Annotated in this window: 178 protein-coding genes, 2 tRNA genes and 3 pseudogenes; 100 read left to right on the forward strand and 83 right to left on the reverse strand. The window is 39.1% G+C overall.

The window, feature by feature from the left end; genetic code table 11:
• Positions 1-514: 514 nt before the first annotated feature.
• From M992_RS03225 to acs, 4 genes are all read right to left on the reverse strand, one after another.
• The gene (locus M992_RS03225) at positions 515-2,110 is read right to left on the reverse strand and encodes a phosphoethanolamine transferase (protein ID WP_053907292.1); all 1,596 of its coding nucleotides are present in this window, start codon (positions 2,108-2,110) and stop codon (positions 515-517) included.
• 294 nt (positions 2,111-2,404) lie between these two features.
• On the reverse strand, positions 2,405-4,054 hold the full coding sequence (gene actP, locus M992_RS03230) for a cation/acetate symporter ActP (protein WP_053907293.1): 1,650 nt from the start codon (positions 4,052-4,054) through the stop codon (positions 2,405-2,407).
• Complete coding sequence (locus tag M992_RS03235) at positions 4,051-4,362, reverse strand: DUF485 domain-containing protein (RefSeq protein ID WP_053907294.1); 312 nt, start codon at positions 4,360-4,362, stop codon at positions 4,051-4,053. Before M992_RS03235 ends, actP begins: the two co-directional genes overlap by 4 nt.
• A gap of 123 nt (positions 4,363-4,485) precedes the next feature.
• Complete coding sequence (gene acs, locus M992_RS03240) at positions 4,486-6,441, reverse strand: acetate--CoA ligase (protein ID WP_053907295.1); 1,956 nt, start codon at positions 6,439-6,441, stop codon at positions 4,486-4,488.
• A 436-nt stretch (positions 6,442-6,877) separates the two neighbouring features.
• Here acs and sodA point away from each other — a divergent pair, with 436 nt between their 5' ends.
• Both sodA and yiiM read left to right on the forward strand, forming a co-directional pair.
• Positions 6,878-7,498, forward strand: coding sequence for a superoxide dismutase [Mn] (gene sodA / locus M992_RS03245; protein WP_053907296.1), 621 nt, complete (start codon positions 6,878-6,880; stop codon positions 7,496-7,498).
• Positions 7,499-7,700: 202 nt separating this feature from the next.
• Positions 7,701-8,378: a 6-hydroxyaminopurine reductase gene (gene yiiM / locus M992_RS03250; protein WP_053907297.1), complete on the forward strand. Its 678-nt coding sequence runs from the start codon at positions 7,701-7,703 to the stop codon at positions 8,376-8,378.
• Between the two features lie 335 nt (positions 8,379-8,713).
• On the opposite strand, the gene trpS is transcribed toward yiiM, so the two are convergent.
• The 11 genes from trpS to M992_RS03305 all read right to left on the reverse strand — a co-directional run bounded on the left by trpS (position 8,714) and on the right by M992_RS03305 (position 18,489).
• Positions 8,714-9,742, reverse strand: a complete 1,029-nt coding sequence (gene trpS / locus M992_RS03255; RefSeq protein ID WP_053907298.1) for a tryptophan--tRNA ligase — start codon at positions 9,740-9,742, stop codon at positions 8,714-8,716.
• A gap of 11 nt (positions 9,743-9,753) precedes the next feature.
• Positions 9,754-10,449 (reverse strand): phosphoglycolate phosphatase, encoded by a 696-nt coding sequence (locus M992_RS03260; RefSeq protein ID WP_053907299.1) that lies wholly within the window; start codon positions 10,447-10,449, stop codon positions 9,754-9,756.
• Entirely contained in the window at positions 10,446-11,120 is a 675-nt protein-coding gene (rpe, locus tag M992_RS03265; RefSeq protein ID WP_053907300.1) for a ribulose-phosphate 3-epimerase, read from the reverse strand. The genes M992_RS03260 and rpe overlap by 4 nt, the downstream gene beginning before the upstream one ends.
• Before the next feature lie 61 nt (positions 11,121-11,181).
• Positions 11,182-12,036, reverse strand: coding sequence for an adenine-specific DNA-methyltransferase (dam, locus tag M992_RS03270; RefSeq protein ID WP_053907301.1), 855 nt, complete (start codon positions 12,034-12,036; stop codon positions 11,182-11,184).
• An 84-nt stretch (positions 12,037-12,120) separates the two neighbouring features.
• Complete coding sequence (locus tag M992_RS03275) at positions 12,121-13,023, reverse strand: SPOR domain-containing protein (protein WP_053907425.1); 903 nt, start codon at positions 13,021-13,023, stop codon at positions 12,121-12,123.
• Between the two features lie 354 nt (positions 13,024-13,377).
• Positions 13,378-14,466, reverse strand: coding sequence for a 3-dehydroquinate synthase (gene aroB / locus M992_RS03280; protein ID WP_053907302.1), 1,089 nt, complete (start codon positions 14,464-14,466; stop codon positions 13,378-13,380).
• A 49-nt stretch (positions 14,467-14,515) separates the two neighbouring features.
• Positions 14,516-15,037, reverse strand: a complete 522-nt coding sequence (aroK, locus tag M992_RS03285; RefSeq protein WP_047257389.1) for a shikimate kinase AroK — start codon at positions 15,035-15,037, stop codon at positions 14,516-14,518.
• 514 nt (positions 15,038-15,551) lie between these two features.
• On the reverse strand, positions 15,552-16,607 hold the full coding sequence (locus tag M992_RS03290; RefSeq protein WP_053907303.1) for a hypothetical protein: 1,056 nt from the start codon (positions 16,605-16,607) through the stop codon (positions 15,552-15,554).
• Positions 16,591-17,061, reverse strand: a complete 471-nt coding sequence (locus M992_RS03295; RefSeq protein ID WP_134473598.1) for a hypothetical protein — start codon at positions 17,059-17,061, stop codon at positions 16,591-16,593. Before M992_RS03295 ends, M992_RS03290 begins: the two co-directional genes overlap by 17 nt.
• Positions 17,062-17,119: 58 nt before the next feature.
• A complete protein-coding gene (locus tag M992_RS03300; protein WP_053907305.1) occupies positions 17,120-17,671 on the reverse strand; it encodes a PilN domain-containing protein in 552 nt (183 codons plus the stop codon).
• On the reverse strand, positions 17,671-18,489 hold the full coding sequence (locus tag M992_RS03305) for a type IV pilus biogenesis protein PilM (protein WP_053907306.1): 819 nt from the start codon (positions 18,487-18,489) through the stop codon (positions 17,671-17,673). The genes M992_RS03300 and M992_RS03305 overlap by 1 nt, the downstream gene beginning before the upstream one ends.
• A 117-nt stretch (positions 18,490-18,606) precedes the next feature.
• Here M992_RS03305 and mrcA point away from each other — a divergent pair, with 117 nt between their 5' ends.
• On the forward strand, positions 18,607-21,156 hold the full coding sequence (mrcA, locus tag M992_RS03310) for a peptidoglycan glycosyltransferase/peptidoglycan DD-transpeptidase MrcA (RefSeq protein WP_053907307.1): 2,550 nt from the start codon (positions 18,607-18,609) through the stop codon (positions 21,154-21,156).
• A 58-nt stretch (positions 21,157-21,214) separates the two neighbouring features.
• Here mrcA and nudE read toward each other — a convergent pair whose 3' ends face one another.
• On the reverse strand, positions 21,215-21,766 hold the full coding sequence (gene nudE / locus M992_RS03315) for an ADP compounds hydrolase NudE (protein WP_053907308.1): 552 nt from the start codon (positions 21,764-21,766) through the stop codon (positions 21,215-21,217).
• 313 nt (positions 21,767-22,079) lie between these two features.
• Between nudE and M992_RS03320 the strand changes: the two genes are divergently transcribed.
• The 4 genes from M992_RS03320 (at position 22,080) to pckA (ending at position 27,404) form a co-directional block, all read left to right on the forward strand.
• Positions 22,080-24,206 (forward strand): IgaA/UmoB family intracellular growth attenuator, encoded by a 2,127-nt coding sequence (locus tag M992_RS03320; protein WP_053907309.1) that lies wholly within the window; start codon positions 22,080-22,082, stop codon positions 24,204-24,206.
• Between the two features lie 60 nt (positions 24,207-24,266).
• The gene (gene hslR / locus M992_RS03325) at positions 24,267-24,680 is read left to right on the forward strand and encodes a ribosome-associated heat shock protein Hsp15 (protein WP_053907310.1); all 414 of its coding nucleotides are present in this window, start codon (positions 24,267-24,269) and stop codon (positions 24,678-24,680) included.
• Between the two features lie 27 nt (positions 24,681-24,707).
• Positions 24,708-25,580 carry an Hsp33 family molecular chaperone HslO gene (hslO, locus tag M992_RS03330; RefSeq protein WP_053907311.1) on the forward strand — a complete coding sequence of 291 codons (873 nt, stop codon included), beginning with the start codon at positions 24,708-24,710 and terminating at the stop codon, positions 25,578-25,580.
• A 204-nt stretch (positions 25,581-25,784) separates the two neighbouring features.
• Complete coding sequence (gene pckA / locus M992_RS03335) at positions 25,785-27,404, forward strand: phosphoenolpyruvate carboxykinase (ATP) (protein WP_053907312.1); 1,620 nt, start codon at positions 25,785-25,787, stop codon at positions 27,402-27,404.
• 79 nt (positions 27,405-27,483) lie between these two features.
• Here the strand turns inward: pckA and M992_RS03340 are convergent, their stop codons facing one another.
• Together M992_RS03340 and M992_RS03345 are read right to left on the reverse strand one after the other, a co-directional pair.
• Positions 27,484-28,182 (reverse strand): pirin family protein, encoded by a 699-nt coding sequence (locus M992_RS03340; RefSeq protein ID WP_053907313.1) that lies wholly within the window; start codon positions 28,180-28,182, stop codon positions 27,484-27,486.
• 481 nt (positions 28,183-28,663) lie between these two features.
• On the reverse strand, positions 28,664-29,875 hold the full coding sequence (locus tag M992_RS03345; RefSeq protein ID WP_053907314.1) for a BaiN/RdsA family NAD(P)/FAD-dependent oxidoreductase: 1,212 nt from the start codon (positions 29,873-29,875) through the stop codon (positions 28,664-28,666).
• A gap of 292 nt (positions 29,876-30,167) precedes the next feature.
• Here M992_RS03345 and pitA point away from each other — a divergent pair, with 292 nt between their 5' ends.
• Complete coding sequence (gene pitA / locus M992_RS03350; RefSeq protein ID WP_053907426.1) at positions 30,168-31,655, forward strand: inorganic phosphate transporter PitA; 1,488 nt, start codon at positions 30,168-30,170, stop codon at positions 31,653-31,655.
• A gap of 105 nt (positions 31,656-31,760) precedes the next feature.
• On the opposite strand, the gene M992_RS03355 is transcribed toward pitA, so the two are convergent.
• Positions 31,761-32,096 carry a universal stress protein UspB gene (locus tag M992_RS03355; protein WP_053907315.1) on the reverse strand — a complete coding sequence of 112 codons (336 nt, stop codon included), beginning with the start codon at positions 32,094-32,096 and terminating at the stop codon, positions 31,761-31,763.
• 521 nt (positions 32,097-32,617) lie between these two features.
• On the opposite strand from M992_RS03355, the gene uspA reads away from it, so the two are divergent.
• Together uspA and gdhA are read left to right on the forward strand one after the other, a co-directional pair.
• The gene (uspA, locus tag M992_RS03360; RefSeq protein ID WP_047257404.1) at positions 32,618-33,052 is read left to right on the forward strand and encodes a universal stress protein UspA; all 435 of its coding nucleotides are present in this window, start codon (positions 32,618-32,620) and stop codon (positions 33,050-33,052) included.
• Between the two features lie 264 nt (positions 33,053-33,316).
• Complete coding sequence (gene gdhA / locus M992_RS03365) at positions 33,317-34,657, forward strand: NADP-specific glutamate dehydrogenase (protein ID WP_053907316.1); 1,341 nt, start codon at positions 33,317-33,319, stop codon at positions 34,655-34,657.
• Between the two features lie 119 nt (positions 34,658-34,776).
• Here the strand turns inward: gdhA and rsmJ are convergent, their stop codons facing one another.
• The gene (gene rsmJ, locus M992_RS03370; protein WP_053907427.1) at positions 34,777-35,526 is read right to left on the reverse strand and encodes a 16S rRNA (guanine(1516)-N(2))-methyltransferase RsmJ; all 750 of its coding nucleotides are present in this window, start codon (positions 35,524-35,526) and stop codon (positions 34,777-34,779) included.
• 4 nt (positions 35,527-35,530) lie between these two features.
• Positions 35,531-37,573 (reverse strand): oligopeptidase A, encoded by a 2,043-nt coding sequence (gene prlC, locus M992_RS03375; protein ID WP_053907317.1) that lies wholly within the window; start codon positions 37,571-37,573, stop codon positions 35,531-35,533.
• A gap of 311 nt (positions 37,574-37,884) precedes the next feature.
• On the opposite strand from prlC, the gene M992_RS03380 reads away from it, so the two are divergent.
• The 9 genes and pseudogenes from M992_RS03380 to M992_RS03415 all read left to right on the forward strand — a co-directional run bounded on the left by M992_RS03380 (position 37,885) and on the right by M992_RS03415 (position 43,186).
• Positions 37,885-37,979: transfer RNA gene (locus M992_RS03380), tRNA-Sec, on the forward strand.
• Between the two features lie 367 nt (positions 37,980-38,346).
• Positions 38,347-38,550 (forward strand): annotated as a pseudogene (locus tag M992_RS15385) (hypothetical protein); the annotation flags it as partial.
• Between the two features lie 41 nt (positions 38,551-38,591).
• Positions 38,592-38,990, forward strand: coding sequence for a PAAR domain-containing protein (locus M992_RS03385; protein ID WP_053907318.1), 399 nt, complete (start codon positions 38,592-38,594; stop codon positions 38,988-38,990).
• 6 nt (positions 38,991-38,996) lie between these two features.
• A complete protein-coding gene (locus M992_RS03390; protein ID WP_053907319.1) occupies positions 38,997-39,497 on the forward strand; it encodes a DUF4123 domain-containing protein in 501 nt (166 codons plus the stop codon).
• Positions 39,487-39,825, forward strand: a complete 339-nt coding sequence (locus M992_RS03395) for a hypothetical protein (RefSeq protein ID WP_047257410.1) — start codon at positions 39,487-39,489, stop codon at positions 39,823-39,825. The genes M992_RS03390 and M992_RS03395 overlap by 11 nt, the downstream gene beginning before the upstream one ends.
• A 1-nt stretch (position 39,826) precedes the next feature.
• A complete protein-coding gene (locus M992_RS03400) occupies positions 39,827-40,534 on the forward strand; it encodes a Tox-REase-5 domain-containing protein (RefSeq protein WP_053907320.1) in 708 nt (235 codons plus the stop codon).
• Between the two features lie 9 nt (positions 40,535-40,543).
• Complete coding sequence (locus tag M992_RS03405) at positions 40,544-41,251, forward strand: Imm52 family immunity protein (protein WP_053907321.1); 708 nt, start codon at positions 40,544-40,546, stop codon at positions 41,249-41,251.
• Positions 41,252-41,267: 16 nt separating this feature from the next.
• Positions 41,268-41,948: an Imm52 family immunity protein gene (locus M992_RS03410; RefSeq protein WP_053907322.1), complete on the forward strand. Its 681-nt coding sequence runs from the start codon at positions 41,268-41,270 to the stop codon at positions 41,946-41,948.
• Positions 41,949-42,283: 335 nt separating this feature from the next.
• Complete coding sequence (locus M992_RS03415; RefSeq protein ID WP_053907323.1) at positions 42,284-43,186, forward strand: LysR family transcriptional regulator; 903 nt, start codon at positions 42,284-42,286, stop codon at positions 43,184-43,186.
• A gap of 51 nt (positions 43,187-43,237) precedes the next feature.
• On the opposite strand, the gene M992_RS03420 is transcribed toward M992_RS03415, so the two are convergent.
• From M992_RS03420 to yajD, 4 genes are all read right to left on the reverse strand, one after another.
• A complete protein-coding gene (locus tag M992_RS03420; protein ID WP_053907324.1) occupies positions 43,238-44,227 on the reverse strand; it encodes an aldo/keto reductase in 990 nt (329 codons plus the stop codon).
• 38 nt (positions 44,228-44,265) lie between these two features.
• Entirely contained in the window at positions 44,266-45,117 is an 852-nt protein-coding gene (locus M992_RS03425; RefSeq protein ID WP_053907325.1) for an aldo/keto reductase, read from the reverse strand.
• Positions 45,118-45,717: 600 nt separating this feature from the next.
• On the reverse strand, positions 45,718-46,080 hold the full coding sequence (locus tag M992_RS03430) for a YibL family ribosome-associated protein (RefSeq protein ID WP_053907326.1): 363 nt from the start codon (positions 46,078-46,080) through the stop codon (positions 45,718-45,720).
• A 323-nt stretch (positions 46,081-46,403) separates the two neighbouring features.
• Complete coding sequence (gene yajD, locus M992_RS03435) at positions 46,404-46,751, reverse strand: HNH nuclease YajD (RefSeq protein WP_053907327.1); 348 nt, start codon at positions 46,749-46,751, stop codon at positions 46,404-46,406.
• Positions 46,752-47,283: 532 nt separating this feature from the next.
• Between yajD and M992_RS03440 the strand changes: the two genes are divergently transcribed.
• The gene (locus M992_RS03440; protein ID WP_047257419.1) at positions 47,284-47,772 is read left to right on the forward strand and encodes a cold-shock protein; all 489 of its coding nucleotides are present in this window, start codon (positions 47,284-47,286) and stop codon (positions 47,770-47,772) included.
• Between the two features lie 319 nt (positions 47,773-48,091).
• Positions 48,092-48,631 carry a DUF2058 domain-containing protein gene (locus M992_RS03445; protein ID WP_053907328.1) on the forward strand — a complete coding sequence of 180 codons (540 nt, stop codon included), beginning with the start codon at positions 48,092-48,094 and terminating at the stop codon, positions 48,629-48,631.
• Between the two features lie 24 nt (positions 48,632-48,655).
• Here M992_RS03445 and M992_RS03450 read toward each other — a convergent pair whose 3' ends face one another.
• Positions 48,656-49,354 carry an RluA family pseudouridine synthase gene (locus tag M992_RS03450; protein WP_047257421.1) on the reverse strand — a complete coding sequence of 233 codons (699 nt, stop codon included), beginning with the start codon at positions 49,352-49,354 and terminating at the stop codon, positions 48,656-48,658.
• A 1,317-nt stretch (positions 49,355-50,671) separates the two neighbouring features.
• On the opposite strand from M992_RS03450, the gene M992_RS03455 reads away from it, so the two are divergent.
• From M992_RS03455 to M992_RS03480, 6 genes are all read left to right on the forward strand, one after another.
• Positions 50,672-50,917 (forward strand): helix-turn-helix domain-containing protein, encoded by a 246-nt coding sequence (locus M992_RS03455; protein WP_053907329.1) that lies wholly within the window; start codon positions 50,672-50,674, stop codon positions 50,915-50,917.
• A gap of 177 nt (positions 50,918-51,094) precedes the next feature.
• On the forward strand, positions 51,095-51,724 hold the full coding sequence (ecpA, locus tag M992_RS03460; protein WP_053907330.1) for a common pilus major fimbrillin subunit EcpA: 630 nt from the start codon (positions 51,095-51,097) through the stop codon (positions 51,722-51,724).
• A 94-nt stretch (positions 51,725-51,818) separates the two neighbouring features.
• Positions 51,819-52,502 (forward strand): EcpB family pilus assembly chaperone, encoded by a 684-nt coding sequence (locus tag M992_RS03465; protein ID WP_053907331.1) that lies wholly within the window; start codon positions 51,819-51,821, stop codon positions 52,500-52,502.
• A gap of 19 nt (positions 52,503-52,521) precedes the next feature.
• Positions 52,522-55,017: a TcfC E-set like domain-containing protein gene (locus M992_RS03470; protein ID WP_053907332.1), complete on the forward strand. Its 2,496-nt coding sequence runs from the start codon at positions 52,522-52,524 to the stop codon at positions 55,015-55,017.
• Between the two features lie 13 nt (positions 55,018-55,030).
• Complete coding sequence (locus M992_RS03475; protein ID WP_053907333.1) at positions 55,031-56,638, forward strand: hypothetical protein; 1,608 nt, start codon at positions 55,031-55,033, stop codon at positions 56,636-56,638.
• A gap of 87 nt (positions 56,639-56,725) precedes the next feature.
• A complete protein-coding gene (locus M992_RS03480; RefSeq protein ID WP_053907334.1) occupies positions 56,726-57,403 on the forward strand; it encodes a hypothetical protein in 678 nt (225 codons plus the stop codon).
• A 146-nt stretch (positions 57,404-57,549) separates the two neighbouring features.
• Here the strand turns inward: M992_RS03480 and M992_RS03485 are convergent, their stop codons facing one another.
• The 7 genes from M992_RS03485 to M992_RS03515 form a co-directional block, all read right to left on the reverse strand.
• A complete protein-coding gene (locus M992_RS03485; RefSeq protein ID WP_053907335.1) occupies positions 57,550-57,828 on the reverse strand; it encodes a helix-turn-helix domain-containing protein in 279 nt (92 codons plus the stop codon).
• Positions 57,829-57,895: 67 nt separating this feature from the next.
• Positions 57,896-58,423 (reverse strand): fimbrial protein, encoded by a 528-nt coding sequence (locus M992_RS03490; protein ID WP_053907336.1) that lies wholly within the window; start codon positions 58,421-58,423, stop codon positions 57,896-57,898.
• A gap of 50 nt (positions 58,424-58,473) precedes the next feature.
• A complete protein-coding gene (locus tag M992_RS03495) occupies positions 58,474-59,034 on the reverse strand; it encodes a fimbrial protein (protein WP_053907337.1) in 561 nt (186 codons plus the stop codon).
• A gap of 14 nt (positions 59,035-59,048) precedes the next feature.
• Positions 59,049-60,140 carry a fimbrial protein gene (locus M992_RS03500; protein WP_053907338.1) on the reverse strand — a complete coding sequence of 364 codons (1,092 nt, stop codon included), beginning with the start codon at positions 60,138-60,140 and terminating at the stop codon, positions 59,049-59,051.
• 15 nt (positions 60,141-60,155) lie between these two features.
• Positions 60,156-62,702: a fimbria/pilus outer membrane usher protein gene (locus tag M992_RS03505; protein WP_053907339.1), complete on the reverse strand. Its 2,547-nt coding sequence runs from the start codon at positions 62,700-62,702 to the stop codon at positions 60,156-60,158.
• A 7-nt stretch (positions 62,703-62,709) separates the two neighbouring features.
• Entirely contained in the window at positions 62,710-63,396 is a 687-nt protein-coding gene (locus M992_RS03510) for a fimbrial biogenesis chaperone (protein ID WP_053907340.1), read from the reverse strand.
• A 62-nt stretch (positions 63,397-63,458) separates the two neighbouring features.
• A complete protein-coding gene (locus tag M992_RS03515) occupies positions 63,459-63,983 on the reverse strand; it encodes a fimbrial protein (RefSeq protein WP_053907341.1) in 525 nt (174 codons plus the stop codon).
• A 571-nt stretch (positions 63,984-64,554) separates the two neighbouring features.
• Here M992_RS03515 and M992_RS03520 point away from each other — a divergent pair.
• From M992_RS03520 to M992_RS15565, 8 genes and pseudogenes are all read left to right on the forward strand, one after another.
• Positions 64,555-66,567: a hypothetical protein gene (locus tag M992_RS03520; protein ID WP_053907342.1), complete on the forward strand. Its 2,013-nt coding sequence runs from the start codon at positions 64,555-64,557 to the stop codon at positions 66,565-66,567.
• An 85-nt stretch (positions 66,568-66,652) separates the two neighbouring features.
• Complete coding sequence (locus tag M992_RS03525; RefSeq protein ID WP_053907343.1) at positions 66,653-67,930, forward strand: hypothetical protein; 1,278 nt, start codon at positions 66,653-66,655, stop codon at positions 67,928-67,930.
• Positions 67,931-68,367: 437 nt separating this feature from the next.
• Positions 68,368-68,631, forward strand: a complete 264-nt coding sequence (locus tag M992_RS03530) for a SemiSWEET family transporter (protein ID WP_134473602.1) — start codon at positions 68,368-68,370, stop codon at positions 68,629-68,631.
• Between the two features lie 823 nt (positions 68,632-69,454).
• The gene (gene gnd, locus M992_RS03535) at positions 69,455-70,498 is read left to right on the forward strand and encodes a phosphogluconate dehydrogenase (NAD(+)-dependent, decarboxylating) (RefSeq protein ID WP_053907345.1); all 1,044 of its coding nucleotides are present in this window, start codon (positions 69,455-69,457) and stop codon (positions 70,496-70,498) included.
• Between the two features lie 2 nt (positions 70,499-70,500).
• Complete coding sequence (gene zwf, locus M992_RS03540; protein ID WP_053907346.1) at positions 70,501-71,928, forward strand: glucose-6-phosphate dehydrogenase; 1,428 nt, start codon at positions 70,501-70,503, stop codon at positions 71,926-71,928.
• 506 nt (positions 71,929-72,434) lie between these two features.
• Positions 72,435-73,607: a multidrug efflux MFS transporter periplasmic adaptor subunit EmrA gene (emrA, locus tag M992_RS03545; RefSeq protein WP_053907347.1), complete on the forward strand. Its 1,173-nt coding sequence runs from the start codon at positions 72,435-72,437 to the stop codon at positions 73,605-73,607.
• A 17-nt stretch (positions 73,608-73,624) separates the two neighbouring features.
• Entirely contained in the window at positions 73,625-75,154 is a 1,530-nt protein-coding gene (locus M992_RS03550) for a DHA2 family efflux MFS transporter permease subunit (protein WP_053907348.1), read from the forward strand.
• A 301-nt stretch (positions 75,155-75,455) separates the two neighbouring features.
• A pseudogene (locus M992_RS15565) lies at positions 75,456-76,515 on the forward strand (alanine racemase C-terminal domain-containing protein); the annotation flags it as partial.
• 140 nt (positions 76,516-76,655) lie between these two features.
• Here the strand turns inward: M992_RS15565 and phrB are convergent.
• The gene (gene phrB, locus M992_RS03560; protein ID WP_053907349.1) at positions 76,656-78,110 is read right to left on the reverse strand and encodes a deoxyribodipyrimidine photo-lyase; all 1,455 of its coding nucleotides are present in this window, start codon (positions 78,108-78,110) and stop codon (positions 76,656-76,658) included.
• Between the two features lie 28 nt (positions 78,111-78,138).
• On the reverse strand, positions 78,139-79,641 hold the full coding sequence (gene proP / locus M992_RS03565; RefSeq protein WP_053907350.1) for a glycine betaine/L-proline transporter ProP: 1,503 nt from the start codon (positions 79,639-79,641) through the stop codon (positions 78,139-78,141).
• Between the two features lie 1,088 nt (positions 79,642-80,729).
• On the opposite strand from proP, the gene M992_RS03570 reads away from it, so the two are divergent.
• Complete coding sequence (locus M992_RS03570; protein WP_053907351.1) at positions 80,730-81,701, forward strand: LysR substrate-binding domain-containing protein; 972 nt, start codon at positions 80,730-80,732, stop codon at positions 81,699-81,701.
• Positions 81,702-81,776: 75 nt separating this feature from the next.
• Here M992_RS03570 and M992_RS03575 read toward each other — a convergent pair whose 3' ends face one another.
• From M992_RS03575 to M992_RS03585, 3 genes are read right to left on the reverse strand one after another with little or no spacing between them, the layout of a single operon-like run.
• Complete coding sequence (locus tag M992_RS03575) at positions 81,777-82,955, reverse strand: M20 metallopeptidase family protein (RefSeq protein WP_053907352.1); 1,179 nt, start codon at positions 82,953-82,955, stop codon at positions 81,777-81,779.
• On the reverse strand, positions 82,955-83,404 hold the full coding sequence (locus M992_RS03580; protein WP_047255964.1) for a hypothetical protein: 450 nt from the start codon (positions 83,402-83,404) through the stop codon (positions 82,955-82,957). The genes M992_RS03575 and M992_RS03580 overlap by 1 nt, the downstream gene beginning before the upstream one ends.
• A complete protein-coding gene (locus M992_RS03585) occupies positions 83,401-84,222 on the reverse strand; it encodes a DUF3100 domain-containing protein (protein WP_053907353.1) in 822 nt (273 codons plus the stop codon). The genes M992_RS03580 and M992_RS03585 overlap by 4 nt, the downstream gene beginning before the upstream one ends.
• A gap of 621 nt (positions 84,223-84,843) precedes the next feature.
• Between M992_RS03585 and poxB the strand changes: the two genes are divergently transcribed.
• Positions 84,844-86,568, forward strand: coding sequence for a ubiquinone-dependent pyruvate dehydrogenase (gene poxB, locus M992_RS03590; RefSeq protein WP_053907354.1), 1,725 nt, complete (start codon positions 84,844-84,846; stop codon positions 86,566-86,568).
• A gap of 82 nt (positions 86,569-86,650) precedes the next feature.
• Here poxB and catB read toward each other — a convergent pair whose 3' ends face one another.
• Positions 86,651-87,283: a type B chloramphenicol O-acetyltransferase gene (gene catB / locus M992_RS03595; protein WP_047255974.1), complete on the reverse strand. Its 633-nt coding sequence runs from the start codon at positions 87,281-87,283 to the stop codon at positions 86,651-86,653.
• Positions 87,284-87,500: 217 nt separating this feature from the next.
• Here catB and M992_RS03600 point away from each other — a divergent pair, with 217 nt between their 5' ends.
• Positions 87,501-87,875 carry a DUF488 domain-containing protein gene (locus M992_RS03600; protein ID WP_053907355.1) on the forward strand — a complete coding sequence of 125 codons (375 nt, stop codon included), beginning with the start codon at positions 87,501-87,503 and terminating at the stop codon, positions 87,873-87,875.
• A gap of 142 nt (positions 87,876-88,017) precedes the next feature.
• On the opposite strand, the gene glpD is transcribed toward M992_RS03600, so the two are convergent.
• The 6 genes from glpD to M992_RS03630 all read right to left on the reverse strand — a co-directional run bounded on the left by glpD (position 88,018) and on the right by M992_RS03630 (position 93,536).
• Positions 88,018-89,523, reverse strand: a complete 1,506-nt coding sequence (gene glpD / locus M992_RS03605) for a glycerol-3-phosphate dehydrogenase (RefSeq protein WP_053907356.1) — start codon at positions 89,521-89,523, stop codon at positions 88,018-88,020.
• A gap of 312 nt (positions 89,524-89,835) precedes the next feature.
• Positions 89,836-90,594, reverse strand: a complete 759-nt coding sequence (locus M992_RS03610) for a DeoR/GlpR family transcriptional regulator (RefSeq protein WP_047255968.1) — start codon at positions 90,592-90,594, stop codon at positions 89,836-89,838.
• Between the two features lie 29 nt (positions 90,595-90,623).
• A complete protein-coding gene (gene glpG / locus M992_RS03615) occupies positions 90,624-91,469 on the reverse strand; it encodes a rhomboid family intramembrane serine protease GlpG (RefSeq protein WP_047255969.1) in 846 nt (281 codons plus the stop codon).
• Positions 91,470-91,486: 17 nt separating this feature from the next.
• Positions 91,487-91,810, reverse strand: a complete 324-nt coding sequence (gene glpE, locus M992_RS03620; RefSeq protein ID WP_053907357.1) for a thiosulfate sulfurtransferase GlpE — start codon at positions 91,808-91,810, stop codon at positions 91,487-91,489.
• A 392-nt stretch (positions 91,811-92,202) separates the two neighbouring features.
• Complete coding sequence (gene nfuA, locus M992_RS03625; RefSeq protein WP_047255976.1) at positions 92,203-92,781, reverse strand: Fe-S biogenesis protein NfuA; 579 nt, start codon at positions 92,779-92,781, stop codon at positions 92,203-92,205.
• A 71-nt stretch (positions 92,782-92,852) separates the two neighbouring features.
• Positions 92,853-93,536, reverse strand: coding sequence for a hypothetical protein (locus tag M992_RS03630; RefSeq protein WP_053907358.1), 684 nt, complete (start codon positions 93,534-93,536; stop codon positions 92,853-92,855).
• Positions 93,537-93,570: 34 nt separating this feature from the next.
• Between M992_RS03630 and bioH the strand changes: the two genes are divergently transcribed.
• The gene (bioH, locus tag M992_RS03635; protein ID WP_053907359.1) at positions 93,571-94,389 is read left to right on the forward strand and encodes a pimeloyl-ACP methyl ester esterase BioH; all 819 of its coding nucleotides are present in this window, start codon (positions 93,571-93,573) and stop codon (positions 94,387-94,389) included.
• A 94-nt stretch (positions 94,390-94,483) separates the two neighbouring features.
• Here bioH and M992_RS03640 read toward each other — a convergent pair whose 3' ends face one another.
• The 5 genes from M992_RS03640 to M992_RS03660 all read right to left on the reverse strand — a co-directional run bounded on the left by M992_RS03640 (position 94,484) and on the right by M992_RS03660 (position 107,801).
• The gene (locus tag M992_RS03640) at positions 94,484-101,863 is read right to left on the reverse strand and encodes a hypothetical protein (RefSeq protein WP_053907360.1); all 7,380 of its coding nucleotides are present in this window, start codon (positions 101,861-101,863) and stop codon (positions 94,484-94,486) included.
• Between the two features lie 298 nt (positions 101,864-102,161).
• Entirely contained in the window at positions 102,162-102,398 is a 237-nt protein-coding gene (locus M992_RS03645) for a FeoC-like transcriptional regulator (protein ID WP_053907361.1), read from the reverse strand.
• A 9-nt stretch (positions 102,399-102,407) separates the two neighbouring features.
• Positions 102,408-104,732: a Fe(2+) transporter permease subunit FeoB gene (gene feoB / locus M992_RS03650; protein ID WP_053907362.1), complete on the reverse strand. Its 2,325-nt coding sequence runs from the start codon at positions 104,730-104,732 to the stop codon at positions 102,408-102,410.
• A 71-nt stretch (positions 104,733-104,803) separates the two neighbouring features.
• Positions 104,804-105,031, reverse strand: coding sequence for a ferrous iron transporter A (gene feoA, locus M992_RS03655; RefSeq protein WP_053907363.1), 228 nt, complete (start codon positions 105,029-105,031; stop codon positions 104,804-104,806).
• A 400-nt stretch (positions 105,032-105,431) separates the two neighbouring features.
• Complete coding sequence (locus M992_RS03660; protein ID WP_053907364.1) at positions 105,432-107,801, reverse strand: Tex family protein; 2,370 nt, start codon at positions 107,799-107,801, stop codon at positions 105,432-105,434.
• A gap of 216 nt (positions 107,802-108,017) precedes the next feature.
• On the opposite strand from M992_RS03660, the gene greB reads away from it, so the two are divergent.
• The 15 genes from greB to hemN all read left to right on the forward strand — a co-directional run bounded on the left by greB (position 108,018) and on the right by hemN (position 124,318).
• Entirely contained in the window at positions 108,018-108,503 is a 486-nt protein-coding gene (gene greB / locus M992_RS03665) for a transcription elongation factor GreB (RefSeq protein WP_053907365.1), read from the forward strand.
• Positions 108,504-108,633: 130 nt separating this feature from the next.
• Positions 108,634-109,353, forward strand: coding sequence for an osmolarity response regulator transcription factor OmpR (ompR, locus tag M992_RS03670; protein WP_036948456.1), 720 nt, complete (start codon positions 108,634-108,636; stop codon positions 109,351-109,353).
• On the forward strand, positions 109,350-110,681 hold the full coding sequence (envZ, locus tag M992_RS03675; RefSeq protein ID WP_053907366.1) for a two-component system sensor histidine kinase EnvZ: 1,332 nt from the start codon (positions 109,350-109,352) through the stop codon (positions 110,679-110,681). Before ompR ends, envZ begins: the two co-directional genes overlap by 4 nt.
• A gap of 309 nt (positions 110,682-110,990) precedes the next feature.
• Positions 110,991-112,031 (forward strand): phosphate ABC transporter substrate-binding protein PstS, encoded by a 1,041-nt coding sequence (gene pstS, locus M992_RS03680; protein ID WP_053907367.1) that lies wholly within the window; start codon positions 110,991-110,993, stop codon positions 112,029-112,031.
• 126 nt (positions 112,032-112,157) lie between these two features.
• The gene (pstC, locus tag M992_RS03685) at positions 112,158-113,114 is read left to right on the forward strand and encodes a phosphate ABC transporter permease PstC (protein WP_053907368.1); all 957 of its coding nucleotides are present in this window, start codon (positions 112,158-112,160) and stop codon (positions 113,112-113,114) included.
• Positions 113,101-113,997: a phosphate ABC transporter permease PstA gene (pstA, locus tag M992_RS03690; protein ID WP_134473603.1), complete on the forward strand. Its 897-nt coding sequence runs from the start codon at positions 113,101-113,103 to the stop codon at positions 113,995-113,997. The genes pstC and pstA overlap by 14 nt, the downstream gene beginning before the upstream one ends.
• A 121-nt stretch (positions 113,998-114,118) precedes the next feature.
• Entirely contained in the window at positions 114,119-114,892 is a 774-nt protein-coding gene (gene pstB / locus M992_RS03695; protein WP_047254634.1) for a phosphate ABC transporter ATP-binding protein PstB, read from the forward strand.
• Between the two features lie 14 nt (positions 114,893-114,906).
• Positions 114,907-115,638: a phosphate signaling complex protein PhoU gene (gene phoU / locus M992_RS03700; RefSeq protein WP_053907369.1), complete on the forward strand. Its 732-nt coding sequence runs from the start codon at positions 114,907-114,909 to the stop codon at positions 115,636-115,638.
• A 241-nt stretch (positions 115,639-115,879) separates the two neighbouring features.
• Positions 115,880-117,583 carry a kdo(2)-lipid A phosphoethanolamine 7''-transferase gene (eptB, locus tag M992_RS03705; RefSeq protein ID WP_053907370.1) on the forward strand — a complete coding sequence of 568 codons (1,704 nt, stop codon included), beginning with the start codon at positions 115,880-115,882 and terminating at the stop codon, positions 117,581-117,583.
• Positions 117,584-117,774: 191 nt separating this feature from the next.
• On the forward strand, positions 117,775-118,614 hold the full coding sequence (locus tag M992_RS03710; RefSeq protein ID WP_047254637.1) for an ABC transporter substrate-binding protein: 840 nt from the start codon (positions 117,775-117,777) through the stop codon (positions 118,612-118,614).
• 87 nt (positions 118,615-118,701) lie between these two features.
• Positions 118,702-119,454 (forward strand): amino acid ABC transporter permease, encoded by a 753-nt coding sequence (locus tag M992_RS03715; protein WP_047254638.1) that lies wholly within the window; start codon positions 118,702-118,704, stop codon positions 119,452-119,454.
• On the forward strand, positions 119,455-120,207 hold the full coding sequence (locus M992_RS03720; protein ID WP_053907371.1) for an amino acid ABC transporter permease: 753 nt from the start codon (positions 119,455-119,457) through the stop codon (positions 120,205-120,207).
• A 279-nt stretch (positions 120,208-120,486) separates the two neighbouring features.
• The gene (locus tag M992_RS03725) at positions 120,487-121,821 is read left to right on the forward strand and encodes an NCS2 family permease (protein ID WP_053907372.1); all 1,335 of its coding nucleotides are present in this window, start codon (positions 120,487-120,489) and stop codon (positions 121,819-121,821) included.
• Positions 121,822-122,180: 359 nt separating this feature from the next.
• Positions 122,181-122,678: a Der GTPase-activating protein YihI gene (gene yihI, locus M992_RS03730; RefSeq protein WP_047254641.1), complete on the forward strand. Its 498-nt coding sequence runs from the start codon at positions 122,181-122,183 to the stop codon at positions 122,676-122,678.
• A 266-nt stretch (positions 122,679-122,944) separates the two neighbouring features.
• The gene (gene hemN / locus M992_RS03735; RefSeq protein WP_053907373.1) at positions 122,945-124,318 is read left to right on the forward strand and encodes an oxygen-independent coproporphyrinogen III oxidase; all 1,374 of its coding nucleotides are present in this window, start codon (positions 122,945-122,947) and stop codon (positions 124,316-124,318) included.
• A gap of 137 nt (positions 124,319-124,455) precedes the next feature.
• Here hemN and glnG read toward each other — a convergent pair whose 3' ends face one another.
• From glnG to M992_RS03760, 5 genes are all read right to left on the reverse strand, one after another.
• Positions 124,456-125,904, reverse strand: a complete 1,449-nt coding sequence (gene glnG / locus M992_RS03740; RefSeq protein ID WP_053907374.1) for a nitrogen regulation protein NR(I) — start codon at positions 125,902-125,904, stop codon at positions 124,456-124,458.
• A gap of 8 nt (positions 125,905-125,912) precedes the next feature.
• Positions 125,913-126,962 (reverse strand): nitrogen regulation protein NR(II), encoded by a 1,050-nt coding sequence (glnL, locus tag M992_RS03745; RefSeq protein WP_053907375.1) that lies wholly within the window; start codon positions 126,960-126,962, stop codon positions 125,913-125,915.
• Between the two features lie 199 nt (positions 126,963-127,161).
• Positions 127,162-128,571 carry a glutamate--ammonia ligase gene (glnA, locus tag M992_RS03750; protein WP_047254645.1) on the reverse strand — a complete coding sequence of 470 codons (1,410 nt, stop codon included), beginning with the start codon at positions 128,569-128,571 and terminating at the stop codon, positions 127,162-127,164.
• 504 nt (positions 128,572-129,075) lie between these two features.
• Positions 129,076-129,387, reverse strand: a complete 312-nt coding sequence (locus M992_RS03755) for a DUF2798 domain-containing protein (protein WP_072165914.1) — start codon at positions 129,385-129,387, stop codon at positions 129,076-129,078.
• A 104-nt stretch (positions 129,388-129,491) separates the two neighbouring features.
• The gene (locus tag M992_RS03760) at positions 129,492-130,133 is read right to left on the reverse strand and encodes a PadR family transcriptional regulator (RefSeq protein ID WP_248842481.1); all 642 of its coding nucleotides are present in this window, start codon (positions 130,131-130,133) and stop codon (positions 129,492-129,494) included.
• Positions 130,134-130,560: 427 nt separating this feature from the next.
• Between M992_RS03760 and typA the strand changes: the two genes are divergently transcribed.
• The 4 genes from typA (at position 130,561) to fabY (ending at position 134,780) form a co-directional block, all read left to right on the forward strand.
• Positions 130,561-132,387 (forward strand): ribosome-dependent GTPase TypA, encoded by a 1,827-nt coding sequence (gene typA / locus M992_RS03765; RefSeq protein ID WP_053907376.1) that lies wholly within the window; start codon positions 130,561-130,563, stop codon positions 132,385-132,387.
• Positions 132,388-132,689: 302 nt separating this feature from the next.
• On the forward strand, positions 132,690-133,304 hold the full coding sequence (gene yihX, locus M992_RS03770) for a glucose-1-phosphatase (RefSeq protein ID WP_053907377.1): 615 nt from the start codon (positions 132,690-132,692) through the stop codon (positions 133,302-133,304).
• A gap of 94 nt (positions 133,305-133,398) precedes the next feature.
• Complete coding sequence (dtd, locus tag M992_RS03775) at positions 133,399-133,836, forward strand: D-aminoacyl-tRNA deacylase (RefSeq protein WP_053907378.1); 438 nt, start codon at positions 133,399-133,401, stop codon at positions 133,834-133,836.
• Positions 133,837-133,862: 26 nt separating this feature from the next.
• The gene (gene fabY, locus M992_RS03780; RefSeq protein WP_053907379.1) at positions 133,863-134,780 is read left to right on the forward strand and encodes a fatty acid biosynthesis protein FabY; all 918 of its coding nucleotides are present in this window, start codon (positions 133,863-133,865) and stop codon (positions 134,778-134,780) included.
• Between the two features lie 120 nt (positions 134,781-134,900).
• Here fabY and M992_RS03785 read toward each other — a convergent pair whose 3' ends face one another.
• Positions 134,901-136,706, reverse strand: a complete 1,806-nt coding sequence (locus M992_RS03785) for an AsmA family protein (RefSeq protein WP_134473604.1) — start codon at positions 136,704-136,706, stop codon at positions 134,901-134,903.
• 316 nt (positions 136,707-137,022) lie between these two features.
• The gene (locus M992_RS03790; protein WP_053907380.1) at positions 137,023-138,414 is read right to left on the reverse strand and encodes a uracil-xanthine permease family protein; all 1,392 of its coding nucleotides are present in this window, start codon (positions 138,412-138,414) and stop codon (positions 137,023-137,025) included.
• 359 nt (positions 138,415-138,773) lie between these two features.
• Between M992_RS03790 and gltS the strand changes: the two genes are divergently transcribed.
• Positions 138,774-139,988 (forward strand): sodium/glutamate symporter, encoded by a 1,215-nt coding sequence (gltS, locus tag M992_RS03795; protein WP_053907381.1) that lies wholly within the window; start codon positions 138,774-138,776, stop codon positions 139,986-139,988.
• Positions 139,989-141,332: 1,344 nt separating this feature from the next.
• Here the strand turns inward: gltS and recG are convergent.
• The 5 genes from recG to gmk form a co-directional block, all read right to left on the reverse strand.
• Positions 141,333-143,414, reverse strand: coding sequence for an ATP-dependent DNA helicase RecG (recG, locus tag M992_RS03800; protein ID WP_053907382.1), 2,082 nt, complete (start codon positions 143,412-143,414; stop codon positions 141,333-141,335).
• A 3-nt stretch (positions 143,415-143,417) separates the two neighbouring features.
• Positions 143,418-144,137 (reverse strand): tRNA (guanosine(18)-2'-O)-methyltransferase TrmH, encoded by a 720-nt coding sequence (trmH, locus tag M992_RS03805; RefSeq protein WP_053907383.1) that lies wholly within the window; start codon positions 144,135-144,137, stop codon positions 143,418-143,420.
• Between the two features lie 126 nt (positions 144,138-144,263).
• The gene (gene spoT, locus M992_RS03810; RefSeq protein ID WP_053907384.1) at positions 144,264-146,414 is read right to left on the reverse strand and encodes a bifunctional GTP diphosphokinase/guanosine-3',5'-bis pyrophosphate 3'-pyrophosphohydrolase; all 2,151 of its coding nucleotides are present in this window, start codon (positions 146,412-146,414) and stop codon (positions 144,264-144,266) included.
• A gap of 19 nt (positions 146,415-146,433) precedes the next feature.
• Complete coding sequence (gene rpoZ, locus M992_RS03815) at positions 146,434-146,709, reverse strand: DNA-directed RNA polymerase subunit omega (RefSeq protein WP_047254656.1); 276 nt, start codon at positions 146,707-146,709, stop codon at positions 146,434-146,436.
• 56 nt (positions 146,710-146,765) lie between these two features.
• Positions 146,766-147,389: a guanylate kinase gene (gene gmk / locus M992_RS03820; protein WP_053907385.1), complete on the reverse strand. Its 624-nt coding sequence runs from the start codon at positions 147,387-147,389 to the stop codon at positions 146,766-146,768.
• 431 nt (positions 147,390-147,820) lie between these two features.
• Here gmk and ligB point away from each other — a divergent pair, with 431 nt between their 5' ends.
• Complete coding sequence (gene ligB / locus M992_RS03825) at positions 147,821-149,632, forward strand: NAD-dependent DNA ligase LigB (protein ID WP_162200737.1); 1,812 nt, start codon at positions 147,821-147,823, stop codon at positions 149,630-149,632.
• Between the two features lie 71 nt (positions 149,633-149,703).
• Here ligB and M992_RS03830 read toward each other — a convergent pair whose 3' ends face one another.
• Entirely contained in the window at positions 149,704-150,318 is a 615-nt protein-coding gene (locus M992_RS03830) for a trimeric intracellular cation channel family protein (protein ID WP_047254658.1), read from the reverse strand.
• A gap of 156 nt (positions 150,319-150,474) precedes the next feature.
• Here M992_RS03830 and M992_RS03835 point away from each other — a divergent pair, with 156 nt between their 5' ends.
• On the forward strand, positions 150,475-151,797 hold the full coding sequence (locus M992_RS03835) for a YidR family protein (RefSeq protein ID WP_053907386.1): 1,323 nt from the start codon (positions 150,475-150,477) through the stop codon (positions 151,795-151,797).
• A 190-nt stretch (positions 151,798-151,987) separates the two neighbouring features.
• Complete coding sequence (locus M992_RS03840) at positions 151,988-152,233, forward strand: DUF5339 domain-containing protein (protein ID WP_134473606.1); 246 nt, start codon at positions 151,988-151,990, stop codon at positions 152,231-152,233.
• Positions 152,234-152,330: 97 nt separating this feature from the next.
• Here M992_RS03840 and M992_RS03845 read toward each other — a convergent pair whose 3' ends face one another.
• A complete protein-coding gene (locus M992_RS03845) occupies positions 152,331-152,648 on the reverse strand; it encodes a YceK/YidQ family lipoprotein (protein ID WP_047254661.1) in 318 nt (105 codons plus the stop codon).
• 429 nt (positions 152,649-153,077) lie between these two features.
• Between M992_RS03845 and M992_RS03850 the strand changes: the two genes are divergently transcribed.
• Positions 153,078-154,736, forward strand: a complete 1,659-nt coding sequence (locus M992_RS03850) for a putative transporter (protein WP_053907388.1) — start codon at positions 153,078-153,080, stop codon at positions 154,734-154,736.
• A gap of 313 nt (positions 154,737-155,049) precedes the next feature.
• On the opposite strand, the gene M992_RS03855 is transcribed toward M992_RS03850, so the two are convergent.
• Positions 155,050-156,303, reverse strand: coding sequence for a valine--pyruvate transaminase (locus tag M992_RS03855; RefSeq protein ID WP_053907389.1), 1,254 nt, complete (start codon positions 156,301-156,303; stop codon positions 155,050-155,052).
• Between the two features lie 272 nt (positions 156,304-156,575).
• The gene (locus M992_RS03860) at positions 156,576-157,142 is read right to left on the reverse strand and encodes a DNA-3-methyladenine glycosylase I (protein ID WP_053907390.1); all 567 of its coding nucleotides are present in this window, start codon (positions 157,140-157,142) and stop codon (positions 156,576-156,578) included.
• Between the two features lie 189 nt (positions 157,143-157,331).
• Between M992_RS03860 and glyQ the strand changes: the two genes are divergently transcribed.
• Positions 157,332-158,240 carry a glycine--tRNA ligase subunit alpha gene (glyQ, locus tag M992_RS03865; protein ID WP_047254665.1) on the forward strand — a complete coding sequence of 303 codons (909 nt, stop codon included), beginning with the start codon at positions 157,332-157,334 and terminating at the stop codon, positions 158,238-158,240.
• Between the two features lie 9 nt (positions 158,241-158,249).
• Positions 158,250-160,319: a glycine--tRNA ligase subunit beta gene (gene glyS / locus M992_RS03870; protein WP_053907391.1), complete on the forward strand. Its 2,070-nt coding sequence runs from the start codon at positions 158,250-158,252 to the stop codon at positions 160,317-160,319.
• Positions 160,320-160,573: 254 nt separating this feature from the next.
• On the opposite strand, the gene M992_RS15040 is transcribed toward glyS, so the two are convergent.
• Positions 160,574-160,723 carry a hypothetical protein gene (locus tag M992_RS15040; RefSeq protein ID WP_156317255.1) on the reverse strand — a complete coding sequence of 50 codons (150 nt, stop codon included), beginning with the start codon at positions 160,721-160,723 and terminating at the stop codon, positions 160,574-160,576.
• On the opposite strand from M992_RS15040, the gene M992_RS03875 reads away from it, so the two are divergent.
• The 9 genes from M992_RS03875 to M992_RS03915 all read left to right on the forward strand — a co-directional run bounded on the left by M992_RS03875 (position 160,696) and on the right by M992_RS03915 (position 171,717).
• Positions 160,696-160,772, forward strand: a tRNA-Pro gene (locus M992_RS03875). The two genes, M992_RS15040 and M992_RS03875, sit on opposite strands and share 28 nt — an antisense overlap.
• Before the next feature lie 434 nt (positions 160,773-161,206).
• Entirely contained in the window at positions 161,207-162,871 is a 1,665-nt protein-coding gene (locus M992_RS03880; protein WP_053907392.1) for a ShlB/FhaC/HecB family hemolysin secretion/activation protein, read from the forward strand.
• Positions 162,872-163,432: 561 nt separating this feature from the next.
• On the forward strand, positions 163,433-165,043 hold the full coding sequence (dppA, locus tag M992_RS03885) for a dipeptide ABC transporter periplasmic-binding protein DppA (RefSeq protein WP_053907393.1): 1,611 nt from the start codon (positions 163,433-163,435) through the stop codon (positions 165,041-165,043).
• A gap of 168 nt (positions 165,044-165,211) precedes the next feature.
• Positions 165,212-166,231, forward strand: a complete 1,020-nt coding sequence (gene dppB, locus M992_RS03890; protein ID WP_047255353.1) for a dipeptide ABC transporter permease DppB — start codon at positions 165,212-165,214, stop codon at positions 166,229-166,231.
• A gap of 11 nt (positions 166,232-166,242) precedes the next feature.
• Positions 166,243-167,145, forward strand: a complete 903-nt coding sequence (gene dppC, locus M992_RS03895; protein ID WP_053907394.1) for a dipeptide ABC transporter permease DppC — start codon at positions 166,243-166,245, stop codon at positions 167,143-167,145.
• Between the two features lie 12 nt (positions 167,146-167,157).
• Entirely contained in the window at positions 167,158-168,138 is a 981-nt protein-coding gene (dppD, locus tag M992_RS03900; protein ID WP_053907395.1) for a dipeptide ABC transporter ATP-binding protein, read from the forward strand.
• Positions 168,135-169,130 (forward strand): dipeptide ABC transporter ATP-binding subunit DppF, encoded by a 996-nt coding sequence (gene dppF / locus M992_RS03905; protein WP_053907396.1) that lies wholly within the window; start codon positions 168,135-168,137, stop codon positions 169,128-169,130. Before dppD ends, dppF begins: the two co-directional genes overlap by 4 nt.
• 207 nt (positions 169,131-169,337) lie before the next feature.
• Entirely contained in the window at positions 169,338-170,051 is a 714-nt protein-coding gene (locus tag M992_RS03910; protein WP_053907397.1) for a HAMP domain-containing protein, read from the forward strand.
• Positions 170,052-170,226: 175 nt separating this feature from the next.
• On the forward strand, positions 170,227-171,717 hold the full coding sequence (locus M992_RS03915; protein WP_053907398.1) for an insulinase family protein: 1,491 nt from the start codon (positions 170,227-170,229) through the stop codon (positions 171,715-171,717).
• An 88-nt stretch (positions 171,718-171,805) separates the two neighbouring features.
• Here the strand turns inward: M992_RS03915 and M992_RS15400 are convergent, their stop codons facing one another.
• From M992_RS15400 to M992_RS03930, 5 genes and pseudogenes are all read right to left on the reverse strand, one after another.
• Entirely contained in the window at positions 171,806-172,216 is a 411-nt protein-coding gene (locus M992_RS15400; RefSeq protein WP_248842482.1) for a serine hydrolase domain-containing protein, read from the reverse strand.
• Between the two features lie 17 nt (positions 172,217-172,233).
• Entirely contained in the window at positions 172,234-172,812 is a 579-nt protein-coding gene (locus tag M992_RS15405; protein WP_248842483.1) for a serine hydrolase domain-containing protein, read from the reverse strand.
• A gap of 53 nt (positions 172,813-172,865) precedes the next feature.
• Positions 172,866-173,020: pseudogene (locus tag M992_RS15590) on the reverse strand (tautomerase family protein).
• Between the two features lie 102 nt (positions 173,021-173,122).
• Complete coding sequence (gene yhjD, locus M992_RS03925; protein WP_053907399.1) at positions 173,123-174,118, reverse strand: inner membrane protein YhjD; 996 nt, start codon at positions 174,116-174,118, stop codon at positions 173,123-173,125.
• A 253-nt stretch (positions 174,119-174,371) separates the two neighbouring features.
• Positions 174,372-174,776, reverse strand: a complete 405-nt coding sequence (locus M992_RS03930) for a DUF1090 domain-containing protein (RefSeq protein WP_053907400.1) — start codon at positions 174,774-174,776, stop codon at positions 174,372-174,374.
• A gap of 408 nt (positions 174,777-175,184) precedes the next feature.
• Here M992_RS03930 and M992_RS03935 point away from each other — a divergent pair, with 408 nt between their 5' ends.
• Both M992_RS03935 and gorA read left to right on the forward strand, forming a co-directional pair.
• Positions 175,185-176,030, forward strand: coding sequence for a 23S rRNA (adenine(2030)-N(6))-methyltransferase RlmJ (locus M992_RS03935; protein ID WP_053907401.1), 846 nt, complete (start codon positions 175,185-175,187; stop codon positions 176,028-176,030).
• A gap of 166 nt (positions 176,031-176,196) precedes the next feature.
• Positions 176,197-177,549, forward strand: coding sequence for a glutathione-disulfide reductase (gene gorA, locus M992_RS03940; RefSeq protein WP_053907402.1), 1,353 nt, complete (start codon positions 176,197-176,199; stop codon positions 177,547-177,549).
• A 153-nt stretch (positions 177,550-177,702) separates the two neighbouring features.
• On the opposite strand, the gene mobB is transcribed toward gorA, so the two are convergent.
• Positions 177,703-178,254, reverse strand: coding sequence for a molybdopterin-guanine dinucleotide biosynthesis protein MobB (mobB, locus tag M992_RS03945; protein WP_053907431.1), 552 nt, complete (start codon positions 178,252-178,254; stop codon positions 177,703-177,705).
• 21 nt (positions 178,255-178,275) lie between these two features.
• Entirely contained in the window at positions 178,276-178,884 is a 609-nt protein-coding gene (gene mobA, locus M992_RS03950) for a molybdenum cofactor guanylyltransferase MobA (RefSeq protein WP_082335386.1), read from the reverse strand.
• Between the two features lie 307 nt (positions 178,885-179,191).
• Between mobA and M992_RS03955 the strand changes: the two genes are divergently transcribed.
• From M992_RS03955 to spfP, 6 genes are all read left to right on the forward strand, one after another.
• Entirely contained in the window at positions 179,192-179,461 is a 270-nt protein-coding gene (locus M992_RS03955) for a YihD family protein (protein WP_047255341.1), read from the forward strand.
• Positions 179,462-179,537: 76 nt separating this feature from the next.
• On the forward strand, positions 179,538-180,464 hold the full coding sequence (locus M992_RS03960; protein WP_248842485.1) for a serine/threonine protein kinase: 927 nt from the start codon (positions 179,538-179,540) through the stop codon (positions 180,462-180,464).
• 34 nt (positions 180,465-180,498) lie between these two features.
• Entirely contained in the window at positions 180,499-181,131 is a 633-nt protein-coding gene (gene dsbA, locus M992_RS03965) for a thiol:disulfide interchange protein DsbA (protein WP_053907404.1), read from the forward strand.
• Between the two features lie 342 nt (positions 181,132-181,473).
• On the forward strand, positions 181,474-184,281 hold the full coding sequence (gene polA / locus M992_RS03970; protein WP_053907405.1) for a DNA polymerase I: 2,808 nt from the start codon (positions 181,474-181,476) through the stop codon (positions 184,279-184,281).
• Positions 184,282-184,493: 212 nt separating this feature from the next.
• Positions 184,494-184,886, forward strand: coding sequence for a hypothetical protein (locus M992_RS03975; RefSeq protein ID WP_134473608.1), 393 nt, complete (start codon positions 184,494-184,496; stop codon positions 184,884-184,886).
• A 605-nt stretch (positions 184,887-185,491) separates the two neighbouring features.
• Positions 185,492-185,539 (forward strand): small protein SpfP, encoded by a 48-nt coding sequence (spfP, locus tag M992_RS15735; RefSeq protein ID WP_438361642.1) that lies wholly within the window; start codon positions 185,492-185,494, stop codon positions 185,537-185,539.
• A gap of 138 nt (positions 185,540-185,677) precedes the next feature.
• On the opposite strand, the gene yihA is transcribed toward spfP, so the two are convergent.
• Positions 185,678-186,292, reverse strand: coding sequence for a ribosome biogenesis GTP-binding protein YihA/YsxC (gene yihA, locus M992_RS03980; RefSeq protein ID WP_053907407.1), 615 nt, complete (start codon positions 186,290-186,292; stop codon positions 185,678-185,680).
• Between the two features lie 307 nt (positions 186,293-186,599).
• Between yihA and ppiA the strand changes: the two genes are divergently transcribed.
• From ppiA to argD, 3 genes are all read left to right on the forward strand, one after another.
• Positions 186,600-187,172: a peptidylprolyl isomerase A gene (gene ppiA, locus M992_RS03985; protein WP_047255335.1), complete on the forward strand. Its 573-nt coding sequence runs from the start codon at positions 186,600-186,602 to the stop codon at positions 187,170-187,172.
• A 471-nt stretch (positions 187,173-187,643) separates the two neighbouring features.
• Positions 187,644-188,219: an aminodeoxychorismate synthase component II gene (locus tag M992_RS03990; RefSeq protein ID WP_053907408.1), complete on the forward strand. Its 576-nt coding sequence runs from the start codon at positions 187,644-187,646 to the stop codon at positions 188,217-188,219.
• A gap of 240 nt (positions 188,220-188,459) precedes the next feature.
• Complete coding sequence (gene argD, locus M992_RS03995) at positions 188,460-189,689, forward strand: bifunctional acetylornithine/succinyldiaminopimelate transaminase (protein WP_053907409.1); 1,230 nt, start codon at positions 188,460-188,462, stop codon at positions 189,687-189,689.
• Positions 189,690-189,949: 260 nt separating this feature from the next.
• On the opposite strand, the gene crp is transcribed toward argD, so the two are convergent.
• Positions 189,950-190,582 (reverse strand): cAMP-activated global transcriptional regulator CRP, encoded by a 633-nt coding sequence (gene crp / locus M992_RS04000; RefSeq protein WP_047255332.1) that lies wholly within the window; start codon positions 190,580-190,582, stop codon positions 189,950-189,952.
• Positions 190,583-190,898: 316 nt separating this feature from the next.
• Between crp and M992_RS04005 the strand changes: the two genes are divergently transcribed.
• Positions 190,899-191,306 carry an OsmC family protein gene (locus M992_RS04005; RefSeq protein WP_053907410.1) on the forward strand — a complete coding sequence of 136 codons (408 nt, stop codon included), beginning with the start codon at positions 190,899-190,901 and terminating at the stop codon, positions 191,304-191,306.
• A 97-nt stretch (positions 191,307-191,403) separates the two neighbouring features.
• Here M992_RS04005 and M992_RS04010 read toward each other — a convergent pair whose 3' ends face one another.
• From M992_RS04010 to M992_RS04020, 3 genes are all read right to left on the reverse strand, one after another.
• Positions 191,404-192,267: a phosphoribulokinase gene (locus M992_RS04010; RefSeq protein WP_053907411.1), complete on the reverse strand. Its 864-nt coding sequence runs from the start codon at positions 192,265-192,267 to the stop codon at positions 191,404-191,406.
• Positions 192,268-192,350: 83 nt separating this feature from the next.
• Positions 192,351-192,569 (reverse strand): YheU family protein, encoded by a 219-nt coding sequence (locus tag M992_RS04015; protein ID WP_047255329.1) that lies wholly within the window; start codon positions 192,567-192,569, stop codon positions 192,351-192,353.
• Between the two features lie 2 nt (positions 192,570-192,571).
• The gene (locus tag M992_RS04020) at positions 192,572-193,549 is read right to left on the reverse strand and encodes a hydrolase (RefSeq protein ID WP_053907412.1); all 978 of its coding nucleotides are present in this window, start codon (positions 193,547-193,549) and stop codon (positions 192,572-192,574) included.
• 306 nt (positions 193,550-193,855) lie between these two features.
• Between M992_RS04020 and M992_RS04030 the strand changes: the two genes are divergently transcribed.
• Positions 193,856-194,461 (forward strand): LysE family translocator, encoded by a 606-nt coding sequence (locus tag M992_RS04030; protein ID WP_053907414.1) that lies wholly within the window; start codon positions 193,856-193,858, stop codon positions 194,459-194,461.
• 54 nt (positions 194,462-194,515) lie between these two features.
• On the opposite strand, the gene murP is transcribed toward M992_RS04030, so the two are convergent.
• Positions 194,516-195,982: a PTS N-acetylmuramic acid transporter subunit IIBC gene (gene murP / locus M992_RS04035; RefSeq protein ID WP_053907415.1), complete on the reverse strand. Its 1,467-nt coding sequence runs from the start codon at positions 195,980-195,982 to the stop codon at positions 194,516-194,518.
• A gap of 31 nt (positions 195,983-196,013) precedes the next feature.
• On the reverse strand, positions 196,014-196,922 hold the full coding sequence (gene murQ, locus M992_RS04040) for an N-acetylmuramic acid 6-phosphate etherase (RefSeq protein ID WP_047255324.1): 909 nt from the start codon (positions 196,920-196,922) through the stop codon (positions 196,014-196,016).
• Positions 196,923-197,150: 228 nt separating this feature from the next.
• Here murQ and M992_RS04045 point away from each other — a divergent pair, with 228 nt between their 5' ends.
• A complete protein-coding gene (locus tag M992_RS04045) occupies positions 197,151-198,011 on the forward strand; it encodes a MurR/RpiR family transcriptional regulator (RefSeq protein WP_053907416.1) in 861 nt (286 codons plus the stop codon).
• 131 nt (positions 198,012-198,142) lie between these two features.
• Here the strand turns inward: M992_RS04045 and M992_RS04050 are convergent, their stop codons facing one another.
• Positions 198,143-200,083 carry an ABC transporter ATP-binding protein gene (locus M992_RS04050; RefSeq protein ID WP_053907417.1) on the reverse strand — a complete coding sequence of 647 codons (1,941 nt, stop codon included), beginning with the start codon at positions 200,081-200,083 and terminating at the stop codon, positions 198,143-198,145.
• A 266-nt stretch (positions 200,084-200,349) separates the two neighbouring features.
• Between M992_RS04050 and kefG the strand changes: the two genes are divergently transcribed.
• The 4 genes from kefG to slyD all read left to right on the forward strand — a co-directional run bounded on the left by kefG (position 200,350) and on the right by slyD (position 203,616).
• The gene (kefG, locus tag M992_RS04055; RefSeq protein ID WP_047255321.1) at positions 200,350-200,904 is read left to right on the forward strand and encodes a glutathione-regulated potassium-efflux system ancillary protein KefG; all 555 of its coding nucleotides are present in this window, start codon (positions 200,350-200,352) and stop codon (positions 200,902-200,904) included.
• Positions 200,904-202,709 (forward strand): glutathione-regulated potassium-efflux system protein KefB, encoded by a 1,806-nt coding sequence (gene kefB / locus M992_RS04060; RefSeq protein WP_047255320.1) that lies wholly within the window; start codon positions 200,904-200,906, stop codon positions 202,707-202,709. Before kefG ends, kefB begins: the two co-directional genes overlap by 1 nt.
• A 14-nt stretch (positions 202,710-202,723) precedes the next feature.
• A complete protein-coding gene (locus M992_RS04065; protein ID WP_047255319.1) occupies positions 202,724-202,927 on the forward strand; it encodes a YheV family putative zinc ribbon protein in 204 nt (67 codons plus the stop codon).
• Positions 202,928-203,016: 89 nt separating this feature from the next.
• Positions 203,017-203,616: a peptidylprolyl isomerase gene (slyD, locus tag M992_RS04070; protein WP_053907418.1), complete on the forward strand. Its 600-nt coding sequence runs from the start codon at positions 203,017-203,019 to the stop codon at positions 203,614-203,616.
• Between the two features lie 204 nt (positions 203,617-203,820).
• On the opposite strand, the gene M992_RS04075 is transcribed toward slyD, so the two are convergent.
• Positions 203,821-204,039: a SlyX family protein gene (locus M992_RS04075; RefSeq protein ID WP_047255317.1), complete on the reverse strand. Its 219-nt coding sequence runs from the start codon at positions 204,037-204,039 to the stop codon at positions 203,821-203,823.
• A 432-nt stretch (positions 204,040-204,471) separates the two neighbouring features.
• Here M992_RS04075 and fkpA point away from each other — a divergent pair, with 432 nt between their 5' ends.
• The 8 genes from fkpA to fusA all read left to right on the forward strand — a co-directional run bounded on the left by fkpA (position 204,472) and on the right by fusA (position 210,963).
• A complete protein-coding gene (gene fkpA / locus M992_RS04080) occupies positions 204,472-205,224 on the forward strand; it encodes an FKBP-type peptidyl-prolyl cis-trans isomerase (protein WP_053907419.1) in 753 nt (250 codons plus the stop codon).
• Between the two features lie 677 nt (positions 205,225-205,901).
• The gene (locus M992_RS04085; protein ID WP_047255315.1) at positions 205,902-206,606 is read left to right on the forward strand and encodes a helix-turn-helix transcriptional regulator; all 705 of its coding nucleotides are present in this window, start codon (positions 205,902-205,904) and stop codon (positions 206,604-206,606) included.
• Positions 206,607-206,620: 14 nt separating this feature from the next.
• Positions 206,621-207,007, forward strand: a complete 387-nt coding sequence (gene tusD, locus M992_RS04090; protein ID WP_248842486.1) for a sulfurtransferase complex subunit TusD — start codon at positions 206,621-206,623, stop codon at positions 207,005-207,007.
• 8 nt (positions 207,008-207,015) lie between these two features.
• Positions 207,016-207,375, forward strand: a complete 360-nt coding sequence (tusC, locus tag M992_RS04095) for a sulfurtransferase complex subunit TusC (protein WP_053907421.1) — start codon at positions 207,016-207,018, stop codon at positions 207,373-207,375.
• Between the two features lie 25 nt (positions 207,376-207,400).
• Positions 207,401-207,688, forward strand: coding sequence for a sulfurtransferase complex subunit TusB (gene tusB, locus M992_RS04100; RefSeq protein ID WP_053907422.1), 288 nt, complete (start codon positions 207,401-207,403; stop codon positions 207,686-207,688).
• Positions 207,689-207,825: 137 nt separating this feature from the next.
• Positions 207,826-208,200: a 30S ribosomal protein S12 gene (gene rpsL / locus M992_RS04105; RefSeq protein WP_047255311.1), complete on the forward strand. Its 375-nt coding sequence runs from the start codon at positions 207,826-207,828 to the stop codon at positions 208,198-208,200.
• A 96-nt stretch (positions 208,201-208,296) separates the two neighbouring features.
• A complete protein-coding gene (gene rpsG / locus M992_RS04110; protein ID WP_053907423.1) occupies positions 208,297-208,767 on the forward strand; it encodes a 30S ribosomal protein S7 in 471 nt (156 codons plus the stop codon).
• A gap of 78 nt (positions 208,768-208,845) precedes the next feature.
• Positions 208,846-210,963, forward strand: coding sequence for an elongation factor G (gene fusA, locus M992_RS04115; RefSeq protein WP_053907424.1), 2,118 nt, complete (start codon positions 208,846-208,848; stop codon positions 210,961-210,963).
• The last annotated feature ends 77 nt before the right edge of the window (positions 210,964-211,040 follow it).

Below are 211,040 nucleotides of genomic sequence, written 5' to 3' on the forward strand. Positions count from 1 at the left end.
TATTATTTCTGTGCTAAAGTTCTGTATGTAACATTATTTTCTTATATGCTTTAATTAATTATCTGATGATTATAAGTGGATTTATTTATATTCGGTCTATATTCAGTCAGATTTACATCAGGCTTGTAGAAAGTTATTCCTTACTCCCTCTGTATTCATATAAGTAAAAACTGAGCACAAAGATCCTTTTAAAAAACAGCTTTCCTCGATAGTGAAAAAATCATGTCACTTAATACAGCCGATTGAAATTATTGATAAAAAGCCGCATTGTACTCGGTTATGTGGCATATATTTTTTAGGTTTTTAAATGTTCTGCTTATATGAGAAATGAGTTTTTAATAAAATGTGGAATTATATTTCGCAAAAATTTAGTTAATATCTGTGAATATTAGAAGTTAGATATTGAGTAATACTGATAATTGACAATATAGAATAAGAGCGAGGTTATTTGTCTAAGTACGATGCTACTACCTATTAAATAAAATTAATTATGTTTATTCACTTTTGCGGATGCTTATTTTGATGATTGAGCGTTAAGAATTATATTTTTTTCTGAGGGTAATTGTTGATAATCCAAAATATTTTTATTGCCATCTAATACTCTGATTGGTGTATTACCGTTAAAACATGTTCTTAATGCTGAATAGCATATTTGTTTATGTTCCTTATGAATAATACCGAGCCAGTCACTAATAAGAAAATAATTATTAGCAGTACTAACTGGATGATCAATATTGCCTACTTTTCTTTTTTGTTGATTTATTTTGTCACTGTACCAGATTAATAAGGGAATTTGATAAGCTTCTTTTTTAGTTTTATTAACACCATGATGATATCTAATATCGCCATTATTATCTATGCGCTGTAAGGCATGGTCAGAAAAATATAGAATAGATGCTTTCTGTTGATCTACTTTATTGATGATGTTACCGATAATACTATCAGTATAAGCGATTGAGCTGTCATAACAGTTATCATCTTGATTATCACTATAATGTTGTAATCTTTTCTCAGGAAAGCGATTACATGCAGGTTCATGGCTGCCATATAAGTGAAGAACAATCAGCTTTTTGCCTTTTTCTTGTAGCGCCTTATCCAGATAAGGGAGCAAATCTTCATCATAAGTGATGGTATTTTGCCAACGACTATTTTGTGATTTATGGGCGATAGCTGAGATTAAACTGGTGCTTTTTCCTGCTTTACCTTGGTTACTAAACCAAAAAGTTTTAAAGCCAGCATGGTTAGCTAAGCTGATAATATTGTCCGCATAGTAGCTTTTATCATTCAGTTGTTCATATTGTATATTAGACAATGAGATTGGAACTGAAAGTAAGGTAACTGGTGCAGGAGAGATCGCTTGTGTGAATAATAAGATATTATTTTTTTGATTAACTAGATTTGGTGTATTACGGTGTTGATAACCATATATTTGCATATGATCACGACGGGTAGATTCACCAATAATTAGAATATAAGTCTCTATATCAGTATCATTTTTTTGATATTTGTAATTGATATTAATATTTGCTATTTTTTTTATTTGTCGTACATCATGGAGTGATCTTACCATCGCTGAGGCATTATAAAATGGGGTTCCCATAAAAAAGTGTTCAGTAGCAATTAGATTATTTTTTTGATTTTTATCAATAGCATAATAATCAATAAAAATTAAGGGTAAAAATCCAGTAAGAAGAATAAGGCCATATTTACCTTGTTTGTTGCTAGTATAAAATGATAACCATCTTACTGATAAGTAATAGGTTAAGCTCATAAAAATAAAGAATAGAATATAATATTTATTATATGAGAGCATACCCGCAGCTTCGCTACTGTTGGTATTAATTACAGTTTCGGCAATTGTTGAAGAAAAACCAATATCATGCTCTTTATAGAAGAAAAAAGAGGTTGAAAGATTTAATGCCCACAGTAACGCGGCGAAGACTGTATATATTTTTCCTATTTTAAATTTATAAAACCAAGCTGACGATATAACAAGTAATAGCCCTGATATTGTCATCTTTATTTTATATTCAAGAGCTAAGTCACCAGAAAAAAATACTGGCAATATTGTGACTATAGACACGATTAGAAAAATATATATTTTAGACATATATGACGATGGTAATTCCTTTGAATAAGATTGTGAGTAAAACATTAACTAATTTTTATTACAATGCTTTTGGACTCGGAAAAACTCTGAAAGTATAAAATCATTAATAGAAAAAACCAACAAGTAACATTTAAATAATACTATCAATTAGTTATGTTTTTTTTCGAGGAGTGTAAAGTTAAGCAGGTTTTATTGGAGATTTATTTCTATGGGCAATGAAGCGCGTTCATGCGCTTCATTGTTCCCGCTAAATTAAATTTTAACAACAGGAGCCTGTTGTTGAGATAAGGTGTATTAGTGAGATTTTCCTTGCTCTGCGCCTAAACCAATCTGAGAACGTATAAATTGCTCTCTAAATTTCTCTTTTTCTGCTTTTCCTTGCGATGAATTATCGGTTATTGAGAATAGCCAAGAAGCGAAAAATGCCACAATCATTGAAAATAAAGCTGGATATTCATAGGGATAGATCGGTTTTTCATGATGAAGTATACCGACCCAGATTGTTGGTCCAAGGATCATTAATATAACTGCTGTACTTAATCCTAACCAGCCCCCAGCCAGTGCCCCTCGAGTTGTTAGTCCTTTCCAATACATTGAAAGCAGTATAATTGGAAAGTTACAACTGGCTGCGATAGAGAAAGCTAAGCCAACCATAAAGGCAATATTTTGCTTTTCAAATAAAACTCCTAGCCCGATAGCGACAATACCGAGGATCACTACGGTAATTTTAGAGACTCTAAGCTCGTCTTTTTCGTTAGCTTTACCTTCTTTTATCGCCATGGCATATAAATCATGAGAGACCGCAGATGCACCTGCAAGAGTTAATCCAGCGACGACGGCGAGAATTGTTGCGAAGGCGACTGCAGAAATAAAACCGAGAAATAAATTACCGCCAACCGCATCAGCAAGGTGAACTGCTGCCATATTGGTACCGCCAATTAATGCGCCTGCTGCGTCTTTAAACTGGGGATTAGCACTGACGAGAACAATAGCGCCAAAGCCAATAATAAAGGTCAGAATATAGAAATAACCAATAAATCCAGTTGCATAGAATACGCTTTTTCGTGCTTCTTTAGCATCGCTGACGGTGAAGAAACGCATAATAATATGCGGTAGCCCGGCAGTACCAAACATTAATGCTAGCCCAAGAGACAGCGCAGAGATAGGGTCGGAAACCAATCCGCCTGGACTCATAATTGATTGACCATTTTTATGTATTTCAACGGCTTGCTTAAATAAAGTATTAAAGTTGAAATCGGCATATTTCATGACCATGATGGCCATGAAGGTTGCTCCTGCTAGTAATAATATCGCTTTGATTATTTGTACCCATGTGGTGGCTAGCATACCCCCGAAGAGTACATACATGACCATTAATATACCGACGATAATTACGGCGACGAGATAATCTAAGCCGAATAACAGTTCAATTAGTTTTCCGGCTCCAACCATTTGAGCAATCAGATAAAGCGCAACGACAACTAATGAGCCGACAGCGGAAAGAATACGAATAGGGCGTTGTTTTAAACGGTAGGAAGCAACATCGGCAAAAGTATAACGTCCCAGATTGCGTAGACGTTCTGCAATCAGAAATAAAATAATTGGCCAGCCAATCAAAAAACCGATTGAGTAGATTAAGCCATCATATCCAGAGGTATATACCAGGGCTGAAATTCCCAAGAATGATGCGGCAGACATAAAATCACCGGCAATAGCCATACCATTTTGAAATCCGGTTATTTTACCCCCTGCAGTATAATAATCGGTACGTGAACGGGTTCTTTTTGATGCCCAATAGGTAATATAAAGTGTGAATCCGACGAAGATCATAAACATAATGATCGCTTGAATATTAATGGGTTGACGCTCAACATCACCGGTTAGTGCTTCCGCATTCACCATTACTGGTGCCAATACCAGTAGTATTAGAAGGCGTTTTGTCATTTTTTCACCTCGCTAAGAATTTCACTCGTGAGGCGGTCGTATTCACCATTAGCCCGAATAACATACAGTCCGGTTAAAATAAATGAAATTACGATTAGCCCAACGCCAACGGGAATACCACGGGTAATATATGAACCTTCTGATATGGGTGTCCCTAGCCAACTAGGATCAAAGGCAATAAGAAAGATAAAACTGACATACAGCACTAATGTGATGAGGGACAGTGACCATGAAAAACGACTGCGTTTTTTGACCAATTCTTTGAAGCGAGGGTTATTTTCTATCTCTTGATAAACAGTATCATTCATCAGAGTTTCTCCTCTGTTATTTTTTATCGGTGTGGTTGTACAGGCTACTTTTCAGTAGCCTATAGTGTGTCATTGATAATAAATAGTGGAATATGTGTACTCGGTGGTATCTATGGCATGGCGTTATGGCATGTTCATGGACTGTTTTTCTTCTAATAATTTTTCAACCACACTTGGATCGGCTAATGTCGATATATCTCCAAGATTGCTGGTATCGCCGGTAGCAATTTTACGCAAGATGCGGCGCATAATTTTACCGGAGCGGGTTTTAGGCAGTGAATCTGTCCAGTGAAGAATATCTGGCGTTGCAATTGGGCTAATTTCTTTGCGTACCCACTGGCGAACATCAGTATAGAGCTCAGGGGAAGGCTCCTCGCCATGATTTAAAGTGACGTAAGCATAAATAGCTTGTCCTTTAATATTATGAGGAATACCTACAACCGCTGCTTCTGCAATTTTAGGGTGAGAGACCAAAGCAGATTCAATTTCTGCGGTACCTAATCGATGCCCTGAGATATTCAGTACATCATCAACTCGGCCGGTAATCCAATAATAGCCTTCATCATCGCGACGGGCGCCATCCCCACTGAAATACATACCTTTAAAAGTTGAAAAATAGGTTTGTTCGAAACGATAGTGATCACCATAAAGTGTTCGAGCTTGACCGGGCCAAGAATCAACAATGACTAAGTTTCCTTCTTGTGCGCCTTCAATAATTTCGCCCATATTATCCACGAGTGCTGGACGTACGCCAAAAAATGGCAGCGTCGCAGAGCCGGGTTTTAAGGCGATAGCACCGGGTAATGGGGTTATCATAAAGCCACCGGTTTCTGTCTGCCACCATGTATCTACTATTGGGCAGCGACTATTCCCCATTTTTTTATAGAACCATTCCCACGCTTCAGGATTGATTGGTTCTCCTACGGAGCCTAATATCCGTAGAGAGTTTCTGTTTGTGCCTTCGATCGCTTTATCGCCTTCTGCCATTAATGCGCGGATGGCGGTTGGAGCGGTATAGAGGATATTTACTTGATGTTTATCCACAATTTGGCTCATGCGATTAACAGCAGGATAATTAGGGACACCTTCAAACATTAGCGTTTTAGCGCCGTTCGATAACGGCCCGTAGAGCAGATAGCTATGGCCGGTAACCCAGCCGACATCGGCGGTACACCAGTAGACCTCATCATCATGATAATCAAAGGTATATTTAAAGGTTAGCGAGGCATAAACTAAATATCCTCCCGTCGTGTGTAATACGCCTTTAGGTTTCCCTGTTGAGCCTGAAGTATAGAGAATAAATAGAGGATCTTCGGCATTCATTTCTTCTGCCGGACAATCATTACTGGCATTTTGCATCAGTTCATGCCACCACAAGTCGCGCCCATTAACCCAATTTTTTTGGTTACCGGTGCGACGATAAACGATGACATTTGAAATTGTGGTGATTTGAGGATTGAGCAAGGCATCGTCGACATTTTTTTTCAATGGAATACTTCTGCCAGCACGAAGACCTTCATCGGCAGTAATCACTAATTTTGCTTTACAATCAATGATTCGGCCAGAAACTGCTTCAGGAGAAAACCCAGCAAAAATAACGGTATGAATCGCTCCGATACGTGCACAAGCTAACATAGCTACTGCTGCTTCTGGCACCATTGGCATATAGATAGCAACCACATCGCCTTTTTGAATACCGCACTGTTTTAATACATTGGCAAAGCGACACACCTCAGCATGAAGTTCACGATAGGTAATATTTTTAGAGTGAGAAGGGTCATCGCCTTCCCAAATGATTGCGGTATGATCGCCTCGTTGACTTAAATGACGATCAAGGCAGTTAGCGCTTAAATTTAAAGTACCATCTTCAAACCAGCGGATATTAATATGGCCGGGATCAAAAGAGGTGTTTTTTACCCGAGTGTAGGGCTTAATCCAATCAACAATTTTTCCTTTTTCTCCCCAGAACGCGTCGGGATCTTGCAGGGATAATTGATATTCGTCATGGTACTGTTGTTCGGTTATCAGGGCGTTATTAATAATGTCAGCTGAGATCGGATGCTTAGTTATTTTTGTCATATTTTTATCTCCTTCCAGATGTTAATAGTATGTCAAAAAATAGTTAACTAAAGCTGTAATTAAGAATTTGTTTTTATTTTGAGCGGAAGATCACGTATTAAATGTACCGATATTCTCAGATTAAACATTTAGTGCGTAATGACTGAGTGGTTTATAAAGCTATTAATTTTAAATTAATTAGCTTATTGTCTAGATTTTTACCCATTATCTCTATATGTATCACTAAATTAGGCTGTAAATTTAGTTGACTTATAAACCCACAATACCATAATGGATATGATAATGATTTTCATTAATGTTAAAATCACTATAATGACAATTGACTCACAGGATATAAAAATTTACTAATAGGTAAATTGATATATTCAAAACATTTGGATTGATGTTCGTTTTCAATTTGGAATATCAAGGGTTATAAGTTACTGGAGACAATTATATGAGCTATACATTACCTGCTTTACCTTACGCTTACGATGCGCTGGAACCCCATTTTGATAAGCAAACAATGGAAATCCATCATACTAAACATCATCAAACCTATGTAAATAATACGAATACAGCATTAGAATCATTACTTGAATTTGCGGGTATGGACATTGATGAGTTAGTTAAAAATCTGGATAAAGTTCCTGCGGATAAGCGTACTTTTTTACGCAATAATGCGGGTGGGCACTCAAATCACAGTTTTTTCTGGAAAGGCTTGAAATTAGGCACCGAATTAAAGGGTGCATTAAAACAAGCTATTGAACGTGATTTTGGCAGTGTTGATGAATTTAAAGCTAAATTTGAAGCTGCCGCAGCCACCCGTTTTGGTTCAGGTTGGGCATGGTTAGTATTGAATGATACCGGTAAATTAGCCGTTGTTTCTACCGCGAATCAAGATAGCCCATTAATGGGTGAGGCTATTTCTGGCGTATCAGGTTATCCGATCATCGGTTTAGATGTTTGGGAGCACGCCTATTATCTGCAATATCAAAATCGTCGTCCTGACTATATTAAAGCCTTCTGGTCAGTAGTTAACTGGGATGAAGCAGCTAAACGCTTTGATGCTAAATAATTAGCCCGATTAATTATAAATATTTTTGCATGGCTGAGCTTTTTAGCCATGCATTTTTTATTAATAAACTAAGGTTCTTCTCTATAATCCAGTCTAAAAATCCCACTATATCCTAAACTTAATTAACCTCGTTGTTATCTTCGATACCTTTCTTTATGATCTCATTCTCAACGTTATTTTGATGTCGTTTGGAGACTAATTAATGGAGTATCATCCTCAAGTCTTTATTGGAAAAGTTCAACCTACAGGGCATTGCGGTAACAGTGGAATAGATAAACATCAAGTCGGGGGATTACTGCAATTATTACCTCTGGGTCTTGCGGGAGATGAGCAAGCTGAAAAAAAATTTCATGGGGGACCCGATAGAGCGCTTTGCCAATATCCGGCCGAACATTATCATTATTGGAGCCAATGCTACCCTGAGTTAATTGATTTATTTATCGCGCCTGCATTTGGTGAAAATCTATCTACAACTGGTATGAATGAAGAGAATGTCTTTATTGGGGATATTTATCGCTGGGGAGACGGGATGATCCAAGTGACTCAACCACGTTCACCCTGTTATAAACTGAATCGAATGACCGGGTTAGAAAATTTCTCATTAACCTTACAAAATAGCGGTCGTTGTGGATGGTTATATCGCGTTATAAAAGGGGGGGCTGTTAGCGCAAATGCTTCATTACAGCTGCTGAGTCGTAATAGTGATATTTCAGTCAAAGAGGCTATCGCTATTGCTTTTCATCTACCTTTTGATATGAGTCTGTATCGCCGATTACTTTCTGCTAGTGGATTATCAGCTAGTTGGAGTTATACCATGCAGAAGCGTATTCAAGATAAGCGCATTGAAGATTTTAATCGTCGCTTATTTGGCCACGATTAAGGATGACATAATCTCTAACTCAATTTGGCTAATAGGCAATTTTTATCAAGATCAGTCATTAAAATATCCTGATCGTTAGTGATCAAACTGTGTTTGTGTAGCCGTTTTAATCAGGCAAGAACGTTATTAGAAGTCAGTTGATGAAGAATGGGTTAATGTGGAATAATTTATTCGCCACAGCTTATTAGTTTTTAACCATAGATCATTTAGGTCTTAACCATAGATCATGAGTGCGGATAAAAAATAATAAAATAAAAACAGGCCACTCTACTAGGAGTCGCCTGTTAGCATTTAACTCAAAATATCTTACGGCAGATAATATTAAGTCAGAAAAATTATGGGCGTTTTACGAAACCGATAACATCATAGACTTTGTCTAGCGTTTTCTGGGCTTGTTGTGCGGCTTTATCTGCACCATCAGCCATAATTTTATTCAATAGTGCTTCATCGTTACGGAAATGATGATAGCGCTCTTGTAAGCTTGTTAGCATTTCTGCCACAGCATTAGCAACTGCACCTTTAAGATGGCCATACATTTGACCCGCAAATTCAGTTTCTAATTGCTCGATGGTTTTATTGGTAATACCCGCCAGAATATCCAATAGGTTAGATACACCCGGTTTATTTTCTAAATCATAACGTACACAAGGTGGTTCTTCTGAATCGGTTACTGCACGTTTGATTTTCTTCGCCGCAGATTTGGGATCTTCTAATAATGTAATCACGTTATTACGATTGTCATCAGATTTAGACATTTTCTTGTTTGGATCTTGTAGTGCCATAACGCGAGCACCACCTTTAGGAATAAAAGGCTCTGGCACGGTAAATACTTCACCATAAATGGCATTAAAACGCTGAGCAATATCACGGCTCAATTCTAAATGCTGTTTTTGGTCGATACCTACTGGGACTTGATTAGTTTGATAAATCAAAATATCTGCTGCCATCAGGACGGGATAATCGAATAATCCTGCGTTGATATTCTCAGAATGGCGAGATGATTTATCTTTAAATTGAGTCATACGGCTCAACTCACCAAAATAAGTGTAGCAGTTTAATGCCCAGCCTAATTGAGCATGCTGCGGAACATGCGACTGAACAAAAATAGTACTTTTATTTGGGTCGATACCACAGGCTAGATAAAGTGCGAGAGTATCTAAAGTCCGTTGACGCAGTTGCGTTGGATCTTGGCGCACAGTAATTGCATGTTGGTCAACAATACAGTAGATACAGTCGTAATCATCTTGCATCAGTGCCCACTGACGTAACGCTCCCATATAGTTACCAATAGTTAATTCACCAGAAGGCTGAGCACCGCTGAATACGATAGGTTTCTGGGCTGGTTTTGCAGTGGGATCACTCATTTTATATGTCCTTAATTTTTAGAAGATGATAAGCCAATCGCAGCAGTTAGGTCTGAAAAGTGCGTTAATACGCAGTCAGGCTCACTGAGTGCGATTGATTCACCATAGTTATAGCCATAGGTCATCCCTACACAGGGACAGCCAGCAGCTTGTGCTGCAAGAATATCATTACGGGAATCACCAACAAAAAGCAATTCTTCTTTGCGTAACCCAAAAGTCCCCATGGTTAGGTATAACGGCGCAGGATGAGGTTTTTTTTGTTTGACATCGTCGCCGCCCAAGACTAATGAAAAATAGCTATCTATAGCTAATTTTTTGAGTAATGGTGCAATGAATGCTGTTGGCTTATTGGTCACGATCGCTAATGGTAGTGAATGTTTGGCGAGCTCAGCTAAGGTCTCTTTTACCTCAGGGAACAGTTTGCTACCGGTTGTCACTGAAAGTGCATAATATTTATCAAAACTATCACGCGTTGCTTGTTGCAGCTCCGGTGTTATTTGTGCCCCGGCCCATTTAAGTGCTCGTTCCACCATAATATCTGCGCCATTACCAACCCAGATAGAAACGCGTTCTTTACCTGCCGCCGGGTAACCTTGTTCAACTAGCGCTTTATCTAATGCATCAGATAAGCCTCCGGCACTATCGACTAGAGTACCGTCAAGATCGAACGCTATTGCTTTGATATCTTTTGAGATTTTATTTATCATCGTGACACCTTCTGTAGTTCTTTTCGCATATCATCGATGACGGTTTTATAATCAGACTGACCAAAGATAGCTGAGCCTGCAACAAAAGTATCTGCCCCAGCTTGAGCAACTTCGGCAATATTTTCTACTTTAATCCCGCCATCAACTTGAAGACGAATATTATACCCACTCTCATCGATCAGTTTACGGACTTGACGCAACTTATGCAGTGTTTGAGGTATAAACGATTGACCACCAAAGCCTGGATTGACAGACATTAATAGGATCATATCGAGTTTATCCATGACATACTCAAGGCAACTTAGTGGTGTGGCTGGATTGAGAACCAAACCTGCAGTGCAACCGTGCTCTTTGATCAGCTGTAATGTGCGGTCAATATGTTCGCTGGCTTCAGCATGAAAGCTAATATGACTCGCCCCCGCTTTAGCAAAATCAGGAACAATACGATCAACCGGTTTAACCATTAAATGGACATCGATCGGCGCGGTAATTCCGTAATCCCGTATCGCCTTACAAATTGGCGCTCCGAAAGTTAGATTAGGGACGTAATGATTGTCCATGACATCAAAATGGACAGTATCAGCACCGGCTGCCAGTACTTTAGCTGTATCTTCGCCTAATCTTGCAAAGTCAGCAGATAAAATAGATGGGGCAATCAGAAAATCTTTCATTATCGTCTCCAATTATTATTCGGCCACTCATCACCCTATTAATTATTCGGCAATGAGGTCGTTATTTATCGAGCAGCTCTATTTTTGTTTTATACCGAGGGTTATCTTTATATAAAGCAAGTAACTCATTGACTTTATTACGATTTAATATATTGCTGCTAATCGTTCGGCGAACCTTAACAATATGCAGTTTAGCTTGATGATACCACTCTCGTGTTGCGGGAGTATCATGGTTTGAAATCAGAACTGGAATTTTGCGGTCTGATGACAAGTAATAGGCTAACTGAGCTAAGTTCTGCTGTTCAAGAGCACTGAAGCTGTTAGTATGATAAGCGGTAAAATTCGCAGTTTCAGATAATGGGGCGTACGGTGGATCACAATAGACAACCGAGCCAGATTGTGCTGAAAGCAGTGTATCGCGATAATTTTGCGTCACAAAAATCGCATTTTGTGACTTTTCCGCAAACCACAATAATTCATCTTCTGGAAAATAAGGTTTTTTATAACGACCAAATGGAACGTTAAATTCACCTCGCAAATTATATCGACATAGACCGTTATAGCAGTGGCGGTTTAGATACAGAAAAAGTACGCTACGGCGTATAGGATCTCGAGATAGATTAAACTCAGAACGCATTAAATAATATTGTTCTGAAGTATTAAATTCAGGCGTAAAGACAGCTCGAACTTGTTCGATAAACTCGTCTGTACGGAATTTTACTGTGTTATATAGATTGATCAGGTCACTGTTAATATCTGCCAGAATATAGGAATCATAGCTGGTATTCAAAAATACAGAGCCTGCACCAACAAAGGGTTCAATCAGGCAATCACCCTCAGGAAGATGTTGTTTAATATCATCAACCAGAGGGTATTTACCGCCTGCCCATTTTAAGAAAGCGCGTCTTTTTTTCATGCCGTCAAATAGTTACGAACGTTTAGAGTAAATACTGAGTACTCTGTCAGGACAGCATAGTAGTGCGCCCACGTTAAAAAATGATTATTTTTTCTGATCTTGTTGAACTTGTTTCATATTTCTAACCCACGGTTTTTTGGCTTGAACTGCGCTTGGTAAAGTCGCGATAGCATTTTTCGCTTCATTAACCGAACGGTAGTTACCATGGATGAGAACATACCAAGTTTGTCCATTTCGAACAGTTTTATAAACGGTATAGTCAGTCAGTTTATTTTGTTTCGCAAATGCATTTAAGGTATCAGAGCGGCTCGCGCTACTGAGCTGTAACGTATAATTAGTTACTGGGGCTGCCATTAGCTTCCCACCTTGACCACCGTTGATACTGCTGGTGGCTTGTTTTGCTGGCGTTACGGGTTTTTTCTCAGTAATTGTTTGTGGTTTAGTGTCTGTTTTGGTTGATTTTACCGGTTGCGTTGTTTTTGGTGTTACAGCAGGAGTGACCGGTTGTACTACTTGGGGTGGCAATGTTTGTTGTTGATTTACAACCGGTAAATTTTGACCTTGATGTAAAGCGTCAGCGACATCACCAGGAATTTCAACGCGTTCACCCAGGTCTTGTCGCTGAGATGGCAATTGATTCTGTGTCGGCGTACCACTAATTGGTGGCATAGTGACTTCTTGAGGCTGTCCTTGCGTTGGATTATTGGCTAGCGATGAAGAAGACGATAAGTCAATATTCCGTTCAGTCGTCGTATTTGCTTGTTGCTTTTCATGCTCAGTCGGCGCTTTTAGCGCAGAGCTAATTGCAATAATGAGCAATAACAATACCAGTACACCGACCCCAATCATAATATGTTGGCGTGAAACCGTTAATTTAGGCTTTTGTTTACTGGCAGGCTGGCGAGGACGCCCAGTCGGCCGGTCTGAAGTATCAGGCCGCAAGTCATTTTGTCCTTGTGACTGATTTTCTGGTTTTAACTCGTCCATTTCGCCCCCCACAATTTTCACCTATAAACCTATAAAAAAGAAAGATTGATTATATACCCGGATATCTCAAGTTGCAGAGGCGTTCGCTATGTTAACTATCTGGATCACATAATTTTTATGTTTATCGTGATAGCGTTGTTGAGCGCTTGACCGCAGCCTTAAATTATTTGGCTATAGCCTGTATTTACCTTACTTTCACCCGCTAAAAATAAGGGAATGTAAGGATGACACAGATAAATAATAATACGAGCGTATAATTTAACGATTTTAAGCCATATTCGCTAGAGGGATTTAAAAACATTGCTGTTTATTGATGTTTTTTCTCTAACAATACGGTTTATATCAGTTAATTAATTATGGAAGGCACATTTTGATCGCCTGTAGAACGATATCTGCGCCAATATCTGCACGTAATTCAGAATCGCCAATTTGGGTCGGTAAAATGAGATGTAATTTTCCACCCATGACCTTTTTATCTCGCATCATATGAGGAAGATAATCGTCAGGAGTCATTTCTGTAGGGCCACAGACGGGTAAATTAGCGCGTTGTAGTAGTGTAATAATTCGTTGGGTATCAGCTTCACTAAATATGCCCGCAAGCTCAGCGGCTCTTGCCGCCATAACCATACCTGCGGAAACAGCCTCACCGTGTAACCAAACTCCATAACCCATCTCGGCCTCGATGGCGTGACCAAAAGTATGTCCTAGATTGAGCAGAGCTCGTAATCCACGGGTTTCTTTTTCATCAGAAGCAACGACTTGCGCTTTTAGTTCACAGCAACGGCGAATACAGTAGGCCATTGCTTGGTTATCCAGAATCATCAACTCGTTAATGTGATTTTCTAGCCAGGCAAAAAATTCTCCATCAAGAATAATGCCGTATTTAATCACTTCTGCGAGACCTGATGATAGCTCTCGTTTTGGTAATGTTTTTAGGCAATCGAGATCAATAATCACTGATGTGGGCTGATAAAATGCCCCAATCATGTTTTTACCTAAAGGATGATTGACTGCGGTTTTTCCGCCAACAGACGAATCTACTTGTGAAAGCAGGGTTGTCGGAACTTGAATAAATGGAACGCCACGTTGGTAGCTTGCAGCTGCAAAACCGGTTAAATCACCGATCACACCACCCCCTAATGCAATGAGGGTGGTATCACGGCCGTGATGTTTTTCGAGCAATGCAGTAAAAACATCATTCATTATCAACAATGATTTATACTTTTCGCCGTCGGGTAAAACAACAGAATCAACCTTTACACCCTGGTTTTCTAAGGTGCGTGTAACACTTTCGAGATACAGCGGTGCGAGGGTTTCATTTGTGACAATCATAACTCGCTGCCCAGATTTTAGAGGCAGGAAAGCATCTGTTTGTGAAAATAATCCAGATGCAATGGTGATTGGGTAGCTACGTTCACCCAAAGTCACAGTTACTTTTTCCATGTCGCGTTTACCTTTTGCTCATTGCTACTAAAATAAACAATCTGCGGGACTAGTTTTTTTCCAGCATATCAATAATTTGATTTGCTACTACTTTTGCGCTTTGTTCATCGGTATGAATAGTGATATCAGCGACTTCTTCGTACAGTGGATTACGTTCTTCGGCCAGTTTTTCTAACACTTCACGCGCTGGCTCATCCACTTGTAAAAGAGGGCGTTTTTTATCACGTTGAGTACGAGCTAATTGTTTTTCAATCGTGGTTTCTAAATAGACAACGACACCACGGGCTGACAGACGATTACGGGTTTCTTTCGATTTCACCGAACCGCCACCGGTTGCTAAAACGATGCCTTGTTTTTCAGTGAGCTCGTTAATGACTTTTTCTTCACGTTCGCGGAAGCCTTCTTCACCTTCCAAGTCAAATACCCAGCCTACATCTGCACCAGTACGTCGCTCGATTTCGTGATCGGAGTCGAAGAATTCCATATTGAGCTGTTGCGCCAGCTGGCGACCAATAGTGCTTTTGCCGGCACCCATAGGTCCAACTAGAAAGATATTGCGTTTCTCTGCCATGTTTTTGGTATTACTAAGATTATTCGTTAATGATAACCCGCCCCGCCAATAAAATTAGCGGCGGGACCTAAACTGAAACCTCATGAGTGATAAAGTGAGCTCAGATGATAAAATTATCTCAGTACATCAGCCTATATTGCAACCATATAAATAAGCCAGTTTAACAATAAAGTGACGATCCTGTGTTGACAGGTCTGATTTTTACCTTTATTGAAGAGGGTACACAATAAATTGTGTCTTTCCCATCAATATTGTACGCGAAATTGTACGTAAAAATCAGTATGTCAGTTTATTTTCAAACTAATTATTTTAACCGCTATTTATTAAATAGCAGTTTGTTTGTTTTTTCAGCCGATGTTAGTCAAAACACTCAATGGGTAACCTTGTATGATAAATCTGTCCCAGCGTCAAATTTATCCGGTCAGGTTTACGAAAGAAATGAAACATAACCCTAGAAACCGAAGGCTTTTTTGATATCAACTTGTTGAATTATAACAATTAAAAAAATATCAGGTTAAATATCAATCAAATGAGGTGTAATAAATATCACCAACTCTCTACGGCTCACTTGTTCATCAGTGTTTGTGAATAGCTTACCCAGCAGCGGGATATCAGCAAGAAATGGAACTGAAAGTTTTGTTTCTTCTTGTTTTTGTTGAAAAATACCACCAAGAATTAAGGTTTCACCATGTTTAATTGTGACTGAAGTATTTATTTCTTGTTTGTTAATCGATAAATGTTTATTTTCACCGAGCGTTAAAGCCGCGCTAGGTGAATTATGGCTAATTTTGAGCAGTAATAAAATTTGTCCATTTCGTTGTATGGACGGAGTAACCTCCATACCCAGCACGGCATCTTTAAATTGAACGGCGCTATTATTTTTTTCATCTTGAGAAGTAACATAAGGAATTTCAGTACCTTGTTTAATGCTGGCTGGTTTATTATGAGAGGCCATTAATCTCGGACTAGCAATAATAGTGAGGAGTTTTTTCTGCTCTAGCGCATTTAATTTTACGGACAAAAAACTATTTTTAATTTTAAGCAAATTTAGCGCTAAGCTACCAGTATTGATTTGATATTGCGTGTATTTGTCGGCGATATTGCTGGCACTGCCTTCTCCAGACATTCCCCAGTTTAATCCTAACTCTTGTAGGGCTTCTCGCCCACTACTAATAATATGGGCAGTTATTTGGACTTGCTGGTTGGGGACATCAGCCTCCTTTAGCCAGTTGATAATAAGCGGTAAGTTGTCGGTGTTTTCTTGTAAAATAAGACTATTAGTAAAGCTATCGACGGTTATTTTTGCTTGTCTTGATAAGATAGGCGGTTGGTAGTTTTTGAGGACGTCGGCAATTTTTTTTGCGTCAATAGTGAGTAACTTAATAATTTGCCGACTGATCGGTGCCTCTATTGTGATAGGAGGATCAAGGCTCTTTGTTACTGAGATTAACGACCGTTGATCTTGAAATTCGGGAGCTTGAAACGGATCTTTGAGTGGGAGCTGTACGGCTACGGCTACCAGCGGTATTAAAGTTAATAATAGCGTTAATAAATTACTGTTCCGATGCATTATTTTTTTCATCCTTGAATAACGTCAGTGTGAATAATCCAAATAATTCTCCCTTCCTTGGTTGTAATAGTAATTTATCTAAAATTAATGTGGGTATTGCTTGTACCACCAGTTCGAGAAAGTTAATTATTTGGAAATAATTACCTGAAATTTCAAGGTAATATTGATTTTCTGTCGTTGATATTGGGTGCCAATGATTGATTGTTACGCCTGATTTATCTAATGGTATTTTTAATAGATGTATTAATTCAATCGCCTTTATTGGCTGTGTTTGTAGCCGGCGTTTAAGTTGCTCATATTGCGAATTAAATTGTTGGGTGGTTGGTAGCTGATGGATAGCATCAGTATCTTGTTGCAGTAAAAGTTTTTGTTGTTGTATCTCAATATGCAGTTGATTGATGGTTTCCTCGTGGCTGTGCCAAAAGAACAAATAATAGCCGATAGAAATAAACATTATGAATATCGTCATAATTAGGTTTATTTGCCATGCTGGCCGATACCAAAGAGAGAGGTTATTGAATATCTGCATCTTCTATACCCTGCCAATAGGCTTTTAATGAAAGTTGATTGATAGCTAAGGTAGAGCGTTTCATTTGATGCGGGTATAGATGAGTTAATAATCGAGAGTGTTGAAAATCAGTGATTAACGTCATTATCTCATAGAGTAAATAGCTGTTTATATTTAATTCAAGTTGGTTATCTTGATGCGATAGTTTATCTAGCCAGCTATTAGGAGGTAATAGTTGAGGTAAGCTTTTAAGTAACTCTAAATGTTGTTGGATCTTCAGTCGTTGCTGGTGTTGTGAGACAGATAACAATTGTAATTGGTCATAATGGCGCTGTTGTTGTTGAAGCGCTTTAAGCTGCGTATGCTGATTTTTCTGGGTATTATTTATCTCGGTAACTTGGTGATTCAGCAAATTTATCGCTAATCGCTGCCGTTTTTCAGCGAATATAATTATGATTAGAAAACTCGATATTAGCCATCCAACCGTAAGAAGATATTTTTTCCTGCGTAATTTTAGATACTGATTTCTCCAAGGTAATAAATTGATTTGTAGCATTATTTATCCTCCGGTCGCAAAGTTAGCCCTGCTGCGATAACAAAATCACCCAATTGGTGAGGGAGCTTAGTCGCCAACTGATAAAATGCTTGATGCAGTTGCCAGTGCTGCGAAGCAGCAGGTTCGCATTTATCGCCGATATAGTATATTGGCAGTGTATTTGTCGAAGAATCGGTAGGGAGTTGGTCAATTAGCTGGTTAAATGTCGGTACTTCTGCGGTGACTGCGTAGTTATAACAGCCCGGTTGACGAGTGGGGCCTGCCCATAGCCATTCATTATCTCGATAATAGATTAACCAGCTATCATCGGGTATGCCGGCATATTGTGCCGCATAACGTAATGCATTGGGGGCGATATCAATTGTGGTGAGATCAAAACCACAAATTTTTAATAGATCGGACCAAAAAATAATATCTGATTTACGTGCTCCACTAAGGTAGACGTTCTGCGCTATAATTCGGTAATCAAAAATAAGCTCATCCGCATTCATTGGGAATTGTTTTTTGGTCTGTGATTGTATATACCAGCTGAATTCAGGTTCTTTGGGTGAAATATGTTCTGATAATACAAACTGATGCTTTATTGTACGCAATAGCGGAAAAGCTAAGCGAACATCGCAAGATTTCGGTAATTTCTGACGCCATTTAGTCAAAATATTTTGTAGTATTATCGGCGTTGTCTCATTGAATATTGTGGCAGGTAGGTCCTGCTGCCAACACTCACATAAATACCATCTATCGCGTTGTTTTTTTGCCGCAACTAGCTGAATTTTATTTAATGATAGGTCAATGCCAATGCGCCATTTTTGTAAATACATAGATAATTTCCATATTATCGATTTATAAATTAGGTTTTCTATTGCTTTGTATAAGCTTTATACTACGCGCCGGCTGTATCTAATCCCCTCTAATATGTTGAGCATGGAAATTATCAGGTGAAGTTCGTAAAATATCTTTTCATTATTGTCATTTGTTGCATTGTTTTGGGAGCCGCTTCTGTATTTGGCATGTATAAATATGTCGAAGCTGAGTTACCTGATGTTGCAGCAATGAAAGACATCCGCTTACAAACGCCGATGCAGATTTTCAGTGCAGAGGGTGAGTTAATTGCTCAATATGGTGAGAAACGCCGTATTCCATTAGCATTAAACGAAATTCCACCGTTAATGGTACATGCCTTTATCGCGACAGAAGATAGTCGTTTTTACGAGCATCATGGTATTGATCCCATTGGTATTTTCCGCGCAGTTTCTGTGATGGCAACTTCAGGGCATGCTTCTCAAGGGGCGAGTACAATCACTCAACAGCTGGCGAGAAACTTTTATTTAAGTCCTGAAAAAACCTTGATGCGTAAAGCAAAAGAAGCATTTTTGGCAATAAGAATTGAGCAGATTTTTACCAAAGATGAAATCATGGAGCTGTATCTTAATAAAATATATCTCGGCAATCGTGCTTATGGTGTGGGTGCTGCGGCGTATGTCTATTTTGGTAAATCGGTCAATGAACTGACCTTGAGCGAAATTGCGATGATTGCCGGATTACCCAAAGCACCATCGACATTTAATCCGCTGTATTCACATGAGCGTGCGGTGAATCGACGTAATGTCGTATTGAGTCGTATGCTGGAAGAAAAATATATTGACCAAGCTCAATATGAACAAGCCAAAAGTGAAGATATTGAAGCGTCATATCACGCACCAAAAATAGATTTTTCAGCCCCTTATCTATCTGAAATGGCACGTCAGGCATTGTATGAAAAATACGGTGAGGATGCATATACTGATGGCTATAAAGTCTATACCACCGTGGTTCGAAAAGATCAGCTTTCTGCCACTGATGCCGTGCGTAATAATTTAATTGAATACGATATTCGTCACGGTTATCGCGGGCCTACTGCGGTGCTATGGACAGCGCAAGAACCAGCATGGGATGCGGAAAAAATTACCAGTGTATTAAAAAAATCACCGGTGTATGGGCCATTAATGCCCGCAGTGGTGATGAGTACCGATGCGAATCAAGCTCAGGTTATGTTAGCGGATGGATCAACAGAACAAATATCGCTTGCGGGAGTACGCTGGGCTCGTAAATTTATTTCTGATTATCAACAAGGGCCAACACCGCGTTCGGTCGATTCCGTTGTAAAAGCGGGGGAACAAATTTGGGTTCGTCAAGTTAAGGACAGCTGGTGGTTGGCACAAGTTCCGGATGTTAACGGTGCGTTGATTGCATTAAATCCACATGATGGGGCGATTACTGCTCTCGTGGGTGGGTTTGATTTTAATATGAGTGAATTTAATCGTGTTACTCAATCATTACGCCAAGTCGGTTCTAATATAAAACCGTTCTTATATACCGCGGCGATGGATAAAGGATTAACGCTGGCTTCATTATTAAATGATGTGCCGATTAGTCGTTGGGATGCAGGCGCTGGTTCGGATTGGCGACCAAAGAATTCACCACCACGTTATGATGGACCAATCCGTTTACGTCAAGGTTTAGGGCAGTCAAAAAATGTGGTTATGGTTCGAGCAATGCGTGCGATGGGCGTTGATTATGCTGCCGATTACTTAACTCGCTTTGGATTTCCGCGTGAAAATATTGTACGTACTGAAGCACTCGCACTTGGCGCACCTTCATTTACACCGATGCAAATGGCTCGTGGGTTCGCTGTCATGTCAAACGGCGGTTATTTAGTTGATCCTTATTTTATTAGCAAAATAGAAAATAGTCAGAATGAGATTGTTTTTGAAGCTAAGCCTAAAATTGCTTGCCCTGAATGTACTGATATTCCAGTAATTTATGGTGAAACAGAAAAATCAATTAACAACAATATTGTTGAAGATGAATCGGTTGAAGATGTAGCTCAGTCTGATAAACCGGTGACTGTTGTTGAACCACAAGCTGAGCTAGATATTGCCTCACTGGATGATGAAGATAATAAAGAACAGCAATATGCGCCTCATGTCATCAGTACACCGTTAGCGTTTTTAATTCGTGATGCCATGATGACCAATATTTATGGTGAACCTGGCTGGTCAGGTACGGGTTGGCGAGCTGCGCGTGATCTGAACAACCGTCGAGATATTGGTGGGAAAACCGGAACAACAAACAGTTCAAAAGATGCGTGGTTCTCTGGTTATGGACCGGGGATCGTAGCGACGACGTGGATTGGTTTTGATGATAACAAACGCTCATTAGGCCGTACTGCTGCCAGTGGTGGTGAAGCGGGGGCTAAGAGTGCACAACCAATTTGGGATGACTTTATGAAAGTTGTTCTAGAAGGCGTGCCGCAAACTATGATGGCGCCACCGAAAGGTATTATCTCCGTAACTATTGATCGTAAAACGGGTAAGCTGGCAACCGGAAGTTCTTCGAGTACTCGTAAAGAGTATTTTATTGAAGGTACTGAGCCAAAAGACTATGCGATTGAAGAGGTTGGTACTTCGATTTTTGAAGATAATGGTGAGAGCCAAGAGTTATTTTAGAATGGACTGACCGCCAGTTATGGGGGTCAGTTTATGCGCTATTATTGTAAATTAGCGGTCATTTTTGACCGCTAAGATAGCGCTCAGTATAGAATAATGCGCTGATATTGCGGGCTTCATTAAAATCAGGATGATCGAGCAATTCCATCATTCGTTCAAGTGGCCAACGAACCTGTTGCAGTGGTTCAGGTTCATCACCTTCTAATTTTTCACTATACAATTCTTGGGCTATTAAGATATTCATCTTGCTGGAAAAATAAGACGGAGACATGGTTAATTTGGCCATCTGTTCCATTTTATGAGCTCCAAAGCCAATCTCTTCTTTCAATTCTCGTTCTGCAGCCTCAAGTGGCGTTTCTCCGGGGTCGATAGCACCTTTAGGAAAGCCTAGTTCATAGTTTTCAATGCCGACTGCATATTCTCGAATTAGGATCAGATGGTTATCAATAATGGGTACAATGAGCACAGCTTCGCGCTTGGCAGGCGTCATTCGCTCATAAACTCGTTTTTCGCCATTACTGAATTCAAGATCAACCGATTGAATACTGAATAGATTTGAACGGGCGATATGTTTAATATTCAAAATCTTAGGTTTTTGGAGTTCTATCATAATTATCCCTGAATCGTTGGGCAAAATCCGCGAGTAATATTAGCAGAATAAATTCATCGTGAGTGAATGAGGTATTCGATTGAGTTTAATTGACTATGCTTGATAATCAAAACAATTGATAAGGATTAATTGCCCGCTAAAAGCTGTTAATATAGCGCACAGATAGGTGACATTCTTAAAATGTTAATAATAGAAATTATTATGTAACTTATTGTTAATAAAATTAAAATTATATAAAGAATAGGAATTGACTTATTTAGGGTTGATATAGTGATTGCTATGCTGCTCATTGAAGTTTTTTGCTGGGGATAAAATGATTAACTACCTCATTATATTGGCTATTATTATAATTAGTCTCTGTATAATGGCTTCCTTATTGTTTTTTAAACGGAGGCGGCATCATGGTATCTGCAGTATTCCCTCACAAGCCACTCCTTCTTTTCGTAAGATTGCAGATTCTGAATATCAGGCGATAAATCAATATTTACAAGATTATCAACCGATTAACAAACCTGATAAATCGAAAATTACGCTATCTTATCAAGAACCTATTAGTGTAGTTAGAAAGCATGCGATTATTACCACGGTATGTAATTCGGTAACCCGGTTTAATTTGCATAATGATAAACATCATACTTGGCGTTATTTTATTGATACTGTTGAAGTTCATCTCCCTTATCAACTTGAACCCTATCTGCAACAGCAAAATGTTATGGAGGTGGTGGATACCAACCACTTACCTTTAATTATTTCGGTTAATAACTACTCGATAAAAGATTTGATGCGAGAATTACCCGTATCTTTGTCTACTACCATGGCGTTACCTGAACCGGCAGCGATTCAAGAAGGCGGGCAGCAAACGATTAAAGTGATGAAAATCCGCAAAGAAACCCCGGAAGAGTATCGCTTACATCAATCTTCAGGATGGATAGGTGCGGGATTACTTTGTGCCAGTTTTTTATTTTGTTTTTTTGCGTTGACAGCGATTCCTATATTGTCACATTGGATGATGCTTGGGGCAGAATTGCTGTTTATTGCCAGTATTCTTTGTTTATTTAATCTACGATTAACGCCGAAAAAATATCAAGATGTACAGTGCATTATAGGAAAACCTAAGCGTTGGGAATTATTTGGTGAGTTTAATGAGAAACAGGCGCCAAATATATCGTTAGGCAGTGTCGATCTTATTTATCCACCGCATTGGGCACCGTATATTCATTATGAATTAGATCAAGCTATAAATATTGATATGTATTCTAATGGGCAGGTATTACGCCAAGGCCAATATTTATCGTTGAATGAAGAAGAGCGCTATTTTCCGTATAGAAAATACGGTAAAAATATGTTGATCATGATAGGAAGTCTGTTGGTTTTAATACTTATGCTAGTTTATAGCCCGATAAACTTGCCTTTAAAATTAGGTTTCACGTGGTTATCCGGAACTGACACTATTGAGGTAAGTCATTTTACTGAGCTAGAAACCTTACCGCTAAAAGTCGGCGATTCATTAAGCGCAAAAGGGGTTGGTATGTGTTATATGCCACCAAATTTAGCGACGGCGGAAGAAGCTCAATTTTCACCGTTTGATTGCTCCGGTATTTATTGGAATAACTTAAATTCTTTACCGATACCTGAATCTCCAGTGGTTGATACGGCAGCAAGTTTATTAGCTGAGATACAGCGGCAATTGCATCCGAACAATGACGATGCCCGTAATATTAATCCTCAGTTGCAGGAAGAAATCCTAAAATCAGGAATGAATATTCTGGATGACTTTTCTGAAATTATTTTAAAAACTAATCAATTATGCCCACAGGATAATGACTGCCAAAAATTAAAAAATGCATTGACTAATCTTACTAGCAAAGGCGATTGGCTATTGTTAGTCTCTGAAGCTAAACAAGGTAAGTTGAAAAATGCGAATGTAATTTTACGTACTGGAAGTGCTGATACCTTGGAAAAGCTGATCGAAGCCACCACATATAAATACATCAGGCAAGAAGTTGAGAAAGCGTCAGTTAGATTAAACAGTCCACCTCCCGGGGGGGTATTGTTGATTAGTGATGAGGGAAAACCGCTGGTAGATTTTATCTCATCAAATAATATGAATGAAATGACGCCGTTACATCGCTGGCATGAATTACAGCGGTTATCTGATATTTTAATGCATACACCTTTTGAAATCCAAGGCATCATTACGCACTTGTCATTAGATGCAAATGGCACTCGCCGTATTATCCTGCACAGTGAGCCAGATACCACTACATTGACGCGTTATATGGGAAGTACATTGCTATTTTTAATCTTAATTGGCAGTGCACTATTGAATGGTTTTTTAGTCATTAATCGAATCAGACTTAACAAGAAGCGATTACGTAATATTCAACAATATTATGATAATTGTTTTAATGCAGCCTATCCTCCTATCCGTTGGCGTTAATAGCGCGGGTTATGATAGTCTCTGCCTTGCCTGATAAGTGATTTTGAGCCGGGGAGTATCATGAAAACTCAGTTAAATATTGAATCTGTCCGTTTAGATAAATGGCTGTGGGCTGCGCGTTTTTATAAAACGCGTTCATTAGCTAGAGATATGATTGATGGCGGTAAAGTTCATTATAATGGACAGAGAACCAAGCCGGGAAAACTGGTTGAATGTCATGCGTTGATAAAGCTGCGCCAAGGCAATGATGAGCGTGTTATTGAAGTATTATCAGTGAGTGGTCAGCGCAGAAGTGCGCCAGAGGCACAGCAACTGTACCGTGAAACTGAAGAGAGTATTAATCAGCGCGAAAAAATGGCTTTAGCGCGAAAAATGAATGTGTTAACCATGCCTCATCCCGAACGTCGTCCGGATAAAAAAGAGCGCCGCACACTGATTAAAATCAAACATAAAAATTCCAATGAGTCATCTTGAAGGATGGCTGTAGCAAAGAGAGATATTATGGCTAAACATGATCAACTCCACCGTTTTATTTTTGCAGGGCATTCCGTTCGCGGGGAAGTTGTCTCGGCAAGTGAAACCTTTCATCAAATTTTAGAAAATCATGATTATCCGCAGGCTGTAAAAAAGTTGCTGGGCGAGTTATTAGTCGCGACAAGCTTGTTAACCGCTACGCTGAAGTTTGATGGTGATATCACCGTTCAGATTCAAGGTGATGGCCCGGTAAAATTAGCGGTAATTAATGGTAATAACCAACAGCAGATGCGCGGTGTGGCACGTATCGATGGCCCTGTAGTTGAAGGTAGCTCGTTGAAACAAATGATGGGTAATGGCTATATGGTTATTACTATCACGCCTACCAAAGGTGAACGATATCAAGGTGTTGTTGCTCTCGATGGTGATACGGTTGCTGATTGTATTGACAATTACTTCCGTCAATCTGAGCAACTGCCTACGCGTTTATTTATTCGTTCTTGTGACGTCGATGGGCAACCTGCTGTCGGTGGAATGTTATTGCAAGTTTTACCGGCTGCCGATGATGAAAGTCATGAGATGTTCGATCATCTAGTACAATTGACGGCAACGATTAAAGGCGAAGAATTATGCACTCTGGATGTCCAAGAAATACTGCATCGTTTATATCATGAAGAAGATGTCACACTGTATGATCCTCAGTCGATAGAGTTTCGCTGTACCTGTTCACGCGAACGCTGTGAAAGTACTTTAATTTCTTTACCAGACGAAGATGTTAATCAAATTTTGCAAGAAGATGGCAAAATTGATATCGAGTGTGAGTTCTGTGGTAGTCACTATATATTTTTAGAATCTGATGTTAAAGGATTAAAACGAGATATAAATCAGCAACTTCACTGATACGATTAAGCAAGTTATTTTTGTGAACAAGGCGCTATTTAGCGCCTTTTTTTAATGGTTTATATCATGATTTTCGTGCTCTGAGTCCCAGAATGGATTAAAAAAAATTATATATTTTCAATTCTTTGATAATTATCGCTGTTAATTAGTCGTAAAGATTTATGATCGTCGGCAGTTTAGTTATGAAAATCCAGGAGCAATATGATGAACGCGAAAAGCATTACCCCTAAGGATCTGGAAAAGTACGGTATTCATGGTGTAACAGAGGTTGTTTATAACCCTAGTTATGACGTTTTGTTTGCAGAAGAAACAAAACCAACATTAGAAGGCTATGAGCGCGGTACGGTGACAACTCTGGGCGCTGTTGCCGTTGATACTGGTATTTTTACCGGCCGTTCGCCAAAAGATAAATATATCGTTCGTGACGATATTACGCGTGATACTGTTTGGTGGGCTGATCAGGGGAAAGGCAAAAACGATAATAAGCCCATGACTCAAGAAGTCTGGACTGCGTTGAAACATCTGGTAACCGAACAACTGTCCGATAAACGTTTATTTGTAGTTGATGCATTTTGTGGTGCAAATGCAGATAGCCGACTCAACGTTAGATTTATAACTGAAGTTGCGTGGCAAGCTCACTTTGTCAAAAATATGTTTGTTCGTCCTACGGACGAAGAGTTAGTTAATTTTGAACCTGATTTTGTCGTTATGAACGGCGCAAAATGTACTAATCCGAATTGGAAAGAGCAGGGCTTGAATTCTGAAAATTTTGTGGCATTCAATTTAACTGAAGGCATACAACTGATTGGTGGCTCTTGGTACGGCGGTGAAATGAAAAAAGGTATGTTCTCAATGATGAACTACCTGCTACCACTGAAAGGCATCGCATCAATGCACTGTTCTGCTAACGTCGGCGAGAAAGATGATGTAGCCATTTTCTTTGGTTTATCAGGAACCGGTAAAACAACACTTTCAACCGATCCAAAACGTAAGTTAATCGGTGACGATGAACACGGTTGGGATGATGATGGCGTGTTTAACTTTGAAGGAGGATGCTACGCAAAAACTATCCATCTTTCTCAAGAAGCAGAGCCAGATATCTACAATGCTATTCGTCGCGATGCATTATTAGAAAACGTGACTGTATTAGCCGATGGAAGCGTTGATTTTGATGATGGATCTAAAACTGAAAATACACGTGTATCTTATCCAATCTATCATATTGAAAACATTGTTAAACCAATCTCTAAAGCTGGTCATGCGACTAAAGTTATTTTCTTAACGGCTGATGCTTTTGGAGTATTACCTCCGGTTTCTTGCTTAACTCCTGAACAAACTCAATATCATTTCTTATCTGGTTTTACTGCCAAACTGGCTGGTACTGAGCGCGGTGTAACCGAGCCAACGCCAACTTTCTCTGCATGTTTCGGCGCTGCGTTCTTATCCTTACATCCAACTCAATATGCTGAAGTATTAGTTAAACGTATGGAAGCTGCTGGCGCGAAAGCGTATTTAGTCAATACCGGCTGGAATGGTACGGGTAAACGTATTTCAATTAAAGATACCCGAGCGATTATTGATGCCATCTTAAACGGTGAGATTGAAAAATCAGACACTATTACGCTGCCTATTTTTGATTTAGCCATTCCGACATCACTGCCGGGTGTAGATCCCCGTATTCTTGATCCACGTGATACCTATGCAAATAAAGCTGAGTGGGAAGAAAAGGCCAAAGATTTAGCCGTTCGTTTCACTAAAAACTTCGATAAATATACCGATACCCCGGCGGGACAAGCATTAATTAAAGCTGGCCCAAAACTATAAAATTAGGTTATTTCTAATTTAGTGATACGGCAGGCCATCAGGCACTGTGAATCTACAGTGCCTTTTTAGTGGTGATTGGTTAGTTAGGCGGAAGGTCGAACAGTAGAATCTCACTATGATTATCTAACGCTCTGATTTCTAGCAGATCTTCTTGGCTAATAGCTAAGCCATCGCCACTCTCAATAATATATTGATTGATTGTTATTCTTCCCTTAACGGCTTGTATCCAGACTGAACGATTTTCTGCTATCGTATAATTATGTGTTTTATCTGCACTAAGTTCCCAGCGCCACAGTCGCATATCCTGAAATACGCGTAATGAGCCTTCTACTGCATCAGGGGATAATACCAGCTGTTTTCCATTAATCGAGTCAAAACGGCGCTGCTCATAACGAGGCTGAAGGTCATTTTCAGCAGGTAGAATCCATATTTGATATAAATGTAATGGCTGATCATCGTGTGGATTATATTCTGAATGGCGGATCCCGGTGCCTGCACTCATAATTTGAAATTCACCGGCAGCAATTTGTTCTTTATTACCCATGCTATCTTGATGTTCAACCGCACCAGATAATACATAGGTTAGAATTTCCATATTTTTATGTGGGTGACTACCAAATCCTTTTTCTGCGGCGATGATATCTTCATTAATGACTCTAAGCGCAGAAAATCCCATAAAATTTTCATCATAGTAATCTGCAAAAGAGAAAGTATGCCAGCTATCTAACCAGCCGCGATTGGCATGGCCACGTTTATTTGCTTTACGTAGATAAATCATCGTTAACCTCTCTTATTTTGCTTAAGAGGAGTGTATCCGATAGTGAGAAATAGAGAAGTAGTGCCAATTGACGGTAAGATCCAAAAAATTTGAATGAGAAGATTAAGTAAAAAGTAAAAAAAAGCCAGCACGAAGGCTGGCTAAACTAAACACTGGAAGCAATGTGAGCAATGTCGTACTTCCTTTAATTCAGCTATCGAATCGCAGAAAGTAGAACGATGATAATAGTTCTCACTATCATTTGTAAAGGTTTTTTTATAAATAGAATTGAATAAATAATCAAAATAATTGTAACTTATTGAACGCTATAGTTAAAAAGAGGGATTTTTATCAAAATATCTTTTTTAATCAGTAGATTAAGAATATAAAGCGTAAGGTTATTAATCGATTTTTTATCAATTATCGCGTTAAAAATAGCCGAATATTGTCCGGCTATTTTATTTAGATAATGGGGTTGGTCGTCACTCTTTATTTATGCGGATTATGCAGAAGTTGCCTTTGATAGAGTGGCTAATGCTTGAGCGCATGCCCATGCTGAACTCCATGCCCATTGAAAATTATATCCTCCGAGCCAGCCAGTGACATCGACGACTTCACCGATAAAATATAATCTCGCTGTTTTTAACGATTCCATTGTTTTCGAGGAAAGTTCTCGGGTATCGACACCACCGAGTGTAACTTCCGCTGTGCGATAGCCTTCGGTACCATTAGGTTGTACCTGCCAGCAGTGTAGCGTTTCACAGAGTGCCTGCTGCTGCGCTGGATTTAATTGTTTAAGGGTACCTTCTGGAATTTGTTTAAGCGTTTGCAATATTTCAATAAAACGTTTTGGTAATAATTTAGATAAAGTGTTTTTTACGCTCTGATTAGGATGCTCTTGGCGCTCACGGACAAGAAAGTTATCGAGCGCAATTTCTGGAAGTAAGTTAATACTTACATACTCTCCTGGCTGCCAATAACTCGATATTTGTAAAATCGCTGGACCAGATAGCCCACGGTGAGTAAACAAAATATTCTCTTTAAACAGAGTTCCATTCGCTGCTGTGACGGATGCAGGCACTGAAATTCCCGATAGCACTTGTAATTGGTCAAGTAGATTCTTATGCAAGGTAAATGGAACGAGCCCTGCACGAGTGGGCAAAATAGAGTGGCCGAACTGTTCAGCTAATCGGTAGCCAAAAGGGGTCGCACCTAAACCAGGCATTGATAAACCACCCGTTGCTACTACAAGTGAGTGACTGCTTACTTTTTTATTGTTTACCGTAACAATGAATTGCTCGTCCTGTTTTTCGACGTGAGTTATTTCACTTCTTAACTGTATTGTAACGCCATTTTTAGTGCATTCGCTGCTGAGCATATCTGCGATATCTTGCGCGCTATTATCACAGAATAGTTGGCCTAAAGTTTTTTCATGGTATGGAATAGCATATTTATTAACTAATTCGATAAAATCCCATTGCGTATAGCGAGCAAGTGCTGACTTACAAAAATGAGGATTATGCGATAGATAAGCTGCGGGCTCGATGTACATATTGGTAAAATTACAGCGGCCGCCGCCGGACATCAAAATTTTTCGACCTATTTTTTTGCCATTATCTAAAATCAGTGTTTTTAGCCCTTGCTTGCCGGCTTGAGCGCCACAAAACAAGCCCGCAGCGCCGGCTCCTAAAATGACGACATCGTATTTTTCCACGTTATTTTCTCTATAATCAGATGAAAAGTATTCAGGAGCTATTATAATTGAGTAAACTCGCTAAAAAAACGAATGGCTCTAAATCACCTGAAGAACTATTTTCAGCAATTTTACGCTAAAAATTAATAAATTTTTTATTTAGTTTAATCTGTTGAAATATAAGGAATAGTTGCTATGTATGATAATTAGAGCGAGTAGTTAAATCAAAAAAAGGGTAGATTTTGCTTCCACCGCTAGCGTTTGTCACTGATAATGCGCCGCGTTCATGTCCAACCAAAATGGCTTAACTTCTATGTTACATCTGTTTACTGGCCTGGATTTATATACCGGTCTATTTTTAGTACTGGCACTTGTTTTTGTGCTTGCTTATGAAGCTATTAATGGCTTTCATGATACCGCAAATGCGGTAGCTACAGTTATTTATACCCGAGCTATGCGCGCGCAATTTGCCGTTGTTATGGCGGGTGTATTTAACTTCTTCGGCGTATTGCTGGGGGGGCTGAGTGTTGCTTATGCAATTGTTCATCTCTTACCCACCGATCTGCTACTCAACGTGAGCTCTGCTCACGGGCTTGCGATGGTGTTCTCACTATTGCTGGCTGCTATTATTTGGAATTTAGGAACGTGGTATTTCGGCTTGCCGGCATCCAGTTCACATACGCTGATTGGTGCGATTATCGGGGTTGGCTTAGTCAATGCGGTAGTGACTGATTCATCAATCGTTGATGCGTTGAATATTCCAAAAATGGTCAGCATTTTCCTCTCTCTGATTTTATCTCCGGCAATTGGTTTTGTGATTGCAGGGATTATGATCTTCGTTTTACGGCGCTACTGGAGTGGCTCTAAGAAACGTCGACGTATTCACCTGACGCCGGCAGAGCGAGAGAAAAAAGATGGTAAGAAAAAACCACCTTTCTGGACACGTACAGCCTTAATTTTATCGGCTATCGGCGTTAGCTTCTCTCACGGGGCAAACGATGGACAGAAAGGGATTGGTCTTATCATGTTAGTTTTGATTGGTGTCGCTCCGGCTGGGTTCATGGTAAACATGAATGCAAGTGGATATGACATTGCCAAAACATACGATGCTGTTGTCCATTTGCAACAATACTATCAGACACACCAACCTGCATTAGATCATGCGATAGAAAATACTCCGGCAGTGTCTTCTGAGTTTGATGCAGAAGAAAAATTCCACTGTGACAGTTCACGTACCGTGTCTGTATTAAATCAAACGGAAAAAATGCTGGAAGGTGTCCAGAACTATAATGAATTAGTTCCGGAACAACGTACTAAGATGCGCCGTCTATTGATGTGTATTTCTGATACATCAAATGCTGTGGCTAAATTGCCAGAAACGTCTGCTGAAGACGCTCGTTTCTTAAAAACATTGAGCAAAGATTTATTACATACTGTTGAATATGCGCCGTTATGGATAATCATTGCTGTCGCTTTAGCGTTGTCTATCGGTACAATGTTTGGTTGGAAACGTGTTGCTGTCACTATCGGTGAAAAAATCGGTAAGAAAGGTATGACCTATGCTCAGGGGGTTTCTGCGCAGGTAACCGCAGCGGTTTCTATTGGTGTGGCAAGTTACACTGGTATGCCTGTATCTACCACTCAAGTATTGTCATCTGCAGTTGCAGGAACAATGGTTGTTGATGGTGGCGGTGTTCAGAGTAAAACGATAAAAAGTATTTTGTTAGCTTGGCTGTTAACGCTTCCGGTCTCAATTTTATTGTCCGGTGGTCTTTATTGGTTAGCATTACAATTTATTTAAGTGTCGTCTTATCACTTTGAAAATAGTGATGATCGGTTTCGGTCATCACTATTTTTTTGTCATTTTTTAGTGTGTCGAGGATTTATCTTCGTGCATTATCTATCTTTAAGTCGCGATAAACCGATAAATTTGGCTTACCAGCATAAAAATACTCAATCGACTTATCAGTATGAATTGTTTGCGAATACGCTCACAGCGAAGCACAACATCTGGACGATGGTGACCATAATACAGGCGATGATTAATATAACTGACTAATTTTAATTGTTTGGTTAGCGGGACTGTCAGTGTAAAAAATCGATTTCCATTAACGGAATGATAAAGCTGTGGGTCAGATTGGCGCAGAATAAATAGCAGTGCGCGAACCGATGAGAGATATCGTAGTATAGTGATAAGCAATAGGATAAAGAGTGCCCAAAATAAGATATTTGAACTGAACATGATATCCTCCGTAAACCCTGACGATCACTGAGATTCAATCAATTCAACCACGCTATTATGTAACTACACTAGGATGATTGATGATATTATGAGCAAGATATTATCTCTCTCAACCCAATTTGAACAGCGAATTGCATGATAATTGGTCTGGTTTAAAATTGATCCTGAGCATTTAGTTGGTGTTCACTTACAAATATAATTTCGTTGGTGTTACCGCAGTCGTTGAGCGCTTACAAATCAATCATATAGAGGGTAGATAGGCTGCGGGATTTATTTGTCTATTTAGGCTGATGAAGAAAAATAATCAATATTCTGATTTTTATACTAAAATTATGTCAGGAAGCGAAAATTTAAGGTATGTTATTTAAGGTAAGGAAGATTGTATTGATATAACGTTAATCTGTGATCAATACGACACTCCATTATGATAATTAACAGGTATAGTATTCATTAGATACAGGATGTGGAGTATAAATATTCCTCCTCATCTAGATAATCAGCATTCGGAAGGAGTTTACTTTATGGCTTACAAACATATTCTCGTCGCGGTCGATTTATCACCAGAAAGCCAAGTTTTGCTGGATAAAGCCGTCTCTATGGCAAAACCGTACGGGGCCAAAGTATCCATGATCCATGTTGATGTGAATTATTCAGATTTGTATACCGGTTTGATTGATGTCAACTTGGGCGATATGCAGCAACGTATCACTGATGAAACTCGTAATGCGTTAAAAAATCTTTCAGAAAATGCGGATTATGAAATTCAAGAAACGTTGAGTGGCAGTGGTGATTTAGGCCAGGTTCTAGTTGATGCTATCAAAAAATATAATATGGACTTAGTCGTGTGTGGCCATCATCAAGATTTTTGGAGTAAATTGATGTCATCAGCACGCCAACTTATTAATACAGTTCATGTGGATATGCTGATCGTGCCATTAAAAGACGACGAAGAATAATTTGATTTAACGTATTTGCAAAATTATTCGCTAAAAGTGCCTGCTTATGCAGGCATTTTTTTTGCTTAAAATATACATTCTTGAGCTTGAGATAGAATGGTTAAGAATTTTTTTTTGTCATTTTGTAAAAAAACTTCTTGAAGTATGAATACAAATCGGTGATATATTCAATAGGCAAACCAATACAAATCTCACATTTCCCAACAATAATGATAAAGAGAAAGTGAGACACATCACATCAGTAATTTAAAAAAGGAAGTCAATATGACACCGGCTCTATCCTTATCGACATTTTTAGAATCAGTACAAAAACGTGATCCTCAGCAGCCTGAATTTTTACAAGCAGTGCGAGAAGTTTATTCCTCCCTATGGCCTTTTTTAGACAGAAATCCTAAATATCGCGAACAGGCGCTATTAGAACGCATGGTTGAACCTGAACGTGTGATTCAATTTCGAGTTTGTTGGGTTGATGACCATGGAAAAGTACAGGTTAACCGCGCATGGCGGGTGCAGTTCAGTTCTGCGATTGGGCCGTTTAAAGGTGGGATGCGTTTTCATCCTTCGGTCAATTTATCGATTCTAAAATTTTTAGGATTTGAGCAAACGCTGAAAAATGCATTAACGACTTTGCCGATGGGTGGCGCTAAAGGGGGATCAGATTTTGACCCTAAAGGTAAAAGCCACGGTGAAGTCATGCGTTTTTGCCAAGCATTAATGACCGAGCTTTATCGCCATTTAGGCGCTGACACCGATGTTCCTGCGGGAGATATTGGTGTCGGAGGCCGTGAAGTTGGCTTTATGGCGGGGATGATGAAAAAACTCTCCAATAACACATCTTGCGTTTTCACGGGGAAAGGGTTGTCTTTTGGTGGTAGCTTAATCCGTCCTGAAGCGACAGGGTATGGTCTGATTTATTTTACTGATGCAATGCTAAAACGCCATGGATTAGGTTTTGACGGCATGCGTGTTGCCGTTTCTGGTTCGGGTAATGTGGCTCAGTATGCAATCGAGAAAAGCATGGCACTAGGCGCAAAAGTGGTGACTGCATCAGATTCTAACGGCACAGTGGTCGATGATGAAGGCTTTACCGCAGAAAAATTAGCTCGCTTAGAAGAAATTAAAAATAATTATGGCCGTATTGCTGATTACGCCAAAGAGTTTGGCCTTAAATATCTTGAAGGCCAGCAACCTTGGTGTGTGCCTGTTGATATCGCCTTGCCTTGTGCAACGCAAAATGAATTAGATTTAGACGCTGCTGAGCTACTGATAAAAAATGGTGTTAAAGCTGTGGCTGAAGGTGCAAATATGCCAACCACTATTCCAGCGACTGAACGTTTTATTGAGGCGGGCGTATTGTTTGCTCCGGGTAAAGCGGCAAATGCCGGCGGTGTTGCGACGTCTGGTCTTGAAATGGCGCAGAATGCAGCGCGCTTAAGCTGGAGATCAGAAGAAGTGGATACGCGTTTACATCATATTATGCTCGATATTCATACCCATTGTGTTGAATACGGTGGCGAGTCTAAGCAGACTAACTATGTACAGGGCGCGAATATTGCGGGCTTTGTTAAAGTGGCTGATGCGATGTTAGGCCAAGGTATTCTATAGCATTAACGTGTCTTTAGATTGAAAATACCAGCGAAAGGGCAAGATAAAATAGATTATAAATCAACGGGGTAAAAATGATTTATTGAGTAACTTATTTTATAACACGCCCTTCGCTGTCATTATTTAATGCATGGATAGATATCAAAACGATGACTTTTGGTGATAATTGCTGCCTCTGCCGCTTTGCCGTTTAATGGCTCTGCATAATCTGGACGTTTAACGACGACACGGCGTTTTGCGAGATTGAGCGCAGGCTCAAGTAACGCATCCGCATCATTATCGGCACCAACAAGCGATTGAAAGACGCGCATTTCTTTTTTTACCAGCGCACTTTTTTGTCGATGTGGATACATCGGGTCGAGATACACTACGTCAGGCGCGGGAGTTATTTCTAACAGCGCATCGATACTCGACGCATGTATTAGTGTCATGCGTTGCTTTAACCAATCACCAATTTCTGCATCAGCATAACCGCGTTGTAAGCCATCATCGAGAAGTGCGGCGACTACAGGATGACGCTCAAGCATTCTCACTTCGCAGCCCAAAGCCGCTAATACAAAGGCATCTCGGCCTAATCCCGCAGTTGCATCTACGACGCTGGGAATAAAACCTTTCTTGATACCTACTGCTTTGGCGACAGCCTCACCGCGTCCACCGCCAAATTTTCGGCGATGCGACATCGCTCCAGAGACAAAATCGACAAAAATCCCACCAAGTTTTGGCTCATCCATTTTGCGGAGTTGTAAATTTTCAGTGGTTAAAACCAATGCCATCAATGCGGCGGGGTCATGGATTAGCTGCCATTTTTCAGCTAAAGCGGATAAGGTGCCGTGATCGGCACCCTCTTCACAGATCAACTGGATCTTCATTGGATCAGCCATTAATACCGTAACTCTTCAACATGGCATCTAACTCAGGTTTACGGCCGCGGAAGCGTTCAAACAGCACCATCGGTTCTTCTGAGCCACCACGGCTAAGGATATTATCTAAGAATGACTGCCCAGTTTGGCGATTAAAAATGCCTTCTTCAGCGAAACGAGAATAGGCATCAGCGGCCAATACATCTGCCCATAAATAGCTATAGTAACCGGCAGAATAACCGCCAGCAAAAATATGGCTGAAGGCATGTGGGAAGCGGCTCCATTCTGGTGATGGAACTACAGAGACTGCACGTTTAACCGCTTGCAGTGTCGACATTACTTGCCCGCCTTTGCTTGGGTCAAACTCAGCATGTAAGCGGAAATCAAACAGACCAAATTCCAGTTGTCTCAATACAAACATGGCAGATTGATAGTTTTTTGCCGCTAACATGCTATCGAGCATTTCTTGCGGTAAAGGCTCACCCGTTTCATAATGGCCGGAGATAAACTCTAGCGCTTCAGGCTCCCAGCACCAGTTTTCCATAAACTGGCTAGGTAATTCTACAGCATCCCATGGTACCCCATTGATACCCGCGACATCGGCGACATCGATTTGAGTCAGCATATGATGCAAACCGTGGCCGAACTCATGGAATAACGTGGTAACTTCATTATGAGTAAATAGCGCAGGTTTATCGCCGAGAGGTTTGTTAAAGTTGCAAGTGAGGTAAGCGACAGGATTTTGCAGCTTACCATCTTGATGGCGCATTCTGCCTGCACAGTCATCCATCCATGCGCCGCCGCGTTTATTCTCGCGTGCATATAAATCGAGATAGAAACTACCGCGCAAGGTATTGCTTTCATCATATAGCTCAAAGAAACGTACATCAGGATGCCAGGTCTCGACATCTTTACGCTCTTTTGCGGTTAATCCATAGATGCGGTGAACCACTTCAAACAGCCCTTCAATCACTCGTTGCTCTGGGAAATAGGGACGCAGTTGCTCATCACTTAATGAAAATTTATGCTGCTTCTGTTTTTCGCTATAGTATGCAATATCCCAAGATTCGAGTTTTTCTACTCCATAATGGGTTTTAGCGAACTCGGTTAGCTCAGCAACTTCTTGCTCGCCTTGCGTATGTGCACGTTTCGCCAGATCATTCAAAAAGTCCAGCACTTGCTCCGGTGATTGAGCCATCTTAGTGGCTAGAGATTTTTCAGCGTAATTAGTAAATCCGAGCAATTGAGCTAGTTCATGACGTAAAGCTAACAGTTCATCCATAATTTCACTGTTATCCCATTTACCGGCATTAGGCCCTTGATCTGACGCTCGGGTGCTGTATGCATAGCTCATTTCACGACGCAATTCGCTATTATCTGCATAGGTCATAACAGGTAAATAACTTGGCATATCTAAGGTTAATAAATAGCCTTCTTCGCCTTTTGCTGCCGCCATTTCTTTCGCTGCGGCAATTGCACTTTCTGGCATACCTGCAAGTTCTTGCTCATCTTTGACCAATTTTGACCAGCCCATGGTGGCATCCAGTACATTGTTGCCATACTTAGAGCTTAGTTCAGAGAGGCGAGCGACTATCTCACCATAACGTTGCTGCTTCTCTACTGGCAGACCGATACCTGACAGTTCAAAATCGCGCAGAGTATTTTCTATCGATTTTTTCTGTGGTTGTGTTAAATGAGCAAATGAATCACTTTCTTTCAATGATTTATAGGCTTGATAAAGATCTTTATTTTGACCTAACCATGTACTGAATTCAGACAGTAACGGCAGGCTTTTCTCGTATTCAGCACGTAGTTCGGCACTATTTTTAACCGAATGGAGATGACCGACAGGTGACCATACCCGAGACAGTTTATCGCTGGCTTCTTCTAGTGGCTGGCATAGATTATCCCAAGTATATTGATCATTCTTAGACAGAATATTTTCAACCGTTTGACGATAGTCGGCTAAAACTTGCTCTACCGCGGGAACGACATGTTGTGGCTCAATCGCAGAAAAAAGAGGGAGAATGGCGTTGCTTAATAATGGGTTTGTCATATAAACATCCTGTGATTGATGGCTATACCGCCTTCAGGCCATATAGACGAATTCATTTTATTGATATTTCATACTAGACAACGGGTACTTTGATTACTTATCGCTATCGCCTTGACAATAGCAAAAGATAGGCCCGAATTGTAAGCATCATAAAACTATAATGGGGGCATAAAATATGACTTCAATGTCAGCATACTGTATTTTTGCCACGTCTATTTCGTTATTAATGGCATTAATTGGCGTGATAAGGGTTCAGAAGCGTAATTAATCAAGGTATAATCATACCCGTATTATCCTCCAATTTCTGAAAAGGAAGATCATCGTCCCTGGTGGGGCGGCTGGACTTCAAATCCAGTTGGGGCCGCCAGCGGTCCCGGGCAGGTTCGACTCCTGTGATCTTCCGCCACTCAAGTTCAATACAACTCCACAAAACTCAACTAATCCCTTATAACCAGCGATTAAGCCATTTTCAATTCAACGGATATCAACTCAGCTCAACCGCAATCAATGTATTGTGCACAACTAAATCAGGATACTTTTCTGAAGGAATTTCTTTCGTACTCAACTGACAATGGCCCATTATTTACAGTATGAAGCCTTTCTAAGTTGCAATAACGCATATACATGATGACATCCTCTTTCATCTTTTTCCGAGTGAAATGTACGATTTTTTAGTCGCCAATCGTATTTCAAACTACCAAAAAATGTTCAATAACGGTGTTATCTCAACCTGCTTCTGCATCAACCTGCTTGCCCTAATATCATAATTTGTCTTAATTAAAGGCGGATTATCGGGGCGAAATACTAAAGCTAAGCGAGCTCGCACGGGGACTGTGAATGGTATTGATGGCGACATCAAATTGAATAAGGGATTGTGGGTGATGACACAAAAAAGGCCGAGCATGTTTCTGGGAGATAATACATTTAGTCGTATAAATAAGTGGAAGTTTGATTTAATCATTGAAAATTTGACTTAAGTGTAAACTAATCGTTCCTCGGTTATGGATGAGGATAGATTATGGCAATAGGATATTTTTTACGGGTTGGTGATAGAACCACTTGTGGAGGACAAATATTAACGGGAAACAATACCATGCAATGGTACGGTGTTGCTGGTGCTCGTGAAAGCGATATGGTCAGTTGTGGCAAACATTCTGGTCCCTTTTATATTATCGGTGGCTGTAATAGTGTTTGGGATGAAGGGCGAAAAGTAGCGGGTACGCTTGAAAGTATGAGCTCCTGCCCTTGTCATGCACGATTTATTAACTCCATTCATGATTGCTATAGTGATGAAAGTGGGTCAGCCTCCCCAGAAACAGCTTCAACTATCCCTCCCGTGATAACCAATAAAATCTGTATTAGTTGTTTAATGAAAGCCGCTGAATCAGGCCAAATGCTTGTTGTTCGAGAAGGATAATAATAAATGCATAATCCGCATCCTATTTTTAATTATTTTGAACGTTATCCTGATGCAAAGCATTATTGTTTGACCTGTGGTTTACAGTATGAGCGCCACTTTGATAAAGAACTTCAGAGTCGTTATGGAGCCGTAAGTTCACTCTTTAAACAACGTCCAGATTCGGAAATCGTATGGGCGGGTCCGTGGTTAATTGACGTGTCCAAACGAAGTGATTTACTTGCAGATTTAATTCAATTAGAAACTGAATCGCCGGCACTATCATGGCTAGTCAGTGACTCATCAATTGAGAAATTGGCGACTCACTTCTCTGAACGGCTTAATGTGAGCTTACCCGATGGCAAAACAGCCTTATTTCGGTTTTATGATCCTCGGGTGATTCACAATATTCCTCAAGTTCTGACATACGAACAATTCCATGAAATAACCACGCCGCTCATTGGATGGTATTACCGTTTTGAAGGACGATTTTATGCATTACAAGGAGGTGGGTTAAATGCAGTTTAGCGAAGAACAATTAAAGAAAATTCAAAGTATTGAACAGAGTGATTATGTGACTCGAGTGAGTGCTGATTTTTATCTACATCATTTGGATAAGCTCCAGAACCTCGAAACATTGAATAAACGTTTAGGATCCGCATTTCAATATGTTATCTCCCTCGGTTTCACTCAAGAACCGTTAATTCGGTCATTTTTATTTTACGAAGCTTGTTGCCCCGGCTTTCATTTAAAGCCAGAAATTAGAAATATGCTTGAGGAAAAAAATCGCGTGCCAGAGCAGCAGTATCAAGATTTTTTACGGATAGCCATGAAATTGATTGAATGGAGAACTTAGCATGCCAATTCCATTAATAGTTGCAGGTGCAGGATTAATGACTCTGGGTGGTCTAGCCGCAGTGACACAAGAGGCCTCAAAAATCGGTTTTCCCTCATCGTCAGGCAGTGGCGATGATGAATGGGGAGAGACAAGTTACGGTGATAGAATTCGTGAGTATGAAAGTATTGCCATTGGTGGAATTGATGACGAAGATTCTGATGATAAGCGTAGAGGCAGCCAAGGAGCAGCTACAGGCGCTGTGGCAGGTTCATCAGCAGGAGTAGCCGCAATTGAAGCGAGTAAAGGGTGTAAGAAGTGCACGGCAATTGGATTAGTTGGACCACATAAACAATTTGTCGATAGTTGGTCCATAATCTCAATTAATTATCAACAACGTATTTGCTCAACGACTTTAGGCCTAGAGGGGACTCGGACATATATAAATGAATATAAATGTTTAGATGTCGCTTTTGATGGATGGAGAGAGACTGAATGTTTGTTTCTAGAGGCTAAAGGAAAGTACGACCAATTTTTTAAAGGAGATGGGGAACCTTGGTATGATGGTGTAGAAGATACGTTTAACCAAGGGACTCGACATCAATTCGTGATGGAATCATTAGAAAATATTCCTTATTGTCACTGGCATTTTCTGCAACCAAAAAGTGCTAGTTATTTTAAACAGAAATTTGCGAAATATACAAATCTCAAAGTGTTTCACACACCTTAAGGACTAATTATGAAGATCTCATTAGATATAGAAATCTACTTAAATAAGAAAAATTATTCAATTCCTGATGTGGTAAATGATTATTTGTTTTTTTCAAAGTTTATAAATGAAATTGCAGGTCAGTCTAGCTGGTACCTTACTGGAAGCTCAAAGAAAGAAGCCCTTGAGAAGAAATTCATTGAAAATGATAATATAAACAAGGATATCGAACATAAATTTGTTGATAGACTAACAAAATCATCTCCTATTTATGGCTCAGCGATCTGGAATGGAGATAAAAATAGGATACAAATAAGTAATTATCTAGCTAGAAGCTTTGATAATTATGATGTTAGCTTAAGCATGAAGTTAGAAAATAAGCAAAACTTACAATATAAAATTAAAAAATTAATATTAAACTTAATGGAAAATTATATTAAAGTAGAGAAGATATTAATTCATACAAATAAATATCACTTAAATGAAAAAAATGTTTTTCCGGACAGACTTCCCGTTGGTTGGATGCTTTATCTCAATAAAAAAATAACCCAACAACAAGTACCAATGGCAGCAGAGCTTATTGATATTGAAAATAAGAAAAATAGCGGTACATTAATTATTAGTACTGACCATGTGTTTGATGGTTCAGATAAAGACGATATTAAAAAAGCTAATGAAATCGAAATACAGCTCACTGCATTAGGACTACTTCCACTTTACTCCGAAATTTACAGCTAATTAAAAAGGGAAAAAGGTGGACTTATTAATTAAGTTAGATATCGAGCTACATGAAGAAATATCAATTCCATCTTTAATTGATATTTTTAGTCATATGATTTTAACATGTGAATCAATTACTAATGAAAAAGAGGACTCATGGTATTTAACAGGCGATACTTTGGAAGAAGCATTACAAAAGAAAGCCTTTAATCAATGCACACCCACTGATTTATTGAAAGCAATTCCGTATTTTGATTGTATGGAGACAATATGGGCAAATGAAAATAAATCGTTGAGCATTATTAAATATACTGGTTCAGGGCTGATATATAGCCTCGATTTTACAATTCGTGATATTAGTTTACCCAATAAAATAGCAATAATTGAAGCATTAAATTACTATATTGGTAATTATAGAATAGTGTGTGTGCAAATAGACATTAATGGTTATTGGTATAATGATAAAAATGTATTCCCGGACAGACTCCCCGTTGGTTGGATGCTTTATCTCAATAAAAAAATAACCCAACAACAAGTACCAATGGCAGCAGAGCTTATTGATATTGAAAATAAGAAAAATAGCGGTACATTAATTATTAGTACTGACCATGTGTTTGATGGTTCAGATAAAGACGATATTAAAAAAGCTAATGAAATCGAAATACAGCTCACTGCATTAGGACTCCTCCCCTTAATACGTGAAATATACAGTTAAAGCGAGGAAAAGATTATTAAACTAACGTTTAGGATCCGTATTTCAATATATTCTTTTTCTCGATTTTACCCAAGAATCATTAATTCGTTCATTTTTATTTTACGAGGCTTGCTGCTCTGGCTTTCATTTCAAGCCAGAAATAATAAATCGTAATTTAAGTGAGCAATTCATACCAAACTTAAAGAGAAGTCATGATAATTTTTTGATGGAAGGGTTATACCTTAGTATTAAACTTGCACTTTTACACTTAATTTAGCTTAACGATGAACGATTGCATTTATGAATAAATCTTATTAAGTTAGTTTGTGATGTGTATTACTTATGGAAAATAAAGGATGCTTAAGGATAATTTTAATGAGCTACACATTTTTTTGGCGGTTGCTAGGGCAAAAAGTTTTACTAAAGCTGCGGCTAAACTGGGTGTTTCTCAATCTGCGCTGAGCCATGCGGTCAAAGCGTTGGAAGAACGTTTAAATACGCGACTCTTAACGCGAACCACACGCAGTGTTGCTGCAACTGAAATAGGTGAAAAGATTATTACCTGTCTTGAACCTCGTTTAGCTGAGCTTGATCATGAATTAAAGTCGATTATTCAGCTTAATGGCGCAGCATCTGGCAATATTCGTCTTTCAACGGGAGAGCATGCTGCCCGCAGTCTTCTTTGGCCTAAACTTAAACCTTTTCTACGTGCATATCCGGATATTAATGTCGAGCTGGTGGTTGATAATGGGTTTGTTGATATTGTTGATGGGGGTTTTGATGCCGGTGTACGATTGGGCGAAAGTGTTGATAAAGATATGGTTGCAGTAAGAATTGGCCCTGATATGCGATTAGCGATTGTTGGTTCGCCGAGTTATTTTGAATCTCAGGGGATACCGCAAACGCCTCATGATTTACAACATCATCGCTGCATCAATATGCGCCTTCCAACTGCGGGAGGATTGTATCATTGGGAGTTTGAAAAAGAGGGTAAATCGTTACGTGTGAGAGTGGAAGGGCAGTTAACCTTTAATTTATTATCGGAGCGAATAGATGCGGCTCTGTCTGGGTTTGGCATTGCTTGTGTTCCTGAAGATACCATCCAAGAGGCGGTAAAATCAGGAGAATTGATCCAAACGTTAAGTGATTGGTGCCCTATATTTTCAGGCTATTACCTTTATTACCCGAGTCGAAAACAGCATCCTCCAGCGTTTGCATTATTAATTGATGCACTGCGCTACCGTGAAAGTGAAAAATAAAGGTGGGTAGCGTGAGGTAAATGCATTGACGACTACCAACCTAAGCGATATTTAGCGATTAATCAGCGCTTGTAACGCCGCGGGATAACGTTCCCCGACAATCTTCACTGTTTCCAGCGCATGAGCAATTTTTTGCAAATCGTTATCAGTGAGTGTGACATCGACGGCATTTAAATTTTCTTCTAAACGGTGCAGTTTAGTGGTGCCCGGAATAGGGACAATCCACGGTTTTTGCGCCAATAACCAAGCCAGAGCGATTTGTGCTGAGGTCACGCCTTTTTGGCTAGCGAGATCTGCCAACAAAGTGACTAGCTGTTCATTTGCTTCTAAAGCCTCAGCGTTGAAACGAGGGACTTTGCTACGAAAATCATCGTCGTTGAATGTGGTATTGGCATTAATTGCACCCGTTAAGAATCCTTTACCTAATGGGCTGAAGGGAACAAATCCAATACCTAACTCTTCGAGCACAGGTAATATTTCGTCTTCAGGCTCACGCCACCAAAGAGAATATTCGCTTTGCAATGCGGTGACAGGCTGAATAGCATGAGCTCTGCGAATAGTTTGAGCACTGGCTTCAGAGAGGCCAAAGTATTTTACCTTACCTTCTGAAATTAAATCTTTTATTGTACCGGCAACATCTTCAATCGGTACATCAGGGTCAACGCGGTGTTGATACAGTAGGTCGATAACGTCTGTTTTAAGCCGACGTAATGAACCTTCGACAGCTTCACGAATATGCTCTGGACGGCTATTTAAAAGCTGTTGTTTGTTTTCATTACTGCAATTAAAACCAAATTTTGTCGCAATAACCACTCTATCTCGAAAGGGTTTTAGTGCTTCACCTACCACTTCCTCATTTAAGAATGGTCCATAAACTTCCGCGGTATCAAAAAAAGTGACCCCACGTTCTACTGCGGCACGAAGTAATTCAATGGCTTGATGCTTATCTGTAGCTGGACCATAACCATGACTTAATCCCATACAGCCTAAGCCAAGCGCAGAAACCTCAAGATTTGAATTACCGAGAAAACGTTTTTTCATTATTTATGTCCTGATAGTTAATTAGATTATTGATGCGGCTAAACATCTAGCTTGCGGCCAGCGAGCCATTCGACTATTGCTGGATCGCGGTGTGAGAAAAATGCACTTGTTGCAGTATCGATTGCCGTGATTTTTGTCATTTCATCATTAGTCAGGGTGAAATCGAGGATGTTTATATTTTCTGCCATTCTGGTTCTACGAATCGATTTAGCCAGTGATACAATCCCTCGTTGGAGTAGCCAACGCAGAACAACTTGCCCAACACTCTTACTGTATTTTTTACCGATAACCGTTAATTGTGGATGCTGGAATAATCCATTTTTACCTTCAGCAAAAGGCGCCCAAGCTTCTGGCTGAATACTTTTACTCTGCATCCATGGCACGGCATGTAATTGCTGATTAAACGGGTTAACTTCGATTTGGTTAACCGCCGGAATGACTTTATTAAACGCAATAAGGTCAGCGACTCTGTCTGGATGAAAATTGCTGACACCAATCGCCTGAATTTTTCCAGCTTGATACAGTTCCTCCATTGCGCGCCATGCACCGTGGACATCACCATAAGGCTGATGGATAAGGTAAAGATCAATATAATCTAGTTGTAGGCGATTTAATGAACGTTTAAATTGTGCTTTCGTGCCTTCATAGCTGGCATCTTGTAGCCATAATTTGGTGGAAATAAATAAATTTTTTCGGGCTATTCCACTTTGTTTAAGCGCATTTCCGACTTGAGTTTCATTTTGATAGGATGCGGCGGTATCAATTAAGCGATAGCCTATTTCTAGTGCGTCAATAACAGCACGTTCACATTCGTCAGGCTGTGTCATCTGAAAAACACCGAAGCCTAACAACGGCATTTCAATCCCATTGTTTAATTTGATAGTTTGCATAATGAGCCCTTTTATCCTTGTTGGAATAGAGCATAGCGTAGATTTATTGATTAGATTAGAGGCTATAATTTTCTAAGGTTTATGAGAAAAATTCATAAATAATAGATCCTGCTTATAATAAGAATCAATAACAGCAGGTTTTTTGCTTAATAACATAATATGAAAATAATCTGTTTTCTGAAGATTAAATATTTTGCTGTAAGCGGATATTTTTACAAGATTGACATACTAAGTTGAATCGATTTTTGAGTTTTAAGGATCGTGTATTGCATGACATTGGTGGAATAAGGGCGAAAGCCGCTGCCGAAAAAATTAAATAAGTGTCTAATGTCTGTAGATAAAAACGCCGTTGGTTAAAAGCAGCGAAAAGGATAAGAGTGAATATATGCAGCGCTGAAAGAGTTACTGAAAACAGGAAAGTTGATAAATAGTAGAATCACTATTTTTAAATTTAGCTAAATTGTCAAAGCCCGCTTTGTGCTAGAAGCGGACGTAGTAATTATTGGCCGCTAATTGCTTACTAACGGTTCATAATAACAAATAGTATATTAAGAACTTTCCAGCATTAGCGGGTCGTTACAAGTTGAGTTGATTTTTTAACTAAAAATCAGTCTTAGAAAAACCGGTCATATCATCCAGTCCCATTTCGCGGCCTAATGCCGTTAGTGGATGGACAATTATCAGACCTCGCACGGCTTTCTTCAGCTTGCCAATATCAGCTTGTTCTTTCTTAGTGATGGGGCGTTTGAATGGCATATCGACTAACTTTTGCGCTTCTTTGCTTAGTTTCTGATGACGTACTGCTTTCAAACGAGCGATTTCAATTTCCAGCGCCGCTTTTTCTTTCTCAAGCTCTGCATACTTTTCCGTTTCGTTTGTCAGTTGCATACTCGCCATCTTGTGACGAGTAAGGTCTAAACGGTCGTTAAGAAGTTTAATTTGTGCTTTTTCGATTTCTTTCATTATTAATTAACCGTGAATAAATTACTTGTCGGCAAGTATACACCATTCTGCGTAAGAGGGCGAAAAGGGATACTGGTTGTTAAACTCAGTATCAAAATACTTTTATTGGGTAATTTATCTATTATCACTCTAAAATTAATCTAGCAGGCATTAATCGAGATATTACTATTTATCCAATTAAATAAATTTATTTAATATCAATACTATTAATTATTAAATACGGCTTCCTGAGATCTTTTAATACAATAAATTTGCTGCATTATTTTTAGAAAGATCTGTTTATAAAAATTGCAGCGAATTTATTAAAGTATATAGCGCTTATATTATTTCTTTTTATTCAGCATTGATTTTAAGTCGGCAAAGGGATTATAGGTGGCTTCGCCAACATCTTTTTGTGCGTCTTCCCCTGCGATAACATTTGTGCCGTACTGGTCAGCTTCAGTGTATTTGGAGTGTTCATGATCATGGCAAAATAAACACAGTAGTTCCCAATTGCTACCATCTTCAGGATTATTGGTATGGTCATGATCAATATGATGAACGGTTAACTCACGTAGGTTTGAATAAACAAATTCCCGTGTACAGCGTCCGCATATCCATGGGTAGATTTTTAGCGCTTTTTCACGGTAGCCGCTTTCTAGACGAGAATAGTTTTTGGGGATCAGAGCCATTGCTAATATTACCTGCTATAAAAGTTAATTTTACGATAGTGGCCCCAATATACCTCATAATACTGCAGAAGGAGAAATGTAACAGAAGAGGAATATTCATATTTAATCCTGAGTTTTCGATACGTTTGATGAGTGATTTATGGATTGATAATTATTAGTATAATTGGCTGATAATGTTCTTTATAAGTATATATTTATAATTGAGACACTTATCATGTACTGAGCAACTCGTAGCTGCCTTTTTGAACAAATACTGCTTTATAATTTTTATCGTAAGATCAGTAAGTTATTATTTCTTATGTCTGATTTATAAAATACTATTTTTTACGACTTTTCCTAAGCTGTTATGGCTCACGCTAAAATACGTTTTAAACGTTGATTAAGAAATCTCATTCGATAATCTAATAGAATATTATTATCGTACCGAATATCGCTTCTATCATTCCAACCTAAACCAAAGGCGTAGTCTGTACGGGCATTGTGCTTTATACTGCGGGCTGCAAAAACTAAGTAGATAAACAATTAGGCGGTAATGGCGATGAATGGAACAATCACAACGTGGTTTGACGATAAAGGTTTTGGATTTATCAAAGATGAAAACGGTGATAACCGTTATTTTCATGTGATTAAGGTCGCCAATCCAGATCTGATAAAGAAAGATGCTGCGGTGACTTTTGAACCGACGACGAATACTAAAGGGTTATCAGCTTATGCGGTAAAAGTCATACCGGAAAGTAAATATATCTATATTGCGGGCGAGCGCCTTAAAATTACTTCGATTAAATCATTTTTGGTTTACAGTGAAGAAGTCCCTGCTGATACTCACATTGATAAAGAAAATACGGTGTTATCTATTGGGCTATTAATGAATAGTATTCGACCAAAATCAGAGACTAAACCTGATGCAATGCGTACACTGAAAAAACTGGCGATCACCACCTTCCAAGGAACGACGTTAACTTTCACCGAAGATGAGATAGATGTGGATGCCATGATGAAGCAACTGCAAAATCTGAAGTAATTTAGTTTTATGCGTGCTATTTATCCGTGGTATATAAATATAATTTATTGATTCTAGCCAGTAATGATAAGCAGATCCATTTAGTAGTCGGCGAGTTATTCGTGAGAAAATATGAGATTAAATCTATTATTATTCAATAGGTTATTTTCTAATCATGTACAATCATTATGTATCGTATCTTATTTGGGTTCGAGCTATATTGGTGGTTAATAGATCTCTTCAAATTCAAGCGATAGCGTATCCAGGTTCTACAATTGGATACAGCCTCACAAATTATCAGTATCATCCTACAAATTATTCAATGGGTTTAGAGACGAAGATGACAAAACTCACCTTACAAGAACAAATGTTGAAAGCTGGATTAGTGTCTAGCAAAAAAATGGCTAAGGTTCAAAGAACAGCTAAAAAATCTCGCGTTCAAGCACGTAATGCCAGAGAAGCGGTAGAAGCGAACAAAAAAGAACAACTTGAACGTGATAAGCAGCTAAATGAACAACAAAAACAAGCTATTTTATCGAAAGAGTCTAAAGCACAGGTGAAACAGCTGATTGAAATGAATAGAATCGAAATTGCCAAAGGTGATATCGGTTTTAATTTCACCGATGATAATTTAATTAAAAAAGTTACGGTTGATAAGATAACCCAAGCTCAGCTGATTAGCGGTCGCCTTGCTATCGCTCGTTTAGCCATTGATAATAGTGATGTAAATGAATACGCGATTATTCCTGCAAGTGTCGCTGATAAAATAGCTCAGCGAGATGCGAACAGCATCGTATTAAATAATGCGCTGAGTCAGGAAGAGCAAGATGAAGATGATCCATACGCAGATTTTAAAGTGCCAGATGATTTGATGTGGTAATTGGCATTTTAACCATGTTAGCGCTTAGAATGGGCTAGCATTACGGGCGTTGATCCATTCTTTATTAATGGGATGTACAAAGTGTAATTCACTGGCGTGCAGCATAAGGCGCGGTGTTTTTTCAGTCCCTGCTAGTAAACGGCCTCCATACAGATCACATCCTAGAATAGGATGACCTACATGTTGACAGTGGATACGGAGCTGATGTGTACGCCCGGTTTCAGGGGTTAGCTGTACTCGTGTTAATGGCACTAATTTTCCACTCTGCGATTCATGATAAAAACGTTCAATGACTTGATAGCCAGAACGAGCTGGTTTGCCGTTGATTGAGCAAATTGACATGAGTGGAAATAGTGCTGGGTCTTTACCAATCGGTGCGTTTATTATCCCTTCATCATCCTCTAGATGCCCGCACAGTAGCGCATGGTATACTTTAGTGACCGTGCGCTGACTAAATTGTTGGCAGAGAGCTGCATTTATCGCTTTATTGCGAGCAATCACCATTAATCCGGATGTTCCGAAATCTAACCGGTGTACAAGAGTGCAACCGGGGAAGAGTTGAACCAGTCGATAATGTACCGAATCCATATTTTGCGGATTTTTTCCAGATAGGCTGAGTAGACCCGAAGGTTTATTGATGAGTACTAAATAATCGTCCTGATACAAAATTTCAATATTGTCATGGCAGGGTGGGGCAATAAAAGTATCGATAATCTTAGACATCAGGCTATCCGTATCAGAAGTAGACATCGATGATACCCAATTTTAAGCCGACTAGCGAATCTGATGATTAATTGAATTACGATAGAATTAGTAAATATCTTCGAGTTATTTTTAATCTTTTAAAAGAAGGATATCTGTGAGTGATAAGTATTTTATTTAATGATTAAAACTATCAAGCAGATCCTTGATCGATGATTACTCTATTCTCTATTCCATACCCCTTAATATTGCTCGCTCTATGCTTATCATGCTAGTCCCAGAAACCATATCAATATCGTGCAGACAAAGTCGATCGTGCTTGATTCTGACGGCGTCTATAGTTACCCCGAGCTTATCTCATTTTATAATCTATTAGTGACTAAGATAGAATTAACCAGACCTGATGGATGATGATATGTGTTCGAAATAATGAGTGTAAATGGAATAATGAAACTTTTAGGCTCAAAAATTATAGTATTCCTAAAAATTATAAAGAGTGTAGTCTTCAATATAGTTTAGTGTGGATACTAGTATATGATGAATTTAGCGATATATTAAAAAATAAGTTGAAATAATATAGGTTTTTTATTCTATTTATAATTTTCAATTATAAATAATTCTATATGTGACTGTCTTATTTTGAGTGATAATGTTATATCGAATAGCTAAGATAAACAAATTAATAACCTTAGTAAATTATCCATAATATGTAACTTAATAGAAAATGGCTATCACAGCGATAGGAATAATTTCTATTTTATTATAAATATAGCCATTTTCTATAATAGTAAGATGAACTGTAACAAGCTTATATTATTATTAAGGTAAGGATGTATTTTTATTTATCTCAATAGAGATCAAGAATTAGATTTAATATCAATAGCGAATATTCTTAAAAATTTAAAAATGATTATATAAGATATTCTATTTTATAGCGCATTCATACCCTTAATAAGAGTAAAAGTTATTTTTAATATAACGTAATCGATCGTAAATTGTAATAAAGTGTAATATTAAGTGTGTTTTATTATTATTTTAAACATGATTTTCTCTTATTTATAAAATTATAGTAAATATTAATTAAATTACTTTAAATATTTGTTTATTTACTTAATTTATTTAATTATCAAATAGTTAGTTTCATGTCGTTGAATAATGATACTCATTTGGTGAGTTTTACTTGTCAGTCATAACGATCAATAGACTAAAATCAATAGATTTAACCTATTGAATTAACTGGATTCGATCGATATAAACGTTTTTACTCTTATTTCAATATATCTATTATGAATACCAATTAAACGAACAGCTAATTATTTTTATATTGGAGTGTAATTAATGAAATCTAATATAATTAGTAGTCGAGTGGGTACTTTTCTACGAATAGCTCGCAAAGAAAAGAAAATGACAGGAAAACAATTAGCAGTATTAATGAATATTAGTCAGCAACAAATATCTCGATACGAAATAGGAATAACTTCAATTACATTAGAACAATTAGAAAAGTTTTTAATAATCTTAGATAAGAAATGGTGTGATGTAATAAAATTTATTGAAGAAAGTCTTATATCAAAAGAAAGATAAAATCATAATTTTTAATCAGCTAATTTTAATAAAATTATTGTACATAATTTAATGGAAATCAATAAGTAATAGTTTGATCTAATTATTTATTGATTATGTTTTATAAAAAACACATTTAAAGTGTTTTTTATATTATGTAATTAATTTTTAGTCATAGGTATTAATAGAGAGAATAATATGTTAAATAAAAAAATAACTTCTGTTGTATTGTCAACAATTATAGCGGCTTCTTTTGCTACAGTTGCTAATGCAGAAACACGTACTGCTCAAGCAACAGCTACATGGCAAGCAACAGCAATTAAAGATACTACAAGTATGCTAGTTGTTACTCCATTAAAAAGCTTAACCTTTAACTATGCTGAAGGTCAAAAGAACTTTAACCAACAAAATGGTGCTTTTGATATTGCTATTCAAGGTCAATCAGGAGCAACTGATTTTAAATTAGCATCAAAAATTGTTTCTAATACATTAGCAAGAACAACTGATGATTCTAAATTGACAGTTGGTGTTAAATGGAATGGCGAAGATTTAAATAAAACTACAGATACCGTATTAATTGATACATCAAAAGGCTTAACTTCTGGTTTAGATAATTTAGCGGCTGATGGTATCTATAATGGTACTGAGCGTGCAACTGATCGCGGTGAATTTACTTTTGTAATTGCAAGTGCAGAATCAGCTGGTGCACCAACAGATTTTAAAGCATTGTCTGATGGCGTATGGGATGGTGATGTTAAAGTTCAGTTTACAGCAACTTGGGACGGTGACTTTACTCCTGCTGCCACTCCTGAAGAACCAGCTGCATAATTAATTATCCCTCTATTAGATAATTGAATATTACGATAAAGATACTATAGGGAAATAATATCTTTATCGTTATCTTATTTAGAGACTGATTACTATGAAAAAAATAATTTCAGCATTAATTTTATTATCAATATTACCTATAAAAAATAGTTTAGCTGTAAATGTAGGAAATATTACGGAGATAATATCTTCAGATAGAGATACATTAGCAAAAGAAATTGAAAACACAGTAAGTACAGCAAGGTTAGTAAATTTAACTATTGAGAAAATAGATTCACCTCTCGAGAATGGAAAAGTTATTCCTGTTAATGATCCTAACGAAATATTATCTACACCGGCCAATTTAATTCTTCCTGGTAATGCAAAGGATGTATTTAAAATAATTTATCAAGGGCCAAAGGATGATAAAGAACGATATTATCGTTTAAATTGGAAAGATGATCCTATTGGTGAAAATGGGGTTACACAAAGTTCGAAGTCAGCGTCAGCAACAACTTCAGCAACGATTAGTACAATCCTTGTTGTAGCGCCAAGAATTGAAAAGTTTGATTATAAATATATTAATTCTCAAGTATCTAACGTTGGAAACAGTTCATTTCGTGTTGTAGCATCAGGTCCATGCTTACCTGAAAAAAAAGAATACGGTGTTGACGGTATTTGCCGTGAGCGTTATTACCTTATGCCTCATCTAGCCGTTAAATTACAATTTGTCGATCTTACAAATAAAAAATCTAGCGTAGGTATTTGGCATAAAGGAGAGTTCATTATTGTCAAATAATTAAGAATGGACTTTAATCATGCGTAAGAGTGTTATTGCTTTATCAATATTAAGTATTATTTTTTCAAATACGATTAATGCCAATGAAATGAGAAGCATTAAAATTGGTGGATATGTTATTCCTCCTGCATTTGTAAATGCATTGGAGGAAGGCATGTCTGTACCAGTTTTCTTACGATTAAGTGATGATGCTAAAAAAAATCAGAGTGAAGGCAAAATTGCTGATGCAGTTATTGTAATTGATCAAGATAAAATTAAGTTATCGAGTATTCATTTTATTGACAGTACACAGGGACCTAAATTAAAAGATTTAATAATTGATAAACTCGAAAATACACAAAATGTATTTTTTAATGAAGATAATAGTATTATCATTGATAATGACGCGTTACTTCAACTCAATATTTCGTCATTTAATCTATCATTAGATGTAGATAAAGCCGCTTTTGTGCCTAAAGAATATTCAAGACAATCTGTATTAGGTCGTTCTTCAGTTAATTCATTTTCAGCTGTAGCGAATTATGATTTAGGGGTATTTCAAAGCCAGGTAAAAAATTCAAAAAATTCATCTAGTAGTTATTTTAATTTAGATACTTTATTTGCTATAGCAGAGAATCACTTTAATGTGAACGCTTCGGCATATAGTATTGGCAAATCCAATTCTAATGTTGAACTTTATAGAGCTATGTATGAGCGTGATTTTAATGGATTACGCTTTGTTGTTGGTTTGATGAGCACTTGGAATTTACAGTCAATTGCTAGTTTAACCGCACTTAGTAGCAGCAAAATTTATGCAGCTTCAATTGGGAATAACTCTTCTAGTATTATTAATAACAAACAACAATCATTAACGCCAATCTATGCTTTTTTAAATAGCCCAGGTGAAGTTCGTATTTATCGTCAAGGAAAACTATTAAATATTCAAAATTTCCCAATGGGTAATTATGAAGTTGACACTAGTATTCTACCGTATGGTATTTACGAAGTAACGATTGAGACAGTTGTCGATGGTAAAATTGTCACAACTCAGAATCAGACTATTAATAAATCTTTTGGAGCAATAGCCGGAAATTTTGATAAATTAAATTGGGAAATTTATGGTGGCTACGTGGACTTCGATAAGAAGAATTACGTAAGAGGCGATAATTCACATGGCCAAACACCAGATAAAAGTTATTTAGCAGGCGCCTCTTTTGCTTATAATTTTCCTGTTTTATCTGGGATCAGGTTTCAAATGTCAAATTATGGATTTGACAAATTTATTGTCCAAGAAACCAGTATCAATGCTTCTATTAATGATTATTTATCCGTTTCTTGGCAGGGCTTGCTGGAGAATCATGGTAGTTATCGTAATATCGGAACTATTTCTATCAGTATTCCTGAAGGATATGGCTCATTGTGGGCATCAAGAGAAAAGACCGTGATTAACGGCGATTTACCACTTTATGATGCAGATAGCTATTCTTATGGTGGAACGTTTAATTTAGATAAGATTATCGATCGCGCGGGTTCATTTACTATTAGTAATACGAAAGACCGTCGTGTTGGCAGCGATTCAATTAACTATGAATATGCGAATACATTATTTTCTGGACGTTATGGTGTTGTTGGATTAAGGGCTGGTGCGCAGCGTTATCACTATGATAATCAAAATAGCACTAATGAAAAATATATTAACTTTGATTTCTCTTTACCACTTTCTACATGGTTAAGCTCAGGTATCTCTTCTACGAATGGGAATCTCAAAGCTAATATTTATGCCAATAAGAATTTTGAGAATTCAGCGATCACTAATGCAGGGCTTTCTGTTTCTAAATTAGTGCGTGATAAAGATAACGGAGAATCAGATTTCTCAACTCTGGGCTATGCTTCTTATGATATGAAATATAACTCGGGTACAGTGACAATTAATCGACCGGATAATAATCGACTTAATGGTAACTTAACATCGCGAGGCTCCATTGCTTACAGCGACGGTATGGTTACGCCAAGCGGTCAGCAAGGTAAATCTGGCGTTATTATTAATTCTGATATTAAAGGTAGTGGAAGTATGGTCGCTAAGGTTAATGGACAAAATTACTCAATTAGCGGAAAAAATACATTTATTCCATTGTCACCATATTCAAATTATGAAATTCAATTAATGAATAGTGGCCAATCTTCAGATAGTTTTGATATTGTTTCAGGTCGAAATAAATCTGTCGTATTGTATCCGGGAAATATTGCACTTTATCAACCAGAAGTTAGGCAATTAGTAACTGTATTTGGCCGACTAAAATCACCAGAAGGTGAATATATAAAATATGCATCAATTAGAAACCATATTGGTCGTACAAAAACAGACCAAAATGGTGAGTTTTCGATGGATGTAGATGTCCGTTATCCAGTTATATCGTTATTACAAGAAGATCAACGGACGATTTGTGAAGCAGATTTAAACCTTCAAGGTGCACGCGGTGCTTTATGGGTAGGCGAAGTAACATGTGAGCCACAAGAAGCATTTGCGAAAAGATAATAGGGCTTATTTTATGAGAAGAATTTTACATCTTACATTAACGATATGTGTCTTCATTAATTATTTCATCAGTTTTAGCGCTCAAGGAACAAATGTAACTAATAGCTATGTTTTTATTGAAAATAATGTAGATAACGAATTCTTCATTACACCAAGAACAACAGACCCTCGTTTTTCAGGATCAAATAAGTATACTCGGTACGCTAGTTCTTCACAGCTTAGTCTCGGCTATATGGGGTATGTTAATACATCAATTCAAGCTAATCAGAATATAGATATTTGGCTAGAAAATTCACAAATTGAAAAACCATTTACAGGGAATCGATGTATGAGAGGCTATTGTTTAGATAATAGTGGTTACTGGCCTGCTCAATATCTTGGAAAAGATGGTGCTTATAAAATAAGACAAAGTAATATTAATGGCGAGTCTTACTATGCACGAGGAATATTTAGTGATTCTGCATATCAATATTTTCTTCAATTACCCGTAGGAGTTTCAGAGACCTATAGCTATAGATCCTGTATGACTAATACTGATTATGATCCAAGTAAAGGTGAATCTTGTCGTAGTGTTGGTGGTAATATTATAGCCTCTCATGAATTCAATATAACAAAATCAGGACATATAAAGTTAACATCAACAGGCGCCTTACAAGAAATTTTTATTGATACTAATGGTAATCCAAATATAGGCTTAGGATCTCAATTTTGCCGTATCGGGATTATATCAAATCAAAATGGTATTATCTGTCAAGTTATTGACCATGAAACAAAAGGTGATATATTTGCTAACATTAGGTTAGGATTAACAATAAATAGAACATTAATACCGTTTACTCCTGCCGCTAATACAATACTAATTGGCCCCGACGATGGTAGTAATAGTTGGTATAATTATAATACTACATATCCAGCAAATTATTATGTTAAAAGTACAAATAATCATGTTTCTATATTCTTATCAAATACATTTTTAAAACGATTAATTACATCAGGTGTTGACTTTACTAATAGTCAAGAATTTTTCACTTTTTCGTTTACAAATACTGCTGTGCCTCAATCTGGGTATTATGAATTTACACCATCAAATACGCTAATAATAAAACCTCGAGATTATGGAATTAGTATTATTCCTGCCGATTTCAATCCCAATCAGTCTAAAACTGGAAAAGTCGGGAGTAATGAACCATCAATTGAGTTTAATTATATTGTGACGACAAGTGGGCCTAGACAAGCAGATTCGATAACAGCTAAAGTTGATGGACCAATAGTAACTTTAAAAGGCCAACCTTTTTGTCTCTTTAGCTCGGATGATGACCAAATTAAAGTGCCATTTTCCGCTTATCTTAGATTTACGAATAGTGATGGAACAAAAGGGTTACATAGAGCCAGTTGTGACGGTAATGAAATTTCGTTGAAAAATGCCTTATGGGAAGCAACTCCATGGGATAAGCCTAATGAAGATATGGGGACTTTTTATAGAATGAATTTAGATTTATCATTTCCGATGGATGACTCCTACTCATTGTTTAGCTTAGATGGTGTCGATTGGTTAGGTACTGTCTCTGCAAGTGGATTGGTGACAGTAAAAGCAATTTGGACGGGGCCTGATATTCAATAAGTTTAATCTTTGGCTACTTGTTAATTTACAAGTAGCTATTTTTATTGAAGTAATATTTTTCTTAAATTTGATCTTGAAGATTTAAATATGAAATTAAAACTGTTAATTAAAGCTTTATTATTAATATTATTTTTCTTATTATATAATAATGCTTATGCGTTATATATTAATTCTGATATTTCTTCAATGGAATCTACTCAGCAATTTTATTCTAAATCATATACTAATAATACGACGAAAACTAATTTATATAACTTTAATGTTTATAAAATTGATAGGCCTGGAAATAATGAGAATGGAAATCCGGTTGAGAATGGTGAAATTATATTTACACCACTCAAGAAAATTTTATTGCCAGGTGAGCAAGAGTTTTTTAAGATTTTCTATCGGGGAAAAGAAGATGATAAAGAGCGTTATTATAAAATAATTATTAGTGAAACACCTCTTGAAATGCAACATGATGAAGCTAAAAAGAAGAAGTCATTATTTTATCCAACCGTCAGTCTAGAAACATATTTTGTCGTAAGGCCTAAAAATCCTAACTTCCAGTATGTTCTCAATGAAAAAGATGGAATACTGAAAAATACAGGGAATACTTATTTCAGAGTACTATTACATGAAAATTGTCAGGAAGATATTGATGTAGATCCTTATGTGCTTTATTTACTGCCTAATCAAAGTTTCCAGCACGAACGTTTAAAAAATAAAAGTAATAAGTATATTGTAATTTTTGATAAGTATTATTCAATAGGTAACTGTGAATAATTGTATTTTTTTATCTTATTATATAAAATATAAAAATATCAACCATACTCTAATAATTAAAAATTTAGCATAAGAGTATGGTTAACAGATCTGACTATTAGAAGATTAAATTAATAAAATAATTAATTTTTAATTAGACGAACGATTTACTTATTCATTGAATATATAATGAAATTATCGAGCTTATCGATATGTAAAAAAAAATCTTCTTCTAAAAAATGTGCGGCTGGAATATTAAAAATAACAGATAATTGTAATAAAAATACTACTGTTATTTTTACTGTTCCAAGTTCGTACCTTGACATTTGTTGCTGACTTATTCCTATTTTAGCGGCCAGCTCATTCATTGACATATTGTTTTTTCTTCTTTCTCGCCGTATTGCTTGACCTATATAAATATTAATATTACTAGCGAAATCACACATTAATTTTTCTCCAAGATAAAATAGCCATAGCAGGGTTTTATAGATATTTTTCTATAGTATTAGTGGCTTATTTATAGATAATATTGAAATCGGTAACTCCATTAGCATGACCAGATAGAGGTACTTCAGTTGTATTCCTATAACGAGCTGAGAAATTTAATATATTTTGATGTTGTTTAACGTCTTGAGTAATAGTAATTTTTCCATTTAAGGAAATATGTTCACCTTTGTAATCAAGTAGTTCAATTGCAACATTTTTAGCTGAGCCAGTTCCCATTAATGAAATGAGTTCAGGGGCATGGATATCACCTTCACCAGTAAATGATATTGCTAAAATAGGCGAAGATTGAGTATATTCTATGGAACAATCCTCTAAAATAATTTGGAATGGTTTTGGTGTCGATACACCTCCATTAATTAATTTAATAACCGCAATCTGGCCTAAGTTTATTATTTGATTTTTGCTTTCCGTAGCAACAACGCAAGGGCTATTGATGATATCACCACTAAAATGAACTGTTCCATCTTTTGCTTGTATTAATGTCGAACAGCTAACAAATAAGCTAAATAAAAGAAAATACATTTTCTTTTTCATTACTGTTTTCCTTAATAATCTATATAGTCAATAGACTAAACAAATTGTGATTATGAAAACTCAAAATCTATTGTCAGTGCTGTTTCTGCTACTCCTTGTTTAATTGTATTTTCTTTTCTAATGTAATAAGCGAAAAAATTTAAGATCAGTGTTAATTTGGGACCACTCCATTCAACAGATGGTGAATCTGTCGTATAAATATTTTCCTCACCGGGTATTATTGGGCTGTGTGTATTTTGATTATCTGAAATGCCATTATAAATAACGAGCCCAAAGCCTTCAGTGTGGTCATCTCCTTTATTAAGAGAAAATATATTATTATCTGTAGGATATTCTTCACCATTAAAAGTCAATGAAGTTTTAAATATTCCAATACAGTTAATTAGCTGTATTTGAAAATCAATAGGAGGTGAAGTACTATTAATTTCTGGAAACTCACTCGCTTTATAGTCACCGAGTTCTACAGTGCCATCTTCACCAATAAAATCTATTTCACATTCACCAGGAGTAATTCGTCCTGTAAATTTAATTTGGTCGCTAAAATTAGCATATGTAATAGTGGCATATTGAATTAAGAATAGGCTAATAAAAAAATAAAGAATTCTTTTCATGATTAATAGTCCAATTAGTCAATAGTTAGTAATAAAGTAGCTGTGCCTGAATAATCGGTAGGCGATAAATTGTTACCTGATGTTCTTGTTGGATATGAACGTAAATTAATAGTAGTTTCATTTTGTTCGTTTAAATTAACTTTAATATTACTATTTTCATTTGAAGGTTCTAAAATATTATTATCTTCGTCAGTGATAACTATGCCTAAATTATTAATAGGCTTATTAGTTTCATTATTAATAGTTGCAATTGAGTTAGGTTTATTAGGGTTTGTTTCTGCGGTCAATCTCATATTTATTTTAATATTTTCATTTATATTCTCACATTTTATATCAACAGGTATATTTACAGATTTCCAGTCTTCAGGCTGCTCTCCTATATTTTTAAATGCATTCGCAGGAACATCCCCCAGATCAATGGTTAAAGGCGTTTTTATTTCGCATGAGGTAGGTAATGATATCGTACCAGTAAGATTAATATCATAAACTTTATAATTTCTTGCATGAGCAGCAACACCAAAATAAACTTCTGCAACAAATTGATTAATCGTTATTTCACCAGTTGCTCCTGGTAATAAGTATAATTTAATTCGCATTTTAGATGTTGTTGCGGCTGGGACAAATATATTTTGTTCAGGCTGGGACTCTTGGCAAATTTTCATTGTTCCCGATGTTGGAATATTCATGCTCATTAAATTACCAGTTAAATAAGTGGTTGAAGAGCCTGGTGCGTTAGCATAACCCAGAGTGACTAATCCTGAAAAATTCACAAATGGGCTATTTGTTTGTAATAAAATTTCTCCTGACGATGCTTTTACTGGCGAATTTATCGCTGGTTGGCTGATTGGATGTATTTCTGTGTATATAGTTTTAAGATATCCATTAGAATTTTGATTTTCAACACAATTACAACGTACATTAATAACATTAGCCGCATTATTTACTTGCTCAATTTCTTGTTCCGGATTATTGATTGCGGCAAAGTCAAAAACCCAATTTGATGGGATATAGGTTTCAGTACATTGATAATCAAGCAGATCATTATCTGCGAATGAATATGATGATATCAATACTGAAAATAAGACAGTTATTAAAGAAAATTTCATATTAATCCTATAAAGTTAAAGACATTCACCAGATAATTGAATGATTCCGCCAATACTATTCTTGCTAGTTTCTTTAAGATCGTCAGCTGTTAAATTTTTGAATTTGGCAATACAAAAATCATTATCACCCCATTGAGCTTTAATGTTTTCTAATTTATCAATTCCATTTAAATAAACATCATTGTTATCACCGACCATAGATTCAACAATAATATTATTGTTAATATATACCGCCGATCCAAAAGGGATTTTTGATTTGTTATTTCTATCTAGTTTAATTAAAAATCGATATCCAATTGATGTGGCAAACTTGGCTTTTACTATCGCCCCCTTGGTTGGAATAACAGTTATAGCAGTCTCATCTAAATCTATATTATCGCCAAGGGTGGTAGCATCTATCATAATTCTATTTTTTCTATATGGACTTGAATAGGGCAATAAAGCATACCCACGATAATCAGTCGATACACCGGTATTATTTTTAACTCGAGCATGTGCTGCACCAGGTGCAGAAACCAGTACAGAAGTCGTATAAAATGGTTGAGATAAAGTGAGTCCATCCTCATGAGCAATAATGGCACCCCTGATACCATAGCTTAAGGTGTTATTATCTTTAGAATAGCTGTATCCAATATTTGATATATTATAAGTACCTTTATAATTTAAGTTTGTACTACCACCTAGATTGCGACTATTATTATTATAATATTGCTGAATACGATAGGAGAGATTATTATCCTCTAATAATGTTCCATTTACGCCAATATTTGCATTATAACTATTATTACTACTGTTATTATAGCTAGCTGTCATCCACATTTTTTTATCTAGCAAATCTAATGGAATTGAAGCTGTCAAGCTAATATTATTATCGATTTTTTTATTAGATAAACTTTTTTCATATCCATAAGATATATTATATGAGATACCTTTAATTGATGTGTTATAGCCGGCTTGTACTCTTTGTGTCGATTCATTATTCCAAAAACTGCGATGAATATAGCTTGTATAGAATGAACCATATTGATTCAAACTTTGAGAAATAGATAATTGGAATTGGCTTTTTTTATGGTATCTATTTGAAAAAAGATATCCTTCTTCATCAGTTTGATTATTATTTGGATATATTGAATTATGTTCATTAAATGTATAGAAATTACTGGTGCTATAACGATATCCCATTAAGCTAAAATGAGTACCTACCTCAGAAAATGATTTAGAATATAAGAAGCGTAGCGATTGTCCTTGTTTTGATTTCTCATCATTAAATTTTGCATTTGATGATGTTATATCGATAGAAGCTCCACCAAATGATTTTAAATTTTTACCAATACCGAAACTAACAGCCTGATAATCAGCAGATAATTGACTACCACCATATAATGTTAATCCATCGGATAAACCGTATAACAATGAAAATTGAGAGAAGTAGGGTTGTTCTTCTTGATTATTATTCTCATATTTTCCGACTACTGCCGTATAATTTAAACGTCCTTCACGTTGTAATAGAGGAACGGTTGCATAAGGTTGTATAAAACGTGTTTCAGTTCCATCTTCTTCTTTTATTGTTACAATTAAATCGCCACTTCCAGAGGATGAGTAGAGGTCATTTATGACGAATTCACCAGGTGTAACTGTCTTCTCATAAATAATATTATTATTCTGTCTTACAGTAACTAATGCATTCGTTTTTGCAAAACCTCGAATTGTGGGAGCGAATCCACGTTGGCTTTCAGGATACATTTCATCATCAGAAACCCATTTAATACCTCGAAAATTAACACTATCGAAAATACCATCAGAAACGTTAGTATCACCAATAAATATTCTTGATTTTATTGAGGATATACCCCGTTCTACATAGTTAGATATATTATTCCATTGTTGATTACTATTATTATTTCTCCAAGTGGAATTATTTTTAAATCGCCATGGTCCTGCATTTATACCAGTTTGTAGATTCAAAAATTGATTATTATTATTATATTTTGAATTAACGGATTTTTGTCCCGAAAATTGATAATTCAGTGTTAATGCATTGATACCATCATCCCAAAGCTCGGGAGATACAAATCCTCGTGCTTGGTTATTGAGTGATGATTGTGGAAAAGATAAAAATAGCTGTAATTTTTCGATAGAAAAATCGAAAGATGCTCCAGGATATTGGTCATGAAACAATATACATTGTGGAGTGTCGGCTAACTGCTTATTTTTATTTTTCTTGTTGGGTAGAATACCTAATTCACTAAGCTGTTTTTGTGTAAAGCAGGGAAACAAAACATCTTTATTATTAATATTTATTTTTTTAAATTTAATGTCTGTTGATTGGTCAGTTTTCTCTCTATTAAGATAAAGATCTACATTATAAACTCCTTCAGGTTGCAATTCATCATTATTATCAAATTGAGATAAACTAGAAATTATATTGTCATCTAAACCTTCTAAAAAACTAGGGTTAATATTTGCATCAGAATATATGGAATGAGTAATTAATAACGTAAAAATTGATATTCTATTCAAATTTAATGTGTGAGGTAATAGTTTCTTATTTATTGATGACATAATTTTCTCATTTTATCGAGGTAGTTATTTGTTCACTTTTACTTCCAAGATCGTTAACTATTTTAAATGCTAAGTTGTCACCTGTTTTTATCTTTATTGATGTATTTTCTGATGAGAATGCAAGGATCATCGTTGAGAACGAGTTTTTATTGTTGTTTATTAATAGATTATCAATGGTTATATTATAAGGTGAATTATTTTCTATAGATAAAAATCCATTACTTTCTTTCCATATGATTTTTTTAGCACTTTCAAAAGGAGTTCCCGATAACCCCTTAGGACGATAAAAAAGTTTTAATTTTGTTTTTATAGCTATTTGTAAGCCATTCTGTAAACCGTTTTTGGGAATTGGAGGTATAGCTTTCATATTTAACCAAAATACAGTTTCTCTATCTTGAGGTAATGCGGTTTTATTTATAATTCTTACCATATTTTCTTTGTTAGCATTAAGTTTAAATAATGGTGGTGTTAATATAAAATTATCAACTTTTTTTCCAGTAACATCTTCAATCCATGATTGAATTATATAATAATTTTCTACGCCTCTATTTGAAATTGAGATTGCAGCTTCTTTTTTATCAGCATTATAGATAACTCGTGTTGTACTAACAGCAATTCCGCCTTGGCTATTTGCATAGGCCGAGAAAAAAAATAATAAGGATAAAAATGGCATATAAAAATATTTTAATTTCATAGTTATTGTTTCCAATAGAAATTTCTTACTGAGTGGTTCTTCACTCAGTAAGAAATTAAATATTATTTATACGTTAGATTAAAATCAGCTGTACCATTAGCATGGCCAATCTCAACATTTTCACCGATCTTTTTATATTGAGCAGCGAAGTTAAGAATATTTTGATTAGCTACTAAATTTTCTTTTGTAAAAGTTTCTGTATTTAAGGCAATAGCTGAACCTGTCTCATCTAGTAATTGAATACCGACTTTTTTCGCTGAACCAGGGCCGCTGAGAGTAATTAATTCAGGCGCTTCTTCTGCCCCTTCTCCTGTGAAACCAACTTCAACAGACAGTCCTGCATCCGCCGTAATATCACATTCTTCAAGAATAATTTGGAATGGAACTGGCGTGGATACTGTATCCTTTAGCAATGATGCTCTTTTTACTTGTCCTAATCTTACTAATTGATCCTGACTTTCTGGATTCACAACGCATGGACTATCAACAATATCTCCAACAAAGCGGATTGTGCCATCTTTTGCAAATACATTTGCACAAAATAGTGTTGTTGTAATAATAGTTGCGGCAATAACAGTCTTTTTCATAAATTATCTCTATAAGTAAATTAAAATTAATTGTGTACTTCTTCCTTTTGATAATAAATATCAACGAGCACTAAATTGAATCCATTCATTAATTGGAATGGCATTCTATTACCAAATATTAGCAAAAGAAAAATATTGTAACGTTGTTTACTCCCATTTAAGACAAATTAAGAGCATTTAACCAAGTTGTCATTTCCAGGTGATATAAAAAACTAGAGTGTTTATTGGGGAGGGTGAAAGAACTATTAATTTTTATTGCAAATAATGTTGCATTATTGTGATGATTCAGACTAAAGATAAAGCAGGTGGCTGAAAGAGGTAACTGCTTGAAAATGGCTGTTTTGAAATGATAATTATTAAACAGTATTAGTTTATATTATAAATAATTTTATATATTGCTATTCAAATTAAAATACTAACTATCGTAAAATAATAAAATCTATTTTATTATTTTATTTATTATTGAATTCTTAGTTAATTAAATAAAATTTTATTTATTATTTAATTTGGTTTTTTCCTATTTTTGCTCTAGAGTAAATAATTAATAAATAAAGTTTAACAAGGAGGTTTAATGTATAATCATCAACAAAATCTATTCCCAGAAGTAATATTTGATTTTGATTCATGTCAACAAGTATTTAATATACAACGAGATGAATTAAATAATAATGTGGTTATATCTGCTGAGGTTATAATAAAAGGAATTATTTCTCATTCAGGTATACCTATAGAAGAACCTACCAATGTTATTAATATGACTGTAACTTTAGGAGGCGAATTTGATATTGGTGTTGAACTTAAAAACTTTAATTTAGATATTCCTGAATCAGGTGATAGCTTAATTATTAAAAGTGTAGACTTTCCTAATAATCCATTGATAGCTGCACTTATTTGTGAAAGTGGTGAAAATAATTATGATCTTTATTTTAATGTATTTATTAATGCAATACCAACGTATTGTCATGTGGGGAAAAATAATTTCGATATAGTGAATGTTAATGTAATATCATTAGTTATTAAGGATGAAATAGCGATTGTTTGTTTAGAATATTTTAATCCATTGTGTATGAAGGCTTTTTTATCAATTGGTAAAGATGAAAATAATTTAATTTCAATTGATATGAAATATATTGGTAAGGCAAGTGAGGATATTCCATTAGAATATTGGTATCGTTATTTAGGCAATGTAAATTTATCGATAGAAAATATTTGTGGTTACGATAAAACATTATCTATTATAATTGTATATAATAAAGATATTAATGGTTCACTAGTATGTAATCCATGGGAAGAAAAGGAATTTCAAAGTGAAGAAATTCTTGAGGGAAATTGTCTATCCCCTGAATATGGAGATGAAGGACTATATAAATTAAATGAATTAGATAATCGACAATATAATTGCAGTGCCATTCATACACATAAATCAGCTTATATTATCTCTTCTTCTTCAGTTTATATCTCAGGAAAACATCATGCTAATTTAAGTATGATTACGCCTAACGGTGCAATTATTACTGTGTTTGAAATTCAAGATACTAATACAGGTGATCATTATGATATCGATTTAGTTGCATTACAGGTACCTGAAGGCAATGATGATTTTGTTGCAGTCTGGTCCTCAGGAACAACTGCAGCAAGAAAAATTTTTGCTCAGCGTTTTCATCCTGTACTCAATAGTATTCAGCCTATTGGAATGCCTATTTTAATTTCAGGAAATGATGCGGTTTCAGTAGCCCCTCGAATATCTTTTAATAAAGAGACTAACAAAATTGCCATAATTTGGGTATCTGTTACAAATAAAAAAATCTGGCTAAAATTATTCACACCTATATTAAATGATGCTAGTGCCCCCTCTGAATTTATCGGACAATTTATAAACCAATATTTTTCATCTTCCTTATATATGCATGATGACAAAAATCAAACAGGTTATGCATTAGATATTGTTATTATATCTGGAGATCAGGATGAATATAGTAAAGATAAATTTTTCATTGCTTTAAAATCAACAGATACATTAATAAAAATGTTTCTATTACAGTCTGTTAGAGAGTCAAGTCTATTAAATTTATTAGATATAAAACCTTTTAATACATTCTTTGATTTTGAGGATAACAAAATTGCTCATTTTGATATGGAATATGATGCTAAAAAAAATAAATTAATGTTTGTTTATGGAAAATATACTGATGATGATATTTATGGTGTAGAGATACCTATTTTTAGTCATAATCTACAAAAAGCGACGCCTCGAAAATTAAATATTGAAGCATATGATAGTTATCGTCCTCGAATATCAAGATCACCGAAATATCATTTAGGAAATGGAGAGTATGAATATCGTTATTTGGTTGCGTGGGAATCTCAATTATATGGTATTTATTATAATATATTTTCAGATCTATTTATTCCTCAAGGTGCAGAGGATGAGATACAGCATGATGATAATGATACAGATAAAGCACAACCAATAATAACTGATAATAAAATAGTTATTATTATGGAAGCACGTAAATTTAATGGTTCGGCTGTTCAAGGGACTCGTTCAATTCTTTTTTATATTAAAAATAGAGTAATCCCTTAATATCTAATAGGAGGTTAAAGATTCTGATAATGGTAAGAATAAATATAATATTTCATTCAACCTAATCTAAATAAAGGACTTATTTATGGCTATTAACACTAATTTTCCTGCTGGACTTAATATTTTATCAAATACAAATAATAGAGCAAGTAACTGTACATCAATAAAAACATTAGCTTCTGGCTTCTTAGTTAGTTCATTTACTGAATATGTAGGTGGAAAATATACCGCTAATTTAAAAGCTCTATCACCTTCGGGGGCAATTATTCCTAGTATTATTATCCCTGATATTCGTCCTGGTGATCACTTTGATATTGATTTAGCTGAAATTTCAGGTACAGATGACTTTATTGCTGTTTGGTCATCAGGAACTACCTCAACTCGTCGAATTATTGGCCAGCGGTATAATGTATCACAAAGTGGATTCTCATCAGTTGGCGGTCAAATTGATATTAGTGGTACAAGTGTTGTCTCTGTTGCTCCTCGTATTTGTTATAATATAACCACGAAAAAATTCTTAGTAATTTGGGTTTCTGTAACTAATAAAACCATTTGGCTGAAATTATTAAATGAAGATTTGTCCGATGCGAGTCAGCAGGTTGCTGTGACGGGTGAATTAATGAGCCAATATTTTAATCTGTCGTTAAATATGCATGATAATAATGTGCATACTGGTTATGCAGTCGATATTGCATTAACGACAGGATATGATACTCCAGCATTACCTGGAATTAATAGCCGAGAACGTTTCTTTATTACACTGAAAGGCTCTAGAACATTAGTAAGATTGTTTTATCTTAATTCATATAAATCTTCAACTAAAGATTCAAAATTAGAACTGAATGAAGTTATTTTACCCTTTGATTTTGAAGATAAAGAAGTCGAACATTTTGATATGGAATATGATGCAGTTAAAGATAAATTAATGATTGTTTATGGTAAATATAATGATGATGATATTTATGGATTGGAAATATTATTATTTAGTCAGCCTAAAAGCGTATCATTGCTAGCAGATAATACATTAGAATTAAGAAACATTCCTAAAAAATTAAATATTGAAGCTTATGATAGCTATAGACCTCGAATTAAAAGAACTAATTCTGAAAATATTAATACGGGATCTTATGAATATATCGTCGCATGGGAAACACAAAGATTCGGTATTTATTTTAATCGTTTCTCACATGAATTCATTCCACAAGGTGCAGAATCAGAAATTCAGCATGATGATAGTGATACCGATAAAGCACAAATTGTTATTTCAGATAATCAATTTGTCATTGTGATGCAGGCGCATAAATTTCATGGTTCACCAGTACAAAACACGCGTGCTATTTTATTTAATACAACTGATTTTTAATCTTAGATTGATATTTATCATTTAATTCTAATTATCATTAATTATATATTTTTTATAATTTATAGATATTAAACATGCAGACTAATAATTTCATTGTGGGTTATTAATCTCACAATGAAATTATTATTTACTAAAGTAATAATTGTTTATTATTATAATTAATTTACACACATTTATTGTTAATTTTTTATTAACTAGTATTTAGTATAGATAGAATTCTTTAAATAAAGAAAAATAACAATTAATCTATTTAATTAGATCTTAATGCTAACAATGAAAATTATTAAAAGCTAAAATTTGTTATGTCTGATAGACATTACATTAAAAATATTATACTTTCATTACTGATAATTTTTTGTACTGTATAATAATGTATTGAATTTTTAGTGTTCGATTGAATAACCAGTAATATTATAAATATTATCTTGGAGGATAAGGTGTCATCAACTAATGCACCGAAGTATGTGAGTTATATCGGCTGGATAGCAACATTTACTGCATTTTGTATGTATGTATCCTATATTCCTCAGATTATGGATAATCTTGATGGAAATAAAACCAATCCGTTACAGCCAGCAGCTGCAGCGATTAATTGTACATTGTGGGTGTGGTACGGGCTCAAAGTAAAAGATTTGCCTGTTGCTGTTGCAAATGCGCCCGGTGTAATTTTTGGTATTATTGCCTGTTTAACCGCATTTTAATGCTGATCATTTGAAATTAAGATCAGTGAAACAAAGCCAGTGGACTACTTTTTATTCTATATTATCTTGCTGATTTTGTGAGTTATTATTTGTCGATTTTATGATTCAACAAAACAGTAAAATATTTTTTACAATTATTGAATAATGATTAGTGACAGAATATAATTCTAGTAATATTTTTGCGATAGCTCTAATCTTCTTTTTATCTTAACTTTCCTCTAGTCATCATTCAATTGAATAAGAACTATTCTTAATAATCTCAGGTTGTAAATACGCCTATTTAGGTTAAATTTTGCTGATTTTTTGGTTTATCTATTTTTACTAAGACCGCACTCTTATCGCCTAATTTCCAAAATTTTCATGGGATGAACGAGAGACTATGGGCAGATAAAAATATAGCTAAAGATAAAACGTCGTCCAATGTTAAGACATAAATAGATGGTCTTTTTAAGATTTAGTTACATTTAATGTAAATTAATTATTTTTTTTTAATATTAATGTAATAAATTTATAATGATTCTATGTATGAAGGTTTTAACTGAATTTATTCTTTGAGTAATTTTATTTCTTGGTATAAGTTTAGTGTAGATATTAAATTTTTCATCATAAGATGAGCAATTAAATAATTAACTTTATGGTGAGAATTATTTTAAATATTAAGTGTTCTAGATAAAAATAAGCTTTGAGCTTAGCTAGAAAGATTGACTCTCATTATACGGCGCTGTTTTTTATAATTCTAAATTCTGTTATTTCCAGCCAGCGCATTATGGTGATCAATCTACCGACTCAACTTTGGGCAGTATCAGATTTTGGAAAATAATCTATGAATCAATCATCAGTATGTCAGCAATTAGGTTTTATTGGCTTAGGACGTATGGGCGCCGCAATGGTTCGACGCATTAATAATGCCGGTGTGGAATGTGTTGTCTATGATCATAATACAGAGATTAGTCAGCAATTACCGGATAGTGTTATTTTTAATAATTCGCTTCAAGAACTGGTAGATAAGATGTCTACACCTCGGCATATTTGGCTAATGTTACCTGCAGCCGTTGTCGATTCGGTTATTACTCAGTTATTGCCTCTATTAAGTGCAGGTGATACGTTAATTGATGGTGGAAATTCACATTTTACTTTAGATATTCAACGTGCTAATCAATTGAGATCTAAGGGAGTTGATTACATGGATGTCGGGGTAAGTGGCGGCGTTTGGGGTGAAGAGCGTGGATATTGTCAGATGATTGGCGGCCCTAAAAATCGTTATCAATATTTAGAGCCTGTATTTCGTGCACTGGCACCAGGGGTTGAAGCGGCGCCAAGAACCGAAGGAAATACCGGGGATGCCTCTCCAGCCGAGCAAGGGTATCTTTATTGCGGCCCTAATGGCGCAGGACATTTTGTAAAAATGGTGCATAACGGGATTGAATACGGGCTGATGGCTGCTTATGCCGAAGGGCTAAGTATTCTTAAACATGCTGATTTAGGTTTGCAAGCGGTAGATGCAGATGCGGAAACCGCACCACTTGAGCATCCAGAGCATTATCAATATCAATTACCGGTTAATGAGATCAGTGAGTTATGGCGCCGTGGTAGTGTTGTTGGATCATGGCTATTAGATTTAATTGCCACTGAAATGCATCATTCGCCAGATTTAGAAAATTATGCTGGCCGTGTTTCTGACTCAGGTGAAGGCCGTTGGACTTCCACGGCTGCGATTGATTTAGGCGTTCCCGCTCCAGTATTAACCACCGCGCTATATTCACGTTTTGCTTCGCGTGATAATGATTTATTTGCTGATCGAGTTCAATCAGCCATGCGCCATGCGTTTGGCGGCCATCAAGAAAAATCTGCGCAATCGCAGGAGTAATTATGCCTAATTTATCTTTAATGATCTTAGGCGCTAGCGGCGATTTAACTAAGCGCCTGCTGATGCCTTCGTTGTTTCGCTTGCACAAACTGGGCTTAATCCCGAAATTAAATATTATTGGATATTCCATTGATAAATGGGATAGAGATGCGTTTCTTAAACATATTCATGATGCGTTGCAGCAGTTTATTCCTGGGTTTAATGAGGCTGATTGGGCATCTTTTAGTCCTCATCTTGATTTTATCAGCGGCGAGTTATCTGCTAAAGATTTGCAACAAGCCCAGGAAAAACTCTCGCCCTCGGCATTATTTTATTTAGCGCTACCGCCGACTCTATTTGGGCAAGCGGCTCAGGCGATCGGTGACGCTGGGCTGGCTGAACAAACAGATAATAATTGGCGTCGCATTCTGATTGAGAAACCTTTTGGAACGGATTTAGCTTCCGCAGAAGTGCTACGTACACAAGTTCATACGCATTGGGATGAATCGCAGGTTTATCGCATTGATCACTTTTTAGGCAAGGAAGCGACGCAGAATTTAATGATTTTCCGGTTTGCAAACCGAGTGCTGGCGCCAGTATGGAATGCAGAACATATTGAACAGGTTCAGATTAGTTACGCTGAAACATTGGGGGTAGAAAATCGTGCAGTATATTACGATCGCTCCGGTGCAATGCGCGATATGTTACAAAATCATTTGATGCAGTTGCTTACCTTAACCGCAATTGAACCATTAGGTCGTTGGGATGGTGAAATATTGCGCGATCATAAAGTCGAAGTGCTGAAATCGATTCGTCCAACGGAGAATATGCAGGTCGATACTTGGGCTGTTCGTGGGCAATATTGTGCCGGCCAGATTGATGGTAATTCAGTGGCTGATTATTGTAATGAGCCGGGGATCCCGATTGATACCAATACTGAAACATTTGCGGCGCTGCGATTAGAGATAGATAACTGGCGTTGGAAGGGAGTGCCATTTTATTTACGCAGTGGCAAGCGGTTAGCCAATAATTATGCAGAAATTGCCGTTCAATTTCGAGCTCCAGCAGGTGCGCTTCCTGGGGATATATCGGTCGAAAACAATTGGCTGGTATTTCGCCTTAGCCCAGAAATGGGAATGGATATGCATATGACCGCTAAGCTTCCTGGTATGAATTTACAAACTCATGATATTGTCCTTTCCGCACCATATACTCAGCCAGGACAATATGAGGTCTCAGCTTATGAGCAATTATTAATTGATGCCCTTAATGGTGATCGAGCTCATTTCTTGCGTTTTGATGAAGTCGAGTGGGCATGGCGTATTATTGACCCGGCGCTAAAAGCTTGGGAACAGGGTATGCCAGATTTATATAAAGCGGGAAGTGAAGGGCCAGAGAGCCAGGATCGAATTATGCGCTCAGGGCATCATTGGCGTTCGTTATTAGGATAAAAAACACTAATTGTACTGAGATAGATGTTTGAATAACGTTAGAGTCGGTATTATTATCGACTCTAACGTTATATTATTTTTAGGTATATTTAATAGTTGATTAATAAGCAGCCATTTTGATCAAGGATTACTTAAAAACACTAAATCATATTTAGATGTTAAGTTTTAATTAAAAAAATGTTAGTTAATCAATGATTTTGCCAAGTTTATATTAAAGGTAGATCTGTTATTATCTGTATATATTTAAATAAGCAATATATTTATTTTATTACCGCTATATGATATTAAAATTACGTTATTTAATATCATATTAGTAAATCTAATTTATTCATCTTAATATGAATGTGTTTTTTTACTAATCAGCAATAGATTGGTTTAATTTCTATCTTCATAGAATATTTGATTCTAGATTAATATTTATAAATAAGATCGTTGTTGATTTATTGCATTTCCTCCGTGAAGATAGCCGCATAAATTTATAGGTAAAAATATTTTAAAGGGTCATTATGGATCTCAACATTAATTCGACAAGTGATAATCAAAATAAGAATAATGAAAAACGTAGGAAGTTTTGGTTAGTACTTGCGTCAATCATTTTTATTTTATTATTTATCGCCTATGGCGTTTATTGGTTTATGGTTTTACGTTTTCAAGAATATACCGATGATGCCTATGTTTCTGGCGTTCAAGTGCCGATTATTGCACAGACTAATGGTAATGTGACGCAGATTAATTATGAAAATACCGATTTAGTAAAGGCGGGGGATGTTTTAGTTATTTTAGATAAGACTAATGCTCAATTATCGTATGAGCAGGCAAAACATGAATTAGCTAATGCAGTGCGCCAAACGCAAGAACGTTATATTAATAACGATGAGTATAAAGCTGAAATCCGTAAAAATGAAATTTCATTATCTCAGGCACAAAAAGATTATCAGCGTCGTGCGACTTTGGGGCAAAAAGGAACAATTTCCAAAGAAGATTTACAGCATGCTAAAGAAGCCGTACAGCTTGCTCAGGCTGCATTAGATATTTCTATTCAACAATATAACGCGAATCAGGCATTGCTTCGTAATACCCCATTAAAAAATCAGCCTGCGATTCAACAGGCCGCAGATAACGTTCGTAATGCATGGATTGCTTTGCAGCGTACCGAAATCCGCAGCCCAATGAGTGGATTTGTTTCCCGACGCAATGTACAAATTGGCTCTGAAGTGAGTCCACAAAGCTCATTAATGGCAATTGTGCCAACTCAGCCAGTTTGGATAGATGCTAATTTTAAAGAAACCCAACTCGCCAATGTTAGAATTGGCCAGCCGGTGAGTATGACCAGTGATTTTTATGGTAGCGATGTGGTATATCACGGAACAGTTGTCGGTTTAGATATGGGAACCGGTAGCGCATTTTCTTTATTACCCGCCCAAAATGCGACGGGTAACTGGATAAAAGTGGTGCAGCGATTGCCTGTACGAGTCGAGCTAGACCCTGAACAAGTGGCTAAATATCCATTACGCATTGGTTTATCAATGAATGCCACTATTGATATAAAAAACCAAGAGGGTCCGGTATTAGCGCAAGTTCAGCGTACAACGCCTGTTTTTGAAAGTGATGTATTAATTCTGGATTTATCCCCAGTTAATAATGTTATCGATAATATTATTGATAACAACTCAAACTAACCTGAAAAGGAGCTAGTGTGGCTGCTATTCAAGCACTTAAGGGTGGCAAGTTGGTTTGGGCGACTATCGCTTTATCCTTGGCGACCTTCATGCAGGTACTGGATTCAACGATAGCTAATGTAGCAATACCAACCATTGCCGGCGATCTTGGTGTTTCTGTAACTCAGGGCACTTGGGTGATCACTTCCTTTGGCGTCTCTAATGCAATTTCGATTGCTATCAGTGGTTACTTGGCTAAGCGATTTGGCGAGGTTCGGGTATTTCTATGGGCAACGGCCTTATTTACCGTATTCTCTTTTACTTGTGGCGTTTCTGATAGCTTAGAAATGTTGATTATTTTCCGCGTGTTACAAGGCGCGGTTGCAGGGCCGGTGATCCCTCTTTCTCAAAGTTTAATTTTACGTTGCTATCCACCTAAAATGCAGAATATGGCATTAGCTCTATGGTCGATGACTATTATTCTGGCACCGGTTTTTGGTCCTATTTTTGGCGGCTATATTAGCGATAATTTCCATTGGGGATGGATCTTCTTTATGAATATCCCGCTTGGTATCTTTGTGGTACTGGTCGGCGGTTATATTTTAAAAGGTATGGAATCGACAGTTACTAAAGTACCATTTAATGTGATTGGATTAGCATTATTGTCGGTTGGTGTCGGTTGTTTACAGGTGCTGTTAGATAAAGGGAAAGAATTGGGTTGGCTGGCCTCAAATGAGATTATTATCTTAGCGATAATTTCAGTTATTGCCTTGGTTTTCTTGGTTATTTGGGAATTGACTGATAAAAATCCAATCGTTGACTTGGCGTTATTTAAATCGAGAAATTTCACCATTGGTACGATTTCCGTCAGTTTAGCCTATATGGCTTATTTCGGCGCAATAGTATTATTGCCGCAGTTATTACAGGAAGTTTACGGTTATACCGCGACTTGGGCCGGTTTAGCGCTCGCGCCTATTGGGCTATTACCGGTATTACTTTCGGCGCCGGTAGCTAAAATTTCAGATTATATTGATATCCGCTGGATTGTTACTTGTAGCTTCGTTTTTTATGCTATTTGTTTTTATTGGCGGGCATATACTTTTGAGCCAGATATGGGCTTTATGTCGGTTGTCTGGCCGCAATTAGTCCAAGGAATGGCGGTTGCATGCTTCTTTATGCCATTGACCACATTGACATTATCAGGTTTACCACCAGAGAAATTTGCGGCGGCATCCAGCTTATCTAATTTTTTCCGTACTTTAGCTGGCTCGATAGGAACGTCGATTACCACAACATTATGGAGCGATAGAGAATCACTACATCACAGTCAACTAACTGAATCTATTACTAATTATAATCCTGAGTCGATAGACATGTATCGAGAACTAGCTGCTAAGGGGATGAGCACAGAGCAATCCTCGACGTATATTGCACAACAGATAACGAGCCAGGGATTAATTATTGCAGCTAATGAGATTTTTTGGCTATGTGGTGGTGTATTTATTTTGCTAATTGTGGCCGTTTGGTTTGCTAAGCCGCCTTTTGGTAGTGCCGCAAATAAAAAATAGTCCTTTAATACAACCTCATTTTGTTATTAATCTGAATAAAATCTGTCTAGTTAAAATTAACTGGACGGATTTATTAAGTTCGATTGCATTAAAAATATTCTAAATTAACAATAGCTGTTGTATTTAACTGGCCCGCAGATAATTTATTTTTATTATAAACTTGATAATGATAACTAGGATCGCTCATGATTTTTTTATTATGAGTTAAATGTAGCACTGCTCAAATAGGTTTTAAGTAGATTGGACGTTTTATTGTTTAAGGCAAATGAATAGCTGACATCTAACGAGAAAAAAATCATAAATACAGCCTGCTGTAGTTAATAATTCATGGATTGAAATACCTTCTGGCGTTCTCGATTTTAATATTAAAAAATATTGCCACTATTGGCGAATAAGTCTTTGCTATGCGCGCTTCTCAAAAGTGATATTTATGGGCATGATCTTTCATTAGTGACACCAATGATGATGGCGAATAATATCAAAAGTATCGATGTGACAAATAACCAAAAGTTTAAAATCGTTGGTAATTAGATTTTAAAGGTCGTTTAGTGCATGTGCGTAATGCTACCGAATTAGAGATGAGCCAAGCGACAAAAATTATCAGGTTGAAGAACTGATTAGTAATTTACCGATGACACAGACGCTGGACGCCATGACTGCACAGCAAAATAAAATCCTGCCAATTTTCATTTGACACTGAACTCAGGGGGAATGTCGCGCAATGAACTGGATGCGAGTGAGGCAACTGGTTTAAATCAAGCGCGAGCAATATCACCGTTACTGCACTTAAAAATTGTCGGCATTATGTCGCATTATCCTGAAAAAGACTCTGATAACGTAAGAGTTTCTCTCGCACGCTTTAATCAACAATCGAAGCAAGTATTAGCGGTTACTGGGCGAGCCCGAATATTTTATTGCAAATACTTTTACCAGGTTGACAGTGCCTGAATATTGGCTTGATATGGTTCGAGTTGGCGGAATATTTTACGGTGATACCATCGCCAGTGATGAGGTTTAAATTTAATATTGCGGCGATTAATCATTATCCGCAAGGAAATACTGCCGGTTATAATCGCACGTATACACTGAACCGAGATCTGATATTAGCTAATATTTCGCTAGGTTATGCGAATAGCTATCGTCGTGTATTTAGCAATATAGCGCATGCATTGATCAATGGACAGGGGGTCCGGTATCAAGAAAGACTTCGATGAGTATCGTTATGGTTAATATTACTGATTTAAAACAGGTCAAGTCGGACGATGAAGTCGTATTTTTCGGTAAGTAAGGTGACGCTGAAATTACGTCAACAGAGGTCGAGGATATCTGGCACATTATTTACTGAGATGTCTATTTTGTAGGGAGTGGCGAATAAACGCATCTTAGTTGACTAGCGATTAATAGTAAATGCGGGTTATTTTACAGAAGGTTAATAACTCGCATAATAGGGTTAGCGCAAAAGACCAAACTAAATTCTTACAAAAATAGTATAAATGATAGATTAATTATCATCATGAAATTGTTGATTTTTTGCTCGCTCAAAGGCTTCTAAGGTTATTTTACGCGCCTCACTATGATCGACGATAGGCTGCGGATAATCGAGAATAACCCTCTGGCTGTCCGTCCATTCGTGAGGAGTATGAATATATTTATCGGGCACACGCTGTAATTCGGGGATCCACTGGCGAATAAATTTACCTTGGGGATCGAATTTTTTTCCTTGTGTCGTCGGGTTAAAGATACGGAACCATGGAGATGCATCAGTACCTGTCGATGCTGACCACTGCCAGCCACCATTATTGGCTGCAAAATTACCGTCAATCAATTGACGCATAAAATATTGTTCTCCTTCTCGCCAATTAATTAATAAATCTTTGACCAAGAAACTCGCGCTGATCATGCGTAAACGATTATGCATCCAGCCTGTGGTATTCATTTGGCGCATAGCGGCATCGACAATCGGATAACCCGTTTTTCCCTGTTGCCAAGCGAGTAAATGCGTAGAGTCAGATGACCACGCCAGATTTTTTGTCCATGCAATGAAGGGCTTATTGCGGCATAAATCGGGAAAGGCGACGATTAAATGATGATAAAACTCCCGCCAAATAAGCTCATTTAGCCAACTAAAGGCATCATTATCAGATGAATCAAAGGTATTTGGGTTTTCGAGTAACAGACGATTAATGCATTGACGTGGAGACAGGACTCCAATAGCTAAGTAGGCGGATAAACGGCTAGTCCCTTCGACGGAAGGAATATCACGTTGTTGAGCATATTGCTTTACGTTTTGCTGACAAAACTGGCGTAATTTTTGTAATGCTGCCTTTTCGCCAGCTGGATAATTCGGGCCTAAATCAATATTCTGATGAGCAAATAAAGGTTGATCCGATTCAAGATTAAGGGGTTCACCGCGCGGTGTTGGAGCCGGATAGGATGAATATCCATGCTGCTGCAATTGAGGCAAAAATGCGCGTCTAAAGGGGGTATAAACTTGATACATTTCGCCTTTTTGATTACGCACAGCTCCCGGAGGTAATAACAGAAAATCATCAAATGCTTCAATAACTAATTGATCACAATGCTGTTGCAACCATTGATCTCTGAGCTGTTCATTGAGTTCATATTGGCGATTAAAAAATAGAGTTGAGATATTTTGTTGCTGACAAAATTGCACTAGCCAATCAGTCGAAGCCTTAAAATCTGTGCTGGAATGACACACTAAAGGAATACCTAGCGTGGCTAATTGGTGTCGCAGCGCGGATAAATTTTGATGGATAAAACTGATTTGTCGTTCGGCAAGATGATGTGCTTGCCATTGTGCCGGGGTGGCAATAAAAATGGCAAGCACTTCGGCGTCAGGATCAGTACAGGCAGCGGTCAGTGCCTTATTATCGGTCACTCGAAGGTCATGGCGGAACCACACCAGATGACGTTTTTTAGCGGTTGGTTCAGCCATTATCACTCCCTATACTGTTATTGCATGATTAATCCAGTTTTGGATGTTGATCAATCAATGTCTGACGTTTTTTCTCAAGTTCAGTGATTTGTTCATTAATATCTTCAACTTTCTGTTCGATATTATCAAAATGTTCACTCAATATCTCTTTGGCTTCAGCTCTGTCTGACGCGGCGGGGGTTGCACCTTTCAGTGGCTTATTGGCTGTTTCAGGCATTTTAATCCCTGTCCACAGACCCACTAACGCGATGACCATCAGATAAAATGCTGGGGTGTATAGGTTTTGAGTTGATTCAACTAACCATGCAGCGACGGTTGGTGTTGCACCAGCAACCAATACTGAGATATTAAAAGCGATAGCTAATGCACTATAACGGATTTGAGTTGGGAAAATTGATGGCAAAATCGATGCCATAACCCCAGTAAAACAGTTTAGTAATACCGCTAAAATTAATAATCCCACAAAGATTAAGCCGACAGAACCGCTATTAATCAGCATGAACGAAGGATAAGCTAAGAATAACAAGCCGATACTTCCTATCAGAACAAATGGACGACGTCCAATTTTATCACTTGCCAAACCGATTAGAGGCTGAACAAATAGCATCCCAAGCATAATAGCGATGATGATTAATACACCATGATCAGCTGAATAATTTAGGTTATGTGACAAGTAACTTGGCATATAGGTTAGCAACATATAGTAAGTTACGTTAGTTGCGATAACCAAGCCGACGCAAGTTAGCAAACTTTTCCAGTGTTTGATGGCGACTTCACGGAACGAGATTTTTGGTGGATTCTGAATGTTTTCTTTATCTTGTTTGGCCAAAGCTTCAACATGTTGTTGGAACGCGGGTGTTTCTTCCAACGCATGACGCAGATAAAGACCAATAATCCCTAAAGGCAATGCTAAGAAGAATGGAATTCTCCATCCCCATTCATGGAAGCTTTCTTCACCGAGAATGCTTGAAATTAAGACGACGACACCCGCACCAAGTACGAAGCCGGCAATCGAACCAAAATCAAGCCAGCTTCCCATAAATCCACGTTTACGGTCTGGAGAATATTCAGCAACAAAGATAGCTGCACCAGAGTATTCACCCCCGACAGAGAATCCTTGGGCTAATTTTGCCACTAATAATAGAATAGGTGCCCAGATACCGATAGTGGCATAACCGGGGATCAAACCAATACAGAAGGTACTGACAGACATAATTATAATGGTGACGGCCAATACTTTCTGGCGACCATATTTATCACCCAGTATTCCGAATACTACGCCGCCTAATGGGCGGACTAAAAACGGAACAGAGAAGGTAGCTAATGCTGCAATCATCTGTATACCTGGTGATACATCTGGGAAGAATACTTGGCCTAATACATAGGCAAGGAATCCGTAAACCCCGAAGTCAAACCATTCCATTGCATTACCTAATGCAGCGGCGGTAATGGCTTTTTTTAGTTTACTATCATCAATGATCGTAATGTCATTGATATTTAGCGGTTTATTTCTTTTTTTCCTGAGTCTCATAGAACCATCCTCTCAATTAATCCGGATATTTTTTTGTATGGATTAATAAATCTTATCTGTGGTATTTCCGTTATACGACAAAGCGTCTATTGATTGACTGACCTTAGTCATTCCACAACTGCAAATCTCAGTATTATTTATAATTTAACTATTTCTTAACTATTCGTTTTTTATAAAGATGATTTATTTGTTCATCGAAAAATTGAATAATTTTAGTTATTCCTCTGAGTTGGTTATCAAATTCTGAACATTACTATATAACAACTATTAAATAGAATAGACAAGAAATTACATTCTGCAGAATATTTTTGACATAAAAGCTATCTATTTTCTGTCATTTAATGATGTGAAATGGCTTAAAACTCATAAATCTTAAATTAGGGGTTAGTACCTATTTGTCGATAAATAAACCAGTCATTTTATGCTGCGGTTAGCGCGTTGGGATCTAGCTGGTGGGTATAACTGGCAAGCAGAACAAGCTAATACGGTATGGTTAGATATAGGCTTTTTAGAAAACAAACGAGATTCCTCATTAATGCAAAACATATTACTAGCATATTATAATATTGAAAAAATGTAAAATTGGTGATTTTTTATAGGGGTAATTCCAAATTTTCTAGCGTTTTAATTTGATGACTCGTCGGTAATAATGGGATTAATCGAAATAGAAATAAATTAATAAAATTCAGTATGTTAAAAAAATGATAATTTATACTGGATTGCTTTATTAGTCTCGTCGAGTCGTTAAAAAAGTCCATAGTGTGATGATGAAGATACTTCAATTAAAAAAAGAAAAATTATTAAAATTGCTGCTAGCGTAATCAATGTTTCATGAAGCTATTTGTGCTATAAAATAGCAGATACAAATCAATCCCCTTAATACCTTTGTTTCTCTGAGATATAGCTCATAACTAACGAGCTATTATTCGGTTATCTCGAATTATTTGATTGAAATATCTGCATTGATATTTTTAGTGGCAGATGGATTATTTAAGGGAGGTAAAATATGATTAGGAATATTATTAATATATTGTTTTTATTTATTTTTTTATTTTCCGACTATTTTGAAATCTGGGGCATCAACAGCAATGAATATTAATCAGCTAAAAAGCTTTGTTGAGGTCGTGAAGAATGACTTCAATATTACCAATACCGCAGAAAAACTTTACACATCTCAGCCGACCATAAGTAAACAATTAAAGATATTAGAAGATGAGCTTAATCTTTCACTATTTAATCGTAAAAATAATAATTTGATTTCGTTGAGCGAAAAAGGCGAGCAGGTACATAAAGTTGCCAGTGAAATTATCGCGCAATTAGAAAAAATTAAAAGTATTGTGACTGAAGACGATGTAGGTCAAAAAATAAACTTAAATATTGCGACGACTCATACCCAGATCCGTTATAAACTGCCAGAAGTTATCGACAAGTTTAAAGCCTTATATCCTAATGTATCATTGCATTTTCACCAAGGTGCTCCAGCGCAGATGGCTGAAATGGTTAAGAATGGAGATGTTGATTTTGCGATAGCGACCGAATCTATGCATCTGTATGAAGATTTAATTATTTTACCTTGTTATCGTTGGACGCGGAGTGTAGTGGTGCCCCATGAGCATCCATTAACGCAGCTAGAACATATCACGATTGAAGATTTAGCCGCTTATCCTTTAATTACTTATGTTTTTGGTTTCAATGGACGCTCAAAACTGGATAAAGTATTTTATCAGCACAATTTAACGCCGAATATTGCGTTAACCGCAACAGATACTGAGATTATTAAGTATTATGTGAAGCGCGGGATTGGTATTGGGGTAATTGCGACGGTCGCCTTTGATGAGAGTGATCAAGATACGCTAACCTGTATTAATATTGACCATTTAGTCCAGCCAAGTTATACCCATATTTGTTTAAATAAACACACCCATCTAAAAGATTATATGTACGAGTTTATTTCGTTGTATGCGCCACATATTGATAAAAATACCATTCAATTAAGTGAACAACTACAGTCTGTCAGTCATCCAGCAGAAACTTATCACTCGTTGCCGTTACTTAATTAATATTATCGAGCTGATATAAAAAAACCTCCGTGCAGTTTAAAACCGCCGGAGGTTTTTTTATTCACTGATAGTGTCTTATCGGGTGACCAAATTAACGAAAATCTGTGCACCTACTAGCAAGCAATCATCATCGACAAAATAAGGATTAGCATGCAGATAGTTGTTTATTCCCTTACTTTTGTTTCCGCTGCCTAAGAAGAATAAACCACCAACACGATCTTTTGTGGCATTGATCATGTAGCTGAAGTCTTCACTGCCAGTCATCGGTTTACCTTGCGAATCAATGTTCTCCGCCGGTAAGAATTTACTGGCTGCCGCGAGGATTTCAGCATGGGCGTTTTGGTGATTTTCAATAGCGGGATAGCCAGCATATTCGAGGGTTGTTTTAAAGCCACCGGCTTCACTACGAGCGACAATTTCGTTAAAACTAGCTTTGAGAATCGCATCGGTATTTTCGTCCATCGCGCGGATAGTACCACGAGCTTGAACATAATCGGCGATAGCATTAGGAATAGTTCCGCCATTAATCATGCCACAGCCAAATACCGCTGGGCTGAAAGGATCGGTTTTTTTGGCAACAATATAGTCCATGTAGTCGATTAATCGCGTCGCTTCCCGAATAGCATCTAAGCCTTTATGTGGGGTGGAGCCATGCGCAGAAACACCTCGGACGGTCAGAGTCCAAGCTGAGCCCCAAGAAGACATGACACCCGCATTAAAGCGAATGCAGCCAGTTTCTATCGCTCCATCGTTATGCAATGCGTATACTTCATCGACGCCATCCATACATCCGAGTTCAACCATTTTATCCGCACCCGGAATGCGCATATCCTCTTCTGCCATTTGGAAAATAAAACGCACATTATGGCTCATTTCATGCTGATGCTCGGCCAGATATTTTGCCGTAGTCAGCGCAATGGTCATATGGGTATCGTGACCACAATTATGCGCGCAACCTTCATGGGTTGAACTGAACTCATTATTGGTCATATCCGGCATTTCTAAGCCGTCCATATCCGCACGAATTGCAATGAGTGGTTTGCTAGGGTCGATGATTAAATTGGCTGTAAATCCGGTAAAACCATCATAAGTGGTAATTTCATAGCCAAAACTAGACATCAGGTCACGGCAATATTTCGATGTTTTAAATTCTTCGCCTGATAGCTCAGGGATTTGATGTAAATCCTGTCGTGTTTTCTTACTGAAGCTATTTAATTTAAATAGCTCTTCACTGACGTTATATAAATTATTCACTAGATGACTCCCTGAAGACTAAATCCGATTTGAGCAACAATTGATGCGCCAAAGAAACAGCATGTGGAAACAATCATAAAAATTAAGATAACTTTCCATGACATTTTCTTCAACTCTTCTAATTGCCCACCAACAGATAACCCAGCAAAAGCTAATAATGGAACACAGCAAGATAAGAAAGAAACTTTACCAATGGAATCAATAAAGAATTCTCTTACCGGTGTTTCTGGTAAACAAATAAGAATGCCGATAATTGTCGCATAGGCAAATGCGGGTAATGAGGATGGCAAATAATGCTTAGCAACGAGTGATACAAATACCACCAAAGACATCGCAATAAAGCTATCCCACATATTATAAATAGCAATCCCTGATGTTAGCGTTTGAGTAAACATAGCCAGTACAATAGCTAGGAATACAAATTTCATATCTATTATTATATTTTTCATACGGTTTTCTCTTTATTGAAAATTTTATAAATCTTCTCTGAAAGAGGGAGACCCAGATATGTCAGTGAAAGAGCACCCAAAGCAGAAGATAATAAATTTGATGCTGCGGCCACACTTAATACTTGCTGTGCGAGAGTTTCATCTAACCCATTAATTAATGCACCTGATGCGGCACTAAGCATTGAACCAGAACCTACGCCAGATCCCGCAGCTAGTGCTAGAGGATGTAAGCCCGTCAATGGTGCGATGCTACCTAATACGCTGAACCATAAAGTACCAATAACTGAACCACAGAGATAAATAGCGAGAACACCAATATATTCTTGTGAGCCGGTACCGAATTTATTTTGAATAACAGCGATGGATGGCTCACGGCTAATCGAAGAACAAGCCCCTATTGCTCTGCGCCCGAAACCAAATTTAATTGCTAGTGGTACTGCGATCAATACAGGTAATAAATTACCAATTTCTTGTACAAATAATGGAATACCAACGCTGAGGATCATTTTAAGATTCGGGACAATCATCCCCGCATATTGAGTACCCAGAATTAATAAACTAAAGCCAACCATTTTCCCGCAGAAACTTTCTTCTTTATTTGTAAATAGTTTTCCCCAGATTTTAATTTTTTTGCGTACGATACCTGCTGACATTACCATGCCGAGAATGACTGCAAATAACATGGGCAAAATAGGTATGACTGCAATGCCTATTTTAATTTCTTTTTTCCCAATAACATATTGTGAAATAAAAATTAAGAATAAGACTGACAGAACGCTGACGATGAATATCTTCATCGGGCTTCTATTATTCTCCATTCTTTTTCTCCAGTGATTTTATAATAATTAAATTTGTATGTACCCAAGAAACCATAATTCTAAATATAACAACGAGGTGGAAAATGACATTTATATTGTAGGGGATATATTCCCTGATATAGCGTGATGTAGGTCATACTTGTTCCATACCTGTTTTTCATGGTGGATGCATTAATATTATTGATGAAAGTATAATTTAATTAATTTGAACGATAGGTATTGATAAAGTATGAGTAACATCACACGATTAATTGGGCAGATTTAAATAGTTGACAATCTATCAATAATGGGTAAAAAATAACCCTAGGTCGTATTATAGAAATATGATACAAAAAATCTTACTTATCCTAATGTTAATCTCTTCTTTAGATAATTTCCGAGCATTATCTTGTTCTAGTCAATCAGCATCAGTTGTCGGTATGAACTACCATTTTAATTGACTACTATATACATATGCTACTTCAAGCAGCTGGATGCTGTGTTATGGACTTTGGGTTATAGAGACGAAGTTATTGAAGTAAAAGATATAATTTGCAGGGCATTTCACTGCGGTGATATTTTTATGTGGTGGTCTGTATCAATGCCCGCGTTTACTTTCTCCGACGGTAAAAAGAGTATGTTATGAAAAAACAGACAGTAGCATCTTATGTGGCCAAAATTCTTGATAATGCGGGCGTTAAACGTATTTGGGGCGTAACTGGTGATTCCCTTAATGGGCTCAGTGACAGTCTTCGCCGTTTGGGAACGATTGAATGGCTAGGAACGCGTCATGAAGAAGTGGCGGCATTTGCTGCCGGTGCAGAAGCTCAATTAACCGGTGAACTTGCGGTGTGTGCGGGATCTTGTGGGCCGGGCAACATGCATTTAATCAACGGATTGTATGATTGCCATCGTAATCGTGTGCCGGTATTGGCGATTGCTGCTCATATTCCTTCCAGTGAAATTGGGACTAATTATTTTCAGGAAACCCATCCTCAAGAGCTATTTCGCGAATGTAGCCATTATTGTGAGATGGTTACCAATCCCGATCAAATTGCCCAAGTTCTGGGTATTGCGATGCGTAAAGCTATTTTAGAGCGCGGTGTTTCTGTGGTTGTTCTTCCTGGGGATATTGCTTTACAAGCAGCGCCAGAAGATGCTCATGAAGCTTGGTATCAGCCTCAAGCTCCTATTATTATGCCTCAGAATAGTGAAATAGAAAAATTAGCGCAGTTATTGAATGATTCAAAAAATATCACCTTAATGTGCGGTAATGGCTGTGCGGGCGCGCACGCAGAAGTAATGGCGTTAGCAGAGACGTTAAAAGCACCGATTGTGCACGCCTTGCGTGGTAAAGAGCATATAGAGTGGGATAATCCATATAGCGTTGGTATGACAGGATTGATAGGATTTTCATCAGGTTATCAGGCTATGATGAACGCGGATACCTTAGTACTGTTAGGTACTCAGTTCCCTTATCGCGCCTTTTATCCAACCGATGCTAAAATTATTCAAATTGATATTAATGCTGGTAGCTTGGGCTCACATTGCCATCTTGATATGGGATTGATTGGCGATATCAAAACCACATTAACAGCATTACAACCGCAGCTAACCGCCAAGCAAGATACACACCATTTAGAAAAAGCGCTGAAACATTATACGGAAGCACGAGCAGATCTAGACTCTCTAGCAAAACCGGGAAATGAAGGATTGATCCATCCGCAGTTTGTCGCGAAAAAAATAAGTGAGCTTGCTAACGATGATGCGATCTTCACTTGTGACGTGGGAACACCGACAGTTTGGGCTGCGCGTTATCTAAAAATGAATGGTAAACGCCGTTTATTAGGCTCGTTCAATCATGGCTCGATGGCAAATGCGATGCCTCAAGCCATTGGTGCCCAATCTGTCGATCGTGATCGCCAGGTGATTGCTATGAGTGGTGATGGCGGATTTACTATGCTGATGGGTGACTTTTTATCGTTAGCTCAAATGCAATTGCCGGTTAAAGTGGTTATTTTTAATAACAGCGTCTTAGGTTTCGTAGCGATGGAAATGAAAGCAGGCGGTTATTTGACGGATGGCACAGATTTGCATAATCCTGATTTTGCTGCAGTGGCAAATGCTGCGGGTATCAAAGGCATTCGAATTGAAAAGAGCGAAGATTTAGAGGCTGGATTGAAAGAAGCTTTTGCTCATGATGGCCCAGTAATTGTTGATGTGGTTACGGCAAAACAAGAGTTATCAATGCCGCCAGAAATCAATTTCCAACAAGCTAAAGGATTTAGCCTGTACATGATGAAAGCGATCATCAATGGCCGTGGTGATGAAATTTTAGAGCTGGCTAAAACAAATTGGCTACGTTAATAGTCTAAAATAGCAGGTATTTATTCAATACATCCAAGCCGTGGGTATTAATTACTCACGGCTTAATACATTGAATTTATTGTTATTTCTGCTTTGATTTCCATTCAGTGTACAGCGCTTCGATATTACCAGAAGTCAGGATTTTCATAACTTGCTTTAGTTCGTCGAGTGGCCATGACCACCATTTCATTTCGAGTAACATAGCAATTTTATCATCACTAAATCTTTTGCGGATCACTCTGGCAGGGTTACCGGCGACGACCGTGTAAGGTTCGACATTTTTGGTGATTAACGCGCGTGTTCCAATAATTGCGCCATCTCCAATAGTGATACCGGGTAAAATCATCGCTTCTGCACCAATCCAAACATCATTACCAATTACCGTGTCTCCGGCATTTTGATAGCCATTAATAGCATCATTAAAAGCAGGTTCTTCCTTCATATAATGGAAGGGGAAGGTTGAAATCCACTCCATTTGGTGACCTTGATTACCGGCCATGATAAATGCGGCACCACTGCCAATAGAACAAAAACTGCCGATAATTAATTTATCCACATCGATACGGTCAGGCATGAGATAGCGGGCACAATCATCGAAAGAGTGACCATGATAATAACCAGAATAATAACTAAATCGACCCACTTTAATGTTTGGGTTAGTTATTTGGTCAGCAATTATTGTTCCTCTAAACGGGCTTTCAAAGAAATTTTCCATCATTGATATTCTTATAATTAATTATTTTGACTGGCCATTAGGCCGCATATTTTATTGAATAGATAAGCGAGTTATATACTATTAAGTTAAAGCAAAAACATTAAATTACCATCGAGGTATTAAATCGAGTGTACACTGAAAATCGATGCTAAACAGCAGACGTCATGCAGGAAGGTGATAAAGCCGGAGTTTTTATCCATTTTTTAAGGGGCAGTTAATGATTACTACGAAGAGAGTTTATGAAAGTGTGTCAGCTACCGATGGATATCGAGTGCTGATTGACCGGCTATGGCCTCGAGGCGTTAAAAAAGTAGATTTACCTTATAATGAATGGAATAAAAGTGTTGCGCCTTCAACCGAGTTAAGAAAATGGTTTCATCAGCATAGTGATCAATTCGAACAATTTTCTCAGCGTTATATGGCAGAGTTACAACATTGCCCAGCGGCTTGGTGGCCGTTAGTCGAGAAAGCACAGCATGGTTATTTAACGCTATTGTATGCGGCGAAAGATATCAGACATAATCACGCGAAAGTATTAAAGTTATTCCTAGAGGAACAAATAAAGCAACAAACCGTGCAGAAAATAGAATAGAGAGCGTCTATTTTGGGAATTATTTTACCGAGTTAATCTGTTAAGCGATTAACTGGCATAAATGATTGAGATTGGTTAGATAGAAAAAACCAGCTCATCAGGATGATAAGCTGGCTGATTGAGATCACGCTAGAATTAACAATTATTCAGCAAATTTTTTAGCTGCGGTATGTTGCGCTAACCATTGGGCAATGCCGTGTTTTTCTTCATCATTCAGCCACATACCCAGTTTTGTTCTACGCCAGATTGCATCATCAAGTTCGACGACCCACTCATTTTCCACCAAATAACGTAATTCAGCTTCATAAACGTTGTGGCCAAAACTTTGGCCTAAATCGTTGAGTGAATCTGCGCCTTGTAAAATTAATGCACTATTGCTGCCGTAGGTGCGTGCGTAGCGTAGCGCGATGCCTTCAGGTAGCCATGGGTGGCGCTGACGCAGTAAGCGTGAATAACCATCGCGATCACAACCTTCAATATCGCCGCCCGGTAGCTGCCCATTTTTGGTCCAAGGTTGACCCGCATGCGGATAATAGCTGACTAGTTTATCAATTGCATGCTCTGCGAGCTTACGGTAAGTGGTTAATTTACCGCCGAAAACAGAGAGCAAAGGTGCTTTGCCGTTATCATCATGAACATCTAACGTGTAGTCGCGAGTAATGGCTTGTGGTGAATCAGATTCATCGTCACACAGAGGACGAACACCAGAATAAGTCCAAGCGATATCCTCTTTGCTCAACTGTTTTTTGAAATGATCATTATAAACTTTCAATAAATAGTTGATTTCATTGTCATCGATATGCACATCTTTTGGATCGCCGTTGTATTCTACATCGGTAGTACCGATGATAGAGAATTCATCCATCCAAGGGATCACAAAGACAATACGGTTATCTTCATTCTGTAAAATATAGGCTTGTGGTTCATCATGAGCACGTGGAACCACAATATGACTGCCTTTAATTAGACGGATACCGTAAGGTGATTTCAGTTTTAAGCCATCATCGAAGAACTCTTTTACCCAAGGCCCTGTGGCGTTAACTAAGCCTTTCGCTTTCCAGCTTTCTTTTTTGCCAGAGCGCAGGTCTTCGGCTTCAACTACCCACAGGCCATCTTCACGGTAAGCGCGAGTGACTTTAGTACGAGTGCGGACTTCACCGTTTTTTCTCACCACTTCTTGTGCGTTTAATACCACTAAACGCGCATCATCAACCCAACAGTCTGAGTATTCAAACCCTTTTTTCAGCTCAGGTTTTAAGACTGAATGTTCGCCAAATGATAGGCTTTTACTGCCAGGTAAGCTGACGCGTTTTCCTAAATGATCGTATAAGAATAAACCGATACGGATCATCCAAGCGGGGCGCAGATGAGGTTGATGTGGAAGCCGGAAGCGCATTGGAAATGCGATATGTGGTGCCAGTTTTAATAGCACTTCGCGTTCTGCCAGTGCTTCACTGACAAGACGAAATTCGTAATGTTCCAGATAGCGTAAGCCACCGTGGATAAGTTTTGAACTCGCGGATGAGGTTGCACTTGCTAAGTCTTGCGCTTCAAGCAGCAACACTGATAACCCACGGCCAGCAGCGTCTGCTGCAATACCAGCGCCGTTGATACCGCCGCCGATCACGATCAAGTCTTTAGTTTCCATGCATACCCCTGAGATGTTCGGATTATTTCTATAATGTTCGATTTCGCTCATTAATTGTAATGAAAATTCATTAATAAGCCAACTATTAACCGATAAAAAATACAAACGCGTGATATAGATAACAATTTATTTTCATATCCCTACATAATGTAGGTTATTCGGCGGGCTTTTAGGGCATAAAAAGGTATAACTATGATTTTTGGTGACCATGATGAGCGTGATAAATGAAAAGAGAATAGGCTGAAAACTGGGAAAATAGAAGAGAAATGGCAGCATAGTACTGCCATTAAACAGATAAATATTAAGCTGAAATTAGCATAGCTCCAGTTGCACGTTATGCTGTCCAATTACTTGTTGGATGCTATCTGGTGGCATTTTATCGGTAAATAAATAATCAATTAAATTCATATTACCGAGATTTACCATAGCGTTACGACCAAATTTTGAATGATCGGTAACTAACATAACGCAGCGAGAGTTTTCGATAATTGCGCGTTTAGTTCGAACCTCATGATAATCGAATTCGAGCAAAGAGCCGTCGGTATCGATACCGCTGATCCCTAGGATCCCATAATCAAGCCGAAATTGTGAGATGAAATCTAAGGTAGCTTCACCTACGATCCCGCCATCACGGGTACGGACTTCTCCGCCCGCTAAGATTAAACGAAAATCTTCTTTCGGACTAAGCAGAGTGGCAACATTGAGATTATTGGTCACGACCCGGAGATTCTTGTGATTAAACAAGGCATGAGCAACCGCTTCTGGCGTTGTTCCGATATCAATAAATAGCGTTGCGCCATCGGGAATTTGACTGGCGACGCGTTGGGCGATACGTGCCTTTTCATCTGACCACATAATTTTACGGTCATGATAGGCGGTATTTACCGAGCTAGACGGCAACGCAGCTCCACCGTGATGACGCTGAATTTTATTTTGTTCGGCGAGTTCGTTTAGGTCACGACGAATAGTTTGAGGACTGACCTCAAAATGTTCCACCAGTTCTTCAGTGCTGACATAGCCTTGAATACGGACAAGTTCGATAATCGCATCATGTCGCTGTGTTTGCTTCACAGTAGTTGACCTCTAATAATTTATTAACGTCACTGAGAGTGCTTAGAGCTAAATGTATGCCTATTATCCCATACTCCCATCAATAAGCCGATGATTAACCCCGAAGTATGTGCGGCATTAGCAATATGCATTCCTAAAATATCGAAATAGCCAAAGAACAGCCAGAGAATTGAGAATGCCATTAGCCCCCGAGGTATCCCGAGACCGCGTTCTGGTTGCCTCTCTCCCATTAACCAAACATAGCTTATTAGCGCGTAAACGACACCAGATAGCCCGCCAAAGTTAGGTCCACTGAACACCGATTGTCCCCAGTTGCTGAATAATGCGGCAACCAGTGTAATAGTTAATAGTTTACCGAAACCGAGTTGACGCTCAACTTGGCCGGCTAAATACCACCATAACGCTAAATTAAAGGCGATATGTGAAATTGAAAAATGTAGAAATGCGGGCGTAAACCAACGCCAAAGTTCCGCTTTTTGATGATCCATCGGCCAAGCTAAATAGCTCATAACATTGTGATTTGAGGTTATTTGCATCCATAGATAAACCACAATACACAAGCCAAGAACACCTATCGTCAATGGTCCAGATTGGCTTTTTAAATAACCAAACGTGAGATAATTCGGATATTGAAAATGGTTATTGGTATCTCCAGTTTGCCAACTAGCCGCTTGATAGCGAGCATCTAATGGATTGTGTAAAAACTCGGTCAGCTGCTGTTGAACTTGATCTATATGCTGATTATCTAACAGCCATAATTCAACCTGATGGTTATTATTGGCTGGGCGCATTTCCAATTGAATATTCTGGGTGGCCATATAATCAACAAAAGCCTGAGCGATGCGTGGATTATCGAGAGATATTACATGGATCATCAGTATGGGTAGCCTAATTAAAGTGATGTAACCGCGTGTGGATACTGCTTAAGCCAAGCTTCAAAACCGCCACGGATACTGTAGACCGTTTCAAAACCAAGATTAATTAAATATTGTGCAGCGCCTTGACTGCTGATGCCATGGTAACACATCACCATCACGGGTTTATCGTAGTCGGCATCTTTGGTAAATGCATTAATACTGTCGTTCGTCAGATGAAATGCTCCGTTGGCATGGCCGGCACGAAAACTTTGAGGGTCACGGATATCGACTAATAACGCAGTGCCTTCAGATAAAAACTGCTGGGCTTGTTCGGGTGATATTGTTTGAAAATAGTCCATAGGATCTCTAAATCTGTGTTAATTATCGGTCTTTAGGTGATGATATTGCGTTTATTTTTATTCCGTTACGACGTTGCCGGCGCAATATTTCTGATTAAATGCTCATTACGTTTTATATTTATGCTTAGCTTTTTTATCCCGTCTATAATGGGTTCAAATGCTGGGTTTATCATCGATATAGTGAATGTGAAGATAAAATATAAGCTTCTGCAATCGGATGCAATGTAAGTTATTTAGGAAGTGTTCGAATTGTTTGAATTATTCAGGGTATCTAAATGATATACCCTGAATTTATTTATTCATTTGGTGCCTTTGCAGGCTATCACCAGTATATCAGCTTGCCTATTAATAATGACGGCAATAGAGCCGTCATTGATATTACGTGTAGAGGATCAATAGTATGAGTGATCGCCACGCTGATGTTCGGTAAGGTCTCGAACGCCTTTTAACTCATCGGCAAACATATTCAATAACTCTTTTTCGATCCCTTCTTTTAAGGTGACATCAACCATTGAACAGCCGTTACAACCGCCACCAAATTGCAGAATTGCAAAGCCTTCATCGGTGATTTCCATCAACGAGACTTTACCGCCATGGCTGGCGAGTTGTGGGTTAATTTGAGATTGCAAAACGTATTCAACGCGCTCAACTAATGGTGAGTCGTCAGACACTTTACGCATTTTCGCATTTGGTGCTTTTAAGGTCAGCTGTGAACCTAATTGGTCGGTGACAAAATCTATTTCTGCATCTTCTAAGAACGGTGCGCTGATTTCATCAACATACGCTGATAATTGCTCAAATTTTAATTCGGTATCTGTGGCTTCGACTGCATCAGGTGGGCAGTAAGAAACACCGCATTCCGCAGAAGGAGTACCTGGATTAATCACAAACACTCTAATTTGCGTTCCGGGTTCTTGATTTGCCAGCAGTTTGACAAAATGGGCCTGTGCCGCTTCTGTAATATTAATCATCATATTTTTGCTCGCTACTCAATAATAGTTGACTGCTTTAGTTGGTTATAATACGCCCATTCTACCCTGATCTACAAGGTGCGGCATATAGACCATGCCTGTACAGTGCTTGCACCCGCACAAATAAGCAATTCTGCCGCGCTATTCATGGTGGTACCGGTGGTAATAACGTCATCAAATAGGGCGATATGCCGTTCTTGTACCGAGCCATGTAAGGAGAATGCGTGTTGCAAATTGCGCTGTCGTTGGGTGCGATTCAGTGTTGTCTGCGTTAGTGTATCACGACTCCGAGTTAATAATTCGCTTGAATATTCTATGTTCAACCATTTAGCTATTAACTCACCGATTTGATTAACTTGGTCGAATCCTCGCTGCCAACGCCGTCGCCGATGCAGTGGTATTCCGATGATAATATTTGGTTTATTCCATTTTAATTGGCGATAGCCATGCAGCCAGCGCAACACAAATAGCCGGGCTAGTGTATGGGATAATTGGGGATGAGGATGAAACTTATATTGCTGAATCAGATTGCGTAAAGGGGCAATATAAGGAGTTACCGCAATTAATTTTTGCCATGCTGGAGGAGTGACTAAACATTCGCCACAGGTTATTTTATTGTATTCAATAGATTGCGCGCAGCGAGAGCAGGCGAGGGGATAACTCGGTAATTGGCGATAGCAGAAAGAGCATATTCCCTGACAGGGTAATTTTAATCGTTGATGGCATAGCCAACAGTAGCCTTCGATTGCTAGCATAAGGGCTTCCCGGGAAGAAAAAGAGAGTGTAACAATGGCAGAGCTATACTGGCAGACAGTAGGAGAAGGTAAACAAGATATTGTATTGCTGCATGGTTGGGGGCTGAATGCGGAAGTATGGCGTTCCATTGCTTTGCGAGGCGCTGGGCAATATCGTTTTCATTTAGTTGACTTGCCGGGATATGGCCGTAGTCAGGAATTTCCAGCGATGTCACTGCAACATATGTCTGATCAGATTTGGCAGCATGCAACGCAAATACTGACTCAGCCAGCAATTTGGTTAGGTTGGTCATTAGGTGGGCTGGTCGCTAGTCGTATTGCCATTGATCATGCTGCACAAATAACGGGATTAGCGACTGTGGCTTCATCGCCATGTTTTCATCAGCAAGATGACGGCTGGCCGGGAATTAAGCCCGAGATATTGAGTGGTTTTGAGCAGCAATTAGCTCATCATTTTCAGCGAACCGTTGAGCGCTTTTTGGCTTTACAGACGCTGGGTACTGCTAGCGCCCGTGAAGATGCGCGTTTGCTCAAATCTATTGTGCTTGAATTACCGATACCTAAGGTTGAAATTCTTAATGCGGGATTAGAAATTTTACGCACGGTAGATTTAAGGCAGTCGCTGAAAGAGATATCGATACCATTTTTACGGATTTATGGTTATTTGGATGGCTTAGTACCACGCCGAGTGGTGCCATTAATTGATGATTTATATCCTAGCTCATCGTCGGCGATAATGCGTAATTGTGCACATGCACCTTTTATCTCGCATCCAGAAGAATTTTTAGCGTTATTGGCTGATTTTACTGCTTCGATTGACGACCAAAAACAGTGTGAGTTAAGGCCAAAATAGTTGGTGGACTAGCGGAGCAATGCCTCGCTAGTCTAATATAGATTTAATCAATAAATCATAGGGTTGTGCTTGAGAGAGTTAAGTTGTGTGGTGTTTAACTGGCTCGACGAATATAGCCTTCAAAAGCCATAGTAGGATCCCAAGGGGTATGCTGAGGACCCCCAGAAGCTAACTGGCTTTCTGTTGCGGTAAGATATTGGGTGGCTAACGCGCTGACTAAATAATCAATCCGTTGCTGCTGATTACTATCGACCAGCCCCGGCAGCTCTTTATGGTGATAAATTGACGGCGCTTGTTTTTTACTGTTTAGGCTGGTGGCTGAAATAGTGACTTTGCGGCCATGTTCCGATTCATAAATATATTCATTAGTGCCATCAATTGAATTTTGGCGTGTCGTCGGAGTAGTATTGAAGCCGATGAGATAAATACTGTCTTTTTTATGCGGATCGATAATAAATGATCTGCCAGCAGAATAGCCATCGATAACAAAAACAGTTTTCCCGCCGCCGCTGTACAAATTATCGTCATGACCGTTTGAAATCAATAAATCATTATCTTTGCCTGCCGATAAATTATTGTTGTCTCCGCCCCCTGACAGTAGATTATTGCCTCCCGAGACAAATAAATTGTCATCGAGTGAGTTACCTTTAATCACTCGCCCATGTTCACTTTCATCATCGATACGGTGATAACCATAAGGCAAATCTATAACATTATAACGTTGAGATGTTTCACGGTTTAAATCTAGATTGATATTATTGGTTCGCAGCTCAAGCGTGGGTTCTCTGCCTTGCAGTGTACTCGAGAATTCGTCCATAGGACGCCATGGATTGAAATTTGGGGATAACTTGGCTGCTTTAGCTTGAACGGTTAAGTGATTGACGAAGTCATCTAAGTTAGCGCTATCAAGATTAGGCAGTATTTCTGTGAGTGCCCCATAGTGATGTACTTGATTTTGTGCATTTTTATCGATGGTCGGTTGTTTAATATTAACCACGCGACCAGTTGCCGAGGTATAGCGGTGCAGTACAGTGCCATCCGTGGCCGTTTTGACACGGTAGGATGAATCAAAATTGACTAAGTGGATACGGTTATGACCCCAATCATCATCGATATAAACTGTGCTTTTATTTCCATTGCCGTCAATCAGATAGTGATCATTTCCTTGTTGCCCTTGCAGGGTATCATTACCTTGCAAAGAGAGCAGTAAATCACTTTTATTACCGCCTTGCAGATGATTATTTCCAGCGCCGCCATACAGCGCATTGTATCCTCCCGTCGCTGAGATAGAATCATCTTTATCGCCGCCGATAAACACATGGCCGGAGTTACTTAGATCAACCACAGGCTGGGAATTTTTGCTTTTACGTAAATCAATGAGCCCATTTTCGGCACTGTCGCCTTTGGCTATCACCTTGATATTATCTTTCTGTGTCGGCGTGAGTTGATTGATGGGAGTGATTTGACTATCGAAAGTATCTAATTGAATCTTGAAAAGATTATTATATTGATCCTGTATTAGCACGTTATTGGCGGTGAGTTGATCAAAGTTTTGAAAACGAATAGCCAGTTTTTGTTGCCTCAATGGTCCCTTGAGATACAAAGTATTATTTTCCATTTTCAACTGAAAACCATTTTCTGTCGGCAGGGTAATAATAACTTTATCCTGTTCTCCATACTGTGTAGTGCCGCTTAGATTAGACACTTGTGAGAAATCGAAAATAATTTCGTTTTGTTCAAAATGGTCAGGAGTAATTTGATATATATCCTGTCCACGACTGACATTAATCAAACTATTGCGGTTGATGGCAGTAACTTGGTTATTTCTATCATCGCCGGTATAAACAAAATTTCTGGCCATTCCTATCGGAGTAAATATTCCCCATGCTGGTGTATTATATTTTCGGTCGTTATTAATCGTGATCATTTGCTGTGGCTGATCAAAATTAACACTATTAATTGTGGATTTTTGTCGGTCTAAATCTTGCAAATAACTAATATTAAATATATTGGCATTAATCTCATTTGGGCTATTTAGAGTCAGATGCTTTAATATCGACGTTAATTGAAAACCATCACGGGTTTGAAGATGATATTGGTGATTAGGTTGTCGACCATTATCGGTGTGTCGATAAACATTTTTGAATACGAGTTCAATTTTACTTTTAAGATGAGCATAGCTTCGGCCTTCAAGGGTTCCACCAGTAATACCTACTTTTATCTTTAAATCAGTACCGGATACGGAGACTTGTTCAATCTCATCGAGAGAATAAGCTAAACTTACTTGGCTGTCAGAGGATGTATTTTCATTAATAATCACTGAATGGCTAAATATTTTTTCACCATAATAAGGTGAGTATTTCGGATTAATCATGGTTTTTTGTGAGAGTGTTTTTTTATCTTCATCAAAAACATCTTTTATTTGATGAAAATCCTTAATTGTGTGTTCGACGGATAGGCGCTGAATATAGTAGCTATCATTACCTTCGCCGCCGATCGCCTCTCCTTCAGTTAATACCAGTTGATCGTCCCCGTCATCCCCAAATAAGGTATCTTTACCTGCGCCGCCATCTAATAAGTTATTATCGGCATTACCGCGTAAATTATCGTCAGTAGCTACTGGGGTTTTGACGATAATATTTTGGAAGTTTTTTAGTTCCCCTACATTGATAGTTTGTGTACCTTGCGCTTGTCGATAAATAATCTGCTGGCTAGATAAACTGATATCTGCATTATAACCATCAGGCAGAGCGCAAATTTCTAAAGTATCTTGTCCTTGTAGGGCATCGAAATATTTTTGTTTTAAGTTAACACCAGCAGATGAATAAATATTGGTGCTGGTGTCCCATAATTGGAATAAATCATTTTTGTCCCCACCGACAAAGTATTTCGCCCCTTGCTGGGCAATAAACCCATTTTCTTCTGTTTTTTTGCCAATAATAATATCGTTACCGTTAGCAGTATTAAAACTGGTACCGTTACGATAGGGAGCGAATAATAATTGCGCGATTCTAGCCTGGTCATTGACGACAGTTTCACTCAGTATTTTAATTGCTATATCATCATCCAGATCGGGATGATCCATAGAAGCATAATCTTTTTGTAAACTCAGTAAACGTAATTCTCTATCGACTAATTTTGCCAACTGCTCGGCTAATGGTAAGGTTGCAACTTCGTCTATTGGAATCGAAAAGCGCTGTTTGAACGCCTCTAAGGTAGGATCACTATATTCTGAATTAAAGATTAGCTGTTCATTGGTGTCTTCGATACCGGTTTTTATCAGTTTAGGGGCGGGTGCTTCTCGCTTTGTATAGCCATTATTGCCAGGGATATTAACGGTCTCCATTTGACCATTCATTTCTAGGTCGTAATGTCGAATGATAAAATCGGCTTCTGCTGCGGTGAATGTCGGGGCATTTTGGCTAGAATAATAAACTTCACCGGTGCCATTGACGTTAGCGAATACGCTATAAGTGCCACCAAAAAAACTCCCATTCTTATATAAATAATACTTTTTTTCTGCTTGTAAAATCGGTTTACCGATCACTGTCAAATAATCTTCAAAGCCCGCAGGTAGCAACGATGAACGGAAGCGCTCGATCTCTTCTAGGCGACTTTGTTCTTCAAAAGCAGCAACATACTGCAGTTGATTGATTCGGATCAGTGTGTCTGTACTAGGTGCGAGGCCAATAGCCGCCCGAGCACCCTCAATAAATTTTTGTTCTAATGAAAGATCGACGTACGATTCAATGAGTTCAACGGCGCGAATACCCGAATAAATCATGCCTCCGACTAATAACGCGCCGCCGATGACTAACCCAACCATTGGTACAACGCTAGAGCCGGCTAAAACACCAATTAATGTAATGCCGCTGATAGTTATTCCTGAGATTGATAGTCCCGCATTGACCATTAAATCTTGGCGCATTTCGGGATCGCTGGTGGTTTCTAATTGGGTGAATATTTTGTATGCCTGATAACTGTCGAGGCCTATGCCAATTAAATTAAATAGAATAGATATCTTTCCTGCCATCGAGGCACCAGAGAAAACGGAACTTGCTTTGGCATATGAGATATTTAATAAAATCGGTTGAAGAATAATATCGCCATAATTAAAAAAGGCAGAAGCGCATGAAATATAAATAAATTCTTCTAATTCAGACCGTTGTTCTTCGGTTAAATCTGGGTGGGATAACTGCGTAATCATGCTATGAAGTGAATTGATAGTCGCGATCATTCCAACGCCTGCCATCATTTGTCCTGCTCGGTTAATCACTTTGGCATAGCGGGGTTGTTTAAAGCCGAGCGTACGTAATTCATTAAGTGTTGAAGCATTCACTGGTGCGCCATCAGCATCGATTTGTTGCTGAATGATAGTAAGCTGTTTTGTCAGTATTGCATTGTCTGGAATATCAGCCCCAGAGGCGATAATATTTTGTATTCCGTTGCCATCTAATTGATTTTTTAGTATTTGTAGTAAATGGGTACTGTTGGGGTTATCGCCTAAAATAGTTAATGCCGACAGCAATTTTTTGGCATCAAAACGGGCATTAGTATACCAGTCTGAGCGCGAAAGATGGCTGGCATTTAGAGGGGCTCCATCAATAGTAACGCCCAAGTTTTTTAAGCTATTAAAGGGAATATCATGTTTACCAAAGTGAACATTGAAATTGTCACTGGGCTGCATTAATGGTGAGGTTAAAATATTATTCCATTGCCTAGTAAGTAAGTTCCCATCGTCTAAGACGGTCTGTTTAGTCTGCTTAAATGTCGCACTAAAATCGTCGGGGGTAGAAAGATCAAAACCTGCTAATTGACCGCGTGATTGAGTCGTGCCATTTTCAAGCGTTATTTGCTGCTGCATATATTGGGTGACTATTTGGGTAAAATCGTTCTGAGCTTGATAAAAATCGGGCTGATTAACGGTTAAAATTATGCCATTAGTATCAATAAAACGATAATTATGCTGGTCGCCGAGCTTCTGATAAAGCACCGTATATGGCGAGTTCTTTCCCTTTATTTGGTAAGCCTGACCAGCGATCCCACTATTAATAAGGTGTTTAAATGATTGATTATTTTCCGTGCTGTTATCATTATTGACGGAGGATTGATAAAACTGCTGATACTGCGTTAATAGCTGGCTCTCTTCGATTGAAAGCATGCCTTGATGTTGCTTTTGCTGCAATTGGCTCATGTTTTCTAATGAACGATAGAACTCATGTTCTTTATCTTGAGCTAGAAAAAACGCATATTGTAGGCTGATTTGTGGATCGTTGGGGTCGATTGTCTCGGTATTTTGATAGCGTATAGGTTTGAATAATGTAACCTGGGCATCGGGAGATATCTCTTTTGCAGTAGCCGATAGTATTGCGTGCTCTGCCATTAGTCGAGTATCCCATCGAATACTGGTATCTAAGGCTTGTTTTAGGTTGAGATGACTTAAAGGCGCGTTATTCCCTTCAAAATTATCGTGATGTAGCCCGATAAAATTACTCAGCCGCTGCTGAAGTCTCGCTAGTTCCTCGGGTTGAATAATTGTGGTAAATAGAGTGGTGCGATCAAATTGACCATCCAATTTGGCGAATAATGGCTGAAGTTTATGAATTGAGGAGTCACTCAAATTTGTTAATATATTGGGATTTTCACCCAATGCTGTTAGTAAAGTCTGAACATCGATGGCTTGCTGTTGCAAGGATTGTGTTAAATCAAGATTAAAAATAGTCTGCCATTGATCACTTTGACCGGCTTTTAATGAGCCATCATGATTAAAATAGGAATTCACTTTCTGACTGATTAAAGGATCATAAATCGCAGCTCTTACTTTATTAATATCTAATTTTCCATTAGATTTCATAAAATAATGACCAAAAGCAGGGTGTTTATCTAAAGTAATGTGGTCAAACTTAACCTCGGCTAATCCTAATTTATTCAGTACTTTCCTAACTATCGATTTGTTTTTTGATGACGTTATTATTGTTCCTTTTGGGGGACCAAGAATATCTTTAATTTTATTTATGTCGATATTTTTAATTTGGCTACTATTATCAATGGTGTAAATATTGCCATCTTCTTTACTGATAAATAATGGACTATTAAATTGTGTTAACTGCTTTTTATTGGCTAATATTTTTTGAGGAAAAATGCGTAAATCTAAATTATCTGTGTAAATAACAGTAGTATTATCTTTTTGATTTAAAGTTATTTTTATCTGATGATTAGAATTATTTAAATTAGCAGGAATAAATTCATCGAGAGTTAGGTGACTTTTTTTAGACTTAATTAAACTAAATTGCTTTTTATTGGTTAATAGCTCATTAATTACACTGTGATGAATATCATCAATGTTAATTTTATTAACCCCTTTTATAACCTCATTATTGGCAGATTTTTTATATTCTCTGATTCTAAATTCAAAATCATTGTTTTCTAATTTTTTGAATTCATAGAATTCACTATTATTTTTAATAAATTTAGTTAAATTCTCGCTAAAATCATCAACATTATTATAGGATTTAATCCCCGTATTGGGATCAAAGAATTTATAGTTAATCTGCTGAGTTTCGGTATCATTAATAATACTGATAGCCATTGCATGATTGCCGCTGATAAAATGAAAATAACTGTCATCAGGCGCCGGACCGAGAGTACGTAACTGCTCGATAAAAGCTGATAATTTCTTCCGCGATGAATAATCGTAATTACCGCCATTTAATGTGTTATTGGTAGCAATTAAGCCATATTTTTGTGTGATATTATCACTAGCGGCTAAAACTTGAGTAGTTAATTGATTTTCAGCCATCATTATAAAGTTTTTTATATCAATCGGTTTTAATTTTTCAATGAGGTCATTAGATCTATTTTCATAGTTATTTTTTAATATTTTAAATGCCTGATGTTCTATTATTTCACTGCCTTCTGGCGTTTTGATATAATCCGGATCTGTTATTCCAATATAATATTTTTTAAGCAGATCTAATTTTTTATTATTATAATCTTTAAAGTTTATTTGATCTTTTTTGGGATGATATTTATTATTATAATCATAAATACGTTCAATGTTAGTTAAGAAGGTTTCTTCTGCAATTAATTGGATATTATGAGAAAAATCATTATACTCTGATATATCAAGCGATAAGTTTTTATTTTTTTGATATTCTGTAATATCAATAATAATATTTTTCAATAATTGTTCGGCTTGTTGCTTCTCTTTTTTATGATAGGCTCTTTCTAGTTTTGATTTAAAAACATTCTTTTTTGAATTAATGATGCTTTGTAATTTATTAATGTAAGATAAATATTCTGAGCCGTTATTATTTACCTCATGTTTTAAGAAGTTAGCACTTAGACCATAACAGACACCCTCTTTATATTCTTTGAGTTGTTTTTTATCACCGAATGCAAATAACTCATTGATGATTTTGGTGAAGTTATGGCTATCCAAAATGTCTAATTGGTTAAATTTGGTTTTTTCCATGAATATGTATACGTCCTTGTATATTTAAAAGAGATTTAATAAAGAAAGTATGCTAACTATATCGCATGACATTTAATTTTATTAAATCATTCGTATACAATTCTATTGAAAAAGAAATTATTATGTCTGTTATCTAATTTTAGGATAAACTTCAGAGTAAGCGATTATATTTATCAGATAGGTATTAAATATAGATAAATTATATTTTTAGTCTTCTTTAATATGATTGAGTTTTCATATAAAAAAAGCCTAACTAATGTTAGGCTTTTTATTCTTATCGAATTATTGAATATGACATCTATTGATGCAATCGATATATATTGTGATTACAGGCCTGATTTTCAGGACAGGCACGGCAGCTCGTTCCGGTTAAGCAGACCGTAATATCGACCTTTTCCACTTTTCCCATTGCCGTGAGCTTCTCTAGCATTGCCTGCACTAAAGGCTCAGGCGCAGATAGCTGTTGGCTAATTAAGCGAGCATCTGCTTGGCCATAAATAGCCAATAAATCACGAACTTGCATCAATGTTGCCATTATTTATCCTTAGTGACAGCTTTTTTTGCTACAGTCACAACATTCATTGCTACGCGCTGAGGAATTTTTTAAGCGTAATGTAACGCGACTTCGTGAGCGACGTAACAGCATAAAAATAATCAGATTGACCAAAATGACAATGCCGATGATTAAGGCGCTACTGTCGGGATGCTGGCTGAATGTGGCTATTTGATAAAACAGAGCTGATAGACTATAAGCGACATTTAATCCCCACAGAATTGCAAAAGTCATCCAGCCACGCGTGGTTTCACGGGCAATCGCCCCCATTACTGAAACACATGGCACATACAGTAAGACGAATATCAAATAACTGTAGGCCGAAATAGCCGAACCAAATTTAGCGGCCATTGTTCCCATCGAACCCCCATCCATTTCACCATCGCCTTTACTGGCTTCGATAGGATTAGATAATGCGCTTAAGGTAAAGGTTCCTTTTAGGCTATCCCACGTTTCGGTGACGGCATCCTCAAGTTCTTCGAGTAGATTAAATGCTTTAGCATCAAAAGGTTGAGTTGTAATACTTTCAGCGGTATATAGGGTATTTAATGTACCGACTACCACTTCTTTTGCCATCGCTCCAGTTATCAAGCCGACTGTTGCTTGCCAATTATCATTATGAATACCAATAGGTTGCAGTACAGGCGTGATCACTTTACTGACCGATGCGAGTGCAGAATCATTGATATTATCTACAGTTTTGCCCGACAGAGAGAAGCTATTTAATGCGCCGATAAACATACTGGCGATAACGATAACTTTACCGGCACGCAGTACAAAACCTTTTAAACGTTGCCAAGTTTGAATCAATAAGGTTTTTAAATGCGGCACGTGGTAGACCGGCATTTCCATAACGAAAGGAGAAGCCTCACCGCGCATAATAGTATGTTTAAGTAATAGGCCAGTCAGGATAGCAACCACAATCCCCAGCAAATAGAGGGAAAATACCACGCTGGCACCGTTCTTACCAAAAAACGCGGCAGCAAATACGGCAAAAATAGCTAAACGTGCGCCGCAAGACATAAACGGAGCCATGAGCACAGTGATTAAACGTTCACGGGGTGCATCTAAAGTGCGCGCCCCCATGATGGACGGAACATTACAACCAAAGCCAACAATCAATGGAACGAATGATTTTCCGGGCAATCCGAGAGCTTGCATTAACCGATCCATGACAAACGCAGCACGCGCCATATAGCCAGAGTCCTCCAGCATCGATAAGAATAAATACATCATACCGATTTGCGGAACCAGTGGTAATACCGTATTGATACCTCCACCGACCCCTTGAGCAAGAAACACGGTTAGCCATTCGGGGAAATTAAGAGAATAGCCTACCCATTGAATACCATGGATAAATATGGCTTCTGATCCGCCTTCAAACAGCGGCTGCAATGCCCCACCGATGTTGATGGCTAAGACAAACATCAAATACATCACGAATAGAAAGACTGGGACACCTAACCAGCGATTAAGCACTAAATTATCAATCGATTGAGTGAGCTTATTTGGCTCCGCTGCTTCATTATTGATCGACGTATCACAAATGCTGGCAATAGTTTGATAGCGAGCATCAGCGATGACTAATTCAGGCTCTTCCAGCTGTTTTTCGATGAGCCGAGTACGCGAGGCTGCCAATAACTCCGATGTGATCCCCCCTCGTTGCTGGCTAAAGATATCGCCTTCGAGCATTTGTAAGGCTAGCCAACGGCGTTGCTGTTGACTGAATTGATTATGTGAAATCGAGTTTGATAATTTATCGACTTCTTCTAATAAGCTAGAGGGATATTGAACTAACGCATTACTGGTACTAGCAGGATAATTATCGATAATATTTTTCAGTTTATCGATACCAGTCGCACGAGTTGAAACTAACGGGATCACTGGGCAGCCAAGTTGCTGCTGTAATTCCTCTATATTGATTTCTATGTGTTGATTCTCGGCGATATCCAACATATTAAGGGCAATGATGCAGGGAACACCGAGTTCAAGCAGTTGTAGAGTGAGGTATAAATTACGCTCTAAATTTGAGGCATCAACCACGTTGATCAACATATCTGCTTCGCCACTAAGAATGAAATAGCAGGCAATTTGTTCATCTAATGAGGTTTGTTCAGAAATTGTTGTCAGCGAATAGGTACCCGGCAAGTCAACCAATTCAATTTGATGCTGCTGAGTATTAAATCGGCCAACTTTACGTTCAACAGTAACGCCAGCCCAGTTACCCACCCGTTGGCGGGAGCCGGTGAGTTGATTGAAAAGGGTCGTCTTACCTGCATTGGGATTGCCGATTAAGCCGATAGTCAGTGGTTTCATAAATAGTTGCCAATGAGTAAGAAAAATGACAGGAATGAGCCTTTAGATCTGGAAATATCGAGCGCAGAGTATTAAACCGTTGCATCATCCAGATTAAGCAGTTCTAAATCTTTTTTACGCACAATCAGGCTGACTCTGCGTGTTTCTATTTGAATCGGGTCACCTAAGGGGGCGAGACGAACAACTTTGAATATTGAGCCGGGTAACATACCCAGAGATAATAATTTTTGACGGTATGCCGGGCTGATTTTGCTCGAAAAACCGACGATTTTATAGCTGTGATCAGGAAGAATAGCCATGGTGCCTTCCGAAGGTAGTTGGGAGTTATTATCCCGTTATGTCAGTTCACAGAGATACGCTATTCGACGTCTCCCCCGCTGATTTTGTTATTCATGGTATAACTGATTATAAAAAATAATACTATTTAATTAAATAGTAAACGAATTAAAAATGCGAATCATAATCAACAACCATTGGGGCTATTTAGCCTCGATTCAGCTTTAAATAGCTTGATTTGGATCAAAAATAATCAGATTTTGGTGGTTTTATATACCAATGCCATGATAATTATTTGAGTGTTGGGAGGTTTTTTACTTAGGTGATTTTATTCAGATAGCACTAATATAAGGTGCTATTAATAAATATTATTTATAAATAGCCCGCAGCATAATACTGCGGGCAGACTATTTTAGCGGCAGGTTATCGTTTTTTGCCTAATGCTGCCGCAAGGGCATCACTCATTGCACTATTACTCGCTCCGGTATTGGCATTATTACCTCGGCGATTATTGTTATTATTACTATTGTTATTATTACTACGATTCGTCTTTTTGGCGGTGTTTTCTGGTCGATCAGGGGCTGGGGATGAACGCAAAGTGGGTGCAGTTCTTTCTCCGGGTTGTTCATCTAATCGCATAGTCAATGCGATGCGTTTACGATTAATATCAACATCAATAACTTTAACTTTGACGATATCACCGGCTTTTACTACGGTGTGTGGATCTTCGACGAATTTGTCAGATAGTGATGAAATATGGACTAATCCATCTTGATGTACACCGATATCGACAAAAGCTCCGAAATTAGTCACATTAGTAACAGAGCCTTCGAGGATCATTCCCGGTTGTAAGTCTTTCATTGTTTCGATGCCATCGGCAAAGGTAGCTGTTTTGAATTCAGGGCGTGGGTCACGTCCTGGCTTAGCTAACTCTTTTAGAATATCGGTAACTGTTGGGATACCAAATTTCTCAGTAGTAAAATTGTCGGCTTTTAAGTTTCTTAACGCTTCTGCGTTGCCCATGATTTCTTTGAGTGGCTGTTTTACAGTCGCTAAGATTTTTTCGACTACAGGATAGGTTTCAGGATGAACTGTCGAGGCATCTAACGGGTTATCGCCGTTAGAGATACGTAAAAATCCGGCGCATTGTTCAAAGGCTTTTGGCCCTAAGCGAGCTACTTTTAGCAATTGTTTACGGTTATTGAATTGGCCATTTTCATCACGCCAATCAACAATATTTTGGGCTATAATTTTGCTTAGTCCCGCCACACGGTTTAATAAGGCCACAGAGGCTGTATTTAAATCGACGCCGACCGAGTTCACACAGTCCTCGACAACAGCATCCAGTTTGCGCGCTAATTGTGTTTGGCTAACATCATGTTGATATTGGCCTACCCCGATAGATTTAGGATCAATTTTTACTAATTCAGCCAGTGGATCTTGTAAACGGCGTGCAATAGAGACCGCACCACGAATAGACACGTCTAAATCGGGAAATTCTAATGCGGCTAGTTCAGACGCGGAATATACCGAGGCACCCGCTTCACTGACAATGACTTTTTGTGCGGTTACCTCTGGGTATTGTCGCTGAACTTCGGCGAAAAAGCGTTCGGTCTCGCGTGAAGCCGTTCCATTACCAATCGCCACTAATTCAACCTGATGTTTTACGCACAGCGCTGCGACACTGGCGGCAGCTTTAGTCGCCTGCCCAGTATGCGGATAAATTGTATCGGTAGCGATCAGTTTACCGGTCGCATCGACGACCGCAACTTTTACACCAGTACGTAAGCCGGGATCCAGTCCCATCGTAGCTCGCATGCCTGCTGGCGCAGCCATTAATAAATCGTGCAGATTGCGAGCAAAGACGTTAATTGCTTCTTCTTCAGCTTTCTCACGTAGCGTGCTCATTATTTCTGTTTCTATATGCAACAGAACTTTAATTCGCCATGTCCAGCTAATAACGGCCTTGCGCCAGCGATCTGCGGGGGCATTATTGAGTCGAATATCAAGATGATGAGTGATAATTTCTTCGCAATAGCTTTCTTTTGGTGGCTCATCAAATTGCGGATCTGGATTAAGAGAGAGTTGTAAAATTCCTTCGTTTCTTCCTCGGAACATCGCGAGGGCACGGTGCGAAGGCACGTTAGCTACGGCTTCGTGATGATCAAAATAATCACTAAATTTAGCCCCTTCTTGCTCTTTACCTTCGATAACTTTGGCGACAATCTCCGCATTTTTCCATAAATAATGACGTACTTTTGCCAACAAGGCCGCATCTTCGGAGAAGCGCTCCATTAAAATATAACGTGCGCCATCGAGTGCTGCTTTGGTATCGGCGACACCTTTTGCGGCATCAACATAGCTTTCAGCACTGATTTCAGGATCTTGCTGTGGATTTTGCCATAAGCTATCTGCTAAAGGTTCTAATCCTGCTTCAATCGCAATTTGCCCACGAGTACGACGTTTAGGCTTGTACGGTAAATAGAGATCTTCGAGTTCTGTTTTATTTAGCGTGCTATTAATTGCATTATCCAGCTCTGGGGTTAATTTCCCTTGTTCGCTGATAGATTTCAATATGGTTTGTTTGCGGTCGTTAAGTTCGCGTAAATAACTTAAACGGCTCTCAAGCTGGCGTAATTGCGTATCGTCGAGTCCACCGGTTACTTCTTTACGGTAGCGGGCAATAAAAGGAACAGTATTTCCTTCATCAAGCAGCGTGATTGCGGAAAGGACTTGTTGCGGTTGGGCTCGTAGCTCGTTAGCTATAATTTGGCTTAGGGTAGCATTACTCATTAGATTTCTTTTATACCTGCTTATAAGGAAGGTTAAAATAATGGCACAGTTATACTTGGTGATGGGGGGAATTTCCAGTTAACCGAGATTATTTGCTGTCTTTCTGCTCCCTGGCTGCATGAATAATAATATTTAGGATATTATTGTTATCATCTGATTCTTGTTTTTTTTATTTCATATATAGTTATTGAATGGAATATTTATCACTAAGAGATTATGGCAAAAAGTCACTATATTACACGTCAGGGCTGGGATGCCCTCGATAGAGAATTAAAGTATCTCTGGAAGGAAGAGAGACCCCGTGTCACGCAGGCTGTTTCAGACGCTGCGGCAATGGGCGATCGTTCTGAAAATGCTGAATATATTTACGGAAAAAAACGCTTAAGAGAAATTGATCGCCGAGTGCGTTTTTTATCTAAACGATTAGAGCAACTTAAAATTGTTGAGCCAGATCCACGACAAGAAGGAAAAGTATTCTTTGGTGCTTGGGTTAAATTAGAAGCGGAAGATGAAACCATTAAAATTTATCGTTTAGTTGGGCCGGATGAATTCGAACCCGCTAAACAGTGGATTTCAATTGATTCGCCGGTTGCAAGGGCATTAATTGGTAAACAAGTTGATGATGAGGTCAGTGTAAGCACGCCTGGCGGGCTTGCTACTTACAGTATCTTAGCCATTAGCTATAAATCATTTGAAGAGTAATTAGCCGTTAATACGCTGATATAAAGCGTTTATATCGCATGATTAATTAATAGGATAATTACATACATTTGGTTTATTCTTATCTTAAATGTTAGATTACACACAATTAGTACATATTAAGGACTAAAAAATGCAAGAAAGTTATAAGGTTCTTGTTGTTGATGATGATATGCGTCTGCGAGCATTGCTTGAGCGTTATTTAACTGAGCAAGGGTTTCAGGTTAGAAGTGCGGCAAATGCTGAGCAAATGGACCGGATCTTAACCCGAGAATCTATTCATTTAATCGTCCTCGATTTAATGTTGCCGGGTGAAGATGGTTTATCTATTTGTCGCCGGCTAAGAAGTCAAAATAATCCGATTCCAATTATTATGGTGACAGCCAAAGGTGAAGAAGTTGATCGTATCGTTGGGCTAGAAATCGGTGCTGATGATTACATTCCAAAACCGTTTAATCCGCGTGAATTATTAGCCAGGATCCGTGCAGTATTGCGCCGTCAAGCAAATGAACTTCCGGGGGCGCCTTCTCAGGATGATGCGGTGATTACTTTTGGTAAATTTAAGCTTAATTTAGGCACGCGTGAGATGTTCCAAGGCGAAGAAAATATGCCATTAACCAGCGGTGAATTCGCTGTACTGAAGGTATTAGTTTCTTATCCGCGTGAGCCGTTATCTCGTGATAAATTAATGAGTCTAGCGCGCGGCCGTGAATACAGTGCAATGGAACGTTCCATTGACGTTCAAATTTCACGCTTACGTCGTATGATTGAAGAAGATCCTGCTCATCCTCGATATATCCAAACGGTTTGGGGTTTGGGGTATGTCTTTGTTCCGGATGGCAGTAAAGCATGAAGCGGTTGAGATTCTCACGCCGAAGTACCTTTTCACGTTCACTATTTTTAATTGTGGCGTTATTGTTTGCTAGCCTTGCGACCAGCTATTTGGTGGTACTAAATTTTGTTGTTATGCCGAGCTTACAACAATTTAATAAGGTATTGGCTTACGAAGTACGCACGTTAATGGCCGAAAAAATGGTACTTAAAGATGGCACAACGGTGAGAGTCTCTCCTGCTTTACGCAAGAAAATCTATAATGAATTAGGAATTACGTTTTATGCACATTCGGCTGCAATGGACGAAGGGCTGAATTGGGCTAAGCATTATACTTTTTTAAGTGATCAAATGACCCATTATCTGGGAGGGCATGCAGATGTTCGCCTTGAGATTGGGCGTGAATACCCGATTTTATGGTTAACCTCTTATTTAGCTCCAGATGTTTGGGTTAGGGTTCCATTGACCGAAATTGGCCAAAATCAATTTTCACAGGTTTTTCGCTATACTATTGCTATATTTTTGACTATTTTTGCCGGCGTTTGGTTATATATTCGTTATCAAAATCGACCTTTGTTAGCATTGGAATATCATGCTAATCAGATAGGTAAAGGGATTATGCTGCCGGCAATGAAGGAGGAGGGGGCTGTTGAAGTGCGAGCAGCTATCCGTTCATTTAATCAAATGACAGCGGGTATTAAAACCTTAGATAATGATAGAACCATTTTGATGGCAGGGGTAAGCCACGATTTACGCACACCATTAACCCGTATTCGTTTAGCGACAGAAATGATGGGGCAAGAAGACGGTTATTTAGCCGAATCAATCAATAAAGATATTGAAGAGTGCGATGCCATTATTGGTCAATTTATGGATTATTTGCGTACTGGCCAAGAAATGAATATGGAATTCTGTGATATGAATGCCATTCTGATGGAAGCCATTGATTCTGAAAGCGGTATCGCTGGCGGTATCGAAGCTGCATTAATGCCAGGAGCGATTACTGTTAATGCTAACCCATTAGCTATCCGGCGCGCAGTAACTAATATGATAGTTAATGCTTATCGTTATGGTAATGGTTGGATTAAAGTTAGTAGTGGTAAAAATGATGAAATTGCATGGTTTCAAGTTGATGATGACGGTGTAGGGATCAAAGAAGACGATATTCAGCGCCTCTTTCAGCCATTTGTGCAGGGCGAAAAAGCGCGTAGCAATAAAGGAACTGGCTTGGGCTTGGCAATTATTCGCCGTATTCTAGATGCGCATGAAGGTCATATTGAAATAGCTAAAAGTGAGCGTGGAGGGTTATCAATTCGGGCAGTTTTACCGTTAACAGAGCCTGAAGATTAATTATTGCAGCGTTCAACAGGCTAATTTTGGTTATTTATAATATTTTGATGCGTTTTTATGACCGTATTTTTGTTTACTTTTATCCACCGAAAAAATAGCCATTCCTATTTTATCTCCTTATAAATCAATGATTTTTTCTCATAGATTAACTTTCTTTGCGGTTACTTTATTTGAATTCTCTTCTATTGTCATAAAACTGTCATAAATAAGACATGTTGCTGTAACCAAATTGTCCTATTTTCCTTAGTGTGGCTTATCACTCAACAATTGATGATTAAATTGTTTATTTGCATTCCATCAGGAGCAATTATGAAAATGATGCGTACTACTCTGGCCAGCGTTATGGCAGCGACACTTTCTCTGACAGCGATGTCTTCTTTTGCCGCTACCAGCTTAACGGGTGCAGGCGCGACATTCCCAGCCCCGGTTTATGCAAAATGGGCTGATTCTTATCATAAAGAGACCGGTAATCAAGTTAACTATCAGGGGATTGGTTCTTCTGGTGGTGTTAAACAAATTAATGCAAAAACCGTTGATTTTGGTGCCACTGATGCCCCATTGAAAGATGAAAAACTAGCACAAGACGGTTTATTTCAATTTCCAACAATTATTGGCGGCGTAGTTTTAGCGGTAAATGTTAAAGGCATTCAATCCGGCGATTTGACGTTAGATGGCAAAACGCTCGGTGATATTTATCTGGGCAAAATCAAAAAATGGAATGACCCAGCGATTTCTAAGCTGAATCCAGGTGTGACTCTGCCCGCACAGAATATAGCGGTTGTTCGTCGTGCCGATGGTTCAGGAACAACCTTTGTCTTTACTAGCTACTTAGCGAAAGTGAGTCCAGATTGGCAACAAAAAGTAGGCGCGGGTTCAACCGTTAACTGGCCACAAAGTGTCGCCGGTAAAGGTAATGATGGCGTTGCTGCTTTTGTTCAGCGTTTGCCGGGTTCGATAGGTTATGTTGAATACGCTTATGCTAAACAGAATAATTTAGCCTACACCAAATTAGTCTCAGCTGATGGTCATGTGGTTTCACCGACCGGTGAAAGCTTTAGTGCCGCAGCCAAAGAGGTCGATTGGTCGAAATCATTTGCGCAAGATTTAACTAATCGTGCCGGTGAAAATGCGTGGCCAATTGCCTCGACAACCTTCATTTTAGTCCCGACTAAACAAGATAATGCGGAGAAAGGCAAAGCCGTTCTTGAGTTCTTTAATTGGGCTTACGAAAAAGGCGGAAAACAAGCCGAAGCATTAGATTATGCGACCTTGCCACCCGAAGTAATTACTGCGGTTCGTGCAGCGTGGAACAGCAATATCAAAGATAGCCAAGGTAATCCGTTATTCTGAGAATAATTAACTATTGTTAGGGTTGGAAGATGGGAGGCGAATGTTTAGGATGAAGATTATCCTCCTGTAAAGTTGTTGGGCTCTTTGTTAGTTGATGCACAGAGCCACTTAAATGAGAACGAATCAATGGCCGAAAAAACTCCGGCATTTAAAGCCCCAAGTAAAAGAGGGGATGTGATTTTCCATGCGTTAGTCCGGCTGGCTGCGCTAATCACTTTATTGATGCTAGGCGGCATCATTATTTCGCTAATTGTTGCTTCATGGCCCAGTATTCAAAAGTTTGGTTTTGCTTTTTTATGGACTAAAGAGTGGGATGCTCCGGCGGAACAATTTGGCGCATTAGTCCCGATTTATGGCACCATCGTCACCTCGATTATTGCGTTAATTATTGCGGTTCCTGTCAGTTTTGGGATCGCCTTTTTTTTGACTGAGTTGGCCCCTAATTGGCTTAAAAGACCATTAGGTATAGCGATTGAGTTGCTCGCGGCTATCCCCAGTATTGTTTACGGTATGTGGGGGTTATTTGTTTTTGCGCCATTATTTGCGGAGTATTTTCAAGAGCCCGTAGGCGAGATTATGTCGAGTATTCCTATTGTGGGCGAGTTATTTTCAGGCCCTGCATTTGGTATCGGTATTCTGGCGGCTGGCGTTATCCTTGCGATAATGATTATTCCTTATATCGCCTCCGTTATGCGTGATGTTTTTGAACAAACCCCCGTGATGATGAAAGAGTCAGCGTATGGGATTGGCTGTACTACGTGGGAAGTGATTTGGAATATCGTGTTGCCATTTACCCGCAATGGAGTGATTGGCGGTGTGATGTTAGGTTTAGGCCGTGCCTTAGGTGAAACGATGGCGGTGACCTTTGTGATCGGAAATACTTATCAGCTAGATAGCGTATCGTTATTTATGCCGGGGAACAGTATCACTTCGGCATTAGCCAATGAATTTGCTGAAGCAGAGAGCGGCTTACATACCTCTGCATTGATGGAATTAGGGCTAATTTTATTTGTGATAACCTTTATTGTCCTCGCACTCTCTAAATTGATGGTGATGCGCTTGGCTAAGAATGAGGGCCGCTGATATGTCACAGACACAACCGAGTCAGATTAATTATCAGGAACGTGCACGTCGTCAGGCATGGCGTCGACAAAAAAATCGCTTAGCGCTAGTGATTTCAATGTTAGCTATGGCGTTTGGATTATTTTGGTTAGTATGGATTTTATTTTCTACCGTTAGTAAAGGCATCGATGGCATGTCATTGAATTTATTCACTGAAATGACACCGCCACCCAATACTGAGGGTGGTGGCTTAGCAAATGCCATTATGGGTAGTGGGTTATTGATTTTTTGGTCTACCGTGTGCGGTACTCCGCTGGGTATTTTAGCTGGGATTTATCTCGCTGAATATGGCCGTAGTTCATGGTTAGCTTCCGTGACGCGCTTTATCAATGACATTTTGTTGTCTGCGCCATCGATTGTGGTGGGATTATTTGTTTATACTTTGGTGGTTGCACAAGTACAGCACTTCTCTGGCTGGGCTGGCGTGATGGCCTTAGCCTTACTGCAAATTCCAATCGTTATTCGTACCACAGAAAACATGCTAAAACTGGTGCCTGACAGTCTACGAGAAGCAGCATATGCGCTGGGAACTCCAAAATGGAAAATGATTTTATCCATTACGCTGAAAGCGTCGGTATCCGGGATTATTACCGGGATTTTGTTGGCGATTGCCCGTATCGCCGGGGAAACTGCTCCGCTACTGTTTACTTCACTGTCGAACCAGTTCTGGAGTACTGACATGAGTGAGCCGATTGCTAACCTGCCAGTAACTATCTTTAAATTTGCGATGAGTCCATTCTCCGAATGGCAGCAATTGGCTTGGGCTGGTGTCCTGCTAATCACCCTGTGTGTTCTATTAATCAATATTATCGCGCGTGTGCTATTTGCTAAAAGTAAGTATTAAGCGGTGAGAACTGCCAACTTATATTATTGAGATATAAGGTTAATTAAATCATAAATCTTACCGAGAATAGCGCGAATTGCCGGGCCCAAATTACGAATTTAGAGAGAGAGCAGTAATGATAATGACAGCCAACGAGAATACAGAAAGTAAAATTTTGGTACGTGACTTGAATTTTTATTATGGAAAATTCCATGCGCTGAAAAATATTTCGCTGGATATTGCCAAGAACAAAGTTACCGCATTTATCGGCCCTTCAGGGTGTGGTAAATCAACGTTGCTACGAACCTTCAATAAAATGTATGAATTATATGGTGAGCAGCGCGCTGAAGGTGAAATTTTACTCGATGGGCAGAATATCCTGACAGATAAACAAGATATTGCCTTATTGCGCGCTAAAGTCGGTATGGTATTCCAAAAACCAACGCCATTCCCGATGTCAATCTATGACAATATTGCCTTTGGTGTCCGTTTATTTGAAAAACTGTCGCGTGCTGATATGGATCAGCGTGTACAGTGGGCGTTGACCAAAGCGGCATTGTGGAACGAAACCAAAGATAAACTACACCAAAGTGGTTATAGTTTATCGGGAGGCCAGCAACAGCGCTTATGTATCGCACGTGGAATTGCTATCCGTCCTGACGTTTTACTGCTCGATGAACCTTGTTCAGCACTTGATCCTATCTCAACTGGGCGTATTGAAGAACTTATTAGCGAACTGAAATCTGAATATACCGTCGTAATTGTAACGCACAATATGCAGCAAGCGGCTCGTTGCTCGGACTATACTGCTTTCATGTATTTAGGCGAGCTGGTGGAGTTTAACGAAACTGATACCATGTTTACTACGCCAGCGATGAAGCAGACTGAAGATTATATTACTGGCCGTTATGGTTGATACGGAGCAATAGCATGGACACTTTGAATCATAATAAACATATTTCTGGTCAGTTTAACGCTGAGCTAGAACATATTCACACTGAGCTGATGGCAATGGGTGGATTGGTCGAAGAACAACTGACCAAAGCAATTACGGCGATGCATAATCAAGACGAAGCATTGGCACGCGAAGTTATCGCTAATGATCAGCAAGTGAATATGATGGAAGTCGCCATTGATGAGGCTTGCGTTAAAATTATCGCCAAACGCCAGCCAACGGCCAGCGATCTGCGGCTAATTATGGCAATTTCCAAGACTATTTCCGAATTAGAACGAATTGGTGATGTTGCCGATAAAATTTGTAAAACGGCGTTAGAAAAATTTTCGCATCAACATCAATCTTTGCTGGTGAGCTTAGAGTCGCTCGGTCGTCATACTGTGCAGATGCTGCATGATGTACTTGATGCTTTTGCTCGTATGGATGTCGATGAAGCAGTACGAATTTATCGTGAAGATGAAAAAGTTGATCAAGAATATGACGGAATTGTTCGTCAATTAATGACTTATATGATGGAAGATCCGCGTACTATTCCGAGTGTATTAACCGCGCTATTTTGTGCTCGATCGATTGAACGAATCGGCGACCGTTGCCAAAATATTTGCGAATTTATCTTCTATTATGCAAAAGGTCAGGATTTCCGTCATATGGGCGGCGATACCGTAGAGAAAATGCTGACTAAAACTGTAGATAAATCTGCCAATTAAGGTATCGATAACCAATATCCTGAGAAAAAATAACTTAGCGAGGGAGACTATTTCTCCCTCGGCTATTTACCCCTTCTTAGCAGTGGCTTTATCGAAAAAGAGCGTATAAAACCTTACTGTTGGTTAAAAAAAGTTCTTTTTGCTATTTTTATCTTCCGCCAGATTAAATCACAGAATGAACCTAATAAAATTATAGATGTCTGTAATACATCATTGCTATCACTTATTCTGAATATAAAATATGCGCAGTTTTTTGTTACGTTATATCCCGAAAAATCAAACCACCCTTGCCGTTATTTTATCTATTTTCATAGGCCTACTCCTCAATTTAGATGTTTACCAAGGTCGTTTTGACACTCAAATATCCCACGGTACAGGGGTTAGTTATTTCACATTGGCAGGCGAAGCAATTGTTAATGTGGCTTTTTCTTTTTTCTTTTTTAGAGTGTTATCTCTTGGCGGTGCAATTTTCTTTAAAATTTGTGCTTCTATCGTAGTTATTGCTAGTGTGTGCGCCAGTTATTACATCACCTTTTTCGATGTGGTTATCGGTTATGGCATTCTTATTTCTGTATTAACCACAGATATTGATTTATCAAAAGAAGTCGTGGGTAATAGTTTTATTTATTGGGTGATTGGGTTATCGGCTATCCCGCTGTTACTAATTTGGTGCTCACCGAATAATAATACTCTATTGTCTCAGCTAAAAAATAATCGAAAAGCCTGCGTAAAAAGTATTCTATTATTAGCGGTGATTGCTGTTAGCGTATATTCATATTTAAAACTCATGGATCAGCAACAGAAAAAACATGAAGCGCAAATGAATATCGATTTATCAAGTTATAGCGGCAGCTTGAGTTACGCTTATTTACCGACGAACTGGATTATTCCGTTAGTTCAATACGCGATTACTCAGTACGATGATAAATTTAATGAAAATGAAATTTTTGATCCTAGCCAGAAATTTACTTATACCCCAGACGCTGACAACAACGATGCTTATGTCGTATTTATTATTGGGGAAACAGCAAGATGGGACCATATGGGGTTATTAGGATATTCGAGACAAACTAACCCTTTATTATCCAAAGAAAAAAATCTAGTGGCGTTTAAAGGTCGTTCTTGCGATACCGCGACTAAATTATCCTTACGTTGCATGTTTGTGCGTGAAGGCGGGGTGGAAGATAATCCGCAGCGTACGATGAAAGAGAATAATATTTTTTCCGTAATGAAGAAATTAGGCTTCTCTTCCGAGTTATTTGCCATGCAAGGTGAAGTGTGGTTTTACAATAAATTAGATGTTGATAATTACTTGATTAGAGAAATGATTACCGCGAAGCATAGTACTTACGGCAAACCTATCGACGATACGTTGCTGATAGATGAGGTTCACTCATCAATCGAGAATAAGCCGCAGGGTAAACATTTAATTATTTTGCATACTAAAGGTTCTCATTATTTGTATTCAAAACGTTATCCAAAAGAATTTAAACAATATCAGCCTGAGTGTTTAAATGTTGATGATAATTGTTCTAAACAACAATTAATTAATGCCTATGATAACTCTATTCTGTATACCGATTATTTTATTGATGGCGTAATTGATCAGTTAAGAGATAAAAAAGCTATTGTGTTTTATACCTCAGATCATGGCGAATCGATCAATGAAGGGCATGGACTGCATGGGACTCCGCGAGAAATTGCGCCAGAGGAACAATTCCGGGTGCCGTTTGTGGTCTGGATGTCGGACAGCTATTTAGCTTCGCCAAACAATCAGCAACGTTTTGAGCAGTTAAAGAAATATAGCCAACAAGGTCGGCCTTTTTATCATCATCAAATTTATGATTCTATTTTAGGCTGCTTAGGGTATACCTCTGCTGATGGTGGAATGAATAATCGTAATAATTTATGTGGGCTATCTTCGGATACGGGTACCGATAAATAATCTGCCATTACTGAAGACAATTGTAGTTTTATTCTGCTTTATTGACTAATAGCCCACATAGATGGGCTATTTTTTATCGCTCATATATTCTATTTTAATATAAATATATTACTTAATAGTCTTTTAAGTTCTAAATAATAATTGATAACTTGCAATGGTTGCTCGATTAAACTTACCGTTAGGGGTGTCCAATGAATGCTAAAATTTTAACAACCACGCTGCTGGCGGGGCTTGCTCTCGTAACCAGTATCGCTAAAGCCGATAAACTGGATGATATTAAACAAGCGGGAGTTATCCGTATTTCTGTTTTTGATAGCAATCCACCATTTGGATTTATTGATCCTCAAACTAAAAAATTAGCCGGTTATGATATCGATATCGCTCAAGCTGTTGCTGATGATCTGGGGGTAAAATTAGAATTACGCCCTACGAATCCTGCTAATCGTATTCCATTGCTAACTTCGGGAAAAGTTGACTTAATTGGTGCTAATTTCACGATTACCGATGAACGAGCAAAACAAGTTGATTTTACTATTCCTGATTTTGCCACCGGACAGAAATTCATTGCTCGCAAAGGTGTGCTAAAAACGCCAGATGATATTGCTGCACTGCGTATTGGTGCCGATAAAGGCACAGTGCAAGAAGTAACATTGCGTGAGCGCTATCCAAATACTAAAGTCATTTCTTATGACGATACACCGTTAGCGTTTGCTGCATTACGTAACGGTAATGTACAAGCAATTACCCAGGATGATGCAAAATTAGTTGGATTATTAGGAAACTTACCGGAAAAAATTAAAGCTGATTATGAAATTTCACCATTTAGCTTAACGCGTGAATATCAAGCATTAGCTGGGCTCAAAGGTGAAACCCAATTGATTGAAGCGGTAAATAGTGCCTTATTAAAATTAGAACAAAATGGACAAGCTGAAGTTATTTATACCCGTTGGTTTGGTCCTGAAACTAAAGCGGCTCAACCGCGTGGTGATTTTAAATTTGCCCCGTTAGATAAACAACAGCCGCAATCTTAATCGCTAAAGATACTTCTTGCTGGTTAGGTTTAATAAAGCCCCGCATATTTCTTGATGCGGGGCTTGCTGTTATAGAAGGCGCATACTATGTTTGAGTATTTTTTTAATGGCTCATTTTTATCCCAACATTTTTTGGCGCCGCAATATTTAGAGTGGTTTGGTTACGGTTTTTTGATCACTCTGTGGATTTCTATTTGCACTATTGTGGCATCGACGCTACTGGGTTTTGCAGTTGCGGCGGCAAAGGATAGCTCAATCGCGAGTTTACGTTGGGGCGTTTCGATATATACCTCAATTTTTCGTAATACACCGTTATTGATACAGCTCTTTTTTTGGTATTTTGCCTCCGGTGAAATTCTACCTTCCTCGGCGATGGAATGGTTAAATACGCCACATGAGATAGCGCTAGGACCGATAACTTTGGCATGGCCATCGTACGAATTTCTTGCCGGTTTCATTGGATTAACTCTGTATTCCGTGCCTTTTATTGCCGAAGAACTAAGAGCGGGGATCCGCGGGGTTCGCCGAGATCAAAAATTTGCGGCCTTCGCTTTGGGTTTGAGTGGCTGGCAAGCGATGCGGTATGTGGTTTTACCTCAAGCGGTAAAAATCGCCATGCCTCCTTTGCTCGGCCAATATATGAATATTGTCAAAAACTCGTCATTAACCATGGCGATAGGTGTGGCTGAATTGTCTTATGTGTCGCGCCAAGTGGAAAGTCAAACATTGCAGACATTTACAGCTTTCGGGCTAGCAACGGTACTGTATATCGTAATTATTGCTTGTATGGAAGGCTGGGGCCAGTGGCGTCAGCAGCGTATGTTAAATAAGGGGATTTAGATGGATTTTTCAATTATTGAACAAAACTGGCGTTATCTCCTGTTTGGTACGTTCCCTGATGGCCCTTTAGAAGGTGCGGCGCTGACGTTAGTGATCAGCCTATTAGCGGGAGCTGCATCGATTATTCTCGGAACGTTAGCGGGAGTCGCATTGGCCATGTTACGTGGCTTCTGGATGAATTTGTTGGCTGCTATATTAGGTTTTTTCCGCGCTATTCCGGTTATTATGTTGATATTTTGGGCTTATTTTCTCTTGCCTGTTATCTTGGGTAGCAAAATCCCAGGGATTGCAACTGTGGTTTGTGCGCTGGCATTAATTACCTCAGCCTATTTAGCTCATGCCGTAAAAGCCGGTATTCTGGCCATAGGTCAAGGGCAATGGCAGGCAGGTATGTCCCTTGGGTTTAATCGTTGGCAGGTTTTATGGCATATTGTGTTGCCTCAAGCGTTACGAATGATGATCCCCTCATTTATTAATCAGTGGATAGCGTTGATTAAAGATACTTCATTGGCGTATGTGGTTGGTGTTGCTGAACTTTCATTTTTGGCGACCCAAGTTAATAATCGAGAAATGGTCTATCCATTAGAGGTGTTTTTATTCGTCGCATTTATTTATTTTGTCATGTGTATGACGCTAGAAATACTGGCTTATTTATTGACGTCTCATTTAGCGCACAAAGAACGTATAGGGCAGAAGCGTAAAAGACAGTGTTTCTTATTTTGGCGTCGACAAAAATTGCTGGCACTTTCGTAATTATTTGAATCATCCACTCAGGAAATGTCCTCAGTGGATTTGATTATGGATATTATTTACCATTCGATTCTTTGCTTTTGTCGCGAGTAATCGACCATGATTATCACTGTTCCAGTCTATTTTGTTTTTATCTATAATCTGTACCAATTATCAGTAAGTTAGCTTTTTTTGCTCATGTACTTACGCAAACGTTTCCTTTTTTTGGTTTTTAACGCTAACTTTTTCCAATTGTTTATTGTAGGATAGGGCGAAAAAAACTTTTTTTTAGGCAAATACCACATGAGCAATTCACAATTCGATACTGCAAAAAAACAGTGTCTATTTCAGCGTTTCTTCAAGCTACAAGAACACGGTACCACGGTTAGAACAGAACTAGTTGCCGGTTTTACCACCTTCTTGACGATGGTTTATATCGTTTTTGTTAACCCACAAATTTTATCCATGGCTGGCATGGATATTAAAGCCGTCTTTGTTACAACGTGTCTGATAGCTGCCCTGGGCAGTATCTTAATGGGTATTTTTGCTAATTTACCTGTGGCGGTTGCACCTGCAATGGGGCTGAATGCCTTTTTTGCTTTTGTCGTTGTCGGCGCGATGGGTTACTCTTGGCAAGTGGCGATGGGCGCAGTTTTTTGGGGCGCAGTTGGTCTATTCATTTTGACCTTATTCCGTATTCGTTATTGGATTATCGCCAATATTCCTTTAAGTCTACGAGTGGGTATTACCAGCGGTATTGGTTTATTCATCGCCATGATGGGGCTGAAAAACTCCGGTATTATTGTTCCGAACCCAGATACTTTAGTCGCGATTGGTAACTTTACACACCATAATGTATGGCTAGGTGCACTCGGCTTTTTTATTATCGCAATCCTTGCCGCGCGTAATATCCATGCCGCGGTATTGATTTCTATCGTTGTGACTACCTTGATTGGCCTTGCATTAGGCGATGTTACCTATAATGGAATTTTCTCCATGCCACCAAATATTACAACGGTGGTGGGGCAAGTTGATATTATGGGCTCCTTGGATTTAGCCCTATCCGGAATTATTTTCTCTTTCATGCTAGTTAATTTATTTGACTCCTCAGGAACATTAATTGGTGTAACCGATAAAATCGGACTGACCAATGAAAAAGGCACCTTCCCTAGAATGAAAGAAGCGCTGTATGTCGATAGTTTAAGCTCGGTTGCTGGCTCTGCGATCGGGACATCTTCGGTCACAGCATATATCGAAAGTACAGCAGGTGTCTCTGTAGGGGGGCGTACAGGCTTAACCGCAATCGTGATTGGAATTCTGTTCTTATTGACGATGTTTATTTCACCGTTAGCGGGTATGGTGCCGGCTTATGCCACTGCGGGGGCATTAGTGTATGTCGGTGTTTTGATGACCTCTAGCCTAACACGAGTTAAATGGGACGATTTAACGGAATCCGTACCTGCATTCATCACTGCGGTGATGATGCCATTTAGCTTCTCAATTACGGAAGGTATCGCACTAGGTTTTATCGCTTACTGTGCGATGAAACTTGGAACTGGCCGCTGGCGTGAACTGGGCCCTTGTGTCATTCTAGTTTCAATATTATTCCTATTAAAAATGGTCTTAGTTGACGCTTAATCATTAGTGTCATCAGGCATTGACAGCTCGGGTAAAATAACCGGCTGTCAATGCGGCTCATTTACTATCAAGTTGTATCATTTCAACGCATAAATATTTATACTCTGCATACTTCAAGTTGCAGGTTGGTTTACGATAAATATTGCGGCTTTTCTTCGCGAACCCGAATACTCCGTCACTTAACACCTGATCCCAGTAGGCATATCGCGATATCGTTGTTTGCCGCCTTGCTGCGCCTAGAATTATTTTGAGTAGAGATTAACGAGAAATTAATCAAAGACAGAAGATTGCTTTCGCTGTTGAAAACTTTCTGTTAGATTCCGCTCTAGAAAACCGATTTGATCAAAGGTATACAGGTTATGTATTCATCTAAGAAAAAGACAGCGGGAAAAAACCGTAAAACCCGTGCAGAGCTAAACGCTGAAGGGCGTGAGCGTAAACGTCTGAAGAAACACCGTGGGCACAGTGCTGGCAGTCGTTACCATGATAAAGACAGTAACGGTAAAAATGGACAGAAAGAGGCACTCGATCCACGTTTAGGTAGTAAAAAACCGGTGCCATTAATTATTGATCCAACAGCGAAAAAATCCACTCTGAAACCAGCGGTTGAAGCACCTAAAGTGGTCCTTTCACCAGAAGCTGAGCTGGCGATGCTGGAAAATGATGATCGCTTAGATGCATTATTAGAGCGCATAGAAGCGGGCGAGCGTGTGAATCGCGAAGATCAGCAATATATTGATACTAAACTTGATCGTATCAATGAGTTGATGACACAGCTAGGGATTGAATTCTCTGACGAAGAAGAAGACGAAGAAGAAAAACCAGACGATATTATGCGTTTATTGAAAGGGAATTAATTTTCTTATTTTAATTATCTTTGAGCCATTTGCTCACGCGTGACAGATTAAAAATGCCTTGGCTGAAATATTTTCGCCGGGGCATTTTTTATTTTAGGCGGTATTGATCTCTCTTCCCTATCGCTCACCCATTGATATGTATAATAAAGCAGCCATGTATAATAAAACACCTATGGTATCATGAGGTCTGTCTTCTTCAGTTGTAGGGTGTAGAACTTTTGTCACACCTTGCCGACGACCGGTTAAATTTAATAGTAGGAAAAGATATGTCAGAGCAAAGTATCGTTTGGGATCTGCCCCTTATTCAAAAATATAATTATTCCGGCCCGCGATATACCTCTTATCCGACCGCTTTAGAATTTAATCAACAATATGATGAGCAGGCATTTATTGCTGCAACTCAACGTTATCCTGAACGGGCGCTTTCTTTATATGTCCACATTCCGTTTTGCCATAAGCTGTGTTATTTCTGCGGATGTAATAAATTAGTTACTCGTCAGACCCATAAAGCAGATCAATATTTACAGGTTTTAGAGCAAGAAATTATTCAACGTGCGAGTTTATTAAAAAATAGAACTGTGACCCAAATGCACTGGGGCGGTGGCACACCGACATATCTCAATAAATCACAAATTAGCCATTTAGTGAATTTATTGAAAACACATTTTAATTTCGCTGATGAGGTTGAAATGTCGATTGAAGTCGATCCGCGAGAAATTGAACTCGACGTGATTGATCATTTGCGTTCTGAAGGATTTAATCGTCTTAGCATGGGCGTACAAGATTTTAATAAGCAAGTTCAGCAGCTGGTTAACCGCGAGCAAGATGAAGATTTTATTTTTGCGTTGATCCAACGGGCTCGTGAAACCGGCTTTAACTCAACGAGTATTGACTTGATTTATGGTTTACCAAAACAGACACCAGAAAGTTTTTCCTTTACTTTACAGCGTGTAATTGAACTTGCACCTGATCGCCTGAGTGTTTTTAATTATGCTCATTTACCAAACTTATTTGCGGCGCAGCGCAAAATTAAAGATGAAGATCTCCCTTCAGTAGAGCAAAAATTAGAGATTTTGCAGGAAACTATCAGTACGTTGACCGCTCAAGGATATCAATTTATTGGTATGGATCATTTTGCCCGACCACAAGATGAGTTGGCGGTCGCCCAGCGCGAAGGGATATTGCACCGTAATTTTCAGGGATATACCACGCAGGGTGAATGCGATTTATTGGGATTAGGCGTCTCGGCTATCAGCATGTTGGGTGATAATTATGCGCAAAATCAAAAAGATTTAAAAACCTATTATGCTCAGGTTGAACAACAGGGGCATGCTTTATGGCGTGGCTTAGTGCTGAGTGCCGATGATTGTTTACGCCGTGACGTGATTAAAACCCTGATTTGTAATTTTCAATTGAATTACGCCCAAATAGAACAGCAATATTCTATCGATTTTAGTACTTATTTTGCCGAAGATTTACAGTTATTAGCCCCGATGGCAGAAGATGGTCTAGTTGAAATTACACAAAGCGGTATTCAAGTAACAGCTCGAGGTCGTTTATTGATCCGCAATATTTGTATGTGTTTTGATGTTTATCTGCGCAATCAAATGCGCCAACGTCAATTTTCACGGGTGATTTAATCTGCCAAACATTTTGCGTTGCCGCCGATATTATTTTTATTAAGGCGGCAATTCAAAAGTTATATATCAAAGGGCTATATAATAGATGGCAACCTGATTGATATTTTTCTTCTTTTTACTGCGGCTATCCACGCGGATTATTGTTCTACGCCCAGTTCTTTGAGTTTACGGGTTAGTGTGTTACGCCCCCAACCTAATAAGCGTGCAGCTTCTTGCTTATGGCCTTGGGTATGTTCTAAGGCGCATAACAGCATGGTTCTCTCCAACAATGGCACGGCATCAGCCAATAAATTATCTTTTCCTTCCGCTAAAGCATGCGCTGTCCAATCGGCAAGTTGTTCGAACCATACGCTTTCAGATTGAGTTATATTTTCTGTTTTTGCCGTAGCTGTTGTTGATTTTACTGAAACTTTATGCGGTTCAATTAAATCTTCTGGCAGATCTTGCGGTAAAATTTCTTGGCTTGCCGCCATTACGGTTAACCAACGACATACATTCTCTAGCTGTCTGACATTTCCTGACCATGGCAGCCGCTGTAGAATTTGCTCTGTTTCGGGATGCAATAGTTTGGTGTCTACTCCAAGTTCCTTCGCAGTATGCTGTAAAAAGTGGTGTGCTAACCGAGGAATATCTTCTGTTCTTTCTCGCAGAGGCGGCAGCTGTACGCGAATGACATTTAATCGATGGAATAAATCATCGCGGAACAGCCCTTCGGTGACCCGTTTTTCAAGGTTTTGATGGGTGGCAGCGACAATCCGTACATCGACTTTCACCGGTGTATAACCGCCGATACGGTAAAATTGACCTTCAGCTAATACACGCAGTAATCGAGTTTGAATATCGAGAGGCATATCACCGATTTCATCCAAAAATAAAGTTCCGCCATTGGCTTGTTCAAACCGCCCTTGACGTACTTGAGAGGCTCCGGTAAATGCGCCTTTTTCATGGCCAAACAGCTCTGACTCAATCAAATCTTTAGGAATAGCCGCCATATTGAGAGCAATAAATGGCTTATCGGCTCGAGGGCTATGTTGATGCAGGGCATGTGCGACCAGTTCTTTACCTGTACCGGATTCTCCATTAATTAGCACACTAATGGATGAGCGAGAAAGCCGACCAATAATGCGATAAACTTCTTGCATGGCTGGCGCTTCACCAATCATCGAAGAAACCGACGCAGGGCGCTGTTCTTTGGTACGTGCAGTTTGGTTTTGTTCTTTATAATGATTCAGCGCACGTTCAATAAGAGCAACGGTTTCATCGATATCAAAGGGTTTTGGCAGATAATCAAAAGCGCCCAGCTGATAGGCATTTACCGCCGCATCGAGATCTGAATGTGCGGTCATAATGATAATTGGCAGTAATGGATGGCTTTGCTTTAGTTGATTGAGTAACTCTAGCCCATCCATTCCTGGCATCCGAATATCAGAAAGTAACACTTCGGGCTGCGAATATTTTAAAGCCTCAAGTACTGCACTCGCGCTATCAAAGCAGGTACATTGCATCTTTACCGCCGCTAGTGCGCGTTCTAATACCCAACGGATAGAGCTGTCATCATCAACAATCCAAATTTTTCCCTGTGGCATCGTTACCTCTATTTTTTTATCGGTAAGTAGATTGAAAAAGCCGTGTGTCCCGGCCAGCTACTAAATTCAATTTTTCCGGCGTGCTGGTCAACTAAGCTACGTGCAATCGACAGCCCAAGCCCAGTCCCGTCTTCTCGCCCGCTCACCATCGGATAAAACAACGTATCTTGAATGGCTAACGGAATACCCGGGCCATCATCTTCAATATCAATGCGGGCGGCTAATCGATAGCGCTCGCCTTGTAACGTGACTTGAAAAGCGGTGCGAGTCCGCACGGTGATAGTGCCGCCAGTGGCTGATAGTGCTTGTAACGCATTGCGAGTTACATTCAATAAGACTTGTTCTATCTGGTCTGGGTAATGTTCAATTTCGGGCAAACTAGGGTCATAATCGCGAATTAACGCTACATTTTCCGGTTTTTCTAGCAAAATTAATCGACACACGCTCTCAGCAACATGGTGGATACTTTGGCGAGTTTTTTTTCCGGGATATTGAGGGCCTAAAAGTCTATCAACTAATACCCGTAGGCGATCGGCCTGTTCAATGATCACTTGGGTGTATTCATGTAATGTTGGGTCGGGCAGTGCACGTTCTAAAAGTTGTGCTGCGCCTCTTAGCCCACCGAGGGGATTTTTAATTTCATGGGCTAATCCACGAATTAATTCTCGGGCTGCATATTGTTGGGCATTTTGTACTTGTTCTTGGCTTAGGCGGCGTTGGCTATCTAATTGTGCGAGCTCCAACAGAATAAATTGCTCGGAAATCGGCTGGGCGCTAAGCGACATCACATGAAAGTGATTATTGATGACCAAGGTGACTTCATTATCGGTAAAGCTATGGCCATTTTTTAAATTATTGACCATTAGCTCAGCATCTAACGTGCAGTAGCTAAATAATACCGGCAATGGTGTCCCAAATAATTTACGCGGGCTTTGGGCTAATAGTTGCAGTGCGGAGTGATTAGCATAATGAATAATCAGTTGATTATCGAGGATCAGAACACTGTGAATTAGTGAATTTAAAATATGCTCGGAAGCGGGTAATTGGTCGGTTGTCATCGGGTCTGACTCCTGCACTATTTATACACTTTTAATTTTACCATTGATTGCACTTTTTTGGTGCATTATGGTTTGAGTGTAGGTCAAACAGCCACGATCCCAGAAAATATCAGAAAAGGTCTTCGAGAAGAAAAGGCCCCATCGTTGATGGGGCAAGCGTTTCACGGCAACAAAAAACTAACAGCGCGAACGGCGTAAGTTATACGCTGTAGTACATTTCAAATTCTAATGGGTGTGGTGTCATACGTACGCGCTGAATATCGCTGCGTAACAGTTCGATATAAGCATCGATAGAGTCATCAGTAAATACACCACCACGCGTCAGGAACTCGCGATCGTTATCTAGCTCAGCTAGAGCATCTTCTAATGAATTCGCCACAGTTGGGATTTCTTTGGCTTCTTCGGGAGGCAGATCATACAGATTTTTATCCATCGCATCGCCCGGATGGATTTTATTGATAATGCCATCAAGACCGGCCATTAGCTGCGCAGCAAAGGCTAAATATGGGTTAGCAGCAGGGTCTGGGAAACGAATTTCGATACGGCGTGCTTTAGTACTCGCAACCACAGGAATACGAATAGATGCGGAGCGGTTACGGGCAGAATAAGCCAACATTACAGGTGCTTCATAACCTGGAACCAAACGTTTATAGGAGTTAGTGGTCGGGTTAGTGAACGCATTCAGTGCACGTGCATGTTTGATAATACCGCCGATATAATACAGTGCCATTTCAGATAATCCGCCGTATTTATCACCGGCAAATAGATTTACGCCGTCTTTAGCGATTGACATATGGCAGTGCATACCAGAACCATTATCACCAACTAACGGTTTTGGCATAAAGGTCGCAGTTTTACCATAAGCATGTGCCACATTGTGGACCACATATTTATAAATTTGGGTTTCATCCGCTTTTTTAGTCATAGTATTAAAGCGGGTAGCAATTTCGTTCTGACCTGCAGTCGCAACTTCATGGTGATGGGCTTCAACCACTAATCCCATTTCTTCCATGGTGGTGCACATGGCTGAACGCATATCTTGAGAAGAATCGACCGGAGGTACAGGGAAGTAACCGCCTTTGACGCCCGGACGATGGCCTTTGTTTCCGCCTTCGTATTTAGTCCCGCTATTCCATGCTGCTTCGATATCATCGATATGATAGTAAGAGCCTGACATGGTGCTTCCGAAACGAATATCATCAAAAACGAAGAATTCAGGTTCTGGGCCGACTAACACGGTATCACCGATACCGCTAGAGCGCAGATAATCTTCTGCTCGTTTAGAGATAGAACGCGGGTCACGATCGTAGCCTTGCATAGTACCCGGCTCTAAAATATCGCAACGAATAATCAGGGTTGGATCGACAAAGAATGGATCTAGCATAGCTGTCGATGGATCCGGCATGAGAACCATGTCAGATTCATTAATGCCTTTCCAGCCACCAATAGAGGAGCCATCGAACATTTTACCTTCTTCAAAGAAGTCTTCGTTGACCTGATGAGCAGGGATGGTGATGTGCTGTTCTTTACCTTTAGTATCAGTAAAACGCATATCAATAAATCTGATTTTATGCTCTTCGATTAGGGATAAAACATGTTCAGCTGACATACTCGGCTCTCCTGGTTGGGGTCGGTCAGGCAAATTTTGGGGGACTATTTTAGATTCCCGTTTTTTGCTTTTTCAATTCACGTCTGATGTTGTTGCTATGCTGCTCTATTAACAGTTAACCATCTATTACTAATTCTTTATAGCTCTATATTAACTATAAGCGAAAATCATGCCAACTGTATCTAATAGTTTAATAATCAGGCACTAGCCGCAAAAATGCTGAAAATAAAGGATAGAGAGCTCTAGACAATGGACAGAATCGCACTCAAATGGTGCATATTTAATAAGGATTGCACCATTTTAATGCGAATTATTTAATGTGGATTACAGGGGGAGCTACATTTTAGGGCGGGTTATAAGCAAAATTACCGCGCCACAAAACGGAGAATTAGAGTTAAAAATCAGAGCTAAGAATCAAAAGTTTAGAACTTAAACTTAAACTCTATAGCTAAAAATTCAGATGGAACGGAGATAAATATTGTTTGCCCGAGTGAATGACAGCTTTTAGCTTATGTCGCCATTGCTCTTAGCTCGGACTTCTGTCTGAATAAATAACATCGCTGTCTTACGGGCGATAGGCAAGACAAGCAATACGGTAGGAAAAGCAATGAGCCAGGAAATCAGCCATGCAGAAAGCCAAGGTGAAATAACCTCGGGATGGAAGCCCTGTCCTTTAATCGTGGTCACTAGCGAGACAACTCCAGACATAATCAATGAAAGAAAGAGGGGAATTAACAAAAATAGCGCCCGAGGATGGAATTTAGGCAGCGTTAAACGCATTTTCTTCTGTTGAGAATGCTTATTTTGCGAATGCATGCAGGTGTTTCCTATTATTCGAATCAAACTAATGCGCTAATTTGAGCGATTTATTGGCAAAAACTAGCCACCGGGCGGCAAAAGCTGCACAGTGGCTAAAGATATTAATCATTATCGCTAGCAGTTAATAAGGTGTTGACCTGTTCAATTTGCTTAATTGCATCATTAATAATGGCTGCGATTTGTTGTGTTTGTTGTTCATTTAGCTGTTTTAATACCATTTTATGGCGTAACAGCGCTTTAAAACGATGAACGGCCATTTCGATATCTTCGGATAAATTACCACCCTGTTGCAAATCACGCGCTTTGGCTAATTTACGGAAAATAATTTGTTCAGTTTCACGATTTGCATCAAGTTGTTGCTGGCCTTCGGCAGTCAGCCGGAAACTTTTACGATTGCGTTCTACAATCTCTGATTCGAGAAAACCTTGTTCTTCTAACAGCGTTAACGTGGGATAAATAACGCCGGGACTAGGGATATAAAGACCAGAAGATGCTTCTTCGATATGTTTGATAATTTCATAACCGTAGCTTGGTTTTTTAGCCACTAGAGACAGCACCATGATATGCAGATCACCGTGATCAAATAAACGACGCAGTCCTTTACCTCTTCCTCGACCTCTGCCGCGATGTTTGCCTTCACCTTGGCAACCCTGATGCTTTTCATGACTCTGGCCGTGCCGACAATGTCCATGGTCATCGGTATGTGGACAATTATAGTTGTGGCGGAATGAATGGATTTGCATAATAACTCCCCTTTAGGTAACATTTAGATATATCTAATATGTCACATACTATATTTAGATATATCTATTTAGTCAATTTAGATATATCTAAATTGCATTTAAAAGTGAAAAATAGAGAGAAATTAAAATTTATTAAATAACTTATTCTGTTTTTCACGATTTTTTATGCTGATCCGTAGTATATTGTTCCGTGAAAATGTAAATTTTTTAAAGAATGATGAGTATTTTTCTGTCTCAGCACTTTTAAATTTTATAACTTTATGTTTTTTAGCTAGAAACTGTTTTTTCAGTGATGAAATTCACATTTATTCCACTTGAACGGGATAACGTGTAAAATAACAGCATATTAACGCAGAAAGTATGTATTACGCAGTAAGCCTGTTAATGATACATAATTCCTTTCCAGTAAATTAAACGGTAAAAATCCTTGTCAATTCAAAATTTAAGAAACATCGCCATCATCGCTCACGTTGACCATGGCAAGACTACGCTGGTCGATAAGCTATTACAGCAGTCTGGTACTTTTGGTGAACGCGCTAATGTTGATGAGCGTGTTATGGACTCCAATGATTTGGAGAAAGAGCGTGGGATTACCATCCTCGCAAAAAACACCGCGATCAAATGGAATGATTATCGTATCAATATCGTTGATACCCCAGGACATGCCGATTTCGGTGGTGAAGTTGAACGTGTAATGTCAATGGTTGACAGCGTTCTGCTGCTGGTTGATGCGATGGACGGCCCAATGCCACAAACCCGTTTCGTAACGGAAAAAGCATTTGCTAACGGCTTAAAACCAATCGTTATTATCAACAAAGTTGACCGTCCGGGCGCACGTCCTGATTGGGTTGTTGATCAGGTTTTCGATCTGTTTGTTAACTTGGGCGCAACTGATGAGCAGCTTGATTTCCCTATCATTTATGCATCAGCATTAAATGGTGTTGCCGGTACTGATTACAATGATATGGCCGAAGATATGACCCCATTGTATGAAGCTATCGTTAAATATGTAGCTCCGCCAGCGGTTGATATCGATGGTACGTTCCAGATGCAAATCTCCCAATTAGACTATAACAACTATTTGGGTGTTATTGGTATTGGCCGCATCAAACGTGGTTCTGTTAAGCCTAACCAACAAGTTACTATCATTGATAGCGAAGGCAAAAAACGCAACGGTAAAGTCGGTAAAGTTCTGACCCATTTAGGTCTTGAGCGTATTGATTCTGAACTGGCTGAAGCGGGTGATATCATTGCATTAACCGGTCTGGGTGAATTAAATATTTCTGATACTGTTTGTGATGTCTCTGCTGTTGAAGCATTGCCACCATTAGCCGTTGATAAACCAACTATCAGCATGTTCTTCTGTGTGAATACCTCTCCATTCTGTGGTAAAGAAGGTAAATACGTGACTTCACGTCAAATCCTCGACCGTCTGAATAAAGAGTTGGTACATAACGTTGCGCTGCGTGTTGAAGAAACTGAAGATTCAGATGCATTCCGTGTTTCAGGTCGTGGTGAGTTGCACTTATCCGTTCTGATTGAAAACATGCGTCGTGAAGGCTACGAAATGGGCGTTTCTCGTCCTAAAGTTATCGTGCGTGAAATCGATGGCCGTAAACAAGAGCCTTTCGAGCAAGTCACTGTAGATATCGAAGAGCAGCATCAGGGTAGCGTGATGGAAGCTTTAGGTATGCGTAAAGGTGAAGTTAAAGATATGGCGCCAGACGGTAAAGGTCGCGTACGTCTTGACTATATCATTCCTAGCCGTGGCTTAATTGGTTTCCGTACTGAATTCATGACCATGACTTCAGGCACCGGTTTATTGTATGCAACTTTCAGCCATTATGATGATGTTCGCCCAGGCGATATTGGTCGTCGTAATAACGGTGTTCTGATCTCTAATGGTCAAGGTAAAGCCGTTGCGTTCGCACTGTATAGCTTGCAAGACCGCGGTAAATTATTCTTAGGCCATGGTGCTGAAGTTTATGAAGGCCAAATCATCGGTATTCATACACGTTCTAACGATTTGACCGTTAACTGTCTGACCGGTAAAAAATTGACTAATATGCGTGCATCAGGTACTGATGAAGCGACAACTCTGTCACCAGCAATCAAAATGACACTTGAGCAAGCGCTTGAGTTTATTGATGATGATGAATTAGTTGAAGTCACTCCGTTGTCAGTTCGTCTGCGTAAACGTCATTTGACTGAAAATGATCGTAAACGTGCAAATCGTGGATCAAGTAAAGAGTAATCTCTTTATTAACGTTGATTTATGATGAAATCGGGGCGCTTAGCGCCCTGATCTTTTTTAGGTGGTTATTAACTTTTTACTGGCAATTAAGCTATTTTTTTATCCTCTTTCCTTTTCAATTCCCTGCCTTTTTGTTTTTCTTATTCCAGATTATCGTAGCGTAGATAGGTTTATGGAATATCAGGCTAATCAGCCAATTTTTAGATAATTTCACTCGATAGTAACAGAAACTGAAATTAGTACTGTTCATGGGTAACAATAATGATTAAAGTAAATTCGGGCCTTAATTTTGGAGAGGATTTATGCTGTATATTTTCGATATGGGTAATGTCATTATTGATATCGACTTTAATCGGGTGTTTCAGAAGTGGAGCGATCTTAGCGGTACACCAGTCGAAGACATTGCCGAGAAATTTACCTTTGGTGAGACATTCAAATTACATGAATGCGGTAAAATTTCAGATATGGAATTTGCTGAGTATCTATGCGAAGAGATCGGCGTTTCATTAAGTTTTGAGCAATTTGCTCAGGGCTGGCATGCAATTTTTGTTTCTTTACGCCCTGAAGTTATTGATATTATGGACAAACTGCGTGAGCAGGGGAATCGAGTCATTGTCCTGTCAAATACTAATCGTTTACATTTAGATTACTGGCCGCAACACTATCCCGAAATTGCCGCCGCAGCAGATTTCCTTTATTTATCTCAAGACTTGGGTATGCGTAAGCCAGATCCTGAGATTTTCAAATATGTTTTACAATCTGAAGAATTTGAGCCACAACAGGCTGTGTTTTTTGATGATGTAAAAGAGAACGTTGATGCTGCTAAAAAATTGGGTATCAATGCAGTGCATGTTGTTGATAAAGAAACCATTCCTGAATTTTTCAAACAGCACGATTTCAGCGCTTCAATTGAATAAATGAGAGTTTCATTACCCATGGTGGCAGTTTTATATGTCACCATGCAGTAGTGCGAGCACTTATTATCCGTCATTTCAAGGTAGTAGGGTTTTTATGATTGCACTTATTCAGCGAGTTTCTCAAGCCGCCGTGGCAGTAGATGGATCAACGATCGGTGCGATTAATTCCGGGCTATTGATTTTGTTGGGCGTCGAAAAAGATGATGATCAGCAAACAGCTAAAAGGTTATGCGAAAAAGTTATTGGTTATCGTATCTTTAGTGATCCACAAGGGAAAATGAATCTAAATGTTCAACAAGCGGGTGGCAGCCTGCTAGTGGTTTCCCAGTTTACTTTAGCCGCAGATACCAAAAAAGGTATGCGTCCAAGCTTTTCTGGCGGAGCGGAGCCTCAAGCTGCAGAGCAGCTGTATCAACATTTTGTGCAGCAATGTCGTGATCACGGAATAACGACGGAAACGGGACAATTTGCTGCCGATATGCAAGTCAGTTTAGTCAATGATGGACCGGTGACTTTCTGGCTACAAGTGTAACTATTTAATTTTAAGGGGTTTGTGTTATGTATCATCTACGGATACCAACAACTGAAGCTGAGTTTAATGCTTATTACCAGTTCCGCTGGGAGATGCTACGCAAGCCTTTTAATCACCCCTTAGGCTCTGAAAAAGATGGATATGATTTAACTGCTCATCATCAGATGGTGGTGGACGAAAAAAATCATATTCTGGCTGTTGGTCGTCTTTATATTAATGCTGATAATGAGGGATCTATTCGTTTTCTCGCTGTGCATCCCAGCATGCAGGGGAAGGGGCTTGGTAAATTGATTGCCATGACCTTAGAGTCAGTCGCTCGCCAAGAGGGAGTGAAGCGTGTTGTGGCGAGTGTACGTGAAGAAGCCGTCCCTTTTTTTGCTCTGCTAGGATTCAATAATCAAGGTACCATTAGCGGGCAGCTAAAAACTCCTGTGCGTCATTTCTTAATGATTAAGCCGATTGAAACTCTTGATCAGATCCTCCATCGGCCAGATTGGTGTGGCGAATTACAACAAGCGTGGCATAAGCAAATCCCATTAAGTGAAAAAATGGGAGTACGTATTAGTCAATATACCGGTCAAAAATTTATTACCACCATGGCCGAAGCGAGTAATCAAAATCCGCATCATTCTATTTTCGCAGGTAGCCAATTTTCGTTGGCCACTTTAACAGGTTGGGGATTGATTTGGTTGCTATTACAAGAACGCCAACTGGGAGGCGATATTGTACTGGTTGATGGACATATTCGCTATAGCTCACCGGTGAATGGGCGCCCAACGGCGATTGCAAGTCTTTCACGATTGAGTGGTGATCTAGACAGATTAGCGCGAGGCAGTAAAGCCCGAGTCATCTTAGACGTTGAAGTGAAAGGCGAAAATAACCAGACGGGTGCAATTTTTACCGGTGTTTATATGGTGCTACCGATTAAAACTCGCCAAGAATAACTAATCGTTATTCTGGCAAATTTTAATCGGGCTTATCATCGAATAGAGTAATTAGTTGTCGAAGATTTATTAAAGTTACACTCAAAAAGCTTTATTCAGCATTCCTATCGAGGCAGTCGTCTAGCGAGACAGTATAGAAAGTAACTCCTCGACATTCGGACCAGACTCTTGCTTAACGGGAGCCTTCTGCGAGTCTGATTCTTGATCATGTTCAGTTAAATTTGTTGGCGATTCAGGCGCTTCTATTTTAGCTGTCACTTTTCCGTTATCCACCAGACGATAGATTTTTTTCCCCTGCAAAGGGATCGCGACTAGCTCGCCATTCAATGTATTTTGAATGGATTTTGCCAGTAAGTTGCCTTGTAGAGTCAGATCAAAATCGCCAATAATTTCGCGCGGTAATCCTTCCCAGCCCCATTGATTTAACAGTGATAAATCAATATTAGAACCTGAAGATCGTAATAAAAATAACACGTTACTCGGTTGTTGTTTTGCCAGTACGCCAAATTTTATTACACCTTGTCCAGTGCTTGTAGTCACCGTGGCTGCGACAGAAGCTTGTCCACTTTGACGGATCTCCATCGATGGCCGGCGTAGCATGGCTTGATTAAGTGTTCCACTGTCGGCGCTAAAGCTGGCTTTGCCCTGCCAAAAACCCCACTGTTGGTGTTTAATGAAATCTACATCGGTCATTGATCCGTTCAGTCCTGTAAATTCAAAAGGAAAATCTGAGTTGATATTCATGAGGAGAGATTGAGATAGCGTAAATTGCTTGATCGAGAGGTTAGAGAGCCAATCTGGGGCAGGCGCAGCGAAAAATGAGAGCCAGTGCTCAGGCAAAGTATAAAGGATCCCGCCTAATTCGACATTATCTAGAGTCAAACTTTTATTATCTCGTTGCCAATAGCCGCGCAGATTAAAGATCCCTTTTTCATAATAGCCGGATAATTTATTAATATTTAAACGATCATTTTTTGTTTCTAAGTTTGCAATTAGCTGCTCAATTTGTTGATTTTTAATTACTAATTGAGATGCATCTAACTCAAATTTACTGTGTGATGTATTCCAACTGCCATTAATCAATCCCAGTTTTTGTATTTCGGCATTCAATCCACTAATGGCCCAATCTTTACCTTGGAAGTTGGCATTAATTAAATCGATATTTTTGAGGAATATAGGATACGGGTATGAAATCTCGGTGAGTAATTGATCAAAAGAGAGATTGCTTTGCCAACCGATTCCACTCATCGCTAGTGAATCAACAGTAATACTGCCGTCCGTAGTCCGTTTTCCGGAACCGATAAAAAAACCATGATTCAATTCGCCGCTGATTTCACTAATTTCTGTTAATGCAGCGTGGTATTTCCCGCGTAGAGCAAATTTTTTGAATAGATTATCATCGACCTTAACGCTCGATGCGGTTAAACGAAAATCGCCATAACCAAGCCAAGAATCGGGGGTACTGTGCCATGGTGTAATCCCACCAGTGAGCCCCGTAGCCAATATTTGATGCGTGGGTGTTTGATAATGAATTCGTGAATTACTAAATTGCAGAATATTAGCCGAGAGATTAATAGGTTGCTCGGTGGATGTTAGCGCTAAATTACCTTGAGTGACCGTCAGTCGATAAATAGGCTGATTGGATAATAGCTTACGCCAGTTAAATTCAACTGTAATTTGTTTGGCATCCAGCATGAAATCAGTATTAGCTGATTTAATGGAGACATCTTGTAAAATCAACTCTTGAGGCGAAGATAAATCATGACCAACAATGCCTACAGAGATTTGATAATCGGTAAGTTTACTAGCAAAAGCACTTATTTGTGCCGCCCCCCATCGACTCTGCATACCCGCATAAACAATGATGATAGCCAGTATCAACAGTAATAAAATAGTGATAGCGAATTTCGCTAATCCTCTCAACATAGTTTCCTCTACACCGTTACTCTTAAATATAGCGAGTAGTCACGTCAAATGTAATGATAATCAAATGATATTCAGTATGGTTGCGGCAAATCAATTTAACAATTGTTGTTAATTCAGTCTATAACGTTGCCGTCGTTTGAAGCGGCTTATAAGCTGTACAACAACTAACGATATAATTTGTTGCTGCGAATTATAGTGAGCATACACGACAAATTGTTTGAGGAAATAAGTGATTTGAGAGAAATATCGAGATTAGCGCCGAAATAAATTTTATTGGCGCTAATCTTTTGCGATCACGCTAGTAATAACGACTGAATTATTTGGTCTCGTGAGGAAAAATTAAATTCAGAATAATAGCGGTTAATCCACCGGCAGCAATACCGGAAGAAAATAAGGTTTTAATCCAATCTGGGGCAAATTGTAAAATTAATGGCTGTTGTGAAACGCCCATACCGACTGCCAATGATAACGCTATTATCATAATCGCGCGGCGATTTAATGGTTCTCTAGAGATAATTCGAACCCCTGAAGCGGCAATGGTACCGAACATCACTATGGTCGCGCCACCGAGTACGGGTTCAGGAATTTGCTGAACAAAGTTGGCAACTGCGGGGAATAACCCGAGTAAAATCAGCATAAAAGCTACAACATAGCCAACGTAACGGCTAGCGACTCCCGTTAATTGGATCACCCCATTATTTTGACCAAAACATGAATTCGGAAAGGTATTAAATACCGCAGAAACCATCGAGTTTAAGCCATTAGCCAAGACGCCACCTTTGATCCGCTTCATATATAGCGGGCCTCGTACCGGTTGTTCTGAAACGTCTGAGGTTGCAGTGATATCACCAATGGTTTCTAACGATGTCACCATAAAAATAAGTATCAGGGGCAGTAACAGATTCCAATCAAAAGATAATCCATAATAAAACGGCTCAGGAACGGTAATAAAGGCTTCTTTAGGGGTATCTGTGGGCGTTGATGGCAGCATATCCATCCACCATGCGGCTAAATAGCCAATAGCCATGGCAATCACTAAAGAGGCGATACGCAGATATGCATTGCGTTGACGATTCAATATAATAATCACGGCCAGCACGATGCCGGCTAAAATGAGATTGTCGGGTGAACCAAAAGTATTATTTTTAATGGCATCATAGCCGCCGCCAATTGAGGTTAATCCCACCTGAATTAATGAAAGGCCGATAATCATTACTACGACCCCAGAAACTAATGGAGTAATCACACGACGAGCTAAATGTAATATTCGTGATAATGCTACTTCGGTTAATGCTGCGACTAACAGAGTACCAAATAATGCTGCCATCATAGTTGGGATATCCGCACCGCCGTTTCTAAGTGCTAGACCCCCCATAATTAATGGAGCGACAAAGTTAAAACTAGTTCCTTGTATCGAGAGCAATCCCGACCCGATAGGCCCCCAGGCGCGAATTTGAATCAGAGACGCGAGACCAGAAGCGAATAATGACATGCTAATAATACGTTGTGTATCGTGAGCTGGCAGCCCTAGTGCTTGGCAAATTAACATCGCGGGTGTGATGACAGCAACAAACATGGCGAGTAAGTGCTGGCCAGCGGCAAACAGAGTCTGGGGTAGAGGAGGTTTGTCCTCTAGGCGATAAACTAATTCACTATTTCTCTGCGTTATCGTCTCTGCGGTCGATTGTTTTAGCGATGAATTATTCATAATATACCCGTTATGCTCCAGATAGCCGCTGCATTGGTTGTTCTTTGCTTTCCGACTTATATAGAGTCCTATTTATCGGAATGCTTTTAGTTGTTGTACTATTACAACTTGAATAATTTTGCGCCTTAAGAGTTATCAACCAATAAAAAATGCATTTTAATGATGCCATCTTAAAAAGCAATCGTTTGCTTTGAATTTTTTTTATCACTGTTGAACTTATTCCTCACATTTCTATATGTTTTACCTTGTGTTTAGGCTCATTTTTTCTTTTAATCGGTTAACCTGCTTCTTGGCGTTGAAAGGAATGTACTAACGTCTTATTGGTTTTATATAATATTAATAATAAATGAGGTACGTAAATGTATCATCTAGATGTCTACGGTACGCTGGTTGCTGCCACACTTGTGCTCTTACTTGGGCGAAAACTTGTTAAGTCAGTTCCTTTTTTAGAAAAATACACTATTCCCGAGCCTGTTGCTGGTGGATTATTAGTGGCATTGGTACTACTTCTACTTAAGCAGACCATGGATTGGAGTGTGTCTTTTGATTTATCATTGCAAGAGCCAATGATGTTGGCTTTTTTTGCAACTATCGGTCTGAATGCAAACTTGGCAAGTTTGAAAGCTGGTGGTAAGGCATTATTTATCTTTGTGTTTGTAGTTGTTGGTTTATTGGTTGTACAAAATACAGTGGGTATTGCTTTAGCTAAAATGTTGGGATTAGATCCATTGATGGGTCTGTTAGCTGGCTCAATTACTCTCTCTGGAGGGCATGGAACAGGCGGCGCTTGGGGTAAAATCTTTAGTGAATCCTATGGTTTCCAAAGTGCGACTGAAGTTGCAATGGCTTGTGCAACGTTCGGTTTAGTTCTTGGAGGATTAATTGGTGGTCCTGTTGCTCGTTTTCTTATTCGTAATGTTGCCATACCCGGCACGGCTGACGATGATAAAGATGTACCAACAGCATTTGAAAAACCACAGTCAGGGCGTGTTATTACCTCGATGGTAATGATTGAAACGTTAGCGATGATCGCTATTTGTTTATTAGCAGGGAAATTTATTTCAGGATGGCTCGCAGATACTCCTTATGCACTGCCAACGTTTGTGTGTGTGCTGTTTGTTGGGGTTATTTTAAGTAACAGCTTATCGATGCTCGGCTTCTACCGTGTATTTGATAGAGCGGTATCAGTGCTTGGTAACGTGAGTTTATCTTTGTTCTTAGCCATGGCGTTAATGAGCTTAAGATTATGGGAATTAGCTTCACTGGCAATTCCAATGCTGGTTATTTTGACCGTACAGGCTATCGTGATGGCGTCTTATGCTATTTTTGTTACTTTCCGTGTTATGGGCAAAAATTATGATGCTGCCATTTTGGCCGCAGGACACTGTGGTTTTGGTTTAGGTGCAACACCAACAGCTATTGCGAATATGCAAGCAGTTACAGATCGCTTTGGTCCGTCACATTTGGAGTTCCTTGTTGTTCCGATGGTAGGAGCGTTCTTCATTGATATTGTGAATGCGATTATTATCAAACTGTATCTTTTGTTGCCATTATTCCCCACAATAACAGGTTAAATAGCCACTTTTATTTGATGATCTAATAAGTAAAGAACGCAGGAAATTGCCGTGAATTTATTCACGGCAATTTTATATCTAGTTAATGTTGGGGCAATAATCGCTTCTTATATACAGATCAAAGTAATGTTTATGATTAGTTTTCTTATTGAATGTTATAGCGGATTATTTTCTATCATCTTTAACGTAAATTAAGAGAATGTTTTAGCGATGGTTTTAATCAGATGTTAATAATTATTATGAGGCGGGAATATTAAATTAATCAAAGAAAAAAGCCCTGACATTATTTGGCGTCAGGGCTTTTAGGGTACTGCATACTTAGTTTTTAACATTAATATACTACTAACTTAATACTACGTCGGATACTACTTTATAAATGTACACGTTATAAAAATATGGTTACTAATAAATTAGTGACTTCTCTCCATATATTAATCGGTTTATACTAAAGGCTTGTCCAGTTATAATTTCAAATGGATAAGCAGATAAACAAGTACATCCCCCTGCGACATATACTTTTGATGCGTTGCTTTACTCTCGTTGCGTTAAAGTTAACTAGCTAACACAACTTAATGCTCAACTATAGCATTATAAATCAAAGCTTTACATCGTCGCGGTAACACTTATTTTGCGATTATTGATACTCTCTACATGGCCTTAAAACGTTATCATATTGACTATGATATCCCATACTATATACATCGTGGCCTTTATCGCAATCCCCATTGAAACATAATTACTACTTTACTGTTATATTATATTTACTAGCATAAAATATAACAATTTTGCGATTTTCAATACTCTTTACGTGGCCTTAAAATATGTTCATATAAAACATGAACCCCATACTATATACATCGTGGCCTTTATCGCAATCCCCATTGAAACATAATTACTACTTTACTGTTATATTATATTTACTAGCATAAAATATAACAATTTTGCGATTTTCAATACTCTTTACGTGGCCTTAAAACATGTTCATATAAAAAATGAACCCCATACTACATATACCGTGGCCTTTATCGCAATCTATTAAAAATATAATTAATTTCATTTAAACTTTACTGCTATTAACGAAAAACAATTTATTGTTTTGCCGTTGCATATGAATCTACCAAGTTTTAAATTTATGTCAATACTGTTTTTAATAACAGTGCCGTTATGTGATCTATGGCAATAAAAGTAGCCAACATATAATAGCAAATAGTGATAGGAGGATTAGATTATTAGGGTTTCTAGTTGGTTGATATAGCGGAAGAAATTAACTCGGTATGATAAATAATACTCACTATGGCTTTTAGCTGAGGCTAGTATTATAGCGTCAGCTAAAAGCCATAAAGATTAAGCGTAGCTATATTGCTCACGTTCAGGTAACCAACGTTCTATTATCGCCTGTGCATTATCAGGATAATTTTGTTGGAGATAGCGCGCGATACGCTGGACATCAGGTAACATATGCTGATCTCTTAGTAAATCAGCAACTTTGAATTCTGCATTCCCTGTTTGACGGGTGCCAAGCAGTTCACCAGGCCCACGAATTTCTAAATCTTTCTGTGCAATAACGAATCCATCATTACTATCGCGTAAAACTTGTAAACGCTGCTTAGCGGTATGAGTTAATGGGGTTTTATACAATAATACGCAATGAGAGGCGACAGCACCACGGCCGACACGACCTCTAAGCTGATGAAGCTGGGCAAGACCCAGCCTTTCTGGATTATCGATAATCATTAAACTGGCATTGGGAACATCAACGCCTACCTCAATTACTGTAGTAGCAACTAATAATTGCAGTTCATTGCGTTTAAACGCATCCATTACCGTCTGTTTTTCTTTGGGTTTCATACGGCCATGAATCAGTCCAATATTCAATTCCGGTAGTGCTTGTGATAACTCCTCAAAAATAACTTCAGCCGCTTGAGCTTCTAATAATTCCGAATCTTCAATTAAAGTACATACCCAATAAGCCTGTCGACCTTCATCATGACAAGCTTGTTTGACACGTTGAATAATTTCAACGCGTCGACTGTCTGGGATAGCCACTGTGGTTACTGGCGTTCTGCCGGGAGGTAGCTCATCAATCACCGATGTGTCTAAATCAGCATATGCGGTCATTGCCAAGGTACGAGGAATTGGTGTGGCGGTCATAATCAATTGGTGAGGATGAAAGCCTTGCTGCTCACCTTTTTCGCGTAATGCGAGGCGTTGATGTACTCCAAAACGATGTTGCTCATCGATAATAATTAGGCCAAGTGATTTAAAAATCACCTGTTGCTGAAAAATAGCGTGCGTTCCGACAATAATATCAACATCACCTTGAGCGATAGCATCTTGCTGCTGTTGCCGTGCTTTGCCTTTTTGTTTGCCTGCTAACCAACCTACTCGAACACCTAAGGGCTCAAACCATTGACGAAAGGTATTTGCATGCTGCTCGGCTAACAGTTCTGTTGGTGCCATCAGCGCGATTTGCTTGCCATTTTCGACGGCATAAATAGCGGCTAATGCAGCGACTAATGTTTTTCCAGAGCCCACATCGCCCTGAATCAAACGCATCATTGGCATATTTTTGCTTAAATCATGCGCGATTTCGGTGATGACTCGATTTTGTGCCTTAGTAGGCGAAAAGGGTAATTGTTGTAAAAATCTTTGGGTTAAATCACCCTTTGCTGGCAAGGGCTCGGCATACAAGCGCTGTGCACCAGCTCTAATGGCCAACATACTTAAATGATGAGCTAATAATTCTTCGAGAATTAATCTTTTTTGGGCGGGATGGCGACCCGCGTCTAATTCGCTGAGTTCAATATCGGGTGGTGGGCTATGCAGTAATTTTATTGCTTCGGGTAAACTAATTAATCCCTGACGCAGTTCTTCGGGTAATAATTCGGCAATATTTTCTGTATCTATTAACGTTAAGGCCTGTTCAAGTAATTTTCTCAGCGTAGTTTGACGAAGGCCATCCGTTGTTGGATAAACCGGCGTTAACGTTTCTTGCAAGTGAATTAGATCATTTTCTTGCTTAACTTTATATTCGGGATGAATAATTTCAGCACCAAGATTGCCTCGTCGAATTTCACCGTAGGCGATAATTTGTCGTCCTTCAGCTAAACTGTTTTTCATTGCAGCAGTAAAGTTGAAAAAACGTAATGTAAGGTTTCCCGTTCCATCGGTGATTAGGCAAGTCATCATTTTCCGCCGACCAAAAACGACTTTTGTTTGCAGTATTTCGCCGCTAATGGTCGCAGTGCTGCCCGGCAAAAGATCGCTGATATGATATAAACGGGTATGATCTTCGTAACGTAGTGGAAAATGTAATAGCAGGTCTTGCACAGTATTAAGGCCAATTTTACTCAATTTTTCTGCCTGACTGGCGCCGATACCGTGCAGAGAAATCAGTGAAACGGTATCAAGCAGTCTATTTTTCATGGATTAAACTCCTTTTTGTCGCTGCTTTTTCCACTTTTCAGTGGTTTGCATTTCAGCCCACCAATCATCACTGGCTTCTATTTGGCCCTGTGGATTAACAAAGGGACGTGGCAATCCTTTACGGCGTGCGACTTCTGCTAGAACAGGGTATCCGCCTTCGAATAGCCACGCCTGTTGCTCATCGGTAGATAAAATACTTTTCTGCCTATCATACATACCGGCTAATTGCCGCTGCCGTTGCGCTTCATATAAAATCAGTGCGGAGGCGACCGAGACATTGAGTGATTGCACCATACCGACCATCGGAACAATGATATCTTGATCGGCAAGTTCAACCGCACGTTGAGAAATACCCTTTTTCTCTTGTCCCATCAGAATACAGGTCGGGCGCGTATAATCAATTTCGCGAAAATCAACGGCGGTAGGGGATAAATTGGTCGCTAATACTTGCATATTTTGTGATTTAAAATAGCTAACGGCGTCATCTGTGGAATGATGTTGATGAACTTTTACCCAGCTATTACTGCCAGCGGCAGAAGAAATTAATATTTTTACTTTTTGATCTGGCCAGATAGCATGCACATTGTGAACCCCGACGGCATCCGCGCTGCGAATAATAGCAGAGACATTATGCGGTTTATGGACTTCTTCCAGGCAAATCGTGAGGTCCGGTTGACGCATTGCCATCATTTGGCAAATACGACGATAGCGGCGTTCATTCATAATTATTCCCGTCATACTTCAAGTTGCAGGTTAGCATCTTGCCTTTATGCCCGTTAATCTCTTCGTTTTCGCTAAGAATATTTCGAGCTTCTTGTGGGTTGCTATTTTCCTGCAACTCGGTGCATTTTAATTACGGTTACGGCTGACGCGTAGAACATCTGGCATGATACGAATTTTTCGCATTACATTTGCCAATTGAATACGATTTTTGGTTGTTAAGCGGATAAAGGCACAATATACGCGACCATCTTTTTCCTCAGTATTCATGCTTTGAATACTGGAGTTTGCATCATTAATGGCAGCAGTTAAGTTGGCTAATGCCCCTTGATGATTAATCATATCCACTTTAATCTCTGCGATGAAATCATTATCGATACCACTATCCCATTCAACCGGCATAAATTTGTCGGCTTCTTTTTGATAACCGCGAATATTACGACAGGACTCGTGATGGATAACTAATCCTTTGCCTGGACTAATATGGGCAATAATCGGATCGCCAGGGATCGGACGGCAGCATTTTGCAAACGTGATTAAAACGCCATCGGCACCTTTAATAGGTAATTTATTATGTGTATCCGCAGTTTGATTATCGCTATCGGCTATATTTTCAAGGCGTGTTTCTGGTAGATTTTCAATTTGCTCATGAGTTAATAAATTGCGAGCAACGACTACACTCATTGCATTCCCGAGCCCAATTTCAGCTAATAAATCATCGAGGCAGCCTAATTTCATCCGGCTCAGTTCATGCGAGATATCTTCTTGTGGAATATCGGTAATTTTTTTACCGTGACCGAGCGCATGGTTTAATAAGCGGCGACCCAGATTAATCGAATCTTCACGTTTTAAATTCTTCAGTAATTGACGTATTTTTGCTCTGGCTTTAGAGCTGACTACAAAATTTAACCATGCCGCATTAGGTCTAGCTCCCGGCGCAGTTATAATTTCAACAGTTTGCCCGCTACTGAGAGATTGAGAAAGTGGATAAGGTTGCCTATCTACCCGAGCACCAACACAGGCGTGCCCGATATCGGTATGTACCGCATATGCGAAATCGACGGGAGTTGCGCCAGTTGGTAATTCGACAATTCGGCCTTCAGGTGTAAAGACATAAATCTCATCAGGGAACAGGTCAGATTTAACACTTTCGATAAATTCAAATGAGCTTCCTGCACTTTGTTGCAATTCTAATAAGCTTTGCATCCAGCGCTGCGCCCGAACTTGTGCAGTGGTTCCTTGTTCGCCTTGTTCTTTATAAGCCCAATGCGCTGCCACCCCCATTTCTGCCATTTGATCCATATCCTCAGTGCGGATTTGAACTTCAACAGGTACGCCATGAGGACCGATCAATGAAGTATGAAGTGATTGATATCCATTGGCTTTGGGAATAGCGATGTAATCTTTGATCCTGCCCGGGCGTGGCTTATACAGATTATGCATTTGCCCCAGAACGCGGTAACAGGTATCGACTTCCGTAACAATTACCCGAAAGGCGTAAATATCCATGATGGAATGAAAACGCTGTTCTTTGAGGTGCATTTTACGATAGATAGAGTATAAATGTTTTTCTCTGCCGCTGACGCGACAGGAAATTCCAGCTTCTGTTAGACGGCCGTCGATTTCAGAAAGGATTTTTTGGATCATTTCTTTACGATTGCCACGTGCCGCTTTAACAACTTCTTTGATCACCCGATAACGATTTGGATACAAGGCTTCAAAACCTAACTCTTCAAGTTCAGTTTTAATATGATGTATCCCTAAACGGTGTGCTAAGGGGCTATAAATTTCTAAAGTTTCACGTGCAATACGTCGGCGTTTATCGGGTCGAAGAGAACCCAGTGTACGCATATTATGTGTGCGGTCTGCCAATTTAATGAGAATGACGCGGATATCTTGCACCATCGCCATAATCATTTTACGAAAGTTTTCAGCCTGCGCTTCTTTTTTATCACGGAAATTAAGCTTGTCGAGCTTAGATACACCCTCGACAAGACCGGCAACAGCGGTGCCGAATAGCTGCTCAATATCTTGAAATGTGGCGGGTGTATCTTCGATGACATCATGCAGCAAGGCTGCTATTAGCGTCTCATGATCGAGACGCATTTCAGCCAAAATACAGGCTACTGCAACTGGATGCGTGATGTAAGGCTCGCCACTAGAGCGAGTTTGTCCTTCATGTGCATCCCGTGCGACGACATAAGCTTTTTTCAGTAATTCTATCTGCTCTGCGGGCAAATATTTCTGAATAATTTGATTTAGGCTTTCGAACAGATACAAGGCAGACCTACCTTAATTATTAACGACGACCTTCCGCGATTGCAGATACAGCCTGCATTTCAGCAGCTTCCTGCTCCTGTTGCTCTTGACGTTCACGAACATCAAGAATGTGAGCGTTAATTAAACCTTCTTCCACTTCACGTAGCGCAATGACAGTGACTTTATCATTTTCTTCTGGAACCAGTGCATCTTTGCCCCCAGATTGTAATTGACGTGCTCTACGAGCAGAGACCAATACTAGGTCAAAACGATTACCAATTTTCTCTACTGCGTCTTGAACAGTTACGCGTGCCATAAATGTGCTACTCCAAAAAGATATAAAAATGACTGGGCATGATACTGAATCTTAATTCAGTCTGCCAATAATTTGCTGATTAAAGCATCATGTCGTTGAACTTGACGCTCAAGGCGCAGACGCTCAGAACGAATAATAGATTGTAGATCGGCTAGTGCGGTATTGAAATCATCATTCACAATAACGTAATCATATTCATTAAAATGTTCAATTTCTGCAACTGCCTGAGCCATACGCTTTTTAATCACATCATCGCTATCTTGACCTCGGCCCCGTAAGCGACGGTATAGCTCATCTTTTGACGGAGGTAAAATAAAAATACTGCGAGCTGAAGGCATGCGATCACGGATCTGCTGGGCACCTTGCCAATCGATATCTAAAAAGATATCAACACCACTGCGTAAAACGTCGTCGATAACTTTACGAGAAGTACCGTAATAATTACCGAATACACAGGCATGTTCTAGAAATTCGTCATTTTCAATCATGTTCAGGAACTGCGCCTGATCCACGAAATAATAATGTTCACCATGAGCCTCGCCAGGACGCATTGAGCGAGTTGTATGAGACACCGCAACCTGAGTGTCATACAAAGGTTGTGTTTTAAGTAGAGCCTGAATGAGACTCGATTTTCCTGCACCGCTCGGCGCAGAAACAATATATAAAGTTCCTTGCATCATGATGGCTTCTTGATTGAACGAGGGTTAAACATAAATAGGGTGATATTCCCTAAATAATTCGAGTTGCAGGAAAACGATAACAGATTATCTCCCTATCATATGACAGCTTAGTTTTTTCAATAACTAAGCGTCCAGATAACTGAGTTAAGCCAAATAGATTATATTAATTAGATCCGCAACCTGAAGTATAACGGGTGATAAATCCCTACATAGTATACACATAGTTGGCCGAACATGCAGCGTTATCACAAAATCATAAACAAATATTTTTATATTCTGTCTGGAGCAAAGTTTGCGACGTGATTGGAGAGAAAATAAATGTTTTGCAGCGTTTTAATTAATTCTGCGAAGCGTTTGGCAAATAAGAATGATGATCCTCGATTAAATTCTGTTTATTTTCATAATGAAAGAAAATCATGCAGGGACGCATTATGAGAATAAACATCGGATTTTTATTAAGTTGGTTGATGATTAAGGGACTTCATCTACAGAGTGTATTTCTCATCGTATTGAGCGGTTTGTCTTTAATATTATGTCTATTATTTCACACGGCCTCTCTCGCTGAATCATCAAAAGAAGATCAAAATTGTCCAAACTGGTCAGTCGAAAAATTCAATACTGAAATTATCCATTTAAACCAGCAATTATCTGAATGGGATCATGCTTATTATCAACAAGGACATGGAGTAGTTGATGATGAAGTTTATGATCAGTTAGCGTTAATCTTAGGACAATGGCAAAACTGTATCCATAAACCGCTACATCTAACGGGAGATTATTTATCTCATGCCACTAACAACATCATGGGAAACTTAGAAGATAGACCCCAAACTGTGACCAAGAATGATTTTAGGCATAAAGTATCACATCCAGTTATCCACAGTGGTTTAAAAAAGCTATCAACAGAACAAATAAAAGGATGGTTAGCATCACGAGAGCAGGTATGGCTACAGCCTAAGATTGACGGTGTTGCTGTGACTTTGGTGTATGAATATGGTGAGTTAACGGGATTAATCAGCCGTGGAGATGGAGTGAAAGGTGAAAATTGGCGATATAAAGCCGATTTTATCCCGGCTATCCCTAAAAGAATTCCATCGGTTTCTGCCTTTCTGGTACTGCAAGGTGAGTTATTTTGGCGCTTAGAACAGCATATCCAACAGGATACTGGGGGATTAAATATGCGCAGTAAAATGGCCGGTTGGATGATGCGTAAAGGAAATCCAACGGCTACCGAAGAAAATATTGGACTATTTATTTGGGGCTGGCCTGATGGACCGGAAGATATGCCTACCCAGTTAAAGAAATTAGCCGAATTAGGATTTACGTTAAGCACTCAGCATACACATAGTCTCGATAATTATATTCATGCTGAAAACTTACGGAGCCATTATTATCAGCAACCTATGCCATTCGCGACCGATGGGGTGGTCTTAAAACAGTATCCTATTCCAGTGAGTCAGGCGTGGCAGGTGGGTAATAATAGCTGGTCTGTTGGCTGGAAATATCCATTGCGCTTGCAATTGACAGAGATTAAATCGTTACGCTTGAGTATTGGTAGAACTGGGCGTTCAACGATTATTGCTCATGTTTATCCAGTAATTATTGATGGCAAAAAAGTTCAGCGAGTTAATCTAGGAACGTATCGTCATTGGTTAAATCAAGATGTGTTAGTGGGCGATAAGGTTCAAATAAGTTTAGCCGGGCACGGAATTCCTAAATTAGAGCAGGTTGTGTGGCGCTTACAAAAACGGATATTACCAGATTTTTTACCATTACAGCATTATGATACATCGACTTGCTTTACCTATTCAGTTGATTGCCATCAGCAATTTATGGCTCGTTTAATCTGGTTAGGTAAACATTTAGGCATGAAAGGAATAAATATAAGGGTTTGGGAAAGCCTTATAGATGCGGGTAAATTACGTACACTAACGGATTGGCTTTTATTGCATCGGCAAGATATTAATCAGGTTACATCAATCGGTTTAGCAAAAGCGGAGATTATTAGCACTCAGTTTGAACAGGCAAAGCAAAAAGCATTCTATTTTTGGTTAAAAGGTTTATCGGTACCACTGCCTAACACAAAATTACAGCAAATAACGTCATGGCATCAATTAAGTCATGATGCTTTGATTTCCAGATTATCAGTTAAGCAAAAAACTCAGTTGAATAAATTTTTAGCAATCCCGGAGATAATCCAAATTGCAGAGCAGTTACAGAACAGTAATATTGAAGGATTCTAATTAAGAAGTGTTAGATAAATATAAATCGCCCTTAATCAAATAATGATCTTTGATTAAGAACGAGATAAATATTAATCAGGATTTTCATAGTTAAAAACAGGTAAACCTAATCGATAGCGAATAGCGAGTAATCGAGCAGTTAATCCAGCAATTAACGTAATGATCACGACCACATCTTGCGGCAGTGGTGTATGCAGTAAGCCAATGTAAAGCCAAGCAGCGGCAAAAGAGACGCCAGCATAGACTTCTTTTTGGAAGACTAGCGGTATGGTATTACACAACATATCGCGTAATACACCACCAAAAACGCCAGTGATCACAGCGGCAATAGCTGCGATAATAGGGCTATAGTTCATATCTAGGGCTATTTGGGCACCGAGAATAGAGAAAACCATCAGTCCAATAGCATCAAGGATGAGAAATAGCCGGCGTAAATGCTTCATCATGGGAGCTATCCACATCGTAATGACTGCGGCACAGGCAACGGTAACTATATATTCAGGATGCTTAACCCATCCGAGAGGATAATGACCCAGCAGAACATCGCGGACCGAACCTCCGCCGATAGCCGTTGCAGAAGCAATAATAATGACGCCAAAGACATCCATTTTTCGCCGTCCTGCGGCTAAAGCACCAGTCATAGCTTCAGCCGTAATACCTATAATATAGAGAACACTGAGTAACATAATAATTTCAGTTAGCCACTAATTGGATGCTAAAGGGTAAAGAGGTTATAGAAAATTCTCGACTGAAATTTTCTAGTGACACTCAAGTTAAATTAGTTTTTTTAATCTGAACTGATGGTGATATCAGATGACAGATAACTATAGGCCAAATATAAAATGATATATAAAGAGCGCCAGATTACTTTTGACTTATGTAACCATCAGCTTAGCAATATTAACGTCTGGACACCAGATAGCCAATGGTTGGTTTATGATCTTCGTCCTGATGGAGGGTCATTCACTAGTAAAACGATAGAAAAAATTCATGTGAACACTCGTGAAGTTACGCAAATATATCAAGCAAATTCAGATGCGCATGTAGGGGTGGTGACGGTAAGTCCAAATAATCCCCCCCGTTATGCTTTTATTCACGGTCCTGAAAATCCAGATAAATCTTGGCAGTATGATTTTCATCATCGCCGCGGTGTGTATGTAAAGCAAGATGAATGGGACTGTTGCCATAATATTGATGCGCTGAGTTTAACGCCTCCGTTTGTGGCTGGCGCATTAAGAGGGGGAACGCATGTTCATATTTTTAGCCCTGATGGTCAATGGCTAAGCTTTACTTACAATGATCATATTATGCATGAGCTTAATGAAGCTTGGGATCAACGAAATGTTGCTGTCGCCGTTCCCGTAGGTCCTGTGATTATTGATAATCGCAGCCATCCTAGAGAATATGATGGGGAATATTTTTGCTGTCAAATTACGACAACAACCGTTCGTCCTTGCGCGGGTAGCGATGATATTACTCGTGCGTATGAAGAAGGTTGGGTGGGGAAAAAAGGTTATCGACGTAAAGATGGTGGATGGCAACAACGTGCAATCGTGTTTATTGGTGATACGCTTGCTTTGTCACCAGATAATCAAGCAGGAAAAATTGTTCCGGAAATTTTTATTGTTGATTTACCGGACGATCCTCAAAAGATGAAGCAACAGGGTGAATATCCATTACAAGGAACTGAGCAACAGCTTCCTTCTCCTCCTTATGGTGTAAAACAACGGCGACTTACATTTACTCATCATCTAAATAATCCAGGATTAGCATTACAGCCCCGCCACTGGTTGCGAACATCCCCCGATGGCAGCCAAATTGCGTGTTTACGTCAAGATGATCATAATGTGGTGCAGTTATGGCTAGTCTCAACTTGTGACGGGGAATTACGGCAGGTGACTCATGGCGATTCAGGAGTTCAATCTGCGTTTAGTTGGGATAATACAGGCGAGTATATTACGTTTATTTATCAAAATAGTGTAGCGCTGTGCCAAGTTAGTACTGGTAAAATAACAAAAATTACAACTAGTTCGATACCTGCACCTTGTGCTGAGGCGGTAGTATTCTCTCCAGATAATAGTCAAATTGCGTTTATGCGCGATCTCGATGGATATCGGCAGATTTTTACGGTGGATACCAATTTATCGGCTCATTTATTTTTGTGATGTATCGAATAAATTTTTTGTAGATTAAAATTATATTAATAAATAATATCAGCACATCCTTATTAATTAAGAGGGATAATGCGGATTATTTCTCTTAATTTGAGTAATAACCTATCTATATTTGCTTGATCATGAGTAATCAATAATGAGAAATCACTTTCTGACATCAATTTTTTTTATGATGCTTACAATGTCGTCTGCTTATTCAGAGACTTTACCGCAATCATGTAATCAATATTTTTCTCAGGTCGATGTTTTTTTTACCACAATAGAGAATGACCCTAATATTCAGCATGACATGATTGAGATACGGTCTAATTTTATCGAGAATAAAAAACAAATATTAGCGATGCAGCCTGGCCAGCAAGAACAAGCGTGTAAGGAAGGACTGGTGAATTTAAAAGAGCTGAAGAGGTTACTGCCAACAGAAAAGTAACCTATATTCTAATCGTAAAGCTATACTACGACACTATACAACTAAATAATTGCCAAAAATAATTAGTTTATGATTATAATAACTTGATTTTACAGGTTTATTTATTTATATCATTTTGTTGTTTTTCAAGAGACTCGATTCGTTTTTTAGGGGAGTCTTTTTGTGGATCATTATCTGATCTCATATAATCATAAGGAAGCAATAAGGTATCCATTAGCGCTGAAAATGGTAGGTCAATTGCTAATAATGGTTTCATTACCCAGCCTGTATTTTCATCTTTTATCATTTCAATATTATTTTTAGCGCCAGAATAATAGCCTTGTGGTGGACCTGCATGGCTCATAATACTTGAACAGCCGCTAAGTATTAATGGGCTGACACATAAAATAATTTTGTTGATTAGTGATAAATTCATTTTATTCTTGTTTAAACCTGTATCAGTTGCTTAAAAAGATGAAATTTTAATATTTCTAACTAATTACATTCAAGATCAATATAAATCATTGCGACTTTAGTCTAATTCTATTCTTCAATAGATCTATTTTACTATAGATAACGTTTTGCTTATAGAGAGAGCAAGTCACAAGATAGTCCTATCAACTGATCATAGATTATATTCTATTAAGTTGTCTGTTTATTTTGTTAACAAATTTAACTGATTTAATCGAAGGTTTTAGCTATTTGTTATGGAGAGTGAGCTCTATTTTATATTTAAACTCAAGATGCTCTGAACTGTGGTGTATTACACATATTACTTTGTTTTTATTTGGCACAATCGATTCAGTTAGTAGATTTAGGTTATTTATTTTTGTTAGCTAGGTTCGTCAAAAAAGGAACGCGGTCTATGAGTGAGTTAGCTCTTACTGTTAGTATGTTGGCGTTAGCTGCTGCATTAGGTTTATGGATAGGTAATTGGAAAGTCCGTAATGTTGGCTTAGGTATTGGTGGCGTTTTATTCGGCGGGATTATCGTCGGACATTTTGCTCAAATGTATGGCCTACAGCTTAATAGTCACATGCTGCATTTTATCCAAGAATTTGGTTTGATACTGTTTGTCTATACTATCGGTATTCAAGTAGGTCCCGGTTTTTTCTCTTCACTTCGAGTTTCTGGCTTAAAATTAAATGGTTTTGCTCTTTTAATTATTTTATTGGGTGCGGTTGTTACCGCCATAATATATAAGTTAGCCGACATTCCTCTGCCTATATTATTAGGTATCTTTTCAGGCGCAGTCACTAATACACCATCTTTAGGTGCTGGCCAGCAGATTTTGACTGACCTAGGGTCTGATCCTGTTTTAATCGGGCAAATGGGAATGGGCTATGCCATGGCTTATCCGATGGGTATTTGTGGTATTTTGCTTGTTATGTGGCTGATCCGTCTACTGTTGAAAATTAAAGTTGATAATGAAGCTAATAATTTTGATAAGCAGAATTTTCAGCAACGAGAAACATTACAGACCATGAATATTGCCATCAGAAACTCAAATCTTGATGGTTTAATGATGCAAGATATACCGTTATTAAGTAGCGAGGAAATTGTCTGTTCACGGTTAAAACGGGATGACATGTTAGTCGTTCCTCAGCCAACGACACTTATTCAGCTCGGTGATTTACTGCATGTTGTGGGTCAGAAAGACGATCTTAATAAAGTACGTTTAGTTCTCGGTGAAGAAGTCGAAGTGTCGTTATCAACCTCAGGAACGGTGCTCCAATCGGTTAGAGTGGTGGTGACCAATGATTCTGTATTAAGTAAGCGTTTACGGGAATTGAATCTTAAACAGAAATATGATGTGGTAGTAACTCGCTTGAACCGCGCTGGGATTGAACTCGTGGCTAATAACAATTCAATTTTACAGTTTGGTGATATTTTAAATATCGTAGGGCGCCCAGAATCGATAGAGGCGGTAACTGCGTTACTTGGTAATGCTAAACAAAAACTCCACCAAGTACAGATGTTACCCGTCTTTATTGGTATCGGTTTAGGGGTGGTACTAGGTTCTATCCCATTATTTATTCCTGGATTTCCTGCGGCGCTAAAATTAGGGCTAGCTGGTGGGCCGCTGGTGGTTGCATTAATTTTAGGCCGTATCGGGACTATCGGGAAACTCTATTGGTTCATGCCGCCTAGTGCTAATTTAGCTTTAAGAGAATTAGGAATAGTGATGTTCTTAGCGGTAGTGGGCTTAAATTCAGGTGGTGAGTTTATCGATACTTTATTTAAAGGAGATGGGCTTACATGGATTGGATATGGAATTTTAATTACGTTTCTTCCGCTGTTTATTGTCGGCTTAATCGCACGTATTTTCGGTAAAATGAATTACTTGAGCTTATGTGGGGTGCTTGCTGGCTCAATGACTGATCCACCGGCATTAGCATTTGCTAATAATATTCATCCAACCAGCGGTGCTCCGGCGTTATCTTATGCAACGGTATACCCTTTGGCTATGTTTTTACGCATCATCTCGCCACAATTACTGGCTATTTTGTTCTGGGCGATATAGATAATTCGCTAAATAAAGATCTCTCGGCCAATTTTAGTTGGGAAATTTTTTGATTTTATGCATCTGATAATGATTATTATTGATGGGTGGTAAACAGAGATGAATAAGAGGCTATTCGGCAGATTGATATGGAATATTTTTGTTTTAATACTCTGGTGAAAAACGTTGGTGATAAATATCATCGACCCTATTGTTCTATCGTGCAGTCATATTATTAACTCTATCCTCGTTAATTTTTACCCCTTGAGCTTAATGCTTAAGGGGTATTTTTTTATGTTATGATGATTTAAATTGTATCGATTATTATTTTGATTCAATTAGCCTTTTTAAAGGCTAATTCAATTTCTTCAGCCAGAATTACGATGCCTTTTTCAATAATTTCAGGCTCCGGTGCATAATTCATACGCATACATTGGTGAGCATGCGGCCAATCTTGTTCAATCCCCGGAAAGAAGAAATGACCTGGAACCATCAGCACACCACGTTGTTTGAGTCGGCGATATAGCTCCGCGCTGCTAATTGGTAAGTCTTTAAACCATAACCATAAGAAAATGGCACCTTCAGGTTTGTGGATCAAACATTTATCTTCTGGTAAATAGCGACGAATAATATCGATCACTTGTTCTACACGTTGTTTATAGAATGGACCAATAACATCTTTGGATAATGACATTAAATCATTACGTCGCAGCATTTCGAGGGCTAATGCAGGGCCGACACCACCAGGGGCAAGGCTGATAATGCCATTCATATTGCTGACTGCTTCTATAATTTCTTCATTGGCGATAATGATACCGCAACGGGTACCTGGTAATCCGAGTTTAGATAAGCTCATGCACAGAATGACATTTTCATTCCAGAAAGGGGTTGCTTCAGTAAAGATAATTCCAGGGAATGGGATGCCATAAGCATTATCAATTAATAATGGAATATTATGTTGTTTCGCCAATTTATCCAGATGATGGACTTCCTCATCGGTAATTACATTACCTGTTGGATTGGTTGGCCGAGAGACACAAATAACACCAATATCATCAGTTACTTGTAGAGTATTAAAATCAACATGATATTTGAATTGACCGTCGGGTAACAATTCAATTTGAGGTTTATTGGCTACAAACAGATCATCATCTAAGCCAGCATCGGCATAGCCGACATATTCTGGTGCCAGAGGAAATAGTACTTTGCGTTTAATTCCGTCATCAAAATGTCCAGCCAATAAATTAAATAGATAGAAAAAGGCACTTTGGCTGCCATTTGATAAGGCAATATTTTTAGCGCTGATATCCCAACCCAGCTGTGCCTTCAGGGTTTCGGCCAGCGCTTGCAGCATGGTATCTTTCCCTTGAGGCCCATCATAATTGCACAGCGTGTCTGTAAGCAGTCCATTTTGGTTCATTTCAGTCAGTAATGATTGAAAATAGTTATCCATTTCAGGAATATGTGCCGGGTTTCCGCCGCCAAGCATAATGGCCCCTGGAGTTCGAAGGCCTTCATTCAAGTCTTTCATTAATAATGAGATCCCTGAATGTTTAGCGAATTTGTTACCAAATTTAGAAAATATCATCTTGTTGATTCACATATAGTAAATAAATTATTAAATATTAATTATCCCAACATACTCCGCAAAAATTCAGAGTTCAACAGGTAAACCTTGTATTGGTCAAATTTATTATCTGATAATCACCTTATTTATGGGGTTATAGTTTGCCTTTTGTTGTTATATTGGTTTTTATCTCTAGATGTGGATGCGGCGGCTAATAATAAATACTAATTTTTACTGGATACCGCTTTATATTGATTTATTAGATTGCTGAGCAGTTGATATTTAACATGTATTTATTTTGCCGGACAGTTAATTAAATGGTCGTTTACCATACCTGTGGCTTGCATAAATGCGTAGCAGGTGGTGGTACCAATAAATTTAAAGCCGTGTTTTTTTAATGCGTTAGCTAAAGCATCCGACTGAGGCGTCGAGGCAGGAACCGCGCTGAGTTCAGTCCAATGGTTATCGATAGGTTGATGGTTAACAAATTGCCAAATGAAAGTACTAAAATCTTCGCCTTGTTCACGCATACGCAGATAGGCTTGTGCATTAGATATAATCGCGGCTATTTTTCCACGATGGCGAATTATCCGCGGATCTTGTATTAAATTCTCAATATGCTGAGAATTCATAGCGGCAATTTTTTCAGGATCAAATTGGAAAAATAGTTCACGATAGTTTTCACGTTTTTTCAGTACAGTATACCAGGAAAGCCCTGCTTGCTGCCCTTCAAGGCAGATCAGTTCAAACAATTTCTGGTTATCATAAATTGCTTTTCCCCATTCATGATCGTGATAGCTCAGATAAAGAGGGTCATCATTTACCCAATCACAGCGATGAGGCGTATTATCTATTTTCATTTTAAGATCCTGAGTCTGTATGTTGAAATTTTGTACTTACTTATACTGTATATAAAAACAGTTTAGAAGCAAATTAGTGAATTTTTTTATTATCATTACAAATAGACTGGGATTCGATGCTGTATATCTGGCGTTCAAAGGGTATACTTATCTACTTTAATAAATTCATGTATCGCGTGCGGACTTAACATGCAAAAGTTTGATACCAAAACCTTCCAGGGTCTGATCCTGACACTTCAGGATTACTGGGCGCGCCAAGGCTGTACCATTGTTCAACCATTGGATATGGAAGTCGGCGCAGGAACATCTCATCCAATGACATGCTTGAGAGCATTGGGACCAGAGCCTATAGCTGCGGCTTACGTTCAGCCATCACGTCGTCCGACGGATGGTCGTTATGGTGAAAACCCTAACCGTCTCCAGCATTACTATCAATTTCAGGTGATCATTAAGCCTTCGCCTGACAATATTCAAGAGCTGTATCTCGGTTCATTAAAAGAACTTGGTCTTGATCCAACCGTTCATGATATTCGCTTCGTCGAAGATAACTGGGAAAATCCAACATTGGGTGCTTGGGGGCTCGGTTGGGAAGTCTGGCTTAACGGCATGGAAGTCACTCAATTTACCTATTTCCAACAAGTGGGTGGTTTAGAGTGTAAACCAGTTACCGGCGAGATAACTTATGGCTTAGAACGTCTGGCAATGTATATTCAAGGCGTAGACAGCGTGTATGACTTAGTGTGGTGCGATGGCCCATTAGGCAAAACCACTTATGGTGATATTTATCATCAAAACGAAGTTGAGCAGTCTACCTATAACTTTGAATATGCAAATGTTGATTTCTTGTTCACTTGTTTTGAAGAGTACGAGAAAGAAGCGCAGTATTTACTGTCTCTGGAATCCCCACTGCCATTACCCGCTTATGAACGTATTTTAAAAGCTGCTCATACGTTTAACTTGCTAGATGCGCGTAAAGCTATCTCAGTAACTGAGCGCCAACGCTATATTTTGCGTATCCGTACCCTAACTAAAGCGGTTGCTGAAGCTTATTATGCATCCCGTGAAGCGTTAGGATTCCCTATGTGTCACAAGAACTAAGAGGCTGTTATGACTCAACAGACTTTCCTGGTGGAAATCGGCACCGAAGAGTTACCGCCGAAGGCTCTTCGTTCTCTTGCTGAATCATTTGCGGCGAACTTAACGGCTGAATTGGATAACGCTAACGTTGATCATGGCAAAGTAACGTGGTTTGCTGCGCCGCGTCGCTTAGCGATTAAAGTTGCCGATATGGCGCCATCTCAACCTGATTTAGTGGTTGAAAAACGCGGTCCTGCAATTTCTCAAGCATTTGATGCCGAGGGTAACCCGACCAAAGCTGCGGAAGGTTGGGCGCGAGGCTGCGGGATTACTGTAGATCAAGCTGAGCGTTTGACCACTGATAAAGGTGAATGGTTATTATATCGCGCGCAAGTAAAAGGCCAGCCAGTAACGCAGTTATTAATTGATATGGTTAGCCGTTCATTAGCTAAATTACCTATTCCTAAGCTAATGCGTTGGGGCGATAAAGAAACCCATTTTGTGCGTCCAGTTCATACGGTTACGTTGTTGTTAGGCAGCGATATCGTTGAGGGTCAAGTACTGGGTATTAAGAGTGATCGTGTGATCCGTGGGCATCGTTTCATGGGTGAAGCTGAATTTGCGCTTGAAAATGCTGATCAATATCCAGATATTTTACTGGAGCGTGGTAAAGTCGTTGCTGATTATGAGCAACGTAAAGCCACCATTAAAGCAGGAGCTGAAAAAGCGGCTCAAGAATTAGGCGGCGTGGCTGATTTAACTGAAAGCTTACTTGAAGAAGTCACTTCTTTAGTCGAATGGCCTGTTGTTTTGACGGCAAAATTTGAAGAAAAATTCCTTGAAGTGCCTTCAGAAGCATTAGTTTATACCATGAAAGGTGATCAGAAATATTTCCCAGTCTATGATAAAGAGGGCAAATTACTGCCGAATTTTATCTTTGTGACTAACATTGAATCTTCTGATCCGCAGCAAATTATTTCGGGTAATGAGAAGGTGGTAAGACCGCGTTTAGCTGATGCCGAATTCTTCTTTAACACTGACCGTAAACAACGCCTTGAAGATAATTTACCTCGTTTAGAAACCGTACTATTCCAGAAACAACTAGGCACATTACGTGATAAAACTGAGCGTTTAGAAGTCTTATCCGGTTGGATTGCAGGAAAAATTGGTGCTGATGTTAACCATGCAACACGCGCAGGTTTACTGGCTAAATGTGACTTAATGACCAATATGGTATTCGAATTTACCGATACCCAAGGTGTTATGGGCATGCATTATGCTCGTCACGATGGTGAAGCTGAAGATGTCGCGTTGGCACTTAAAGAGCAATATCAGCCGCGTTTCTCGGGCGATTCTCTGCCATCAACTGATGTTTCTGCTGCGTTAGCATTAGCTGAAAAAATGGATACTCTCGCTGGGATCTTTGGTATTGGCCAATTCCCTAAAGGTGATAAAGACCCATTTGCTTTACGCCGCGCTGCATTAGGTGTGTTACGCATTATTGTGGAAAAAGGCTATCAGCTCGATTTAGTAGAAATGACACAAGAAGCCGCGCGTTTGTACGGTGATAAACTGACTAACCAGAATGTAGTTCAGGATGTTGTGGAGTTTATGCTGGGACGTTTCCGTGCATGGTATCAAGAACTGGGTTATAGCATTGATACTATTCAAGCTGTTTTAGCGCGTCGTCCAACGCAGCCAGCTGACTTTGATGCTCGAGTGAAAGCAGTAACTTATTTCCGCACACTGGAAGAAGCAACAGCTTTGGCAGCAGCGAATAAACGTGTCTCTAATATTCTGAGTAAATCAGCAGAAAAACTGGATGGCAGTGTACAAGCTGCGGTTCTCAAAGCGCCAGAAGAAGTTAAATTAGCGACTCATTTGGTTGTTCTGCAAGAGAAATTAGCACCAATGTTCGCGGCTGGGCAATATAAAGAAGCGCTAGTCGAACTCGCCTCATTACGCGAAGTGGTTGACGGCTTCTTTGATAATGTAATGGTTATGGATGAAGATCATGCGGTACGTATTAATCGCCTGACACTTTTAAACCAATTACGTGAGTTATTCTTAAAAGTAGCTGATATATCTGTTTTGCAGTAAATTGAACAGTATAGAGTAGCATTACGCGACTCTAGAGGATTGTGCTGATATGACTGTGGCTAGTTATTGGGTTGATTATCGTATTATGTAATTAATATGATTAAAATTAACCGAATAGCTAGCTATTTTTTTGTCACGATAAAATGGCTATAAATATAGCTATCAATACGTTTATCAATATAGTTATGAATATAGCTATGAAACTAATAAATAAAAATATAAGCACTTTCGCGCGTAATTTTTGGGCCTAAATACTAGATATCTCGCTGACTTGGCTTATTCCATACTAAGTTGATGGTTTTATCAGCAATCAAACAGTTAGCGCTAAAAAGCAGTTGACGATAGAGAATATCCGCAGTATTATGCACACCGATTTCGGCGAGTAGCGCAGCTTGGTAGCGCAACTGGTTTGGGACCAGTGGGTCGGAGGTTCGAATCCTCTCTCGCCGACCAAATTCCTAACCCCACCTGTTTCAGGTGGGGTTTTTTGTTTCTATGTTTTTAATTCTGAATTTTTTGATTTTCTATTTCTAATTCTCTATTTCTAATTATCTATTTTTAATTTTGGTTTCATTATCTTTAGTTTTATCTATTTTTTCTCTATTTTATATTTATCTAACATATATTTTTAACAAACTAATAGCTCTAAGCTAATACGTCTCAACTAATATGTATAACTTATGTTATTAATATTATTTAATTGATATTAATTTCTTGTATGATTCTTTTATTGTAGATACATTAATTATTTTTCATAGGACGAAAAATTTTAGGGTAGGATATAATAAACAAGGTTTATTTAAATAGATGCTGGTATTAAATTATTATGTGAATTAATCGCAATATTTGAATTAAGGAATAATTCAAATAATTATTAAGGAAGATAAATGAAGCTAAAAACAGTAATATTTATTTTATTATTTATAACATATGCCGATGCTGAGGAATTGTTAAATAATGAAGTATTATATGAGCAAATAAAGGATTCTGAGCATATTATCGATCAACCTCGAGCCCAACTATTTGAGTTAGGCCAACAGAATCATTCTCCTATTCAGTTACCGTATGAATCATCATGTTTAACTATTCATCAGATTCATTTTAGCGGTAAAAAGCAATTTCCTTTACTGACTGAAAAAAAATTACAGCAATGGTCAGATATACTAATAGGTAAATGTTTGGGTAATGAAGGAATTGATATTTATCTCTCTTATATTGAACAACAATTATCTACTATAGGCTATGTGACATCTCAGGTATTGATCCCACAACAAAATTTATTATTTGGAATTTTAACCATCCAATTAGTACCTGGTATTATTTCCAAAATTATTTATTACGATACACAACAAGAACATTATTCATTAGATAATGCTTTTGTTTATGATAAAAAGAGTCCATTAAATTTGCGGGCTTTGGAGCAGGGATTAGATAATTTACAGAATGCACCATTAACTGAGCCGACTATTCATGTTAATCAAGATCCAGATGAAGCTCAAAGTAGTATTATTGTTATTCAAAGGCATAAGCAACGTGGCCTATATGGACGAATTACCTTTGATGGTAGAAAATTACCCGGCAAAGCAGATTATTTAATAAATAATATTCTACTATTAAGTAACCCTCTATTATTAAATGATTCTCTATATTTATCTTTAGGTCGAGATGCGGATAATGATCACTCCAAAGGGCTAAAAAATGCTTATTTTTCTTATTCGATACCTTATAAATATGGGCTTTTTACAGCTATGGGATCTTATCAGGATACCTATAATGATGCTGGTTTGACGTTTTCTGATGGCCGCTCAGTGCGTTATGCGCAGCGAAGTAAATATATTAGTATCGAAAGTAGTTATTTACTACATCGTGATTTTAATACTAAAACATCTTTGGTGATTGGGACTCAATTACATACGTTAAATACTTTTTTAGCTGGGATCCGCTTGGATAATACAGAAAAGCGACTGGCCAGTTATGCAGTTGTTGGTTTAAATCATCAGTGGTTTTTACCTCGAGGGCAGGCTGATTTTTCTGTACGCTATAAACAAGCTACAGACTGGTTTGGTGCTAAGTTAATTCATGATTTAGAATTAAAGAAAGCTCAAATTTACCAATTTAGTGCAGATATCTCTCAATATTTCTTCTTATTCTCTCAGCCATTTTTATATCATTCCGCGGTTGAAATTCAATTAGCTCATTCTTTATTAGACGGAAAGCTCGATAAGACGTCGCTAGCGGGCAGAAACGGATTAAAAGGTTTTACTTACGCAACCACTCGCTCAGGTTCACAGGCATTAGAAATCAAGCAACAATTGAGCTGGCTAGCGCCTTTTCCTAAAGGACAATTATATTGGGGGATTGATTATGGGGCGATTTCAGAGGATAGAGGATATTTTTGGCGTGATAATCGCTTATTAGGTACTGAAATTGGTGTAAAAGGACAATTTAAGGCGATTAATTATCAAGCTTTTATTGGTGCACCTCTATGGAAACCGGCGCAGACACGAGCTGATCCCCTAATAACGGGTTTTATTATAGGTATCAGTTATTAATTTATCGGGTGGAATATATCAGCTTAGTACCGATTAACTAAAATTGTTTAGACTGGAATATATTTTGAATGGATAATATCGTGGCATGATCACCTATTATCTGTTCAATTTTTTATAGTGATTTATATTGTTTCATTTAATGAGAAGTTAGGCTCATAAACAGCTTTAAAAGAATTTTACTTCCACCCGACCAGAATAATATTCGGCAATATTCCCAATCCTCCTCAATATTCGTTCAATAACTGACCGCTTAATCACAAATATAAAAATAAATCAGGTAGTGATAACTTTTTAAATATGACTAATTTTGCAGTTTTATTGACTATGTTATTAATTAGCAGGCTATATTTTACACTGAATTTGTAATAAAAATGTTTCACTTATGTTTTTTAAAACCACACAAGTAAAATGGAATAGGTGTTGACGTTAGTAGTTACAGTTGTTTTATTGTCCAAAGGATAACAGTAAATAAATTTAATAAATCCGAATTTCCTGGTGATATGACCGGAAAAATTTAACGACATAACAATCAAAATTGCAAACATATACAGGAGCAAGTCGATGAAACGCTCTATAAAAAAGACAGGGGCATTAACCGTTGGTTTAACATTGGCAGCGTTAGCGGTATCTGCCTCTGTGCAGGCCAAAACATTGGTATATTGTTCTGAAGGTTCTCCCGAAGGTTTTAATCCTCAATTATTTACTTCGGGCACGACCTACGATGCGAGTTCAGTGCCGCTGTATAATCGGTTAGTTGAATTCAAACAGGGTACTACTGAAATCGAACCGGGTCTGGCGGAAAGCTGGGATGTCAGCGCAGATGGCAAAGTTTATACTTTTCATTTACGCAAAGGTGTGAAATGGCATGCAAATAAAGCATTTAAGCCTACGCGTGAGTTTAATGCCGATGATGTCGTGTATTCATTTATGCGCCAGAAAGATCCTAATCATCCATATCACCAAGTATCTGGTGGAAGCTATGAGTATTTTAGTGGCATGGATATGGATAATATGATCGAGAAAATTGAAAAGGTTGATAATAATACCGTCCGTTTCACACTTTCTCGTCCTGAAGCCCCATTCTTGGCGGATATGGCAATGGATTTCGCCTCTATTCTGTCAGCGGAATATGCCGATAAAATGTTGGCGGCGGGTAAACCCGAGCAGGTTGACTTGAGTCCTATCGGGACTGGGCCTTTCCTGTTACAGCAATATCAAAAAGATTCTCGTATTCTGTTTAAAGCTAATAAAGATTACTGGGGAACGGTGCCAAAAATTGATCGACTGGTATTCTCTATTACTCCAGATGCCTCGGTACGTTACGCCAAATTACAAAAAAATGAATGCCAGATTATGCCGTATCCTAATCCGGCTGATTTAGCGCGTATGAAAGAAGACAAGAATATTGTTCTGCTTGAACAACCGGGCTTAAACGTCGGTTACCTCTCATTTAACGTCGAAAAGAAACCGCTAGATAATCAAAAAGTGCGTCAGGCACTGACGATGGCGGTTAATAAAGATGCGATTATTGATGCGGTATATCAAGGCGCAGGGCAAAAAGCCAAAAACCTGATCCCACCTACGATGTGGGGCTATAACGATACGCTTGTGGATTATCAATACGATCCAGAAAAAGCTAAACAGCTATTAAAAGAAGCTGGATTCGCGGACGGTTTTACTATTGATTTATGGGCGATGCCTGTTCAGCGTCCGTATAATCCAAATGCTCGACGTATGGCAGAAATGATCCAAGCCGACTGGGCTAAAGTTGGTGTTAAATCAAAAGTCGTGACTTACGAATGGGGTGAGTACTTGAAACGCGCGAAAGATGGCGAACATCAGACCGTGATGATGGGATGGACAGGGGATAATGGCGACCCGGATAACTTCTTTGCTACCTTATTTAGCTGCGCTGCTAAGGCTCAGGGCTCCAACTACTCAAAATGGTGCTACAAAGGTTTTGAAGATAAAATTCAGCCTGCACGTATCACCGCAAATCATGATGAGCGAGTTAGCTTATATCAACAAGCACAGGCTGTTATGCATGAGCAAGCACCAGCATTGATTATTGCACATTCAACCGTGTTTGAACCGATCCGAAAAGAAGTGAAAGGCTATGTTGTTGATCCATTAGGCAAACATCACTTCGACCAAGTAGATATTGAAGAATAACCTTTTTTATTCTGTTATCGCCATTCTCTGTTAAGTCTTGCGGAGGGTGGCTTCATGGACTTCATGAAGCAGTGTATAGAGTAGTTATCTATGAGCCTAGAAGAGATATTTTCTTCTGATTCAAACAGTCCTAGAGCTGTTAGTCGTATTTAAAAGGAAATTCGGGATATGTTGCAATTTATCCTCCGACGGCTGGGGCTGGTGATCCCCACGTTCATTGGTATCACACTCCTCACTTTTGCGTTTATTCATATGATCCCCGGCGATCCGGTGATGATAATGGCAGGGGAACGCGGAATATCACCGGAAAGACACGCTCAGTTGATGGCTCAATTAGGGCTTGATCAACCATATTGGCAACAATATCTGCATTACATTAATGGGATTTTACACGGTGATTTAGGCATTTCACTCAACAGTAGGATTTCTGTATGGGACGAATTCCTTCCTCGCTTTAAAGCCACGTTAGAGCTAGGTATTTGTGCCATGATCTTCGCTATCTCGGTCGGAATACCGGTTGGCGTATTGGCAGCGGTAAAACGAGGTTCTATTTTTGATCATACAGCGGTCAGTATTGCATTGACAGGCTACTCCATGCCGATTTTCTGGTGGGGGATTATGCTGATAATGTTGGTTTCCGTGCATTGGAATTTAACGCCAGTGTCAGGGCGAGTGGGCGATTCCTTATTTTTAGACGACACATATCCCCTGACGGGTTTTATGCTGATTGATACTTTGCTTTGGGGAGAGCCGGGCGATTTTATCGACGCGGTTGAGCATATCATTTTGCCCGCAATTGTTTTGGGCACCATTCCATTGGCAGTGATTGTCCGTATGACACGCTCTTCGATGCTAGAAGTGCTTGGTGAAGATTACATTCGTACTGCCAGAGCCAAAGGCGTCAGTAGAATGCGAGTAATATTAATTCATGCTCTACGCAATGCCATGCTTCCAGTAATAACCATTATCGGTTTACAGGTTGGAACATTATTGGGCGGCGCTATTTTGACGGAGACTATATTCTCATGGCCGGGTCTTGGCCGTTGGTTAATTGAAGGTTTACAGCGTCGTGACTACCCGGTAGTTCAAGGCGGCGTACTGTTAATCGCTACATTAATTATTGTCGTTAATCTGTTGGTTGATGTGCTCTATGGCATTGTTAACCCTCGTATTCGTCATAAAAAATAAGGAGCCTAAAGATGTCTCAATCTACTGAGCCTACGATTAGCAGTGCTCCTAAACCGATGAGCCCATTACACGAGTTTTGGCACTATTTTAAGCGCAACAAAGGGGCTGTAATTGGAATGGCATATATCATTCTGATGATTTTGATAGCCATTCTTGCTGGCGTATTAGCCCCTCATGCTCCTGACGAACAATTTCGCCAATATCTACTGACACCGCCAGTGTGGGAGCAGGGCGGTAGTTGGCAGTTTATTTTAGGCACCGATGATATTGGTCGAGATTTATTATCACGATTAATGTATGGCGCTCGACTCTCTTTATTTGTCGGCTGTTTAGTAGTGATATTATCGCTATTTTTTGGGGTTATTTTAGGATTAATAGCCGGATATTTTGGCGGCCTAGTTGATATGGCAATTATGCGTATTGTCGATATCATGCTGGCATTACCGAGCTTATTACTGGCGCTCGTTCTGGTAGCAATTTTTGGCCCTTCGATTGTCAATGCCTCTTTGGCATTAACTTGTGTAGCGGTACCCCACTATGTGCGATTGACCCGCGCGGCTGTCTTAGTCGAAGTTAACCGAGACTACGTGATTGCTTCCCGTGTTGCAGGGGCGGGATCGGCGCGTCAAATGTTTATCAATATCTTGCCTAACTGTTTGGCGCCATTAATTGTACAAGCCTCATTAGGCTTCTCTAATGCTATTTTGGATATGGCAGCTTTGGGCTTTTTAGGAATGGGTGCACAGCCACCGACACCCGAATGGGGAACCATGCTATCGGATGTATTGCAGTACGCACAAAGTGCGTGGTGGGTGGTTACATTCCCGGGGCTAGCTATCCTGTTTACGGTATTAGCATTTAACCTGATGGGTGACGGTCTACGCGATGCGTTTGATCCGAAACTTAAGCAGTAACGAGGTAATCAAATGGCATTGTTAAATATAGATAAATTATCGGTGCACTTCGGAGATGAAAGCGCACCATTTCGCGCCGTTGATCGTATTAGCTATCAGGTTGAGAAAGGTCAAGTTGTTGGTATTGTAGGTGAATCAGGATCCGGTAAATCCGTAAGCTCATTGGCGATTATGGGATTAATTGATTATCCCGGAAAAGTGACTGCCGAGCATTTAGAGTTCAACGGTCGTGATTTATTGAAAATGTCGGAAAAAGAACGGCGTAATATTGTCGGCGCTGATGTCGCGATGATATTTCAAGATCCGATGACGAGTCTGAACCCTTGCTTTACCGTCGGATACCAGATAATGGAAGCTTTAAAAGTGCATTATGGTGGCAGTCGTAGCACTCGCAAGCAGCGCGCGATTGACTTATTAACCATGGTAGGCATTCCTGATCCTACATCCCGCTTAGATGTTTATCCACATCAATTATCTGGTGGGATGAGTCAGCGAGTGATGATTGCAATGGCGATAGCTTGTCGACCTAAATTATTAATCGCTGATGAGCCGACGACAGCGCTCGATGTAACTATTCAGGCGCAGATTATTGAGCTACTGCTTGAACTGCAACAACAAGAAAATATGGCGCTGGTACTGATCACTCATGATTTGGCGTTAGTTGCTGAAGCGGCTCATCACATTATTGTAATGTATGCCGGACAGGTAGTTGAATCTGCACTGGCGAAAGATATTTTCAAAACACCTCGCCACCCTTATACACAAGCATTATTGCGCGCACTGCCCGAATTTGCGACAGATAAAGCGCGTTTGGCGTCATTACCCGGTGTTGTTCCCGGCAAATACGACCGCCCGGTGGGCTGCTTACTGAATCCGCGCTGCCCGTATGTTAGCGAGAAATGTAAACAGGAAGAGCCGGAACTTCGTACGTTTGGGGAAAGGCAGGTTAAATGCCATATGCCGTTGGACGATTCAGGGAGACCGACAGTATGAGCCAGCAACAAAAACAGCATCAGCCGTTGCTAAAAGCAACGGATTTGACCAAGTATTACAGTGTAAAAGGTGGGATTTTTTCGGCAGAGAAAACCGTAAAGGCACTGGATGGTATCTCTTTTGAGCTGGAAAAAGGCAAAACATTAGCGGTTGTCGGTGAATCAGGTTGTGGCAAATCTACCTTGGGTCGCTTATTGACTATGATTGAGGTACCGACAGCGGGCGAGCTGTACTATCAAGGACAAGATTTATTAGTTAAAGATAAAAGCGCAGAAAAACTACGTCGTCAAAAAATTCAAATTGTTTTTCAAAATCCCTATGGGTCATTGAATCCTCGCAAGAAAGTAGGGCAAATTTTAGAAGAGCCGTTGTTAATTAATAGCTCACTGACTGCGGCTGAACGGAAAGAAAAAGTATTGGCGATGATGGCAAAAGTGGGATTAAAAACTGAGCACTATAGTCGCTATCCCCATATGTTTTCTGGGGGACAACGCCAGCGTATCGCGATTGCTCGTGGATTAATGTTAGATCCCGATGTAGTGATTGCGGATGAACCGGTTTCGGCACTCGATGTTTCGGTTAGGGCTCAAGTTCTAAATTTAATGATGGATTTACAGCAGGAATTTGGCTTGTCTTATGTCTTTATCTCACATGATCTTTCTGTGGTTGAGCATATAGCCGATGAAGTGATGGTGATGTATTTAGGTCGCTGTGTTGAAAAAGGTAGCCGTGAGGCAATTTTTAATCATCCTCGCCATCCTTATACTCAAGCCTTACTTTCTGCTACACCCCGTTTAGATCCCGCCTCAAGACGTGAGCGGATTAAGTTGACGGGTGAATTACCTAGCCCAATGAATCCGCCACCAGGATGTGCTTTTGCGGCGCGCTGTCGTCGTGCCTTCGATGCTTGTACTCAGTTTCAGCCTACATTGAAAGATTACAATCATCAGTTAGTCGCTTGTTTAGCCGTTGATCAGGATGAAGAAGGCTAGCTCTTAGTCAGTTAGTGCCTATAAGTGACAGAAAAAATTATTTTCTGTCACTTATTACTAAAACTCTAGCCATCTAATGGCTGCAATAAACACGCTGATAGCCTTAACGGCGACTAAGAATTAACCACACGTATTTTTTAAAAATCAAGTATACTAACCAACCGTAATAATCTGTTAAAGATGATTTATTAGGATTACTTGAGTTAAATGAAAACGCGTGTTCAACGATCATTAACATTAAAAAGTCTGCTGGTGTTCTTTTTGATCACCCTTTGTTCGTTCGCCATTTTTTTGAGTATTCAATTCACCTATTTATTAGAACAGCGTAAAAACGATTATCTTAATCAACTGAGCAATGCGGCACTGCAAATTCAAAAACCGCTGACTGACGCTTTACTCAGCTCAGATCTTAACGAAGCCAAATCTTTGCTTATCAGTTTAAAAACCTCAGGAATTATGGGGCAAGCTACTCTTATTCGTCATGAAAATGTGCGAGTTATGCGTCTAAATTTTGCGACACCAAAACCGATCCCCGGCTGGGCTAAGTCAGTGTTTGATATTCCGGTAGAGATGACGCTTCCGCTATATGCTTATGGTAATGCAGCGCTAACGAGTAAACCATTCGGCTATTTAATATTACAAGTTGACTCGAATCGGGTTTATCACTACGCATTAAACACTCTCGGGCTTATAATCACGACATATTTATTATTGACGTTGATTGTTGCTGTGGCAGCAACATGGTTTATGAGTCGCTTTATTGTGCGGCCTTTACGCCGTATTGCGCTTGATTTAAATGGAAATAAAATTGTAAATCAAGTAGTTGTTGCTGAACATCATAATGACGATGAGTTAGGATTATTGGCTAAGGGATACAATAACCAAATTAATAAACAAATTAATAGTCAAAAGTTAGATTAGTCCATGAACCTAACATTAAGATTGATGGTCTAACGGTTTTATAGTCCGTGTGCAATTATCAGAGTGATAGTTGTACAATAATACGATTTGACCCTACGAATTAGCGTTTCCCGTTAATTTAAAAGTAATAATTTTACGGTTAAATACAAGGATAGAAGAATACATAGGGGTTCACATGCAGGGTATGAAAATTCGGTATTACATTAGTGGCTTATTATTGTCAGTGGCTGGTGTTGTCAGCGCTGAACCATTACAGCCTGATCCTGCATGGCAACAGGGCAAATTAGAGAATGGTTTTTCGTGGCAATTGCTACAAACACCTCAACGCCCAAACGATCGTGTTCAATTGAGATTAGCCATTAAAACAGGTTCATTAACTGAAGATGTGAGTGAAAAAGGCTACAGTTACTTGATCCCTAAAATGGCGCTTTATCAGCCAACGGAGTCATTACCTGCTGAAAAATTACAAAATTTGTGGCGTAATGCTATCGATCCAACGCTACCGATGCCGCCAGCGGTTGTCTCGTATGATTTCACGTTATATAGCCTAAGCTTGCCAAATAATAAACCCGAACTATTAAAAGATGCACTGAAATGGCTCGCTGAATCTGCCGCTGGTGGGCAATATACCCAGCAAGCATTACAAACGGCATTAACTTCGTCGGATATTCCTGTCGCTACACTGCCCATGGATGTGAATGATCCCGTATGGCGTGTACGTTTGAAAGGTTCTTCTATGGTAGGTTTTGATCCTGGATTGAAACCTACTGATAGTATAAATATTAATAGCTTGAATCAGTTTTATCAAAAATGGTATACCCCAGATATGATGACCTTATATATTGCCGGTCATGTTGATGGGCGTATGTTATCTGATGTTATTCAACAAAATTTTGCATCACTGGAAGGTAAGCGTTCTGAACCTGTTCCTGTGGCTAGCTTGTCACCGTTGAAACCACAGGCGGTGAATATTTTAAGTGATCGCGAAGTAACCGATTCGTTAGCGCTTATTTGGGATATTGATTGGTTACCTATCAAAGATTCACGGGTATTACAAAATTATTGGCAGCAAGACATTGCTAGAGAAGCGCTATATCATTCTTTACAGCAAGTTTTTGCCAAGAAATTTGCAGAGGAAGTTCGGCCAGAATTAGATTGTAGAGTGCAATATCAGCGTGCTAGTTGCACATTAACTGTTTTTGCTCCCGCCGATAAAATGGCGCAAGCCTCTGAATTGTTAATGAATGAATTAGTATCTATTAATAAAAATGGCATTGCACCAGAGCTGTTTGATTCGATGGTACAAGAAAAACAATCGCAGTTATCGCAGCTATTTGCTGCTTATGCTCGTACCAGCACCGATGTTTTGATTAATCAGCGCCTTACTTCACAGCAAAATAATGTAGTAGATATTGCACCTGAGCAGTATCAGCGATTCAGACAAGCCTTTTTGGCGACACAGAATTTAGAGCAAATGAATATGGAAGTGCGCCGCCTGTTGTCTCAAGAGCCCGCATTGGTATTAGTTCAGCCGAAAAGTAAACAGTTATTAGATGCTGAGCAATTGCGTCTACAATTTGAAAAAGTACTATGGCCTAAAGAGGTTGTGACACCGCAATCAACGACGAGCACTTTACCGCCTGTAAGCGATGAAAATAAATCGTAATTTTTGCTGATTACTGGTGTGATTAATGAGATCCCTCTGCGGTATGATCCTCAGAGGGATTTTTATTAGCGAACTATTTTATTATTTATTACTCGACTATTAATTGTTCTATTAATTGAACAAGAGATGCTCGATGTTCTCTTTGATCGACAAACCCCGCGATACATAGCTGCTGTTCTGGTGAGTAATAAACCGCAGATCCCCAAAACCCTAAATGAGAATAAACAGTTATTCCATTGAAATTATGGGCGAATAAACTCAGTCGATATTTTTCAGCTCCCTCATGGTGGCCTACCGATAGCATTTCGGTCAATGTATGTCGGTTATCAAAAATATGACCTTCAAAGAGGGATTGCATAAATAAGACGAGTTGCTGCGTTGTCATCACTAAACCTCCACCTCCAAATAAATCCATTGAAGGATGCAACGTAGAAATATCGTATTGGCCGAGATATTGTTTTGCTCGGGTAAAGGCTTCTGTCGGTTGAGGTTCTAACATTTCCCACCACGCAGTTTTTAGGCCGATCTCGTTAAAATTGAGTAATGTTCTGATCGCTTTAGCAAGCGGTAATCCGCTAACTGTTCGATAATGGAGCCTAACAGTAGATAACCGGTATCTGAATAGATAAATTGTTGACCTGGTGCGATGCAGGGTACTATTTTCTGGATATATAATTGCAGTTGTTCTTCGCGAGTCCAAACATGCTGAGGCGCGGCTAAGCATTTTGTGATAAAGCGCTGATCCGCATGATCAAACATGCCACTGCTATGATTTAATAAATGGCGTAACGTTATTTTATCAGTGCTATGGCGAGAGGAGAGTAATTGATTATATTTTGGCGGGAGATATTGGAATATCGAATGATCTAATTCTAGTTGCTGCATTTCCCATAAACGCAGAATTGCGGCCGCGGTAAATGTTTTAGTATTGCTGGCAATTCTAAAAGGCGTCAGTGGAGTTATCGGACTATTATCCGCTAAATCTACGCCTTTATTCGCATAATTGATATATTGGCCAGTGGTTTTATTATGCAGAAATAAGGCACTCCCGCCTGATAATCCCGCTAAACGTAGGCTAATATCACCGATTGTCATGGTTGATTTCTCTCGATGGCTCTTTGCATAGTGATAGTTTGCTCTCTGATCCCTCAATTATCGGTATCTATTTCATCGATGATAACGGCGTTTGTAGCCGAGTCTTTCTCTCGAACATCAAGTAGTCGTTGCGTCTCACTTATGATGAGTCGCTGCTTTTGCTCGGTCTAATACCTGCTAGTGTAATCCGAATATTGACTAACGGCATAGAAGACTCTTGATATTATGGGGTTAAAAAAGGCAAGTTATTAACTTGCCTTAGGGATCAGAAAGATTGAATAAGTTTCTGTAAATTATGTTTTTTTCTTACTTACGCTGGAACTTGGTGAGATTGAGATCCTTTCGGTTCATCGGTAGCAATCCATGCCGCACAAAATAGAGTTAACCGGGCAAAGAAATAGAAAAATGCCATCAAACCAATGACTGAACCGAAGGCCGCACCCGACGGAGAAGATGCAATATTTGGCAGCATCCATGTCATCACAAATTTGATGATTTCAAAGCCAATCGCCGCTAATAATGTGCCTTTAAGTAAAGATGAACGACGATGCTGCATGCGCGGTAGGATCCAGAAAATCCATAAGAATAAAAGAAAGTTAGCGGTAATAGCAATGGTTAAACCAATTAAGGTCCAGACAGGATGTAGCCATTCAATTCCCTCTAAACCGATAGCTCTGACAATTATAGCTTGTGCAGAACCCGCGACCGAGGTAAGCGTAATAGTAATTATCAGCGCAATTAATAAACCGATAAGCGCTAAAAAGTCGCGTAGATAACGAAAGTAAATTTTTTCTTGTTCGTCTTCATTACGCTCCCAAACAGGACGAGATTGAGCCAAGATGGCTTGGCGAAGATTATTAACCCAATTAACGCCGGAGTAAACGGCTAACGCTAAACCGGTTAATCCCACGGTGGTTCTTTGACGAATGGCGGTATCAATTGTACGTTCTAAAGTATTCGCAAGAGTCGGGTCGCTGATACTGTTGGAAATACCGCGAATTAATTTTTCCAGTAAATCTGGATTAGAGGCTAAAACAAAACCTGCTGCGGCAAAAGTAAACATCAAAACAGGGATTAAGGATAAAAAAGAGAAATAAGTAATCGCGGCGCCGAATTGATTTCCCATTCGGTCAGTAAATCGCTTAGCGGCACGAATAATATGTGCGATAAATGGAATTGCACAAATAAAATTGACGATCTTCATCGAGAAAGTCAGTGCTTTCTTGCCGTTATCGACACTTTTGTTAAAGGTCGATATCACTTTATTATCGTCGTTTTTATTATTTGTGTCGTGTATCTTCGACATCAGATCCCCTTTCATGACTGCATTTTTTCAAAGTATAGCCTACCCATGCCGGCTAGTTCTTGTGCGACTTAAAATATTTCGGGTATATCATACAACCTATTAAGTTTAGCGATAAAAGTGTAGACAGACCAGTGAGAACTGGTCTGAAGGGAAAGGTTAGCGACTAGAGGCCTATATTCAGTGTAGTGAGAAATAAATGAACTGACGTTAATGTCGGTTATTTTGGGTGTAATGGCCTAGCGCTAATAACTGGCTATTTAACAAATTTCTTATTAGCGGTTAATTCGGTTTGTGCCTCGTGAAGCTCAGCTTGAGCTTCGGCCAATTTGCGTTCACGTTTGGCTATTTTTTTGATATCACCTTTAGCTTTAGCTTCGACTAATTCGGCTTCTCGTTCTTTTACTTTTTGTTCTTTCTCACTGACTTTTTCTTGACTCTCTTGATACAAAGACTCTGGGGTACAGTAGGTTTCGACCTGAGAAAGTGCTGTTTCTAAACCAGCGATTTGATGGCTATTATTGTGTTTTTTTGCATATTCAATTTGTTCGGTTAATTTTTGTTTTTTTATTTCACAGCCATTCAATGTATTGGCCGCTAGAGCCGCTGAACTGCTTAATGTAACGACAGTAATAATAGATAATAACAATGTTTTTTTCATGATTTTCGCTCAGATAAAAATAATAATAGAATTTCAGAATAACTATTTAATTAAGTCAAATCATTAAGATTTAGCTTAAAGTAAATATAACGCGTCATTTATCGAAGTAACCTAATGCAGCATGATAAATGTTCTGTCTGGGCATCGAATTGTTTGGATCGTAATTTTAGCGGATAAAATTATATGTGAGCGGATAGGCGTGGGTACTTTCATGAGTTAATCTATTTTTGCATTCGAATGTGGGATAAGATGGCGATTGATACCCATCATTTTTTCGCTTGCGGTTGTTTAGTTTCTGAAGACTTTTTCGAACTCGCTGATTTAAACGTATTGAGCTAACGTAAGGTTAGTATGATTTAGGGTATATAAAATTAATTTATTTATTAAACACCAAATGGTAATGAATTTATGTTGAGTTATCGTCACAGCTTCCACGCCGGTAATCATGCCGATGTACTGAAGCATACTGTACAAAGTTTGATTATTGAATCATTAAAAGAGAAAGAAAAACCTTTTTTATATTTAGATACCCACGCTGGAGCCGGGCGTTATCAATTAACCAGTGAACATGCTGAAAAGACGGGTGAATATTTAGAGGGTATTGCCCGAATTTGGGAGCAAAGTGATATTCCTGCTGAATTGGCACCATATATTAATGTTATTAAAGGCATTAATGATAAAAGTAAATTACGTTTTTATCCGGGCTCACCATTTATTGCTAAACAGTTATTACGCGAGCAGGATAAATTAGTGCTCACTGAGTTACACAGCAGCGATTACCCTTTATTACGCGGTGAATTTTTACGCGATAAACAGCGCGCATTGGTGCTGAGAGAAGATGGATATCAGCAGCTAAAATCTAAACTTCCACCAGCAACACGCCGCGGATTTGCGTTAATAGATCCGCCTTATGAGATGAAATCTGATTATGAAGCGGTTGTTCGGGGTGTCCATGAAGGGCACAAACGCTTTGCTACTGGGACTTACGCCATTTGGTACCCGGTAGTATTAAGACAACAAATTAAACGTATGATTAGCCAGCTGCAAAGCACGGGTATTCGCAATATTCTACAAATTGAATTAGCGGTTCGCCCTGATAGTGATCAACGTGGTATGACGGCTTCAGGGATGATAGTTATTAATCCACCGTGGAAACTTGAGCAACAAATGAACGCGGTGTTGCCTTGGTTGCATAAAGCATTAGTGCCAGAAGGTACTGGGCATACACTGGTTGATTGGATTGTGCCGGAATAAATTATTTTCAGCCTTAATACTCAGTTAATTTTTATGCTTGATGGAATTTCCAATCGTAGTGAGAGGTAATAGCTATCTGAAATTGGAATTTTTATCCCCATAATAGACATTAAGGTACGAAAATATTAGCCTGTTAATAAATTGATTAAATGGAAACGAGCCAACTATGAGCAAACATTACGATTATATCGCAATTGGTGGTGGCAGTGGCGGCATTGCATCGATGAACCGCGCAGCCATGTATGGACAGAAATGTGCCATCATTGAAGCAAAAGCCTTGGGCGGCACCTGTGTAAATGTCGGTTGTGTGCCTAAAAAAGTAATGTGGCATGCAGCGCAAATCGCCGAAGCTATTCATGCTTACGGCCCTGATTACGGATTTGATACGACAGTAAACCGTTTTGATTGGGATAAATTAATCGCTAGCCGTACTGCTTATATTGATCGTATCCATCAATCTTACGATCGCGTACTGGGCAATAATCATGTTGACGTGATAAGCGGGTTTGCACGTTTTGTGGATGCACATACTTTAGACGTTAATGGCGAAAAAATTACCGCGGATCATATTTTAATTGCCACCGGTGGTCGCCCAGTGATCCCTCAAATTCCTGGTGCAGAATACGGGATTACTTCCGATGGCTTTTTTGAGTTAGCAGCGTTGCCTAAGCGTGTTGCAGTCGTCGGTGCCGGCTATATTGCTGTTGAATTAGCGGGTGTACTGAACGGTTTAGGCAGTGAAACTCATCTTTTTGTTCGCAAACATGCGCCATTACGTTCATTTGATCCACTGCTAGTAGATACGCTGGTAGAAGTGATGAACACCGAAGGTCCTAAACTGCATACACAATCACTTCCTAAAGAAGTGATTAAAAATGCAGATGGTAGCCTGACACTGAAGCTTGAAAATGGCCATGAGCAAACGGTAGATACTTTAATTTGGGCAATTGGCCGAGAGCCAATGACCGATAATCTGAACATTGAAGCGGCGGGTGTTGAGCTAGATGAGAAAGGTTATATTAAGGTTGATAAATACCAGAATACTAATGTCGATGGAATTTATGCTGTTGGCGATAATACCGGTGCGGTGGAGTTAACGCCTGTCGCTGTTGCTGCGGGACGTCGTTTATCTGAACGTTTATTTAATAATAAGCCAGATGAGCATTTAGATTACAGCAATATTCCGACTGTGGTGTTTACTCATCCACCGATTGGTACCGTCGGTTTGACTGAACCTCAGGCGAAACAGCAGTATGGTGAAGATCAGGTTAAAGTTTACACCTCATCATTTACAGCCATGTATACTGCGGTAACATCGCATCGTCAGCCGTGCCGTATGAAATTAATCTGTGTGGGCTCAGAAGAAAAAATCGTCGGTATTCATGGGATTGGCTTTGGTGTCGATGAAATGTTGCAAGGCTTTGCGGTAGCGTTAAAAATGGGCGCAACCAAAAAAGACTTTGATAATACTGTTGCTATCCACCCTACAGGGGCGGAAGAATTCGTTACTATGAGATAAACAGTAATTATGAGATAAAAAATAGGTTCGCTTAAGTGAGGCTATCAATATCCAACTAAGCCAGTGACTCGATTATATGATATGAGTTGCTGGCTTTTTATTTAGTTATGATCTGTTATGGGATTAATAGCGCGCTATAGATGGGTCAATTATTTAGCTAATTGGATGAGTTTTCTTAATAGCATTAAAGCCACTTTTCTTCCACCAAGAAATAATATAATCCGCGACTTGTTGTGGATTATTAATATCTAATTGTGGTAATTCAGTCTCTAAAATCTGATCGCTGGCAACCGCGACAACATAGGGATCAATCAGTTGCTCAAGGGGTCTGGCGAGTGCTTGACGAAATAAAGCGATCTTTGGGATCGGCTCATGTTTAAAACCTTCAACTAAGATCAGATCAAGTGACTGATGGTCAAATCGACGGGCTAAATAATATAGATCTAATGAGGTATTTTCTGGCGTTTCAGTCATGAGTGCCCAACGCTGCTGGCTAGCGACTAAGGTTTGCAAAGCGCCGGCTTTACGTAATTCGTAGCTGTCTTTACCAGGTTTATCAATATCCATATCATGATGGGTATGTTTTATCATGCCAACACGCAGATGCTGTTCTCTCAATAGAGGGATCACTTTTTTTAATAATGTTGTTTTACCGGTACCGCTATAAGCAGTGATCCCAAGCAGGGGGTATATCGTGTTATTCATCATTTATTCTGCCGTTATTTTTTATAAATTGGCATTGTTTTGCCAGTTAGCACAATCTTCTGGAGTATTCAGATTTGCAAATGCTCCTGTCTCTGAAGAGAAAACAATACACTTAGCAGATACTTTTTGCATGAATAACATCAATTTGCGATCGCCATTATTTAAATATTGTGTTAATTGCGGTTCAACGGAACGATGTAATAGCGTAAATGTTGGGTGTTCACGATGTGTATCACTGGCATAGCAAGCAATGGCGTCGCCTTTTTCTTCCCACATTTTTTGCACTAAATTTTTCGGAAATGAGGGTACATCGCAGGGGACAAATATCACCCAATCTGTAGTTATCTCGGCTAGTACGGCCTGCATTCCTGCCAAAGGGCCAGAAAAATCGGGCGTTAAATCGGTGATTACTGGCAGATCGCTTTGACGATAAATAGCAAGGTGTCGATTGGCGTTGATAACCAGACGGTTTACTTGTGGTTTTAATCTTTCCGCAATATAAGCATATAGCGGTTGTCCATTTAGAGAAACTAAGCCTTTATCTTGCCCGCCCATGCGTGAACCGCGACCGCCTGCCAGAATAGCACCGGTAATCAATGGGGTATCTGTTATTAATTGGCTTGGTGCCATATTCAGTTTTCCTGTCTATCTTAACGAAAATATTTCAATTTACGGATTAGGTTATTTAATTATTATTGCTGATTGTGGTGGTGTCATGTCAGCATAGCAATATATGGGTTATTTGAGATTAAATAACCACGATATTTTGCTATAAAATCAATCAGAGTCTCAATAAATAACCTATAACCTTTACTCATATTGACACCTCTTGGTTTCCTCTGGTGTATGATATATTCGTTATTGCTGCAAGTAGCGGTTATATTTGCGGCTGAGCTTCGTTGATCATTATGACTATCAATAGAATAAGGAATAAACCATGAAATGCCATCGCTTAAATGAAGTAATAGAGCTTATCCACCCGGTTTGGAAAGATAATTCTGATTTGAATTTGGTGCAATTATTACAAAAATTAGCTGATGAAGCTGGATTTCAAGGTGAGTTGGCCGATTTGACCGACGACGTGCTTATCTATCATTTGAAAATGAGAGGAACAGAGAGCAACGAAGTGATCCCCGGCCTGAAAAAAGATTATCAGGAAGATTTTAAAACTGCCATTCTGCGAGCCAGAGGCATTATTAAAGATTAAGTGATAGGTCAACGTGACTGAAAAAACACATTTCCATTTTGGCGATATATCGCCAGATTTAATCTTGGATGCTCTGATGGAAGCAGGGCTGTATTTAGATTCAGGATTAACTGAGTTAAATAGTTATGAGAATCGAGTTTATCAGTTCATGGATGAAAATCGCCGTCGCTATGTGGTTAAATTTTATCGACCTGAGCGGTGGAGCCGTTCTCAAATCCAAGAAGAACATGATTTTATTCTGGAATTACAAGAGTCTGGCCTTTCAGTTGTTGCACCATTGGCATTTGCAGGGCAGACCATTCTCGAATTTAGTGGCTTTTTATTTGCTATATTTCCGAGTATTGGCGGGCGTCAATATGAAACAGATAATCTGTTTCAGTTGGAAGATGTAGGGCGTGTGTTAGGTCGAGTTCATCAAATAGGAAAGAAGCAGTTATTTTCATTCCGACCGACGATTAGCATTGATGAATATTTAGTTAACCCGATGCAGATCTTAGCGTGCAGTTCATTGGTGGCAGCAAAGGCTCGTGATCCGCTCTTCGAGATCCTCGAAAAAGTGATAGCATTAGTTAAGCAACAATGGCCGGAAGATTACACCATGTTACGCCTGCATGGGGATTGCCATCCGGGAAATATTTTGTGGCGTGATGAAGCTTGGCTAGTTGATTTTGATGATTCCCGTAATGGACCCGCTATCCAAGATTTGTGGATGTTATTAAACGGTGATCGTCAAGAACAGCGTATTCAATTGGATACGCTGCTAGAGGCTTACAGTGAGTTTGGCGATTTTGATCTGCAAGAACTCAAACTGATTGAGCCGTTACGCGTTATGAGAATGGTCCATTATCTCGCGTGGATTGCTAAGCGTTGGCAGGATCCTGCTTTCCCGAAGGCTTTTCCATGGATGACAGATAGTGATTTTTGGCATCGACAGGTGAGTGAATTTACTCGGCAAATGACCGTATTACAGGAACCACCGTTGTCATTAACGCCATTTTATTAATTGGATTGATTTTATTTTCTGGAGAAAATTTAAGATGAAAAAAATTTGGTTAGCTTTGATCGCCTTGACCATGGCATTTGGGGCGACAACTGCTTCTGCTGCGAATTATACCGAAGGCAAGCAGTATACTCAGTTAAAAGAAACCGTACAAAATTTACCCGAGGTTCTAGAGTTTTTCTCATTCTACTGCCCACATTGTTATCAATTTGAAAATGTGTATAAAATTCCTCAGACGGTTGAGCAAAATTTACCTTCTGGCGTAAAAATGGAACGCTATCATGTTGATTTTTTAGGTCCTTTAGGTCCTGAATTAACTAAAGCTTGGGCTGTCGCTATTGTGCTGAATGCGGAAGCAAAAGTAACCCCAATTCTATTTGATGGTATTCAGAAAACTCAATCTATCCGTACCACGGACGATATTCGCAATGCATTTGTTAAAGCGGGTATCTCAGCTGAAGAATATGATGCGGCCTTAAATAGCTTTGTCGTTAAATCTTTGGTTGCAAAACAGCAAGATGCGGCGAAGAACCTGAAATTAAGAGGTGTTCCAGCAATTTATGTTGATGGTAAATATCAAATAAATAATGCCGGCATCAATGTTGATGATCCGAATAATTACGCTAAAGAGTTTTCTAACGTGATTAATTCATTAGTTACACAAAAATAAAGTACTTTTTATGGTAATGGCTGTAATCTCAGCCATTGCCGTTATCTCCTCTGCTTTTATTGATGACAATATCAATATCCACAAACCGACAAATAATAAGTTTTTGTTCTGGATCAATCTAATATCAGCTAACTCATTGATTTTATTTTCCTGTTTTTATGCTTGATCTTTTCTTACTTATTGAATAAACACAGATACATACTTCTGTGCACAGAGTTATCCACAGCATATGCAAGTATCCACAGCAGGAAAACACGCTTTTCTTGCAGACAATATTCGTCTATATGCCCGCAATATGGCATTCTATTGCTATTCAATCCTCAAAATAGATGATGACAGATTATGGCTCAGATAGCTGAAAACCCCCTTATTCTGGTAGATGGCTCTTCCTACCTTTATCGCGCTTACCATGCATTTCCTCCGCTGACTAACAGTGCTGGGCAACCAACTGGTGCGATGTATGGTGTGCTAAATATGCTACGCAGTCTGATCCTGCAATACCGCCCGAGCCATGTTGCGGTAGTTTTTGATGCTAAAGGTAAAACATTCCGTGATGAACTGTTTGAAAGTTATAAATCTCATCGCCCACCGATGCCAGACGATTTACGTGAACAAATCGCGCCATTGCATGAAATGGTCGAAGCTATCGGATTACCTCTGCTGGTGGTACCGGGCGTAGAGGCGGATGATGTCATAGGCACATTAGCCAAACAAGCCAGCGCACAGGGTCGCCATGTATTAATTAGTACCGGTGATAAAGATATGGCGCAATTAGTTGAGCCCAATGTCACTTTAATTAATACCATGACCAATACCATTTTAGGGCCAGAAGAAGTGGTTACTAAATATGGCGTACCACCGGAGCTTATTATTGATTTTCTGGCGCTCATGGGGGACTCTTCGGATAATATTCCTGGCGTACCCGGTGTAGGTGAAAAGACCGCATTGGCATTATTACAAGGCATCGGTAGCTTAGAAGAAATTTATAACCGTCTTGATGATATTGCCGGATTGGGCTTTCGCGGTTCTAAGACATTAGCACCTAAAATGGTCGATAACCGCGAACTGGCCTTTTTATCCTATCAGCTGGCAACAATCAAAACAGATGTTGAGCTAGACCGTGATTGTGAGCAATTAGAAGTACAAGCGCTTGATGCCGATAAATTACATCAATTATTTAGCCGTTATGAATTCAAACGTTGGCTGACTGAGGTGGAAAATGGCAGTTGGTTAGACAGTAAAGCAGCTAAACCTTCCGCGTCAGCCAAAGCTGCCTCCGCGGCTGAAGTTAAAATTGAAACAGTGACTGCTGCGCCAGTGGCCCCGCTATTAACGGCAGAAAATTACCAGACGATCCTTGAACCAGCAGATTTTGAGTGCTGGTTAGAAAAACTACGTACTGCCAAAATGTTTGCTTTTGATACTGAAACCAACAGCTTAGATACCCATGAAGCCCAGTTAGTTGGGATGTCTTTTGCAATTGAACCTGGTCATGCGGCATATTTGCCTTTGGCACACGATTATCTTGATGCCCCCCACCAGCTGCCATTAGATGATGTATTAGCCGCGATGAAGCCAATTTTAGAAAATGAAAACATTATCAAAATTGGTCAGAATCTAAAATATGATCGTGGTGTTTTAGAAAATTATGCGATTGAGTTAAAAGGCATTGGTTTTGATACTATGCTGGAATCTTACGTTTTAAATAGTGTTGCAGGGATGGGGCGCCATGATATGGATAGCCTTGCTGAGCGACATCTTAGCCATAAAACTACCACCTTTGAAGAGGTTGCTGGAAAGGGCAAAAAGCAGCTGACATTTAATCAAATTGCCTTAGAACAAGCGGCTAATTATGCTGCAGAAGATGCCGATGTCACTTTGCTATTACATCAGGCACTATGGCCACAGATTGAAGCTGAAGCTAAATTAAAACATGTATTTACTGATATAGAAATGCCGTTAGTGCCAGTATTATCTCGCATGGAACGCAAAGGTGTATTGATAGATGCAAAAGTTTTAGCCGAGCAATCAAAAGAGATAACTGCTCGTTTAGGCGAATTAGAAAAATTAGCTTATACGCTGGCTGGCGAAGAGTTTAATTTAGCTTCTCCTAAGCAGTTACAGGTGATTTTATTTGAAAAATTACAGTTGCCTGTGGTTAAAAAGACGCCAAGTGGTGCGCCTTCCACCAATGAAGAAGTCCTTGAAGAATTAGCGATAGATCATGAGTTGCCAAAGCTGTTATTAGAACATCGAGGGCTGGCAAAACTAAAATCGACTTATACTGATAAATTGCCCCTGATGATCAATCCAAAAACTCAGCGGGTACATACTTCATATCATCAGGCGGTAACTGCGACCGGGCGGTTATCTTCTCGCGATCCAAATCTGCAAAATATTCCGGTTAGAACTGCTGAAGGCCGCCGGATCCGTCAAGCTTTTATTGCTCGTGACGGGTATAAAGTTGTCGCTGCCGACTATTCACAAATTGAATTACGCATTATGGCGCATTTATCTCAGGATAAAGGTTTGCTGACTGCTTTTGCTGAAGGTAAAGATATTCACCGAGCAACGGCGGCTGAAGTTTTCGGGGTCTCACTGGATGAAGTCACAAACGATCAACGTCGCAGTGCGAAAGCCATTAACTTTGGTTTGATTTATGGCATGAGTGCTTTTGGTTTAGCGCGTCAATTGGGAATTTCTCGCAGTGAGGCGCAGCGCTATATGGATCTCTATTTTGAACGCTATCCGGGCGTTTTAGACTATATGGAGAGAACGCGTCAGCAAGCCGCAGAACAAGGTTATGTTGAAACACTCGAAGGCCGTCGTCTGTATCTACCAGAGATTAACTCGCGTAATGGTATGCGCCGTAAAGCCTCTGAGCGCGAAGCGATTAATGCGCCAATGCAAGGAACTGCGGCTGATATTATTAAAAAAGCGATGATTACTGTCGATCATTGGCTACAGACTGAGAAACCACACGCTGAAATGCTGATGCAAGTACACGATGAATTAGTTTTTGAAGTCAAAGAGTCCGAGTTAGAAAGTGTTAAACAGCAAATTCAACGTTTAATGGAAAATAGTATGTTACTAGATGTACCATTAAAAGTTGAAGTCGGTGTTGGTGATAATTGGGATGAGGCACATTAGTTTAATTATTTGATTTTTAAATTTTTATTCAATTAATATTGGTTTAAATAATCAAAAAAGAGAGTTACTTTGTGGCTCTCTTTTTGTTAGTGAATATAATATATAAAAATATTAGATTGGATGTGAGTGAGTCGCTAAAGAATTATCAAACACTATTATCATTGATACTTGGTTGTATTGAGTAGGCTATTGATTAAATTGGAGATAATGCATTGACATATAGTAATAAATTCATTTTGCCACTGATGATCAGCACGATGGCTTTTCTTGCTAGCGGGTGTGACAAAATAGAGGAAAAAGTGGCGGATAGTGCGCCTAGCGGAAATTATCCGATTCAGCTTGCTTTAGACTCAATGGGAGATTCATTTCAAGAAAGTGTTACTAATTTAAGCATAACCCAACATGTAAATAGAGGAGAATTACCTGATAAAGCAGTAGTTACGATTGAAGAATCTGATTTACAGGATGATTCGATTGCAGCAGAAAAAACAGTTTTTACAATGAGTTATCAGGGAGATAAATGGCAAATAATTAATCGGGTTAAAACACAACGATGCTGGCCTGAGCGAGGAAATAAAGACTTCTCTGAGCAACCATGCAATTAGAAAACAGCGGATGCTGATAATAGAATTTGCTTGAATGTTATGCATTTTATTATTTCTTTTGCGATTTCAGTATCTTATATATATAGAATCAATTAGATAAATAATTTAATCATAGCAAAATATAAAGTGTTTAATCAGCATCTACGCTTCTATTATCTAACCAATATAAAACCTAATTATTCTCATTTTTGCTAAAGACGGTGTGATTCCTTAATGCCTTTAGAGGGACGAGTAAGGCGATAGCAAAAGACGCCCATACGGTTTAATTTTTTTGGCTTAGCCCCATATATTTATATCTTCTGCATAAGCAGAGAGTTTTTAGAGCTTAAAAAACGATATTATTATATTGGTATTACCGTTATTACTATGCTGGTACAACATTGATACTTACACTAGTTAGAAGACTAATTATTATTGTAATAATTTAACTTGTTACATATTAATGAGATCTGCATCCCGTTAATATGTTGTAAAAGTACAATATATATCTTTTTTTTCGATAAAATTTACGCTGAATCGAGTTAAGCAAAGAAAAAAAATTACAAAAAGACTTTTTTTCAACCAGAAAATACAGTAAAGTATCTCTTGTAGGGTACAGAGGTAAGATGTTCTATCTTTCAGACCTTTTACTTCACGTAATCGGATTTAGCTGAATATTAGCTGCTCCAGTCAATTATTTGACTGGAGCATTTTTTTGTTTGAAATTCATAGAGTTGATTCATTAATGCTTGAGAATAAGTACCGCTATACCTTGAATAGATACAGCGGCCAAATATCAGAGAGGAGGATGATTAAGCCGAATGTTCACTAAACCATTTGTTTAATTTGATAACTAGTTTATCGACGCCTATTTTTTTAAGTGATGAGAAGTTTTCTACTTCAATATCACCGCCAAGCTCTGCTAGAGTCTGTCTTACTCCCATCAATTGTTTCTTTTTGGCGCCAGAGGCAAGTTTGTCTGCTTTGGTTAATAACACCAATACGGGGACGTTCATTGCGACTGCCCACTCGACCATCTGCATATCCAGATCTTTCAGTGGATGGCGGATATCCATCAACACCACTAATCCTTTAAGACATTCTCTTTTCTGTAAATATTCCCCTAATGCTTGCTGCCATTTACGTTTCATGGCTTCGGGCACTTCAGCGTAACCATAGCCGGGTAAATCGACTAAACGAACACCATCTTCAACTTCAAATAAGTTAATTAATTGGGTTCTTCCCGGGGTTTTACTGGTACGGGCCAAGCTTTTTTGTTGCGTCAGTGTATTAAGCGCACTGGATTTTCCTGCGTTCGAACGGCCAGCAAATGCCACCTCAATTCCTGTATCATTAGGAAGGTGACGAATGTCGGGTGCACTAATGACAAATTTTGTCATATGATAATTATGGTTTTTAATGGCCATGATGATTCTCCCTGAGTTTGGCTCAAAAGGCTGGGCGATTATAACGATAGGCAAACAGACAGACAAAGATTGTTTTAGTTATTGTTGCACGTTTATCGGCTTGATAACTATTTTTTATCTATTACGCTGTTTTTCAGGCGATAAGTTATTTTTTTTTATGCCAAAATAGCCGGAGATTATTTATTGTCGTAATAATGGTTTTTTGGCGTAAATGACGTAAATAAAGGTAAATCTTCGACAATATTTTTAGCCTCGCTCTAGAATTAGTTGATTAATAGATTATTGGGTAATAATAAAGGGATCTTTAATGTTAAAACGTATTTTTATGCCTTTACTGGCGGTCTGTGCTATTAGTGTTTCTTCTATGGCGGTTGCGGCAGGTGAGACTTATGTGAAGTTAGTTACATCTGCGGGTGATATCGAATTAGAATTAAATGATAAAAAAGCGCCAGTGACTACTGATAATTTTATGCAATATGTCAATGAGGGGTATTATAACGGTACGACGTTTCATCGAGTGATCCCAGGGTTTATGATCCAAGGTGGTGGATTTAATAAAGAATTACAACAGAAACAAACCCGAGCTCCGATTAAAAATGAGGCCGATAATGGTTTGCGTAATTTGCGTGGAACCGTTGCTATGGCGCGAACTACCAGTAAAGATAGTGCTACCAGCCAATTTTTTATCAATATTGCGGATAATGCCTTCTTAGATCATGGTCAGCGCGACTTTGGCTATGCTGTATTTGGTAAGGTGGTTAAAGGTATGGATGTGGTTGATAAAATAGCTAAAGTGAAAACTGAAAATGTTGGCCCATATCAAAATGTTCCCGTTGAACCAATAACCATTATTTCTGCTCAAGTAGTTAAAAAACCTTAATTTTTATTAAATTATTCTAGTCAGCAGATGAAGATAGTATCTCATCTGCTGTTGAATATTATTAATTCTTTTTTGTTCATTTCTCTATCTTATCTTGATTTTATTATCCAGCTCTTAATTTATTAACTTATTAGTTACTTGTTTTTTCTGCTTTATGTTTATCTTGAAAATAGATTAAAGATCATCGAACAATAACAGTTTGATTTATTGAATTTTTTCTTCTGTCTGGTCAACTTATAGTCACGTGTTATGATTTTGTAATATATAGCTATATGATTTACATGAAGTTTTTATTCGCTAAAAAATAGTACCAATGATTTAAATGGGCTATTTTCCTCGTCAGGCTGTGCTATGATAGCCGCCCTATAATAATTTCTGGCCATTTTTAGCCGGTCGCCTAATTGACAGAGTCGTTATTTCATGTCAGTGGCCACTAAAATAATGATAAAAAAATCAGTCGGATAGGCTAATATGCTGTTACTTATTGATAATTATGATTCATTTACTTATAACCTATATCAGTATTTTTGTGAGCTAGATACAGAAGTGGTTGTTAAGCGTAATGATGAGATTACTCTTGTAGATATTGAACAACTTGCTCCTACACATATCGTTATTTCACCCGGTCCCTGCACGCCTAATGAAGCGGGAATTTCTCTGGAAGTGATTAAACACTTTGCCGGTGAGATCCCTATTCTTGGCATTTGCCTTGGTCATCAAGCGATTGGGCAAGCTTTTGGTGCATCGGTAGTTCAGGCTCGTGAGGTTATGCACGGTAAAACATCGGCCATCCACCATAATCAACAAGGTGTATTTAAAGGGCTTAACCGGCCATTAACGGTAACTCGTTATCATTCGTTGGTGGTTGCGGCGGAGACATTACCTGCTGCATTTGAGGTTACAGCTTGGTCGTTAAATAACGGTGATATAGATGAGATTATGGGCATTCGCCATAAAACCTTGCCTATCGAAGGCGTACAGTTTCACCCTGAAAGTATTTTAAGTGAACAGGGCCACCTATTATTAAGTAATTTTCTTAAATACTAATTACATTTATCTTCATGCTAAATAGTGCAGCCTATGGCCTTTAGTTCATTGGCTGCACTTAATCAATTATTAGTAAAATTCTCTATTTATTCCCTATCGTTCGTCCTCCCTATGTTCAATTTTATTTTATTTTATTGATTTATTAGTTGCCCTTTATTGATTTTTTATTCATATTTAATGATTATATTTTCATTTAAGATAAACAATACAGTTTAGCTAAGGGCTATTTAGGTGAGCGCTATGACAGAATCAGTGGTAGGAACAGCAAATTTAGTAAATCGGCAAACCTATGATCAGGTTATGTTGCCTATCTATTCGCCCGCTGAGTTTATTCCAGTGAAAGGGCAAGGTAGTCGAGTTTGGGATCAACAAGGTAAGCAATATATTGATTTTGCCGGTGGTATTGCTGTACTAGCCTTAGGACATTGTCATCCCGCACTGATTCAAGCTGTTCAACAGCAAAGCGAAAAATTATGGCATGTTAGTAATATTTTTACTAATGAACCTGCGTTAACATTGGCGCAAAAATTGATTTCCGCCACTTTTGCTGAAAAAGTATTTTTTGCCAACTCGGGCGCAGAAGCTAATGAAGCGGCTTTTAAGTTGGCACGCCATTATGCGATCACTAAACATAATCCGTATAAAACAAAAATTATTGCTTTTAAACAAGGATTCCATGGGCGCACACTGTTTACAGTTTCTGTGGGGGGCCAGCCAAAATATGCTGATGGATTCGGTCCTAAACCTGCGGATATTATTCATGTTCCTTTTAATGATTTAGCGGCAGTAAAAGCGGTAATTGATGATCATACTTGTGCTGTGGTGTTAGAGCCAGTGCAAGGTGAGGGTGGAGTTATTGCCGCAACTACTGAGTTTATGCAGGGCGTTCGTAAGTTGTGCGATGAAAATCAAGCGCTATTAGTTTTTGATGAAGTTCAGAGTGGTATGGGGCGGACAGGTAAATTATTCTCTTATATGCATTATGGTATTGTTCCAGATATTTTGACCACAGCTAAAGCGTTAGGTGGTGGTTTCCCGATTAGTGCTATGTTAACTACCGCAGAAATAGCACAAATGATGGGGCCAGGAACTCATGGAACAACGTACGGTGGAAACCCATTAGCCTGCGCAGTCGGTAATGCAGCTTTTGATATTATTAATACGCCTGACGTTTTACAGGGCGTTGAAGTTCGTCGTCAGCTATTTATTAATTATCTACACGAGATTAATAGCAAATATGCCGTATTTGATGAGATCCGAGGTTTAGGTTTATTAATTGGTGCGGAATTAACTGGGTCATTGAAAAATAAATCGAAAGAGATATTACAAGCTTGCGCCCATGAAGGCCTAATGATGCTAAATGCTGGACAAAATGTTTTGCGTTTTACCCCATCACTGATTATTCCTACTGAAGATATTGCTGAGGGTATGAAAAAATTAGAGCTGGCAATTGCAGGGTTAATTGCATAAAAATGCAAATATTTATTATTTAACAATAAACCAGTGTTATCGTGATGATAAGCACTGGTTTATCTCTGATACCGATTGATTTGCTGTGGTGTAGAGTGAACAATTAATTGTATACGTGCAGTTCAATGGGCGTTGTAACGTCGTGATAAATCGTAATGTTTTATCACGCGTATTTTATACTGTATTTTGTACTACATTTTCTACTACATTTTGTACTACAGAATGTTTGACACATGGGTATTACTGAGCATTGATTCTGTTTATCGTGTTCCGTAGACCACAATTGTTTTTCCATGCGCAGAAATCAGGTTTTGGTCTTCCAGCATTTTTAAAATGCGGCCAACAGTTTCACGGGAACATCCAACGATCTGGCCGATTTCCTGACGAGTAATTTTAATTTGCATACCATCAGGATGCGTCATTGCGTCAGGTTGTTTGGCTAAACTTAATAGTGTTTGCGCAATACGGCCGGTTACGTCTAAGAAAGCTAAGTTACCTACTTTCTCCGACGTGGTTTGCAGACGACTTGCCATTTGTGCTGATAAGCGCATCAAAATATCAGGATTAACCTGAATTAATTGACGGAACTTTTTATACGAAATTTCAGCAACTTCACAAGCACTTTTGGCGCGTACCCATGCTGAGCGCTCCTGCCCTTCTTCAAATAATCCAAGCTCACCGATGAAATCTCCCTGATTTAAATAGGAGAGGATCATCTCTTTGCCTTCTTCATCTTTAATTAAAACAGCCACAGAACCTTTTACAATATAATAAAGTGTTTCTGCTTTCTCACCTTGATGGATCAGCGTGCTCTTGGATGGATATTTATGAATATGGCAGTGTGACAAAAACCATTCAAGAGTCGGGTCTGTTTGTGGCTTGCCGAGAATCATTCGCGTTATCCTCTGTATGTTATTGCAGCTAACTCGATAAATATAATTTTATTGAGTGGGTTAGCTTAAAGTCAGTAGCTTAACATATTAATAAGCCCGATGAGGCAAGTTAATATTAATCGTATAATATATTTAACTATACTGTTAGGTATTGATCTTACCCCGTTTTAGCAGTTTATATTTTTAACATATTAATTACTGGAAGTCTTGCTTGTCTCGTTTCAGCTTAATAAATCAGTAATCAGATTGCCAGCGATTATATGAAAGGGTAGTCTTTTAGTTAATATAAAATCAGTTTATATGGCGGAGTATTATCATGGAAGCAAGAGTTAAGTGGGTTGAAGGTCTTTCTTTTTTAGGAGAGTCAGCATCAGGCCATCAATTAATGATGGATGGTAATTCTGGCGATAAAGCGCCTAGTCCAATGGAAATGGTTTTAATGGCGGTTGGCGGATGTAGCGCGATTGATGTGATATCTATTTTACAAAAGGGACGCAATGAAGTGACTGATTGTGAAGTTAAATTAACTTCTGAGCGTCGTGAAGAAATACCACGTTATTTTACTTATATTAATCTTCACTTTATTGTTTCCGGTAATGACTTAAACGATAAAATGGTTGAACGAGCGGTAAAACTTTCTGCTGATAAATATTGTTCAGTTTCTATGATGTTAGAAAAAGCGGTAAAAGTAACTCACAGTTTTGAAATTAGAAATCTAAAATAAATTTTATTTTTACTAAACTTTTTTAAAGTTTGATGCCCATCACAATAAATTATCAACAATAAACTGTTTTTAATAAAAGAGGGCATCAATTTAATTATTATTTCTTACCACGTATTAATTTTTCGACTAATGGGGTCATTATTAATTCCATTGCTAAGCTTAATTTACCGCCTGGAACAACAATAGTGTTCATTGCTGATATAAAAGATCCGTTGATCATCGATAATAAGTATGGAAAATCAATATGTGATAAGCCATTAAAGCGGATTACAATAAAACTTTCATCCTGTGACGGAATGGCTTGGGCTTCAAATGGATTGGAGGTATCGACTGTCGGAACCCGCTGAAAGTTGATATGAGTGCGAGAAAATTGGGGAGTAATGAAATTAATATAATCACCCATTGAGCGCACCACTGAATCCATCACTGCTTCTCGAGAATGACCTCGTTCGGTCGTGTCACGAATTAATTTCTGAATCCATTCCAAGTTAACAATTGGTACGACCCCAACTAATAGATCAACGTGCTGTGCTACATTATGCTCCGGCGTTACAATGCCGCCATGTAGGCCTTCGTAAAAAAGAATATCCGTATTGTCGGGCAATGGTTCCCATGGCGTGAAAATTCCCGGCTGTAAGCCATAAGGAACGGCTTCATCGTAGGTATGTAGATATTTTCGACTGCGGCCAGTACCCGTTTTAGCATAATCAACTAAGGTTTGTTCCAGTAACGAAAAATCATTAGCTTCAGGGCCAAAATAGCTGATATGGCGGCCTTGCTCACGGGCTTTGCGGATGGCCATATCCATTTCAGGTCGCGTATAATGGTGAAAACTATCACCTTCAATTGAAGCTGCGCTGATATTTAATTGATTGAATATTTTACGGAAAGCAACGCTAGTTGAGGTTGTACCAGCACCACTTGAACCAGTTACGGCAATAATTGGATGTTTTTGCGACATTAATGGAGACTCCCTGTTACGCTTCCACAGGTTGCTCTATCGGTAAAATCGGTGATTAGACAGTGACAGAGTGCTGTGAATAATTACGGGCGAAATTGATCTTTCGGCATAAAATTAACCGATTCATGCAATTCTGACCAGACTAACACAATTTCTCCTGCGGCTAACTGCCGTTTTACATCATTCACTTTCTGTTCGAGCGATTTTTCTTGTGCGCCATAATCAGTACCTTCGCGCAAAACAAAACTTTCTATCAAACTTTCTAGCGTATCAGCTGCGATATCTTGCCATGGAATAATCATAATTATTTTTTGTCCAAATAAGGAGATAACCATTGTGGAATGCGCTGTTCTAACCACATTTCTGGGCGCTTGAATGTACCGCTAACAAATCCCACATGCCCACCATGTTCAGTCATTTGATATTCAATGTTATCAGGTAATAACGCTAAATTAGGTACCACTTCTGGTGCCATAAAAGGATCGTCTTTAGCATGAATAATTAATGTTGGTTTGGTGATTTGTGGTAGCCGAGGAAGGGCGCTACAACGGCGATAATAATCATCGGCATCGCAAAAACCATGAATTTTAGCGGTGATCACATCATCAAACTCTCTGATTTTTTTTAATTTCTTTAATTGAATTAAATTAAGCGGCAATGATCCCGGATAACGGACTAATTTGCGTGTTGCATTACGTTTAAGCCCATTTAGTAAATAGCGTTGATAAAAGCGTGAAACGCCTTTTTCCATTCGCAGGGAACAGGCTTCCAGCATTAATGGTGCAGAAACAACGACGGCAGCATCTAATTCGGCCTGATTACCTGTTTCTGCTAAATAGCACGCGAGCATATTACCCCCGAGTGAATACCCGACAGCCGCAGTTGGCGCTTTACCAAAAGTTTTGGTCAGCCAATGTAAAAAATAGCGCGCATCGCTAGTCTCTCCAGAGTGATAAATCCGTTGTTGGCGATTTGGCTCTCCACTGCAGCCACGAAAATGCATGATCACCCCCAGCCAGCCATGTTTTTGAGCTGTTTCTAGCATACCGTGTGCATAAGGGCTGTTAAAACTGCCCTCGAGTCCATGGAAAATGACTAAGCGCGGTTTGTTAATTGCATCAACAGGCGGTTCACTCCATGCGAGATCGATAAAATCGCTATCCGGAAGTTCAAGGCGTTGCCAAACGGGCTTAATGTTTGGCGTCCGTCTAAAAATTCGGGGTAAAAGTGTCTGTAAATGTGGGTTTTTAGCCCAGTTTATCGGGCGAAAATTCTCTGGCATAACATTTTTAATTTAAATTATTAGCGCTCTTGTGAGGCGGATAACATACTGTTATTTTTAAATCATGCAAGCATTGTTTCCCATAGCGTACTTAAGAAAGGGGCAAACACTGTTGATGATATCCGGTTCGCTGATGCTTGATCCGGCCTATTTATTACGCATTTTGCAATGTCATTTATTGCTTTAATAATAGCGGACAGATGACCGCTATTATCGCGCGCGGTGATAAGCCGCGAAGCTATAATAGCAAATATACCCGCATCTTGAGGTATGTCCGGTATATGCACAATAGAATAAGGATTATACATGACTGTCGGGCTAATTTTTTCTCTGTTTACGTTTTTATTTATTGCTGCAATTACACCGGGACCGAATAACGTATTATTAACCTCATCCGCGGCTAATTATGGTTTTCGCCGAACCTTAATGTTACTCGTGGGTATTATGTTAGGAATGCAATCTATTCTGTATTTATCGGCTTTTGGCGTTGCGGCTTTATTATTGATTTATCCCGCACTGCATTTATTGATGAAAATTGCAGGCAGTGTTTATTTACTGTGGTTAGCGTGGAAAACAGCCAGTGCAAATTATGCTCCAGTGAAAACAGAATCAAATCTATCGCGACCTGTGACTTGGTATCAGGGCGGATTATTGCAGTTTTTAAATCCCAAAGCATGGTTGATGGGATTAGGTGCAGTGGGCAGTTATAGCTTAGCAGGCGATCAATTTTTTTCATCGATTGTGGTCATGAGCATTGCGATGATCAGTGTAAATTTGGTGGCAGGGTTAATTTGGATGGCAAGTGGGGCATTAATTGGCCGTTTTCTTCGAGGCCGCCAAGCATGGTTTATTTTCAATATTATGATGGGATTATTTACTGCGCTGTGTGTACCATTAATTTGGCTAGAATAGTGACGGTGATAGAGAAGGAACCTTATTTATTGTTCCTTCTCTGTTATCACGATATTAGGTTAAATCGGTATTTTTACTGCCAAAGAAATACGTGAAAATAAAGCCACATAAATACGCGATTAATAACCCGATGACATACACGCTCATTGCGGCAAAAACACCACTGGCTGAGGTCATCAATGGAATAGCGACTAAGCCTGATGGACCAAATACGGTATTTAGTCCCATCGGTAGCCCCATCCAAGCAACAAGGCCAATAAAGAATCCCCCTGCTGCACCGCCAAGACAAGCGGTAATAAACGGTTTAACACGCGGTAATGTGACGCCATAAATCAGTGGTTCAGCAATACCTAAGAAACCAGGAATAATTGCCCCGCGAATTTGGTTACGCAGCAACGAATCTTTTTTGGCTTTGACGTATAGAGCGATAGCCGCTCCGACTTGTCCACCGCCAGCCATGGCTAAAATTGGGAACAGTGAGTTAAAGCCTTGAGCATCAACTAAAGCCAGATATACCGGAATAAATCCTTGATGTACACCAAACATAACGGCAATTAAGAATAACCCAGCCAGTATCGCGGTGCCAAACGGGTTACTGTTGAGATGCATAAATAACCATGACATTCCACTGAATAACCAACTACCGATAGGCATAATTGCAACATAGGTTACTGCCCCGACAATCAATAGAGTGAGCGTGGAGGTTAAAATCATGTCGAGATTGCCCGGGATAATTTTTCTGACCTGTTTTTCTACCCATGCTCCGAAAATACAGGCAATTAAAATCCCGATAATATTGCCGCGAGGGTCTATCTCTAAACCAAAAAAGGTGCTCATGCCGGAGAATACGCCACTGGCGATTTCCGGGTTATAGCCCAGCATAAAGATTGAGGCAATAATGGCACCGTTAACGCCACTGCCACCAAAAGCTTTTTGTGCGTTGTAACCGATTAAAATTCCTAGGAAACTAAATAATCCTTTGGCAAAAATCGACATATAGAGGATCAAATGCACAAGATGGCCATGAGCCGCAGGGTCGTCGGGTAATCCCTGAGGGTAAACACTTTGCTTGATAAGGGTGGCGATACCTAATAATAATCCTGCGGCGATAAAACCAGGGATCAGTGGTGTAAAAATAGTCGCAAATTTTGATAAGAAACGGTGAACTGCGGTGGTTTGTTTCTGTTTTAGTTGCTGTTTATTGGTTGAAGCTAAAGAGTTTAGATCCTGATTTTGTTCGGTTATTGGCGCATCATCTTGCGAAGCTGTTTCCAATAGTTGATTCATCATTTCAGCCGCGGTTTGAGCTTTTCCTGGGCCTAAGACAATTTGTAATTGTTGGTCGCTTTCAATCACGCCAAGCACGCCGTCAACTTGCTTAATTGCTGCTTTATCAACATAGTGTTCATTTTGTAGCGTCAAGCGCAGGCGAGTCATACAGTTACCGCACTGCTTGACGTTATTTGTGCCGCCTATTGCTTGTAAGATCTGCAATAACATTTCATTGGTTATTTTCGCCATGATATTCCTCACCGCGGATGATTGTCGAATTTTACTGTTGGTCTGCGCTGAGCGCTGAGCGAATAAAACCGTGATTATCGGACAGTAAATGTTTCGCTTGTTGTGCATTTAGCCCGGTGAGGATCATGACAATCGCAGTTTTACAGTGGCGTTCACATTGTTGTAAGGCCTGTTCTGCGGTTTCACGATCGCACTCGGTTGCTTCCATAACAATGCGCGTTTGGCGTTCGATCAGCTTGGCATTGGTGGCTTCAACATCGACCATTAAATTACCGAACACTTTGCCCATTTTGATCATGGCACCCGTAGTTATCATATTGAGAACTAATTTTTGTCCGGTGCCTGCTTTCATGCGTGATGAGCCAGTAACAACTTCAGGTCCGACGATAATCGTGAGTGGAATATCGGCTTGTTGTGCCATTGGACTATCCGGATTACAGCTGATAGCGGCAACGGTTGCTCCCACTGAGCGAGCATAGTCCATTGCGCCTAGAACATAAGGTGTGCGCCCACTTGCAGCGATACCAACTAAAATATCGCGTTGATTAAACCCAATCTTTTCTAAGTCAGCTTGACCCAGCTCGCGGTTATCTTCGGCATTTTCTACAGCACGTAAGATTGCTTGGTGGCCGCCTGCAATGAGACCAATAACTTGTTCATGTGGTGTACCGAAAGTTGGCGGGCATTCACTAGCGTCCAAAATTCCTAAGCGGCCAGATGTGCCTGCACCACTGTAGATTAGTCGTCCGCCTTGGTGAAAAGCCTCTGCAACTTTATCAACCAGTTGGGCGATGTTCGGCAGAATACACTCTACCGCGAGTGGCACTTTTTTATCTTCTTGATTAATCACTTTCAGCATATCCAGCGTTGAAAGTTGATCAATATTCTCACTGGCCGGATTACGACTTTCTGTCACCATTTTGCTCAGATCGATTGCCATTTGTTGCTCCTAATGCGTAATATTGCGGCGATAGTAAGGAATTATTTATTCTTTTAGTGTGACAATAATCACAACCTTATCTATTCCTTATCGTGAATAATAAGGAATAATTGCACGATGAATGTATACCAAATGTAGGTTATTTTTTTGATAAATAAGATTTTTAATTAATTAATACCTATTTTAACTGTGGAATAATTTAGTATTTATTTTTAATTGAGGTTATTCATGTCAATTTTGACAGAAATTATTTGGCGCTTACCCCAGTTAGCCGATAATCAGCAAAAAATTGCTGAATATATTATTAACTGCCCTGAAAAAGTTATCGAATTGTCTTCGCTACAATTAGCTGAGCAGATGAATGTTAGCCAATCGGCGATTATTAAATTCAGCCAAAAGATGGGCCTAAAAGGTTTTCCGGCTTTAAAATTAGCGATTAGCGAAGAGCTTGGGCGTAAACAGGCGGTGTTTGATCATCCTCAGGGGGCGCTACATAACCATATTACTAGTGATGATTCGTTGATGGTGATGGCACAAAAGTTGGCGCAGGAAAAAAATTATTCGATTACCGAAACGACCCAGCGAATTTCTTTTAGTCTGTTTGAAAAGATTGTGAGTAAAATTAATGTGGCGCATCGAGTACAAATTGTTGGAATTGGTGGCTCTGGGCTAACAGCCAAAGATTTAGGTTATAAATTACAAAAAATTGGAATTACCACCTTGGTTGAGGCGGATCACCATGTGCAAATTGCAGCGGCTTTAACCCTGAATACGCAGGATGTACAAATTGTTATTTCATTTACTGGGCGTAGAAAAGATATGTGCGCTGCGGCATCGGTGGCCAAAAAACAGGGAGCGACCATTATTGCGATTACACAAAATAAGCAGTCACCTTTGGCGAAAATCGCTGATTACGTTCTAGAAAGTGTGGCTGAAGAAAATGAGTGGCGTAGCTCATCGATATCCTCGCGTACGGCACAAAATACGTTAACCGATTTATTGTTTATGGCGTTATTGCGGCGGCGAGAAGAACTGGCTAAGAATTTGGTAATGAATGCACGATTAACTATCAACAGCCTTGATGACTAGAACATTGATATGAATAACTAGCAAGAGATTAATTTAATTGGTATCGATTAGGATGAATTTTCGATTAAAAGTACCATCCCTAGATAAGCTCATAGGGATGGTTCGATTATGTGTAAAATGAACGCGGAATATTAAATTGACGTCTCGTTTAATTGATTAGTCATTGATTCCAGCTGTTCTTGAAGCTCCATCCATTCCATTTCAACGTCGTCTAGAGCAGATTTTATTTCTGTCTGCTGCTTCAAACACTCAGTTAACAAGGTTTTATTGCCGGCTTCATAAATTGAGCTATCGGCCAGTTTAGCCTCACATTCTGTCAATTGCTGAGTATATTTTTCCATCTGCTTTTCCAGCGATGTCAGTTTTTTTCTGATAGGTTGAGTCTGCTGACGAAATTCAGCTTCGCGTCTTTTTTGCTCTTTTCTATCTTGAGCCGTAACGGTTGCTGTGGTGGCGACTTTATCTTTGTCTTGTTCATCACGGGCTTGTTGTTGTTCTAATTTATTCTGTTCGGCCAGCCATTGCTGGTAATCCTCCAGATCGCCATCAAACGGTTCTACCATGCCGCCATGCACTAGATACAGTTCATCCGTGGTTGAACGCAATAAATGTCTATCATGCGAGACCACCACTAACGCGCCATCAAAATTAATTAATGCCTCGGTTAATGCTTGGCGCATATCCAGATCAAGATGGTTAGTTGGCTCATCGAGCAATAATAAATTCGGGCGTTGCCAAACCAGTAAAGCTAAGACTAAACGAGCTTTCTCTCCGCCAGAAAAACGTCCACTGGCATCATTGATAAGATCGCCCTGAAAGCCAAATCCGCCAAGATAATCTCGTAATTTTTGCTCAGTTTCTTGGGGGGCAATCCGAGCCAAATGTTGCAGAGGCGATTCATCGGCCCGTAAAAATTCTAATTGATGCTGAGCGAAGTAACCGAGCTTAATTCCTTTAGCTAGCGAAATAACCCCATGAAGAGGTTGTAGATCGCCCGCCAGTAATTTAATTAAGGTAGATTTACCGGCACCATTTCGCCCCAGCAGTCCAATCCGTGAACCCGGCACTAAATTCAGTTTAATTGAATTAAGAATGGTTTTATCACCGTATCCTGCGCTGACTTTTTCCATTTTAAGTAAGGGATTAGGCAGGCTTTCGGGCTTACGGAATGAAAAATGGAACGGATTATCAACATGAGCTGGTGATACCATTTCCATTTTTTCTAACATTTTGATCCGGCTCTGCGCTTGCTTGGCCTTAGTCGCCTGTGCACGGAAGCGGTCAATATAATGTTGCAAATGCGCCGCTCGAACTTGTTGGCTCTCAAACAGCGCCTGTTGCTGAGCTAATTTGGTTGCTCGTTGACGCTCAAATGAGGAATAATTTCCGGTATATTCAAACATCGATTCTTGTTCAATATGCAGGACTTTATCGATAATTGGGTCTAAAAAGTCTCTATCATGTGAGATCAGGATCAGCGTTCCCGGGTAACTCTTCAGCCATTTTTCTAACCAAATAACCGCATCTAAATCTAAGTGGTTAGTTGGTTCGTCCAATAACAGTAAATCAGAGCGACATAATAAAGCTTGGGCGAGGTTAAGGCGCATACGCCAGCCTCCCGAGAATGCTTTTACCGGTTCTAATAATTGGTTTTGTGAAAAGCCTAGCCCATGTAATAAGCTCGAAGCACGGGAGCGAACCGTCCATGCATCAATAGCATCTAACTGTCCGTGTAGAACCGCGATAGCATGGCCATCATTGCGTTCATTGGCTTCACGTAAATTTTGTTCTAACTGACGATATTCTCTATCTCCATCAATAACATATTCAATGGCAGGAACATCTAATGCTGGCGTTTCTTGGTTAACCCAAGCTAGCGCCCATGAGCTAGGATAGCTGAATGTGCCTGCTTCAGCTTGAAGTTCACCCTTTAATAAGGCGAGCAGTGTTGATTTTCCACAACCATTTTTACCCACTAGTCCTACTTTTTGACCAGGGTTAATCGTGGCAGATGCATTATCCAGTAGGACACGCACGCCACGGCGAATTTGTAATGAAGAGAAGACAATCATAGGAGCCGTTTATTTAGATATATGTTAAATTACATACTCATCATACTTCAAATTGCAGACGTATTGTAACCGTTGAAACCACTTTCTGATATCGATAATGACTAAGTTATTCAATAACTAACCTATAAATGAATTACGATATTTCGGTTTGTAGCTTTCCCGCACTTTGAACTATTCAAGGTATAGGGTTTAAAAATCACCCACCGTTTTGCTGGCAGCATGGTAACGGAAATTCGCCCGTCTGACACGCCTTTGAGGAAGCAAAAATGTCACAACCACCAAAAGTTTTAATATTATACGCCCATCCAGAGCCTTATCATTCGGTAGCTAACCGTACTTTATTAGCTGCAATTAGTGATCTTGAGCATGTCACTATTCATGATCTTTATGGCGCGTATCCAGATAATTTTATTGATGTGACTCGAGAGCAACAGCGGCTTTGTGAACATCAATTTATTGTTTTTCAGCACCCTTTGTACACCTATAGCTGCCCTTCATTATTAAAAGAGTGGTTTGACCGCGTTCTTACTCGGCGTTTTGCGGCAGATATTGGCGAACAAAGACTAAAGGGTAAATATTGGCGTTCGGTGATAACCACCGGTGAACCTAAGGAAGCTTATCAGCCCGATGGTTATAATCGCTTTGCTATCAATGAATTACTGCGTCCGTTTGAATTAACGGCAGCTATGTGTGAAATGCAGTGGCTAGAACCGATTGTTATTTATGCTGCGCGTCAACAATCAAAAGAGGGCTTTGATGGCTACTGCGATGCGTATCGGCGCTGGCTACAACACCCCCTCGATGCAGGAGGTGTGTCCTAATGGGAGAATTAAATTTAGTCGACTCAATTATTATTTTTTTATGTGCTGGGGTCATCATGGTTCCCATCGCCCAGAAAATTCGTCTGGGTGCTGTTCTTGGTTATTTATTGGCCGGGATTTTGATTGGTCCTTTTGTACTAGGTTTTATCCATAACGTTGACGATATTCTGCATTTTTCTGAGTTAGGTGTAGTTTTCTTGATGTTTTTGATTGGATTAGAACTCAAGCCAGCCAAGTTATGGGCTTTACGACATTCTATTTTTGGCGTTGGGGCTGGGCAGGTTATCATTACTGCCAGCATCATGAGCGGATTATTGATATTAGCGGATTTTTCTTGGCAGTCGGCAATTGTTGGTGGTTTAGGTATGGCAATGTCATCCACGGCGATGGCATTGCAATTGATGGATGAAAAAGGGATGTCCGATAAAGAAAGTGGGCAGCTCGGTTTCTCCGTTCTGTTATTTCAAGATATGGCGGTGATCCCTATCTTGGCTGTAATCCCGTTATTAGCCGGTGAAACAGGTTCTAGCGATTGGTATCGAATCGGGCTGAAAGTTGTCGCATTTGGTGGATTATGGTTTGTTGGGCGCTATTTATTACGTCCACTGTTTAGATTAGCGGCTAAATCTGGCGTGCATGAAATTTTTACCGCAGCTTCTCTGTTGGTCGTGTTGGGATCTGCAATGGTTATGGAAAGTCTTGGTTTTTCTATGGCGTTAGGTACTTTTATCGCAGGTGTGATGTTAGCGGATACCGAATTCCGTCATGAGTTAGAAATCACGATTGAACCGTTTAAAGGGCTGCTGCTCGGGTTATTTTTTATCTCAGTAGGGATGTCACTTAATTTAAGTGTATTGTGGCAGTATTTACCACAAGTCTTACTGGGCGTAGTGATTTTAGTTGCGGTTAAGGCTCTGGTACTGTACGCCCTTGGCATGATGGCTCAATTACGCAGTGGAGCTCGTTTGCAGTTCTCTGGAGTGCTCAGCCAAGGGGGCGAATTTGCTTTCGTCGTATTTTCTGCCGCGTTTGGTAGCCAAGTAATTAGTGGTCAGCAAATGGATCTGTTGCTCGTGGTGGTGACTATTTCGATGATGACGACGCCACTTGTGATGCAGCTGATAGATGCGATTCTCAATCGCCGATATAATCGACAAAGCACATCAGATGAACAACCGTATGTTGAAGATAATAATCCGAATGTTATTTTAGTCGGTTTTGGCCGTATGGGGCAGGTTATCGGTCGCTTATTGATGGCGAATAAAGTCAAAATCACGGTATTGGAGCAAGATGTTTCTGCGATAACCACTATGCGTCGTTATGGCTATCGCGTCTATTATGGTGATGCACGGGATTTACAATTACTGCGTGCTGCGGGTGCTGAAAATGCTAAGTCTATCGTAATAACCAGTGATGTCCCTGAAGAAGTGATCGAAATTGTTGAGCTTTGTCAGGTACATTTCCCTCATTTGCATATTATTGCACGAGCTAAAGGCCGGGTTGAGGCACATGAATTATTGCAGCGTGGGGTGACTGATTTTAGCCGTGAAACATTTTCTAGCGCATTAGAGCTGGGCAGCAAAGCGTTAGTTAGTACAGGAATGCATCCACATCAAGCTTATCGTGCTAAGCAACATTTCCGCCGTTTGGACATGCAGGGACTGCGCGAAATTATTCCTGAAAGTGAAGGTGAAGTGAATCGTGTGTCACGGATTAAAGAGGCGCGAAGAGAGCTCAATGAATTGTTTGAGAAAGAGCTAAAAAGAGAACGCCGACAACCTCAGGGTTGGAATGAAGACAAATAAAAGGTCATGAATTGATGCCTACAATACGTAAACGGTTTATTGCCGGGGCCGTGTGCCCACAATGCAAATTACAAGATACCTTGATGATGTGGCGTGAAAATAAGGTTGATGTCGTTGAATGTGTTGAGTGTGGACATCAACAACGTCAAGCTGATGAAGCACAATCCGGAAAGATAAAAAAATCTGAGCAAATTATTGGATTGTTTACACCGGAATAATGCATATTTTTGTCAATTCTCAATACAGATGTTTTGTTTTCCGGTACAATCTTGGAAATTTTTCGCCCCACGGGTATGTAGGAGATGTCATGAAAGTAGCAAAAGACTTGGTAGTTAGCTTGGCTTATCAAGTAAGAACAGAAGACGGTGTGTTAGTTGATGAGTCGCCGGCAAATGCGCCACTCGACTATTTACATGGCCGTGGTTCTTTGATCTCAGGTTTAGAGAAAGCATTAGAAGGCCGTGAAGCGGGCGAACGTTTCGACGTTGAAGTTGCTTCTGATGATGCATATGGCCAGTATGATGACAATCTGGTTCAACGTGTACCTAAAGATGTATTCATGGGCGTTGAAGAACTTGAAGTCGGTATGCGCTTTTTAGCTGATACTGATATGGGCCCAGTTCCTGTTGAAATCACAGGCGTTGAAGGCGATGAAGTTATCGTTGATGGTAACCATATGCTGGCAGGCCAAAACTTAAAATTCAACGTTGAAATCATGGCTATCCGTGAAGCAACTGAAGAAGAATTGGCTCACGGTCATGCACACGGTGCAAACGGCCATGATCATGGTCACGACCATGACAACGAAGGTGGTTGCTGTGGTGGTGGTCATCACGAGCATGAAGAAAGTGGCTGCTGCGGCGGCGAAGGTAAAGGCCAAGGCCACGGCGGTTGTGGTTGCCACTAATTTACCTGCCATAGCTAAGTTTTTGCTTTAAATTATTATGGCGAACGATTCATTTGTATCGTTATATGCTGATTTATAAGTAATAAGCTCAGTTATTAATTAAAGGCCTAAACATATGTTCAGGCCTTTAATTTATTTGCGCCAAGCAATAACTTTCATCAATTTGGCATCATATTATTTTCTGTTGCGATACCTTCCGGCAGATTAATAATGCGGAGGTGGGGTTTCTTCTTCTGGGCGTGCAAGGTTCGATGCTTGTGAGGCTTTCAGTCGTTCAGTCACTAAGCGTAAATGTTCTTGCATCCGGCCTAATGTTAACTGTTGTTCGGTCACTATCTGATTAAGCTCCTCAATCGTGATTTCTTGGAACGCAACTTTACTTTCGAGCTCTTCTAATCGTTGTTCATATTGCTGTAAATCCATTGTTTTCCCCTTTTAAAATACTTTCTGCATAATTTCCGCATAAATTTGCGGCTATTTTAACTAAACATTACAAATCAACAGATAAGTTTTATTTAAAAGCATAGGCGTTGAAACCTCTTTTTGTTACTGTTGTCCAATTGATGATTTTAACATTAGCCATTAACTCATTTATTTAACGTGTAAATTGCACCGATAAAAGTGCAAACCGCACAGAGAGTTATTTTTTACTATGCTAGAGTATTGTGGCGAATATGCTTGTTATCAATTGAGTTACCGTAAAATGAGTAATACGTGACATTAGCAATAAATCAGCCATTGCATTATTTTGCACTTTTGGCATTGAGCCGCAGAGTTGCTGGTTAGCTTAGCAGAATGTTATGGTATCTCGGATAATTAAAGGCATAGCAGACAATATAAATATTGGAGATTAGGATGAAATCACTGTTTAAAGCCACCCTGTTGGCAACAACCTTAGCAATGACACTGGGTGCTCCTCAGGTTATGGCTGCTGAAACTAAAGCAGATGTCCAAGGAACGGCTGTATTTAAAAATTCCGCAGAGCGTAACGCTTATGCATTGGGCGCATCATTAGGCCGCTACATGGAAAATTCGTTGAATGAACAACAATCCATTGGCATTAATCTGGATAAAGCTCAATTGCTGGCAGGTGTTCAGGATGCTTTCAATAATAAAAGCAAAATGAGCGATGAAGAAGTCGAAAAAACATTACGTGAATTTGAAGGCCAAGTAAAAGCAGCCGCTGAGAAGAAAATCAGTGAAGAATCTACTGCTAACGCTAAAAAAGGCGATGAATATCGTGCGAAATACGCCAAAGAGAAAGGCGTAGAAAAAACTAAAAGTGGTCTGCTGTATAAAATCGAAAAAGAGGGCAATGGCGCTAAACCTACAGATAAAGATACCGTGGTTGTTCACTATAAAGGATCTTTGATTGACGGCACTGAGTTTGATAGCTCTTACGCACGAAAAGAACCGCTAACTATTCCTTTAAATTCAGTAATTAAAGGCTGGACTGAAGGTATGCAGCATCTGAAAAAAGGTGGCAAAATGCAGTTAGTTATTCCACCTGAATTAGCTTATGGTGAAGCCGGTGTGCCTGGTATTCCCGCTAATTCAACGCTGATTTTTGATGTTGAATTATTAGATATTAAACCTGCCGGTAAATAATCAGTTGGTGGTTGAATCAGCGAGAGTTTAGTCAATTCTGTATTTACGCTGATCACTGATTGAATCGAGGCCACTAAAAATTAACCGAGCTTTTGAGCTCGGTTTTTTGCTATTGAGTTTACGTAGCCAGCTTTAGATAAATAGTTTTTACATTCCCGTTATTTTAAAATTAAGATAGCACAAACTTTAATCAAATTAATAGTATAGTAACGACATAGTAACCACATAGTAACCAGACCAGCAACCTAGTTAGAAATAAATATCTTGCCAATATCCAAACTAATTAATTATTGATCAGGAATAATTATTCTTAAGTAAAAGGCGAAAAATTTGTTATTTTATTTAAAGTTTGTGATAAAACAGACTCTCTTGCGAGCAACTGCTTGACGTCGGCGCAGGGGAGTTTTAACGTCACAGGTAACTATTTTTAGCGCTTATCATCACTCACGACTATTGTTCATGGTTAAATAGACGCCATCCCCAAGTCATTTAATGGTAGAAGTAAAAAGTGCCTAGCCGAAACTATCAGAATTTAAAATATGAGTTAATTCAGATAAATAAATATCGCTAACACCTTTGCCATTGGAAAAATAACGGGAAATAATGGCTTTAGAATAATTAAGCAACTCGATAATAGCCTTGATGATACTTTTTACACTTGAAGGATGGTGTATTGAATGTCAAATTCATTATTAAGCAGTGACCACCACGATATTAATTTACTTGATAATCAGCCTTTTACTGAGACTGACCGCGATATACTTAAATCTTATGAAGCGGCGGTTGATGGTTTAGCTATGCTAATTGGCGCGCACTGTGAAATTGTTCTTCACTCTTTAGAAGACCTTAATTATTCAGCTGTTCGTATTGCTAATGGACAGCATACGGGCCGCAAAATCGGTTCACCGATTACCGATCTGGCATTGCGTACATTGCATGATATGGCCGATGATAAATCTAGCGTATCAAAAGCGTATTTCACCAAGGCTAAAAGTGGTGATTTAATGAAATCGATGACTATCGCTATTCGTAATCGTCAGCAGCGAGTTATTGGTTTGCTCTGTATTAATATGAATCTGGATGTGCCGTTCTCTGAGATTATCAAAACATTTATTCCTGAAGAGACACATGAAATAAACTCTGATGTGAACTTTGCTTCATCGGTGGATGATCTCGTTGCACAGACGTTAGAATATACTATTGAAGAAGTAAATCTCGATCGTTCTGTATCAAATAATGCCAAAAATAAACAAGTGGTATTAAATCTGTACGAAAAAGGTATTTTTGATATTAAAGATGCGATTAACCAAGTTGCAGATAGACTAAATATCTCTAAACATACGGTGTATTTATATATTCGCCAATTCAAGAGTGACGAATGAGTAACCCAGCAATACTGAATTATTGTTTAATTGTAACGGGGCCGGCTTATGGCACTCAACAGGCATCGAGCGCTTACCAATTTGCACAGGCATTGCTTGCTGAAGGCCATCAGTTAAAAACAATCTTTTTTTATCAAGATGGCGTCTATAATGCCAATCGATTGACATCGCCCGCCAGTGACGAATTTAATTTGGTCGCTGCATGGCAGCAATTTTCTGCCCTTGCGGGGTGTGAATTACATATTTGTGTTGCTGCCGCTTTGCGCCGTGGGATTATTAATCATGAACAAGCTGCTGAATTAGGCGAATCCGCATATAATTTGGCTGATAAATTTATTATGAGCGGTTTAGGGACGTTAGCAGAAGCGATGCTAACATGCGACCGTGTTATTCGTTTTTGAGGTTTAGGGTGAAAAAAATAGCTTTTGTTTTTACAACCATGCCTCATGGGCAATCACATGGACGTGAAGGCTTAGATGCACTGTTAGCGACATCTGCATTAACGGATAATATCGCTGTTTTCTTTCTTTCTGATGGTGTTTGCCAGCTCCTAAAACATCAGCAGCCCGCCCTGATACACAGCCGTGATTATATTTCGACTTTTAAGATATTGCCTTTGTACGATATTGAACAATGTTATATTTGCCATGAAGATTTGGTGGCGAGAGGCTTATCCTCAGAGAATGAATTAATTATTGATGCTGAAATTATATCTGCTGAGCAGATAGGTCAAAAATTAGCTCAGTTTGATGTTGTGCTTAAATTTTGATCTGACTTGTAGTAGGATCACATCTATGCTTTATACAATCGCATCGTCACCTTTTAATTGTGATTTTGCCGCAATAGTTAGTTTGCTGACGCCAGAGGATGAAGTCTTACTGATTCAGGATGGGGTATTAGCGGCAACTAATGCAGGATATTATCTGGCAATGTTACAAGAAAAAGGCGTCAATATATTTGCATTAAAAGATGATGTAGAGGCTAGAGGGTTACAAACAGTACTATCTATCGACGTTCCTCAGCTCACATATCAACAGTTTGTTCTGCTTACGGTGAAACATTCTCAGCATTTTGCATGGTAATTGCAGCAAAAGCTGTATATTTCTTGACACCTGAGCCCGTCGGCAATAAAATTTCGCGTCCTCGTGTATTGTCATCTTGGCAAACGAGGCCAAAATCCGTGTTTACGAAGCAAAAAAAACCAGGAGCTTTTTTAATAATGGCAACTATTAATCAGCTGGTTCGCAAATCCCGTAGTTCGAAAGTTGCAAAAAGCAACGTTCCAGCTCTGGAAGCGTGCCCGCAAAAACGTGGTGTATGTACTCGCGTATATACTACTACACCAAAAAAACCAAACTCAGCACTGCGTAAAGTATGTCGTGTTCGTTTAACTAATGGTTACGAAGTTTCTTCTTACATCGGTGGTGAAGGCCACAACTTGCAAGAGCACTCCGTAATTCTGATCCGTGGTGGTCGTGTTAAAGACTTACCAGGTGTGCGTTATCACACCGTTCGCGGCGCACTCGACTGTTCAGGTGTTAAAGACCGCAGACAAGGTCGTTCTAAATACGGCGCTAAAAGACCTAAGGCTTAATGGATTCCGTTAAGTAAGGCCAAACATTTTTAATTTCAATGTCATAATAAACTCGTAGAGTTTTGGACAAACCTGAATTAACAACGGAGTATTTCCATGCCACGTCGTCGTGTAATTGGTCAACGTAAAATTCTTCCAGATCCTAAGTTCGGATCAGAATTACTGGCTAAATTTGTAAATATCCTGATGGTAGACGGTAAAAAATCTACTGCAGAAGCTATCGTGTATAACGCGCTTGAGACCCTGGCTCAGCGTTCTGGTAAAACTGAACTTGATGCATTCGAACTTGCACTTGATAACGTGCGTCCGACTGTGGAAGTTAAATCTCGCCGTGTAGGTGGGTCTACTTACCAAGTACCAGTTGAAGTTCGTCCGGTTCGTCGTAATGCTCTGGCAATGCGTTGGATCGTTGAAGCTGCTCGTAAACGCGGTGATAAGTCAATGGCTCTGCGCCTGGCAAACGAATTATCGGATGCAGCTGAAAACAAAGGCACTGCTGTTAAGAAACGTGAAGACGTTCACCGTATGGCAGATGCTAACAAGGCGTTCGCACACTACCGTTGGTAATCCCTTCGATAGTTATATTTCTCAGGGTAGCAATTTGCTACCCTTCATAAGAATCGAACGTCCACGAGAGAGGAAAAAATGGCTCGTCAAACACCCATTTCACGTTACCGTAATATCGGTATCAGTGCACATATCGACGCCGGTAAAACCACTACTACAGAACGTATCCTGTTCTATACTGGTGTAAACCATAAAATCGGTGAGACTCATGAAGGTTCTGCAACTATGGACTGGATGGAGCAGGAGCAAGAACGTGGTATTACTATCACTTCAGCTGCAACTACTGCATTCTGGTCAGGTATGGCAAAACAGTTTGAGCCACATCGCATAAACATCATCGACACCCCAGGACACGTTGACTTCACAATCGAAGTAGAACGTTCTATGCGTGTTCTTGATGGTGCAGTAATGGTTTACTGTGCGGTTGGTGGTGTTCAGCCACAGTCTGAAACCGTATGGCGTCAGGCTAACAAATATAAAGTACCACGTATCGCGTTCGTAAATAAAATGGACCGTATGGGTGCTAACTTCTTGAAAGTTGTTGAGCAGCTTAAAACTCGCTTAGCAGCTAACCCAGTTCCACTCCAATTAGCTATTGGCGCTGAAGAGTCATTCACAGGTGTTGTTGACCTGGTTAAAATGAAAGCTATTCAGTGGAGTGAAGAAGATCAGGGCGTTACTTTTGTCTACGAAGATATTCCTGCAGAACTGCAAGAATTAGCAGATAAATGGCACAGCAACTTGGTTGAATCTGCAGCAGAAGCATCAGAAGAACTGATGGAAAAATATCTGGGCGGTGAAGACCTGACTGAAGCTGAAATTAAAGAAGGCTTACGTCAACGCGTTCTGAACAACGAAATCATCCTGGTTACCTGTGGTTCTGCATTTAAGAACAAAGGTGTTCAGGCGATGCTGGATGCTGTTGTTGAATACTTACCATCTCCTATCGAAGTACCGGCAATTAAAGGTATTTTAGACGACGGTAAAGATACTCCAGCAGAACGTCATCCTAGCGATGAAGAACCATTTGCATCACTTGCGTTTAAAATCGCAACTGACCCATTTGTTGGTAACTTAACATTCTTCCGTGTTTATTCTGGTGTGGTTAACTCCGGTGATACCGTATTCAACCCAGTTAAATCTAAGAAAGAACGTTTCGGTCGTATCGTTCAGATGCATGCTAACAAACGTGAAGAGATTAAAGAAGTTCGCGCTGGTGACATCGCGGCGGCTATCGGTCTGAAAGACGTAACTACAGGTGATACTCTTTGTGCTGTTGATGCACCAATCATCTTAGAACGTATGGAATTCCCAGAGCCAGTAATCTCTGTAGCAATTGAACCAAAAACTAAAGCTGACCAAGAAAAAATGGGTATCGCATTGGGCCGTTTGGCGCAAGAAGATCCATCTTTCCGTGTGTCAACTGACGAAGAAACTGGACAAACCATCATCGCAGGTATGGGTGAACTTCACCTGGATGTATTGGTTGACCGTATGCGTCGTGAGTTTAAAGTTGAAGCTAACGTTGGTAAACCTCAGGTTGCATACCGTGAAGCTATCCGCGACACTGTTAAAGATGTTGAAGGTAAGCACGCGAAACAGTCTGGTGGTCGCGGTCAGTACGGTCATGTTGTTATCGACATGTATCCACTGGAAGCTGGTACGAACGAGAAAGGCTACGAATTCGTTAACGAAATCAAAGGCGGTGTAATTCCTGGTGAATACATCCCTGCAGTTGACAAGGGTATCCAAGAGCAGCTTAAATCAGGTCCATTAGCTGGTTATCCAGTAGTAGACTTAGGTGTTCGTTTGCACTTCGGTTCTTACCATGATGTTGACTCCTCTGAGTTGGCGTTTAAATTGGCTGCATCACTTGCGTTCAAGGAAGGCTTCAAACGAGCTCGTCCAGTACTGCTTGAGCCAGTCATGAAAGTTGAGGTGGAAACACCAGAAGACTACATGGGTGATGTAATTGGTGACTTGAACCGTCGTCGCGGTATGATTGAAGGTATGGATGATATCCCTACTGGTAAAATCGTTCGCGCACAAGTACCATTGTCTGAAATGTTTGGTTATGCAACTGACCTGCGTTCACAGACCCAAGGCCGTGCTTCTTACTCTATGGAGTTCTTGAAGTACAACGAAGCGCCAAACAACGTAGCTCAAGCTGTTATTGAAGCGCGTAATGCTAGATAATCGATTTTTATCGGTTTAACTATTTAATTTGGTTCCTTCTTCATAGTGAAGAGGGAACTCTATAAGGAATAGAGTCG

This window comes from Moellerella wisconsensis ATCC 35017, from assembly GCF_001294465.1.
Taxonomy (GTDB): Bacteria; Pseudomonadota; Gammaproteobacteria; order Enterobacterales; family Enterobacteriaceae; genus Moellerella; species Moellerella wisconsensis.

Coding starts and splice junctions, on each gene's coding strand:
- M992_RS03295 (WP_134473598.1), bottom strand. CDS start 17,061: ATGTTTATTTCTATCGGCTATTATTTGTTCTTTTGGCACAGCCACGAG.
- M992_RS03845 (WP_047254661.1), bottom strand. CDS start 152,648: ATGAATTTATCACTAATCAACAAAATTATTTTATGTGTCAGCCCATTA.
- tusB (WP_053907422.1), top strand. CDS start 207,401: ATGCTTTATACAATCGCATCGTCACCTTTTAATTGTGATTTTGCCGCA.
- gdhA (WP_053907316.1), top strand. CDS start 33,317: ATGACACCGGCTCTATCCTTATCGACATTTTTAGAATCAGTACAAAAA.
- dsbA (WP_053907404.1), top strand. CDS start 180,499: ATGAAAAAAATTTGGTTAGCTTTGATCGCCTTGACCATGGCATTTGGG.
- M992_RS04030 (WP_053907414.1), top strand. CDS start 193,856: ATGACTGTCGGGCTAATTTTTTCTCTGTTTACGTTTTTATTTATTGCT.
- M992_RS03640 (WP_053907360.1), bottom strand. CDS start 101,863: ATGGAAAAAACCAAATTTAACCAATTAGACATTTTGGATAGCCATAAC.
- nudE (WP_053907308.1), bottom strand. CDS start 21,766: ATGATAGAACTCCAAAAACCTAAGATTTTGAATATTAAACATATCGCC.
- M992_RS03455 (WP_053907329.1), top strand. CDS start 50,672: ATGAAATCTAATATAATTAGTAGTCGAGTGGGTACTTTTCTACGAATA.
- proP (WP_053907350.1), bottom strand. CDS start 79,641: ATGAGACTCAGGAAAAAAAGAAATAAACCGCTAAATATCAATGACATT.
- mobB (WP_053907431.1), bottom strand. CDS start 178,254: ATGAATAACACGATATACCCCCTGCTTGGGATCACTGCTTATAGCGGT.
- crp (WP_047255332.1), bottom strand. CDS start 190,582: ATGATTCTCGGCAAGCCACAAACAGACCCGACTCTTGAATGGTTTTTG.
- aroB (WP_053907302.1), bottom strand. CDS start 14,466: ATGGAAAAAGTAACTGTGACTTTGGGTGAACGTAGCTACCCAATCACC.
- hslR (WP_053907310.1), top strand. CDS start 24,267: ATGAAAACTCAGTTAAATATTGAATCTGTCCGTTTAGATAAATGGCTG.
- pckA (WP_053907312.1), top strand. CDS start 25,785: ATGAACGCGAAAAGCATTACCCCTAAGGATCTGGAAAAGTACGGTATT.
- M992_RS03720 (WP_053907371.1), top strand. CDS start 119,455: ATGGATTTTTCAATTATTGAACAAAACTGGCGTTATCTCCTGTTTGGT.
- pstS (WP_053907367.1), top strand. CDS start 110,991: ATGAAAATGATGCGTACTACTCTGGCCAGCGTTATGGCAGCGACACTT.
- catB (WP_047255974.1), bottom strand. CDS start 87,283: ATGGAAAATTTCTTTGAAAGCCCGTTTAGAGGAACAATAATTGCTGAC.
- M992_RS15405 (WP_248842483.1), bottom strand. CDS start 172,812: ATGACAATCGGTGATATTAGCCTACGTTTAGCGGGATTATCAGGCGGG.
- gltS (WP_053907381.1), top strand. CDS start 138,774: ATGTATCATCTAGATGTCTACGGTACGCTGGTTGCTGCCACACTTGTG.
- M992_RS03790 (WP_053907380.1), bottom strand. CDS start 138,414: ATGAATAATTCATCGCTAAAACAATCGACCGCAGAGACGATAACGCAG.
- M992_RS03645 (WP_053907361.1), bottom strand. CDS start 102,398: ATGGCAACATTGATGCAAGTTCGTGATTTATTGGCTATTTATGGCCAA.
- M992_RS03600 (WP_053907355.1), top strand. CDS start 87,501: ATGATTACTACGAAGAGAGTTTATGAAAGTGTGTCAGCTACCGATGGA.
- murP (WP_053907415.1), bottom strand. CDS start 195,982: ATGGCGAAAATAACCAATGAAATGTTATTGCAGATCTTACAAGCAATA.
- M992_RS03355 (WP_053907315.1), bottom strand. CDS start 32,096: ATGTTCAGTTCAAATATCTTATTTTGGGCACTCTTTATCCTATTGCTT.
- M992_RS03485 (WP_053907335.1), bottom strand. CDS start 57,828: ATGTGTGATTTCGCTAGTAATATTAATATTTATATAGGTCAAGCAATA.
- M992_RS03710 (WP_047254637.1), top strand. CDS start 117,775: ATGAATGCTAAAATTTTAACAACCACGCTGCTGGCGGGGCTTGCTCTC.
- M992_RS03440 (WP_047257419.1), top strand. CDS start 47,284: ATGGCGATGAATGGAACAATCACAACGTGGTTTGACGATAAAGGTTTT.
- M992_RS04045 (WP_053907416.1), top strand. CDS start 197,151: ATGTCAATTTTGACAGAAATTATTTGGCGCTTACCCCAGTTAGCCGAT.
- rsmJ (WP_053907427.1), bottom strand. CDS start 35,526: ATGAAGATCCAGTTGATCTGTGAAGAGGGTGCCGATCACGGCACCTTA.
- yihA (WP_053907407.1), bottom strand. CDS start 186,292: ATGGCCATTAAAAACCATAATTATCATATGACAAAATTTGTCATTAGT.
- nfuA (WP_047255976.1), bottom strand. CDS start 92,781: ATGATTAATATTACAGAAGCGGCACAGGCCCATTTTGTCAAACTGCTG.
- M992_RS03475 (WP_053907333.1), top strand. CDS start 55,031: ATGAGAAGAATTTTACATCTTACATTAACGATATGTGTCTTCATTAAT.
- M992_RS03860 (WP_053907390.1), bottom strand. CDS start 157,142: ATGAAAATAGATAATACGCCTCATCGCTGTGATTGGGTAAATGATGAC.
- M992_RS03990 (WP_053907408.1), top strand. CDS start 187,644: ATGCTGTTACTTATTGATAATTATGATTCATTTACTTATAACCTATAT.
- glyS (WP_053907391.1), top strand. CDS start 158,250: ATGACTCAACAGACTTTCCTGGTGGAAATCGGCACCGAAGAGTTACCG.
- zwf (WP_053907346.1), top strand. CDS start 70,501: ATGCCTAATTTATCTTTAATGATCTTAGGCGCTAGCGGCGATTTAACT.
- dppD (WP_053907395.1), top strand. CDS start 167,158: ATGGCATTGTTAAATATAGATAAATTATCGGTGCACTTCGGAGATGAA.
- M992_RS03835 (WP_053907386.1), top strand. CDS start 150,475: ATGATATATAAAGAGCGCCAGATTACTTTTGACTTATGTAACCATCAG.
- eptB (WP_053907370.1), top strand. CDS start 115,880: ATGCGCAGTTTTTTGTTACGTTATATCCCGAAAAATCAAACCACCCTT.
- poxB (WP_053907354.1), top strand. CDS start 84,844: ATGAAAAAACAGACAGTAGCATCTTATGTGGCCAAAATTCTTGATAAT.
- M992_RS03405 (WP_053907321.1), top strand. CDS start 40,544: ATGAAGATCTCATTAGATATAGAAATCTACTTAAATAAGAAAAATTAT.
- M992_RS03260 (WP_053907299.1), bottom strand. CDS start 10,449: ATGATAAATAAAATCTCAAAAGATATCAAAGCAATAGCGTTCGATCTT.
- fusA (WP_053907424.1), top strand. CDS start 208,846: ATGGCTCGTCAAACACCCATTTCACGTTACCGTAATATCGGTATCAGT.
- M992_RS03960 (WP_248842485.1), top strand. CDS start 179,538: ATGGAAGCAGGGCTGTATTTAGATTCAGGATTAACTGAGTTAAATAGT.
- feoB (WP_053907362.1), bottom strand. CDS start 104,732: ATGAAACCACTGACTATCGGCTTAATCGGCAATCCCAATGCAGGTAAG.
- recG (WP_053907382.1), bottom strand. CDS start 143,414: ATGAAAAATAGACTGCTTGATACCGTTTCACTGATTTCTCTGCACGGT.
- aroK (WP_047257389.1), bottom strand. CDS start 15,037: ATGGCAGAGAAACGCAATATCTTTCTAGTTGGACCTATGGGTGCCGGC.
- polA (WP_053907405.1), top strand. CDS start 181,474: ATGGCTCAGATAGCTGAAAACCCCCTTATTCTGGTAGATGGCTCTTCC.
- glnG (WP_053907374.1), bottom strand. CDS start 125,904: ATGCCACAGGGAAAAATTTGGATTGTTGATGATGACAGCTCTATCCGT.
- M992_RS03830 (WP_047254658.1), bottom strand. CDS start 150,318: ATGTTACTCAGTGTTCTCTATATTATAGGTATTACGGCTGAAGCTATG.
- pstB (WP_047254634.1), top strand. CDS start 114,119: ATGACAGCCAACGAGAATACAGAAAGTAAAATTTTGGTACGTGACTTG.
- M992_RS03300 (WP_053907305.1), bottom strand. CDS start 17,671: ATGCTACAAATCAATTTATTACCTTGGAGAAATCAGTATCTAAAATTA.
- M992_RS03910 (WP_053907397.1), top strand. CDS start 169,338: ATGAAAACGCGTGTTCAACGATCATTAACATTAAAAAGTCTGCTGGTG.
- M992_RS03505 (WP_053907339.1), bottom strand. CDS start 62,702: ATGTCATCAATAAATAAGAAACTATTACCTCACACATTAAATTTGAAT.
- bioH (WP_053907359.1), top strand. CDS start 93,571: ATGGCAGAGCTATACTGGCAGACAGTAGGAGAAGGTAAACAAGATATT.
- dppB (WP_047255353.1), top strand. CDS start 165,212: ATGTTGCAATTTATCCTCCGACGGCTGGGGCTGGTGATCCCCACGTTC.
- M992_RS03580 (WP_047255964.1), bottom strand. CDS start 83,404: ATGAAAAATATAATAATAGATATGAAATTTGTATTCCTAGCTATTGTA.
- M992_RS03395 (WP_047257410.1), top strand. CDS start 39,487: ATGCAGTTTAGCGAAGAACAATTAAAGAAAATTCAAAGTATTGAACAG.
- M992_RS03500 (WP_053907338.1), bottom strand. CDS start 60,140: ATGAAATTTTCTTTAATAACTGTCTTATTTTCAGTATTGATATCATCA.
- M992_RS03425 (WP_053907325.1), bottom strand. CDS start 45,117: ATGCAAACTATCAAATTAAACAATGGGATTGAAATGCCGTTGTTAGGC.
- dtd (WP_053907378.1), top strand. CDS start 133,399: ATGATTGCACTTATTCAGCGAGTTTCTCAAGCCGCCGTGGCAGTAGAT.
- M992_RS03275 (WP_053907425.1), bottom strand. CDS start 13,023: ATGGACGAGTTAAAACCAGAAAATCAGTCACAAGGACAAAATGACTTG.
- M992_RS04075 (WP_047255317.1), bottom strand. CDS start 204,039: ATGGATTTACAGCAATATGAACAACGATTAGAAGAGCTCGAAAGTAAA.
- M992_RS03510 (WP_053907340.1), bottom strand. CDS start 63,396: ATGAAATTAAAATATTTTTATATGCCATTTTTATCCTTATTATTTTTT.
- uspA (WP_047257404.1), top strand. CDS start 32,618: ATGGCTTACAAACATATTCTCGTCGCGGTCGATTTATCACCAGAAAGC.
- M992_RS04015 (WP_047255329.1), bottom strand. CDS start 192,569: ATGATTATTCCATGGCAAGATATCGCAGCTGATACGCTAGAAAGTTTG.
- M992_RS03470 (WP_053907332.1), top strand. CDS start 52,522: ATGCGTAAGAGTGTTATTGCTTTATCAATATTAAGTATTATTTTTTCA.
- M992_RS03915 (WP_053907398.1), top strand. CDS start 170,227: ATGCAGGGTATGAAAATTCGGTATTACATTAGTGGCTTATTATTGTCA.
- dppC (WP_053907394.1), top strand. CDS start 166,243: ATGTCTCAATCTACTGAGCCTACGATTAGCAGTGCTCCTAAACCGATG.
- gorA (WP_053907402.1), top strand. CDS start 176,197: ATGAGCAAACATTACGATTATATCGCAATTGGTGGTGGCAGTGGCGGC.
- M992_RS03415 (WP_053907323.1), top strand. CDS start 42,284: ATGCTTAAGGATAATTTTAATGAGCTACACATTTTTTTGGCGGTTGCT.
- M992_RS03955 (WP_047255341.1), top strand. CDS start 179,192: ATGAAATGCCATCGCTTAAATGAAGTAATAGAGCTTATCCACCCGGTT.
- trpS (WP_053907298.1), bottom strand. CDS start 9,742: ATGAGTGATCCCACTGCAAAACCAGCCCAGAAACCTATCGTATTCAGC.
- gmk (WP_053907385.1), bottom strand. CDS start 147,389: ATGATGCAAGGAACTTTATATATTGTTTCTGCGCCGAGCGGTGCAGGA.
- ecpA (WP_053907330.1), top strand. CDS start 51,095: ATGTTAAATAAAAAAATAACTTCTGTTGTATTGTCAACAATTATAGCG.
- M992_RS03340 (WP_053907313.1), bottom strand. CDS start 28,182: ATGATTTATCTACGTAAAGCAAATAAACGTGGCCATGCCAATCGCGGC.
- fabY (WP_053907379.1), top strand. CDS start 133,863: ATGTATCATCTACGGATACCAACAACTGAAGCTGAGTTTAATGCTTAT.
- hslO (WP_053907311.1), top strand. CDS start 24,708: ATGGCTAAACATGATCAACTCCACCGTTTTATTTTTGCAGGGCATTCC.
- yajD (WP_053907327.1), bottom strand. CDS start 46,751: ATGGCTCTGATCCCCAAAAACTATTCTCGTCTAGAAAGCGGCTACCGT.
- acs (WP_053907295.1), bottom strand. CDS start 6,441: ATGACAAAAATAACTAAGCATCCGATCTCAGCTGACATTATTAATAAC.
- phoU (WP_053907369.1), top strand. CDS start 114,907: ATGGACACTTTGAATCATAATAAACATATTTCTGGTCAGTTTAACGCT.
- glnL (WP_053907375.1), bottom strand. CDS start 126,962: ATGACAACCGACCAATTACCCGCTTCCGAGCATATTTTAAATTCACTA.
- M992_RS03515 (WP_053907341.1), bottom strand. CDS start 63,983: ATGAAAAAGACTGTTATTGCCGCAACTATTATTACAACAACACTATTT.
- M992_RS03400 (WP_053907320.1), top strand. CDS start 39,827: ATGCCAATTCCATTAATAGTTGCAGGTGCAGGATTAATGACTCTGGGT.
- M992_RS03320 (WP_053907309.1), top strand. CDS start 22,080: ATGATTAACTACCTCATTATATTGGCTATTATTATAATTAGTCTCTGT.
- M992_RS03305 (WP_053907306.1), bottom strand. CDS start 18,489: ATGTATTTACAAAAATGGCGCATTGGCATTGACCTATCATTAAATAAA.
- trmH (WP_053907383.1), bottom strand. CDS start 144,137: ATGAATGAACGCCGCTATCGTCGTATTTGCCAAATGATGGCAATGCGT.
- ompR (WP_036948456.1), top strand. CDS start 108,634: ATGCAAGAAAGTTATAAGGTTCTTGTTGTTGATGATGATATGCGTCTG.
- glpG (WP_047255969.1), bottom strand. CDS start 91,469: ATGATCCATGTAATATCTCTCGATAATCCACGCATCGCTCAGGCTTTT.
- dppA (WP_053907393.1), top strand. CDS start 163,433: ATGAAACGCTCTATAAAAAAGACAGGGGCATTAACCGTTGGTTTAACA.
- M992_RS04050 (WP_053907417.1), bottom strand. CDS start 200,083: ATGATTGTCTTCTCTTCATTACAAATTCGCCGTGGCGTGCGTGTCCTA.
- M992_RS03235 (WP_053907294.1), bottom strand. CDS start 4,362: ATGAATGATACTGTTTATCAAGAGATAGAAAATAACCCTCGCTTCAAA.
- dppF (WP_053907396.1), top strand. CDS start 168,135: ATGAGCCAGCAACAAAAACAGCATCAGCCGTTGCTAAAAGCAACGGAT.
- M992_RS03420 (WP_053907324.1), bottom strand. CDS start 44,227: ATGAAAAAACGTTTTCTCGGTAATTCAAATCTTGAGGTTTCTGCGCTT.
- M992_RS03430 (WP_053907326.1), bottom strand. CDS start 46,080: ATGAAAGAAATCGAAAAAGCACAAATTAAACTTCTTAACGACCGTTTA.
- argD (WP_053907409.1), top strand. CDS start 188,460: ATGACAGAATCAGTGGTAGGAACAGCAAATTTAGTAAATCGGCAAACC.
- M992_RS03585 (WP_053907353.1), bottom strand. CDS start 84,222: ATGGAGAATAATAGAAGCCCGATGAAGATATTCATCGTCAGCGTTCTG.
- M992_RS03525 (WP_053907343.1), top strand. CDS start 66,653: ATGGCTATTAACACTAATTTTCCTGCTGGACTTAATATTTTATCAAAT.
- M992_RS03495 (WP_053907337.1), bottom strand. CDS start 59,034: ATGAAAAGAATTCTTTATTTTTTTATTAGCCTATTCTTAATTCAATAT.
- mobA (WP_082335386.1), bottom strand. CDS start 178,884: ATGGCACCAAGCCAATTAATAACAGATACCCCATTGATTACCGGTGCT.
- M992_RS03785 (WP_134473604.1), bottom strand. CDS start 136,706: ATGTTGAGAGGATTAGCGAAATTCGCTATCACTATTTTATTACTGTTG.
- M992_RS03570 (WP_053907351.1), top strand. CDS start 80,730: ATGAATATTAATCAGCTAAAAAGCTTTGTTGAGGTCGTGAAGAATGAC.
- M992_RS03840 (WP_134473606.1), top strand. CDS start 151,988: ATGTCGTCTGCTTATTCAGAGACTTTACCGCAATCATGTAATCAATAT.
- rpsG (WP_053907423.1), top strand. CDS start 208,297: ATGCCACGTCGTCGTGTAATTGGTCAACGTAAAATTCTTCCAGATCCT.
- M992_RS03755 (WP_072165914.1), bottom strand. CDS start 129,387: ATGCATTCGCAAAATAAGCATTCTCAACAGAAGAAAATGCGTTTAACG.
- M992_RS03290 (WP_053907303.1), bottom strand. CDS start 16,607: ATGCATCGGAACAGTAATTTATTAACGCTATTATTAACTTTAATACCG.
- M992_RS03445 (WP_053907328.1), top strand. CDS start 48,092: ATGACAAAACTCACCTTACAAGAACAAATGTTGAAAGCTGGATTAGTG.
- M992_RS03760 (WP_248842481.1), bottom strand. CDS start 130,133: ATGCAAATCCATTCATTCCGCCACAACTATAATTGTCCACATACCGAT.
- M992_RS03520 (WP_053907342.1), top strand. CDS start 64,555: ATGTATAATCATCAACAAAATCTATTCCCAGAAGTAATATTTGATTTT.
- pitA (WP_053907426.1), top strand. CDS start 30,168: ATGTTACATCTGTTTACTGGCCTGGATTTATATACCGGTCTATTTTTA.
- rpsL (WP_047255311.1), top strand. CDS start 207,826: ATGGCAACTATTAATCAGCTGGTTCGCAAATCCCGTAGTTCGAAAGTT.
- greB (WP_053907365.1), top strand. CDS start 108,018: ATGGCAAAAAGTCACTATATTACACGTCAGGGCTGGGATGCCCTCGAT.
- pstC (WP_053907368.1), top strand. CDS start 112,158: ATGGCCGAAAAAACTCCGGCATTTAAAGCCCCAAGTAAAAGAGGGGAT.
- M992_RS03450 (WP_047257421.1), bottom strand. CDS start 49,354: ATGTCTAAGATTATCGATACTTTTATTGCCCCACCCTGCCATGACAAT.
- murQ (WP_047255324.1), bottom strand. CDS start 196,922: ATGGCAATCGATCTGAGCAAAATGGTGACAGAAAGTCGTAATCCGGCC.
- M992_RS03660 (WP_053907364.1), bottom strand. CDS start 107,801: ATGAGTAATGCTACCCTAAGCCAAATTATAGCTAACGAGCTACGAGCC.
- yiiM (WP_053907297.1), top strand. CDS start 7,701: ATGGAGTATCATCCTCAAGTCTTTATTGGAAAAGTTCAACCTACAGGG.
- M992_RS03880 (WP_053907392.1), top strand. CDS start 161,207: ATGAAGCTAAAAACAGTAATATTTATTTTATTATTTATAACATATGCC.
- hemN (WP_053907373.1), top strand. CDS start 122,945: ATGTCAGAGCAAAGTATCGTTTGGGATCTGCCCCTTATTCAAAAATAT.
- glnA (WP_047254645.1), bottom strand. CDS start 128,571: ATGTCAGCTGAACATGTTTTATCCCTAATCGAAGAGCATAAAATCAGA.
- ligB (WP_162200737.1), top strand. CDS start 147,821: ATGAGAATAAACATCGGATTTTTATTAAGTTGGTTGATGATTAAGGGA.
- glyQ (WP_047254665.1), top strand. CDS start 157,332: ATGCAAAAGTTTGATACCAAAACCTTCCAGGGTCTGATCCTGACACTT.
- prlC (WP_053907317.1), bottom strand. CDS start 37,573: ATGACAAACCCATTATTAAGCAACGCCATTCTCCCTCTTTTTTCTGCG.
- M992_RS03490 (WP_053907336.1), bottom strand. CDS start 58,423: ATGAAAAAGAAAATGTATTTTCTTTTATTTAGCTTATTTGTTAGCTGT.
- glpE (WP_053907357.1), bottom strand. CDS start 91,810: ATGGACTATTTTCAAACAATATCACCCGAACAAGCCCAGCAGTTTTTA.
- M992_RS03385 (WP_053907318.1), top strand. CDS start 38,592: ATGGCAATAGGATATTTTTTACGGGTTGGTGATAGAACCACTTGTGGA.
- glpD (WP_053907356.1), bottom strand. CDS start 89,523: ATGGAAACTAAAGACTTGATCGTGATCGGCGGCGGTATCAACGGCGCT.
- sodA (WP_053907296.1), top strand. CDS start 6,878: ATGAGCTATACATTACCTGCTTTACCTTACGCTTACGATGCGCTGGAA.
- M992_RS03630 (WP_053907358.1), bottom strand. CDS start 93,536: ATGCTAGCAATCGAAGGCTACTGTTGGCTATGCCATCAACGATTAAAA.
- envZ (WP_053907366.1), top strand. CDS start 109,350: ATGAAGCGGTTGAGATTCTCACGCCGAAGTACCTTTTCACGTTCACTA.
- yihX (WP_053907377.1), top strand. CDS start 132,690: ATGCTGTATATTTTCGATATGGGTAATGTCATTATTGATATCGACTTT.
- M992_RS03855 (WP_053907389.1), bottom strand. CDS start 156,303: ATGATATTTTCTAAATTTGGTAACAAATTCGCTAAACATTCAGGGATC.
- M992_RS04085 (WP_047255315.1), top strand. CDS start 205,902: ATGTCAAATTCATTATTAAGCAGTGACCACCACGATATTAATTTACTT.
- M992_RS04005 (WP_053907410.1), top strand. CDS start 190,899: ATGGAAGCAAGAGTTAAGTGGGTTGAAGGTCTTTCTTTTTTAGGAGAG.
- M992_RS03225 (WP_053907292.1), bottom strand. CDS start 2,110: ATGTCTAAAATATATATTTTTCTAATCGTGTCTATAGTCACAATATTG.
- M992_RS03850 (WP_053907388.1), top strand. CDS start 153,078: ATGAGTGAGTTAGCTCTTACTGTTAGTATGTTGGCGTTAGCTGCTGCA.
- feoA (WP_053907363.1), bottom strand. CDS start 105,031: ATGGCTATTCTTCCTGATCACAGCTATAAAATCGTCGGTTTTTCGAGC.
- yihI (WP_047254641.1), top strand. CDS start 122,181: ATGTATTCATCTAAGAAAAAGACAGCGGGAAAAAACCGTAAAACCCGT.
- M992_RS04065 (WP_047255319.1), top strand. CDS start 202,724: ATGCCTACAATACGTAAACGGTTTATTGCCGGGGCCGTGTGCCCACAA.
- phrB (WP_053907349.1), bottom strand. CDS start 78,110: ATGGCTGAACCAACCGCTAAAAAACGTCATCTGGTGTGGTTCCGCCAT.
- fkpA (WP_053907419.1), top strand. CDS start 204,472: ATGAAATCACTGTTTAAAGCCACCCTGTTGGCAACAACCTTAGCAATG.
- M992_RS03390 (WP_053907319.1), top strand. CDS start 38,997: ATGCATAATCCGCATCCTATTTTTAATTATTTTGAACGTTATCCTGAT.
- rpe (WP_053907300.1), bottom strand. CDS start 11,120: ATGAAAGATTTTCTGATTGCCCCATCTATTTTATCTGCTGACTTTGCA.
- M992_RS03480 (WP_053907334.1), top strand. CDS start 56,726: ATGAAATTAAAACTGTTAATTAAAGCTTTATTATTAATATTATTTTTC.
- dam (WP_053907301.1), bottom strand. CDS start 12,036: ATGAAAAAAAGACGCGCTTTCTTAAAATGGGCAGGCGGTAAATACCCT.
- slyD (WP_053907418.1), top strand. CDS start 203,017: ATGAAAGTAGCAAAAGACTTGGTAGTTAGCTTGGCTTATCAAGTAAGA.
- kefB (WP_047255320.1), top strand. CDS start 200,904: ATGGGAGAATTAAATTTAGTCGACTCAATTATTATTTTTTTATGTGCT.
- M992_RS03935 (WP_053907401.1), top strand. CDS start 175,185: ATGTTGAGTTATCGTCACAGCTTCCACGCCGGTAATCATGCCGATGTA.
- M992_RS03930 (WP_053907400.1), bottom strand. CDS start 174,776: ATGAAAAAAACATTGTTATTATCTATTATTACTGTCGTTACATTAAGC.
- ppiA (WP_047255335.1), top strand. CDS start 186,600: ATGTTAAAACGTATTTTTATGCCTTTACTGGCGGTCTGTGCTATTAGT.
- rpoZ (WP_047254656.1), bottom strand. CDS start 146,709: ATGGCACGCGTAACTGTTCAAGACGCAGTAGAGAAAATTGGTAATCGT.
- M992_RS04010 (WP_053907411.1), bottom strand. CDS start 192,267: ATGTCGCAAAAACATCCAATTATTGCCGTAACTGGTTCAAGTGGTGCT.
- M992_RS03715 (WP_047254638.1), top strand. CDS start 118,702: ATGTTTGAGTATTTTTTTAATGGCTCATTTTTATCCCAACATTTTTTG.
- kefG (WP_047255321.1), top strand. CDS start 200,350: ATGTCACAACCACCAAAAGTTTTAATATTATACGCCCATCCAGAGCCT.
- yhjD (WP_053907399.1), bottom strand. CDS start 174,118: ATGTCGAAGATACACGACACAAATAATAAAAACGACGATAATAAAGTG.
- M992_RS03725 (WP_053907372.1), top strand. CDS start 120,487: ATGAGCAATTCACAATTCGATACTGCAAAAAAACAGTGTCTATTTCAG.
- gnd (WP_053907345.1), top strand. CDS start 69,455: ATGAATCAATCATCAGTATGTCAGCAATTAGGTTTTATTGGCTTAGGA.
- M992_RS04020 (WP_053907412.1), bottom strand. CDS start 193,549: ATGCCAGAGAATTTTCGCCCGATAAACTGGGCTAAAAACCCACATTTA.
- M992_RS15400 (WP_248842482.1), bottom strand. CDS start 172,216: ATGTTAGAACCTCAACCGACAGAAGCCTTTACCCGAGCAAAACAATAT.
- M992_RS03465 (WP_053907331.1), top strand. CDS start 51,819: ATGAAAAAAATAATTTCAGCATTAATTTTATTATCAATATTACCTATA.
- emrA (WP_053907347.1), top strand. CDS start 72,435: ATGGATCTCAACATTAATTCGACAAGTGATAATCAAAATAAGAATAAT.
- pstA (WP_134473603.1), top strand. CDS start 113,101: ATGAGGGCCGCTGATATGTCACAGACACAACCGAGTCAGATTAATTAT.
- actP (WP_053907293.1), bottom strand. CDS start 4,054: ATGACAAAACGCCTTCTAATACTACTGGTATTGGCACCAGTAATGGTG.